We start from the raw sequence: 224,830 nt of genomic DNA on the forward strand, positions 1-224,830 counted from the left end.
TTGCAACATCTCGGTCGTGTCGCTTCCCATGTGCAACATGTACCTGCAGGACCGGCGCTCCGATGGCACGACACCGCGCTGGCGCGGGGTGACGCTTTTGCACGAGATGAAGGCGCGCGGCATCAATGTCTGCGTTGCCTCCGACAACACGCGCGATCCATTCTACGCCTATGGCGATCTCGACATGATGGAGGTCTACCGCATGGCGACACGCACCATTCAGTTCGACCATCCGGTCGCCGACTGGCCGAAGTCGGTGTTTGCCAATCCGGCGCGGGCGATGGGGCTGGACGAGAACTACGGCAGACTCGCCGAGGGCGGGCCGGCGGACTTCCTGATCTGTGAAGGTCGCAGCTGGACCGAGGTCCTGTCCCGGCCGGAAAGCGGGCGCATCGTGGTGCGTGACGGCGCGGTGATCGACCGGGCGCTGCCGGCCTATGACGAACTTGACCATTTGATGGAGTAGACGATGATGGATTTGCAGGCGTTCAGGGCGGATATCGAGGGCATCAAGGTCGAGGACAACGATAAGATCGTTCAGCAGAAAAGCCGCGATTTCTACTGGTATTCGCCGGTCCTGAAGGAGCGGCTGGACCATGTAACCGGCGACCTGATCGTTTCGCCGAAGACCGAGGACGAGGTCATTCAGGTTCTCAAGGCCTGTTACAAGCACGGCGTACCGGTAACGCCGCGCGGCACCGGCACGGGAAATTACGGCCAGGCAATGCCGCTGTCGGGCGGCGTGGTCCTGTCGCTGGCCGACATGGACGAGATCAAGGAGATCGCGCCGGGAAGGGCCGTTGTCGGCCCGGGCGTCATTTGCGCCAAGCTGGATGCGGCTACGCGCGAGCATTCCGGCCAGGAAATGCGCATGCATCCCTCCACCGCGCATACCGCCACTGTCGGCGGTTTCATCGCCGGCGGTTCCGGCGGCATCGGGTCGACGCGCTGGGGCGGGTTGCGCGATTTCGGAAATGTCATCCGGCTGCGCGTGGTGACGATGGAGGAAGAGCCGCGGGTGCTCGAACTCACAGGCGCAGATCTGCACAAGGTCACCCATGCCTATGGCACGAATGGCATTATCACCGAGGTGGAACTGCCGCTGACCGCGGCCTATGACTGGGTCGATGTGATCGTGGCCTTCGACGATTTCCTGGAGGCTGCGACCTATGCCAATACGCTCGGCCGGCTCGACGGCGTCCTCCTCAAGCTGAATACCGTCGTTTCCGCGCCGGCGCCGTTCGATTATTTCAAGCGGCACCGGAAGTTTCTCGAAGAAGGCGACAATGTCGTTATCTGCATGGTTGCGCCGCAGTCGCTCGACGCCTTTCTGGCCTTCACGGCGCGCGAGGGCGGCCGGGTCGCCTTCAACCGCGCCGAACTGGACGAGGAGGAGTTGCGGGGCCTGCCCCTGGCCTATGAACTCGCCTGGAACCACACGACATTGCGCGGGCTGCGCATCGAACCGGCGATCACTTATCTCCAGGTGCTCTATCCGTTCCCGAACCAGCTTGCGCTGGTCGAGAAGCTCCACCGCATGTTCAAGGGCGAGCTCATCGATCATCTGGAGTTCGTGCGGTTCGACGGCGACATCACCTGTTTCGGCCTGCCGATGGTGCGTTTTACCAGCGAAGAGCGGCTGGACGAGATCATCGAGATCTTCAATCGCGAAGGTGCGCCGATCTTCAATCCGCATCGCTACACACTTGAAGAGGGCGGGATGAAGCAGACCGACGAAATCCAGCTTGCCTTCAAGCGCGAGGCCGATCCGAAAGGTCTTCTCAATCCGGGAAAGATGATCGCCTGGGAGAACCCGGATTACGACTTCAACACCGGAGAGGTGTGGCTGTTCAAAGGTTTGCAGAAGGCGGGGTAAGTCAATGCGCGTTCTGGTCCTGCATGCGCATCCCGTCGCCGAAAGCTATAACGGGCATCTGCACCGGCGGATCGTAGACCGGCTCACGGCGAGCGGGCACGATGTCGACGACTGCGATTTATACGCCGAAGATTTCGATCCGCGGCTGACGCGCGATGAGCGGCTGAACTATCACGAGATCGGGCCCAATACCGAATCGGTCAAGGGGTATGTGGAACGGCTGCGCGCGGCCGAGGCGCTGGTGATGAGCTATCCGGTCTGGAATTTCGGCTATCCGGCGATCCTGAAGGGTTTCTTCGACCGCGTTTTCCTGCCGGGCGTCTCGTTCGAGATGAGGGACGGCAAGGCAAGTCCGTGCCTGCACAATATCCGCAAGGTCGGTGTGGTGACGACCTATGGCGGCAACCGGCTGCGCGCGTTCCTCGTTGGAGACCCGCCGCGCAAGGCCGTCAATCGCGTGCTCCGCGTGATCGTCAAGCCGGGCGCGCCGTTCGACTATCTTGCCCATTACGACATGAACCGCTCGACCGACGAGACGCGCACGCGCTTCATCGGTCGCGTGGAAAAGGCGATGGACGCTTTCTGATGCGCATACTGGTTATTTTCTGTCATCCGGTTCCCGAGAGCTTTGGCGCGGCCTTGAAGGACACGGTTATGAAGGCGCTGGCCGAAAGCGGCAACGAGACGCGTCTGATCGATCTCTACGCGGAAGGTTTCAATCCTGTGATGGGATGCGAGGAACGCCGCTGCTACAACGAGATGCAAAAGGACCAGCATCCGGCCCCCGACCATGCCGAGCATCTCGCCTGGGCAGAGGGGCTGGTGTTCGTCTATCCGACATGGTGGTACGGTTTGCCGGCGATGCTGAAAGGGTGGCTCGACCGTGTGTGGACACCGGAGATCACCTTCGCCATTTCGCCCGACACCAAGCGCATCACGCCGCTGATGACACACATTCGCAAGCTTGGCGTGGTGACCACCTGCGGAGCGCCGCGCTGGTGGTCCTACGTGGTCGGCCATCCGGGAAAACGCACGCTGCTGCGCGGCATGCGCGCGCTGTTCGCGAAGCGCTGCAAGACGCTGTTTCTCGCTCATTACCTCATGGATGTCTCGACGCCGCAGTCGCGCCAGAATTTCCTTGAACGCGTCGACCGCCGGATGCGCCGTTTCTAGACAGCGACTTTCGGCAGGGCCAGGGGCACGCCCGGCATTTCCGCCGGATCGTCGGGATAGGACAGGAAGTGGAGTTCGTCGGCCGGAACGCCCTCGATCGAGCGAATCACGCAGGTCGCCAAATCGCGGCCGCCCTGGCGGACATCCTCGTTGATGACGTCGATATCCTTGCGGAACCGCTTGAGGATGTTGGTGTGCTGCTTGGAAACGAGCTGCACATCCCGACCGAGCGAAAGGCCTGCCTGTTCGACGCCGGCAGAAGCGGCGATAGCGGCGCCGCCGCTGCCGCAGACGATGCCATCGGGCCGTCCGGGTCCGCGCATGATTTCGTAGACGCCGGCCTGGATCGTATCGAGCGTGTCGTCGACGGTGACCGTGTCGAGCGCGACCTGCTGCATTCCATGCTCGCGGAGGCCGGTGGCAAAGCCCGTCTTCATGTGGCGCGCATAGGTTAGGTTGTCCGGCGGCCCGATCAGAGTCGCACGCTTGACACCCCGCTCCGCCAGCATGTTGGCGGCGTCATGGCCAAAGCGCTCATTGTCGAAGTCATGCCAGGGGTGATCGATGCCCATGTCCGTGCGGCCATGGGTGGCGAACGGCATGCCGTGCTCGGAAAGATAGCGCACGCGTCGGTCCTGCATTTCGATGCGCGACAGGATGACGCCGTCGGCGGAGCCCGTCTCGACGATGTAGCGCATTGGCTCCATGGAATCGTTTTCCAGGGAGTAGGGCGTTACGACGAGATGGTAAGGCGTGCCGCGCAGCACGTCGGAAATGCCGAGAACCATCTGGGATGTCAGGCCCATGACCTCTTCCTGGGTGTTCAGAACGAGGCTGATCACGTTCGTCTTGCCGGTTCTCAGGCGCACGCCCGCGCGGTTCGGACGGTAGCCGATCTGCTTGGCCACCAGCCGCACCCGTTTCTTGGCCTCCTCACCGATATCCGGCGCATCCTTGAGCGCGCGCGAAACGGTGGTGATCGAGTAACCGGTCATGAAGGCGATGGACTTCAGTGTCGGCGGGCCGGACGCGGGTTCCGCCGCTTCGCTCTGTTTCCCTTTTGTTTTTAGCGCCATTCCGGTTCCGCCCCTTAGACTCGGGGGGACTATAGGCCCGTCGGCAGTGTGGTTTCAACAAACATGCGCCGGTTAACACAAACGTTAAAGTTTGCTGCAGCGCAAAAAGAGATATTGCGCTGCCGAAGGCGGGTGCCCTCCTCGGGTTTACCCTCGAATTCATTGACAAAGAGCCCTGTATTCCGGGTTTTCGCGATGATTTTCGTATTTTTTTGATGCTCGAATAAAATTTTGCGGACCCTGTTGCGCGGGAAAAATCCTTGCCATACAGTTCCACTGCAACGTTACAGTTCGCAGGGAGGAAAACATGCGTCTTCGTTCAACAATTGCGGGGTTGGCCGTGTCGGCGGTTTTGCCGGCCGCCACCGCTCACGCAACAGATCTTGAGGTCATGCACTGGTGGACCAGTGGCGGCGAAGCGGCTGCCGTTGGGGAGTTTGCCAAGGCTTTCGATGCCACCGGCAACAAATGGGTCGATGCCGCCTTCGCCGGCCCGGGAGAGCAGGCCCGCGCCATCATGGTCAGCCGCATCACCGGCGGCGATCCGATGGGCGCTTTCCAGTTCAACCACGGACGTCAGGCGGAGGATCTGATCGAAGCCGGTCTACTGCGTGACCTGACCGATATCGCCGAAGCCGAAGGCTGGAAGGAAAAGGTCAATCCGCCGTCGCTGCTCGATGGCTGCACGGTTGATGGACGCATCTACTGCACCCCCGTCAACATCCACTCCTGGCAGTGGCTGTGGCTTTCTCACAAAGCCTATGAGGATGCCGGCGTTCCGGTCCCGACCAATTGGGATGAGTTCGTCGCCGCCGCTCCGGCTCTCAGGGAGAAGGGCATTCTTCCGATGGCTGTGGGTCAGCAAAGCTGGCAGCAGAGCGGTCTTTTCAACGTTCTCATGTCGTCTCTCGTTCCCGTCGAGATCTTCAACAAGGTCTATGGCGACAAGGACGCCGAGGTCGCGGCTGGTCCTGAGGTTGCCCGTGTGTTCAAGGCTGCTGCCGATGCGCGCGAAATGTCGGAGGGCTCGACCGTCCAGTCCTGGAACGAGGCGACCAACCTCGTGATCACCGGCAAGGCCGGCGGTCAGATCATGGGTGACTGGGCACAGGGCGAATTTTCCGTCGCCGATCAGAAGGCGGGCACCGAGTATTCTTGCCTTCCGGGTCTGGGCGTGACTGAAGTTCTCGGCACAGGCGGTGACGCGTTCTACTTCCCGGTCCTGGACGACGAGGAGAAATCCGCGGCGCAGGCCGAACTCGCAGCGCTTCTTCTGAAGCCTGCCGTGCAGGTTGCCTTCAACCTGAAGAAGGGCTCGCTGCCGGTTCGTGGCGACATCGATATGTCGACCGCCAATGATTGCATGCAGAAGGGCCTGAAGCTGCTGTCCGAAAACAAGCTGGTGCCGGATACCAACCAGCTGCTCACGCCGGACACGACGTCGCAGATCAACGATCTGTTCGCGGAGTTCTTCGCCGACGCATCGATCACGCCGGAAGACGCGCAGGAGCGTTTCGCCAAAATTATCGCCAGCGCTGACTGATCCGCTCAGACACGTATCGTGCCGGCCTGCCGCAATGGCGGGCCGGCATCCAGCCGGCCAATAAAAACGCACGGGGAATGCGCATGGCTTCGGGACGCCCGAACCAGCTTTTTCGCAACAAGACGGCGAAGATCGCAGCGATTCCGATGATCCTGACCGCGATGGTGGTCTTCATCGGAGGGACAGGCTGGACGGTCGTCTATTCGTTTACGAAGTCCAAGCTGCTGCCCAAGCTGGAATGGGTCGGTCTCGACCAGTATGAACGGCTCTGGAACACCAATCGCTGGATCGTATCGATCGAGAATCTGGCGGTTTACGGCCTGTCGATGCTGGTCCTCAGTTTCGTTATCGGCTTCCTTCTGGCTGCCTTGATGGACCAGAAGATCCGGTTCGAGAACACGTTCCGGACCATCATGCTCTATCCCTTCGCGCTGTCCTTTATCGTGACTGGTCTGGTTTGGCAGTGGCTGCTCAATCCCGAATTCGGCATTCAGGGGATCGTGCGCGATCTCGGCTGGGAAAACTTTGCTTTCGATCCGCTCTACAATGCCGATCTCGCGATCTTCGGCGTCATGCTCGCCGCGCTATGGCAGGGCTCGGGGCTCGTGATGGTGCTGATGCTCGCCGGGCTTCGCGGCATCGACGAGGAAATCTGGAAGGCGGCGCGGATCGACGGCATTCCGACATGGAAGACCTATCTGTTCATCATCATCCCGATGTTGCGGCCTGTCTTCATAACGGCGCTGGTGCTGATCACCAGCGGTATCATCCGGGTCTACGACCTCGTGGTCGCGCAAACCAGCGGCGGCCCCGGGCTGGCGACCGAAATGCCCGCCAAATACGTCTACGACTACATGTTCCGCGCCCAGAATCTCGGCCAGGCCTTCGCCGCATCGACGATGATGCTGCTCGCGGTCCTGGTTGTGGTCGTGCCGTGGGCCATGATGGAATTCGGGGGCCGGAAAAATGACTGATATCGCCACCGCTACGGCCGCCGCGTCGATCGGCTTGCCCGAGGAAACCCGTACCGACGACGGTCCGCGCGGTCCGCGGCCGGTGCGCGCGCTCTCGCGCCGCAACATCATGCTCTACGGCACGCTGATCGTCGTATCGATCTACTATCTGCTGCCGCTTTACGTGATGGTGGTCACCTCGCTGAAGGGCATGCCCGAGATCCGCGTCGGCAATGTGTTTTCGCCGCCGCTGGAGATTACTTTCCAGCCTTGGCTCAAGGCGTGGGGCGAGGCCTGTACGGGTCTGAATTGCGACGGTCTGAGCAGGGGATTCTGGAACTCCGTCCGTATCACCATTCCTTCCGTGATTGTATCGATCGCGATCGCCTCCGTTAACGGCTACGGCCTCGCCAACTGGCGCTTCAAAGGCGACAATTTCTTCTTCACGATCCTGATCTTCGGCGCGTTCATCCCCTATCAGGTGATGCTCTATCCGGTCGTGATCATTCTGCGGGAAATCGGCCTCTACGGGTCGCTGACGGGTTTGGTGATCGTTCACTCGGTGTTCGGGATGCCTATCCTGACGCTTTTGTTCCGGAACTACTTCACCTCGCTGCCCGAAGAACTGTTCAAGGCCGCTCGCGTCGACGGCGCCGGCTATTGGGGCATCTATTTCCGGATCATGCTGCCGATGAGCCTGCCGATCTTCGTTGTCGCGATGATCATTCAGGTCACCGGCATCTGGAACGACTTCCTCTTTGGCACGGTCTACACCAAGCCGGACTTCTGGCCGATGACCGTGCAGCTCAACAACATCGTCAACTCGGTGCAGGGGGTGAAGGAGTACAACGTCAACATGGCGGCGACGCTGCTGACCGGCCTCGTTCCTCTCGTCATCTACTTCGTGTCCGGCAAGCTGTTCGTCCGCGGTATCGCCGCCGGCGCCGTGAAAGGTTGATTGCAATGCATAGCGTATCCATCCGCGATGTAAGCCTGAATTTCGGGGCTGTCCGCGTCCTGGAGAAACTCAATCTCGATGTCGGCGAAGGTGAATTCCTCGTCCTTCTGGGGCCGTCGGGCTGCGGGAAATCGACCTTGCTCAACTGCATCGCCGGCCTGTTGGACGTGTCGGATGGGCAGATCTTCATCAATGGGAAGAACGTGACGTGGGAGCAGCCGAAGGACCGGGGCATCGGCATGGTGTTCCAGTCCTACGCGCTCTATCCGCAGATGACGGTTGAGGGAAATCTCTCTTTCGGGCTGAAGAACCAGGGCGTTCCGCGCGCCGAAATCCGCGAACGCGTCGATCGCGCGGCCAAGATGCTGCAGATCGAGCCCTATCTTCAGCGCAAGCCCGCACATCTTTCGGGGGGGCAGCGCCAGCGCGTGGCCATTGGCCGCGCGCTGGTGCGGGAAGCCGGCGTTTTCCTTTTCGACGAACCGCTCTCCAATCTCGATGCCAAGCTTCGGTCTGAACTGCGCGTCGAGCTCAAGCGGCTGCACCAGAAGCTCGCCCACAACACGATGATCTACGTCACGCACGACCAGATCGAGGCGCTGACGCTTGCAGACCGCATCGCCGTGATGAAGGGCGGCGTCATCCAGCAACTCGCCGACCCGCATACGATCTACAACCGGCCGAGCAATCTCTATGTCGCCGGCTTCATCGGGTCGCCCTCGATGAGTTTCCTCGACGGCGATATCGTCGCCAAAGGCGACGGGCACGTCTTTCGGATCGGCGAAAACGAAATTCCGCTGGACGGCTATGTGGCTGACAACGCGATCAGGCCGGAGGCCGATGCGGTGTTCGGTGTCCGTCCGGAACACGTGGAAATCGTGGCGGAGGACCAGGAGTCCGCGTCGGCGATTTATACCGGGACAGTCGATCTGGACGAACCGATGGGTGCCGACAGCCTGGTCTGGATCACCTTTGCCGGGCAGACGCTTTCGGCGCGCGTCGATTCTTCACGCCGCTTTTCGCCCGGCGAGAAAATTCGCCTCGGCTTCAACCTGTCGCTGGCCTCGATCTTCGACAAGCAAACCGAAAACCGCATGTAGGACGCGCTGCCGTCATGAATGCACATGTGACACCTGTCGCACCGCCGCATCCGGCGGTGGTATCGCCGGATCTATCGGGCCTTTGGGCGCTGTCCAATGACGGTCACGCCCGATCCATGTCCGAGGCGGCGGTGGACAGCCTGAAGGACAACGAAATCATCGCCTGTCGCATAGGTGTCGAGGCGCATTGCGAGGACGCCGCATGGCGTCTAAAACTCTGTGCGGAAAAGCCCGCCTTCTTCGTTTCGATCGAGGCGGACATCCCGGGCCGTTTCTCCGACGACGCCTTCACGCTTTTCCCCGGACACGAAGCAGAGATCGCCTTCACGCCCGAGTTCGCCGGCGCAAAACCGGCCTTCACCGTTCGCGATCTCCACTCTGCAACATGTGGTCCATCATGAAACGCTCGGTCATCAACGACATCATTCGCGAAAGCGACGCCTTCATCCGTTCCTTCGGCTATGTCATGCCGTCTTTTGCATACTGGTCGCCCGACGAATTGAAGGCACGCGTGGCAAGCGACAGCGCCCGCATCCGCGATCATAGCATGGGATGGGACATCACGGACTACGGTCAGGGCCGGTTCGAGGAACTGGGTCTGTTCCTGTTCACGGTTCGCAACGGCAACAACGCGAATGTCGATGCGGGCCGGGGCATGCTCTATGCCGAGAAGATCATGATCTCCGGCGAGAACCAGATCTCGCCGATGCATCGTCACAATCTCAAAACCGAGGACATCATCAACAAGGGCGGCGGGACGCTTGTCCTCGAATTGTTCAAGGCGAACCCGGACGGGTCGATCAGCGACAGCGACGCGGTGCGGGTGTTTACCGACGGCACGACCCGCAGCCTGCCGGCTGGCGGGTTGCTGAAACTGGCCCCGGGCGAGAGCGTGACGCTGGAGCCGGACACCTGGCATGCCTTCTGGGGAGAGGGCGGCAAGGTACTCATCGGCGAGGTCTCCAACGTCAATGACGACCGGACCGACAATATTTTCCGCGAGCCGATCGGCCGGTTCTCCACAGTCGAGGAGGATGCCGATCCGCTCCATCTCCTCGTTTCCGATTACGACCACTGGCTCAGTTGAGCCTATTCCAGGGATGTTGCGATGACCGAGTTTTCCTACCAGCTCTACAGCTCCAGAAATTTTCCGCCGCTTTCCGAGACCCTCGGAATGCTGGGCAGGCTCGGTTACAAACAGGTTGAGGGGTATGGCGCGTTGTTCGCGGACACAGATGCGCTCGACGACCTGAAGGCGGGTCTCGCGGCGAGCGGTCTTTCCATGCCGACCGGGCATTTCGGCCTCGACATGATACGCGACGAACCTCAACGCGTGCTGGATATCGCCGGGGCGCTCGGCATACAGGGCGTGTTCGCGCCATTCATCGCACCGGACCAGCGCCCGGCGGATGCGGCCGGCTGGCGCGCGCTGGGCGAAGAGCTATCCGCGGCCGCCGCGCCGTTTCGCGATGCCGGACTGACCTTCGGCTGGCACAATCACGATTTCGAATTCGCGGCGACCGGGACCGGCGAGATGCCGCTTGATCTGATCCTCGCGGGCGATCCGGACCTTGCGCTGGAACTGGATGTCGCCTGGGTTGTGCGGGGCGGGCAGGATCCGCTCGCATGGATCGACAAATATGCCGGGCGCATCGCCGCGGTCCATGTCAAGGACATCGCGCCCCAGGGCGAATGCACCGACGAGGACGGCTGGGCCGATGTCGGCCATGGTGTCATGGACTGGCAGGCGATCATGGCCGCGCTGCGCGAGACGGGCGCGCGCTGGTTCGTCATGGAGCACGACAATCCGAGCGATCACGAACGCTTCGCGCGCCGCTCGATCGAAACCGCCCGTACCCTTTGAGGAACTCTGTCATGAACAAGCTTCGTGTCGGCATCATCGGATGCGGCAATATCTCGACGTCCTATCTGCGCCTTGCTCCCCTGTTCAAGGCGCTGGAAATCCGCGCTGTGGCGGATCTCAATATCGGGGCCGCGAAGGCGCGTGCCGACGAGTACGGCGTCATGGCGATGGACGTCGCCGAACTTCTCGCCTCGAAGGAGATCGACGTCGTCGTCAACCTGACCATCCCGGATGCGCATTTCACGGTGACGAAGTCGATCCTCGATGCGGGCAAGCACGCTTATTCCGAAAAGCCGCTGGTTCTCACGCTGGAAGAGGGCAAGGCCCTGCGGACGCTGGCTGACGAGAAGGGCCTACGGGTCGGGTCGGCGCCTGACACCTTCCTTGGCGGCGCGCACCAGCTGGCGCGAGCGCGTATCGATGAAGGGCTGATCGGCGATGTCGTTGCGGGCACATGCCATGTCATGTCGCATGGCATGGAACACTGGCATCCGAACCCCGATTTCTTCTTCATGCCGGGTGCCGGTCCGGTGCTCGATATCGGGCCTTACTACATCACAAACCTGATTCAGCTGATCGGTCCGGTGAAACGGGTGGGCGCGCTGACTTCTTCGGCGACGCCGACGCGCACGATCCTCTCCAACCCGCGCAAGGGCGAGGAAATCCCGGTCGCGACACCGACCAACATCCACGCGCTGCTGGAGTTCGAAAACGGAGCGACGATCACGCTGTCGGCGAGTTGGGACGTGTGGGCGCACCGCCATGCGAATATGGAACTCTACGGCCTCGAAGGCTCGCTTTTCGTGCCCGATCCGAACTTCTTCGGCGGCATGGTCGAACATGCCGGTCGTGACGGGAAGATCGCGCCGCTGGAAGCCTGGGAACATCCGTTCGGCGTTGCAAACGAAGAGCATCCCGGCGGTGCCCGGGCGAACTACCGGACGGCCGGTCTCGCTGACATGGCGCAGGCGATCGTCGACGGCCGTGCGCATCGCTGTTCGCTCGACCTTGCCATCCATGCGGTCGATGTGATGACTTCGATCCTCAAATCGGGTGAGACCGGCGGTTTCGTCGAAATGACGACGACATGCGCGCGTCCGGAAGCCTTGTCGCCGGATGATGCCCGAAAACTGATGGGTTGATGCCCGCGCGGCGTGGCCAAGCGGGCGCGCCTGTCAAACGCCAACAGGATTCCAGGGAAACGCCATGACCTATGTGCCCGCCGAAAACCGCTACGAGACAATGGTTTATCGCCGATGCGGGAATTCCGGCCTGAAGCTGCCGGCGATCTCGCTCGGCCTGTGGCACAATTTCGGCCACGACACGCCGCACGACACAAAGCGCGCCATCGTCCAGACCGCCTTCGATCACGGCATCACCCATTTCGATCTCGCCAACAATTACGGTCCTCCCGCCGGCAGCGCCGAGGAGGCGATGGGCGAGTTGCTGAAGACCGATCTACGGGGTTATCGCGACGAACTGATCATCTCGTCGAAGGCCGGCTACATGATGTGGCCGGGGCCGTATGGCGAATGGGGCAGCCGGAAATATCTCATTGCCTCCTGCGACCAGTCTCTGAAGCGGATGGGGCTCGACTATGTCGACATCTTCTATTCGCACCGCTTCGACCCGGATACGCCGCTCGAGGAAACCATGGGCGCGCTTGACCAGATCGTCCGGTCCGGCAAGGCGCTCTACGCCGGGATATCCTCCTACAATTCCGAGCGGACGCGCGAAGCGGTCGCGATCCTGGAGGAGCTGGGCACGCCCTGCGTGATCCACCAGCCGTCCTACAACATGCTCAACCGCTGGGTGGAGCGAGACGGTCTGAAGGATACGCTGCAGGAACTGGGCATCGGCTCGATCGCCTTCACGCCGCTTGCCCAGGGCATGCTGACGAACAAGTATCTGAAAGGTATCCCGGAAGACAGCAGGGCGGCGCAAGGCAAATCGTTGAAGACCGAGTTTCTCAACGAGCAGGCACTTCACCACATCCGAAAGCTCGACGAGATCGCCGGGCGGCGCGGCCAGACGCTGGCGCAGATGGCGCTGGCCTGGGTGTTGCGCGACGGCGGCATCACCACGGCTCTGATCGGCGCATCGCGGCCGGGCCAAGTGATCGATTGCGTCGGCGCGGTCTCCAACCTGGAGTTTTCGGCGGAAGAACTCGCCGAGATCGACAAATATGCCGATGAGGAAAACATCAATCTCTGGGCGCAATCCGCAGAGCAGCAGAAAGGTGCAGCAGAGCGATGATCCGTAACCCGATCCTGCCCGGTTTCAATCCGGATCCGTCGATCTGCCGCGTTGGCGAGGATTACTTCATCGCGACCTCCACGTTCGAGTGGTATCCCGGTGTTCAGATTCATCACTCGCGCGATCTCGTGAACTGGACGCTTGTCTCGCGGCCGTTGAACCGAAAGGCGCAGCTCGATATGCGCGGCAATCCCGATAGCTGCGGCATCTGGGCGCCGTGCCTGTCGCATGCCGATGGCCGCTTCTGGCTCGTCTATACCGACGTCAAGCGCTATGACGGCAATTTCAAGGACGCGCCGAACTACATCACCACCTGCGAGACCATTGACGGCGATTGGTCCGACCCCTGGTACGTCAACAATTCCGGCTTCGACCCGTCGCTCTTTCATGACGACGACGGCCGAAAGTATTTCATGAACATGCAGTGGAACTATCGCGGTCCCGGCACCGGCGGGAATCCCGAGAATTCCAGCTTCGACGGAATTCTCCTGCAGGAGTGGTCGCCGGAAAAGGGGCTCTTCGGCCCGGTGAAGAACATCTATCTCGGGACGTCGCGCGGACTGACCGAGGCGCCGCACATCTTCAAGCGCAACGGCTGGTATTACCTGACCACCGCGGAGGGGGGCACGGTCTACGACCATGCCGTGACGATGGCGCGTTCGCGCTCCATCTGGGGGCCATACGAGGACCATCCGAACAAGTATCTCATGTGCGCGGCGGATGCGCCGGACCATCCGATCCAGAAGACCGGGCATGGTCAGTATGTCGAGACGCATGACGGGCAGTTCTACCATACGTTCCTGATGGGCCGGCCCATTCCGGGGCCGGACGGGACGGGCCGCTTCTGCCCGCTCGGACGCGAGACCGGTATCGAGCGTGTCGAATGGGGCGAGGACGACTGGCTCTATCTGGAAGGCGGCGGCATGCTTGTGCGGACGGAACTGCCGGGTCTCGCCGATGTCGAGCCGAACCCGCCTGTCGCCTATCACACCGATTTCACGGGCGGTCAGTTGCCGCCGGAATTTCAATGGCTGCGGTCGCCGGATACGGAAAAGCTTTACCGGATCAACAATGGCTCGCTCAGCCTGTTCGGTCGCGAGAGCATGGGCAGCTGGTTCGAGCAGTCGCTTGTCGCGCGGCGGCAAGAGCATTTCGTCTATACCGCCGAGACCGAAGTCGAGTTCGAGCCGACGACCTATCAGCAGACGGCGGGTCTTGCGACCTATTACAACCGCTTCAAGTTTCACATGCTTCTGGTCACCGACGAGCCGGGGCAGGGGCGGTCGCTTTCGGTCGTCTCATGCCTGGGCGATTTCCCGGATGGCGCGCTGACCTACGCTCTCGACAAGCCGCTTCCCTGTCCAGACGGGCCGATCGGGATGAAGGTCGAGGTCGATCACGCTTTGCAGCAGTTCTTCTGGAAGCAGCCGGGCGGCGAGTGGCAGCCGATCGGGCCAAAGCTCAATGCTGCGATCATTTCCGATGAGGGCGGGCGCGGCGGTCACGGATCTTTCACCGGCGCATTCGTCGGCATGTTCGCGATGGACATGACCGGGCAGGGCAAGGAAGCGCGGTTCTCACATTTCTCCTATGTGCCGGAAGGCGCGTCCTGACAGGAAGTCAGCTCCGGAAACAAGGGTTTGCCGGTGCAAGTTGCCGGATTGATTCAAGGCGAAGCGGCGTCTGGTTCCAGGTAAAGGGTGCAGTGCAGCAACGAATCCCGGTTGACGCACGTGGAGCTGTATCGCATTTTCCCGAGACATATAGGGAAAACTCTATGCATTTCGAGGACTTTTTCACCGACCGTCTTTCGTCGTTGCGTGATGACGGGAACTACCGAGTTTTTGCGGATCTCGAGCGGCATGCGGGTGAGTTCCCGAAGGCGACGCGGTATCGCGCCGACGGCTCGAAGCAGGACGTGACGGTTTGGTGCTCGAACGACTATCTCGGCATGGGCCAGAACGACAGGGTCGTCGCGGCGATGCACGAGGCGATCGACAAATGCGGCACCGGCGCGGGCGGCACGCGCAACATCTCCGGCACCAACCACTACCATGTCATGCTGGAGCGCGAACTGGCCGACCTGCACGGCAAGGAATCGGCGCTGATCTTCACGAGCGGCTATGTCTCCAACTGGGCGGCGCTCGGCACGCTGGCCTCGAAGATCCCCGGCATCATCGTCTATTCGGACGCGCTCAACCACGCCTCGATGATCGAGGGCATCCGGCATTCGCGCTGCGAGAAGCGCATCTTCAAGCACAATGACTGGAAGGACCTCGATCGGCTGATGAGCCAGGACGATCCGGCGGCGCCGAAGCTGGTGGCCTTCGAGAGCGTCTATTCGATGGATGGCGACATCGCGCCGATCGCGGAGATCTGCTCGGTCGCCGAGAAGCACAATGCGATGACCTATCTCGACGAGGTGCACGCGGTCGGCATGTACGGTCCGCGCGGCGGCGGGGTGGCCGAGCGCGAGGGCCTGATGGACCGTCTGACGGTGATCGAGGGCACGCTCGGCAAGGCCTTCGGTGTGATGGGCGGCTACATCACCGGTTCGTCGAACCTGATCGACTTCGTGCGTTCGTTTGCCTCGGGCTTCATCTTCACCACGGCGCTTCCGCCTTCGCTTGCCGCGGGCGCGACGGCGTCGATCCGGCATTTGAAGGAAAGCCGGGCGGAGCGCGAGATGCACAAGGCCAATGTGGCGAAGGTACGCGCTGCGCTGGACGCGCGCGGTATCCCGCATATGCCCAACCCGAGCCACATCGTGCCGGTGATGGTGGGGGATGCGAAGAAGTGCAAGTGGATCTCCGACATCCTGCTCGACAGCTACGGGATCTATGTGCAGCCGATCAACTACCCGACGGTTCCGGTGAAGACGGAACGGCTGAGGATCACGCCGACGCCGCTGCACACCCAGGCCGACATCGATCACCTCGCCACAGCGCTCTGCGACCTGTGGTCTCAGTGTGCGCTCGCAAGGGCGGTGGCGTAGCTTCTATTCTGCTGCGGGAACGCCGAAGGGAGGCGTTGCGGGGGCTGCTTCCTCGTGTCGGCGGTCGATCAGCCAATCGGTCACGCCGGCCGACAGCCACATCGAAAAGAGCGTGATCCATGCCGTCAGCGCGAAGACCGAGGCCCCGGTGACGCCGGCCCCGACAGCGCAACCGCCGGCCAGCATGCCGCCGAAACCCATCATCGCCGCACCCAGCAGATAGCGTCGCATCGATGCGCCGTCATGGAAGCCCTGCAGCTTCAACTGTCCGGTCAGCCAGGCGGCGAGGAAAGAGCCAGCGAACACGCCGGGCACCAGCCCAACCTCGAAATCGATCATCGATCCGGGCGGAGTCAGGAAAAGCATCAGCGTGTCGGCAGACGGACCGGTGAATGTCAGAGCGTTCATCTGGATCGGCTCGAAGACGATACCGCGCATGGTGTGCGTGAACAGCCATGCAAGCGGCACCATCAGTCCGACGAGGAATGCCGCGAAGGTTCGCCACGCGCCAGCGCGGCTCCATGTGGCGGTAATCACCGCGAGGATAAGGGCGATCGCTCCGGCGGAGGCTGCCTGGGTTGTGTTCAGGCCTGTCATCACAAGCAGGTCGTTGCCGCCGGTCGATACGGTCGTCAGCGGCCGTGCAAGCGTTTCGCGCAAGGGAGAGAGGAAGCCGCGCAAACTGGCCTGCGCGACGACGGCGAAGACGAGGCCGGAAAGAAGCGCCCGCAGATTCCCTGTGGCGGACAGAACGAGGAGGCGGCTGGCGCAGCCGCGCGCCAATACCATGCCGCTGCCGAACAGGAGGCCGCCGAGCGCCGCGCCCGAGAGGCTTTGCGGCGAGGCGATCTGCCTGGCCTCGGTTGTTGCCAGGAGACCGAGGGCGGCGAGCGCCTGCGTCCCGGCGACAGCCGCGGTGAACACAATGAGCCAGATGGTGACTTTCTCGCCGATCTTGCCGCGCGAGAATTCCACCGTGGCGGCACGCAGGCAAAAGCGGCTCTGCTGGGCGAAAGCGCCGAAAAGGGCACCGATCAGGCCGCCACCAAGCGCCAGCGTCCAGTTCTCACCGATGCGGTCTATGATTGCGATCAGTCCGTTCGCCAGCATTTCCATGGGCATTTCCTCCCGCGAATGGATGACCGAGTTAGCGGGTTCAGGCGTTGACCTTGATCAAGCAGCTTCGCATATATTCAAATACGACAATATTTGAAACGCGGGAGGACTACGATGAATATGAAGGATTTGACACGTCGTGACGCGATGGCGCTGATCGGCGCGACGGCTGCCTTGCCGCTCATACCAGGATTGAGCACGCGCGCCGTCGCCGATATCGCAGTTGGCGCGAAGACGGTGACCACCGTCAGCGACGGAAACCTCGTCCTGCCGCTGGATTTCGTGTTTCCGGACGTGCCGCAGGACGAACTGGTGGCCTTGCTCGAAGCGGCCGGGCAGGGCGCCGGCGGCGTGGTCGAGCCCGACTGCAACGTGACGATCCTCAAGGATGGCGACCGGGTCGTTCTGTTCGATGTCGGTTCGGGTCCGAACTTCATGCCGAGCGCGGGCAAGATCCTCGACAATATCGACGCGGCCGGAATCTCGCCGGAGGACGTGACCGACGTGCTGTTTACCCACGCTCATCCGGACCATATCTGGGGCCTGCTCGACGATTTCGACGAGTTCGTCTTCCCGGAGGCGAATTACTACATCAACCAGGTCGAATGGGACTACTGGCGGGCCGACGACACGCTTGATGCGATGCCGGAAGCCAGGAAGAGCTTCGTCGTTGGCGCGCAAAACCGGCTTTCGGCGCTGGAAGACGTCATCCAGTTCTTCAACTGGGGCGACGAGGTCTTGCCGGGAATCGAGGCGGTGGATACGCGCGGGCATACGCCGGGACATACCTCCTTCGCGATCCATGACGGCAGCGAAAGCGTGCATGTGATCGGCGACGCGGCGACGAACTCGATCATCTCGTTTGCGCATCCGGAGTGGCCTTCGGGCTCCGATCAGGACACGGAAACCGGGATTGCAACGCGTGTCGCTCTTCTCGATCGGCTGGCCGGAGACCAGAGCCGCATTGTCGGTTTCCACCTGCCGGAAGGTGGAATCGGCCATGTCGAAAAAGACGGCACGGGCTACCGTTTCGTGGCGTCGTAGAAGCCGTGTGAGTGGCGTTACTCGGCCGGCTGGCTATGCCGGCCGTGACGGCGCATAAAGGCGAAGGGCGTCCCCTCCAGCAGATAGGCGAGGCCCATGCGCGCGCCGAAGGCAATGCCGGCTAGCGCAAGCGGCGCGGAAAGCGCCATGACGGATACGGCGCTGACGCCCTGTCCGATGGTGCAGCCGAGCGCGAAGACACCGCCGGTACCCATCAGGAAAGCCCCCACGAGATGGCGGCTCAATTCGCGCGCGTCGTCGCAGGCTTCCCAACGCATGTCGCGCGAGCGCCATGCGCGCAGGGTCGCGCCAATCAGAACGCCGGCGACGAGGCCGACGCCGTAATCCGGCAGTGTTCCGGTTACCGTGATGATCTGAAGCATGGCGTCGCCGAGCGGCATGACGAAGGATCCGGCCTCGATCTGGACCGGCTGGAAGAGGCGACCGGAATAGGTCGAGGTCACGACCCACCCGCCGGCAATTCCCGCGCCGATGACGACGCCCGATACGAGCTTCTCGCGGTCGGTGCGGAACCGGGGGTCGCGGAAGATCCAGAAGAACAGGGCGGCAGCAACCACAGCGGCCGTCGCCAGGGTCAGGTCCAGACCGGTGTAGTGGGAAAGCAGTGCGCCGAGGGACTGGCCTCCGACACTGCCGAGATCGATCGAAAATCGGTCGAGAAGGCCGACCCTCACATGGCCGAGGAGGCCGCGCTGTGCGGCGAGTGCGGCCAGTGCGATGCCGGTCAGCACGACGAGTGCGCGCATGCTGCCGCCGCCCAGCCTGATGATCGCGCCGAAACCGCAGGTGCCGACAAGCGCCATGCCGAATCCGAACATGATCCCGCCGATAATGGCGCCGGCCACGGGCAGGGGCTCGGTCAGGTAGAAGCTCTGCGAGATGTTGATCCAGCCAAGCGCCTGCATGATCTGCGTGAGGACCAGCGCGACCGCGCCCGCCAGTGCCCAGGATCGCAAACCGGTGCTGTCGCCGGCAAACCAGTGACGCTCCAGTGCGGACATGGTGCAGAAGTGGTAGCGTCTGGCGACGTAACCCACGACGGTGCCTATCAATACACCAGCGATCGGCAGCGCCCACGCGCTATCGAGCAGAAACATTCCAACTCCTCCCGCGCTTCTTGCCGGCGCATCGTTGTGGTGAAACTGCCTGTTTTGGCGATGCTTGGCAAGCAAGCCGCAGCAAGCGCCCGGTCGGCTACTTCCGTTTTCCTAGCTGCGCACCGGACGGCAGAATAGTTCGTAGAGTGTCTCGACGACCGACGAGACTTCCTCGCCGGCGACGCTGTAATAGATCATGCGTCCTTCGCGCCGCGTGTTGACGAGCCTGTCGAACCGCAGCCGCGCCAGTTGCTGAGACACTGCCGCCTGCGGCATGGACAGAATTTCCTCGAGTTCGGAAACGGATTTTTCGCCCTCCGACAAGATGCAGAGGATCAGCAGCCGGGTCTCATGGGACAGCGCCTTGAGCAGATCGCTCGCCTGTCGCGCCTGCTCGATGAGGGCGTCGGCGTCGGCGATTGGCATTTCCGGGTTGAACTTCGGCAGTGGCATTTTCGTTTCCGATCTTCAGATATCGAATCCGGTATATATAACTCGAAACCTCCACCGTTCCACATGCAATCCCGCAGCCGGAACGCGTGGATTTCTCAACCGGCCGGAGGCCGATCGAGCTTCTGCAACATTTCTCCGAGCAGATACCAGAAAAACTCGTCACCGGTATAACCGCGCATTCGCCCGATTTCCACGCCATTGTCGACCAGCACAAAGGTCGGGGTGAAGCGCTCGACGCGAATCCCGGCGAGATCGTCCGGCAGCTTCTTGTGAATGTCGACGCGGCGCAGCGGCGCGATCTGTCCTTCCTCCGTCTTTGGATAGGCCGGGCCGATCTCGGCGTTCCACCGCGCACACCATGAGCAACCAGCCTGTTCGAACATGATGAGTTCGGCCGCATTCGCTGGTATCGCGGCCGCCACTGTAAGCGGGATCGCCGCCAGCAACGCCAGTATTGAATTGCGTATTTGCATTTTCCCTGCTCCGCGGGCTTGCCATTCCTCATATACATATAGCATTGTGTGCATGTTTTACAGCCCGCTCGTCCAGATGGCGACCGGGGAGGAGAAATACGTGTTCGATATCGGTTTTGGCGCCGCCTTTCTGGCGGGCCTGTTGTCGTTTGTTTCGCCCTGCGTGCTGCCGATCGTGCCGCCATACCTCGCCTATCTGGCGGGCGTCAGCTTTTCCGATCTGCAGAGCGAAGAACTGGAGCGCGACCGCGCACGGCGGATCATCTGGTCCGCCATCGCATTTGTCATCGGCTTCAGCACCGTATTCGTCGCGCTGGGGGCGACGGCGAGCATCGTCGGGCAGACGATCGCGCAGTATTTCAACATGCTGTCGATCGTGGCTGGCGTCATCATCCTCGTGATGGGGCTGCATTTCCTTGGCGTGTTCAGGATTGCCTTTCTGTATCGCGAAGCGCGCGTCGATGTGCGCAACAAGCCGGCGGGTTTCATCGGTGCGTATGTCATGGGGCTGGCTTTCGCATTCGGCTGGACCCCTTGCGTCGGCCCGGTGTTGGCCGCGATCCTGTTCATCGCGGGGGCCGAGGACACGATCTGGCGTGGCGCGGGCCTGCTGGCGGTCTACTCGCTGGGCATCGGTCTTCCCTTCGTTCTCGCAGCTGTGTTCGCCAGCCGGTTCATCGGCTGGGCAAACCGCTTCAAGCGGCACATGGCGACCGTCGAAAAGGCGATGGGCGTGCTGCTGGTGATCACGGGGCTGTTGTTCATGACCGGTCAGATGTCGAGAATCGCCCAATGGCTTCTCGACACGTTCCCGGTATTCTCAACCATCGGATAGGAGACAAGACCATGAAATGCATGTTCGCTTTTGTCGCAATGCTGATTATGGCCGTTGCCACACCGGCAATGGCCGTCGAGATCGGCGATGACGGACTGCACAAGCAACCCTGGTTCTCCCTGACCTTCAAAGATATCGCCGAGGATATTCAGACCGCGAAGGAAAACGGCAAGCGTCTGGCGATCATCGTGGAGCAGCGTGGATGCATCTACTGCAAGGAAGTTCATGAGGTTGTCCTCGCGGACCCGGAGGTCAGCGATTACATCAAGGAGCACTTCATGGTCGTGCAGTACAACATGCACGGCGCCGAGGAGGTCACGGATACCGACGGCGACGTACTGACCGAGAAAGAGGCCGCCAAGAAGTGGCGGCTGCTCTTCACGCCGACGGTCCTGTTCATGCCCGAAGACCCGCCTGAGGACATGGATGCCGGTCAGGCTGCCGTTGCCATGATGCCGGGCGCATTCAAAAAGGGTACTTTTCTTGAGATGTTCGTCTGGGTGAACGACAAGGGCTACGAAGGCGAAGAGAGCTTTCAGACCTATTACAATCGTCGCTGGCGTGAAAAACATGGCGACGCATCCCAGGCCGATCAGTGATCGCCAAGCGCAATATGGCGCGGCTGTTGGGCGTGCGAGGTTCGGGAAAAACCCCGATAGCGCCGATGGATGTGGAATAGCGACGAATGTCGAATAAGAAACATTCAAATAATCATATTCATCCATTGATTGCGGCAAGCGTTTTGGATAGCGTGCGCATTCAGAGTGGTGTGCGTTGAACCCGCCACGCTTGGGATGGGGGCGCCTGTGGAGGGGAGCCCCAAAGGAGGAGGAACGACTGCCCATGGTATTCAGTACAAGGAAATGGCTTGCAGCGGGTGCGGCAATCGTCGCGACCACCGCCGTGGCCTATAGCGAGACGGCTCCGGGCGACGTCGCCATCGAGGATGGCGTGGTTACCGAATCGCTGACCGGGCAACCGGGTGACGCGATGGCCGGTCGCGCGACGTTCGCCGACCGCAAGCTCGGCAATTGCCTCGCGTGCCACGCCGTCAGCGATCAGAGCGAACAGCTCTTTCATGGCGAAGTCGGTCCGGAGCTCGATGGTGTTGGCGACCGTTGGTCGACCGAGGAGCTTCGCGCGATCGTTGTGAATTCGAAGGCGATCTTCTCGGACGAGACGATCATGCCCGGTTTCTACTCGCTGGATGTCGGCGTTCACGTGCGCGAGGACCTCGTCGGCAAGACGATCCTGACAGCCCAGCAGGTCGAGGATGTGGTTGCCTACCTGGCGACGCTCAAGGAATGATCTTCCAAGGAAGGAGACAGTAATGACAATAACACGGCGTTCCATGCTCACCCTTTCGGTGGGCGCAGCCATCGGGGTTGTCGCCGGAATGCGCTCGGGTCCCGCTTCGGCGACCGCTGAGGATGCCATGGCCAAGGTCATGGAATTCGCTGGCGGCACGGAGCCGGCAACGGGCACGATCACGCTCGATGCCCCCGAAATCGCAGAAAACGGCAACACGGTCCCCGTTTCCGTTTCGGTCGAAAGCCCGATGACGGCCGACGACTACGTGGAGTCGGTGGCGATCTATGCGGACGGCAATCCCAGCCCCGACGTGATCACCTTCAATTTCACGCCGATGAGCGGTGAGGCCTCGGCCACGACGCGCATGCGGCTGGCGAAGACCCAGAACGTGATCGCGGTCGCGAAAACGAGCACGGGTCAGGTGTTCATGGACAAAAAAGAAGTCAAGGTGACCATCGGCGGCTGCGGCGGCTGATCGAGACCGGAGGTTAAAAGAAATGGCATCGGTTAAACCACGCGTCAAAGTGCCCAAGTCCGCTTCTGCGGGCGAGGTCATCACAATCAAGACGTTGATCAGCCACCCGATGGAATCGGGTCAGCGCAAGGATGGCGACGGCAATCCCATTCCGCGGCAGATCATCAACACGTTCACATGCGAATTCAACGGCCAGACGGTGTTCTCCTGCGACATCGAGCCGGCCGTGTCGGCGAACCCCTATCTGGAGTTCACGGCCAAGGTCGGTGAAGCCGGAACGTTCAAGTTCACCTGGGTGGACGACGACGGATCCGTCTACACCGAGGAAAAGGAAATCGCGCTCAACTAAAGCGCTCGGCCTGCGCGGGAGGGCAGGCCGGAACACCCTGGCCGGGAGGAAAACCTTTGAAGCATCAATATCTTGTAACGGCAGCCGCAATCGCGATGGCAGGTGCGCTCAGCGCAACGGCCTTTGCTGGCGGGCCTGTCGATGAACAACTGGTCATCGATGGTGAAATCGAGATGACGACCCGGACGGAATCCGTCGAGGGCCATCCGCTCGATGAAGTCATCTCCGGCTGGCACTACCGCACCAAGGAGACACGGGCGCTCGAGGCGGACACCTTCGAGAACCCTGCCATGCTCTATGTCGAGGAAGGCCAGGACATCTGGAATACCGTCGAGGGCACCGAGGGCAAATCCTGTGCGACCTGCCACGGAGACGCTTCGGAATCCATGGCCGGCATCGGTGCGCATTATCCCAAATGGGATGCGGATAGCGGACGCCCGATCAATATCGAGCTCCAGATCAACAAGTGTCGCGAAGAGAACATGGGCGCCGAGCCCTATGCTTTCGACAAGGGCGGCCAGAAGCCGTTGACGGCGTTCATCAAGCATCAGTCGCTTGGTCAGCCGGTTTCCCTCGATCTCGCTGAAGGCGAAATGCAGAGCTGGTGGGAGAAGGGTGAGGAGCTCTACTACACGCGCACGGGTCAGCTGAACCTGTCCTGCGCGACCTGTCACGAGAACTACAACGGCTACTATATCCGCGCCGACCATCTCAGCCAGGGTAACGCAAACGGATTTCCGACCTACCGCCTCAAACAGGCGAGCCTGGTCTCGATCCACAACCGCTTCCGCGGCTGTATCCGTGATACGCGCGCCGAATTCCCGGCCGCATTCTCGGACGAACTCATGGCGCTCGAGGTCTACGTGACCTGGCGCGGCACCGGACTCTCGGTCGAAACGCCGGCGGTGCGCCAGTAGGCGCATGGCCCTGAACCGGCCGGGATCCATGATCCCGGCCCGCTCATTCTAAATCATCGTTGTTCACCGGCTGGCGGCCGGACGGATAACTGTTGTCTGGAGTTGGACTGGCATGTTTTCACGTCGCGAATTTCTCATGGCATCCGTCGCAGCGGCCGCAGTCGCCGGACCGGGAATGACCGGGCAATGGTCGCGGGCGATGGCGCAGCAGGCGCTTACCGAAGACGAACTGCTCTCCTTCGACGCGACGGGCAATGTCACGCTGATCCACATCACGGACATTCACGCGCAGCTGAAACCGCTCTATTTCCGCGAGCCGTCGATCAATCTCGGCGTCGGAGAGGTCACCGGGCTTCCGCCACACGTGACCGGCGCCGATTTCCTCAAGCTCTACAATATCGAGCCGGGTACGCCGCATGCCTATGCGCTGACCTCGGAAGATTTCGTTTCGCTCGCCAGGACCTACGGCAAGATGGGCGGCATGGATCGTGTCGCGACCGTGATCAAGCGGATCCGCGCCGAGCGCGGCGACGACAATTGCCTGCTGCTCGATGGCGGCGACACGTGGCAGGGGTCCTATACCTCGCTGCAGACCGAAGGCGCCGATATGGTCGAAGTGATGAACGCGCTTCGGCCCGACGCGATGACCGGTCACTGGGAATTCACCTACGGGGCGGACCGCGTGACGGAACTGGTGGAGAGCCTTCCCTTCGCCTTCCTCGGCGGCAATATCTACGACGCCGAATGGAACGAACCGGCATTCGAAGCCTACCGGATGTTCGACAAGGGTGGCGTGCGCGTCGCCGTCGTCGGCCAGGCTTTCCCCTACACGCCGATTGCCAATCCGCGCTGGATGTTCCCGAACTGGTCGTTCGGCATCCGGGAGGAAGACGTCGCGGCGAATGTTGCCGCCGCGCGCGAGGAGGGGGCCGATGTCGTGGTCCTGCTGTCGCACAACGGTTTCGACGTAGATCGCAAGCTGGCGTCCCGCGTGGAGGGTATCGACGTCATCCTCACCGGGCACACCCACGACGCGCTGCCGGAGCCGGTGATCGTCAACAACACGCTGGTGATCGCCTCGGGCTCCAACGGAAAGTTCGTTTCACGCGTCGACCTCGACGTGCGTGACGGTGCGGTGCAGGGCTACAAGTACCGGCTCATCCCGATCTTCTCCGACGTGATCACGCCTGATGCCGAAATCGGCGCGCTGATCGACAAGGTGCGCGCGCCCTACGAGGCGGAGCTTTCGCGCGAACTCGGCACGACGGAATCGCTGCTCTATCGCCGCGGTAATTTCAATGGCACCTTCGATGACCTGATCTGCGATGCGCTGCTGGCCGAACGCGACGCGGACATCGCTTTGTCGCCGGGCTTCCGATGGGGCACGAGCCTGCTGCCGGGTCAGACAATCACCGTGGAGGACCTGCACAACGCGACCTCCATGACCTACCCCTCCGCCTATCGCTCCATGATGACAGGTTCGCTGATCAAGGACATCATCGAAGATGTCGCCGACAATCTGTTCAACACCGATCCCTACTACCAGCAGGGCGGTGACATGGTGCGGATCGGCGGCATGGGCTACCGGATCGATATTCACGAACAGATGGGATCACGCATCTCGGACATGACGCTGCTCGCGACGGGAGAGGCGATCGAACCGGGCAAGGAATATGCCGTTGCCGGCTGGGCTTCCGTCAACGAAGACACGGAAGGTCCGGCGATTTGGGATGTGGTGGAAAGCTACCTGGAAAAGAACCCTGTCGTGCAGATTCAGGAAAATACCTCGGTCATCGTCGAGGCCTGATTGCGGGAAACATGCATTCGACAGAATGGTTTTTTCCTGATACATAGATATAATTGAATATGTCAGCGATCCGGGAGGAACGTGTGAGCAAGAAGACCAAAGAAACCATGGATGGCGCAGCCGCTTCGCGGCGACGTTTCCTGCAGGCGGGCATCGCAGGCGGTGCTGCTCTTGCGACAGCCGGCGCGGCGCGGGCCGCCGGCGACCCGGTCATTACCGAAGTTCAGGACTGGAACCGTTATCTCGGCGACGGCGTCGATGCGGCACCCTACGGAATGCCGTCGGAATTCGAGTCTCATGTCGTGCGGCGCGACGTGCCGTGGCTGACCGCCGATCCGGTGTCCTCGATCAACTTCACGCCGCTGCACGAACTCGACGGCATCATCACGCCGAACGGATTGTGCTTCGAGCGCCATCACGGCGGCACGGCGATTATCGATCCGGCCGACCATCGCCTAATGATCAACGGCCTGGTGGATACGCCGCTCGTTTTCACTATGCAGGATCTGATGCGCTTCCCGCGCGAAAACCGGGTCTACTTCCTGGAATGCGCCGCCAATTCGGGCATGGAGTGGCGCGGCGCGCAGCTCAATGGCTGCCAGTTCACGCATGGCATGGTTCACTGCGTGGTCTACACCGGCGTACCGCTGAAATATCTCCTCGAGGAAGCGGGCGTCAAAACCACCGGCAAATGGGTGCTGGCCGAAGGCGCGGACGCGGCGGCGATGACCCGCTCGATCCCGATCGAAAAGGCGCTGGACGACTGCCTCGTCGCCTTCAAGATGAACGGCGAAGCGCTCCGCGCCGAGCAGGGCTACCCCGTGCGCCTGGTGGTTCCGGGCTGGGAAGGCAATATGTGGGTCAAATGGCTGCGCCGTCTCGAAGTCGGCGACGAGCCATGGGCGCAGCGCGAGGAAACCTCCAAATACACGGACCTTCTGGCAAACGGGAAGGCGCGCCGTCACACTTGGCTCATGGACGTCAAGTCCGTGATCACCACTCCGAGCCCGCAGGCGCCAATTACCCACGGGCGCGGCCAGACGGTGATCAGCGGTCTCGCATGGTCCGGAAACGGCCGGATCAAGCGCGTGGACGTTTCGCTCGACGGCGGCCGCAACTGGCACGAAGCGCGTGTCGACGGGCCGTCTTTGTCGAAGGCGCTTCACCGCTTCTATTACGACTTCCAGTGGGATGGGTCGGACATGCTGATCCAGTCCCGCGCGATGGACGAGGCCGGCTTCATCCAGCCGACCAAGAATGAGCTGCGCGCTGCCCGCGGCGAGAACTCCATCTATCACAACAACGGCATCCAGACTTGGCATGTCAAAGCTGACGGAGCAGTCGAGAATGTTGAAGTTTCTTAAGTCAGGGCTTCTCGCCACCGCTGTTCTGGCCGTTCCGGTCGCTGCGCATGCGGCAGACGTGGCCGATGGCGAGAAGGTGTTCCGCAAATGCGCCGCATGCCATTCCGTTGGCGAGGGCGCGAAGAGCCGGGTTGGTCCCCATCTCAACGATCTTTTCGGACGTCAGGCCGGCACGATCGACGGCTTCAAGTATTCGGCCGCCATGGTCGCCGCTGGCGAATCCGGGATCAGCTGGGACGAGCAGACGCTGACGCAGTACCTCGTCAAGCCACGGGATTTCGTCAAGGGATCGAGAATGGCGTTCGCGGGCCTGCGCAAATCGGCCGACGTCGCCAATGTGATCGAATATCTCAAGACCTTCGACGAGAAGATGGCATCGAGCGTCGGTAGCGCCGAGGCCGAAACGCAAGAGGCCGAGGTCGAGACCGCGATGGCCGACAAGCCTGCGCTCGCGGCTGATATGCCGCTTCCCGAGCATGACGGCGCGTTCAAGCTGGGCCGGGCCGCCACGGAAGATGAAGTGGCCGCATGGGATATGGATGTCCGTCCCGATGGTGTCGGATTGCCGGTCGGCTCGGGTACGGTCGCCGACGGCGAAGTGCTTTACACCGACAATTGCGCGGTGTGCCATGGCGATTTCGGCGAGGCGGTCGGCCGCTGGCCGGTGCTCGCGGGTGGCCAGGACACGTTGACCGATGACCGTCCGGAAAAGACGATCGGCTCCTATTGGCCCTATCTCTCGACGGTCTACGATTATGTCCGCCGGGCCATGCCCTTCGGCAATGCGCGGTCGCTTTCGGATGACGATGTCTATGCCATTACGGCGTATCTGCTCTATCTGAACGATATCGTGGAAGACGAGGAGTTCGAGCTCTCCAACGAGAACTTCACCGACATCCATCTGCCGAACGAAGAGAATTTCATCCCCGACGACCGGGAGCAGGAAGCGCACTACGCCGACAAGTCGGAGCCGTGCATGACCGACTGCAAGCCGGATCCGGTGGAGATCACCATGCGCGCACGCGTGCTGGATGTGACGCCGGACAGCGAGGAAGAAAATACGGGTGGCGCAATCGACTAGGTAACACCGTTCGATATGCGCACCGGCTCTGGGAGGAAGCCGATGCGGAATGGATCAGACAATCGGAACGCCGTCGCCGGTTTGCTCGCGACCGGGTTGCTGTGCGCGGCGTTCATGACGACTTCCTCCCTGGCGCTCGCCGAAGAAACGCCCGATGCGGTCGGCGAGCGCCTTTTTTCCCAATGCAAGACCTGCCACGAGGTGGGCGAGGGCGCCCGCCACAAGATCGGCCCGCATCTCGACGGCATCATCGGCCGCGTGGCGGGAACGATGGATGGCTTCAAATATTCCACGGCGATGCGCGAAGCGGGCGAGGCGGGACTTGCCTGGGACCGCGAAGCGCTCGATTCCTATCTCGCCAAGCCGCGCGACTTCATCAAGGGCAACCGCATGTCCTATCGCGGGATGGTCGATGCCGAGGACCGCGAGACGCTGATCGGCTGGCTTGCCAATGTCTCGGTGAGCGTCCCCGGGGCGGTCGTCGAGGACAAGGCCGAAGAAGCGCATGCGCCGAGCAGTTTCGCCGACATCGTTCTGGCGATGGAAGGCGATCCGGAGTACGGCGAATATCTCGCCGGCGAATGCGTGACTTGCCACCAGGCCAGCGGTCACGCCGACGGTATTCCGTCCATCGTCGGGCTGCCGCGCGACTACTTCGTGACCGCGCTGTTTGAATACAAGACCAATGTGCGCAGCAATGAAGTCATGAAGCTTCGGGTCAACAATCTGGCCAATGAAGAGATCGCCGCGCTGGCGGCGTATTTTTCGGAACTGGAACCGCAATAACTGCAAGGGCTCTAGGGCCAGAAAAGGGAGGAATTCTCATGACACGGATTACCAGACGGCGTTTAGGCCTGTTGATGGGAGCCGGTGCGGCAACCTTCGCCATGCCGACCTATCTGCGGGCGCAGGACAAACCCAAGGTCGTCGTGATCGGCGGCGGAGCGGGCGGTGCCACCGCGGCGCGCTACCTTGCCAAGGACTCAGAGGGCGCTATCGATGTGACGCTGATCGACGATTCCGACCAGTTCACCACTTGCTTCTTCTCCAATCTCTATCTGGGAGGCTATCGCGACTTCGGGTCGATCACGCATTCCTACGACAAACTGCAGTCCGATTACGGGATCACAAAGGTCACCGGCATGGCCGTTGGCGTCGATCGGGACGCGAAGACCGTGCGGATGGCCGATGGCACGACCATTCCCTATGACCGGCTGGTCGTCTCGCCGGGTATCGACCTGATCTGGGACTCGGTGGAAGGCTATTCGGAGGAAGCCGCCGCGATCGCGCCGCATGCGTGGAAGGCCGGGCCGCAAACGCAGCTTCTGAAGGAAAAGCTCGACGCGATCGGCAATGGCCAGCAGATCGTCATGGTGGCACCGCCCAATCCGTATCGCTGCCCGCCTGGTCCGTATGAGCGCGTTTCGATGATGGCGCATGTGCTGAAATCGAAGGGCGTCGATGCGAAGATCATCGTCCTCGATCCGAAGGACAAGTTCTCCAAGCAGGGCCTCTTCGAGGAAGGGTGGGCGAGGTACTATCCCGGTATGATCGAGTGGTACGGCCCGACCGTTCATGGCGGCATCGAGAGCGTGGATGTGGAGGCGGGCACGGTCGAAACCGGCTTGGACACGTTCAAGGGCGATTTGCTCAATATCATCCCGGCGCAAAAAGCGGGCATGATCGCCGCCGAGGCGGGACTGACCAACGACAGCGGTTTCTGTCCGATCGACGCGGCATCGATGCGTTCCACGGAGGATGACAGCATCTTCGTCATCGGCGATGCGTCGATCGCTGGCGCGATGCCCAAATCGGGCTTCTCCGCCAACAGTCAGGCCAAGGTGGCGGCGATGAACATTCGCGGCGACCTGATCGACGCCAAGGTTTTCCCGGCGAAATATTCCAATACCTGCTGGAGCCTTATCGAGAGTGATGACGGCGTGAAGGTCGGTGCGCAATATGCGCCGCAGGACGGCCAGATTGCATCGACGTCCTCCTTCATCAGCCAGACCGGCGAGGACGAGGAGACCCGCAAGGCGACCTACGAGGAATCGATCGGCTGGTATGCGGGTATCACGTCCGACATGTTCGGCTGATACCGATGGCACCGAACCGAAACGGCCGCGCATCGCGCGGCCGTTTTGCCTTGGTTCTGATACCGTGCGAGGTCTCGCTCAGGCGGCTTGCGGTGTCTCATCCGGCCCGTCGGTCAGGCTGCGGACCGCCTGGTGCTGGCTCAGAAAGACCTTGCCGTTCAGGTGATTGAAGAAATCGCAGCGCTTCAGCCTATCCATGACAGGTCCTTTGACCTCGCTCATGTGGAACTGGACGCCGAGCGATTTCAGGCGCTCGTTGATCGCTTCCAGCGATTCCAGCGCGCTCATGTCGATGGCGTTGACCGCCGGGCACATCAGGATCACGTGTTTCAGTTTCGGCCGCTGCGCCACCATGTCGTAGATCCGGTCTTCGAGGTAGCGCGCATTGGCGAAGTAGAGGCTTTCATCGACGCGTACGGTCAGGATGCGATCATCGGTGATGACCTCGTGGCGCAGTACATTGCGATAGTGTTCCGTGCCCGGAACCTGGCCGACAACGGCCATGTGCGGTTTCGAGCTGCGATAAAGGTGGATCAGGATCGACAGCGCCACGCCCGCGGTCACGCCGATCTCCACGCCGATCAGCAGCGTGGCGAGGATCGTCGCGGAGACCGCGGCGAAATCGGCGCGTGAATAGGCCCAGGTTTTCTTGAGGATGGAGAAATCGACCAGCGAGAGCACGGCGACGATGATCGTCGCGGCGAGCGTCGCCTGCGGCAGATAGTAGAGAAGGGGAGTCAGGAACAGCGAGGCCATCAGAAGGCCGAGCGCGGTGAAGGCTCCGGCGGCGGGCGTTTCGGCGCCGGCGTCGAAATTCACGACCGAACGGGCGAAGCCGCCAGTAACCGGATACCCGCCGGTGAATGCGCCGCCGATATTCGCCATGCCGAGGCCGATCAGTTCCTGGTCGGGATCGATACGTTGGCGCTTCCTGGCGGCAAGCGTCTGGGCGACGGATACCGATTCCACGAACCCGATGATCGAGATCAGGACTGCCGAACCGACCAGGCTCGCCCACATGTCGGGCGAGAAGGACGGTGCGGTGAGGGGCGGCAGGCCCTGGGGCACCGCGCCGACAGTGCGTACGCCGTACTCGTCCAGCGAGAACAGCCAGGTGACCAGGGTCGTCACGGCGACGACGGCGACGGGGCCGGATTTCGCGGCGACATCGGCGAGACGGGGCTTCATGCCCCTGGCGATCAGCAGAGGTTTCAGACCCTTCCTGACCCAGAACAGCGTTGCTGTCGCGAAGACGCCGATAACCAGCGTAATCCAGTTGATGTCGCCCAGGTGTTCGGCGAGCGAAACGAGAAGCTCGAGCAGGTTGTGGCCCGATGCGCTGACACCGAGAATATGCTTGAGCTGGCTTGCGGCAATGATCATCCCTGAAGCGGTGATGAAGCCGGCAATCACCGGGTGGGAAAGGAAATTGGCCAGAAAGCCGAGCCGGAAGATGCCGAGGCCGAGCAGGAACAGGCCGGACAGGAAGGCCAGCGTGATTGCGGCGGCGATGTATTCCGGTGTCCCGGTCTGGGCGATATTGCCCACCGCGGTCGCCGTCATCAGGGACACAACCGCCACGGGACCGACTGCCAGCGCCCTGCTGGTGCCGAAGATCGCGTAGAGGACGATCGGCAGGATCGAGGCATAAATGCCCATCTGTGCCGGCAGGCCTGCGAGCAGGGCATAAGCCAGCGACTGCGGGATCAGCATGATCGTCACGATCACGGCGGCCAGCGAGTCGTTCGTGAAGGCATTGCGGTCGTAGCTCCGTCCCCAATCGAGGATCGGAATCCGGCGCGTGACCGCCGGGGGCAGTTTGACGTTCATCGGTCTGGCTTTCAGCCGGGCAGGCTTTCCAGGAGGTTGGTCATGTCGTACCCGTTGCGCGCTGCGGCGTCTCGCAGTTCCTCTTTCGGCGTTCCGGCGAGAACGCCGGAAATCGTCCAGAGCATCGTGCAGCGCGTACCGGTGCGGCAGTAGGCGAAGACGGGGCCTTCGCTGGCGGCGAGGATATCGGCGAACTGGCGGGCGGGTTCGATGCCCATGGTCGCGGAGGTCACGGGCAAGAATACGGTTTCCATGCCCGCGGCGCGCGCGGCGGCGGCGATCTGCTCGAATTCCGGCTGGCCCGCATCCTCGCCATCGGGGCGGTTGCAGACCAGCGTCCGGTAGCCGAGCCCGGCGATCGTTTTCACGTCGTCGAGCGCGATCTGCGGGCTGACCGCGAGCCTGTCGTCCAGTTTCCTGACATCCATCGGAGAATTCCTCGCCTTAGAGTGCGTTGACCGGGACCTTTAGCATCGGACGGCCGTCCTTGTCCTTCGGCACCTCGCCGGCGCGCATGTTGACCTGCAGCGACGGGATAATGAGCCTCGGCATTGAAAGCGTGGCGTCGCGTTTGGTCCGCATCTCGACGAACTCCTCTTTCGACTTGCCGCCGCCGACATGGATGTTGTGCGCTTTCTCTTCTCCAACCGAGGTCTCCCACTCGATCTCGCGACCGTTCGGTCCGTAGTCGTGGCACATGAACAGTCGCATCTCGTCGGGAAGGGCCAGAACTTTCTGGATGGAATCGTAGAGGGTCGCGGCGTCACCACCGGGGAAGTCGGCACGGGCGGAACCACCATCCGGCATGAAGAGCGTGTCGCCAACGAAAGCTGCATTGCCCATCACATGGGTCATGCAGGCCGGCGTGTGGCCCGGCGTGTAGATGGCGAAGGCCTGCAGGTTTCCGATCGTGTAGGTGTCGCCGTCCTTGAACAGGGCGTCGAACTGCGATCCGTCACGCTGAAATTCCGTGCCCTCATTGAACACCTTTCCGAAGGTGTCCTGGACGACCATGATCTTGTCGCCGATGCCGATCTTGCCGCCGAGCTTCTGCTGGATATAGGGCGCGGCCGAGAGATGGTCGGCGTGGACATGGGTCTCGATGATCCATTCGAGCTTGAGGTCGTTCGCCGTGACGTAGTTGATAAGCTCGTCGGCGTGATCGTAGGTAATGCGGCCGGCGGCGTAGTCGATGTCCATGACGGAATCGACGATTGCGCAGGCATTGCTGTCCGGATCCTTGACGATGTAGCTGATCGTGTTGGTTGCCGGGTCGAAGAAGGCCTGGACTTCGGGCTTGATGTCCATGTTCACGGGATAATTCGACATAGTGGTCTCCTTTTCCTGATGCGGTGCGACGTCGTCAGATCGTCGCGGTTTTCAAAACGGTCACCTGAAGGAAGCGCGCGGCCAGGATGCCGGCGACCATGGCGGCCATGAATATGAAGGTTTCCGGCTCTGCAAGTCCCAGCGCTGGGATCGCGCCTCCGGGGCAAAACCCGGTGATGCCCCAGCCAATGCCGAAGACCGCCGCGCCGCCGATCAGGCGGGCGTCTATCGTGCGGTTGCCCGGCACGTTGTAAGCCCGCTCGTAGCGGGGGGCGGGCATGCGGCGGAAAACGATGCGATAGCCGATTGCCGTGGTGACGAGAGCGCCGACCATGACGAGCAACAGGCTCGGGTCCCACGTGCCGGCGATATCGAAGAAATTCAGAACCTTGGCGGGGTTGGCCATGCCGGAAATGGCGATGCCGAGCCCGAAGATCGCGCCGATGACGAGTGCTGAGAAAAGACGCATGGTCACGCACCTCCCAGGACATGACGAACCACGTAGACCGTGGCGAAAGTGGAGGCCATGAAGACGCCGGTCGCAACGATCGATCGCGGCGAAACCCGGGCCATGCCGCAAACGCCGTGTCCGCTCGTGCAGCCCGAACCGAGCGTCGCGCCGAAGCCGACGATGACGCCGCCAACGATCAGGGCAAGCGAGGACGGCGGGACGTCGAAGGGGATTTCATAGCCGGTTGCCACCAACACTGCAGGCGCCAGAATCGCGCCGGCGAGAAAGGCCGCGCGCCAGGTCCAGTCGCTGGAAAACGGCGGCAGTACGCCGCCGACGATGCCGGTCATCCCGGCGATACGTCCGTGCAGGGCCATCAGCAGGACTGAAGCGATACCGATCAGCACACCGCCGACGATGGCCAGAATGGGGGTGAATTCCGTTTCCATGTCGGTTCGTATTATCCTTGTTCGTCATATGGCGTTCGCAGCCCGATTCGCGCCAACCGAATGTCCGCGGTTCCCGACTTGCTAAGCGCCGACACCTCACATATATTTACGACTACAAATATGCAAGAGCGTGAATATAAAATGGACATTACGGCTCTGGAAGACAAGATCTTCGATGCCTCGAAACTGCTGGAGATGATGGCTCATCACCAGCGGCTGAAGATTTTGTGTCTGCTGACCGACGGCGAACGAAGCGTCTGCAGCCTCGCTGACGATACCGGGCTTACCCAGCCCGCCATCTCGCATCATCTCAAGAAACTCAGGGACTCCGATCTGGTCAAGACGCGGCGCGATGCGCAGACCATCTTCTATTCCCTGAAGGGGCAGGAGGTTGAATCCGTCCTGCGGACGCTGAACGGTCTCTACTGCAACTGACGTCCGGTCTCGGCGCGGCGTGAGCGGGTACCGGGTGTTTGCATCCTCGTTGTAGGTTCCGATAAGGATGCGTTTGTCCGAAACGGGAGCTAAGTCCGGTGCAGTTCGCCTTTCTCAACGGTATTGCAATTCACTACCAGACGATCGGTGCGCCGAAGGGCAAGCCGACGCTCGTTTTTGCAAATTCGCTGGGTACGGATTTTCGCATCTGGCGCGACGTCATCGTTCGGCTGGCCGGCGATTACGCCATCCTGACCTATGACAAGCGCGGCCACGGCCTCTCGGATATCGGTGAAACACCCTACGAGATGGACGATCACGTGTCCGATCTCGAGGCGCTGCTCGATCATCTCCAGGTCCGGGATGCCATTATTTGCGGATTGTCAGTCGGGGGCGTCATCGCTCAGGGGCTCTATGCAAGACGAAAGGACCTCGTCCGGGCGTTGATCCTATGCGACACTGCGCCGAAGATCGGTGACGCGGACAGCTGGAATGCGCGCATCCGCACTGTCGAAGAAGACGGTATCGCCGCACTTGCCGACGGCATTCTCGAACGCTGGTTCACGCCGGAGTTCCGCCGCTCGGACAACGCCGAGTTCATCGGATACCGCAACATGCTGACGCGCTCGCCCGCCGCCGGATATGCCGGGACCTGCGCGGCGCTGCGCGATTGCGACTATACCGATCAGGCAAGGCAAATCGGCGTTCCGACTCTTTGCGTCGTTGGCGAAGAAGACGGCTCGACTGCGCCCGAGCTGGTGCTCGACATGGCGAAACGTATCCCCGCTGCGCGCTACGAAGTGATCGAGGACGCCGGCCACATTCCGTGCGTGGAGCAGCCCGATGCGCTGATAGCCGTCATGCGCGCCTTCATCTCGGGGCTGGACGCCGGTGGTACCTAAGCCGGGCGTGACGGCATGGGTGTGAACCAATCGTTTACCATTCCGCAGCGTAATTTCTTCCACCTTTGATCCATCAACTATTTCCTGCGCGTAGGCATGTAGGATGGGATGATCTATCGGTATGCGAGTTCCGATCCCGTCAAACAGGTGTCTGGAGTCTGATGAAAAACGCGTTTACCTCGACAAAGCGCAGGAGTGTTTACGCGGTTACGATCGTCGGGACGCTCTTTTGCATCGCGGCCACGTTTATCGTCGATTATCCGAATCTGAAGGAATTGTCGGGCTGGACGCTGCAACGGACCTTGTTGGTCGATTTTTTCCTGCCGACCTTTCTGGCCGTGCCGATTCTGTATTTCTTCATGTCCAAGATACGCCAGCTGAATTTGGCGCGCCGGGAACTGGAACTCCTGGCATCGACGGACAGCCTGACGCGCATCCTCAATCGTGGCGCATTTACCATGCTGGTTGATGCCTACCTTGAATCCGTCAACACGCACGATCCGATGCCCTCGGGCGCTTTTCTCGTGGTCGATGCGGACCACTTCAAGCTGGTTAATGACCGGCTCGGGCACACCGCGGGCGACGAGGCCCTCAAATCGATCGCCGATACGCTCATGTCCCAATTGCGCGAAAAAGACCTGGTCGGCCGTATTGGGGGAGAGGAGTTCGGGATCTTCCTCCCCAATTCCGAGCCGCATCAGGCGGAGAGCGTCGCCGAGCGCATCAGGCTCGGCGTGCGCGATATCGATTTTCGCCCGGAAGGCGATTCCTATGGCCTGTCCGTGAGTATTGGCGGGGTCACCTATGATCGTGCGACGAGTTACGACGAGTTGTTCCAGGCGGCGGACCAGCGTCTCTATGCCGCCAAGAAAGGCGGACGGGACCGGGTCGATATGGGCCTGCTCTCGGCGTTCCTCGAAAATCGGAACAACATGTCCATCGCGGCGGCGGTCCTGAGCGCCGGCTGACCGGCGCGACCGACAAAGACTGTTACAGTTGAAAAAGGCGCGGCGTCCGATAGACGCCGCGCCTTTTGTTCGTTTCCCGGCAGGATATCAGGCGTCGACGCCGCCCCAGATCTCTTCGGCGGTTTTCACGACCAGTTCCAGCTTGCGGCGCTGGTCGTCCGGCGTGATCGCGTTGCCTTCCTCGGTGGACGCGAAGCCGCATTGCGGAGCAATGCCCAGCTGGTCGATATCGGCGTATTTCGAGGCTTCCTCGAACTTCTTCTTCAGCCAGTCCATGCTTTCCAGATCGGCCGTCTTTGTCGTGATGAAGCCGGGCAGGACGCGCTGCTTGCCCTTCGGCAGCAGTTTCAGCGGTTCCAGGCCGCCAGCGCGGTCGGTGTCGTATTCCATGAAGAAGATGTCGACGCCGGTCGAGAAGATCGCCTCTGCGGCCCGATCGTAAGCGCCTTCGGCGGCATGGGTCGAGCGGAAGTTGCCGCGGCACATATGCATGCCGATCACCATGTCGTCGGGCCGGTCCTTGATCGCTTCGCGCAACATCCAGGCGTAGCGCTCGATCAGCCAGTCCGGATCCTGGCCGGCTTCCACCTTGGCTGCGCGGTGCTTCGGATCGCACAGATAGGCAACAAAGATGTCGTCCATCTGCAGATAGCGGCAGCCCGCGTCATAAAAGGCGCCGACGGCTTTCTTGTAGGTCGCGGCGAGATCGTCGAACAGAACCTGCGGGTCCTTGTATTCGGCCGGATGGATATCCTCGACCGCCGTGCGGAAATGGCAGCAGGAAGGGCCGGGGATCGAAATTTTGGGCGTCACGCTGGTGTTTTGCGCCACGAACTTAAAGTGCTCGATCATCGGGTGATCGGCAGGAAAGTCTAGCTTCTGCGTGATGGTGGGATAGATCGGACGCAGTTTCACGCCGGCGAACTGCACACCTTCGTCGCGTTCGTCGAGATCCAGGCCGGTCAGTGCGCCCATGAAATCGTAGTGCCAGAAGGAGCGGCGCATTTCGCCGTCCGTGACAGCGAGCAGGCCGACTTCCTCCTGCATGGCGATCACGTCCTTGACCGCCTCGTCCTCGACGGCCTTGAGCTCGTCGGCGGTGATCGAATGGTCCTCGTAGAACTTCTTGCGCGCGGCCTTGACCGAGTCCGGGCGTAGCAGGCTGCCGACATGGTCGGCGCGGAAGGGCGGTTTGGCTGCGGTCATCGGATTCTCCCCATGCAAGATTTTGTTCTGATATGCGCGCTTGTTACCACGCTTGCGGCCCCCCGCAACAGCTATTGCGGGATCAGACCGCATGGATCTGTGCTCACGGCCAGTCGGCGAAGCTCGGCGGCGAGAAGTCGCCGCTGTCAGGCGTGACAACGGCCATCATCTTGCGGAAACGGCCGGGGGGCAGGCCGGTCATGCGGCGGAAGAAGTTGGAAAAATGCGCCGGATCGCGAAAGCCGAGCGAATAGCTCAACTGCTTGATGGAGAGCGTGGAGCGTTCGAGACCGAGCGCGGCTTCGCGGGCGAGCCGCTCCGCGATCAGCGATTTCGGTGTCTTGTCAAGCTCGCGCACGCAGATGGCGTGGAGGCGGTCATGGGTGATGCCGAGTTCCTGAGCATAGTGACCGACCGGGTGATGCGCGCGGAAGCCCGCTTCCAGCAACTGGCGAAAGCGTTGCAGGTAATGGGCGTTGTTGCCGTGGGTGAAACTGGCGACCTCGTCGATACCGGATGCCCGAAGGATGGTGACGAGGATGATCCGCAGATGTGCGACGATCATCATGCCCGTTGCCGCCTGCGGCGTGGTCACCTCGTCAAGAATGCTGTCCAGATGCCGGCGGACGGCGTCATGCGCGCCGCGGTCGTCCTCGAAGGAGCGCACCCAGTCGCTGTCGAAAAGCGTGTGCAGGGCGGCCGACTCGAAGAAGTCTCCGATCGAGCGCACGAGCGTTTCCTCCGCTATTTCGGCAATGAAGCCAGCCGAACCGGCCTCCATGACGAGGCGAAAATCTCCGGCGGCCTGTCGCCATGCGATGGACGGGCCGGACAGCGCCGTTTCGGATCCGCGTCCCTCGATCCGGGCGTCGCCGTCTGCCAAAAGGAACAGGATATGCGCCTTTTCACCGACGCCGCGCTTGAGTGTCTCGATGCGCCTCTGAAGGCCGCTTTCGCGGCGGCTGACATAGATCGGCAGCTTGGTGAAATGCGGGAGTTCGCTGGCCATTAACCGCTTTTCCGTTTTCGGATTTCGAAGTCAATCTAGACCAAAAATACGCAATAATCGACCAATAATCCGCATTTCCTTTCGCCGCATCCGCGTTATCTTTTCTTTCAAGCCTGAATTGCGGCGTGTCAGATGAGCGCGCCCACAAAGAACCGGCCGATTTGTCGGACGAAAAAGGCATCAAGGGAGGAGGAATGCTGGAAACGGCGCTCCTGATAGACAGCAACGCGGTCTCTGCGACCGGCGGCGAGACCTTCGAACGTCTCGACCCGGTTTCGCACGAGGTCACCACGCGCGCTTCCGCCGCAAGCACGGATGATGCCGCGCGGGCCGCGAACGCTGCCGCCCGTGCTTACCCCGGATGGTCGCAGACGCCGCCGAGCGAGCGTCGCGACATCCTCTTCAACGCGGCTGATCGGCTGATCGCGCGCACGGACGATTTCGTCGAGGCGGTCATTTCGGAAACCGGCGGGACGGCCGGATGGGCGCAGTTCAATTGCCGCCTGTCGGCCAATATCCTCAAGGAAGCGGCGTCTATGGCGACGCAGGTGACGGGGGAGGTCATACCGGCCGACAAGCCGGGCTCATTTGCCATGGCCGTCCGCCAGCCTTGCGGCGTCGTCTTCTCTATGGCGCCCTGGAACGCCCCGGTCATCCTGTCGACGCGCAGTGTCGCGATGCCGCTCGCCTGCGGAAACACGGTGGTCATGAAGGCCTCCGAGCTTTGTCCTCGCACGCACGGTCTTCTCGGCGAGGTCCTGAACGAGGCGGGGCTGCCGAAGGGCTGCGTTAACGTCATCCACTCGGCGCCCGCCAAGGCGCCGGACATTGTCGAGGCGCTGATCGCGCATCCGGCGGTCCGCCGGGTCAATTTCACGGGGTCGACGCGCGTTGGCCGGATGATCGCTGAGAAAGCAGCGCGCCACCTGAAGCGCTGCCTTCTGGAACTTGGCGGCAAGGCCCCGCTGATCGTGCTCGACGATGCGGATATCGACGCGGCTGTCGATGCGGCAGTGTTCGGCGCGTTCTTTCATCAGGGCCAGATCTGCATGTCGACCGAGCGCGTCGTCATCGACGAGAGCATTGCCGACGAATTCGTGGAGAAATTTCGCGCGCGCGCCGACGCTATCCGCGCCAGTGACCCGCGCAATCCGGACTGCGTGCTGGGCGCCATGATCACCGAACAGGCGGCGCAACGCGTCAAGGGGCTGATCAACGACGCTTCGATGAAAGGCGCCACGCTGGTGACCGGCGGCCGGCAGGAAGGCGTCTTCGTCGATCCGGCCATTCTCGACAATGTCTCGCCCGCTATGCGCGTTTATCACGAGGAAAGCTTCGGACCGATCGCCTCTATCATCCGCGTCAGCGGCGACGAAGAAGCGATCTCAGTCGCGAACGATACAGAATACGGCCTTTCGGCTGCGGTTTTCAGCCGCGATGTCTCGCGGGCGCTCGCGGTCGCACAAAGGCTCGAAACCGGTATTTGCCACATCAACTCCGCGACCATCCATGACGAGCCGCAAATGCCGTTCGGTGGGGTCAAGGCGTCCGGCTACGGCCGTTTCGGCGGCAAGGCCGGGATCGAGGAATTCACGGAACTGCGCTGGATCACGATCCAGAACGGGAGGGCCCAGTATCCGATCTGACCGGATCGGACCGGGTGGAATGAAACCGACGTTCTCAAGGGAGGAACCAATGGAACGCAGAACTCTTATCAAGACCTTCGCGGCATCTCTTCTCGCCGGCGCTGTGCTGGCGGGACCGGCTCTCGCCGAAGGCTCGATCACCATCGGCGCGAGTGCGCCGAAGACCGGGCCGTTGGCGGGCGGATCGGCCGTGACCTACTGGCCGGCCATCCAGCTTTGGGTGCATGACGTCAATGAGCGCGGCGGCATCGATGTTGGCGGCGAAAAGATGAAGGTCGAACTCATCGAGTATGACGACCGCACCTCCAACGAGGAAGCGATCAAGAACATCCAGCGCCTCGCGACGGTGGACAAGGTCGACTTCATCATCCCGCCCTACGGAACCGGCATCAACCTCGCCACCGCGCCGCTGATCGCGAAATACGGCTATCCGCACATTGCGGTGACGGCCGTGACCGATGGCGTGGACGAGTTCGCCGCGCGCTGGCCGAACAGCTTCTGGACGCTGGGCACTTCCGAAGGCATGGCGACCTCGCTGGTCGATGTCATGAAGAAGATGAAGGATGCGGGCCAGATCAACGAGAAGGTCGCGGTCGTCAATGTCGCCGACGCGTTCGGCATCGAACTGGCCAATGCCGGCAAGCCGGCATTCGAAGAAGCCGGTTTCGAGATCGTCTACGAGACGTCCTATCCGCTGCAGCAACAGGACTTCGCGCCGATCATCTCCAGCGCGATGAATGCCGGCCCGGACAGCTTTGTTGCTTTCTCCTATCCGGCCGACACATTCGGCCTGACCAAGCAGGCCGCGATCGCCGAGATGCCGGTGAAGGTCTTCTACACCGGTGTCGCGACCGCGTTCCCGGCATTTGCCGGAGCCAACGGCGCGGCGGCGAACGGCGTCATGGGTGTCGGCGGCGTGAACGCGTCCACCGAAGCCTATCAGGACTTCGCGAAGCGCCAGGAAGAAGTCACGGGCGTCGCGCCTGATTTCTGGGCGAGCCCTGTGCAGTATGCCAGCCTCGAGGCTCTTGAACAGGCGATCACGGCTGCCGGCTCGATCGACAAGGCGGCTGTCATCGAGGCGCTGAACAGCGGCACCTTCGACACGATCATGGGTGAGTGGAAGTTCGACAACAACGTCATCCGCAGCTTCTGGACCGTCGGCCAGTGGCAGGACGGCGCATTCCAGGGCATCGCGTCGAAGGGCGCGGGCGGCGAGGCCGATCCGATCGTCAAGTCGGGCTGGAAGTAAGCATTCCGCTTAACCACAAAACCGGTGCGGCCTTCGCCGCACCGGCGAAAGCGAATAGAATTCTGCGATGGATATTCTGATCACGGGAACGGTGCTGGGAGGCACCTATGCGCTGATAGCGCTCGGGCTGACGCTGCAATACGGCGTCGCCCGGATCATGAATCTCGCCAACGGGGAAAACCTCGTCCTGGCGTGCTTCTGCGCGTTCTGGCTCTACACGGCCGCATCGATCAATCCCGTTATCGGCATCGCCATCATCGCGCCGGCGGCCTTCCTGCTAAACTGGCTGATCTATGTCTACGCGATGAAGCCGCTGGTCGACCGCGCGAAGAACCGAGGCCAACTGGAAGTCGACAGCATCCTCGCGACCTTCGGGCTGATGTTCATCATGCAGGGCGTGATGTTGCTGGTCTTCGGTGGCAGCTATTTCTCCTACAATTTCCTGTCCGAGCCGGTGCGCATCCTTGGCGCTAATTACGGGCTCAACCGCATCGTTGCGCTGGGCGCCGCCGTTGTGATCGCCGCTGGACTCTACCTTTTCCTCTACAGGACGCGTTACGGCACGGCGATCCGCGCAGTCTCGGTCAGCCCGTCCTCCGCGAGCCTTGTCGCCATCAACGTGCCGCGCGCTTCGGCCTTCGCTTTCGCGCTGGGTGGCGCTCTGACGGCCGCCGGTGGCGCGCTGTTGTCGACTTTCTACACCTTCAACTCGTCAATGGGCGTGATCTTCACCATGAAGGCGCTGATCATCGTGATCATGGGCGGTGTGGGCGACGTGCGCGGTGCGGTCCTGGCGGCTTTGCTGCTCGGCCTCGCGGAAACCGCCGTGGCGAGCCTGATCGACCCCGGCCTGACGCTGGCGGCGACTTATACGCTGTTCATCATCGTGCTGCTGATCCGTCCGCAGGGTATCTTCGGAAGGCAGACAGCATGACCCGGTTCAGCGAAAAGGAACAGCGTGTCGCTGCCTTCGCCCTGCTTGGTTTTGGCGCTGCGGCGGCGATTCCGCTCGTCGATGACGGTTATTACCTCTCGCTCTCGGTCAACATCGCCATGTACGCCGTGCTTTGCACCGCCTGGACGCTGTTTTCCGGACCGACGCATTACATTTCGCTGGCCACGGCTGCGTTTTTCGGGATCGGCACCTATACGGTTGGGCTGGGTATTGACAGCCTGCCATTCCCGCTCCTGCTGGCGATCGCGGGCATTGCGGCTGCCATTCTGGCGGGGCTCGTCGGCGTGGCGACGCTGCGCTTGTCCGGCGTGTACTTCGTTATCTTCACGCTTGGCCTTGCGGAACTCGTGCGCCAGGTCGTGACGTGGCTGCAGACCAATTTCACCACGTCGGTCGGTCTCTATGTCTTTACCGACATGACGGAGAAGCACATCTTCTGGATGCTGCTCGCACTGGCCGCGATCGTTTACGCGACCGGATGGCTGATCAACCGTTCGCGGCTGGGTTTCGCCATGCGGATCATCGGCAATGACGAAACGGTTGCACGCCATGTCGGCATCGACGTCGCGCGCTCCAAGGTCATCCTGTTCATGGTCTCCGGCGCGTTCATCGGCATAACCGGCGCGATCCTCGCGCCGCGTTTCGCCTATGTCGAACCGCCATCCGCCTTCAATCCGGTGATCTCGTTCCAGGTGGTGATCATGGCGCTGCTCGGCGGAACCGGCCGGCTTTGGGCGCCGTTGCTCGGGGTAATTCCCTTCACGATCCTGTTCGACAGGATCTCGTCGAGTTTCCCGAACCACACCAGCCTCCTGATCGGCGTCGCCTTCATGGCTATCGTCTACTTCCTGCCGCGCGGCGTGATCGGGCTGATCGAGGATTTTCGCAAGCCTCGTGCCGGCAAGGCAGGCGCGGTGGCGCCAGTGCCGGAGGCGGCGGAATGACGGGCAGGGCGCTTCTTTCGGTCGAGACGGTTCGCAAGGCGTTCGGCGGCCTCGTCGCTGTCAACGATGTCGATTTCACGGTCAAGCAAAGCGAACTGATTGGCCTGATCGGGCCGAACGGCTCCGGCAAGACGACCATGATGAACCTCATCTCCGGCGCGCTGAAACCGACGTCCGGGACAATCCGTCTCGACGGAGAGGCGATATCCGGCTTGCCGGCGCACAAGATTTCGCAGCGCGGCGTTGCGCGGACCTTCCAACTCGTGCGCATCCTGCCGTCGCTGAGCGCGGTGGAGAATGTGATCGCGGGCGCGGTGTTCGGCCATATTCGCGCCTGGGGCGACGATGCCTACCGCGAGGCGGAAGTCCTGCTGGAGCGGGTCGGTCTCGGCGGGCGTGGTTCCGCGCCGACCGGATCGATGACCTATATCGACCAGAAGCGGCTTGAACTGGCGCGGGCGCTGGCATCGAATCCGCGTCTTCTCCTGCTTGACGAATGGCTCGCCGGTCTCAATCCGAGCGAACTCAAGATCGGCATCGAACTGATCCGCGACCTGCGCGAGGACGGGCGTACGATCATCATGGTGGAGCACGTCATGGATGCAATCCGCTCGCTCTGCGACCGCTGCGTCGTGATGTCCAGCGGCGTGAAAATCGCGGACGGTTCGGTGCATGACGTCCTGAACCAGCCCGAGGTCGTCACGGCATATCTGGGAGCCGACGATGCTTGAAGTCCGAGGACTGTCCGTCTCCTACGGCGCGCACCGGGCGCTCGAAAACGTGTCGATCCGCGTCGCGAAGGGGGAAATCTGTGTGATCCTCGGCGCAAACGGCGCGGGCAAGAGTTCGCTTCTGAAAGCGATCGGCGGCCTGGTTGCCGCGAACGGCGGTACGCAAATCCTCGTCGATGGCGAAGAGATCACAAATGCCAAGCCGCACAGGATCGTGGAGGCGGGGCTGGCCCTGGTGCCGGAGGGCCGCGGCATCTTCGGCGAGATGACGGTGGCCGAGAACCTGCAACTCGGCGCATACGGCCCGCAGGCACGCAAGCACGAGGCGAAACGCCGCGAGGAGATCCTGCGACTGTTTCCGCGCCTCGGCGAACGCCGTTCCCAGATCGCGCGGACCATGAGCGGCGGCGAGCAGCAGATGGTCGCCATCGGCCGCGCGCTGATGTCCAACCCGTCGATCCTCATGCTGGACGAGCCGTCGCTCGGCCTGTCGCCTTTGCTGACAAAGGATCTGTTCAAGTCACTGAAGGCGGTGCGCGAAACCGGCGTCGGGATCCTTCTGGTCGAACAGAACGCCAAGCAGAGCCTCGCAATCGCGGACCGTGGCTACCTGATCGAGAACGGGCACATCACGGGCGAGGGTACGGGCGCCGAACTGATCCGCGATCCGGCGGTTCAGGCGGCGTATCTCGGAGGTGCGGCATCCGCACCCACAATGCCGCCAGCGCGCTACGACATCGCCGATATCGGTTTGCTCAATGACGCAGAGGACGACTCCGTTGCGACATTGGTGGAGCGCGCGACACGCATACAGCGCAATCATGTCGTGACGCTTCGCGAGGGCTCGAACGGCCACGCCAACGGGCATGGTCATCCGGTCGCACAACAATTGGAGAGGGGGGGAGAACCGATCATCATGTCCAGCCAGGCCAGTGAACTCAGCAGGCGGGCGGCGGATTTCGCCGATAAGGCAGTGCGCCGCCAGCGTGCGCATGTCGAAGCCAATCGCGTGGTGATCCAGTCAGTCCCCGATCCGAAGCAGTCTGCTCCGAGGCTATCCGCGCCTTCTGGCGCTGTTCACGTGTCCGCCCCGGTCGCGCCCGACCTTCCGGTTGCCGAATTCGTGAGGCGCGCGGAGGCGATCCACAGGAACCACGTGAGCGCCGTCCGGGATGCCAATCCGATATCCCGGCACGTCAACGGCGATGGCGGGAAGATCAAGCTGAAAGGCAAGCGAAAGAAGCTCGCAAAGAAAGCCGCAAAATTGGCCCGAAAGGCCGAGAAACTCGCCGAAAAGGCGATGCGATAATTATTCGACGAAACCAGGAATGGAGAATGAGATGGCTCGCGTAATGGATGGAATGTATATCGGAGGCGGCTGGACGACCAAGTCGGAGACCTTCCCTGACTACAACCCTTCGGATGGATCGATCTGGGCGAATGTCCCGGATGCTTCGGTCGAGGACACGAGGAAAGCGATCGAGGCGGCGCATGAGGCGTTTCCCGAGTGGGCGGCCATGCCGTTCAACCAGCGTTCGCATCTCCTGATCAAAGCCGGCGAGATCTTCGAGAAACGCCGCCAGGAAATCGCCGAGGCGGTGATGGCCGAGGGCGGCGGCTGGTTCGGCAAGGCGATGTTCGAGACCGGCTACACGGCCGAACTCTTCCCGGCTGCCGCAGCCGCCAATTACGGCTCGATCGGCGATGTCATGCCGTCGGAATACGGAAAGCTGTCCATGGCTGTCCGGCGTCCGATGGGTGTCGTATCCGTGATCAGTCCCTGGAACTTCCCGCTTATCCTGACCGGTCGCGGCATGTTGTTCCCGCTGGTCGCCGGCAACACGATCGTGCTCAAGCCGTCAGAGGACACGCCCTATATCGGCGGCCTGCTCTGGGCGGAGGTTTTCGAGGAAGCCGGTCTGCCGAAGGGCGTGCTCAATGTCGTCACCTGTTCGCGCGAAAGCGTCGCCGCGGTCGGAGACGAGCTGATCGAGAACCCGCTGGTCAAGGGCATATCGTTCACCGGATCGACGGCTGTCGGTCGGCTGGTTTCGGCCAAGGCCGGCGCACATCTGAAGAAGTGCTGCGTGGAGCTTGGCGGCAAGAACTCGATGATCGTGTGCGACGATGCGGACATGGAGCGCGCCGTACAGGCGGCGAATTTCGGTTCGTTCATGCACCAGGGGCAGATCTGCATGTCGATCGAACGCCTGATCGTTCACGAGGATGTCTATGACGACTTCATCGAGAAGTTTATTCCGCGCGTGAAGAAACTGACGGTCGGCGAAACGACGCAGAAGGAAAACATCCTCGGCCCGGTTATCAACGACCGCGCCGCCGAAAGGATCAAGCGCCATTTCGACGACGCCAAGGCCAAGGGTGCGACCGTGCTCGCCGGTGGCGATATCGACGGGCGCTTCATCAGCCCGACCGTGTTCGCCAATGTCACGCCGGACATGCTGATGTACCAGGAAGAAACATTCGGTCCGGTCTGCTCAATCTTCAAGGTCTCGAGCGACGAGGAAGCGGTGCGGCTCGCCAATGACAGCGAATACGGCCTGACGGCCGGCGTGATGTCCGAAGACGAGGGAAGGGCGCTCGCGATCGTCAACGGTCTCGACACGGGGAACTGCCACGTCAACTGCTCGCCCGTGAACGACGAGCCGCATGTCCCGTTCGGTGGCTTCAAGGCATCCGGTTCGGGCAAGCATGGCGGCAGGTGGTCGATGGAGACATTCACCGAAACGCGCTGGATCACGCTCGATCGCGGCGGACGGCCGTTCCCGCCGGTCTTCTAAGGCTGCTGGATCGAATTGAAGAACGCCGGGCCTCGACCCGGCGTTTTTTGTTTGGCTGCCTCAGTCCGGCAGGACACGCACATCGAGTAGCGCTGTGCGCCGGTTTTCACGCACGACCTTCAGCGCCTGTTCCAGAACCTTAGGAAGCTCCGCAGGGTCGGTGACCTTGCGCGCCCATGCGCGGCTGGCTGCAGCCGTGTTGGTGAAGTCGGGCGAGGGTTTCAGGGCCGTCAGCGGCATTTCATTGGCGCGCGAGGCGAAGCCGCTCGGGTACATGCCGGTGACTGAAGCACGCACGGCGCCCCATTCCTCGTTGTTGAGGATGATGATCAGCACTGGCAGTTCGAGCGCCTCGGCGATCTGGTGGCAGGCCGTGGGGTTGGAGAACATGTAAGAGCCGTCGCCCATCGTGGCGACGCAGACGCGGTCCGGATCGGCAAGCTGGGCGCCCAGCGCCGCAGGAAAACTCCATCCGAGGCCGCCGGAATGCGGCTCCTGGAACCAGGAATTGTGGTCGGTGCGTTTCAGTGTGCCAAGCGACGTCCCGAGTTCGGAAAAGACGCTCGACTTGATGCCGTCCAGCGCCTCGCCGAGGCAATGGCTGACATGGGCCTTGGTGATGCCGCGTGCCGTGTCCGATGTCGCCTTTTCGGCGAGCGTTTCGCGATTATGCTGCGAAGCCGCCGCGAGATGTTGGCGGCGGGCGGCGATCGCGCTGTCGTCGCGCCAAAGCTCCGCCATGGCGTCGATCAGTGCCGGAACGGTCAACGAAGTTTCACCCGCAATCGTGAGATCGGAGGGGAAATTGCGGACCGGGAAACGGCTGAAAACGGGATCCGGACCGATATTGATTACTTTTGCACCCTCGTTGAGCTTGTGCTTGTCGGGCCACCAGGGGGCGATGCAGTTGAGCACCACGACGACATCCGCCTTCTCCATCCACGGCCCCGGGTCGGCGCCGACATGGCAGGGATGGTCGGTCGCGATCGCGAGATGCGTCGCCCACCATGAGCAGACGGCGATGCCCCAGTCCTCCGCCCATTTCGCGAAGGCCTTGAAGCTCTTTCGGTCGCCCGCGCCGCGTTGCGCGATGACGAGCGGGTTCTTCGCTTCGGCAAGCCACTTTGCGGCGGTTGCGATATCGGCGGGATTGGCGGCGCCTGTGACCGGCTGGATCGTCGTCGGCCCTTCAAGGCCGTCGCGGGGTGTCGGCTCGCACAATGTTTCGCGCGGCAGCGACAGATAGACCGGACCCTTCGGCGTCGAGTTGGCGATGGAATGCGCGCGGTCCAGCAGGCCGGCGATCTGCTCGGGGAACTTCAGTTCGTAGTCCCACTTGCAGGATTCTCGCACCAGAGCGGTCTGGTCGCGCATTTCCTGCCCCCAGCCGATCGGGACTGTCCGTGCGCCGAAACGGTCCGCCTCCGTCACCGGCGTGCGGCCGGACATCAGCAGCATCGGGATCTGTTCGCAGGCGGCGTTGATGGCACCTGTCGCGCCGTTCGAAAGGCCGACATTGGTGTGCAGCATGACGGCCTGTGCCTTGCCGCTCATCAGGTAGTAGCCATGCGCCATGCCGAGCGCCGCGTGCTCGTGCGGGATAATGAGCGCCTTCGGCAGATCGATATCCTTGGCGGCGGCCTCGGCCAGCCCCTCGATGATCGGTGGAAAATCCGTGCCTGAATTGGCGAAGACGTAGTCGACGCCGAGGGCTTTCAGGCGCGTGAAAATCGCACCGCCAGCCGTAATGTCACCCGAAGCAGTGTGCTTCATCCGTTCAACCTCGGTCCTGTTTCTTCGTTATCCGCTCAGAAGCCGTGGCAACCAGAGCGTTATTGCCGGGAAAGCCAGAAGAATGGCCACCCGGATCATTTCCGCGGCGAAGAATGGCATAACACCCTTAAAAGTTTCACTCATGGGCGTGTCTTTTGCCAAGGCGGAGATAACGAAGACGTTCATACCCACCGGGGGCGTAATAAGCCCCAGTTCGACAACGATGAGTGCGAGGATGCCAAACCATATCTTCAACTCCTCGGAGCTCATTCCAAAGCCCGCGCCTTCCGCGCCCTGGTAGATGCCGCCATTCAACTCCAGCAGCACCGGCCAGAAGAAAGGAATGACGAGAAGAATCATCGAGAGGCTGTCCATCAGGCAGCCGAGCAGGATCAACGCCAGGAGCAAAAGGACGAGCACGAGCATCGGCTCGAAACCGGAATTGACCATCCATTCGGCGGTTGCCTGCGGCAGGCCGATGCGGCTCATGAAAATCTTCATCAGTTCCGCGCCGAGCAGGATCAGATAGATCATGCCAGTCGTGCCGGCCGTCTCCTTGAGGGAGTCCATGAGTTCGCGGATGCCGATCGTACGCGTGAAGATACCATAGATCCAGACCAGCGCCACGCCCACCGCCGCGGCCGGCGTCGGGTTGAAGAAACCCCCATAGATCCCGCCGAGGACAAGACCGAAGATGATCATGACCGGGATCAGGCCGATGGTGGCGTCCCTGAACTCGCCGACATTGACGCCAGTGTGACGTGGTCCGGCGTCCGGCTTGATGGCGACGTAGATCGCAATCGTCAGTATGAACAGGACGACCGCGAGCAGGCCGGGCAGCATTGCCGCAGCGAACATGGTCACGATGTTCGCTTCGACGATCAGCGCATAGATGATCAACACCACCGAAGGCGGGATCAGGATGCCGAGCACGCCGCCGGCGGCCAGCGATCCGGTTGCCAATGCGCCCGAATAGTTGAAGCGCCGCAACTCGGGCAGGGCGACCTTGCCCATCGTGGAAGCGGTAGCCAATGACGAGCCGCAGACCGCGCCAAAGCCCGCACAGCCTGCAATGGCGGCCATTGCCGTGCCGCCGCGCATCCATCCGAGCCATGCATTGGCGCCGCGAAACAGCGCTTGGCTGAGACCGGCGCGCGACGCAAGCGCACCCATCAGCACGAACATGGGGACGACCGAGAGCCCGTAATTGGAGAACACGCCCCAGCCGAGCGTCTTCAACTGGCTCAGGACGAGGAGCGGGCCGTTTATGAGCATGACGCCGACGCCGCCGACAAGGATCATGGCGTAGGCGATCGGAATTCGGATCGCAATCAGCGCGATGAGAACGATGAGGCCCGTGACGCCGAGAGTGATGGGGTCCATCGTGCTAGTCCTTGACCATGGCGTTCAGGGAATTGACCACCGATGCGAAGCTGGCGAGAACCAGCAGGGCAAGCGAGAGCAGGCATGCGCCGTATGCCCACCACAGCGGTATCTGCAATATTGCCGTCGAGGTCTCGTATGTGCGCTGGTCGAGCATGCCGTAATACATGCGCCAGAGCAGCAGCCCTCCGAAACCCAGGGCCACCAGCGCACCGAGCAGCGAGAAGACCGCAAGCCAGAAGCGCGACGCAGCGGCCGTGAAAATGTCGGCGGTGACGTTGAGCCCGGCGATCTGGCAGTAGGGAAGGAAAGCGAATGCGGCGATGGCAACGCCGAGTTCCGTGATTTCGAAGTCGCCCGGCAGCGACTTGTTCATGACCGCAGCGGCGACCACGGATGCGACGTTGAAAACAACGACGGCCAGCAGAACAAATCCTCCGAGGATCGCCCAGCCGGTGGACAAGCGAAGGACGAGGCTGTGAAGCCTCGTCCCGGATTCGACATTGGATGCCATATCGTTCCTATTCGGCGTTCTTGGCGATCAGTTCCTTGGCCTTCGCCACGAGACCGGCGCCGTCGATGCCCTTGCCGTTGACTTCCTCGATCCAGCGTTCCTGCACCGGAACGAGCGTGTCGAGAAACACCTGCGTTTCCTCTTCGGTCAGCATGATGTGGGTCTTGCCCGCATCAGTGGCCATCTTGATGCCGAAGTCGTCGCCGGCGCGCCATGCCTCGGCGACCTTACCCCACCAGTCGCGGCCCGATGCATCGCGGAACGCCTTCTTGATGTCGTCCGGCAGGCCGTCCCAGCGTGCCTGGTTCATGGACACCTGGAAAGTGGTGGTGCCGAAACGCGTCTCGTCATGACCTTCGATGAAGTAGTCGATCTGCTCCTGAGCCTTGATCACCGGGATGATTTCCCAGGGAAGCAGTGTCGCGTCGACGACCTTCTTGGAGAGCGCGCTAGGCACCTCTGGAACAGGCATCGCAAGCGCCGATGCGCCAAGCGCCTCGATCACCCACGCGCCCGTGCGGTTCGGGATACGGATCTTGAGACCCTCGGTGTCAGCGGGAGAACGGATCTCCTTGTCCACCGACATGATCGCCTGGCCAGCATGGACGTGGAGCCACATAACCTCGAGGCCCTTGTAGTCGTCCTTCAGGTTGTCCTCGAACATGTCGTACATGGCGAGGTTGGCTGCCTTGATGTCGTTCAGAAATACGCCCGGCAGTTCGAAGACCTCGGTACGCGGGAACTGGCCCGGCGTGTAGCCGTTGACGGTCCAGATGAGATCGACCACGCCGTCACGCGCCTGCTGTACCAGTTCGGGCGGGGTGCCGCCGAGGGTCATCGCCGGGTAGATCTCGATCTTCACGCGACCGCCGGAGTTTTCCTCGACCTGCTTTACCCAGGGCTCGAGCATGCGGGTCTGTGCCGGCGCCGTGGCCGGGAGCATTTGGTGAAGCTTGAAGGTGAATTCCTGGGCGGATGCCAGGGACGTGCCCGCAAGCGCGATAGCGGCGCCGAGTACGGCAGCACCCGCCAGTTTCAGAGTTTTCATGTGTATCCTCCTCTTATGGGTGTTCTAGTCGGTGATCGATTGCAGGCGCGGCGAGCATGGCGCTGCCGAATCTCAATTCGGATTTGGAAAACACCTCCCAGTCGATCCCGTTAGCCTATTTCAAGCCTTTTTCCGGCCGGATGTCACCAACCGTTTGCCGTCGGATTCCTCAAAAGCCGCGGTCTACGGGTTCTAGCGCAATTCACATTGCAAAAACTTGGGAAAAAATTGCAAAAAAGGCGGGTAATTTTACGCCTGAAACTCGACGGCCATCTCATATTATAAGAAAGTTGAATGGGTTCGCTTGCGAATCCGAGCCCGAAACGCGTATGAAAATGCCGTCATCCGATCATCGGCCTCGCACGCGAGCATATCCGCTTCGCATGCTGCCAGGCCAAGTCAGCCGGAAAGTGAAAAGCCATGTCTGCGCACCATTTCGTCGTCACGCTGACCTGTGAAGATCGACCGGGCATCGTCGCGGCGGTGACCACCGAACTCGCGGCGGCTGGCGCCAACATCGCCGAATCGAACCAGTTCTGGGACAGGACGACAAACCGGTTCTTCCTGCGCATCGCCCTCATGGCGCCGGACGGAGTCGATCGTGCGGCGATAGAGCGCGCCTTGCGGCCGACCTCGCAACGCTTCGACATGAAAGTCTCGGTCTCGGACCTGTCCGAGCGTCCGAAGATCATCGTCATGGTCTCCAAATCCGACCATGCGATGCTGCACATTCTCTACCAGATCCGTGTCGGCTGGCTTCCGGCCGAGGTCGTCGCCATCGTGTCGAACCACGAGGATTCGCGCCAGACCGCCGAGATCGAGGGCATTCCCTATCACTGCTGGAAGGTGACGAAGGAAAACAAGGCCGAGCAGGAAAGCAAGCTGCTCGCACTGGTCAAGGAAACCGGCGCCGAACTGGTCGTTCTGGCGCGCTATATGCAGATCCTGTCGAACGAGACGTCCAATCGTCTTTTCGGATCGGCGATCAATATCCACCATTCCTTCCTGCCGAGCTTCAAGGGCGCGCGGCCCTATCATCAGGCGCATGAGCGCGGCGTAAAGCTGATCGGCGCGACCGCTCACTACGTGACACCGGATCTCGACGAGGGACCGATCATCGAGCAGGAAACCGAACGTGTCACTCATGCCATGACGCCCGACGATTTCGTCGCGACCGGGCGTGACATCGAAAGCCGCGTGCTCGCCCGTGCCGTCAAGCTGCATCTGGAGCGACGGGTGATGCTGAACGGGCACAAGACGGTGGTATTCGCCAAGTAGGTATGCCGTCGCGTACGTTACGTCGCAGGTCGCCTTGAAAACCGCCGGGTTTGGCCCGGTGGGGCGGCGATATTGCGGATATCCCGATTAAGATAATTTTATCGTTTCTGCGGCGTAGTGGGGCGGGCAATTTACGCCACGGCATCCTTCGGGATGTATCGACATGATGTCGTTTCGTCAGCTTGGCGCTACAGGTCGCGGAAACGGCACCCCGCAAATTCCTCTGATCTGCATTTCCGGCGCTCGCATTCACGCAGGGACTTCGTCCCGCCCGCTGCCGAAGACGTCGGTCTGCCTTCATGTGATCGAAGTGTATCAAGAGGAATTCATGAGTTTCCTTTCCCGTTTCGGCCTTGTCCGTATCGTTACCGCATCGACCGGTTTCATCATCGTCCTCTCATTGCTGGCGGTATCGGCCGCCGTCTACATGATCGTCTCGGATCGTATCGCCAGCGAAGCCGTTCACCGGCAGGATGCGAGCCTCCGGGTGGCTGCAACGATCGCCGAACGCGACATTCCGGGGACGACGGTTACCTGGGCGGCGGACGGCAATGTCGACCGCATCGTCATGGAGGAAATCCCGCAATCCTTCGCAACCCATGACATGATCGACAGCGTCGGCCGCATGACCGGCGAAACGGCGACGGTTTTTGCCTGGGACGCGGAAAGCCAAGATTTCTGGCGCCGCACGACCAATATCGTGAAGCCGGACGGCAACCGCGCGGTCGGCACGAAACTCGGCCAGGGCGGCGCGGTCTATCCGGTCGTCACCAGTGGCGAGACCTTCCGCGGCGAGGCGGTCATTCTGGGAACGCCCTATTTCACCATTTATCAGCCGATCTTCTCGCCGTCCGGCGATGTCACGGGCATCCTCTATGCCGGGGTGCAGAAGTCGGTGATCACGGCCCTGGCGGGTGAAATGTCGTCGGCGCTCGCGATTGCATCGCTTGCCGTGCTTGTCGCCGCCATCATCGCAATGGCGTTTCTGTCGCGTGCTATCCTGCGGCCGATCCCGCGTCTGACGGAGACGGCACAGGCGCTGGCCGAGGGCAAACTGGATATCGAAGTCCCGCACACGGAAGCGAAGAACGAAATCGGCGCGATGGCGCGCGCGCTCGAGATCTTCCGCGAGAACGCGCTCGCCAAGCAGCGCGTCGAGCGCGAGGCCGAGGAAAGCCGGTCGATGACCGAGACGGAGCGCCAGCAGAACGACGAGACGCGCCGGGAAGAAGCGGCCCGTGTCGATGAAGTCGTCAGCCGTCTTGGCGAGGGCCTGCAGCGTGTGGCGGAGGGTGACCTCTCCGTGCGCATCGAATCTCCGTTCATCGAAAGCCTCGACACGATTCGGATGGACTTCAACTCGGCCATCGCGAAGCTTCGCGAGACGCTCGAGGACGTGCGCGACAACACCGAGGTTATCGAAAGCGGCGCGGTTGAAATGCGCAGCTCCGTTGACGAGCTGTCGCGGCGCACCGAACAGCAGGCGGCTTCGCTCGAAGAGACGTCCGCCGCTGTCGAGGAAATTGCGGCCACGGTCACCAGCGCGGCCGAGATGGCCCGTGAGGCCAGCGAAAAGGTCGCCTCGACAAAGGCCGAGACGGAGTCCTCCAGCAAGATCGTCGCCGAGGCGGTTTCCGCGATGGGACAGATCGAGCAGGCTTCGGGCGAAATCTCCAACATCATCAACGTGATCGACGAGATCGCCTTCCAGACGAACCTGCTGGCCCTCAACGCCGGTGTCGAGGCCGCGCGGGCGGGCGAGGCGGGCAAGGGCTTTGCCGTTGTCGCGCAGGAAGTGCGTGAACTCGCGCAGCGATCGGCGGGCGCCGCCAAGGAGATCAAGGACCTGATTACAAAGTCGGGCCGGGAGGTTTCCACCGGCGTCGAACTCGTCAACCGCACCGGTGCGGCGCTTTCGGACATTTCCGAGAAGGTGAATGATGTCAACGACCGCATCCAGTCGATCGCCACGGCCGCGAGCGAGCAGTCGACCGGTATCAAGGACATTTCCAACTCGATTAACCAGCTCGATCAGGTGACGCAGAAAAACGCCGCCATGGTCGAGGAAACAAACGCGCTGACCCACAGGCTTTCCGACGAAGCCGGCGACATGAAATCCAAGATCGCCACTTTCCGTCTCGGGGATCAGCCGAAGGTCGCATCCGCCCCGCGGCCTGTGCCTGCCGGGGAAGCGGCACGGACCGTCGCATCGCCTGCGCGGGCGATGGTCGGAAACATCGCGCGGGCGTTCAACGCCAAGTCCAACCTCGCTACCAATCCTGACGAATGGGAAGAATTTTGATGAGAGATAGCAATATGAGCACTTCGGAACCGATCCTGAAGATCATTTCGTTCCGCCTTTCAGACCAGGTTTTCTGCCTTGATATCATGGCGGTAAAGGAAATCCGGGTCTGGCAGAAGGCGACGCCGCTGCCGCATTCTCCGGATTACGTGCTGGGCTTCATCAATCTGCGCGGCAAGGTCATTCCGGTGGTCGACATGGCGCTTCGCCTCGGCCTTCCGGCGATCCAGCCGACCGAGCAGAGCGCCATAATCGTTATCGACGAGGGCGATCGCGGCGTCGGTATCCTGGTCGACAGCGTGTCCGACATGGTCACCGTCAAGCCGGAAGAAATGCAGCCGGTGCCGGACGTGATGAGCGCGGAAGAAAAGGCGCTGACCCGCGGCATCGTGCCGGTCGGAGACGACATGGTCTGCTTCCTTGACCTGAAGACACTGTTCGACACCGTTCAGGAAAACATGGAAGCGGCCTGACGCAGAGTTGTTCGGGCCGCGTCAGCGGTCCGACGTCTGCCAGCGCGGATTGATCCAGGGTTCGGAATTTTCCGGGGGGAGGGGCGTTCGGCCGAGAATGTGGTCCGACGCCTTTTCGCCGACAAGGATCGACGGTGCGTTGAGATTGCCATTGGTGATGCGCGGGAAGATCGAAGAGTCGGCGACCCGCAGGCCCTCGACGCCGATCACCCGGCATTCCGGATCGACCACCGCCATGGGGTCGTCCGCCCGTCCCATCCGCGCCGTCCCGCAGGGGTGGTAGGCGCTTTCCGCGTGCTCGCGGATGAAACCATTCAGTTCCTCGTCCGACCGGAGCGATGCCCCAGGCTGGATTTCCTTGCCGCGATAGGGATCGAACGCCGCCTGACCGAAAACTTCCCTTGTCAGGCGGATGCAGTGACGAAAATCCGACCAGTCCTGTTCATGGCTCATATAGTTGAACACGATTTTCGGCGGCTGCTTGGGGTCCGATGAACGCAACGTGACGCTGCCGCGCGAGGGTGAACGCATCGGCCCGACATGTGCCTGGAAACCGTGGCCTTCTGCCGCCGCCTTGCCATCGTAGCGCACAGCGATCGGCAGGAAGTGATACTGGATGTCGGGATAGTCGACGCCGGGTTTCGAGCGCAGGAAAGCCGCGCTCTCGAACTGGTTGGACGCACCGGGCCCGTCCTTGGTCAGAAGCCACAGCGCCCCGACCCATGCCTTGCCGAACAGGTTCCAGTATTTGTAGAGCGTGATCGGCTGGGTGCTGGCCTGCTGGATATAGAGTTCGAGGTGGTCCTGCAGGTTCTCGCCGACGCCCGGACGATCGGCGACCATGTCGATGCCGTGTTCGGCCAATTGCGCTGCAGGACCGATGCCCGACAGCAGCAGGATTTTCGGCGTATTGATCGAGGAGGCTGCGACTATGACTTCATTGCGCGCGGTGAGGGTCTTGACCTGTCCACCGCGTTCGATCTCGACGCCGGTCACGCGACCGTTCTCGACGACCACCCGCCGCGCGAATGCGCGCACGAGCGTACAGTTCTGACGTTTCAGGGCCGGCTTCAGATAGGCATTGGCGGTGGACCAGCGGCGGCCTTTCCAGACCGTCTGCTCCATCGGGCCGAACCCTTCCTGTTTCTCGCCATTGTAGTCTGGTGTGATCTCGAACCCGGCCTGCTTGCCAGCCTCGACGAATGCGTGGAAGAGGGGATTGTCGCGCTTGCCCCGGGTGACATGCAGAGGGCCGGAATTTCCGCGCCAGGACGGATCTCCGCCATGGCCGCCGTCGTGCCAGTTTTCCAGCCGCTTGAAATAAGGCAGCACGTCGGCATAGGCCCAGCCGGCCGCGCCGCTTTCCGCCCAGTGGTCGTAATCGCGCGCATGGCCGCGCACATAGACCATGCCATTGATCGAGGACGATCCGCCGATGACATGGCCGCGCGGGGTGGCCAGCCTGCGTCCTCCGAGATGCGGTTCCGGTTCAGACTGGTATCCCCAGTCGTACCGCTTCATGTTCATCGGGTAGGAGAGGGCGCCCGGCATCTGGATGAAGGGGCCGGCGTCCGTCCCACCGGCCTCGACGACGATGACGGAATACTTGCCGTCCTCGGTCAGGCGGTACGCCATGGCCGAGCCGGCAGAGCCGGAGCCGATGATGATGTAATCCGCTTCCATGGCATTCCCGTTCCGTCAGTAAGGGCTGTCGACCGGTTCGAGGCCGACATAGACGCTCTTGACCTGGCTGTAGGCGTCGATCGCCGCGGCCGCGTTCTCGCGCCCGAAGCCGGAGGCCTTGACCCCACCGAACGGCATGCCGGCCGGCGTCAGATTGTAGGTGTTGATCCAGCAGGTGCCGGCCTGCAGCCGCGCAACCGCCCTGTGGGCCCGCGTCAGGTCGGCTGTGAAGACGCCTGCGGCAAGGCCGAATTCGGTCGCGTTGGCGCGGGCGATCACTTCGTCATCGTCCTCGAAATCAAGCACGGACATGACCGGCCCGAAGATTTCCTCTTTCGCGATGGTCATGTCGTCCGTGACGCCGGTGAACACCGCCGGTTCGATGAAGTATCCGTTCTCGAAGCCCTGGATGGAGGGAATGCCGCCGCCGATTTCCAGCGTCGCGCCTTCGGTCTTTCCGGTTTCCACATAACCCATCACTTTCTCGCGCTGTGTCGCCGAGACCATCGGTCCCAGCTGCACGGCTTCGTCCATCGGATCGCCGATGACGATCGAGCGGGTGCGTTCGACCAGACGTTCAACGAAGCGGTCGCGGATCGCGCGGTGCACGAAGACGCGGGTCCCGTTCGAGCAGATCTGGCCGGTCGAATAGAAGTTGCCGAGCATTGCGCCGCCGATGGCGTTCTCGATATCGGCGTCCTCGAAGACGATCAGGGGTGACTTGCCGCCAAGCTCCATGGTGACATGACGCAGGCCCTCCGCCGCGCTCGTATAGACCTTGCGGCCGGTGGGCACCGAGCCTGTCAGCGACACCTTGGCGACGCGCGGATCGGTCGTCAGCGCCGCGCCGACATCGCCGTAGCCCTGGACGACGTTGAGCAGGCCGGCGGGCGCGCCTGCGTCGATCAGGATCTCTGCCAGTTTCAGGGCCGACAGCGGCGTCATTTCCGATGGCTTGAAGATCATCGCGTTGCCGCAGGCGAGTGCAGGCGCAGCCTTCCACGACGCGATCTGGATCGGGTAGTTCCACGCACCGATCCCGACGCATACGCCAAGCGGTTCGCGGCGGGTGTAGGCGAAATCACCGCCCAGTTCGACGGTCTCGCCGCCGATGGTCGGCGTAATGCCGCCGAAATATTCCAGCGCGTCCGCACCAGACATGGCGTCGGCGACAAGCGTTTCCTGCAAGGGCTTGCCGGTGTCTTGCGTCTCGATTTCCGAGAGCTCGCGGTTACGGTCGCGCATGATGTCGGCGGCACGGCGCAGGACGCGGCCGCGCTCGGTCGGCGACCGCGCCGCCCATTCGGCCTGCGCCTTCACGGCGCTTTCGAGCGCCTGACTCATGACGGTGTCGGTCGCCGAGTGAATGGTCGCGATCGTTTCGCCGGTCGCGGGATAGATGACGTCAATCTGGCGGCCGGTTTTGTCTTCAACCGGATTGCCGTCGATGAAATGGGAAGCGGAAGGCTGGTATTTCATGAGCTTGGTCTCAGGGATTCGTAGGATACCATGACATGCTGGCGATAAGCCTCTCGTGCCTGAAGGCGCGTATAGTAGGCGTCGAGCGCCGGCGTTTCAGCACGGTCGATCGGCAGGGTGTAGTAGCGATACAAAAGGTGGCCGGTCATCATGTCGGCGAAGGATGGCGCATCGCCGCCAATGAAGGCAGTGCCGGTGAGGCGGTTGTCCAGCATGCGAGCCAGTGGCTTGAGCCCCTCTATACTGGCTGCGATTTGTTGCTCATTGCGCTGTTCGGGTCGCAGGCGGACGAGAGGTCCGAAGACCTGTCCGATCAGCGTCGGATAGAAGGTAGTCTTGGTCCATTCCGCCCACATATCCTGGCTCGCGCGTCGCGCGGGGTCGGCAGGCCAGAATTGCTCGTCGCCGTACCGGGCTGCGAGATAGCGTAGAACTGCCGGGCTCTCCCAGAGCGGAGGCCCGTCTCCGTCGATGACGACCGGCACCAGCCCATTTGGGTTCATTGCGAGGAATTCCGGCGTGTCGTTGCCGCCGAAGGCACCGCCGTAGTCGAGCCTTTCGCAATCGAGGCCGAGTTCGGCAATCGTCCACATGACCGTTTGTACATTGGACGAAGTGGCGCGACCGTAAACCGTCAACATGTCAGTCCCCTCTCGGAAAGCGCTGGCTTTCTTCCAGAACGTTCAGGTCCATGTGATTGCGCATATAGCGTTCGGACGCCTTTTGCAGTGGCTGGTAGTCCCACGGATAATAGGCTCCGTTTCGCAGGGCTTCATAGACGACCCATCGCCGCGCCTGGCTCTGGCGCACCTCCGCGTCGAAGGCCGCCATGTCCCAGAACCGGCCGGCCTTCCGGGCAAATTCGGAGGCCGTTTCGGCATGGTCGGGGTCGTGCGCGAGGTTCGTCAATTCATGTGGATCGGCTTCAAGATCGAAGAGCTGCGGCTCGTCGAGTTCGCAATGGGTGTATTTCCACTTGCCTTCGCGGATGCAGACGAGCGGGGCGTAGGAGCCTTCGGCGGCATATTCGATGCGCACCGGCGTTTCGCGTCTGGTCCCGTTCATCGCGGGCACGAGCGTTTCGCCATCCGTCCATGGCATGATTTCGGCGATGTCGATGCCGGCGAGATCGCAGACGGTCGGCGTGACGTCCATCGTGCTGACAGGCTCGGTGACGCGGGCCGGCGAGACGCCGGGTGCCGCGATCATCAGCGGCACGCGCGACGAGCCCTCGAAGAAGCTCATCTTGAACCAGAGGCCGCGTTCGCCCAGCATGTCGCCATGGTCGGACACGAACAGGATGATCGTGTTGTCGGCCTGGTGCGTGGTTTCCAGCGCCTCCAGGATTTCGCCGATCTTGTCGTCGAGATAGGAAATGTTCGCGAAATAGGCGCGGCGCGAACGGCGGATATTCTCGTCGGTGATGGTGAAGCTGCGCCAGTCATTGGCGTCGAAGATGCGCTTCGAGTGATCGTCCTGTTCCTCGTAGGGGATCGACGAAACGACCGGGTCGAGATGTTCGCAATCCTCGTAGAGGTCCCAATATTTGCGCCGCGCGACATAGGGGTCATGCGGATGGGTGAAGGAGACGGTGAGCATCCATGGCCGCTCGTCACGCCCGCGTGCCAGATCGTAGACCTTGCGCGTTGCGTGATAGGCGACCTCATCGTCATATTCGAGCTGGTTGGTGATCTCCGCGACGCCGGCGCCGGTGACCGAGCCCATGTTGTGATACCACCAGTCGATGCGCTCTCCCGGCTTGCGATAATCCGGTGTCCAGCCGAAGTCGGCCGGGTAGACGTCGGTTGTCAGGCGCTCCTCGAAACCATGTAACTGGTCGGGGCCGACGAAGTGCATCTTGCCGGAGAGGCAGGTCTGGTAGCCGGCGCGGCGAAGGTGATGCGCATAGGTCGGAATGTCGGACTGGAATTCCGCGGCATTGTCATAGACGCGGGTGCGGCGCGGCAACTGGCCGGCCATGAAGCTGGCGCGGCCGGGCGCGCAGAGCGGAGAACCGGTATAGGCATTGGCGAAGCGGACAGAACGATCGGCCAGCTTCCGCAGATTGGGCACATGCAGCCAATCGGCGGGACCGTCCGGGAACAAGGTTCCGTTCAACTGGTCGACCATCAGGATCAGGATATTCGGTGCGGAGGTCAACTTCGCGTCTCCCTGTTCAGGCACATCTCGAGATATTCGCAAACGAGGCGCATGGTTCCCATGCGATCGGGCACGTGGTCTTGCAAAGCGTGGCGGATATAGAAGCCGTCGATCATCGACGACAGGCCCTGGGCGATGCGCCGGGCGGTATCCTCATCGACGAGTTTGCGGAGGTTGTAGACGAGATTGGAGTCGAGGCGTCGGGCGTAAATCCTGAGGAGCCGCGCCGCCTCCGGCGATTTCTGCGCCTGGACATAGAAGGCGAGCCAGGCCGCGACGATCTCGCGGTCGAACTGGTCGGGTCCGAAACTGGCGGCAATGATCGCGTGCAGGCGCTGGACCGGATCGCTCTGCGATTTCAACCGGTGCTGCACATCCGAGCCGAAGTCCGACAGGATGCGCCGCATGGCGGCGAGGAAGATCTGTTCCTTGGAGCCGAAGTAGTGGTGGGCGAGGGCGGGCGAGACGCCGGCGCGGCGGGCAATGGCGCTGACCGTCACCTCAAGCGAACCGGATGCCCCGATTTCAGCAATGGTCGCGCTGACCAGCGCGTCCCTGCGAATTGGTTCCATACCGACCTTGGGCACCGCACTCTCCAATCCTCACTTGCCATCCATCCCTAATTGTTTTTTAATTGATCCGTCAATCAATAAAAACCGCCAGTTATAACCAGCTATCAGGAGTAACAGATGAGCATTTTGAAAAGCACATTGACCGGGGCGATCGCGCTCGTCGCGTCCTCCGGGACAGCGCTTGCCGCATGCGATGAGGTCGTGTTCTCGGATGTCGGCTGGACCGACATCACCACCACGACGGCGGCCACCAAGCAGGTTCTCGAAGCGCTCGGCTATGAAGTCGATGTTAAGGTCCTGTCGGTTCCGGTCACCTTCGCATCGCTGGAGAAGGACGATGTGGACGTTTTCCTCGGCAACTGGATTCCGGCCCAGAACGCCGCGATCAAGCCGTATCTCGACAGTGGCGAAATCGAACAGGTCGCCGTCAATCTCGAAGGCACGAAATACACGCTCGCAACGCCGACCTATGCATGGGATGCCGGCCTGAAAAGCTATGCGGACATTCACAAATTCGCCGACGAACTCGACGAAAAGATTTACGGCATCGAACCGGGCAATGAGGGCAATGGCTACCTCGTCAGCCTGACCGAGGAGAACAAGTTCGACCTCAAGGACTTCGAGATCGTCGAAAGCTCGGAGCAGGGCATGCTTGCGCAGGTCGCTCGCGCCTATGACAAGAAAGAACCCGTCGTGTTCCTCGGCTGGGAACCGCACCCGATGAACGCCAATTTCGACCTGAAATATCTGCCGGGCGGTGAAGACTTCTTCGGCGGCGAAGGCGTGGTCTACACCACGACCCGCAAGGGTTACACCGAGGAATGCCCGAATGTCGGCAAGCTCCTGACCAACCTCAAGTTCTCGCTTCCGATGGAAAACGAGATCATGGGTGCGATCCTCGACGAGGGCGAGGATGCCGACGACGCGTCGCTTGCTTGGATGAAGGCAAATCCGGACGTCCTCGACGGCTGGCTCGACGGCGTGACGACCAAGGACGGGGAGCCGGGGCTTCCGGCAGTGAAGTCCGCCTTCGGTCTCTGAAACTGACGGGCCGGGCTTGAAAAAGCCCGGCCTTTTTCATTGCGGGATTCGCGAATCCCGAGACTTCGGATTGATTTCGAACGCTTTGCGTAAAACCATGGCCCCGCGCCCGCCATCTGCGGCTGGCGCGGACCATGATCGCCGCGACGTCGGAGGGGTATTGAATGGAATGGTTGACTGACCACAAGATTCCGGTCGGCAAGACCGCGAAATCCGTGTTTGACTGGCTCCAGCACCATGGCGCCTGGTTTTTCGACGGACTGGCGGAATGGATGGAACGCCTGATCGACGGGATTCTCTGGGTTCTTCAGTCCCCCCATCCGCTGATCATCGTGGCCGTTTTCGTCGGGCTCACCTGGTATCTTCAGCGCAGCTGGAAAATCTGCCTACTTGTCTTTCTCGGCTTCCTGTTCATCATCAACCAGGATTACTGGGAGGAGATGACGGAGAGCCTGACGCTGGTTCTGTCATCCTGCCTCGTCTGCATGGCGATCGGCGTTCCGATCGGGATCGCGGCGGCGCACCGACCCCGGCTCTACCAGTTCCTCCAGCCGTTGCTCGACCTGATGCAGACGCTGCCGACCTTCGTCTACCTGATCCCGGCCATCGTCTTCTTCGGCGTCGGTATGGTGCCGGGCCTTCTCGCAACCGTGATCTTTGTTCTGCCGGCTCCGATCCGCCTGACCTATCTCGGCGTGTCGTCGACGCCGACGCCGCTGCTCGAGGCGGCCGAGGCCTTCGGTGCCAAGGGGTGGCAGAAGCTGGTGAAGGTCGAGTTGCCCTATGCGCTGCCACAGATCATGGCGGGTCTGAACCAGACCATCATGCTGTCGCTGTCGATGGTGGTGATCGCGGCGCTTGTCGGCGCCAACGGTCTCGGTGTGCCGGTGATGCGCGCGCTCGGTCAGGTCAACACCGCGCTCGGTTTCGAGAGCGGCTTCATCATCGTCGTCGTCGCGATCATTCTCGACCGGATGCTGCATCTCGGAAAGGACCGGACATGAGCAAGGCTGTTGTTTTCGACAATGTGAGCATCGTCTTCGGTTCGGACCCGAAATCCGCTTTGCCGATGATGGACGAGGGCAAGGACCGCGCCGAGATCCAGCAGGAAACCGGCCAGGTACTGGGCGTGCATAACTGTTCCATCGAGGTGGAGGAGGGCGAAATCCTCGTGCTGATGGGGCTTTCCGGTTCCGGAAAATCCACGCTTCTTCGGGCGGTCAACGGGCTGAACAAGGTTGTGCGCGGCTCGGTGCTGATCAATGACGGCGAGGGGATGACCAACATCACCGAAGCCAATGCCGCGACACTGCGCGACATGCGGCTTCACCGCGTCGCCATGGTGTTCCAGCAATTCGGCCTGCTGCCGTGGCGCGATGTTCTGGACAATGTCGCTTTCGGTCTCGAACTCGACGGCATGGTAAAGCGCGAACGCGAGGAGAAGGCGCGTGCGCAGCTCGATCTCGTGGGTCTGAGCGACTGGGCCGATCACAAGGTTTCCGAATTGTCGGGCGGCATGCAGCAGCGTGTCGGGCTTGCGCGGGCATTCGCCACGGAAGCGCCGATCCTGCTCATGGACGAGCCATTCTCGGCACTCGATCCGCTGATCCGCACGCGCCTGCAGGATGAACTGCTGGAACTCCAGGCCAATCTGAAGCGCACGATCGTATTCGTCAGCCACGACCTCGACGAGGCGTTCAAGCTGGGCGGGCGGATCGCGATCATGGAAGGCGGACGCATCGTGCAATGCGGCACGCCGCAGGAGATCATCCGGAATCCGGCAAACGAATATGTCGCCGATTTCGTCGCGCACATGAATCCGCTTGGCGTGTTGTGTGCCGAAGACGTGATGATTGACGGCGATCTGCCGGAAGATGCGCGCTCGGTTACCCATGACACGGCCGTCGCGGAGATCATGGACATGTTCCTGTCGAACGACGAACCGCTGCGCGTGACCCGGTCCGGCGCGCGGGCGGGGATCGTCACGCCGAAGAGCTTCATGGCCGGACTTGCCGGCAAGCCCACGGTCTCCTGATCCGCGCCGCGGTTGCGATTTTGATTCAACAACCGCGGCCACCCCATTGGAACGTCATCGCAAATCGCCTATTTGCGAACGAGAGACGCAATCGAAGGGGAAGACTTTGGCTATCAGCAAGGATCACGTTCTGGAGCAACTGCGGCGGGTCAAGGGGCCTGATCTGGACGGCAACGTCGTGGATCTGGGGCTTGTCTCGGAGATCGTCATCGCCGGTTCGAAAGTCTTTTTCTCCATTACCGTTCCCGCCGAAAGGGCCGAAGAACTCGAACCGCTGCGCGAAGCCGCCGAGAAGGCGGTGCTCGGCATCGACGGTGTCGAGAAGGCGGGCGTGGTTTTGACCGCCGCGAAGAAGGCCGGCACACCCAATCCGCAGCCGCAACCTGCGCCTCAGCCGGCGCGTCAGGCCCCGCCGCAGGGCGGGCTGCGCAAGCCAGCCGGCGTTCCGGGCATCCGGTCGATCATCGCGGTCGCTTCCGGGAAGGGCGGGGTCGGCAAGTCGACGACTGCGGTCAATCTTGCCTTGGCATTGAGCGGTCTTGGTCTCAAGATCGGTATCCTCGACGCCGATATCTACGGTCCCTCCATGCCGCGCCTGATGGGAATTTCCGGCAAGCCGACCACCGTTGACGGCCGGACGCTCAAGCCTATGGAGAATTACGGGCTCAAGGTGATGTCCATGGGCTTCCTCGTCGAAGAGGATACGCCTATGATCTGGCGCGGGCCGATGGTGATGTCGGCGCTCAACCAGATGCTGAAGGAAGTCGAGTGGGGCGAACTTGACGTGCTGGTGGTCGACATGCCGCCCGGTACGGGCGATGCGCAACTGACCATGGCGCAAAACGTGCCGCTTGCCGGGGCCGTTATCGTCTCGACCCCGCAGGATCTTGCGCTAATCGACGCCCGCAAGGGTCTCAACATGTTCCGCAAGGTCGAGGTTCCGGTGCTCGGCATCATCGAGAACATGAGCTATTTCATCTGTCCCGACTGCGGATCGCGCCACGACATCTTCAGCCATGGCGGCGCGGGCAAGGAAGCGGAGCGTCTGGGCGTGCCGTTCCTCGGCGAGGTGCCGCTGACGATGGATATCCGCGAGAAATCCGACGCAGGCACGCCCATCGTCGTTTCCGATCCGGAGAGCCCGCATGCGGCGGTCTATCGCGATATCGCCCGCACGGTTCAGGAGCGTATCGGCGCGACGGCGCAGTCCGCCCCGTCGATCGTCTTCGACTAGGCAGGCAATCCGTTCGAGGGAAAATGCTTCAAGCTTGAAACTTCTCGGTTGCTTTTGTGATTTCAATCTTCAAGGATAGGGCCAAGCACAGCCTGTCCGCGCCGGGCCACGTCAGGGGAACGTTCCATGAATTGCGTATTTGTTCAGTTGCGGTGTCGTCCGGGCAAGGCCTACGAGGTCGCCGACAGGGTCTATGAGCGCGAGATCGCGTCAGAGCTCTATTCGACAAGCGGCGACTATGACCTGCTGATGAAGCTGTACATTCCAAGTGACGAGGATGTCGGCAAATATATCAACGACCACATTCTCGATATCGAGGGCATCTCGCGCTCGCTGACGACACTCACATTCAAGGCGTTCTGACGGCGGTCCCCCACGGGCCGCCGTTTCCGCTTCAACTCACAACCGGGAGGCAACACATGAAAATGATAACGAGCACATTGGCCGCAGTCGCGATGCTGGCGGCTACGACGGCCGCCTACGCGGAACCGGTCAAGGTCGGCATGATCACGACCCTTTCAGGCGGCGGCGCGAGCCTCGGAATCGATGCGCGCGACGGTTTCATGCTGGCGATCAAGAATTCCGGCAATTCCGACGTCGAAGTCATCATCGAGGACGACCAGCGCAAGCCGGATGTCGCGGTTCAGCTCGCCGACAAGATGATCCAGTCCGACAAGGTCGATATCCTGACCGGCATCATCTGGTCGAACCTCGCCATGGCCGTGGTTCCGGCCGCTGTGGCACAGGGGAAGTTCTATCTTTCGGTCAACGCCGCGCCGTCGCAGTTGGCGGGGCCCGGCTGCAACGCGCGTTACTTCTCGGTTTCCTATCAGAATGACAATCTGCACGAGGCCGCAGGCGCCTATGCCAAGGAAGCCGGCTACAAGAACATGTTCATCCTCGCGCCGAACTATCCGGCGGGCAAGGACTCACTGTCCGGCTTCAAGCGCTACTATGACGGCGAACTCGCCGGCGAGATCTATACGCAGCTCGGCCAGACCGACTATGCCGCCGAAATCGCGCAGATCCGCGCGTCGGGCGCCGATGGCGTGTTCTTCTTCCTGCCGGGCGGCATGGGCATCGCCTTCATGAAGCAATACGCGCAGTCGGGCGTCGAAACCCCGTTGATCGGGCCGGCTTTCTCGTTCGATCAGGGCATCCTTCAGGCGGTCGGTGACGCGGCGCTCGGCGTCAAGAACACCGCCAACTGGTCGAAGGACATCGACAACGAGGCCAACAAGGCATTCGTGGAAAGCTACCAGGCCGAATATGGCCGGCTGCCTTCGGTCTATTCCTCCTATGGCTACGATACGGCCAACCTGATGCTCTCCGCACTGGACAAGGCGTCCGTCTCCGATGCCGATGCCTTCCAGAAGGCGCTCGAGGAAGCCGATTTCGACTCGGTTCGCGGCAAGTTCTCCTTTGCCTCCAACCACCATCCGATCCAGGACATCTATGTGCGCGAAGTGGTCAAGGAAGGTGACATCCTGACCAACAAGATCGTCGCCACCGCGATGACCGATCGCGACAACGCCTATGTCGGCGACTGCAAGATGTGATTGACATGGCGCGGGCCGCTTCGCCGGCCCGCTACCGCATTCCAGCCCCCGGGACGGCGTCGCCGTGAGCGCAGCCCTTTTAATCGAACAGGCTCTCAACGGGCTGCAATTCGGCGTCATGCTTTTCCTCATGGCGGCGGGATTGACGCTGATCTTCGGCGTCATGGGGCTGATCAATCTCGCCCATGGTTCCCTCTACATGGTCGGCGCCTTTGCCTGCGCGGCGGTTGCGACCGCCACAGGCTCCTTCTGGCTCGGTCTCGTGGCGAGCCTCGTCGCCGCGGCGCTTGCCGGCGCGATCATGGAGATCGTCGTGATCCGGAGGCTCTACCGCCGCGATCACCTCGATCAGGTGCTTGCGACTTTCGCGCTGATCCTGATGTTCTCCGAAGGCACGCGCTGGCTGTTCGGCTCGTTCCCGCTCTATCTCGATGTGCCCGAAATCCTCTCTGGCGCTGTGGCGCTGCCGGGCGGGGTTGAATATCCGCTCTACCGGCTGGCTATCATCGTTGCCGGCGTCGGCGTTGCGATCCTGCTCTTCCTGCTGATTGGCCGGACGCGGCTTGGAATCCAGATCAGGGCGGGCGAGGCGGACCGGGAGATGATTGCCGCGCTGGGCGTCGACATCAAGCTGCTCTACACGGCCGTCTTCGCGCTCGGCGCGGCGCTTGCCGGTTTTGCGGGAGGGCTCGTCGGCACGATCCAGTCGGTGCAAGTCGGCATGGGTGAGCCGGTGCTGATCCTGGCTTTCGTCGTGATCGTCATCGGCGGTATCGGCTCGATCAAGGGCGCCTTCATCGGTGCGCTCCTCGTCGGTATCACGGATACGCTCGGGCGCTTCCTTCTTCCGGTTTTCTCGGAGCTTTCATGAACGCGTCGGATGCGACCGCCGTCGGTTCGGCCTTGGCCTCCATGCTGATCTACATCCTGATGGCGCTTGTGCTGGTGGTGCGCCCTGGCGGGCTCTACGGGGCGGGCACCTGATGTTTCGCGAAACGACGGTCAACACCGCGCTTGTCGCGATCCTCGTCGCAGTGCCGCTGATCGCCCAGGCGGCCGGCGAACCCTTCATCATCACGCTGGCGACGAAGGTGGCGATCTTCGCGATGGCGGGAGTCGGGCTAAACATCGCGCTTGGGTATGGCGGGCTAGTGTCATTCGGCCACGCCGCCTTTTTCGGGATCGGCGGTTATGCGGCCGGCATCCTTGCCAGTCACGCGCAGAACTATACGCCGCTCATGACGTGGCCCTTAGTGATCGATGGCACTCAGCAGATGCTGATCATCTGGCCTGTCGCGCTCGCCGCCTCTGGGATCGCGGCGCTGGTGATCGGCGCGCTCAGCCTGCGCACGAGCGGCGTCTATTTCATCATGATCACGCTCGCTTTCGCGCAAATGGTCTTCTATTTCGCGGTCTCCTGGCCCGCCTATGGCGGTGAGGACGGGTTGCCGATCTATGTCCGCGACAAGTTTCCCGGGCTGAACACGCTCGATCCGCTGCAATTCTTCGCCGTCGCCTTCGTCTGCTTCCTGCTGGCGGTGCTGGTTTCTGTGGTGCTGTCGCGCTCGCGCTTCGGCCTTGCGCTGCAAGGTGCCCGGCAGAATGTCGAGCGAGTCCGCGCCGTCGGGATCGATCCCTATCGCCTGCGTCTCGTGGCATTCGTCATCTCCGGCATGATCACCGGGCTTGCCGGTGCGCTCTATGCTGATCTGAACCGCTTTGTCAGCCCGTCGATGCTGTCCTGGCAGACATCGGGCGAGATCATGGTCTTCGTCATCCTGGGCGGTGTCGGCCGGCATTTCGGACCGCTTGCCGGTGCGGCGCTGTTCATTCTGCTCGAACACGAACTCGGCAGCGTCAGCGAATACTGGCAGTTTCTGCTCGGGCTCCTGTTGCTCCTCGTCGTGCTCTTCGCCCATGGCGGCCTGATCGGCGTCCTGACAAGGAGGCCGCATCGTGACTGATCCGGTCCTCGAAATCCGCAAGCTGACGAAACGGTTCGGTGCTCTCACGGTCAGCGACGGTATCGATTTCGATCTTCGTCCGGGCGAGATTCACGCGTTGATCGGTCCAAACGGGGCCGGGAAGTCGACCCTGATCAAGCAGATATGCGGGGAGTTGCACCCGGAAGCCGGCGCCATTCTGTTTTCCGGCCGCGACCTGGCCGGCGAAGGGCCGGTGGCGCGGGCGCGGCGCGGTCTGGCGCGGACCTTCCAGGTATCCTCCGTCGCGCCGGAATTCACGGCGCTGCAGAATGTCGTCCTCGCGGTTCAGGGCGCGAGCGGCGCGACCTTTCGTTTCCTTCGTCCGGCGCTTGGCGATACGGCGCTGACCGGGCCGGCACGCGCTTTCATGGAGCGCGTGGGCCTTTCGGGCCGGGAGAACGTACCCGCTTCGATCCTGTCGCATGGCGAAAGGCGTCGCCTCGAGCTGGCGATGGCGCTGGCGATGGAGCCTCGCGTCTTCCTGCTCGATGAACCGATGGCGGGGCTCGGGCCGGAGGGGTCGCAGGAGATGACCGCCATTCTTTCCGACCTGCGCCACGAGGCTCCGATCCTGCTCGTGGAACACGACATGGACGCCGTCTTCACGCTGGCCGACCGGATCTCGGTTCTTGTCTACGGGCGCATCATCGCGACCGGCACGGTCGATGAAATCCGCGCGAATGCCGAGGTGCAGAGCGCCTATCTGGGAGATGACGCATGAGCGCGCTCCTGGAATTGTCCCGCGTCACCGCCTTCTACGGCGAATCCCAGGCATTGTTCGGCGTCGATCTTCAGGTCGGCGAAGGCGAGGCGGTTGCGCTGATGGGGCGCAACGGCATGGGCAAGACGACGACCATCCGCACCATCATGCGCATGCTCCGCCATAGCGAAGGCTCGATCCGCTTTTCGGGCAGGGACCTCGGCCCGCTGGCTTCGCACCGCGTCGCCCGCGCGGGGATCGGCCTCGTGCCCGAAGGGCGGCGGTGTTTCGCCCCGCTGAGCGTCGAGGAGAACCTCGTTTCCGCCGCGCGGTCCGGACCATGGGACATCGCCGCGGTGACGCGGCTGTTCCCTCGATTGGGCGAGCGTCTGTCTCAAAAGGCAGGGCTGCTCTCCGGCGGCGAGCAGCAGATGCTTGCGATCGGCCGCGCTTTGATGACCAATCCGCGGCTGTTAATCCTGGACGAGGCGACAGAAGGGCTGGCCCCGGTCGTGCGGCAGGAAATCTGGGCGGCGATCCGCGACCTGAAATCGGCAGGGCTGTCGATCCTCGTCGTCGACAAGTCTATCCGCGAACTCGCTTCCGTCGCCGACCGTTGCGTGGTTCTGGAAAAGGGTGAGAGCGTGTGGACCGGTGCGACCGGTGACCTGACGCACGATGTGACCGCCCGCTATCTCGGGGTGTGAGGAGGCCGTATCGATGACTTTGTTTCGTGTCGAGGATTGGGACAACGCCTACGCCAATGGTTCGAATATCGCCGGTGGTGAACGCTGGCCGGATGCGTGGACCGCGCCGGCGGAGGACTTCCGGCGACTGGTCGCGAAGAAAGCGACCACGGACATCGCCTATGGCGAACACCCGCGCGAAACCATGGACCTGTTCATGCCGGACGAAACGCCCAGGGGACTCTTCGTCTTCGTGCATGGCGGATTCTGGATACGGTTCGACAAGTCGACATGGTCGCATTTTGCAGCGGGCGCGTTGGCGTGCGGCTGGGCGGTGGCCATGCCGTCCTATCCGCTTTGTCCCGAGGTGCATGTTCGCGAGATCGCCCAATCCATTTCGCGCGCTGTCGCCCTGGCATCGGCGCGGATCGACGGTCCGATCCGGCTCGCGGGGCATTCCGCCGGCGGGCAGATCGTCGCCCGGTTGCTGTGCGGCGGAACAGGCCTTTCTGACACTGTGCTGGATCGTATCGACCGGGTCATGCCTATCTCGGGCGTGCATGATCTGAGGCCGATGATGCGGACGCAGTTGAACGACACGATCGGGCTGGATGCGGCGGAGGCGAGGGCAGAAAGCCCGGCGCTGCTCGAACCGGCGGTCGATGTGCCGGTGATTTGCTGGGTCGGCGCGGGCGAGCGGTCGGAGTTCGTGCGCCAGAATGCACTGCTCGCCAATGTATGGCGTGGCCTAGGCCTGGCGACCGAGTGCGTCGAGGAGCCTGACAGGCATCATTTCGACGTGATCGACGGGCTCCGTTCGGGCGCGTCGCCGATGGCGCGGGCATTGTTTGCCTGAAGCGGCCGATATTGCCGAACGCGACCCGCAATATCTGAGGATGGACGCAAAAAAAGCGACGGCCGAGTTACGACGAATGGGAATCTCGAGCTATTGCCTGACACTGGATCCGGAGGCGGATCGATATGTCGCGCGCATATTCGGGTCGAACAACTATACAATCATCCGCCAGGTGGAACGCCTGCCGGACAAACTGCCAAGCCTTTTTGTCCACCTCACCAGGTAGGCAATCCCGATCGGAGGACCTTCGCCATGGCATCCAAAACCATCATCGCACCGTCGGTGCTTTCGTCCGACTTCTCGAAGCTCGGCGACGAGATCGAGGCAGTCGTGCGCGCCGGCGCGGACTGGATTCATCTCGATGTCATGGACGGGCACTATGTTCCCAACATCACCTTCGGTCCGCCGATCATCAAGGCGGTGCGCGACCGGACCGACAAAATCTTCGACTGTCACCTGATGATCGAACCCTGCGATCCGTTTCTCGGCGCGTTCGCCGATGCCGGATGCGACATCATCACCGTCCACGCGGAGGCGACGAAACATCTGGACCGGTCGCTTCAGGCGATCCGCGATCTGGGCAAGAAGGCGGGCGTGTCGCTCAATCCGTCGACGCCGGAAAACGTGATCGAATATGTGCTGGACCGGCTCGATCTCGTCCTGCTGATGACGGTTAACCCGGGTTTTGGCGGGCAGGCCTTCATACCGTCGGTTGTCGAGAAGACCCGGCGGATCAAGGACATGATCGGCGACAGGCCGATCGATATCGAGATCGATGGCGGCGTGACGCCACAGACCGCGCCGCTGGTCGCTGCCGCCGGCGCCAACGTGCTGGTGGCCGGCTCGGCCGTCTTCAAGGGCGGCGAGGAGGCGGCCTATGCCGCGAACATCAAGGCGATCCGCGAAGCTGCGGACGGTGCGGACCGCGCCGCCGTCTGACGGACAAGGAGCGTTTGAATGGCCTCGGTTCCACCGATTTGCGATTTTGGCTGGAAGGCCGTCGATGCGCGGCTGATGAGCACTGAAGGCCGACCCTTCTCGATTTTCGATTGCGCCGGGCCGAACGGGCTGGTGGTCGCCTTCATTTGCAATCACTGTCCCTATGTGAAAGCGGTGATCGACCGTATCGTGCGCGATGCGCGCGATCTCGAGGCGCTCGGTATCGGCTTCGTCGCAATCAATTCCAATGACGCCGAGGCCTATCCGGCCGATTCCTTCGAGCGGATGAAAGACTTTGCCGCCGCGCACGCCTTCTCCTTTCCGTATCTGCATGACGAGGACCAATCCGTTGCGCGGGCCTATGATGCAGTCTGCACGCCGGACTTCTTCGGTTTCAACAGCGATATGGAACTGCAATATCGCGGCCGGCTCGATGCTTCGCGCAAGGAAACGGGCGATACTGCTGTGCGCCGCGACCTTTTCGAGGCAATGCGCGCGGTCGCCGAGACAGGCAAGGGGCCGCGCGAGCAAATCCCGTCCATGGGCTGTTCGATCAAGTGGAAGGAGGCGTCATGAGCTCGCACTTCGCGCAGGGCGGCGACCGATGCGGCTGGCCGCAGGTCGTATTGTTCGATCTCGACGGGACGCTGATCGACTCGGTGCCGGACATCGCGGCGGCGGTCAATGACCTCCTCGCCACAGAGGGCAAGGACGCCCTTTCGGTCGATGAGGTGCGCATGATGATCGGAAACGGCGTGCGCAAACTGGTCGAGAGGGCCTTTGCCGCCCGCGATATCCTCCTCGAAGGCGATACGCTCTCCGCCATGACGGATCGCATGATGGGGATCTATGGCAATCACCTGATAAACGAAACCACGCTGATGCCCGGTGCAGAGATGCTGGTCACGGCCTATGCGCGGGCCGGCGTGAAGATCGGGGTCGTTACCAACAAGCCTGAAGGATTCGCGCGCACGATCGTCGAGCATTTCGGACTCGGCGGTTCGGTCCATGCGATCGTCGGAGGCGATACCGGTCCCGCGCGCAAGCCGGCTCCGGACATGCTGCTGCATGCGCTCGAGTTGCTCGGTTTTGGCGCGCACAGGGCGCTGATGGTCGGTGACAGCCCGGCCGACATCGAGGCGGCGAAAGCGGCTCCGATGGCGTCGATCGCGGTACGTGGCGGCTACACGACCGTGCCCGTCGACGAGCTTGGCGCGGATGTCGTCATCGACGATCTAACGCAGGTTCCACAGGCGATCGAGCGGTTGAAGGAGCCGGTGTGACCCGTCACAATCCGTAGGCGTCGCGCGCAATGGTTTCCAGATGCGGATAGACATTCGCTCCGCCTGCGATCACGACGGTTCCCTCCGTGACGACGGTGGCCGGGTCCGTCGGCATGATCCGGCCGCCAGCCTCCTCGATCATCAGCAGGCCGGCGATGCAGTCCCAGGAATTCATGTGCTGTTCGATATAGCCGAGCAGACGGCCCCCGGCGACATAGGCGAGCATCAGCGCGCCTGACGCATTGCGGAAGAACACGCCACCTTGTGCGAGAAGATCGGTGATCGCCTGGATTGCGGGTGCGGTCTCCTGGCGGACGGCGGCGAAGCCGATCGCCACGGATCCTTCCGAGAGCGAACTGGCGGCGGTCGTGCGTATCGGCTTGCCGTTGACGAACGCGCCCTTGCCGCGTTCCGCCCAGAATGTCTCGCCGGAGCATGGCTCGCAGATCACGCCGATTTCCGTCACACCCTCTTTCGCGCAGGCCAGAACAACGCACCAGGCCGGGATGCCGCGCACGAAATTCGCTGTCCCGTCAATCGGGTCGATCACCCAGACGCGGCCGCTGGTGCCGGCGACCGGCGCATGCTCTTCGCCGACGATCCCGTCTTCGGGATAGGCCTTGGCTATTTCTCCGCGCACGAATGTCTCGACGTCCCTGTCCGCATTGGAAACGAGGTCCTGATGGCCCTTGCTTTCGATGGTCAGGGTGTCGAGTGAGCGGAAATGCGAAAGGCCGAGTTCGGCGGCTCTGCGGGCCAGGTCGATGGCGAAGGCAAGGCGATCGGAGCGGTCGGTCATGGGATCCGTTTCGGGCAGTTGGGACGGCGGAATGATGCGCCCCAGCCCATATCCGGTTTTCGACCGAATGCAAAATGACGGTCGGATCGCACCAGCGGAGCGGCCGCGCGGTGCAGCCTCTCGAATCGGCCGAAGCGCATGAAAGGGTGCGGCGGAAGAAAATACGCCCCATTGATCATCGTCATTTTTTCCAATCCGCCATCCGCCTAGCCTGATCTGAGGAAATTCATTTCAGGCGGTCGAAAAGGCCGGGGAGGACGAAATGAGTGACGACCTCATCCCGAAATCGGACGGCGACGCATCATGCGCCAACATGACGGATTACGCGCTTGAGCGGGCCGCGTTTTCCTGGGAGCGGGCGACGGGCCTCCTCGACGGCCTGCCGGACAGCAAGCTCAACATCGCCTACGAAGCGGTTGACCGCCATGTTTATAACGGCTCAGGAGACAAGACGGCGTTTCGCCTGATCGCCAAGGACGAAAGCGCCACCGATATCAGTTACCGGGAACTGATGCGGCGGACCAACCGCTTCGCCAATGTGCTCCGGTCGCTGGGCGTCGAAAAGGGCGATCGGGTCTATTCGCTTCTCGGCCGCGTGCCGCAGCTCTATGTGTCGGTTCTTGGCACGATGAAGGCCGGTTGCGTGTTCTCGCCGCTCTTCTCGGCCTTCGGGCCCGAACCGGTCAAATCGCGCCTCAAAATCGGTGGCGGCAATGTGCTGGTGACCACAAGGCTGCTCTACAAGAGAAAGGTCGCGCCGATCCGGGACCAGTTGCCGGAGCTGAAGCATGTTCTCCTGATCGACGGTGAGGATGAGGCCGCGGGGCTGTCCGATCTCGGCAAGCTCATGGACGCGGCGTCCGAGGATTTCGATGTCGTGGCGACCGATCCGGAAGATCTTGCACTTCTGCATTTCACGTCGGGGACGACTGGCAAGCCGAAAGGCGCGATGCATGTTCACAAGGCGGTCGTCGCGCATAACTACACGGGCCGGACTGCTCTCGACCTGCATCCCAACGACATTTTCTGGTGCACAGCCGATCCCGGCTGGGTGACTGGCACATCTTACGGGATCATCGCGCCCCTGACCAATGGCGTGACGATGATCATCGACGAGGCCGAATTCGATGCGGAACGCTGGTACCGGATCCTCGCCCATCACAAGGTCACCGTCTGGTATACCGCGCCGACGGCGATCCGCATGCTGATGAAGGCAGGCGCGCATCTCGCGAACAGGGAAGACCTGTCCAATCTGCGCTTCATGGCAAGCGTTGGCGAGCCGCTCAATCCTGAAGCCGTCATGTGGGGCGTCGGGGTGCTCGGCAAACCGTTCCACGACAATTGGTGGCAGACGGAGACTGGTGGCATCATGATCGCCAATTACGCCTGCATGCCCGTCAAGCCCGGCTCTATGGGTAAGCCGATGCCCGGTATCGAGGCCGGCATCGTCGAACGCACGCCCGACGGCGCGCAGGAGATCACCAAGCCGATGGCGCTCGGCGAACTGGCGCTTCGGTCCGGCTGGCCGTCGATGATGCGCGGTTATCTGCACGAGGAGGAACGCTACAAGAAGGCGTTCTCCAACGGCTGGTATCTCTCTGGCGACCTCGCGATGCGTGACAGCGATGGCTATTTTTGGTTCGTCGGCCGCTCTGACGATGTCATCAAGAGCGCCGGCCACCTCATCGGCCCCTTCGAGGTGGAAAGCGCGCTGATCGAGCACGAGGCGGTCGCGGAAGCAGCGGTGATCGGCGTTCCAGACGAGACGGCCGGCGAAATGGTCAAGGCCTTCGTGGCGTTAAAACCCGGCTTTGCCGTGGATGAGGAGCTGAAGCTCTCCATCCAGGGCCATGCCCGCAAGAAGCTCGGTCCGGCCGTCGCGCCGAAGGAGATCGAGTTTCGCGAGAACCTCCCGAAGACTCGTAGCGGAAAGATCATGCGCCGCCTCTTGAAGGCGCGCGAACTCGGCCTTCCGGAAGGCGATATCTCCACGCTGGAAAGTGACGAAAAATGACCACCGACGATCTCAGACCGCATCTCAACCGGGAGCATGTTCTCGACCTTCTGGCTCGCATGATCCGGGTCCGCCGTTTCGAGGACAAATGCGCCGAACTCTATACGCAGCAGAAAATCCGCGGCTTCCTGCATCTCTATGACGGGGAGGAGGCTGTCGCCGCTGGTGTCATCCCGCTGCTCGGAGCCGACGACCGGCTGGTCGCCACCTATCGCGAACACGGGCATGCGCTGGTGCGCGGCGTGCCGATGGACGGCATCATGGCCGAAATGTTCGGCAAGGCGAACGGCTGCGCGGGCGGGCGCGGCGGTTCGATGCACCTTTTCTCGAAAGACCACAATTTCCATGGCGGCAACGCGATCGTCGGCGGTGGGCTGCCGCTTGCCGTCGGGCTTGGTCTCGGTGACAAAATGAATCGGGAAAACCGCGTAACCGCCTGTTTCTTTGGCGATGGCGCGGTGGCCGAGGGCGAGTTCCACGAGAGCCTGAACCTGGCGGCACTTTGGGATCTTCCGGTCCTGTTCGTCTGCGAGAACAATGGATACGCCATGGGCACAGCGCTGAAATACACCGAGGCCGAAACCGACATCCATGCCAAGGCGCAGACCTACAATATCCAGGCCGAGATGGTCGACGGCATGGATGTCATCGCGGTGGAGGCAGCGACGCGGCGGGCCTTGAAATCCATCCGCGAGACCGGAAAGCCCTACTTTCTCGAATGCCGGACCTATCGTTTCCGCGCTCATTCCATGTTCGACGCGCAGCTCTACCGCACAAAGGAGGAGATCGCCGCGTGGCGCGACAAGGGGCCGATCCTTCGGTTCCAGGGCTGGCTGGAATCGAATGGCCTGATCGAGCATGGCGATGTCGAGAGGATTTTGGCGGACGCAGATGCGGAAATCGCCGACGCCGTCGCCTTCGCCGAAGCCGGCGAGTGGGAGCCGGTCGAGGAACTGACCCGGCATGTCATGGCCGAGGAGCGGCCCGCACCGCCGACGTTGCCGGAGCCGTCGGCCGAAACTGAGGAGATCACCTATCGCGAGGCGGTCAAGCGCGGGATCGTCGACGCGATGGAGAAGGACGAACGCGTCTTCCTGATGGGTGAGGATGTCGGCCACTACGGCGGCTGCTACGCCGTCTCGAAGGGCCTGCTGGATCAGTTCGGGCCGGATCGTATCCGCGATACCCCATTGTCGGAATCGGGCTTCACCGGGGCCGGCATCGGCGCCGCTCTGACGGGATTGCGGCCGATCGTCGAGGTGATGACCGTCAACTTTTCGCTTCTGGCGCTCGACCAGATCATGAATACGGCGGCGACCTTCCGGCACATGTCGAATGGCCAGTTCGGCGTGCCCGTGGTGATCCGCATGGCGACGGGGGCGGGCAAGCAACTCGCCGCCCAGCATTCGCACAGCCTTGAAGGCTGGTACGGGCATATTCCCGGGCTCCGGGTGCTGACGCCGGCAACGTTGGAAGATGCGCGCGGCATGTTGCAGACGGCGCTGGACGATCCGGATCCGGTGCTGATCTTCGAGAATGTCATGCTCTACAACATGACGGGAAACCTTCCGGTCAATGCCGGTCCGGTCGACATCGACAAGGCCGTGGTGCGGCGCGAGGGCAGCGACGTATCTCTGATCACCTATGGCGGATCGCTGTTCAAGACGCTGGAAGCGGCAGAGGAACTGGGGAAAGACGGCATCGGCGCGGAAGTGGTCGACCTGCGTACGCTGCGCCCGCTCGACATTGAGACGGTGGTCGCTTCGGTGTCCAAGACGCATCGCGCAGTCTTTGTGGACGAGGGCTGGAAGACCGGATCGATCTCCGCCGAGATCGGAATGCAGCTCGCCGAGAACGCCTTCTTCGAGCTTGACGCGCCGTTCGAGCGGATCTGCAGCGTGGAAGTGCCCATCCCCTATGCCGCGCATCTTGAACAGGCGGCGATTCCTCAGGTGTCGCGCATCGTCGCTGCGGCGAGAAAAGCCTGCAACAGGAGCTGACCGGATGGCCGAATTCCTGATGCCGTCACTCGGTGCCGACATGGAGGCGGGGACGCTCGTCGAATGGCTCAAGAAGCCCGGTGACCCGGTGAGGCGCGGCGAGATCATCGCCGTCGTCGAGACCCAGAAAGGTGCGATCGAGGTGGAATGTTTCGAGGACGGCACTCTCGACGGCTACTTGGTCGAGTTGAACACGAAGGTGCCTGTCGGTACGCCATTGGCGATGATCCGCGGGGACGGCGAGGAACCCGCCGCTACAAGAACCGAGGCAGCTCCGGAGCCGCCGCCGCTTCCGGTCAAGCCGGAACCAGATAAGGTGGATGCCGCGTCGCTTCGGCCTCTGCCGACGGTCGCGACATCCAGAGACCGTCTCCGGATCTCGCCCGCCGCGCGACGGCTCGCCACGGAGAAAGGCGTTGATCCAGCCGCACTTGCGGGAACCGGGCCGGGTGGGGCGATCCAGCTTGCCGATATCGGAGCCGGCGCGGCCAGAGCCGCTCCGGAAGCGGAGCCGCAAAGGACCGGCGGATTCAACATGGATGCGATGCGCGACGCCATCGCGGCAGCGATGGCGCGCTCGAAACGCGAGATCCCGCATTATTACATGTCGCAGACCTGCGATCTGACGAAGGCCGAAGCCTTCATCGCCGAACGCAATGCCGGAAAAGCGCCGGAGGAGCGGGTCCTTGTCGCGGCGCTGTTCGTCAAGGTGGTCGCGAAGGCTTTAGAAAAATACAAGGAATTCAGCGGCCACTACGAGAACGGCGTCTTCGCGCCCGGCGAAACCGTGCATGTCGGGATGGCAATCAATATTCGAGGTGGCGGGCTCGTCGCGCCGGCGATCCACTACGCGCAGTCTCTCGATCTCGACACGGTGATGGACAAGACACGCGATCTGGTAGCGCGGGTGCGCGCCGGGAGATTTCGCGCCAGCGAATTGTCGGACCCGACGATCACGGTCACGAGCCTCGGCGATCGTGGTGTCGAGGCCATGTATCCGATCATCTATCCACCGCAGGTGGCCATTGTCGGCATCGGTACGCCGGTCATCCGGCCATGGGTCGTTGGCGACGAGGTCGTGCCGCGCAGCACCGTGACACTGACGCTCGCTGCCGACCATCGCGTCAGCGATGGCCATCGCGGCGGACTGTTCCTGTCCGCCATCGCTAAAATCCTTCAGGAGCCCGAGAAACTATGAGTGACGACAGACTTGAAAGCGCGCTGCGCCAGGAACTTCACAAAATCGCCCCGGATATAGAGATCGCGGACATCGACCCCGACGACGATATGCGCGAGGAGTTCGACATCGATTCGATGGATTTCCTCAATCTCGTGGCGGCGCTGTCAAAGAGCCTCGACTTGCCGATGCAGGAGGAGGATTACGACCAGATGGGATCCTACAACGCGATGCTCGCCTATCTGCGCGCCCATTCGGGGTGAGTATCGGTGCGTGGGAAGGCCTGTTTTTTCGGCCGGAGATTTCAGTGGTTAAACATGTGCGGGTGACTGTGCTACAAGGCCGGTCCCGCCGTGGAAAATCGAGGAACCAGCCGATGGAAATGAAAGACGAAATCCGGATCGAAGCCCCGCGTGACCGCGTCTATGAGGCATTGAACGATCCGGAGGTACTCAAGGCCTGCATTCCCGGCTGCGAGGAACTCGAGAAGAACGCGGATGACGAACTCGAAGCGAAGGTGACCCTGAAGGTCGGGCCGGTGAAAGCGAAGTTCGGCGGCAAGGTGACACTGGACAAGAGCCAGGCGCCGGAGAGGTTCTCGCTGGCCGGCGAGGGGAGCGGCGGCGTCGCCGGTTTCGCCAAGGGCGGCGCGGATGTCGAACTCGAGGAAGACGGCGACGCGACCATATTGCGCTACACGGCGAAAGCCGATGTCGGCGGCAAGATCGCCCAGCTCGGAAGCCGCCTTATCAGTTCCACAGCCAACAAGCTGGCCGCCCAGTTCTTCACGAGGTTCAAGGAAGAAGTCGAGGGAGACGGCTGAGCCGTGCTTTCGGGCCTGTGCCGACCGACAGTCGCGCAAATGGTCTCAAGTTTCAGGCAACCGCTGGATTGAAGCGACCGGCAGGGTTACCTCGACGATCAGGCCCGGATGGTTGTCCTTGAGCGTGACGCTTCCCCCATGTTTTTCGACAATCGCCTGCACGAGGGCCAGACCCAAACCGCTTCCCGGTTTTGTCCGGCTGGGATCGAGCCGGTGGAAGGGTTCGAAAACGCGCTGCTTCGCGTCATCGGGAATTCCGGGTCCTGTGTCGGCCACCGTGAGCCGAATGTCTCCGTCCGTCCGGCGCAGTTTCGCCTCGATCCTGTTGCCGGCGGCGCCGTGGGTGACCGCGTTCTGTAGAAGGTTTACCACTAACTGCTGCAGCATCTGGGCGTCGCCCGTGACCCCGTAGTCCTGCCCGGCATCTGTCTCGAACGACAAGCTCTGGCCCTCATCCTCCGCAATCAGCGCGAAGGTCTCGGTCAATTCGGCTGTCAGGGCTTTGAGATCGACATGGGCGGTCAGATGTTCTTCCCCGGTTGCTTCGATACGGGACAGTTGCAGGTACGATTCGAAGATGACGCGCATGTTTTCAAGCTCGTCCTGCGTGTCGGCGAGGGCTTCGGATGGATCTTCGTCCCGGTCCACCATCTCCATGGCTTTCCCGAGCGAGAGATAGGCGCGGCCCAGCGGCGATTTCAGATCGTGCGCGGTGGCGGCGGCCGTGTTGCGCGTCGTGGCGATCATCCGCGACAGCCGGTCCAGATGCAGGTTGATCTCGCGTGCGATCCTGTCGATCTGCGTCGTTCCACCGTCATCGGAAATCCGGGCCGCCATGTCCCCGTCGCTGGCTTTCGACAGGGCGGTTTCGATGTCCCTCAATCGCCGCAGGCTCTTGTTGCTGAGAAAATACCCGAACGACAGCATCGTCAGCACGATAAGGAACCCGCTCAATGCCAGGGTTCGGAAGATCAGGACTTTCGTGCGGTCGAGCAGGTCGAGCCGTTGTCCGATGACGAGGACGCCGTCACCCAGCGGGCCGGAAACATAGACATATTCATGGCTGATGTCGTCCGGCGAGGCGAGGGCATGGTCCAAAAGGCCGACCTGCAGGCCCTGGCCCTCCGGCCGTGTCAGAAGGTTTCCGGCGATGACATCGTTTTCCGGCCCGAAGAGGGCCGCGGCGTGATGCCCGTTCGCTGAAACGCGCGCGACCTTCTCGATCGTCGCGGTCACGTGGCTCCTGCCTTCGTTTGCGTGGTCGGTGGCGATGATGTTCCAGCGCTGCTGCACATCATCGCCGAGTTCTGCGATGAGGCTGCGCTCGACATAGACCAGCGCCGCCCAGCCACCCAGCACGAGCACGAAAACGAACGCGAAAGCGGATCGCAGGACCGCCGAAAACGCGGCGCCTGAAAGGACGTCACCTCGGTCCATGCATCGAATACCCTGTATTGCGGATCGTGTGGATCAGCGGTGTGCCGAACGGCTTGTCGATCTTGGCGCGCAATCGGCTCATATGCGTCTCGACGACCGTGGTGTTGGGCTCGAAATTGAAGTTCCACACCCGCTCCAGCAGCAATGTGCGGGTCACGACCCGGCCGGCATTGCGCATGAGGATTTCCAGGATGGTGAATTCCTTGTTGTGCAACTCGATCACAGTACCCTGGCGCATAGCGGTGCGAGACAGAAGATCGAGTGTCAGGTCGTGCACCTTCAGGACTGCATCGGCGGATGTCTCGGTCTTGCGGCGGACGATCGCGTCGATGCGGGCGACAAGTTCGGAGAAGTGGAAGGGTTTGGTGAAGTAGTCGTCGCTGCCAGCAGCGAGACCTTCGACACGGTCATCGACCTGTCCGAGCGCTGTCAGGAAAAGAACCGGGATGGATTTCTTCGAGGCCCTGAGGGCCTTCAGCACCGACAGCCCGTCCATTCCCGGCAGCATGCGGTCGAGGATCGTCAGATCGCAGTCGTTGTAGAGGCAATAGCTGAGCGCGTCCCTTCCGTCGGCGACGTGATCGACGGAATGGCCGTGTTCGGACAGGCCGGCGACGATGTAGTCGGCCATCTTGGCATCGTCTTCGGCGAGAATGATTTTCATCGACGTCCAACTCCTTGCGGCCATCTAACGAAAATCTGTGCCCTTGTGCCAGCGAAACGGCGTTCTTTGCATGGATGTAAGATTCGCGTGAGTTTCGGGCTATGGCGCGCGCGTAGTGCTTTCTCGTGCCCGATGGAACGTTGCGGGCGCAACGGAGAAACACCAATGCAAACTCATCCGAACGATCTGAAAATCGCGTTGCCTCCGGATACCGGTCGGGCAGGCTTCAAACATTTGGGGCTGGTCGGCATCATCCTTGCGGTGCTTGGAGTGCTCGCCATTCTCTTGCCTTCCGTCGCAACCTTCGGGGCAGAGCTTCTGGTGGCGTGGATGCTGACCCTGTGGGGGGCTGTCGGCCTCTGGTTTTCCTGGGCAATTCGGCCCGCGCCGGAATGGCGCTACGGCGCCGCGGCATTTGGACTTCTGTTTGTTCTCGGCGTTGCACTTGTCCTGTTTCCGCTGGCGGGAATCGCTGCGCTAACCGTCCTGATGATGCTGTCTTTCCTGATGGAAGGTGTTCTCTCCATCCTCTTCGGGCTACGCAGCAGCGCGCATGTCTCAAACTGGGGATGGCTCGTGTTCAGCGGCCTGTGTTCCTTCGTCGCCGGCATCGTGATCCTGTTTGGCTGGCCCTGGACAGCAAGCTGGACGCTGGGTCTGATGTTGGGTTTGAACTTTCTCTCGACCGGCCTTTCTCTTGTCATGTTGTCAAAATCGGCATGGGCCGAGAATTGATATGAACGCGAAGACCGGACGGGAATTCTACGGAATTTCCGCGAAAGAAGCGCCCGAGCGATCGACCGTCTCCGAGAAGGCGTCGATGGCCGCCGCCGAGGCGCCGACACGTCTGTCCCGGGTGATCCGCGCGCTCGAACACCCGGCAGTCAAGATTGCGGTTCCCGTCATCATTGGAATCCTTGCAGTGTTCGTGCTGCACAAGCTGGCGAGCCATGTGCGGTGGGTCGACGTGAAAGCCGACATCGCGGCAGCGCAACCGGCTGTGCTTCTTGCCGCGCTAGCCTGCACCGCACTGAGCTTCGTCGGCATCGCAGCCTACGATTTTCTTGCGATGCGCGCCGTCGCTCCGGGCAGGATGCCCGCGCGGGTATCGATGATCGCCGGGGCTGCGGGCTATGCGATATCCGGCTTGCTCGGGGTTTCGTATCTGACGGGTACGGCCGTTCGCTATCGGGTCTATTCCGCGTTCGGGCTGGATCTGGTCAAGATCACCGCGATTGTCGCGATTTCGTGGTCGGGCTTCGTGTCCGCGCTGGTCCTGGGGTTCGGAGCGCTGCTGGCGCTTCACCCTGCCGGGTTGAGCGCGGTCATCAATGTTCCACCTGCGCTCGAGACCTCGCTTGGACTTGTCCTGCTTGCCGGGTTCGGCGGGTATCTGCTCTGGTTGGCCTCGGGCAAAAGGCAGGTGAAATCGGGCGAATACAGTGTCGATCTGCCGGGGGCAGCGCAGGCTGCCGGTCTGACGCTGGCGGGTATCCTCGACGTTTCAGGTGCGGCCCTGACGCTCTATGTGCTGATGCCGCCCGACCTTGTGCCGAATATAGCCGTGTTCGCGACGGTTTTCATTGCTGCGGTCGGGCTCGGGATCCTCAGTCACGCGCCCGGCGGGCTGGGCGCGTTCGAAGCGACCATCATCGCCGGGTTCGGTGCCTCCGGTCGCTCGGATGTTCTGGCCTCGCTGCTGCTCTATCGCCTGATCTACACCGTCCTCCCATTCGCGGTCTCAGCGTTCGGCCTCGCCATCGCTGCTGCACTGGCCAACAGGGGACGGCTTCAGGTCACATCGAGCGTCCTTTGGCGTTCCCTGAAACCCGTGGTGCCGATCCTCGCGTCAGCGCTTGCCATGCTTGCCGGCATCGTCCTGCTTGTGTCCGGAAACTTGCCTGCCGAAGGCAGCCGGCTGGATATCCTGCGCGACGTCGTTCCGCTGGGCGTCATCGAAGCCTCTCATCTTGCCGGAAGCCTCGCGGGCGCTTTGCTCGTCGTCGTGGCGGCGGGGCTCTACCGCAAGCTATACCGCGCGTGGCTGTTTGCCATGGCGCTTATTGGCGTCGGTTTTGTCGCATCATTGGCCAAGGGGCTGGACTGGGTCGAAGCCGTATCCATGGCCGCAACGCTCGTGACATTGGGGCTTCTTCGCCCCGCCTTCTATCGTGCCGAAGGAGTTTCGCTCTTTCGACTGGATCGACGGTGGATTCTCAGCATCCTCGTGCTGGCTGCGGCGATCCTGTGGATCGGGTTCTTCGCCTATGATCATGTCGAGTACCGGAACGCCCTGTGGTGGCAGTTCAGCTGGAACGGCGATGCGTCGCGGTTTTTGCGGGCCAGCCTGGTCATGGCGATCGTCTTGGTCGTGGTGGTGGTCAACTCGCTCATCAACCACCGTCCCGCGGTTCGCCAGACGCGCGAGATCCCCGATGTCGTGAAACGGCTGGTGGCGCAAAGCGAGGACACCGAAGCCAATATTGCCCTGACCGGGGATAAGCAGTTCCTTGTATCCGACGATGAAACCGCCTTCATCGCCTATGCGGACACGGGCACATCGCTGATCGCCAATGGCGATCCCGTTGGCGACAGGAAAGCCGGAGAAGCCCTGATCTGGACGCTGCGGGAACGCGCCTATCGGGCCGGCAAGCGGGTGGCGTTCTACGCGGTATCGCCGGACTACCTTCCGACTTATCTCGATCTGGGGCTATCGATCCTCAAGATCGGCGAGGTCGCGCGGGTCGACCTGCGCGGCTTCACGCTCGAGGGGTCAATACGCAAGGATCTGCGGCAGGCGCGCAATCGTGCCGGGCGCGACGGCTTTGTCTTCGAGGTGGTCCCGCGCGCCGAGCTGGACCCCATCCTGCCGGATTTGCGAGCCATCTCTGATGCCTGGCTCGCGCGCAAACAGGGTGAGGAGAAAGGCTTTTCCCTCGGGGCCTTCACAGAGGACTACATGCGCAATTTCGACGTGGCCGTTTTGCGCGACCCCGAGGGCCGGATCGTCGCCTTTGCCAACCTGTTCCAGGGGGCCAATCGGCACGAACTCTCGCTCGATCTCATGCGTTATCTTCCCGACGCGCCGCATTTCGCCATGGATGCATTGTTTGCCGAAATGATGCTCTGGGGCGCGGCGGCGGGCTTTCGCTGGGCCTCGCTGGGGGCAGCACCCTTCGCAGGCGTCCAGAACCGCAAGCTTGCGCCGCTGTGGAACCGCATCGGCGGCTTCATCTACGAACATGGCGAGCATTTCTACCGGTTCGAGGGGCTGCGGGCCTACAAGGAAAAGTTCGACCCGGTCTGGTCGCCGAACTACCTGGCTTGTCCGGGCGGACTTGCCGCGCCGAGAATCCTCTATGAGGTCAACGTGCTGGTCTCCGGCGGGCTTCGCGGCCTGATGAAGTAGGGAAGTCTGCGGATGAACGTCAAATCCGTTTCCCATGCCTCCCGGACAGGCGCGAAGGTGATCCGACGGCTGCCGTTCACGCTCGCCTTTCTCGCGGTGATGCTCGTGGCCAATGCGCTTGCCGGGACGTTTTCAGGGCAAATCGATCCCAATGCGCTCGCCACATGGGGCATCAGCGTGGACGTCATACGCGGCGGCGATCCGTTGCGATTTGCCACTGCCATTTTCCTGTCGCACGATCTGCCGATGCTGCTGCGCCAGCTTCTTTTCGCGGCCATCGTGATTGGTGCCGCGGAATGGCTGTGGGGCAGTTGGCGCACCGCCGGGCTGTTCTTCGGCATCGACCTCACCGCGACCGTGATCCTGCTGGCCACCGTAGCCCTGATCCCAGGCCTCGCTGCGCTTAAGGGGGTCACGGATGTCGGCATGTCCATGGGAGGATTTGGGTTGATCGGGGTCCTGGTCGCCTCAACGCGCAAAGATGGTGTAGTCGGGCTGATCGCTGTCCTTGGCTTCGTGGCGGCGAAATATGCGATTGCGCCAGATCCGCTTGCGGATGGAGGCCATGCCATCGCTGTGGTCATCGGCTTTGGCATCGGTCTTTGCGGACCGCGGATCCCGGGCCTTGCCAATGAACCGGAAACCGTCCAGCAATTGCCTGTGTTTGGGCGAGCAGGTTGGCACTCCGCCGAACGGCGTTCCGAGAGGTCTGCCGAGGCGAGGCAGCAGGACGAAAAGCGATGAAATTCCGGCACCCATCCAGGATTGTCTTGTTGGCAGGCTGCCTTGCCCTTTCTGCGTGCAGCGGGACGCAGGACACGTTCCTGTTGCCGGGCGGGCCCATTGCGGCGGCGCAACGCGCGGAGCTGATCAAGATCCTCGGCTGGACAATGATCGCGATCCTGCCTGTCTTCATGCTCGTGCCTGTCTTCCTGTGGCGCTACCGGTATAGAAACCGCAACGCGCGCTACACACCGGACTGGGACAGGTCTTGGCTGCTGGAGGTGCTCATGTGGGGTGTGCCGCTGGTCATCGTGGCGGTTCTGTCGACGCAGCTCTATCGCACCACCCACGCGCTCGACCCCTATAAGCCCATCGCGTCCGACAATCCGCCGCTTCGCGTCGAGGTCGTTGGCCTCGACTGGAAATGGCTGTTCATCTATCCCGATCTCGGCATCGCCACGGTCAATGAACTGGCCATTCCGGAAAAGGCGTCCGTCGCGCTCGACCTGACGACCGACACGGTCATGCAGTCCTTCATGATCCCGGCGCTGGCGGGGCAGATTTATGCCATGCCCGGCATGCGCACGAAGCTGCACCTCCTTGCCGACGCGCCCGGGCGCTTCGAGGGCGAGAACACCCAGTTCAACGGCACCGGGTTTCCGGCCCAGAAGTTTCAGGCCATCGCGATGACGCAGGCCGCCTTCGAGGCATGGGTTGCAAAGGTCAGGGCGGGTGGTCAGCCGCTTACGTCCGATAGCTACGCCGTTGTTGCCGAAGCCTCGACCGGGGCCGAGGCGCAGAAGCGGCTTGACGCGGAGACACTGCCCGCGGGCGTCATCCATTTCGCGACGGTCGAGGACGATCTCTTCAAGACCGTCCTGCACCGCTACATGCATGGAACGCCCGTGCCACCGTCCGCTCAGCCCGGCGCGATCGGCTATGACCCGCAAGCCGTGACAGGGGAGCAAGACCGATGAGCAACGCGATCCTGGGTCGTCTCGACCTCTCCTCCCTGTCCATCTGGCGGGCCTTCCAGAACCCGACCGGCAGCGAGTTGATCGGGGCGGGGGCAGCAATGCTGGTGATCGTCGGGGGGCTCGCCGCGGTCATCCTTCTGACCTGGTTCCGCCTCTGGAAGCCGCTCTGGCGCGACTGGCTGACGAGCGTCGATCACAAGCGGATCGGCATCATGTACTGCGCGCTGGCGCTGATCATGCTGGCGCGTGGCGTCATCGAGGGCGCGCTGATGCGAACCCAGCAGGCGTTCGGCCTGCATGGCGGTTTCCTTGCGCCGGATCACTTTGCCGAGCTGTTCAGCACCCACGGCACGATCATGATCTTCTTCGTCGCTATGTCGTTCATCGCCGGAGTGATCAACTACGTCATGCCGCTTCAGATCGGGGCGCGGGACATGGCATTCCCGGTTATGAACCAGATCAGCCTCGGCCTGACGGCGACGGGTGCGGCGCTGGTGATGATCTCCCTGGTGCTGGGCGAATTCTCCACCGGCGGCTGGGCCAATTACCCGCCCTACACAGGCGCGGATTTCCAGCCCGGGCCGGGGCCGGATTACTGGATCTGGGCCATCGTCCTTGCAGGTATCGGTACGACGCTTTCGGGGATCAATTTCGCCGTCACGATTTACAAGGAACGCGCGCCCGGCATGGATTTCCTGCGGATGCCGATCTTCTGCTGGACCGTCATCTGTACCTCGATCATCATGATTTTCGCGCTGCCCCCGTTGACCGTGGCGGCACTGATGCTGGCCGCCGACCGGTATCTCGACTTTCATTTCTTCACGAATGATCTCGGCGGCAACATGATGAATTACGTCAACCTGTTCTGGTTGTTTGGCCACCCCGAGGTCTATCTGCTGGTCATCCCCTGCTACGGCATTTTCTCCGAAGTCATCTCGACCTTTTCGGGCAAGCGGATCTACGGCTACATGTCGATGGTCTATGCCACCATGTCGATCGCTGTGCTCAGCTTCTGCGTCTGGCTGCACCACTTCTTCACCATGGGGCAGAGCGCCAGCATCAACGTCGCCTTCGGCATCGCCTCGATGGCCATTGCGGTGCCCACCGGCATCAAGGTCTACAACTGGATGGCGACCCTCTTTCGCGGACGCGTCCGCATGACGGTGCCGATGATCTACGCGACCGGGTTCTTCTACCTCTTCGTGGTCGGCGGCCTCACCGGCGTCATGCTGGCCAATCCGGTGATCAGCTTTCAGGTGCACAATACGCTGTTCCTCGTGGCGCACTTCCACAATGTGATCATCCCCGGCGTGCTGTTCGGGCTCTTGGCGGGGTATCACTACTGGTTTCCCAAGGCGTTCGGCTTTCGCCTGCACGAAGGCTGGGGCAGGGCCGCCGCGCTGTTATGGATCGTCGGGTTTTCGTTCACCTTCCTGCCGCTCTACTGGCTGGGACTGCAGGGCATGCCGCGCCGGTCGGTGACCTTCAGCGATCCCGCATTCCAGCCCATGATGTGGCTGGCGCTCTTCGGTGCGGCGCTGATCGTGTCGGCGCTCGGCTGCATTGCGGTTCAGCTATGGGTCAGCATCCGCAAACGCGACCAACTGGCGGTACCGCTGGGCGATCCCTGGAACGGGCGGTCGCTGGAGTGGTCCATCCCGGCTCCGCCACCTGCCTATAATTTCGCGGTGCTGCCGCAGGTCTCCGCGCGCGACGACTTTGCCGAGGCCAAGGCGGACGGCCGCGCCTATAGAGCCCCGGGCCAATACGAAGACATCGAGATGCCGGACAACACCGCCATCGGCATGATCGTCTGCGTCTGGTCGACCTTGCTAGGGCTGGCCTTGGTCTTCTGGATCTGGTGGCTGGCGATCGTGTCCTTCGCGGTGATGATAATCGCCCTGATCGGTCGTACCTTCCGCGTCAATGCCGGGCATGTCATCCCCGCCGCCGAAATCGCCGCGGAACATCGCGCCTGGCTCGCACGAATCGAGGCCGCTCCGGCGGTGGACCGGCTCGAAGAAACCAATGAACGCAATTTGGGCCGCGCCGTTCTCGAACGGCCCGAACGTTTGGAGGCTGCGCAATGAGCACCCCGAACCTTCATCCCGGATTGAACCTCGGCACCCGGCACGGCGCCGCGCATGAGGGTGCCGAAACGATCGTCTTCGGGTTCTGGATCTTCCTGATGAGCGATCTGGTGATCTTCGGGCTGGTTTTTGCGTCCTATCTCACGGTCGCCAATTCGATGGGCATGGCGGGCGGCCCCGGTCCGGCCGAAGCCTTCGATCTGCGCAGCGTCTTTATCCAGACAATGATCCTTCTCACCAGCAGCCTGACCTTCGGCTTCGCCACGCTGGCGATGCGGCACGAGCACGGGCGCAGGGCGATCGCGGTCTGGCTTGGCGTGTCGCTGCTCCTGGGGCTTGGATTCCTCGTGATGGAACTGCGCGACTTCGCGCATATGATCGAGGTTGGCGCGGTGCCGCAGCGCAGCGGTTTCTGGTCGGCCTTCTGGGGCCTTGTGCCGCTTCACGGGCTGCATGTGGCCATAGGCTGTCTGTGGATCGTGGTGATGCTGGTGCAGATGGCGCTGCTGGGCCTGATCCCGATCGTCAAGACGCGACTGCTGAGGCTGGGGCTCTTCTGGCACTTCCTCGACCTGATCTGGGTCGCGATCTTCTCCATCGTCTATCTCGGAGGGCTGATGCCATGACCGATCCCGACCATCGCAGCGAAGCGCGGCTTTACCTCGCGGGCTTCGGGCTGGCGCTGACGCTAACGCTCATCCCCTTCGGGCTTGTGCACTGGCGGCTGATGCAGGGCAGGGCGCTGGCGATCACGATTGCGGTTCTCGCCGTGGCGCAGATCGTCGTGCATCTGCGTTTTTTCCTGCACATCAACCTGTCGCGTCAGAAACGCGAAGACCTGCAGCTTATCCTTTTCACCGTGCTGTTGCTGGCGATCATGGCGTTCGGTACGCTGTGGATCATGGGCAACCTCGCCACCCGGATGTAGCCCGCTCCCTCAGTGCGCCATGGCCGGGAGGGCATTCGCGGCCGGCTGTTGCAGGATCAGCACGACGGGCAGCATCAGAAAGGCCGCGATCCCGGTCAGCAGGAAGGCGTCCTGAAACGCCAGAAGGCTAGCCTGCTGCTGAACCTGCCCGGCGATCTGCGCGGCGCCCTCGGCCGAGGACGGGTCGAGGTTCAGCGGCGCAAGCCAGGATCGGGCAGCCGCGTCGAAAGGCGTGATACCCGAGGCCAGTGTCGCGTAGTGGTACTGCATCCGGCTGGCGACCTGCCAGCCGACCAGAGCGATATCGATCGATGAGCCAAGCGAGCGCGTCACCCCGTAGATGCCCGAGGCCTCGTCCTGCCGATCCGGCCCGATGTTCTGGAAGGCTAGGGTCGACATCGGCACGAAGAACAGCCCCATGCCGAGGCCCGAGACGACGCCGGGCCACGCCAGATCCCAGAACCCGGCATTGAGGTTGAGAAGGCCCAGAAGGATATTGCCCGATCCCGTCAGGATTAGCCCCACAAACAGGATTTTTCGTGGATCGAAGCGCGTGACCAGTACCGAACCGGTCAGGACCATGGAAATGCCTCCCGCGATCCCGCGCGGGATGAACAGGAAACCCGCATCCAGAACCGGATAGCCCAGCAGGCCCTGCACAAACAGCGGCAGGATTGCGATGGACCCGAACATCGCCACGCCGAAGCCCATGATCGCCATATTTGCCCCGGCAAAGCTGCGGTCACGGAAGAGCGAGAGGTCAATGATGTTGTCCTTTTTGCCCCACCCCCGCAGAACGAAAGCCGCAGCGCAACCGATCATCGTAACCGCAGCCACCTGGATGAGCCTTGAGGCGAACCAGTCGCGGCTTTCTCCCAGGTCCAGCATCAGTTGAAGGCAGCCTATCGCGCCCACCATCAGCGCCAGCCCGACCCAGTCCACCTTGATCCGCTTCGTGTCCTCTGACTTGAGCTCTCCGGACATCATGGCCAGCGCGAAAGCAGCGATAGGCAGGTTCACGTAAAAGACGGCGCGCCACGAGAAATACTCGGTCAACAGCGCGCCAAGTGTCGGACCCAGCACCGGCGCGACAACGACGCCGAGGCCGAAAAAAGCCATGGCCTGCCCGCGTTTCTCTTTCGGGAAGCTTTCGAAGAGGATCGACTGCGACAGCGGGATCAGGAAGGCGCCGAAGATGCCTTGTCCAAGACGGCAGGCAACCATGATCTCGACGCTCCACGAGAGTCCGCAAAGCGCCGAGAACGCGGCGAAGCCGACGATGGCGGAGATGATCAGCCGCCGCCGTCCGATCATGCGGACAAAAAAGCCGGTGAGCGGCATGACCACCACCGATGCGACGATGTAGCTGGTGAGGATCCAGACCGTCTGGTCGTTGGTGATGCCGAAGGCGGCCTGGATCTGGGGCAGCGCCACGTTGACGATGGTGCTGTCGAGCACTTCGAGCACAGCCGTCAGAACGACGGCCAGCACGATGGTCCAGCGCACCGCGTCCGAGGTTGGATTGCCCGGGGCAGAGGCGTCGCTCATTTTGCGCTGTCCAGGCCGGAAGTGTCGACGGTCGCGCTGGTGCTTGCGCCAATGCGCAACTGCATCGCGGGGTCGTCTGGAAGGCTGTCGAGGCCTATGCGAACCGGAAAGCGCTGCGTGACCTTGACCCAGTTGCCGCTCGCATTCTGCGGCGGCAGCAGCGAAAAGACCGCGCCCGAGCCGGCACCAAGGCTCTCGACCGTGCCGTCGAGCGACAAGCCCGGATACATGTCGATGCCGATCTTCACCGGCTGGCCGGGGCGCAGACGTGCAAGGTCGGTTTCCTTGAAATTGGCGTCGATCCACCAGGTCTCGTCCTCGACCAGCGAAAAGAGGGGTTTGTCGGGAGCGACCACCGTGCCAGGCCTCAGGTCGAGATTGGCGATCCAACCCGACACCGGGGCCGTCACCTTCGCCCGTGCAAGGTTGATCCTCGCGAGGGTCAACTGCGCCTTCGCGGCGCGCACGGCGGGATTGTTGTCGCCGGGCGTCCCGGCGCGTTCGCGCGCCGCCGTGAGCGCGGCTTGTGCGTTGTCTAGCGCAGCCTTCGCCTGATCGCGCGTCGTGGTGGCCTGGTCCAGCGCAGCCTGAGCGACGTCGCCCTTCTTGAACAGCTTCGCCGTCCGGTCATAATTGCTCTGCGCATCGGTGAGGGCGGCCCGTGCGCTATCGACCTTAGCGGAAACCGAGGACAGGTCGGTGATTGCCGCGCCGGTTTGCTGCAGGGCGGTTTCATAACCGGCCTGAGCGGCTTCGACCGATGCCTCCAGATCGTCGGTCTCGATCCGGAACAGCAGATCGCCCGCCTCCACGTGCTGGTTTTCGGACACCGCGACCTTTTCGATCCTGCCGCCGACTTGCGGCGCGATGGTCAGTACATTGGCCTTGAGATAGGCGTCGTCTGTCGAAGGGTGGATGCTTTCGTGCTGCCACCACAGCCACAATCCGCCGCCAACGGCGACGACTGCGACTACGAGAATAATCGGCTTGAGATGTTTCATGACGGGTCCTGATGGAACGGGTGCGGACCCCGATCAGAGGGGTCCGCTGTCAGATGAGTCGGCGCTCAGGCACCAAGGAAATGCGGGAACAGTCCGGCCAATCCGATAAGGATCAGATAGGCGGCGATCACATAGTTGAGGATACTCGGAACGATCAGGATCAGGACACCCGCGATCAGCGCCAGAAGCGGCTGGATGAAGAAGACCGTGGTCATTGCTGTCCCGGCGCGGATGCGACGACCTCGGCCTTGTGCGCGTCGTCGAAGGCCTTTCTCAGATAGTTTTCGGCATCTCTGTCGAGGTTTGTGCGCAGCACCTTGCCGCCGTGTTCGCCCAGCCGCTCGATGACCTTGTCGGACGCATTGGCCCGCACCATCATGAACAGCGCGGCCTGACCCGGTTGCAGGACACCGGCCACGTCCTTCATGAAACCGTCGTTGATCCCGTAATCCGTGAGCGCGCCCGAAAGCGCACCCGCCCCGGCACCCACGGCGACGCCCAGAAGCGGGTTGAAGAAGATCATTCCGATCAGCAAGCCCCAGAATGCTCCACCGGTGGCTCCGGCGGTCCACATGTTGACCATCTGGTTCAGCTTGACGTTGCCTTTTTGGTCGGCCACGGCGACGACCGCGTCGGCCACATCGACCAGGTATTCCCGGGTCATGGTCATCAGTTCGGTGCGGGCCTCTTCGGCCTTTTCGGGTGTTTCGTACCCGATGACGATCAGTTCTGACATGGTATTCTCCTTTTCAAGGTTGTGTGGGTGTCGGGTGGACGGGTCGTGAGAGGTATCGAGGCCGTCCACCCATTGCCGTTCAGGCGGTCAGTTCATGTACCAGCCGTGACTGACGACCAGCGACTGGCCGGTGAGCGCGTTGGTGGGGAAGGCGGCGAAGACATGGGCGACCTCGGCCACGTCCTCGATGGTCGTGAATTCCTGGTCCACGGTCTCGCCCAGCATGATCTTGTTGACGACCTCCTCCTCGGAGATGCCCAGATCGTGTGCCTGCTCGGGGATTTGCTTTTCCACCAGCGGCGTCTTGACGAAGCCGGGGCAGATGACGTTGGCGCGGATGCCGTGCTTCGCGCCTTCCTTCGAGATGACGCGGGCGAGCCCGAGCAGGCCGTGTTTCGCCGTGACATAGGCGGATTTGAGAGGGCTCGCTTCCTTGGAGTGGACAGAGCCCATGAAGATGATCGAGCCCGAGCCGGCCTTCTGCATGTGCGGCATCACGGCCTTCGACGTCAGGAAGGCCCCGTCGAGGTGGATCGCCAGGAGCTTCTTCCACTGGTCGAAAGGAAAGTCCTCCAGCGGGTGCACGATCTGGATCCCGGCGTTGGACACCAGTACGTCGATCTTGCCCCAGTTTTCGACCACCTTGGCGACACCGGCATTGACCTGTGCCTCATCGGTGACATCCATCTCGACGGCCATGGCTTCGCCGGGCCCCTGGGCGGTTAATTCGTCGGCGGCTTTCTGAGCTGCGTCCAGCTTCAGGTCGGCGATGACGACCTTCGCGCCGTCGGCTACATAGCGCTTGGCGATACCGTGTCCGATGCCGCTTGCGGCGCCGGTGATGATGCAGACTTTGTCCTTGAGGTTCATGATCTTGTCTCCTTGTCGATGGTTGAATTGGGGGTCAGGCGAGGTAGTCGTGAACGACTTCGCCGAGGCCGAGGGTCAGATCGGTCAGCAGGTGGACGGCGGATACGACCTCCAGCACCGGCAGGTCGGCGACAGGCGCCAGCGCGTGTTGGTGCAGCTCTAGGCCCGCCGGGCCCTCCCATGCGCCTTTCAGCGTCACGTCCATCGTGTAGTAGCGAACCAACTCGCAAATCCGCGGTGTGCAATCGACATGCGGGATGACCTTGAGCATGAAGTTCGGCGCATCGAAGCCCTTCAGCACCGTGTCGTGGTCAAGCTCGCGGTGCTTGTAGCCCATGGTGCCGGTCGCGACCCGTACCGAGCCCACGTCCAGCGTGCCGACGAGCGTGTCTTTCTCGACCCTCAATGCCGGATCGGCGAGCTTCTTGGGGAAGCCCCAGATTTCGCGGCCGCCGGCGATCGGGGCATCGTCGTTGAGAAACATCGAGTGGACGTAGCCGCCGGCGACGCCATCCAGCGTGACCGGGATCACCTGGCCGCTTTCGGTGTAATCGCCGAAACCGGTGCTGTCGGGCATGCGGATGAATTCGTACTTCACCAGCGGCTCGGTGACCTGCAGCGGTTCGGGCACGACCCGGCGCAGTGCGTCCATGTCGGTGCGGTAGGTGATCGTCAGGAATTCGCGATTGACGAAGCGGTACGGCCCTTTGGGATAGGACGGGCTGGTGACCGGCATTGCGAAGGCGTTGGCGACGAGGTCATGGGCGTTCATTTTGAGACTCCTTGGTCTTCAGGTGTTCCGAGATCGAAGACGTGCAGGCCGTCAGCCCCCACGCGGCGTGATTTCCAGGACTTGTGAGAGAGTGTGCGGGTGACGTCCCTGATCCCTGCGGCCCAGTGGTCGGACTTAGACTGGCGCGAGAACTCGTAGTCCTTGCCGCTGCCCTCGAAGCCTTGCTTGCGGTGGATCAGGTGGACCAGCGTGACCGGGCAGGACGGGCCGGCCCGGCGCAGCAGGGCCAGATCGGGGTCGTCCTTCAGCGCGTCAGGCAGTTTCGCCTCAAGTCGTGCGGCCGCGGCTTGCAGCGCGTGCAACTGGAGGTACCGGTCCGTTGTCAGGCGGGTCCGGCTGGAATAGCGGATGTCCTTTTCGCGCTGCTGTACGCCGATAACATCCTTTGGAAGTTCGCCCCGGGCATTGAAAAGATCGACCTGGAACACACACAGCGGCTGGTCGCCCTCGACCTGTTCCATGACGTATTGCAAAGGGGTGTTCGACACGAGGCCGCCGTCCCAGTAGTAGCGTCCGTCGATCTCCACCGGCGGAAAGCCCGGGGGCAGGGCGCCGCTGGCCATGATGTGGCGGGCGTCGATCCGTGTGGTGCGGCTGTCGAAGTATCTGAAGTTTCCTGTTTCGACGTCTGTAGTGCCGACACACAGGCGCGGTCCGGTGTCATTGAGAAGGTCGAAGTCGACCAGCTCGTTCAGTGTCGTCTCGAGCGGGGCTGTGTCGTAGAAGCTCAAGGCCGGCGTGGAGCCGAACGGCCAGAACGCGGTGGGCAGCCACGGCCTGAAGAAGCCTGGCGCACCCGCGATCGTCACCTCGGCCGCGGCGAGTTCGGAAAAGGCGCGGCGTCCGGCGGGTGTCCAGAAAGGCGCCGATAGCGGCAGGTTCGACGTGATCCTGTCCCAGAAGGTCTCCAGCGCGGCGACGCGGTCTTGTTTGCGGTTTCCGCAGATGAGTGCCGCGTTGATCGCACCGATCGAAATGCCTGCGATCCAGTCGAAGGAAAACCCGGCCTCGTTCAGGGCCGCGAATGCGCCGGACTGATAGGCGCCGAGCGCTCCGCCTCCCTGCAATACCAGCGCGTTCAGTTCTTTCGAGGCCATGTCGGTGGTTCCCTGGATGCTGCAATTCGTGTCGTTGCAAAAACATCTAGGCGCGCTCTCCTGCACCAGCTTTTCGGAAACCTTACATGTGCGACAAGTTCGCCAAGTCCTTCTGTGGAAACGAGAAAACCCGCCATCCAGGATGGCGGGCCCGCAGCATTGATCTTGTCTATGCCTGGATACCGCCAAGCCGTCCCTTCAGCGGACAGGTCTCTGGCGGAGGCCCTGAAGGCCATGTCATGACTCGGTTCTCAAGGACGCACACACCGCACTGGAAGGTTGCGCCTGCTGCTGTAGTGTGTCCGCGGATAAACCCTCATCGCGCAAGGAGAAATGGATGAACCGGGAAATCGTGCAGGGCTGGGCGATGCATCTGCGTCCCGACACTTGGTCGGGCGCCCTGATCATCCTGGCGTTGTTCTGGATCGGCGGTCTGCTGCTGTCACACATTCTCAAACGGATGATCCATGTGATCGTAGAGCGCGACCACGATAATCGCCTCGACCGCATGGCGATTGCGTTCCTGTCGAAAGTCGCGAGCGCCTTCGTCTGGATCCTGATCTTCATGCTTTATGCGCACATGATCCCGGCCCTTGACCGTCTAGCCACCGCGCTGCTGGCGAGCGTTTCGGTTGCTTCAGTGGTTTTCGGCCTGGCCGCGCAATCGACCTTGTCGAATTTCGTGGCGGGCTTCAGTCTGATTTTTTACCGCCCGTTCCGGCTTGGCGACAAATTGCAGATCAACGCGCCGACCGGCGTGGAAACCGGCATCGTGGAGGACGTGTCGCTCGGCTACACGATCCTGAAAACCTACGACAATCGCCGGGTAATCATCTCCAATTCGTCGATATCGAGCGCGACCATGGTCAATCTGTCAGCGCGGGAACTACGGACCATGGCGATGATTCCGATCTCGGTCAGCTACGATTCCGATATCGATACCGCGCGCGCGCTGATCCTGGAGGTTGCATCGGGAATTTCCGATATTGAAGAAGTCGTCAGCTGTCCGGTCACCAATCTGGGCGCCTCGAGCGTCGATTTCAGCCTGCGCGTGTGGTGCGCGGATTCCGGTGTTGCGGCCGGGGTCAGGAATGAAGTGCTCGAAGCCGTGAAGAAACGGTTCGACGCGGAGGGGATCGAGATTCCCTATGCCTATCAGAATGTCCTGATCAAGGAATTGCCGGAGCGCGAAAACGACGCCTCGAGCACGGACATCACAAAAAAGTAAGATTGCAGAAAAACTCAAACAAGGCCGGCCTTGGATCATTTGGCCGACCTTGGCGTTATCGCATTAATTGCAGGACAGGAATAAGCCCCCATGAACAACAGCCTGATGAGCCTTCTCGACATGTCCAAACGGGCGGTGGTGCCGATCGTCGCGGCGGTCCTGGCTGTGGTTTCCCTGGCCCTCGGATGGTTCTGGATCGGTCTGGCAATGGCGCTTGTCGTGGCGCTCGGGCTTTACGATGCGTTTCAGTCGCGCTGGACGATCACCCGCAATTATCCCGTCGCGGGCCGGATCAGGTGGCTGTTCTATGACCTGCGCCCCTATCTTCACAGCTATATCGTCGAGGACGATCTTGGCGGAACGCCCTTTTCCCTTGCCGCTCGGCGACTTGTTCATGCCCGCGCCGAGGGGCAGACCGACACACAGCCTTTCGGGACAGAGCGCAACACAGAAGAAGACACCTATCACTGGGTCGGGCACTCCATCGCGCCCACTAGGAACCCGGTGAAGTCACCACGGGTGGATGTCGGCTCCGATCAATGCAGCAAGCCTTACTCGGCGTCGGTTCTGAACATATCCGCCATGAGCTTTGGGGCTCTTTCGGCCAATGCCGTACGCGCCCTGAACCTGGGCGCCAGAAAGGGCGGATACTATCACGATACGGGGGAAGGAGGGCTCTCTCCCTATCACCTCGAAAACGGCGGCGACATCGTGTGGGAGCTCGGGTCCGGCTATTTCGGAGCACGCGACAAGGACGGCAATTTCGATCCCGGAAAATTCGCCGAAACCGCGCAGCGCGACGAGGTCAAGATGACCGAGATCAAGCTGAGCCAGGGAGCGAAGCCGGGCCATGGGGGCCTTTTGCCAGCCGCCAAGGTGACCGAGGAAATCGCAAATATCCGGCAGGTTCCCGCCCATCAGGATTGCCTTTCGCCGCGCGGTCACTCCGCCTTTTCCACGCCAATCGAGATGCTCGAATTTGCCGCGAAGATGCGCGAGTTGTCCGGAGGCAAGCCCGTAGGACTGAAGCTTTGCATCGGGCAGCCGCACGAACCTTTCGCCATCATGAAGGCAATCATCGAAACGGGAATCCATCCCGATTTCATTGTTGTCGACGGCGGTGAGGGTGGCACGGGCGCGGCGCCGCTCGAACTGTCCGACTGGGTCGGCATGCCTCTGTCCGAAGGGTTGATCCTGATGCGCAACGCACTCGTGGGTGCGGGTGTCAAATCACGGATCAGGCTGGCGGCCAGCGGCAAAGTCTATTCCGGCATGGGGCTGGCACGAAACATCGCGCAGGGCGCCGACTGGTGTAACGCGGCGCGCGCCTTCATGTTTTCGGTCGGCTGCATCCAGGCGCAACGCTGCCACCTCGGCACGTGTCCTACCGGTGTCACCGCGCAGGACCCGGGCCGGCAGCGGGGTCTAGTGCCAGAGGTCCAGGGCGAACGGTCTGCCCGCTTTCACGACAAGACTGTCGATGCCTTGATGGAGATCGTTGCGTCCGCCGGACTGGACCATCCCGGCGAGTTGGAGCCGCACCATCTGATGCATCGCAGTGGGCCCGAAAAGGCCGTGCCGATGGATCAGGTGCATCCCTTCCTCCCGGAAGGTGCGCTCCTCGATGCGCCGGACGACACGATTTACGCCGATTTCTGGCGCGCGGCGCAGGCGGAGAGGTTCCGTCCCGCCATCGACCTTGCCCGAGCACGGTCGAGATAAACAAAGCATTCTGGAAGGACAGACGAGATGACCAAGGTTTCCGATATCGTCGTGGACGCCCTTGTCGAGGCAGGCGCAAAGCGCTGCTGGGGCATCGTGGGCGACACGATCAATCACTTTACCGATGCGGTGCGCCGATCCGACCTTCGCTGGGTGCATGTGCGCCACGAAGAAGCGGGCGGGCTGGCTGCGGGCGGCGAGGCCTATTTCACCGGCGAACTGGCGGTTTGCGCGGGCACCTGCGGACCGGGATCGCTGCACTTCGTCAACGGGCTCTTCGAGAGCCACCGCAACGACGCTCCCGTTGTGCTGATCGCGTCGGACGTGGCCCGCGCCGAAGTGGGGCTGGGCTTCCCGCAAGAAGTGGATCAGCGCAAGGTCTACGAGCAACACAGCGTGTTCTGCGAATATATCTCGCATCCCGATCAGGCGCGCCGCATCACGGTGCAGGCCGCGCAGGCGGCGTTGACCAAGGGCGGCGTCGCGGTCGTCATCGTCAATGGCGACATGTTCGAGGAAGACACAAAGGACGATTTGCCCTGGTCCGTCCATCGCCCCAAATCGCGCCTGCGCCCGGCCGATGAGGAGCTCGACGCGCTGGCCGAAAAGCTGAACGCGGCGGGCGCGGTCACGATTTATGCCGGCATCGGTGCCCGCGACGCCAAACCCCAGCTTGAGGCATTGGCCAAGAAGCTCGCGGCGCCGATCGCCCATACGAGCCGGTCGAAAGAATTCATTGAGCCCGACAACGACTACAATATCGGCATGATCGGCATCCTGGGCAACAAGGCGGGGGTTGAAGCCGTGGACGCGGCCGATGTGATGCTCTGCCTCGGCACCGATTTCGCCTACACGCAGTTTTATCCGGGCCCGGACAAGATCGTCCAGATCGACCGCGACCCGACCCACATCGGGCGACGCGCACCGGTGGGCATGGGCCTTGTCGGCGATGTCGGTCCGACCATCGAGGCGCTGCTCGATCGGCTGGACCAGAAGGATGACACCTCGCATCTGTAAGCCGCGCGCAAGCAATGGACAAAGGACCTCGAAGGCTATGCCGGCGAGGCCGAAGAAAGCGATCCGGAGCTGATCCATCCGCAGTTCGTCACCCGAACGCTCGACCGTCTGGCGGCAAAGGATGCGGTCTTCACCGCCGATGGCGGATCGCCGATGGTGTGGCTCCTGCGCCATCTGACGGCGAATGGTGAGCGGCGTTTCCTGACCAGCCTGCTGCACGGCACGATGGCCAATGCCTATCCGCAGGCCATGGGCGCGGCGGCTGCCTATCCCGGCCGTCAGGTCATTTCGATGAGCGGTGACGGCGGCATGACCATGCTGATGGGCGACCTGCTGACGCTCAAGCAGGAGCAACTGCCGGTCAAGATCCTGATCTACAACAACGGCTCCCTTGGCTTTGTCGAGATGGAGCAGAGGATCGAAGGCTTGCTCGACAGCTTTACCGGGTTGGAAAACCCCGATTTCGCAAAGCTGGCCGAGGTTTGCGGGCTGCAAGGCTGGCGTGTCGAGAATGCAAACGACCTGGAGGCGGCGATGACACAATGGCTCGCCGCAGATGGCCCGGCCATCCTTGATGTCCGCGTGAACCGGATGGAGCTGGTCATGCCTCCCAAGGTGAAGGTCGGTCAAGTCGCCTCGACCACGTTGTTCGGCGTCAAGGCCGTGCTCGATGGCCGTGCGCGCGAGGTCGTCTCGCTTCTGCGCGACAATTTCCTTCGATAGGATCGCGGTCTTGACCAAGGCGCGGGCGAGGGGTGTTGCGACAGCGGCAAACCTTGCCTCGTGGCCGACTTCGCCGTGCATCTCGCGGGCGATGGCGCGGCTCATCTTCGCGGCGCATGTCCATCGATCCTCTCTTGCGCTAGGTATACCGGATCATCCGCCCATGGTGAGCGGGATTGCATTCATGGAGACCGTATGATGGCGACGCTTCTGCTCGCCCTTCACTTGCTGATCATCATCGGTTTCACATTCCGCATCCTGCTGCGGGATGATCTTTCCCCACAGGCGCGACTTGCGTGGTTCGTTGTTCTGGTGGTGCTGCCCTATATCGGCAGCGTCGTCTATTTCCTGTTTGGCGAAATCGACCTTGGGCGCCACGCGGACCAGCGGCACAGGGAAATTTTCGACCAGATTCGCGCTCATGCGTCCCACCTGATGGGTGCGCCGGAGGATACAGATCGACTGATCGATCCGCTCTACAGGCCGGCGTTTCGATATGCGGGATCGATCAACGGATTTCATCCGGTTGCCGGAAGTCGTGCCGAATTGATGGCCGACGCTGCCGAGACAAACGCGCGCCTGATCGCCGATATCGACGCTGCGCAAAGCCATGTTCAGGTGCTCTATTACATCTGGTTGGACGACCGGACCGGAACGGACATCGCGCGCGCTTTGATCCGCGCCGCAGAGCGCGGGGTCACCTGCCGGGCAATGGCGGACGGCCTTGGATCGCGCGCATTGATCAAGTCGCCACTTTGGCAACAAATGAAAGATGCGGGCGTGCAGATGGCTGTGGCCCTGCCGCTGGACAATCCGGTCCGCACGCTGCTGAAAAGTCGCATCGATCTGCGCAATCACCGCAAGATCACGGTCATAGACAGCAAGATCACCTATTGCGGCAGCCGAAATTCCGCCGACCCGGAATTTCTGGTCAAAGCCAGATATGCCCCTTGGGTCGATATCATGCTGCGGTTCGAAGGTGCCATCGTCGCGCAGAACGAATTGCTGTTCATCAGCGACTGGATGCAGGCAACCGGCGACACTCTTGATGATTTCACCGTGAGTGCAAACCCGGTCGAAGACGGGTTTCCCGCGCAGGTGATGGGGGACGGTCCAACCGAGCGCCGGGGTGCCACGCCTCAGCTCTTTGCGGCCCTCATCTCGTGCGCGCAAGATAGTCTGACGCTCTCGACCCCGTATTTCGTGCCGGATGCGACGGTGCTCGAAGCCTTGTGTTCCGCAGCGCATCGCGGGGTAGCGGTCACGCTGATCTTTCCCAAAGTGAACGATAGCTGGATCGTCGCGGCTGCGAGCCGGAGCTATTATCGCAAACTGCTGTCGGCCGGATGCGAGATCCATGAGTTCAAAGGCGGTCTCCTGCACGCCAAAACGCTGACACTGGACGGCAAGGTGTGTCTCATCGGATCATCGAATCTCGATATTCGCAGCTTCGATCTGAACTATGAAAACAACATCCTTCTGCAGGATCATGGCGTGACCTGCGCCGTGCGAGACCGCCAGGAAGACTATATTACCCAATCCGATCCCGTGACCCTTGGTCTGGTCGCCGCATGGCCTGCGTATCGGCGCATCTGGAACAATGTAATCGCCACGATTGGCCCTGTCCTCTAGGTGAAGGCGACGAAATTTCCGTCTGACAGCAATTCGTCGCGAACAGCTGAGCTTGCCCTGACCGGACTTCGGCCTCCATTGGCAGAGCGTCGCTGAGCTGCCCCAATGCTCCCGGCAGAAGACCAAGTTCAAAATGATCTGGCGTACTGGAAATGCGGATGAGCAGGGCTGTTGCTGGCCGAGAAACCCCTTCGGCTCCCTCAACATCGTAGCCCTCACGATTTCGCCTCAGATGATCACATCATCATGAAATCCCAGCACTGCGGATCGTCGGCGCGGAAGTGCCGGAGGGCTCGGACGACTTTCGGCGGTGTCCGTCTGTCCCAAAGGTCCGTCATCCAGAAGATTGACATAAGAGTATACTAGTATAATCATAAGGGGACGCTCTGGACGGATCCGGAGTGTGACATGACGTTGAGATTACTTTGAGGAGGACCGGACTCTCGCTGCGCGCAACGCGGCGAAACTGCATTTATCGACATCGACATAGGAATCGGGAGGAGAATCCATGTTATTGCCTATTTTTCGAAGACAGGGCGCACTGGCGCTCGCGCTTATGCTGGGAGTTGCCGGCGCGGGATCCGCAATTGCCGCCGACGAACCCACCTACGAAATCTTCCTATCGAACAACTTCGTCGGAAACGACTGGCGTCAACAAATGCTGCGCTCGGCCGAAGCCGTCATTGACAAGCCGCCACTCGCTGGCCGGGTGAATTTGCGCATTGAGAACGTCGAGAATGCGGTTCAGACGCAGATCACGTCGTTGAACAACATGATACGGGCGCGGCCGGATGCCATTCTGATCGACTCCGCCTCGGCCGAGGGTTTGAACCCGACCATCCGCAAGGCCTGCGAGGCCGGTATTCTGGTTATCAGCTTCGACCAGGTGGTGACAGAGGATTGCGCTTTTGCGCTCGCCTCCGACTGGGATGTGATCGCCGAGGTGACCGCCGAATGGCTGGCCGAGCAGATTGGCGGCGAAGGGAAGGTGATCGTCGACCGCGGCTTGGCCGGAGCGCCAATCTCCGCGCAATTGCAGGGTGGTTTCGAGAGTGTACTTGAGGGATATCCCGGCATCGAGATTGTCGGCTATTTCAATGGTGATTACGCTCTCGGGCCCGAACAGGCAGGTGTCGCGGCGCTGCTTGCCGCCAATCCGCAGATCGATGGCATCCTGACGCAGGGTTATGGCGCAGGCGCGCTTCAGGCGCTTCAGAACGCCGGGCGGCCATTGGTGCCAATCGTGGGCGGTTCCTACAACACCTCGGCGCTGGCCTGTGCGACGACCGAGGGGGCCAACTGTATCCTGATGTCGAATCCTGCCTATCTTTCGGCGGAGGCTATCAAGCTGGCGGTCGAGATCCTCGATACCGGCGTCCGTCCCGAGGAGCGCGTGATCACCTTCAAGGGGCCGATGCTGACAAACAGCCCGGTGCCCTCGAAGCTGCATCCGGACCAGCCCATGGAGAAGCTGGAAGTCGGCGTTAACGCCTTTCCCGACCAGCCGCCCGGGCTTGGCATGCCGATCTCGCCCGAATGGGTCGAGATCACGGCAGAGGAAGCCGCCGGAACCAACTGAACGGCACCTTGCTTTCCTTCCCGGCGCCCCGTTCGCCGGGAAGGGAGTTTTCACCCACACCCAACAGTGCAGAAGTGCCCATGGACCTCATCGAAGTCAGTGGCCTGACAAAGCGTTATGGCGGCATTGTCGCGCTCGAACAGGCATCCTTTTCGGCAAGGGCGGGTGAAGTGCACGCCCTGATCGGCGAAAACGGAGCCGGCAAGTCGACTTTCATCCAGATTCTGGCCGGTGCTGTGGCGCATGATGGTGGAGACGTGCTGTTCGATGGCGCTCACTACAATCCAGCCAATCCCGACGATGCGGAGACCACCGGAGTCACGGCGGTTTTCCAGGAGTTGTCGTTGATCCCGGACCTGACCGTGGAGGAGAATATCTGGTTTCGCCGTGAACCTCGCCGCTGGTGGGGCGCGGCCGACAGGCGTGAACTCAGGCGCAAGACACGGGACTTGTTCGAGAAGTACGAGTTTCCACCTATTCAGGCCGATCGCGAAGTTCGCCGCCTGACCCTGGCGGAGCAACAAATCGTCGAGATTGCCAAGGGTTTGGCCAAGTCCACGCGTGTTCTCATATTGGACGAAGCAACTTCCGCGCTACCCGCGAAAGAAACGGAGTGGTTGCTGAAACTCACGCGCAAGCTGGCGGAAGAGGGGCTTCTGGTCATTTTCATCTCGCACCGTATGGGCGAGGTGCGTTCGATCGCCGACCGCATGACCATCTTTCGGAACGGATCAACCGTTGCGACCCACGTCACCGACGAGGTCAGCGATGACGAAATCGTGGCGCAAATGATTGGCCGTCAGATGGATCGACTCTATCCCGAGCGCCATGACACGACCACGGGCCGGATCGCGCTGAAGGTCTCGAACCTCGAATGCGGCTCGCGTCTGCGCGGCGTCGATTTCGAGTTGCGCGAAGGAGAGGTCCTGGGCGTCGGAGGTCTGCAGGGCCACGGGCATCGCGAGCTGTTCCAGTCTCTCTTCGGGGCCAGTCGGTCCACCGGCGAGGTCGAACTCTGGGGCCGGGCCGCTCGTTTCAACACGCCCAACCAGGCGCTCTCGGGGAGAGAGGGCATCGCGCTTGTACCCGAGGATCGGGGCGGGCAGGGGCTCCTCAACTCGATGAGCGTTCGCGAAAACCTGACCCTTTCCGTACAGCGCCGCATGACGTGGTGCGGTCTCGTCGATTCGAAACGCGAAGCGGCTCTGGTGCGCGAGATGGTCGATCTCCTTTCGATCAAGGTTGAAACGCCGGAGCAGGAGGCGGGAACGCTCTCGGGCGGGAATCAGCAGAAAGTGGTTTTCGGCAAGATGCTCCTGACCGAAGCGCGGGTTCTCCTGCTTTACGACCCGACCCGGGGTGTCGATGTGGGCACCAAGAGCGAGATCTTTCAGCTGATGCGCGACCTTGCCGCGCAGGGCTACGCCATCCTGTTTCATTCCAGCGACATGCCCGAACTGGTCCATGTCTGCGACCGTGTCATGGTTCTGCGCGCCGGCCATGTCGCGGCACTGCTGGACCGCAGCGCGATATCCGAGGAAGCGATTTTGCGCGCTGCCGTCCTCGAGAAGGATACCTGACATGAGTACCAGCCTGCGCAACTACCTTCTGGACAAGGCGCCGTTCCTGACCGCCTGCGCCATGCTCGTGGCGATTCTGGCGACGTATGCGTCGCTCCAGCGCGGTGTGTTCTCCATAGACGAACTGAACCTTGTGACCGGCTCGGCAATGACACTGATCCTTGTTGCCACCGGACAGACAATCGTGATCCTGCGCGGCGGCATCGACCTTTCTGTCGGCGGCATGGTCAGCCTCGGAACGGTGATCGCGGCCACCCAGTTTGGCACCGATCCCGTCAACATCGTCCTTTGGTCCTCGGCAATCCTGTTACTTGGCTTCCTGATCGGAGCGGCCAATGGCGTCATGATCAACTATCTGCAGCTCCAGCCCTTTCTGGTGACTCTGGCGACATGGTCGGTTCTCAGCGGAGTGGCGATGATCATCCTGCCGACCGATGGCGGATCGGTTCCCGATTGGTGGATCGGATTCGGCTACAGCGAATTTCTGGGCCTTGCCGGGCCGGTCTGGATGATGATCGCCCTGATCGGTTTCTGGTTCTGGTTCAAATCCACCCGGCTGGGTACGACGATCCGGGCCACCGGATCGAGCGAGAAATCGGCATTCCTGTCCGGGGTGTCGATCATGCGGGTGGACATCGCCGCCTACGGGCTTTCCGGATTTTTTGCCGCTGCCGGCGCGCTTTATCTCACGACGCAGACAGGGGGAGGCTCGCCTATCATCGGCAAAGACTACATCCTTCCCTCGGTTGCCGCGGCAGTGATCGGCGGGGTCAGCCTTTTCGGCGGGCGGGGCGGCCTGATGGGCACGGTTGTCGGTGCCTTCATCCTGATCCTGATTGGCAGCCTGGTCTTCGCCTTGCGCATCTCCAGTCATTGGCAGCCGGTGCTCTCGGGCATGATCCTTCTGGTCGCGGTCCTTACCAGTTCGCTGACCGAGAAGACCGCGAAAGGGCAAGCGCAATGAACGGTTTTCTTGTCCGCAATCGCGCTGTCCTGCTGGCTTACGGCGCGGTGGTGCTCCTACTCCTCGTTACAGCGGCTTTCTCACCGGGATTCTTGTCCGCGGCCAATATAAGGGCGACCCTGGTCCTCGCCGCCTTCGTGGGCATTGTGGCGCTGGGACAGACCTTCGTCATCATCGGGGCAGGCATCGATCTGTCGATCCCCTGGGTTCTGAATACGGCCGCGATCCTGATGACCATGCTTTGCGCGTCCGAGAACCTGCCGCTGCTCTGGGTCATGCCGCTGATGCTCGCCCTGGGCGGTGGTATCGGATTGTTCAACGGTGTCGGTGTGGCCTATTTCGGAGTGCCGGCGATCATCATGACCTTGGCAACGAACGTGATGCTGCAAGGGCTGATCCTGGTCTTTACGGGCGGCTCGCCGACACCGCTCGCGCCCGACGCCATCCGGTTCCTCGCGGTCGGGCAACTCGGCCCGATCCCCGTGATCGTCGTGATATGGGCGGTGCTGGGCGTAGCGGCGACGGTGCTCTTGTCCAAGATGTCCTTTGGGCGTCACCTCTACGCTCTCGGCGGCAACGAGACCGTGGCCGAGTTCTCGGGTGTCCCGACACGCCGCACCAAGATCCTGACCTATGTGGGCTCGGGCATGACGGCAGCCTTTGCCGGGATGCTGATGACTGGCTATTCGGGCCAGGCCTATCTCGGCATGGGCGACCCGTACCTCTTCACCTCCGTGGCGGCGGCGGCGATCGGCGGGGCGTCGATCCTCGGTGGAACGGGCCACTACGTCGGCACAGTCGCGGGCGCGTTGGTGCTGACCATCCTCACCGGCCTCCTGCCGGCCCTGAACCTCTCCAGCGGAGCGCTTCAGGTCGTCTATGGCGCCGTGATCCTGATCACCGTGGCGCTAAGCAGCGATGGCGTAAGTGCTACATGGGCGGCTCTGTTCGGCCGCCGCAAAACACAAGGAGCCAAATGATGGTGGAAATCACCTGCATCCACGACGCGGGCGCGCAGTTGGGCGAAGCTACAATCTGGGATCCGGGCGCGGCTGTCCTGTGGTGGATCGACATTTGGGGACGGCGCATTTTTCGCACCAATCCGGCAAGCGGCCGAACCGACAGTTGGGAGACCCCCGAATATCCGGGCTGCATTGGCCTGCGGAAATCCGGCGGGCTTGTGCTTACAATGCGCTCCGGCTTCTATTTCTTCGATCCGGAGACCGCTGAATTCACCGCTGTCGCCGACCCTGAATCCCATCTTCCCGACACAAGGTTCAATGACGGAAAGCCCGACCGGCAGGGGCGTTTTTGGTCTGGTACGATGTTCGAAGCTCCGGGCAAGGAGCTGGAATTCATCGGGTCGCTTTACCGGATGGAAGCCGACTTGAGCGTGCATCGGATGATCGAGGGCGTTGGTTGCTCCAACGGCCTTGCCTGGAGCCCCGATAGCACCCGAATGTATTTCTCGGACAGCCACACGCCGGTTGTGAAGGTCTACGACTTTGACGCCGCCACCGGCGAGATCGAAAACGGGCGGACCTTCATCGAGTTTACCGAACCCGGCGACATCGCGGATGGCGCCACGGTCGACGCGGAAGGGTGTTACTGGGTGACCATTCCGTTCAAAGGCCGGGTCGATCGGTACGATCCCGACGGTGTCCGGATGGCAAGCATCACCATGCCGACCGATCTCCCCACCTGCTGCGAATTCGGCGGGCCGGACCTGGACGTGCTCTATGTCACGACTGCGGTGCTGAAGCGCCCGATGGAGGAACTGGAGGGGCAGACCAGTCCGGGTGGACTGTTCGCGCTGGACGTCGGCGTGAAAGGGTTACCGCTCCCGGCTTTCGAGGGGTAGGTCTACGGATCGGCACATGGCTTCGCCTGAACCTATGCGAGGCACCGGAGCGGACGCCCACGCGGCTGGCGCGACTAAGGTTGCGTGTGAAAACAGCGGCGCTGGTTACACATAAGCCAAGCAAGTATGATAATAGCTGAAGAGATTCAGATATCCGAGCAGGTAAAGAATGGTCTCCGCCGCTTCAATCATCGACCGTTTTCCGCGTAACAAGCTCTCGCGAGAGGACGGGCCACTCTATCAGCAGCTTGCTGATCTGATTCGCGGAATGATCGTCCGGGGCGACATCGAGGTCGGAACCGACCTGCCCAAGGAGGCGGAGATTGAGGCGCATCTCGGCGTGAGTCTTATCACGGTGCGTCGGGCTCTTCGCGAGCTGGAGGACCTCGGTTTGATCCAGAAACGCTCGGCCAAACCGGCAAAGGTGACGGCAAAGAGCCCGACTGTGCGGGCCGGAACGCGGTATGAATCGCTGGAAGATCTCGTGGCATCGACCAGCGGTACGGTTCTGGTTATCAATTCCTACGCGCTGGAGAAAAGTCCGCTGGCAGAGGCGCATTTTGGCCTCGCGCCGGGCGAGGCGGGCTGGTGTCTGCGCGGCCACCTGTCCAAGGACGGCCAGATCAAGACGCTGATCACCACCTTCTTCCCGCCCGACATCGGCGAGAAGATGAAGGTATCGGATTTCACCGACAAACTGGTCTTCCGAAACCTTCAACGTTGCCTGAGCATCCGGATCGAGCGAGTCCTGGTTACGGCTCGCGCCGAGGTGGCAAGCAAAGCGCAGGCGCGTGAGTTGGGTGTCGCTGCCGGTAGTCCGCTGATGTCGACCGAGATGGTCTATCTCACGGACAAGCAGCGCGCGGTGGAGGTGACGATTACCGCCGCGCCGTCGGAACATTTCGTCCTTTCCTACGACATCCCTCTCGAAGAGAGCTGACGGCCCCCCGCGGAGGGGACCTCCGCTCCGTCGCCGCATTCCTCCTTATCCGCTCGGCCGTGTGGACCGAGCGGACTTACGAAGCCGCTGCAACAGCGGCGCTTACGGCGTCAGCTGTTGCGAAACGATGTTTGTTCGCCTCGCATCAGCGGATGAATTGATCGACAAAATCCGCGCCCAATCCAATGGAATCGTAGTGGGCTCGGCACATGTCGATTTTGGTGAAGACATCTTCGTAGCCGATGTTCTTGCCCCAAGGGTCGACGTAATACATGCAGCCGTTCACGTTGAAGAGCGTGATCATCTCCTCGACGTCTTCATCGACGACCAATGTGTGGGTATCGCCCGGTGGCTCGAATACGTAGCCGCCTTCGGTCGCGATCCAGTCATGTTCAAGATAGCGCCAGCTCCCTTTGATCACATAGCCATGAACCGGGGCAGGGTGACGATGGCGGCTGAGCACGCCAGAGCGTCTCACGCGCAACAGGTTCATCCAGTAACCGGCCGACACATTCAGGCAGAGCGGGCGGAACCAGACATTCTCGGATTGTGGCACCCAGACCCTTTCGTCATCGGGAACGGCGGACGGGACGACCAGATCCGGCCGCATCTCGCGCGGCTGGTCGAACTGATAAGGCATGGTCTTCTGCGTAGCCTCGGCGTTCTCGCCGGGGGCTGCTTTGCTCTGGCTCATGGCATCTCCTCGAGCGGATCAAAAACGATCCAATATTGATGTCCAATATGTAGACATGATTATCATAATGTGGATACTAGCCATGATCAATAGGCCCAATTTTGCGAATTGGGCCGGTTCGGCATCCGACAATCACTCAGGACGTTTTGATGGAAAATCGCGCAAGCTATGACTTCTCGGGCCGTGTTGCGGTGATCACGGGTGGGGGCACAGGCATCGGTGCGGCGATCGCTACGCACTTGCGATCGTATGGTGCGACTGTGATTGTCTGGGACCTCGATCCCGGAGGCCTGCCCGAAGAGCAGGCCATTGCTGTCGATGTATCCGACCCCGTGTCCACGGCCAACGCGGCCGCGGAGACCCTGCGGCGCTATCCGAAGATCGACATTCTGGTCAACAATGCCGGTTATGCGGGGCCCACAGCCAGTCTCGAGGAGTACCCTCTCGACGCCTGGCAGCGCATCATGGATGTCAATCTCGGCGGCGTGTTCCATGTGACGCGGAGCCTGTTGCCGGCGCTGAGAAACGGATCCGGCGGGCGCATCGTCAATATCGCCTCACTGGCCGGTAAAGAAGGCACGCCCAATGCCGGGCCCTACAGCGCAAGCAAGGCAGCCGTGCTGGCATTGACCAAATCGTGGGGCAAGGAGCTTGCGGGCAGCGGGATTCTGGTGAACGCGATTGCTCCAGCTGCGGTCAGGACCAGCTTGCTGGAGCAGATGAGCAAGGAGCATGTCGACACGATGATCGCCAAATCGCCGCTTGGCCGTCTGGGGGAACCGGACGAAGTGGCCGAGATGGTGCTGTGGTTGTGTTCCGGCTCCTGTAGCTTCAACACCGGTGCGATGTTCGACCTTTCCGGCGGTCGGGCAACCTATTGAGCGATCGGCTAAAGCCCCAGCTGCCGGCTCATGTCCTGAGCGATACCTGAGACGCAGTTTTCTATGGCGGTTAGCGCGGTTTCCGGGGCGAGCTCGTCGAAACGATAGCGTGGAAGGCTGAGGCTGACACAACCGAGCACTTGGCCCGATCCGACGATCGCCTTCCCGTAGCAGCAGATGTCGAGTTCGCTTTCCTGCAAGTCGAGGGCGTATGAACGTTCGCGCGTCAGCGCGATTTCGGCATCGAGCTTCTGGTGATCGGTAATGGTATGCGGCGTGAAGGACGAAAGCGCGAGGCCGGCGGTCAGTTCGTGTTGCCGGTCCACCGGCTGCGCGGCGAGCCAGGCCTTGCCGACCGCGCTGGCGTGGAGCGATACTCGGGTTCCAAGCCTTGAGGTCATTCGCACCGCCCGGCGGCTTTCCAGCTTGTCCACATAGACCATTTCCGAACCGGCGTTGATCGCGAGATGGACGGTCTCGTCAAGGTGTTGGTTCAGCTTCTCGATGTGGGGTCGCGCTACCCTGCGCAGTTCAAGTTCGTCCCAACTGCGGTAGGCGAGGCTGATGAGCCGTGATCCAAGCGCCAGACCGCGCATGCCGGCCTGTTCCGCCAGCATCCCTTCCTGCAGCAGCGCCGAGACGATGCGATGCGCGGAGGGGCGGGGTATGCCGGTGGCCTGCGCGATATCGGTGACGCTGACCCGGCCGGGGGCATCCGCAACAAACTGCAGAACGCGGACGAATTTTGAGAAGGATGCGGTGCCGCGAATAGGCTGCTGGTCTTCGGTTGGGGGCACGGCGGGCAATCGGGATTGTCGGTGAGCTGTAGACACGCAGTCTAGTGATGGCGCCACCCCAAGACAAGCTGGCTCGGAAGGCGACCATGTGGCCGACATTGCCCCGAGTCCCAGCCGGTTTTCCCAGATCTACCCGGCGGCGAGAATACGCCCGGGATTCAGGATGTTGCCCGGATCGAGCATTCGCTTGATATCGGCCATCAAGGCAATTTCGGTCGGTGATCGGGTGAGATCCAGATAAGGCTGCTTCAGCCTGCCGATCCCGTGCTCGGCCGAAACCGAGCCACCGAAATCCGCCACGACACCATAAACAGTGTCCGAGACGGCCTTCCGTGTCTCCGGTCCGGACTGTTCGGGCATGACATTGACGTGAAGATTGCAGTCGGCCAGATGGCCGAAAACCACCCATGGCACGCCTGGAAAGGTTTCGCCGATTCTGTGTCGAAGGGCTTCGACCGCGGCTTCCATCCGCTCAAGCGGAATCGAGATATCGAAGCCGATCATGGGCGGGAAGTGGCGACCGTGTTCGTAAACCGACTCGCGCAGACTCCAGAAACTCGCACGATCGGCATCTGATTGTGCAATCACGGCGTCGAGAATCAGACCAGTCTCGAGGTTGGCCGATAAGGCATCGATGAAGCCGTCATCGCCGGTGCCGGGCGCTTCGATCAGAAGGAAAACCCCGTCACCGGCGGGGACCGGGGCTGTCAGGCCCATAGTGCCGGTTGCGATGTCATAGAACTCCCGCCACATCGCCTCGAAGACGAGAAGGCCGGCAGGCAACCGTTTGCCCAACTCGCCGAGAAGTTTCAGCGCGGCGGCCGTATCGGCAACTTTGACCAAGGCGGAATCGATCGATTGCGGCAATGGATGCAGGGCAAATGTGACCTGCGTCACGATACCAAGCGTTCCTTCCGATCCGATGAAAAGCTGGGTCCAGTCATAGCCGGTGTTGTTCTTGAGCATCTTTCCGGGCGTGCTGACGATGCGCCCGTCGGCCAGAACCACCTCCAGTCCGCGTACATTGGCGCGCGTCATGCCATAGCGCAGCACCTGATTTCCGCCGGCATTGGTCGCGACCGTGCCGCCGACAGTGCAACTGCCGCGTGCGCCCAGATCGACACCAAGCAGCAGGCCTGCGTCGTTTGCCGCCTCCTGCGCCATCTGCAACGGTGTTCCTGCCAGCGCCGTGATCGTGCCGCCCAGCAAGTCGACTTCCACTATGCCGACCATGCGTTCGAGCGAAATCGCGATCTCACCTTCGAGGGGATGTGCGCCGCCCGCAAGTCCGGTCATGCCGCCCTGTGGAACCACCGGCCGTCCATGGTCATTGCAAAGGGTCAGAGCGGCGGATACCTCGGCGCTGCTGCGCGGAAGAATCAGGGCCGCCGGGGCAGTGGGCGGCAGACCGGCCGCATCAGCCCAGTTTCGCGAGGGAATCATATCTCCGGTTCGTACCGAATCTTTGCCCAGGGTTGCCTGCAATTCGGCGATCAGGGAATCTTCCACATCAAATCTCCCATTGTTGATAATGGTTTACCGTCGCCGTCCAACGCGACCGGGGCTTATCCGGAAAAATGCACAGCGAAATCTCAATAAGCGATTATAATAGTATACTACAATGCCGAAGTGTGCTAACACCCCACAAATTGGAGGACTGTGCTTCGGCGTGGTACGTGCAAAAGGGAGAAGCGGATGGCCGAGGCCGATGGGGCTCTGATGCCGGGCGCACAGAGTTCAGCTTTGCGTAAAATCACGATGCGTCTGGTCACCGGAGGTGAGGTAGGCGTGATCGCGGCGCTGGTCTTGCTGGCCGGCTTTTTCTGGATGATCGAGCCCGCTTTCATGTCGGCTCGCAATGTTCGTGCGATTCTCAATGTGGTCTCGTTCGTTGGCATCATAGCCATCGGGCAGACGGTTCTGATGGTTTCCGGTGAGTTCGACCTTTCTGTCGGCTCGGTAGCGGGCCTTTCCGCAGTGGTGGCAGCCAAGCTGATGACGGCTTTGGCGTTGCCGGTGCCGATCGCGCTCCTGGGCGGCGTCGGCGTGGGACTTCTCCTGGGCCTGGTCAACGGGCTGGTCGTGGTCAAGCTGGGTATCCCGGCTTTCATCCAGACCCTGGGCGTCCTGTTTGTGGGCCAGGGGCTCATTCAGGTCGTAACCGGTGGCTACCCCGTCTATCCGCTCCCGGAAGCGGTTACCGCCATTGGCCGTACCAATCTTGGTTTTGGCCTTGGCTGGAGTTTTGCCTTTTTCATCATGGCTCTGATCGTCGCGGACACGGTGCTGCGCAGAACCGCGGTCGGCCGCAATCTGTATGCGACCGGTGGCAACAAGGAGGTTGCGAGGCTCGTCGGTATCAACACCGACCGCTACAAGATTGCCTCCTTCATGACGGTTGGCGCATTGGCCGCGGTCGCGGGGATGTTTGTCATGGCCGACATGTCAACCGCGACGACAACGGTTGGTTCGGGCTGGGAGCTTGTGGTTATCGCCGGTGTGGTGGTCGGCGGAGTCTCGCTGTTCGGCGGTGCGGGTACCGTGGTTGGCGGGGTTATCGGAATCCTGCTGCTGCGCGTCGTCCAAAGTGGGCTGGTCATTATCGGTGTCGATGCCAATTGGCAGCAGATCGCGGTGGGCGTGATCATGGTGCTGGCGGTTGGGCTGGACATTCTGCGGCGCCGCTATCTGGCGAGCGGTAACGCGGGATAGGCGGCTGACGCCGCTTCCCAAGAAGGAGGCGCAGCCCATTGGGTTTGCGTGGGTACGACCGCTCGAGAAACGGGCGGCGACAATAGAGAGGAGACATCATGTTGAAATTCAAGGGACTGCCCGGTGTGTTCGGTCGAACCGCACTGACCGGAGTACTGTTGGTATCCGGTCTGGGGCTGGTCGCGCCGGCCGTTGCAGATGATACCGTGCGCCTGCTGTGGGTGCAGCCGATGCGCGGCCATCCGGTTCATCGCCTGATGCAGGCCGGATTTCTAGAGAAATGCGCTGAACTGGAATATGAGTGCGAAGTCGTCGGCGACCCGAGCGCAACCAACTGGGACGTCGCAGCGACGATCCCGCTTGCCGAAGCCGCATTGGCGCGGACCGAATACGATGCAGTCGGCGTTTATGGTCCCGACCCGGCAGTCTATTCCTACATGACGGATCTGGCCGGCGAGGGCCTGCCTGTGGTGACGTGGCATGTTCTGCCGGAAGAGGGCTCGGTTCCCGGCCTTGCGGCCGCTATCGGCGAGGATATCTCCAACGCCGGTTACAATGCCGCGATGGCAATCGGCGAACAGCTTGGCGGCAAGGGAACCGTCGCGCTGACCCAAGGCGCATCGAACGATACCGAGAACACGATGTCGGACGCGTTTCGGGCCACGATTGCCGAGCATTTCCCGGACATTGTTGTCCTGCCAACCGAGATGGAAGGCTTCGATCCGTCGGCCGCGGAATCCAAGGCCGTGGCGATGTTGCTTGCGAACCCGGATGTCGCAGCGGCGTTCGGCACGACGGGCAACTCGATCCAGACCTGGGCATCCGCGTCGCGGAAGGCAGACCGGGATCTGGTCATCATCGGCATGGACTACATTCGCCAGAACCTCGATCTGGTGCGCGACGGTGAGGCCTACGGCCTTGTCGCCCAACCGCTCTACGAGGAAAGTGCGCTTGTAGCGGAACTGCTTGGCCGCCTGGCGCAGGGTGAAGAGGTCGACTACCTGAACCCGCTCCCGGCGCCGGTCATCACCGCGGATGACCTGCAGCCCTATTACGAAATGCTGGACCGCGCGGGTCAGTAAGCCGATCTTCCGGGCGGAGTCTCTCCGCCCGGATTGGCCCAAGGAGAATGCCGTGAGTGCCGACTACGCCATCGAAACCCGTGCCATCTGCAAATCCTTCGCTGGAGTCCAGGCTCTGCGCGGCGTGGACCTGAAGGTCCGTCGAGGCGACATTCACGCGCTTCTGGGTCAGAACGGTGCCGGCAAGTCGACGCTGGTCAAGATCATGAACGGTGTCTATCGCGCCGGTGCCTACGAGGGTAAGATTCTGCTTTCCGGCAAGCCCAGCGCCTTTCGCTCGCCCGATGACGCTCGTGGCGCGGGCATTGGCTATGTTCCTCAGGAAATCGAGGTTCTGGATCAGCTGACCGTCGCGGAAAATGTCTTCGCCGGGCATATGGGCGTTGGCGGGATTGGTGTGAACCGTCCTCTCGTGCTCGAGAAAACGCGCGAGATCTTCTCCGAAATGGGCATCGCCATCAATCCGCGCGCCATAGTCGCCTCGCTCACCGGGGCGCAGCGTCATCTGGTGATGATCGCGCGCACCATCTCTGCCAATCCTGACGTGCTTATGCTGGACGAACCGACATCGTCGCTGTCCGGCCAGGAAGTTACCGCGCTGTTCGCGGTCCTTCGCCGGCTCAAGGCCCAGGGCAAGACCATCATTTACATTACTCACCGGCTTCCCGAAGTGCTGGACCTGTGTGACCATGCCACGGTGTTGCGCGATGGGCGGGTCGGTGATGAATTCGACCGTGCCGAGTTCGATCAGGACAAGTTCATCTTCGCGATGTCGGGCCGCCGCTTGCAGCAATTGTTCCCCGAGCGGACCGATGAGCCGACGGAACACAAAATGCTGGAGGTGGAGGGTTTGAACGTACCCGGGCATACCGGCGCCATTTATGGCGCGCGCGATGTCTCCTTCCACGTTGCCGCCGGCGAGATCGTCGGCCTTGCCGGATTGCTCGGTTCGGGGCGTAGCGAAATCCTGCATGGGATTTATGGCCGAGTACCCGCCACTGGCACGATCAAGGTCGATGGCACTCCGGTCCGGATCGCATCGCCACGGGACGCGCGTGCTGCCGGCATCGCTCTCCTGACGGAGGATCGCAAACATGACGGACTTTTGTTCAACCTCCCGGTCGGGATGAATATAACGATCGGCAATCTTTCCGCGGTCTCCTCCAATTTCTTCGTCGATGGCGATCGCGAGATGGCGGAGATCGAGAGGGCGATGCGCGAGCTGTCGGTCAAGGCGCCGTCGGCCACGTCCTCGGTCGCGCAGCTTTCCGGTGGCAATCAACAGAAGCTCCTTTTTGCACGCGTGCTGATGCGGACGCCGCGCATCCTGCTGCTGGACGAGCCGTCCAAGGGAGTCGACGCCGCGACGCGCGCGGAGATCTATAGGCTGATCGTCGAGTTGGCCGGCAAGGGTGTGGCGCTTCTGATCGTATCTTCGGAGCTGGAGGAATTGATCGGGCTGTGCGATCGTTGTCTGACCGTCGCCGATGGCGAAATCGTTGGCGAGTTCCGGCGCGGTGAGGGCGATGAGGAGCGTGTGATGCGCGAAGTGGCCGAGGCGCAGGCCCGAAATCTGGCAATGGCCATGGAGGCTTGAGCCTTGCTGACTGGCAAGCGCGTTCTTGTAACCGGAGGCGCCACCGGTATCGGTGCGGCGACCTGCCGGCATCTGCTTGAAAATGATGCTCAGGTTGCAGCGGTGGGGCTTGACGGGGTCGCCGGCCGTGCGCTGTCGGCCGAGTTGGACAACGGGTCCTTCCTGTTTCACGAAGCCGATCTGACGCGCGACGCGGATGTTCGCGCCGCCGTTGCTGCAGCAACCGATGCCTTCGGCGGGCTTGACGGTGTGGTCAATGCCGCAGGGATATACCCGACCGGAAAGCGGCTCGAGGATCTTTCCGACGCGGAATGGGACAGGACACTCGCCGTGAACCTGACCGCCGTCTTCCGGGTCTGTCGGGCCTCGCTGCCCCTGTTGCGGGCGGCGGGTGGAGGCTCCGTTGTCAACATTGCTTCGGTTCACGCCGAAGCGACCGTGCCCGGCGTGCCGGCCTACGCCGCGACCAAGGGGGCGATTGCCGCGTTGTCGCGACAGATGGCGCTGGACTATGCGTGCGACCGGATACGGGTCAATTCGGTCATTGTCGGCTCGGTTGCCACGCGGATGACTCTTGACGGGTTGGACGAGGCCGGCGGCGCGGAAGCGGTCGGCCTCAGCTTCTCGCACGACAAGATCGGCAGGATCGCGGAACCGTCCGAGATTGCCGCCGTCATCGCCTTCCTGCTTTCCGACGCGTCGAGTTTCGTGACCGGAAGCGCGGTTCGAGCCGACGGCGGACTGCTTGCCAGACTGCTGCCCTGAACGGACCGGTATGGCGCGACCGGGAGGTGGGTCGTGCCTTCAGCCGCTGCGGAGGACAGAGACGGTCAGAAGCTGCGGCCATAGCCGACACTCCATCCGCCATCGACGGGGAGCAATTGTCCGTTCAGATAGCTGTTAAGCGGATCGCACAGGAACAGGACTGCATTACAGATGTCGTCGATTGTTCCCGCACGGCCTATCGGGGTGTGGCCGATCATCACCGTGTCGCCGGCGCAGGCCGGGTCGCCAATGATGCCGGCTCCTATCCCGTTCACAACCACCTCCGGTGCGAGCGACATGGCCAGGCTTCGCAGCGCGGCCAGAACGGCGGCCATCTCGACCGAATAGTCCGGATGCCGCCGCATCGGAATGGCCGCCACGGCCGACATCAGAAAGACGATACGACCGGAACCAAGGGCCTTCATGGCCAGGCCCGTTTCCCGCGCCTGTACATGCAGTTCCGACCAGTCGAACCCGCCATCCGGAATGAGGGGGAGGGCGACGATCAGCATGTCGGGCAGTTCCGTGTGCCCTCGCGTGACCGTCGCGCCGTTCGCCGACAGCGTTTCGCCCAAAGCTTCGGTTACGCGCGTCTCCGCACCCGCCATAGCCACCAGTTTGCCATCAAGCTCGACTCGCATTTCGGTCTTCATATCGGATATCCTGCGGTCCATCCGCCATCGACGGCGAGCGTCTGGCCGTTCACATAGGCGGCAGCCGGAGAAGCAAGGAAAAGCACGGGCTCGGCGATCTCTTCCGGCGTACCGGGACGGCCCATCGGCACCTGGGCCATGAATTCGGCGGTGCGCCCGGCGAAGGATCCGTCCTCGCTGTAAAACAGGGCGCGTGTGCCTTCGGACAGAACAGAGCCGGGCGCGATCGCGTTCACCAAAATGCCTTGCGGCGCCAGTTCCAGCGCCATCGACCGTGTCAGGTGGATGAGCCCGGCTTTCGCTGCCACGAAAGGGCTTTGCAGGCGCATCGCGGCGAGGCCGACCACCGAGGCGATGTTGATAATCCGTCCGCCCGCGCCCCGCGCCAGCATTGGCGCCAGTGCAGCCTTGCTCATCAGATAGGTGCCATCCAGATCGACCCGCAGGATCCGGTCCCATTCCGCGCGCGGGAAGACGTCGATATTGACCCGATGCGCATGGGTGTTGATGCCGGCATTGTTCACCAGAATGTCGATCTGGCCGAAGTGGTCGAGTATGGCGGCAACGCCCGCGGCGACGGACGCCTCATCGGCGATGTCGATGTGGCAGGCCATCGCGCCGGGCAGGGTGGCAGCGAAAGCCTCGGCGCCGGTTAGGTCGATATCGGCGATCACCACGCGCGCGCCATTGCCGGCCAGTCGCCGCGATATCGCGCGGCCTATCGCCCCGGCCGCGCCGGTGACGATCGCGACCTTTCCTTCAAGATCGATCTCCATCGTGCCCTCCCTAGTTCGCCGAATTATTCCGCAGTGACCACTTGCCTTTGTCGACCGAGCCCGTCGATTCCCAGCTCTACGATATCACCCGATTTTAGATAGCGCGGCGGCGTCATTCCAAGGCCGACGCCCGCCGGCGTGCCGGTCGTGATTATGTCCCCGGGATGGAGGGTGAAGAAGGTGCTGAGATAGGAAATCAGGAACCGCACCCCGTAAATCATGTTGCTCGTGCTGCCGTTTTGCATCGTCTCCCCATTGACCGAAAGCCAGAGTGGCAGATCCTGCGGATCGCCAATCTCGTCCGGTGTCACGAGCCAGGGGCCGATCGGGCCAAAGCTGTCGCAACTTTTTCCCTTTGTCCATTGGCCTGCCCGGTCAGACTGATAGCTGCGTTCGGTAACATCGTTGATCAGACAAAACCCGGCGACATGATCGAGCGCCTCCGCTTCGGTGACATATTTTGCCGCGCGTCCGATCACGACTCCGAGTTCGACCTCCCAATCCGTTTTCTCCGAGCCACGCGGCAGGACAATCGGGTCGTCGGGGCCGGAAATGCTCGACGTGGCTTTCATGAACAATACCGGCTCGGGCGGAACCGCCAGATTGCCTTCGGCGGCGTGGTCGGCATAGTTGAGACCGATACACATGAATTTCCCGGTCTCCGCTACGCAGGGCCCGATCCTGGGATTGCCCTCGACCAGCGGAAGGACGGTCGGATCGAGCGATCCGAATCTGTCGAGATTGGCCAACATCGCCCCATCGATGTCGTCGCAATGCTCCGCCAGGTCGCGGATATTGCCCGCAGCGTCCAGTATTGCGGGCCGTTCGCCGCCCTTCGGGCCATAGCGCAGGAACTTCATTGTTTTCTCCCTTGTCGCGGTCTTGTCGTGCCGCCTGTTTCACTCGGTGCCTTCCAGCACCGCCCATTCGCGATCGCCTGACACCATCACCATTTTGCCGAGTTGCGCGGGGTGCCGCGGTCGTCGTCGGTATTGACGACAACGACCGCGGCGGGCGCCGTGTGCCGGATGCCGAACCGGGGATCGGCGGCGACGCGGCGCTGGGAGGTCAGTGATTGCATGCGAGTCACGTCAGCCGCCTGTGCCGGCGCTGAACCCGCGTCTCGCTGAGTTGCATTGGCGAAGGTCGGCAACCTCCGGGCGTTGAACCTCGCCGCAGCCTGTTCGGATGTCATGGAGCTTCCATTCTCGACATTAAATTATAATAGTATATTATCATGAATGGATCGGGCCAGGTCAAGCGATGCTGCGTCCGTTCGCTTCGCCCGTGGAAATTTCCGAATTGCCATTATGCTATTATACTACTATGTGAGTTTCGAAAGATAGGCGAGGCCTGATCGTCGAAGGAGGAAACTTGGACCAGAGTTCACGTGCGGCTCAGTCGCGGAATGGAAGCCAGGCGAATTTGCCGGCTGCATCCACAATGCTTGGTTTGTTTGAGAAGATGGTGCTCTTGCGCAAGTTTGAGACTGTCGCGCAGGCTGCATGCCGCAAGGGCGAAACGCCGGGCTTCCTGCACCTCTATCTTGGGCAAGAGGCCAGTGCGGTCGGCGTTTGCGCGCATCTTCAACACAGTGACTGGGTGACATCCACCCATCGAGGTCATGGGCACGCGCTGGCCAAGGGCGCTGATCCGGCCGGCGTCATGGCGGAGCTTTTCGGCAAGGTCGACGGGATCTGCGGCGGTCGTGGCGGCACGATGCACCTTTACGACCGCAGCGTCGGGCTCTTCGGCACCAACGGTGTCGTCGGGGCCGGGATCGGTCAGGCTGTCGGTATCGGCCTTGGCGCGCGAGCCCTTGGAACAGATGCGATCGGCGTCACCTTTTTCGGCGACGGGGCCAGCAATCACGGTGCCTTCCACGAGGCGCTGAATTTCGCGGCGATCCAACGGGCTCCGACGATCTTCGTTTGCGAAAACAATCTCTACGCGACAGCGACCCCGTTGAGCGAAACAACGTTGAACACCGACATTGCCAGCAAGGCCGCAAGCTATGGCATGCCCGGCGTTGCGGTTGACGGGAACGATGTGTTTGCCGTCTGGACGGTGATGGCAGAGGCGACGCAACGCGCACGCTCGGGCAAGGGGCCCACGCTGATCGAAACGCGTACCTATCGCACGGTCGGTCACCATGAAGGCGATCCCGTTGCCGGCACCTACCGCTCGCAGGAGGAGATCGACGAATGGAAGGCGCGCGATCCCATCGACCGGTTCCGCAAGAAGTTGATCGAGGAATATCGCATCGCGAGCGTGCAGGAACTGACTGATATCGAGACGCGGATCGACGAGATCATCGACGAGGCGCTGGAATTCGCGCGCCGTTCGCCGATGCCGGATCCAGCGTCGGTCCGCCGTCATGTCTTTGCCGATCCGATCAACCCGCCTGTTGCGCTGGCCGCGCCCGCCGCCGGTGCGAGTCGCGTGCAGGGATGGCTGGAAGCTGTGCGTGACGGCATCGCCGAGGAGATGCGCGCCAATGACGCCATTCTCTATTTTGGCGAGGGCACCGGCGAGCGTGGCGGCAGCTTTGCCCACACCAAGAATCTCTGGGCTGAGTTCGGTGCCGAACGCATGATCGATACTCCGATCTCGGAACAGGCCTTTACGGCGGCGGCCATCGGCGCTTCTGCCATCGGTGCGCGGACCGTGTCCGACGTGATGTTTGCCGATTTTGCTTTCGAGGCAGCGGGGCAGATCCTGTTGCAGGGTGCCAAGCTGCGCTACATGTCGAATGGCGGCATGAACGCGCCTTTTGTGTTGCGCGCTGGAGCGGGTGCTTTGCGCAGTTCGGGTCCGCACCACAGCGGTGCTTACCATCCGATCTTCGCACAAATGCCCGGGCTGATCGTGTGCGTGCCCTCGAATCCGGCCGATGCAAAGGGGTTGATGAAGACCGCGCTGCGTGCTTCGGACCCGGTCGTCATGCTGGAGCCCAAGGCGCTTTACGCATCGAAGGGGGAAGTTCCCGAGGGCGAGCACTACGTCCCCTTTGGCGTCGCGCGGATCGCGCGCGCCGGCCATGACATCACCATTGTCGCCAGCGGCCAGCTGGTTGGTCAGGCGATGAAGGCGGCCGAAACGCTGGCCGCCGCAGGGATCGAGGCTGAAATCATCGATCCTCGCACGATCGTGCCCTTCGATATCGATACCGTGGTGGAGAGCGTGCGCAAGACCCACCGCTTGCTTGTCGTGGACGAAGCCTGGGCCATGTGCGGCATGGGCGGCGAGATCGCCCAGGCGATCAACGAACTGGCCTTCGACGAGTTGGACGCGCCGCCGGGACGGCTTCACACGCTGCCGGTGTCGCATCCCTTCGCGCCGGTTCTCGAACAGGCGATGCTGGTCAACGCTGAGCGGATCGTCGAGGCGGCGCAAGGCATAGTCGACGGCCTGCCACCGGTGCCCGATCACTGGATGGGGCAGGGGAGCGGCCGTCCGGTTGCCGCGCCTGCGCCGATCGCTTCGCCCTCGGCTCCCCCGTCGGTGGCTCCGGAGACTCCCGCGCCGGCAAATGCCGGAAAGGACGGAGAGGAAGACATCCTGATGCCGTTTGGAGATCTCACGGTCAGCGAGGGGACGCTGGTCCGTTGGGTCAAGGGGCTTGGCGATACGGTAACCAGTGGAGAACTCGTTGCTGAAATCGAGACCGACAAGGCGGTGGTCGAGATCGAGGCTCCGGTCTCGGGCAAGGTCACTTCAATTGAGGCCGAGGTTGGTCAGGTCATTCCGATGGGTGGTCGAATCGGCGGGATTTCGGCATGATTCCTGCGATTGTGCGGCAGAAAGCCTCGCCCTATGCGCGCAAGCTCGCGAAGGAGCGTTCGCTGGCGCTCGACGCGATCATCGGCACGGGCCCATTCGGCCGGATTGTTGCCGCCGATGTGCTGAACGCGCCCGATGAACCGGCCGTAAGAACCGCTGGGCCCGGGCCTGCGCGTATTCCTTCAGCCTTTGCGGCGCAGATAGATCTCACCTCGCTGCGTCGGTTCATCGATGATGTCGATGCAGCGGGCCTGGCGTTGTCGATCGAGGATATCGCTCTACGCGCGGCGGGGCGGGCGTTGGCCGAACTCGACTTGTCCGACGCCATGGCCAACCGCGATCTGGCGCTTGAATCCGGTGGTCGGCAGATACGCCTTGCAATGTCCCGTGATCACTCTGTCGGGGTTCAGAGGCAGGCACGCCTTGAGGCACTCGACAGCGAGCGAGATGACGCAGAGGCCGAGGCGATTCTGTCGGTCCAGTTCCTTGAGGCTGGTCGGGTCTCGCCCGTGCTCATGCCGTTGTTGCCGGGGCGTGCCCTTCGGCTTCGGCTCAACATAGTCGCGGGCGGTGAAGCGCTTGCGGCGCTCCTCTGTGCCGATCCCGATGTGTTGCCCGACGAAGCCGCAGTGGCCTTTCTCGACAGTTTCACCAATGCCATGGAAGAGCCGTTGAGGCTCTTGGCCTAAGCGGCCTCGGCCATGGCGGTGGCCGTCTTCCACAGGCGCATCGATTTGGATGCCGCTACGGGCCTCCCGAAATAATCGGCAGCAGGCCGGATTTAGAGGCATATCGCGTCCGTGAGAGTCGGGACAAGGATCCCGCTCACCCCGCATTTGAGCGTGGCTTCAAGTGCGCCGGATTGACCGCGCCGGTCTCAGGCATTGGCCGTCGACCGAATCTGGCGTTTTCGGGCAGTACCATCTTGCCGCCGCGCTTTATGACAATCTGTGCAAGCCATGCTACAGACCCGTCTTTGCGAGGTAGCCCATAGCGGCACGACATGTGTTGTATGTTCCAAGCAAGAAGGCACGAAATTAACCGATACGAGGCGTCGGTAAAAATCAGAGATATGGATTGAGTATTGGAAGACGAAAGGAAATCGCCGATTAGCGCATCCCAGCGTCTCGCCATCGCGCCCATGATGGATTGGACGGATCGGCATTGTCGGTATTTTCATCGCCAGCTCACGCGGCGGGCGTTGCTTTATACCGAGATGGTCGTGGCGGATGCGGTGATCCATGGCGTTCGGGAGCGCCTGCTCGGTTATGACGCGGCCGAGCATCCGGTTGCGCTGCAGCTGGGTGGCAGCGATCCGGAGAAGCTGGCGGAAGCGGTGAGGATCGCGGCGGGGTTCGGCTATGACGAGATCAATCTCAATGTCGGCTGTCCGTCGGATCGTGTCCAGTCGGGAACGTTCGGCGCCTGCCTGATGTTGCAGCCGGCGCTTGTCGCGCGCTGTGTCGAGGCGATGAAAGAGGCCGCGCCCGCAGGGCAGCAGGTGACCGTTAAATGCCGTATCGGCGTCGATGAGCAGGACCCGGAAACGTCGTTGTTCGATCTGGCGCGACAGGTCGCCGATGCGGGTACGGATGCGATCTGGGTGCACGCCCGCAAGGCGTGGCTGGAGGGCCTGAGCCCGAAGGAGAACCGGGATATCCCGCCGCTGGACTATAACCTCGTCTATCGCCTGAAGGCCGATTATCCCAGCCTTTTCATCGGGATAAATGGCGGTATTCAGGATTTGAATCAGGCGATCGAGCATCTCCGGCATGTTGACGGCGTCATGCTGGGCCGCGCGGCCTATCACAATCCTGGTCTGCTGATCGACGCGGACACCGCGATTTACGGCGAAGCCGGCGCTTCGGTCGATCTGCACTGCGTCGTGCTGACGATGGCCGACTATATCGACCGGCATGTCGCCAAGGGCGGAAAGGCGAACCATGTGACGCGCCATATGGTCGGACTGTTCCACGGCATGCCCGGCGCGCGAGGCTGGCGCCAGCACCTTTCGACGCAAGCCGTCCTGCCGGGTGCGGACGGTCAGGTTTTGCGCGACGCGCTGGAAAAGATCACCGCGGTTCAACGTGCGGCGGCCTGACGGCGCCGTGGCTTGCCAAGCTCCCTGAAACCGGTCATCTGGCAGTATTCTTGGCCGTATTTCTGGCTGCGGGGGCGAATTCCGGAATGGGTGACGTGACGATCATGGAAGTGGCGGGGCTGCTGCTGGCTCTCGCCGGTGCGGGACTGGTGGCCGGTGTCCTCGCGGGCCTTTTCGGCATTGGAGGCGGTGCTGTTCTGGTGCCGATCTTCTACCAGGCCTTCGGCATTGTCGGTGTCGAGGATTCGCTGCGCATGCATTTGTCGGTCGGCACTTCGCTCGCCATCATCGTTCCAACATCCATCCGATCCTTCCTGTCGCATCGAGCCAAAGGCGCGGTCGATATGGAGCTGCTGAAGAGCTACGTCTTTGCGATTCCGACCGGCGTGCTGCTCGCCACGCTTGTTTTCGCATCGATATCCGGCAGCGGCTTGCGCATCGTCTTTGCGGTCATCTCGATTCTCGTCGGGCTTCGCCTGATCCTGAACCGGCCGGGCTGGCGGATCGGCGACGATCTGCCGAGCGGTGTCGCGCGCTTCGGTATCGGCGCGATCATCGGTTTCCTGTCGACGCTGATGGGCATCGGCGGCGGCGTGCTCAACAACACCTTCATGACGCTTTTCAACCGGCCTATCCACCAGGCGGTGGCGACGTCGGCCGGTGTCGGTGTGCTGATATCCATTCCCGGTTTTATCGGTTCGATCTGGGCCGGATGGGGCGAGGCGGGGCTTCCGTTTCTCTCGACGGGCTTCGTCAACTGGCTCGCCGTCGCGCTGATCATCCCGATCACGCTTCTCGTCGCGCCGCTCGGCGTGCGTCTGGCGCACGGGCTGAAGAAGCGTCAGCTCGAGGTCAGTTTCGGCATCTTCATGTTCGTGGTCGCGGCGCGGTTCTTCTACAGCGTGCTGTAGGTCGGGTCAGTTCCGCAGGATCATGCGGTCGCGCTGGAACTCGAAGGACGACAACGTGTCGAGGAAGTTCATGCCGAGTAGGTTCGAGGCGAGCTGATTGTCACGGGCAACCAACGCGATCATGTTCTGCCGCCCGATCCCGCCAATCACGATCTCCACATCCGAGATGCGCGCCGCCATGGTCACGCCGTTCGCGGTCGAGACGGGGATCCGGAAGTCGAGCGTGTCGGGATCGTAACCGGCCTTGCGCGCGTTCGTTTCCGTCAGCACGACCGTCGAAGCGCCGGTGTCGATCATGAAGGGTTGCCGCTCGCCATTGACGGTGCCGAGAACCTCGAAATGGCGGCCGCTTCTGTTCACGGTGACCGACAGGTCGCCATTGACGTCTTCCATCGTCACAGGTTTTCCCGGCAACAGGCCGGAGGTAACACGGCTTGCCGTTTCCTGCAGTTCGAAGCGGTATTCGTAGCCGACGACCAGCATGACGAGGACAGCGATCCAGATGCCGGCCTGGCGCGCCATGGCACCGAAGCGCTGGCCGGAGGCGAACAGCGCCGCGGCAATCACCGTTCCAAGCAGGCCGAGATAGACCGTGCCGGCGAACTGGTCGTCGGTCATCGGGCCGATCGTGCCGTCATTGCCGTTGAAGACGAGGATCAGCAGCGCGGTGCCGAGAATGCCGAAGATGACGAATGCGAAGGCGTTCATTGCTCAACTTTCTCCGGACGGATTATCCGCGCGTTCGCGGGCAAGCCTCTTGCGGCGTGTTTCGCGGCGCGGCTTGCGTTCCACCGTCTCCAGCCGCCCGGCCAGTTCTGCCATGATATCGCGGCGCTTTTCCGGCGGGTACAGCGTCCACTGGGCGATTTCGTCGCGCGTGCGTCCGCATCCGAAGCAATAGCCGGTTTTCAGATCGATCGAGCAGACCAGTATGCAGGGCGATTCCATGACGCTCCCGGTGGTTTCCGATGTTCTCAGGTGGGGATCGAAACGCCGAGGGCAAGACCTGTCAGCAAGGCGATCTCGACGATTTGCTGGCACGCGCCCAGCGTATCGCCGGTGTGGCCGCCGATCAGGCGCTTGCACAGGCGCGAAAATACCTGAAGGGCCACAAGGGCCAGAAGCAGCGCGGCGGCGGCGTTGACGATGCCCGTCGTCATCGTCGCCAGCACCGCGAAGATGACGAGACCAAGGACCGCCGCGGTGCTCACGGCGCGTTCGTCAGGCGCGCCGGCATCGTGTGCCACTCCGCTTCCGCGCGCGTTCGGCAGGCTTGCCCAGAACCAGACCATCGCGGCGCGCGAGCAGGCCGCGATGGCGATCATCGAGAGGCCTGCGAAAAACGCGCCATGCGCCGCCGTGATCGCCGCCAGGCCGGCCACGCGCAGGAGCAGGCTTCCGGCAATGGCGATCGCGCCATAGGTGCCGATGCGCGAATCCTTCATGATCTCGAGGCGCTCTGCCTTGGCGTGTCCGCCCGCGAAGCCGTCCGCAACATCGGCGAGGCCGTCCTCGTGCAGCGCGCCTGTCACTGCCACAAGCGCGAGCGTTGCATAGGCGGCCGCCATGAAGGCCGTCATTCCAAGCGATCCGAGGAATACCAGCAGCAAGGCGGGCGCGGCCGCGATCAGCGCTCCGGCGAGCGGGAAGGCGCGCGTCTCCTCGCGCATGCCATTGTCGGGCGCATTGTCGAAATAGCGTGCGGAAACCGGAAGACGGCTGAGGAAGGCGACGGCGCGCATGATCTCCCCCACAAGTGCGGTCGCGTGGTCCCGGATGTCCGGCATGGAAAATTCCTTCGCGTTTCGGCGAGCTGGTGTCGCTTGCAGTGCGCCGTCGTGTATAGGGCAAGGGCATTACACGTGCCACAGCAATCCCAACGGAGCATGACGTGACGAGCGGTCTACCTTTCGACGATATTCGCAATCTGATCGAGGCATTGCCCGGCCCGGACGAGGCGGCCGTCGCCGCGGTGCGCGAGCGCGACGTCCAGTTGACCAAGCCGGCCGGCGCGCTCGGCAGGCTGGAGAGTATCGCCGAATGGCTTGCGGCATGGACGGGGCGGCCGCCGGCCGTCACGCGACCGCTTGTTGCGGTGTTTGCCGGCAATCACGGTGTTGTCGAGCAGGGTGTCGCGCCTTATCCGCAGAGCGTGACCATGCAGATGGTGCAGAATTTTGCCGCCGGTGGCGCAGCCGTCAACCAGATCTGCATCGCGCATGATCTCGGGCTCAAGGTTTTCGATCTGGCTCTCGATTATCCGACCGCCGACATCACCCGGGAAGCCGCGATGGACGAAAAAACCTGCGCGGCGACCATGGCCTTCGGCATGGAGGCGATCGCTGGCGGCACGGATCTGCTCTGTATCGGTGAGATGGGGATTGGAAACACCACGATCGCCGCCGCGATGTTTCACGGTCTTTATGGCGGCGAAGCTGCCGACTGGGTGGGACCGGGTACCGGTTCGGCGGGTGATGTCCTGACGCGCAAGATCGACGCGGTCAGCCGCGCTGTCGCGCTGCACAAGGCGCATCTGAAGGACCCGCTGGAAGTGTTGCGCCGTCTTGGCGGTCGCGAAGTCGCCGCCATGGCCGGGGCAATCCTTGCCGCGCGCATGGAACGCATTCCCGTGATCATCGACGGCTATGTCGCCACAGCGGCCGCGGCCGTACTGCATGCTCTCAATCCCAACGCGCTGGATCATTGTCTTGCAGGGCATGTCTCGGCCGAGCCGGCTCACGCCGCCGCGCTCGCGAAGATCGGCAAGGAACCGTTGCTTTCGCTCGGCATGCGGCTGGGTGAGGGGTCGGGCGCGGCGCTTGCCGCCGGGATCGTCAAGTCTGCGGCGCTGTGCCATTCGGGCATGGCGACATTCGATCAGGCGGGTGTCAGCGGCAAGGACGCCGAATAAGCCGCGACTGCCGGATCAGGCGGAGCCGGCAGCGGCCCGGCGTTTTTCGGCCGGCCGCGTGGAACGCGCACGCCGCTCGGCCTTGTCGGAAACCGGAGCGGCGGGCAATTCGTCCATGACGCGCTCCGCAGGGAAGATCGCGAGCGCTTCGGTTCCTTCGCGCAGCTTGGATTTCAGCTTGAACGTGCCGTCATGCATCGCCATCAGAGCCTGCACGATCGGCAGGCCGAGGCCGGTGCCCTGTTCCGCGCTCTTGATCGCGATCGAGCCCTGGCCGAAGGCCGACAGCACGACCGGGATTTCGGACTCAGGAATGCCCGGGCCGTTGTCCTTGACCGACACATACTGACCGCCGGAAGCCGTCCAGCCGGTCTTGACCTGGATGTGGCCGCCTGAGGGCGTGAACTTGACCGCGTTGGAAAGCAGGTTGAGGGCGACCTGTCGGATGGACCGCTCGTCGGCAAGCAGGCGCGGCAGGCCGGGCTCGTATGCGTGTTCGATGCGGATGTTCTTCTGCTTCGACTTCATGCGAACCATGCCGATGCAGTCTTCCATGATCTCGGTCAGGAGCAGCGGCTCCTCGATAAGCTCCTGCTTGCCGGCCTCGATCCGGCTCAGGTCGAGGATCTCGTTGATCAGCTTGAGCAGGTGCTGGCCGGACTGGTTGATGTCGCTGGCGTAGGACCGGTAGTTCTGGTTTTCCATCGGGCCGAGCACTTCTTTGGCCATTACCTCCGAAAAGCCAAGGATGGCGTTCAGCGGCGTGCGCAGCTCGTGGCTCATTGACGCGAGGAAGCGCGACTTGGCGAGGTTCGCATCCTCGGCGCGGCGGCGTGCCTCTTCGGAGATCGACCGGGCCATCTCCAACTCGGCGACCAGCGCGTTGTTCTCGCTTCGAAAACTGAGCGTCGCCAGGCTGGCGCGGCGAAGACGGATGGCGATGAAGGAGAAAAACAGCAGCGCGGCGAGCAATCCTGCCGATGCGGCGATTGCCGTCGGTTCGAAAATGCCGTCATGAGCGATCGCAAAGGCGACGACCGGCATGCCGAACTCGGTGACGACCGACCAGCGCAGATTGTAGTTGATCGTGGCGCTCGCAGCCATCGCGACGAGTATCGCGATCGCCTTGAACATCAGATCTTCGTTGTTCGAGCAGGTGTCGCAGCCGAAAAAGGCGAACCATGACCAACAGGCGCCAAGCAGAAGATGCAGGGCGGCGAAGGCCGCGACCCACTTGCGATGGGTCTCCCTGGCTTGTTTGCGCGAAAGGTACTTTCGACCGAGCAGGCCGAGCCCCACATAGAGCAGCGAGGCGACGACTGACCAGATAAGGATTGCGCCGGAGAAGCCGTAGGTGATGCTGAAGAAGCCGGTCAGTACGATCAGCAAGACGATGGCCAGCGTACCCGACTGAACGGCGCGCGCATAAAGCGTCAGCAAATCGCGTTCGTAATCCGGATCGGAGATGCCTTGTTCGGCCAAACGGTCGCGCGTCTTGCGAACGGCGATGCGAACATCGCTGTTGCGATACGACTTTCGCCGGTCAACAATAATCTTGTCGGGGAGTTCCGACGGCGATTGGCTCATGGTTTCAAATGTTTACGCGTTACACTTCCGTCAGGCGCATCCCGGATCGGTGAATGAAGATTATTTCCAAAACCTTAAAAACTTCCTTCAAAACCGGAATTGTCCATGCGCCTGCGTGCTAGAGAAAGAGGCATGCGCCGCTCGTCTGTGCGGCGCTTTTTCGAGCTCTTGGGCGTCGTTTTGCTGTTTGCCGTGGTTGCACTGGCGGCGGCGATCCTCGACGAGTCGTCGATGCGAACGATCGCGGGGCAGGTGAGAGTGATCGACGGGGACACGCTCCGCATCGCGGGAGAGCGTATCCGGCTCGCCGGTATCGATGCGCCGGAAACCGGGCAGACCTGCCGCATCGAAGGAGTGGTATCCGCGTGCGGTCAGGAGGCAGGGCTCTATCTGGCCGAATTGACGCGTGAGGGGAATGTAACCTGTCGGGGCAATGAAAGAGACCGCTACGGGCGGTTGCTCGCACGGTGTGTTGCGGGGGAGACGGACATCAACTCCGCCATGGTGCGCGCCGGATGGGCTGTTGCCTATGGCGACTATGCCGGCGAACAGAACCTGGCGTCGCGCGAGAAGATCGGCCTGTGGGCCGGGTCGTTCGACATGCCGTCCGACTGGCGTGCCGTTCATGGCGCGATGGCCGATATCGGGCCTGCCAGCTTGGCGATGCGGCTGTATAACAGGCTATTGTCCGGCCTGTTTGATAACTGGGGCGAGGAGACCGAATGACCCAGCATGATTTTTCCGACCACACGCTTTTCGATGGCGGGCGAGCGCCCAATCCACGTCGCGTGCGTATCTATCTCGCCGAGAAGGGGATTTCGGTTCCGCTCGTGCCTGTGGACATGGGCGCACTGGGCCACCGGGATACAGAGGTCGCCTCGCGCAATCCCCTGAAGCGCCTTCCGGTTCTGGAACTTGGCGATGGGCGCGTGCTGACGGAGTCGATCGCGATCTGCCGCTATTTCGAGACTTTGTGTCCCGAGCCGCCGCTGTTCGGAACCGGCGCGTTCGGCCAGGCCGAGGTGGAGATGTGGCAGCGCCGCGTAGAGCTTCATTTCATGTTCCCCGTCGCGCAGGCTTTCCGCCACATCCATCCGGCGATGCGCGAGTGGGAGGTTCCGCAGGTCGCCGAATGGGGCGAGGCGAACAAGCCCAAGGTGCTCGATTTCGCCGAATTTCTCGACGCGGAACTGGCGTCACGCCCTTTCATTGCGGGCGATGCGATTTCGGTCGCCGACATCTCGGCTGTCGTCGCTGCCGATTTCTGTAAACCTGCGCGTATCCGCATTCCGGATGAACTGGAAAATTTCCATCGTTGGTATGCCGCCATGCGCGAGAGGCCAAGCTACGAGGCATGAGCCGAACGCTCGACGCGCTGTTGAAGGAAATCCGGGCCTGCCGGATATGCCGGGACGAACCGGAACGCGGGAAGCGTCTGCCGCATGAGCCGAACCCGGTCTGCGTGCCGTCTTCGCGGGCGCGGATCTGCATTTCCGGCCAGGCGCCCGGTACGCGGGTACACAGTTCAGGCCGGCCGTTTACCGACCCTTCGGGCGTGCGCTTGCGCGACTGGATGGGGATCGGGGAGGACCTGTTCTACGATCACGACCGTGTCGCGATCGTTCCGATGGGTTTCTGTTTTCCCGGTCTCGACGCGAAGGGCGGCGATCTGCCGCCGCGCCGCGAATGCCGCGTCACCTGGCACGACCGGCTTTTCGCGGCCATGCCGCAGGTCGAACTTGTGCTCGCCGTTGGCCGCTACGCGCAGACCTATCACATGGGGGCGCAGGCCGGCGCGACACTCACTGAAACGGTGATGAACTGGCGCGCCGTTTATGACAGTCCAGGCGAGGGGCGGTACCGCATCCTGCCGCTGCCGCACCCGTCCTGGCGGAACAATTCCTGGCTGAAGAAAAACCCGTGGTTCGAGACGGAATTGCTGCCTGTCCTGCGCGGGGAGGTGGCGCGCCTGATCGCGTGAATGTGTCAGGTCGATGCTTGCGGAATATTTTTCTTTATGCGACTGGAATTCGGCAAGTTCACGCAATAATATTCCAAAGAGTGAATGTATGGACAAGATCGACCGGCGCATTCTGCGCCTCCTTCAGGAAGACTCCACCATTGCCGTCGCCGATCTGGCGAAGAAAGTCGGGTTGTCGACGACGCCTTGCTGGCGTCGCATCCAGAAGCTCGAGGAGGACGGTGTTATCCGCAAGCGGGTCGCGCTGCTCAACCCGGAGAAGGTGAATGGACGGGTCACGGTCTTCGTGTCGATCCGCACCAATTCCCATTCGATGGAATGGTTGAAGCGTTTCGCGGAAGTGATCGGCGAATTCCCGGAAGTCGTCGAGTTCTATCGCATGAGCGGCGATATCGATTACCTGTTGCGCGTCGTCGTACCGGATATCGCGGCTTATGACGCCTTCTATCAGAAGCTGATCGCCAAGATCGAGATCCGCGACGTCTCTTCGACCTTCGCCATGGAGCGGATCAAATACACGACCGAACTGCCTCTCGACTACATGGTGCTCGACAAGCCGTGACGCTTTGCGTTTGACCTCCGTCAATGAGCGGGTCCATACATATGGTATTCGACATATATCAACAGGAGGAGCGATCATGCTTAAACAACGGGTACTTTCATTCGGCGCGGCCGCACTGATCGCGGGAGCGCTTGTCGCTCCGTCATGGGCGGCGGGTGACGATGTGGTCACACGTCAGACCGAAGCTGACTTCGGGGATGTCACGCAGGCGGTGCAGGACGGCATCGTCAATCGGGGCTACGCGATCGACTATCATGGCCTTATCGGCGACATGCTGAAACGCACGGCCGGTGACGTCGGTGCGACGAAGGAACTCTACAAGGATGCAGAGTTCTTCACCTTCTGTTCGGCCGTCGTCTCCCGCAAGGTGATGGAAGGCGATATCGGCGACATCGCCTATTGCCCCTATGTCGTCTTCATTTACGAGGATGCGAGCACGGAAGGCACGGTTACCGTCGGGTTCCGTTCTCTGCCGGCAGGCGGTGAACGCGATCAGGTCAACGATCTGCTGACCGAGATCATCGAGGAAGCGGCCGAGTAAGCCAGCCTCTTCTCTTCAGGTTTCGACCGCGCGCCGACCCTGCGGTTGCCGCGCGGTCTTTATTTGTCGAGGAACTTCCAGGGCGTTCGCGAGGCGGGCGCAGTCGCCGGTTCTTGCACATCAGCGTGCCGGACACTTGCGGCGCGGAGCCGGTATCCGGACTCGACACGGACAACGCCGTCGAGAATGAAAAGCTGCGAAATATCATGGGCCTTTCTGAGCCGGCCGGACACGGACACCGGCTCATAGGTGCGCTCGATGCGGATCGGCTTCTCCGGCGTGACCAGCACGACCTGTTCGGGCGGGGGTGGCGGCATGTGAGAACAAGCACCCGCCCAAGGCAACAACATGAACTGGTAGACCTTGTCGCCTTCGTAATCCACGGGAAGAAGAAATCCCGCCAGTTCGATCTCTTCGGCCGCGTCTTGCGGCGCTGTCTTCAGCTGGTCCCATGTGATCGTCGTCGCGCTCGCGCTTGCGCAGCATATCGCAAATGACGCGGCAAACAGTCCGGTTGCGAGGCTTCGGCGATTTGCGGTCATGTCGGTCTTCCCGGGGAGCAGACCTGCCGAGAATGCGCCCGGCCTTCCTTTTCGGCAAGCCGGTCCAGCGTCTTTTGTGCTGTCAGCTCCCTGACCGCATCCTTGCCGATCCAGCGGGCTGTCCTGTCCTCGGAAACCGCGAGCTTTTCCGCCAGAGCCAGTGCGGGCGTGTGGCAGGTGACGGAGCGCTTGCCGATCTGGCGTAACGCCCAGTTGACCGCCTTCTTGACGAAGTTGCGCCCATCTCCCGAATGGGCCTCGATCAGCGGCAGCCAGGCGATGATGTCGTCATAGGGGCGCTTTTTCAGGTGGACCGATCCCCAGGCCATCATCGCGAAGGCCGTCCGGCGGACGAATTCGCGCTCATCCGCCGCGAATTCGGGAATGAGTTCGTCGACCAGTCCCGCGTCGCAGAACAGGTCCGCGGAATGGTCTACGATTTCCCAGGAGGCGAATTCGGCGGCCATGGCGCGCGCCCGGTCGGCGGTCACCTTCTTCGGTTCGTCGGAGAACAGCGCCAGAAGCCGCGCCTCGCGAATTCCCGAGTCCCAAAGTTCAAGCGCGCGTGCGTGATTGCGCTTCAGTTTCCTCGCAAGCGGTCGCAAGACGGCGTTCGAGACGCCGAGCGCATTGGACGTCTCGATCCCGAAGCGGGACATGCCATCCACGTTGTATTGCGAAGCGAGTGTCCGCAGATGGGCGATTGCCTGTTCGGCCGTCCAGTCCGGGGAAGGCTCAGGAGTCGCCATCGATCTTTTGCAGTCGCGCCAACAACGATGACGTGTCCCAACGCCGGCCGCCCATAGACTGGATATCCTTGTAGAACTGGTCGACCAGGGCCGTCACCGGGAGCGCAGCGCCGTTGTTGTTTGCTTCGGAAAGCACGATGGCAAGGTCTTTGCGCATCCAGTCGACCGCAAAGCCATGCTGGTATTCGCCCGCGATCATGGTCTTGTGGCGGTTTTCCATCTGCCACGAGCCGGCTGCGCCCTTGGAGATGACGTCGATGACCTTGTGCATGTCGAGCCCGGCCTTGAGGCCAAAATTGATGCCCTCCGACAGGCCCTGGACCAGGCCTGCGATGCAGATCTGGTTGACCATCTTGGTCAACTGGCCCGCGCCGGTCGGTCCCATGAGGCCGACCATGCGTGCAAAGGCCTCGATCGCCGGCCTGGCGCGCTCGAACACGTCTTCGTCGCCGCCGCACATCACGGTCAGGACGCCGTTGACCGCGCCGGCTTCGCCGCCGGAAACCGGTGCGTCGATGAAGCCGAACCCGCCCTTGTCGGCGGCTGCGCGCAACTCGCGCGCCACGTCGGCGGAAGCGGTGGTGTTGTCGATGAAGATGGCGCCGGGCTTCATGCCTTCGAACGCGCCGTCTTCGCCAATCGTGACCGAGCGCAGGTCGTCGTCATTGCCGACGCAGGAGAAGACGAAATCGGCGTCTTCGGCGGCCGCTTTAGGGGTCGGGGCCATCGAACCGCCGAACTCCTCGACCCATTTCTGCGCCTTCGCCTCGGTGCGGTTGTAGACCGTGACGTCGTGGCCGCCCTTCGTCGCGAGGTGGCCCGCCATGTGATATCCCATCACGCCGAGGCCGATGAACGCCGCTTTTGCCATATCCGGTTCCCTTTCGATCGTTTGCGCGTGACATAGCCTATCAGGCGCGACGATCAAACGGCGAATCCGGTTTCGGGAGAATCGCTTGCCGCTGTTTCTTCGCGGATCGATTCAACCGTTCATGTGGCGGTCGGCCGGCGTCCGCGCGAGTGCGATAAAGGCAGTGATTGTCTTTCGGCGCGCCTCGTTCGCGATATCGCGTTCCGTTCGTGCCGTCGTTTTTTGGGTATCGACGTTTGGCGTGCGCGCTGCAGTCATCAGGGAGTTTGCGATCAGGTTCAGCATAGGATTTTTCCATATGTCAGTTTTTCATGAGGCCAGATTGACTGAAATTGGCCGATATGCCAGTCATAAATATAAGCAATATGTAAGTCTGGCTTTCATATGGACTGGTGCGGAATTCCATCGCTGAATGGACTGAAGGCTTTTTCGGCCGTTGCCGACACGCTGAACCTGTCGCAAGCGGGGCGGATGCTGAATGTCAGCCACGCCGCGGTCAGCCAGCAGGTCAGGGCGCTGGAGGCGCATCTCGGTGTGTCGCTGGTGGTGCGGCACGGGCGCGGCGTCGCGCTGACACCGGAAGGGCAGGATCTGGCGAAAAGCCTTGAAGAAGCGTTTTCCGCTATTCGCTCGGCCGTCGATGCATTGTCGGAAGCCGGGTCGGGGCGCCCGTTGCAAGTGACGATGACGCCCGCATTTGCGGTCAGCTGGCTGATGCCCCGCATCTCCGACTTCCGCCTGCAGCATCCCGACATCGAATTGATGCTCAATCCGACAGCCGAGCTTGTCGAACTCGCGCCGGGTGGGGTCGATGTGGCCATCCGCTTCGGTGACGGCAACTGGCCCGGTCTCGACGCGGAATTGCTGTTGCCGACCACATTCGCGATCGTCGCTGCCCGCTCGCTGGTCGGGGACCGGCAGTTCACCGATCCCGAGCAACTGGTGGACTATCCATGGATGCAGGAACTGGGCACCAACGAATTGTCGCTCTGGCTGGAGCGGCAGGGCGTGATCGCCACCGGCAAGCTCGATATCACGCATCTGCCCGGCTATCTCGTACTTGACGGTCTGCGGCGCGGCGACGGGATCACCGCGTCGGCGCGCGCGTTCCTTGAGGCCGAGATCGAAGCGGGGAGCCTGCGGTTGCTGTTCGAAGATGCCCGGCCGGGTTCCGGTTATTACATCGTGACTCGTCGCGGCGCGATGCGTCCGTCGCTGAAAGCCTTCGTCTCGTGGCTTCGCCGCCATGCCGAGGCGCGGCAGGGCAGTGGCTAGCGCTTGAGGTGCCGCGTCAGGCGCGCTTCCAGCAAGTTCCAGACATTGCGCAGCGCTTCCACGATGCAGAAATAGAAGACCGCAGCCCAGATATACGCCTGGAAGTCATAGGTGCGCGAGAAGGCGCGCCGGGTCTCGCCCATCAGGTCGAACACGGTGACGAGGGCGACGATGGCGGAACCCTTGATCATGAGGATGATCTCGTTGCCGTATGGGCGCAGGGCGACGATCAGGGCCTGCGGCAGGATGACTTTCCAGAAGGCCTGCAATCGGTTCAGCCCAAGTGCGGCGGCGCCTTCCCATTGGCCGCGCGGCACGCTGTCGATGGCGCCGCGCAGGATTTCCGCCTGGTAGGCCGAGGTGTTCAGGGAAAACGCGAACAGGGCGCAATTCCAGGCGTCGCGGAAGAAAAGCCACAGGCCGACTGCCTCCAGTTGCGGGCGGAAGGAGCCGAGGCCGTAATAGATCAGGAAAAGCTGGGCGATCAGCGGCGTTCCGCGGAACACGTAGACATAGGCGAAGGCAATGCGGCTGATGACGGGGTTTTTCGACACCCGGCTGAGCGCGACGGGCAGGGAAATCACCGCGCCGATCGCGATGGATACGCCGACGAGCGACAGGGTGGTCCAAAGACCGGACAGGAATTTCGGGCCGTAGCGCTCGATCTTGGCGATGTCCCAAGCCGAGTAGAGATAGAAGACAAGCCCGATCGCCGCGGCGACCCAGAACATGACGAGGATCGTTCCGGAGATGCGCGCCGTCGTCCAGCGCTTCGCACGGTCGGGTGGGGCTGGTTGGGCCTTGATCAGCGTGTCGGCGACGCTCATCGGACCTGTTCCCCGCGTTTGCCATAGGCTTCAAGCCTGTTGAGGCCGATAGAGGAGATCAGGGCGAGGACCAGATAGAGCAGGAAGGCGAGGCCGAAGAAAAGGAAGGCCTCCTTGGTTACGCGCGCGGCAACGCCGGTCTGGCGCAGAATGTCGGTGAGGCCGATCGCGGAAACGAGCGCCGTATCCTTGATCAGGATCATCCAGAGATTGCCGAGGCCGGGCAGGGCAATGCGGATCAGTTGCGGCACGATGATGGAGCGCATGACCCTGCCGTGGCGAAGGCCCAGTGCGTAGCCGCCCTCGTACTGGCCTTTCGGAATGGCGCGGAACGCGGACAGGAACACTTCGCTCGCATAGGAGGAGAACACCAGCGCAAGCGCGATGACGCCGGCGAAGAAGGTGTTGATTTCGATCGCGCCGCCGAGGCCGACGGCCTTCAGCAATTGCTGGATGCCGATTTGCAGGCCGAAATAGACCAGGAACAGCGTGAGAAGTTCGGGAAGGCCGCGGAAGATCGTCGTGTAGATGTCGGCGGCTGTGCGGAGCGTCCATTCCTCGCTCTGCTTGGCGACCGCGATCATGAAGCCGATGAACAGGCCGACGGGCAGGGTCGCCAGTGCAAGCGATACCGTGATCAGGACGCCCCAGGCGATCTCGTCGCCCCAGCCCTGGTCGCCGAAGCTGAGCAACGTCAGGTAGTTGTCCATCCGCCCCGCTTGTCTGTCCCGTCCGGCCCCGGGGGAGCCGGGAATGCGACCGGACAGCGCATGCGCCGCCCGGCCGGTTCGTCAGTGGAAATCAGTCGCCGTAGACGTCGACGTCGAAATACTGGTCGTTGATTTCCTTGTAGGTGCCGTTGGCGCGGATCGCATCGATGGCAGCGTTGAACGCCTCGCGAAGCTCGTCCTCGCCCTTGCGAATGGCGATACCGGCGCCTTCGCCGTTGATCACCGGATCGATCGGCAGCGTCGCCAGCAGCTTGCAGCAGTCGCCGTCATCGGACTTGAGCCACTCCGACAGCACGATCACGTCGTCGATCACGGCATCGATGCGGCCGGACGCGATGTCGAGCTTGTATTCGTCCGGGGTCGGGTAAAGCTTCAACTCGGCGGAGGAGAGCTTTTCCTCGGCATAGTTGGAGTGGGTGGTCGAGGATTGCGCGCCGATCATCTTGCCCGCGAGGCCCGCATCGGAGGCTTCGGTGATGTCGCTGTCCTTCGGCACGGCGATCGCCGGCGGGGTGTTGTAGTACTTGTTGGTGAAGTCGACGCTTTCCTTGCGTTCCTCGGTGATCGACATGGAGGCGATGATGGCGTCGAACTTGCCGGCGAGAAGCGCAGGAATGATGCCGTCCCAGTCCTGGGTGACGAATTCGCATTCCGCGTTCATTTCGGCGCAGAGCGCCTTGGCAATGTCGATGTCGAATCCGACCAGCGAGCCGTCGGCCTCAAGATTGTTGAAGGGCGGGTAGGCGCCTTCCGTGCCGATCTTGATCTTCATCATGTCCTGGGCCTGCGCGGCGCCGACTGTCAGCGCCAATGTCGCGGCCGCAGCCATCAAGCCTTTGGTGAAACGCATGTTGTTCTTCCTCTTCAACACGTGGTCCTTGTGCGCGGTTTTCCCGCGCGTGATGCTGGGCCCGGCGGGAATTGCCGGGCATGAGGAAAGATACTCCCACTGTTTTTGCGCGAATTGCAACACTAAAAATTCCCGCAAATCCGGCATCCAAACCGGTTTGTCACTTGCCGTTTTTCGCCGGCCTGAGAATGCGCACCAAGACATTGTCCTTGTCGAAGAAGTGGTGCGTGAGCCCGTCGATGATATGGAATCCCGCGAGCAGCATGCAGGAATGGCCCGCGATGGAATGAATGGTCTCGGCGATCATTGCCGCCTCCGGCATGATCGGGAATGGCACGGTGAAGCTCGTCCAGTCGAAGACCAGATAGGCGTCGCCCCGGAGCATCGGCAACAGCAGGCCGGTCACGGCGAGCGCAAGGACGCAGACCAGTAGCGCGAACATGGTGACGCGGGATGTCACGTTGAAGGCTGCGGACAGGTCCGAGATGCGGGCAAAGCCGCGCTTGAAGCGGCGCGTGACACGCCAGAGAAGAAACGGCGCGGCAATGAGCCCGAGACCGATATGCGTGCTCGCATTGCGTCCGTGGACGACATAGAGCGCGATGACGAAAACCGCCGTCGTCCAGTGCAGGATGATCGTCGTCGGGGCGTAGCCACCGAACGGGTCGCGCGGATTATGGGGCCTGATTGCCATGCCGGTCTTCACCTCCTGTCCAGGCCGGTTTGCCGTTCGATGAAATCGGCGACGTTGGAAACCGCGTCGTGGCCGAAGACCGGCAGGTCGCGGTCCGTTGCGTCCGGATCGTCGCTGACCACCGCGACGATGGTGTCGTCGCCCGATGAGAGCGGCGCGTTATCGGCGGCGCCGGTTCTGCGGATCTCGATCTTTGCATGCGCTTCGCGCTTGTATCCCTCGATCAGCACGATATCGCAGGGGGAGAGGCGGTTCAGCATGTCGGCGAGCTGTGGTTCATCCTCGTTGGCTGCGTTCTCGTGCATCAGCGCCCAGCGACGGCCGGATACGATGGCGACTTCGCGCGCGCCGGATTTGCGGTGGGTCCAGCTGTCGGTTCCCTCGTGGTCGATATCGAAGTCGTGATGCGCGTGCTTGATCGTCGAAACAGCCCAGCCGCGCGAGGACAGTTCGGCGACCAGCGCGGCGACCATCCGGGTCTTTCCGGAGTTCTTCCAGCCGATGATTCCGATGACACGATGCGCGGCCTTCATTGGGCCTTTCCCCTCAAGATCGTCTCCGCCGCGGCGAGATCGTCCGGCGTGTTGACGTTGAAGAACGGGTCGCTTCCATCGCCATATTCCGCAAAGCTGCAATCCACGCATTCATGTCGCCGAGTCCACATGGTGACCTTTAGCGTATCGGTTTCTTTGAGCCAGGATTCAAGGTCCTCCGCGAGGCTCGTCGGCCACAAGGCGAACACCGGGTGACGCCCGCTGCCGGAGATTGCCATGGCAATCGTCTCCCGTCCGGTAGCACACTGTCTGAAACGCGAAACGAGATCGGCGGGAAAGAAGGGCGTGTCTGCGGCTGCGGTAACCACCTGCGTGGCCCGATGGGCCTGTCGCGCCCATCTCATCGCGGTCAGGATTCCGGCAAGGGGCCCCTTGTAGCCTTGTATGGAGTCCTCGATCACCGGGACGCTGAATGGCTTGAAACGGTCGGTATCGCCATTTGCGTTGATTGCGACATCCCCAACCTGCGGCGCGAGGCGCTCCAGAACGTGGCCGATCATCGGCTTTTCGCCGAGGGAGATCAGCGTCTTGTCGGTCCCGCCCATGCGCCGCGACAGGCCGCCCGCGAGGACGACGCCGACGATGGGTTGCGGAGCGGGACCGGACATGGGCGGACTATGCTTGCTTCGATCGATCGCCGCAACGGCCTGGGTCAGCCGCGTGGATTGCTGCGCACGGCGGCCAGCGTAAGGACGATGGCGAGGAACCCACAGGCCAGCAGGAACAGGCAGAGCGGTATCGGCTGCGCGTCGGTTCCCACGATGATCCCGGCGATGACGGACGCGACCGCGCCGACGCCGATCTGCAATGCGCCGAGCAGGCCGGAAGCCGCACCGGCCGATTCCGGCTGCAGGCTGATTGCAGCCGCGGTCGCATTGGGCAGCGTCATGCCGTTGCCGAACCCGACGAGGGCCAATGGCAGGAAAAAGGCGACGGGATGCTCGATTCCGACGGAAAACAGGATGATCGTGATCAACGGGCCAGCGAGAGACACGACCACGCCTTCGACCATCATCCGTTCGAGGCCGTGCCGCTCGGAATAGCGGCCGGTCAGGAAATTGCCGATGGAATAGCCCAATGCGCAAAACGCGAAATAGAGGCCGTAATCCGAGGGGCTGAGGCCGAGATAGACGCTGGACACGGCCGGGCCGCCGCCGAGAAATGCAAAGAACGACGCCGATGTGAAACCTGCGGAGAGAGCGTAGAGCCAAAAGGCGGGAAGGCGTCCAAGCTTGCGATAGCTCTCGACTTGCGCGCGCAGCGACGTGCCGCGATAGCGGTTCGTCTCGGGCAGCGAGATCATGCCGGCGATTATCGCGGCGGCGCCGAAAAGGCCGAGCGCGACGAAAGACATGCGCCAGCCGAACAATTCGTCGATCTGGCCGCCGATTGCAGGGCCGATCATCGGTGCGACGGCCATGCCCATGACCATGTAGCCCATCGCGCTCGCCGCCTTCTCGCGCGGGTAGACATCCCGCACGATCGCCCGCGAGAGCACCATTCCGGTGACGCTCGCCGACTGGATGACCCGGCCTGCGAGAAACACCGTGGCCGATTGCGAAAACACGCAAAGCGCCGTTCCGATCAGGAACAGGACAAGACCGGCATAGATCACCGGTCGCCGGCCATAAATGTCCGAAAGCGGGCCGATCACCAGTTGCAGCATCGCCATCATGATCAGATAGAGCGAAAGACCGAGCTGGACGGTCGCGTATGGCGCGCCCAGATCCTCGGCGATGCTCGGCATCGAGGGTACGAACAGGTTGATCGCCAATGGGCTGACCGCCGCGAGCAGGATCAGCGTCACCAGCGCGGGACGCGGTCCTGTCCATTCTTCATGCTGCATGTCGGAAGGAGCGGGTGTATGGCGATTCATGAAATGCGCGTTCTTCGATGTTTTAAGTATTGTTCGCGGTAGAGCGTGTAGAGGCCGCTTAAAACGATCAGGCCTGTACCGAGGATTGTATACATATCCGGCCTCTCGCCGAAAACAACCATCCCGATCCCGATTGCCATCACGATACGGACATATCGGAACGGCGCGATCAGGGAAACCTCTCCCAGGCGCAGCGCGCTGGTGATGAGATGGATGCCGAAGATGCCGCAAACCGATGCCGACAGGACGAGGCCCGTGACCGGCCATGACATCATCCGCCAGGGCGACATGACCGTTTGCAGCACGATCGCCGCCCCGATGATGACAACACTTGCCACAAGCGCGACCACCTCGGTCGAAATCGAGTGCGGCACGGCGCGTGTTCCCAGATCGCGCATGGTCAATCCGATCACGGCCGCAACCGCAAAAAGCGAAGCGGAATTGAAGCCCTCCATGCCGGGGCGGATGACAAGGAGAACGCCGGCAAAGCCGACGCCGATCGCCGTCCATCGCCGCCAGCCCACGGCCTCGCGCAGGAAGATAGCCGCGCCAAGTGTAACTGCAAGCGGGGCCGCCTGGAGGATGGCGGAGGCATTGCTGATCGGCATCAGGGACAGCGCGATCACGAAGCAGACCGCACCCGTGGCGTCGCCGATGTGGCGCGTGACGATCGCCGGAGAGATCAACGCCGCACGCGAGATGCGATGCCCGCGCCGGCGGGCCAGATAGCCGAAATAGAGTATCGACAGCAGGGCCTGGACCGTCAGGATCTGGCCGACGCCGATATCGGCCGAGGCCAGCTTGATGAACATGTCATCGAGGGCGAACAGCGCCATCGAGACCGACAGGAAAATGACGGCCTTCAAATTGGCCGCATCGATTGCGGCCGAATCGGCGGGCGAGGCGGCTTCGGGTGTCGCCCCGCCGCGTGAGATTTTCGATACCATGAAGCCGGTTCGCCGGAATGAGGGCAGTAGAAGGATGCCCATCCATAGCGCAAGCGGCACAAAGCGTCACGGCGCAACTGGCCGGACCGGTCCCCGCCGATACGGGCGGGGCAAATACCATCAGCGGCGGAAGATCGCGCCGAACATGTTGCGGATGTGGGCATCGCGGTCGCGGCGTGCACGCGCGATGATGGTCTCGAACTCGGTCGGTTCGAACGGCGTTTTCGTGTTCTTTCTCGTGGACATTTTGTCTTCTCTTCTTCTCCGCTTTGCGCGGCTGTTTGTATTTCCCGTCAAACGCATGCTGCGCTGCAGCACGTATATGGTGCCTCAATAGGAGGATTTCCGGGCCTCAGGCATGCGAAGTCGGAAGCACAGATATGCGAAATCGCCGTGGCCGGCCTGGATCAGGTTCCGCGCCCCGGGGGCGGGGAGGCGGCGGAAATGTTGGCGGATGCGGCACGACGCGAGACCACCCGCTCGCGATAAAGCGCGTAAAGCCCGCTCGCGACGATAATGGAACCGCCGAGAAGCGTCAGCGCGTCCGGAATTTCCCCGAAGAAAATTATGCCCAGCAGGATGGCCCAGAGCAGACCGGTGTAGCGGAACGGTGCGACTGTTGCGATTTCTCCGATCCGCATCGCAAGGATGATGCACTGGTAGCCCATGAACAGGAACGTAGCGGATCCCGCCAGTGTCATGACCGCCGAAAGCGACATCGGCCGCCAGCCATCCCCGCCGAACATCATGACCGCACCCATCGTCGACACGGCGACCGTGGTCAGGAGCGAGAAGACAATTGACGGAACATCCGCGGGCAGGCGGCGCGTGGCAAGGTCGCGCATTGTGGCGAACAACACGGTGCCCAGAACCGCGAGGGCGTAGATGTTGAAACCTTCCATGCCGGGCCTGATGATCAGAAGGACGCCGAGGAAGCCGACGACGATCGCCGACAGCCGGCGGATGCCGACCCGTTCACGCAAGAAGAGCGCCGCGCCGAGCGTCACCGCCAGCGGGAGGGCCTGCAGCACTGCCGAGACATTGGCGAAGGGCATGTGGAACAGGGCGTAGAGGAAGAGGACCGTGCCCAGACCCTCCCCCATGGTCCGCAAAGCCATGGCACCGGTCATCGCTTTTTTGAGCGGAACCGGCACGCCCGCCACGCGTATGTAAACCGTCAGAAACAGAAGCATGATCGCGCCGCGCACCAGCATGACCTGGCCGGCGCCATAGGCGCCGCCGAGCGACTTGATCAACGCGTCGTTGAAGGTGAAGCCGGCCATGGACGCGGCCATCAGCAACGATGCGCGTAAGCTTGTCGACATGGCCATGAAAGTGTCCGGACAGCGAATGAGAGTGGCGTGGCGCGCTCAGGGACGCGTCGCTTTGTATACAGTCACCGGATTGATTTCGCCATCATAACTCGCATCGGCCTGATACTCCGTGAGCACGAACCGCCCGTCATGGAATGTCCATGTGCCGGAGGAGGCGGCATCCGCGATCCCGCGCCATTTCGAGAAGCTGGAGATGGTCTGCGTGTCCTCGTCGTACCAGGCGTTGACCAGGGATGACACCGCGGTGAACCCGAGGACTGTGAGGTTTTCGACGACGGCGCTCTCGTCGTCGGCATAGTCGATATCGAGTTCAGGTGTGGCGAAATGCACCGGGCCTAGCCCGTCGATTTCGGTCTCCATGAACCAGATCGAGCTGAAATTGTAGGCCCCGTAAAAGCAGGGAAGCTGGTAGAGCCGCACGGCGCGGTCCGGACCGTCCTCCTCCTCGTAATCATAGCGGAAAGAGATTTCCCACGACCGGATTTCGCCGAGATCTTCCTCGACCCGTTCCCACCAGCAGCTCTCGCCCCGATAGGTCGATTTCGCGAGTTCGATCAATTCCTCAGGAGACAACTCCGGCAGTGTCCCATCCGCGTGCGATGGCGCGGCGAGGCAGGCAAGCAGGGCCGCGCCCGCGCATATGCGCCGCATCCTCATTGCGGACCGTCCAGCGTGTTCGCGATCTGCCCGGTCAACTGGTCGTATAGCGCCGAGGCGAGTCGCGGATATTTCATTTCCATGGAGTGGATGACGCCGTCGGTGAATTCATGGCGCTCGTAGAACGTATTGCCGTTCTCGATGCCGGAAACGACTGCCCAGCCCGCGCCGGAGGCCGAATAGGTGATCGTGCGTCCGCGTTCGGACGCGTTCTCTTTTTCCCGGTCGATGAGAGATTGCGGCGTCAGGTCGAGCGCGTTGAACTGGCCGTAGGCCGCCAGTTCCGCACCGTCGGAGGAGCGGAAACGCCGTCCGTCGCCATTGACCGGCGGCGGGTCTATCGCATCAAAGATATCGACCGGAAAGGTTATCCGCGTTCCGAAGCGGTCGTTCACATAGGTGAGGGAGTCCGCATGCGCGGAAAGCGTGAGCGTGGAGAACAGCGTTGCGATGCACGCCGCGCGTTTCACGGCTCAGCCGCCCGTCACGCTCATGTGGCGAGACACAGCGGGGCGCTTCGTGCCGCGGTCGATGACGAAATCATGTCCCTTTGGCTTGCGCCCGATCGCCTTGTCGATGGCATCCGACAGGAGTTCGTTGCCTTCCGATGCGCGAAGCGGCTCGCGCAAATCCGCCGCATCGTCCTGACCGAGGCACATGTAGAGCGTTCCCGTACAGGTCAGCCGGACACGGTTGCAGCTTTCGCAGAAATTGTGCGTCATCGGCGTGATGAAGCCGAGGCGGCCACCGGTTTCAGCCACTTCGACATAACGCGCCGGGCCGCCGGTCTTGTAGGGGATGTCGGTCAGCGTGAACTGACGCGCAAGATCGGCGCGCAGTTCGGACAACGGCAGATAACGGTCCGTGCGGTCCTCCTCGATCTCGCCCATCGGCATGGTCTCGATCACCGTCATGTCCATATCCTGGCCATGCGCCCAGCGGATCATGTCGGGGATTTCGGTGTCGTTGAAATCCTTCAGCGCGACGGCGTTGAGCTTGATTTGCAGGCCGGCATCCTGTGCAGCCTTGAGCCCGTCGAGAACCCGGGACAGGTCGCCCCAGCGCGTCACCTGCTTGAACTTGCCGGCATCGAGCGTGTCGATCGACACGTTGATGCGGCGCAACCCGTGGCGATACAGATCCTTTGCGTGCTTCGTGAGTTGCGAGCCGTTGGTGGTCAGCGTCAGTTCCTCAAGCGCGCCCGTTTTCAGGTGCCGGCCGAGTTGCTCGACGAGGTGCATGATGTTCTTGCGCACCAGCGGTTCGCCGCCGGTCAGGCGAAGCTTGCGAACGCCCTTCTCGATGAACACGGTGCACAGCCGGTCCAGTTCCTCCAGCGTCAGGAGGTCCTTCTTGGGAAGGAAGGTCATGTGTTCCGACATGCAATAGGTGCAGCGGAAATCGCACCTGTCCGTCACGGAGACGCGCAGATAGGTGATGTCACGCCCGAAGGGGTCGGTCATCGTCGGCAGGGTCGGCAAGGCGATATCGTCTCGCATGGAACAGGCACGCTTTCGGTTGTTTCCAACGTATGTTGATGCCATAGCCGGTCGCGTCAAGATCAGCAACGAACGAAACGGGATTGGCACGATGCCGGATACGACGGTTTGGCCGACTGAATTGCGGGTTTCACGGGACCGCAGGACGCTGAAAGTGACTTTCAATTCAGGCGAAAATTTCGATCTGGACGCGGAAATGCTGCGCGTTCTGTCGCCATCCGCGGAAGTGCAGGGCCATTCGCCCGAGCAACGCGTCACGGTGGGCGGCAAGCAGGATGTGACGATTTCCGAGATGGTTCCGGTCGGAAACTACGCGGTTCGCATCGTCTTCGACGACCGTCATGACAGTGGCATCTACACGTGGTCCTATCTCGCGCGACTCGGCCGCGAAAAGGACGTGCTCTGGGCGGCCTATCTGGCGGAACTCGAGGAAAAGGGAATGACGCGATGAGCGCATACCGCGCGGTGACTTCGATCGAGGAACTGGAGAGCCTCTACGGCGTGCCGGGAGAAGCGTCGTTGCTGAAGGTTTCCGACAGGATTACGCCGCAATACCGGCGCTTCCTTGAGGCATCGCCCTTTTTCGCGCTCGCGTCAGCCGGGCCGGAAGGACTCGATTGTTCGCCGCGCGGCGAACTCGGCGGTCTGTTCCGCATTGTCGATGACAAGACGCTGGTCATCCCGGACCGGCGGGGTAACGATCGCATCGACAGCCTGCGCAATATCGTTCGCGATCCGCGCATCGGCCTTCTTTTTCTGATACCCGGCTCGCATACAACGATCCGGATGAACGGCACGGCGATCGTGACCGCCGATCCGGAGCTTCTCGCAAGCTTCGAAAAGGCCGGCAAGCAGCCGCGCTCCGCCGTCGTCGTGACGGTCAACGAGATCTACACGCAGTGCGGGCGCGCGGTGCTGCGGGCAAAGCTGTGGGACCCGGAGCACCATGTCGATCCCGCCGACATTCCGACGGCGGGCGACATCCTGAAAGAGCGGTCCGAAGGCGCGTTCGACGCCGAAACCTATGATCGGGAATGGGCCGGACGCGCCAAGAAAACCATGTGGTAGCGGCTAGCGCCGCACCACGACACGCGTGCCGACGCCGACCCGATTGTAAAGGTGCTTCACGTCTTCGTTGGCCATGCGAATACAGCCCGACGACATCGCCTGGCCGATGGTCCAGGGCTGGTTCGTGCCGTGGATGCGATAGAGCGTCGAACCGATATAGAGCGCGCGTGCGCCGAGCGGATTGTTGGGGCCGCCGGGCATGTAGGCGGGCAGGATACGCCCCTTGGCCTTTTCGCGGGCACGCATCGAGGCCGGCGGTGTCCATCCGGGCCACTCGGCCTTGCGGGAGATCTGGTTCTTGCCGGTCCATGTGAAACCCTGGCGGCCGACGCCGACGCCATAGGCCATCGCGCGGCCGGGCTTGGTGACGTGGTAAAGCCGCCTGTCCGACGTATCGATGACGATCGTGCCGACGGCGTAACCGTCGAAGTTGATCATCTTGCGCCGGATGGGTGACCTGTCGGACCGCCGATAGGATGTCGGGCGGTTTTCCTGAAGATACTGCTGGCGTTCGGCTTTCGGCTTGAACAGCAATTCGTGCAATTGCACGTCGGCTTTGGCCGGCATGCCGGCGAACGCAACGGCCAATGCGGCCAGTCCCGTGATAATGGCTGATCTCATTCGGTCTCTCCTGCCTGGATTCCGGGTGCCCCTGCAAAAAGGGTGGCCCGTGATACCGCAGGGGTCAAGTAACGAGACCGTCAGCGGCGGCCGGTTCTCTCGGAAAGATTAACGGAATGCGATCTATGCGGCGCGAGGCGACATTGCCGGCTATTTCTTGTGCCAGACGCCGCATTGGACCAGAAGCCCGGACTTGCGCCGGAACGACGACAGGCTGACCTGCCGGTAGCCTTCCTTGAGCGCCTTGCGTTGGGTCGGCTTGAAATCGGATCCGACGGCCCACAGGTAGCGATACCTCTGGCCGCCCGTCTTCATGGTCAGCCGAAACTCCAGATCGCGTATCTTCAGAGTTTTCTTGCCGCTGTCGCGGCACTGGATCGCCATCAGCGTCATGTCGGGGCCCTTGGCATTCTTCCATGTGCGATACGCATCCGTACCGCTCAGCCAACCCGTGGTTTCCGCCTGCGCCACAGACCCAGCGAGGAGCAGGCAAATAATCGACAAAAAGAGCTTCTTCATGAAATTTCTCGCGACATTATTGGCGGTGAGACGGCTCGGCTGACGCCGGACATCTATCCCAGGTTCAATTCCTTGAAGAAATCGTTGCCCTTGTCATCGACGACGATGAAGGCCGGGAAGTTCTCGACCTCGATTTTCCAGATCGCCTCCATGCCGAGTTCCGGATACTCCACCACCTCGACCTTCCTGATACAGTCCTGCGCGAGGCGGGCGGCCGGGCCGCCGATCGAGCCGAGATAGAAGCCGCCATGACGCTCGCAAGCGTCGCGCACCTGACGCGACCGGTTGCCCTTGGCGAGCATCACCATCGATCCGCCGAAGGACTGGAACTGGTCCACATAGGAGTCCATGCGGCCGGCCGTCGTTGGCCCGAAGGAACCGGACGCATAGCCTTCCGGCGTCTTGGCCGGGCCGGCATAGTAGATCGGGTGGTTCTTGAAATAGTCCGGCATGGGTTCGCCGGCTTCGAGGCGGGCGCGGATTTTTGAATGGGCGAGATCGCGCGCGACGATGATCGAGCCGGTGAGCGAAAGACGAGTCTTTACAGGGTGTTTCGACAATTCGCTCAAGATTTGAGTCATCGGCTGGTTCAGGTCGATCTTCACCACATGTGCCGACAGCGCATCCTCGTCGATCTCGGGCATGTACTTCGACGGGTCGGTCTCAAGCTGCTCGATGAAGATACCGTCCTTCGTGATCTTGCCGAGTGCCTGGCGGTCCGCCGAGCATGACACGCCAATGCCGATCGGCAGGGACGCGCCGTGGCGGGGCAGGCGGATGACGCGCACGTCGTGGCAGAAATACTTTCCGCCGAACTGCGCCCCGACACCGGTCGCCTGTGTCGCCTTGTGGATTTCCGCTTCCATTTCGAGATCGCGGAATGCGTGCCCGTCTTCCGACCCTTCGGTCGGCAGCGTGTCGAGATAACGTGTCGAGGCCAGCTTCACCGTCTTCAGGTTCATCTCGGCCGAGGTGCCGCCGATGACGATGGCGAGGTGGTAGGGCGGGCAGGCGGCGGTGCCGAGCGTCAGGATCTTTTCCTTCAGGAACTCGACCATGCGGTCATGCGTCAGGAGCGACGGCGTACCCTGGAAGAGGAACGTCTTATTGGCCGATCCGCCGCCCTTGGCGATGAACAGGAACTTGTAGGCGTCGTCGCCTTCCTCATAGATGTCGATCTGTGCCGGCAGATTGTTCTTGGTGTTCTTCTCCTCGAACATCGACAGCGGCGCGAGCTGCGAGTAGCGCAGGTTCTTCTTTTCATAGGCGTCGAGCACGCCGTTCGACAGCGCATCGCTGTCGGTGCCGTCGGTCCAGACGCGGCGCCCCTTCTTGCCCATGACGATGGCGGTGCCGGTGTCCTGGCACATGGGCAGCACGCCGCCCGCGGCGATATTGGCGTTTTTCAGAAGGTCATAAGCGACGAAACGGTCGTTTTCGGTGGCCTCCGGATCATCGAGGATCGAGGCGAGTTGCTTCAGGTGGCCGGGGCGCAGCAGGTGGTTGATATCGGCGAAAGCGGCCTCCGACAGGAGCCGCATGCCCTCAGGTTCAACCACAAGGACTTCCTCGCCGCGAAACGTATCGACCGAAACATGCTTGTCCGTCAGCTTGCGCCACGGCGTGTCTGTTTCACCCAGCGGAAATAGGCCGTCTGCCATGTTCTTGTCCCTGATTTGATGAACACTTCGGCCCGTCTCATATCGCACTGACGAGTGATGGCAATGCCGCGAAGGCCGAAGTCCGGCGTTTTTGCTGTCAGCTCAGCGCAGCGCGGATGGCGGCGAGACCGTCTTCCGAAAGTTCGAATGCGGCGGCGCGGGCATTGCGCGCGACCTGTTCGGGCGTACTCGCGCCGGCGATCACGCTGGGCACCGCCGGGGATGCGAGAAGATAGGCGAAAGCGAGATCGATCAATTCGCCACCCAACTCTTCCGCAACGGTGGAGAGTTTGCCGGCGATCTCGAGATTTCGGTCGTTGAGGAAGATCCCCGCCAGGCGCGATCCGCCGGACAGCCGGGTGCCATCCGGCACGGCTTTTCCGGGGGCGTATTTGCCCGAAAGGATGCCGCTTGCCAGCGGGAAGAACGGCAACAGGCCGACGCCGTATTTCTCGCAAACGGGGAGAAGGTCCTTTTCAACGTCTCGCTCGATAAGGCTGTATTGGGCCTGCGTCGAAACGAAACGCTCGACACCGAGCTCCCGCGCAACGAATTGGGCTTCGACGATCTGCCACGGCGCAAACTGCGACGAGCCGACATAACGCACCTTGCCCGCGCGGATAAGATCGTCGAGGGCGCGCAGCGTCTCCTCGAGCGGCGTGTCGGGGTCCGGCAGGTGGAACTGATAAAGATCGGTATGGTCGGTGCGCAGACGCTTGAGGCTCGCCTCCACGGAGCGGATGATGCAGTGCCGGGAGCCATCGGTGCCCGGGTCGTAGCCGAATTTCGAGGCGACGACCGCCTCGTGACGACGTCCCTCCAATGCGCGGCCGAGGATTTCCTCGGCACGCCCGTGATTGTTCAGCGGATAGGCGTCGGCATTGTCGAACAGGGTGACCCCATGGTCGAGCGCGGCGTGAATGACCCTCGTCGATGCCGCCTCGTCGAGCCGTCCGCCGAAATTGTTGCAGCCGATGCCGACCGTCGAAACCTTGAGGCCCGACGCGCCAACCGTTCTCGAATCCATAGCCAAATCTCCGTGTCAGTCGCCGATATTGAGACCGATATACCGGTCCAGCGTTGCGTGGTCGGCGAGAAGGTCTTTCGAGGCGGCCTGGTGGACGATCCGGCCACGCTCCAGGATGATCGCCTCGTCGGTCATGCCGAGGGTCACTTCCGCGTGCTGTTCCACCAGCATGAGCGTCATGCCGGCTTCGCGCACCATGCGTCCGATCGCTTCACCGAGTTCCTCCACGATGATCGGTGCGAGTCCCTCCAGCGGCTCATCCAGAAGCAACATGGCCGGATTGGTCATCAGCGTGCGTCCGATGGCGAGCATCTGCTGCTCACCGCCCGAAAGCTGGTTGCCCTTGTTCTCGCGGCGCTCCTTGAGGCGCGGGAAGAGGTCGTACACCTTTTTCACGTCCCAGGGGCCCGGGCGTGCGACGACCGTCAGGTTCTCCTCGACCGTCAGCGAGCGGAAGATGTCGCGTTCCTGCGGCACCCAGCCAAGCCCCATGCGGGCGCGCAGATGCGGCTTGACCGTCTGGATTTCCCGACCGCGCCACAGGATCGAACCGGACAGGAACTGGGTGAAGCCCATGACGGTCTGGATCAGGGTCGACTTTCCGACGCCATTTCGCCCGAGCAGCGCCACGCCGGCATTCTCGGAGACCGAAAACGACACGCCGTCGAGCACCACCGCATCGCCATATCCGGCGCGCACGTCGCGCAGTTCAAGCAGCGCTTCAGCCATGATGCGCGCCTCCAAGATAGACTTCGCGGACCTGCGGATCGTGCGCGATCTGGTCAGGCGGACCTTCCGTCAGGATCGCGCCCTGGACGAGCACGGTGATGGAGGTGGCAAAGGAGAAGACGAGATTCATGTCGTGCTCGATGAACAGGACCGAGATGTCCTCAGGCAGGCCGGCGATCACCTCGAACAGGGCGGCGCTTTCGGATTTCGGAACGCCGGCCGCCGGTTCGTCGAGCAGCAGCACTTTCGGTCTGGAGGCCAGCGCCAGCGCGATTTCGAGCAGGCGCTGCTGGCCATAGGCGAGGTCGCGGGTCGGCTTGGTCGCGGCGTCCGCCAGTCCGACGCGGCCGAGAAGGTCGTAGGCCTCGTCGATGGCCGCGCCATGTTTCGCCAGCGGCGAGAGCCAGTGGCCGGAGAGCGCGTCGCGTTCGCAGATCGCCATGGTCGCGGATTCGAGGGGCGTCAGTTGCGGAAACAGCGTGTTGATCTGGAAGGTGCGTCCGAGCCCTCGCTTGACGCGCGCATCCGGCAACAGGGACGTGATGTCCTCGCCGTTCAATTGCACGCTGCCCGTATCCGGGCGTAGCGCGCCGGTGATGAGGTTGATCAGTGTCGTCTTGCCGGCGCCATTCGGGCCGATCAGTGCATGGCGCGCGCCCTGCGGCAGGGCAAGCGAGACGTTGTCGGCGACCACCAGCTTGCCGAAGGCCTTGTTCAGGTTGCGGGTTTCGAGGCTGTTCATGCGCGCCTCCCCAACCGGGCGAGGCGTTCCAGCCCGCCAAGAATGCCGCGCGGCAGGAACAGGACCACCAGGATCAGGATCAACCCGATCCAGAAGTACCAGTATTGCAGGTAGAAGCCGGAGATCTGGTCACGGGCGATCATGAAGATGATCGCGCCGAGGATCGCGCCGTAAAGCCGTCCGGTGCCGCCAAGGATCAGCATGACCGCGATCTCGGCGGATCGCTGAAAACCGAGCGCCTCCGGCGACACGGTCTCGGAAATCTGTGCGAGCAGGGCGCCCGCCACGCCTGCGAAAGCCGCGGCGATGGTGAAGATCTTCCGCAGATGGGCGTGGTTCGGCGCGCCCAGAGCGGTCGTGCGAACCGGGTTTTCGCGGATCGCTTCCAGCGTCAGCCCGAAGGGCGAATGCACGATGCGACGCGCCAGGAGGAACAACACGAACAGCGTCGCCAGCGCGTAGGCATAGGCCGTGTGGCCCCACAGCGAGAATTTCCAGATGCCGAGGAGCTTCCATGTGTCGATGCCCTGAAGGCCGTCGGAGCCGCCGGTGAACTGGTCAAAGGAGATCGCGAGTTCCGCGAGCAGGAAGGAAAGGCCAAGCGTGATCATCAGCAGCGCGAGATGCTGTACGCGCACGATCATGAAGCTGACGATGTAGCCGACCGCCGCCGTGACCGCTGCGGCCAGCAGGAGGCCCGAGATCGGTTCGCCCCAGCCTCTCGCCGAGAGAATCCCCGCCGTATAGGCGCCGATCCCGAAAAAGGCGGCGTGGCCGAGCGAGATGATGCCGGCATAGCCGAGGATCATGTCCAGCGAGATGCAGAACAGTGCGGTCACGGCGACGGAAGCCGCGAGCGACAGGTAGTTCTCGAAGAAAACGAAAGGAATGACCGCCGCCGCGATCCAGAAAATCGCTTCGTAGGGTGAGATGCGGGCTTTTGCCCTGATCCAGCTTCTCGGGTCCATGGCCTAGCGTCTCGCGAAAAAGCCGTTCGGCCTGAAGAACAGGATAACGACCATGAACAGGTAGATCAGGAAGGGGCCGAAGTCCGGGAACAGGAATTTCCCCGCGACATCGAAGATCCCCAGCGCTGCGGCGGCGAGAAAACTGCCCCAGATCGAGCCGAGGCCGCCGATCGACACGACGATCAGGACCGGCACCAGTATGTGGAAGCCGAAATTCGGGTCGATGAACAGGATGTCGATGGCAAGCGCGCCGCCGAGACCGGCGAGGCCGCTGCCAAGCGCGAAAGTGAGCGCGAAAATTGCGTTGATGTTCAATCCCAGTCCGCCGGCCACCTTGTCGTTGTCGACGGCCGCGCGGACCATCGCGCCGAAACGCGTGAATTCGAGAAACAGGATCAGCCCGGCGGTCACGGCGAGTGCGACGATGACGAGAAAGATACGATAGGCCGGCAGCTTCAGGTCGCCGATCTCGACGAAACCCTTCAGATAGTCCGGCAGGTCGACCGAGTGGTGGACGGTGCCGAAGAAGAATGCCGCGACCGCGTAGGACGCGAAGACGACGCCGATCGTCAGCAGGACCTGGTTGAGTTCGCCCGACTTGTAGATGCGCCGGAACAGCACCGCCTCGAAGACGGCGGCGACGAGTGCGGTTGCAAGGAAAGCCAGGGGCAGGGTTGCCAGAAAGGGCCAGCCGGCGCTTTCGACCAGCGCATAGGTCACATATCCGCCAAGCATGGCGAAGGCGCCGTGCGCGAGATTTGTGAAGTTCATCAGGCCGAGTGTCACCGACAGTCCGACGGACAGAAGGAACAGGAGCATTCCGTAGGAAAAGCCGTCGAACAGGACCGCGATCAGCGTTGACATCTCATTTTCCGGGAAATGACCGGCGCGGAAAGACCGCGCCGGTCCGGTGTCGTGTTGATTACTTGGCGTTTTCGACCTGGTCGATGATGACGTTGGCCGGCTTGCCGTCGACCATCTGGACTTCGCGGATCCAGATCGTCTGCACGACGTCGCCGGTTTCCGCGTCGATGCCGATCGGGCCGCGCGGGCTGTCCCAGGTCATACCCTTGGCTGCGTTGATCAGCGCCTCGCCGGATGCATCGCCGCCGGTTGCCTCGAGTGCCTTGTAGATCGCGGCCATGCCGTCATAAGCGCCGATGGAGTAGATGTCGGGATCGCGACCATCATTGGCTGCGCGGTACGCTTCGACGAACTCGTCATTCATCGCATTGTCGCGGTGGACGTTGTAGTGATAGGCCGTGATGATACCGAGTGCGGTCTCGCCAAGCGCTTCAAGCGCGGCATCGTCGGTCAGTTCGCCTTGGCCGTAGATCTTGGTGTTTTCCGGCGTGATGCCGCGTTCGGCAAGCGCCTTGGCGAGGGCCGGCGGCTGCGTTCCGCCCGGAACCCACACATAAAGCGCTTCCGGATCGGCCTCGGCCACGCGCTGCACGAAGGGCGAGAAGTCCGGATTGACGACCGGGGTGCGGTCCTGGCCAACGATCTCGCCGCCCGCCGCCTTGAAGGCTTCCTCGAAGGCGGTGCCTGAGCCGATGCCCGGGCCGTAGTCGGTCACCATCGTGTAGACCTGCTTGACGCCCTGATTGGCGATCCAGGTGCCGAAATTGCCGTTGATCTGGCTCGCGGTCGCCGAGGTCCGGATCATGTAGGGCGACTTGGTGATGATCACGGGCGTGGTCGCGTTCATGACGACCATGAACTTCTCGGCCTCGGCCGAGACGTCACCCATGGCAAGCGCGTTCGGCGTCAGAAGCGCGCCGGCGAGGATGTCCACCTTGTCGCGCACGATGAGTTCCTCGGCGAGACGCTTGGCGACGTCGGGCGCGATGCCGCCGACATCCTTGCGGATGATCTCGATTTTCTTGCCGGCAACGGTGTCGCCATGCTGCTGCATGTAGAGCGTGATGCCGGCGTCGAGCTGCGCGCCGGGATCGGCGAACTGGCCGGAATAGGCGTTGATGACGCCGATCTTGACGGTTTCCTGGGCGAAGGCCGCTCCGCACAGCAGCGTCGCGGCGGCCGTGAGAAGGGCTGTAACTGTCTTTTTCATGCTTTCCTCCCTGACATGAATGTCGAATTCAGAACTTAGCTTACGCCTTTGTCGCGTCAATTATCCAGATCACGCGACGGGTTGATGACCGGGATCAGGAGCCGGGACGGCCGGCTCTTTCCCATGTGGATATTCTGGCGGCCGGCATTCAGCGTTTCCTCGTGCCGGGCATGGACGCTCGGCTTGGGATAATCGTAGATGTCGGCTCCCTGGACGACCAGCCTCAGGCCTTCGCCTGCGTCGAAATGCGTACCTGAAGGCCAGATCTCGATATCGACCGGTACGATCTCGCCCACTGTCAGCTTCTGCTCGCGCCGATGGGCAAGGACCGGCATGTGCGGTTCGGATTCATCGGGATCGAGTTCGCGATGCGAGACGCGTAGCCAGCCGAGAGCGACCGGCCCGTCCTCGAACTGGGCGTAATAGGCGAAGGGCACGACATTGCCGTCGGCATCGAGTTTCTGGATGGCGACGAAAATGTCCATGTCGTCGCCCGCATCAACCGAGACCCAGAGCCGCAGCGCCATATGGCCGACCAGATCCACCGGTTCGTCGAAGCGATGATCGAAGACGAGGCTTTCGCCGGCGGTCGGGTCGTAGGAGACCGTCGCATCGTCGCCGGGTTCGTTCTGAAGCGCGCCCGGGGCGAGATGGAGGGACCTGTATTGCGTGTCCTCGATAGGCCATTGCCGGGCCGGCAATTCGGCGCCCTGATAGTATTTCTCACGCAGTTCGTAGAGAACCGGCGGCCAGGCGGCGATTTCCGTCTCCTTGCCCTGCAGGAAATGGTCGAAGAAGGCGCGCTGCATCTCGACGCAGCGCGGCTCGTAGTAATGCGCCCATTTCTTGCGGCCGTGGACGTAGAGCCATTTACGGTCCGAGGAGATGCGCCGAAAGCCTTCCAGCGTTCCGCGCGTATGCAGCGCCTGGTCGGTCCAGCTCGCGCAGACGAAAGCCGGAACCTCGATGCGGTCCAGCTTCGCGCGCTTGCTGTCCCAATAGGCGTCGAACAACGGGCGTTCGGCTGTTTCCAGCCTCAGGTCCTCGATCTCTGTGACGGAATGCCCCCAGCGGCCCGGCAGATAGTCCCAGAACGAGGTTTCGGGAATGCCGCCATGGCGAACGACTTCGCGATAGGTATCGCTCCAGCCTTCCCACGGATTGATCGCGGCAAGATGCGGCGGGTTCAGTTCTGCGACACGCCATTGCGACGAGGTCAGATAGGAAACGCCGGACAGGCCGACCTTGCCGTTCGACCATGGCCGTGTGCCGGCCCATTCGATCAGCGCCGCAAAATCGCGTGCCTCCTCGGGCGAGAGGTAGGTCGCCCGGCCTTCGGAATGCCAGGTGCCGCGCGGGTCGGGGTTGATGACCGCATAGCCGTGCCGGGTCCAGTAGACAGGATCGGGGGCCTCGAAGGCCGTGTAGTCCGAAATCAGGTGGTCGTGGACTTCCGCCTTTGGGAAGTTGACGGAATAGCGCGTGTGACCGTGCTTGCCGTATGGCCCCCAGGCGATCAACGGTGCGGCGATGCCCGTTTCGGGCCGAAAGACGTCGACATGGATCGTCACGCCGTCCGGCAGCGTTACCGCGACATCCTTCTCATAGAGCATGCCGTCGATGATCTGGCGCTCGTGCCTTGGCGGTTTTGCGCCGCGCGCGGCCGGCTCGGTGAGCGGAGGCCGAAAACGATATGTGAATGTCGTCATGCCTCCTCCCATAATCTTCGCGTGTAACGAAGTATACAAAATAGCCGCTTCGGCCGTTTCGTATCTCCTCCCAGAGACCCGATGATTCCCTTATCTATCGCGGATTATCAAGCTTTTTCTCTGCTGTCGCCGAATTGACGATCGGCAAGCGAAAGGAGCGCGATGCATACACGAAACGTGAATCATCATGGCTTGGCGGCTGTATTTTCCGCGCCGCCCGACTGCAGGAGGCGCCCGTCAGGCCCGGCGTTTGACCGTGTTTGTCGTTTTGGCAGCTTCGCGCATGAGGGCGCCGATCTCGCCGAGCGATTCCGCCATGGTTCCGTTATCGAAGGCGGGGTCCTCGAGGATCCGCAGGACATTCTCGGGAACCGTGCGCGGCAATTCTGAAATCGGCATCGCGCAAGAGACGAGAAAGCCCTGTATCTCCGTGCAGCCCATCGCCACCAGCCGCTCGAGCTGTTCGATTTTCTCGACACCCTCGGCGACGACCGACATGCCCAGACCCGCCGAAAGCCGCATGATCGTGTCGATGATGTGCAGCGCGTTGGACGCCTCGTTCATCTCGCGAATGAAGGACTGGTCGATCTTGATCGTGTCGAAAGGGAACCGGTTGACGTAGCTGAGCGAGGAATACCCGGAGCCGAAATCGTCCAGCGCGATCAGAACGCCCATTGCCTTCAGCTCCGTCAGAACGGTTACCGCGCGGTCGGCATTGTCGATGAAGAGACCTTCGGTGACTTCCAGTTCGAGTTTCGAGGCTGCAAGTCCCGTGGCGTCGAGGACGCGGCGGACCGTGTCGGAAAATCCCTTGCCCTGGAACTGCCGCGGGCTGACATTCACGCTGACATTGGCTTCGCCAAATTCGGCGGCCGCGGTCTCGCATGCCTTTCTCAGGACGTATTCGCCGAGGCCGACGATGATGTTGGACTGTTCGGCGACTGGAATGAAATCCGCCGGTGATATCCGCCCTTTGACCGGGTGCTCCCAGCGCAACAGCGCTTCGTAGGAGACGATCGATCCGGTTGCGATATCGACGCGCGGTTGGAAGTGGAGTTCGAACTGTTCCTCATCGACCGCGATCTTGAGGTCTTCCTCGAGCTTCTGGCGGTTGCGCAGCTCTTCGCCCATGCCGGGTTCGTAGACCGCATAGGTGTTGCGGCCGTTATTCTTGGCGGCATAGAGGCTGACGTCGCAATGCTGGAACAGCACTTCGGCGTCTTCCGCGTCGCGCGGTGCTATCGCGACACCGACGCTGGCGCCGGGCCGGATCGTGTCTCCGGTCGGCAGCAGGACCGGTTCGGAGATCGCGTGGAGCAGCCGGTGCGCGAGGTCCGCCGCCTGATTGGGGAAATCGATGCTTGCCTGCACGAAGGCGAATTCGTCGCCGCCGAGCCTTGCGACGCAATCGCCGGGTCCGGCCGCAGCGCGCAGTCGTTCGGCGACCGCGACGATGACCGCATCGCCTGACGGATGGCCGTGCAGGTCGTTGATATTCTTGAACTGGTCGAGATCGATCAGCAGCAGCGCCGTCGCCCCGCCGTCGATCGCGATGCGTTCCATGAGCTGGCGCAGACGCTGGTTGAAATGCGCGCGGTTGGGCAGATCGGTCAGCGGATCGTGCATGGCAAGATGATAGATGCGCGCCTCGGCCTTCTTGCGTTCCCGCAGATCGGCGAATGCGAGGACCTGGGTCTGGCGGCCCGAGTAATCGATATTGCGGCAGCGAAATTCGACGGGAACCTTTTCGCCTTCCACCGGCCGAATGTTGGTTTCCGCGGGGCGCTCCGTATCGTCCTCGAGGTGGGCGCGCGCGCCGGGCCAGTCTATGGCGGGAAACAGGCTCTTGACCGAACGCCCACGCAATTCGCCTTCCGCAAGGCCGAACAGCTTGGTGGCGGCCGAATTGGCGTCGATGACCTGATGGTCGCTTGCAAGAATGATCGCCTCGAACGTCGCGTCGGCGAATGCCGCCATGCGGTTCGCTTCCTCTTCGGAGCGGCGGATCTCGGTTTCCTGCTGGCGGCGGCTTTCGGCCTGCTGGAGATTGTCCATCAGATCGTTGAAGACGTCGGCAAGTTCCTTGGCGTCGTCGCCATGGCGCGATTCCAGGCGTACGGAGAGATCGGCGTCGCCGGTGACGAGCGACCGCATCGCTTCCTCGACATGGGCCGTACCGATCAGCGCTTCATGTTCGCCGTAGTTCAGCCCCTGGATTTCCGTTTTCCGATCGACGCGGACGGCGGTGAGTTTGTTCAGGAGCGTCACGAGGACGAACCCGATACCGAAGGCCCAGGCGAAGTTGACCGCGATGCCGAGCAACTGCACGAGGAATTGCGCGCCGCGAGATGCCGCCGGCAAATCGGCTTCGGGCGCCAGAAGCGCCAACGCAAGCGTACCGAAAACCCCGGCAAATCCATGCGCGCCGACCGCGCCGACCGCGTCGTCCACCTTGAAGCGGTTTTCCAGCATCATGTTGGCTCGGCTCGTGATCAACCCGCCGGCAAGGCCGACAAAGACCGCCGACAATGGATCCAGCAGGTGGCAGCCGGCGGTGATCGCGACGAGACCGCCGATCATGCCGTTCGTGGCGCGTTCGGGGAAAGCCGCCCGCTCGACATAGTGAAAATATGCATAGGCGGCGCCCGCGCCGGCGGCGCCCGCAAGAATGGTGTTGAGCACGATGCCGGCGACTTCCGGCGAAGCGGCCAGCGTCGAGCCGCCGTTGAAGCCGATCCAGCCGACGAAGAGCATCAATGTGCCGGCGGCGGAGAGCACCGGGCTGTGACCGGTGAAACGGACCGGATTGCCGTGAGGGTCGAAACGTCCCTCGCGCGGACGGAGAACGAGACACGCCGCCAGGGCGATCCATGCGCCGGTCCCGTGAACCACCGTCGAACCGGCGAAATCGACAAAGCCGAGATTGGCGAGCCACGCCCCGGTGTCGGCGCCCCGCGCGGTGCCCCAGGCCCAGTGCACGAAGACAGGATAGATGATCGCCGCGGTCAGGAAGCTGATGACCACGTAGACGCTCAGCTTCATGCGTTCGGCCACCGCGCCGGCGATGATCGTCGCCGCCGTGCCGCAGAACATCACCTGGAATACGAAGAAAATCGCGTCGTGTGGCGTGATGTTGCGAAGGAACAGCATGTTCGTATCGAAGCCGATCCCAATCACGTGATGCGACGGGCCGAATCCGATCATGAAGCCGACGAAGAAGAACGCGAGGACGGCGAATGCGAGGTCGAGAAGGTTTTTCTGGGCGACGTTGATTGCGTTCTTGGTGCGAACCGCGCCGGCTTCCAGCAGCAGGAAGCCGATCTGCATCAGCAGAACCAGGGCCGCGGCCACCAGAATCCACACCGAATCCAGCCGCGACGCCAATTCGGAAATCGAGAGTTCCGATGCGGCCGCCGTGCCGGTGGTGATGAACAGGAAAACGGATAAAAGAAAAGCGCGGCTCCGAAAGGCCATTCATACAATCCCCAATTGTGACCGGCACTCTGCCGCACAACCGGTGGCGACTTCGTTAAAGTCCGCTGCAGCGCAGCAATTGGCGCGAACCAAGGCTAATGAAGGGTTAGGAGGGATTGGGCCTGCCGGCAGGCAAAAATGCTGCTGCACCGACAATGTCACGATGTTCCGTTAGAATATTTTTTTACTCTTCCGGATATCAAGCCAAGTCTTGGGTCAAAATGGGTTTTCACAATGAAAAGCAATGCAGCCACTTCCGACCGCGTCGGCATGTACTATCGCTCCCTGTCGGAAGCCGAAAACCAGACGATCTACCGGATCAAGGAGCAGGGGCAGGAGTTCTTGGAGTTGATCGACGAACTCGGAGAATCTGATGAAACGCGCCGCGCCAAGGCCCGTATCGAAGAAGCCGTCATGTGGGCGGTCAAGCACATTACGAGGTAGCCCGAACCGCGTGGGCGTTAATCGTTCCATGGCCCTCGGCATCTCCCGAGGCAATGGCCGCTTGTCGTAATAGCAGGAAATTGAAACCAGTCAGATGATGGTGGGCGATGCTGGGATTGAACCAGCGACCCCTGCCGTGTGAAGGCAGTGCTCTCCCGCTGAGCTAATCGCCCTGACCCTGCGTGGAAGCGCGGATATAGTCTCCGGCGTGAAGGAAAGTCAACTGGTCGCGTCGCGCCGGTCGAGAAGGCTTTTGGCGAGCGCCGGATCGAGCTCGCGATAGTGCGAAATCACCGTGTCCGGGCCGAATGCGCTGACATGGCGGTCCGTATATCCGAAGTCCACCGCGACGACCGGGATTCGGGCTGCTTGCGCGGTGCGGATGTCTGTCTCGCTGTCGCCGACCATGAGTGCCCTTGCGGGATCGCCGCCGGCCCTGGCGATCGTACCGGTCAGATGTGCCGGGTCTGGTTTTCGGACGGGGAAAGTGTCCTGTCCGCAGATCGCGGCGAACAGTCCGTCGATTTCCAGCGCCTCGAGAAGGCGCACGGCATTGGCCTCGATCTTGTTGGTGCACACTGCCGCGATATAACCCTCGGCGCGGAAAGCGCCGATCGCGTCGAGCACATGCTCGTAAGGGCGTGACAGGCCCGGCATGGTGTCCTGATAGTAATCGAGGAAATGGCCCATCAGTTCGTCGAGCGTCTCGGGCGCGGGCACCTGGCCGGATGTCTCGTAGGCGCGTTCCAGCATGACGCGGGCACCTTGGCCGACATATTTGCTGAATCCCTCATCGTCGATCGGCCCGAGGCCGACATGCTTCAACGCATGGTTCATGCTGGCAAGCAGGTCGGGCGCGGTATCCACCAGCGTTCCGTCGAGATCGAACACGATGATCGGCGGTTTCATCGATTGCTCCGTTCGGGTTATCCGGCGTCCGGGTTAGTGCGGCAGGACACGCATTGCAACGCCAATGCGCCGGGGAAGGCGGCGATTGCAGGTTGGCGAGGGGGCGGCGGCATGATAACCGGTCCCGGCTCAATCGGGGAAACGCCTGTATATGTCACAGGACCAGCTGAAAATCGCCGCGGCGCAGACCGCATTGTCGCATGTCGAGAACGGCATGAAGCTCGGCATTGGAACGGGCAGCACGGCGGAGGCATTCGTCCATCTCCTGGCCGAAAAGGTCGGCGACGGCTTCAAGGTCACCGGGGTGCCGACATCGGAGCGCACGGCGCGTCTCTGTCTCGAACTCGGCGTTCCGCTGACCACGCTGGACGACACGCCTCGTCTCGACCTGTGCATCGACGGGGCGGACGAAATCGACCCGGGCCTGAACCTGACGAAGGGCGGAGGCGGCGCGCTGCTGCGCGAGAAGATCGTCGCCCACGCGTCGGCAAAATTCATCGTGATCGCGGACGAGAGCAAACTCGTCCCGGCGCTCGGCGCGTTTCCGCTGCCGATCGAGATCAATCCGTTCGGGCTCGAGGCGACGCGCCAGGATATCGCGGAAGCCTATGCTGGCCTTGGCTATTCAGGCCAGTTGCGCTTGCGTGTTCGCGACGGGCAACCCTACGAAACGGACGGCGGACACTTCATCCTGGACGCATCATTCGGCCACATTTCGGACCCAAAGGCTTTGTCCGACGCGTTATTTGCGATCCCGGGCGTCGTGGAGCACGGCATGTTCATCGGCATGACGTCGCTTGCCGTCGTCGCAGGGAAGGACTCTGTACGCACGCTTGAAGCGCCGGCCGATTGACGGCGCGCAATCGCTCGCACAATCATACTGGGGAATTGGAGTAGATCGAGATCATGAAGTTTCTGGCAGTCAAGACTTTCCGCAATGCCGTTGCCGGACTTGCGCTCGCGGTGGCCATGTCGCCCGCGGCGCTGGCGCAGGACATTTCCGAATCGCATTTCGCCGCCGCCCGCGCGGCTGTCGCGGCCGTCGATGCGACCGACGCCTATGACGCGATCCTTCCGGCCGCGGCAGAGCAGCTCAAGGCGCGCCTGATCGCCAGCAATCTCGATCTCGAAGTCGCGATCACCGAGACCGTCGACGAGGAAGCGTTCAAGCTGGCCGCGCGGCGCGCCGACCTCGAAAACGAGGCGGCCCGTATTTATGCCGCTGCCTTCAGCGAAGACGAACTGAACGCGATCACCGAGTTCTACAATTCGGAGGCCGGCAAGAAGCTCTTGCAGAACGGCCCGATCGCGGCGCGCGAAATCAACAATGCGGCGGGCATCTGGAAACGCGGCATCGAGCGCGATCTTCTCGAAAGCGTTTCCAAGTCGCTGAACTCGGCAGGGCTGCGGGCCAACACCGACACCGCCGCGCCGGACACGACGAACGGCGCCACGCAGAACTGATTGCCGTTCGCATGAGTGTTTTGGGCCCGGCCATTGTGCCGGGCCTTTTGTTTTTTCGCCCGATCCTCTAAGCGATGGCCCGTCCGATACGAGGCGAATTCATCTGGAGACGCGGTTCATGACGCAGTACGACTACGACCTCTTTGTTATCGGCGGGGGTTCCGGCGGCGTGCGCGCGGCGCGGCTCGCCGGCGCGATGGGCAAGCGTGTCGGCCTCGCCGAGGAATACCGCATGGGTGGGACCTGCGTGATTCGCGGATGCGTGCCGAAAAAGCTCTTCGTTTACGCGTCCCAGTTCTCCGAGCATTTCGAGGATGCTCCCGGCTATGGCTGGAGCGTTGGCGAGACCGCGTTCGACTGGCCGACACTGATCGCGGCCAAGGATGCGGAAATCACCCGTCTGGAGGGCCTTTATCGCAAGGGGCTGGAAGGAAACGGCGTCGCCATACACGAGACCCGCGCGAAGCTTGTATCGCCGCACGAAGTGCTGCTGGAGGCGACCGGCGAGACTGTGACGGCGGACCAGATTCTTGTCGCGGTCGGCGGGCGCCCGAATCTGCATGATGCGCTGCCCGGTCACGAATACTGCATCTCGTCGAACGGCGCCTTCCATCTGGAGGAATTGCCGAAGGCGGTCATCGTCGAGGGCGGCGGTTACATCGCCGTCGAATTTGCCAACATCTTCCACGGGCTCGGCGTCGATACGACGCTCGTCTATCGCGGCCAGAAGATCCTTGGCGGCTTCGACGAGGATTTGCGCGACCATCTTCAGGAAACGATGATCGCCAAGGGCATCAAGGTCGTCTGTCACCAGATCCTGGAAAAGGTCGAGAAACGGCCGGATGGCCGGCTGGACGCGCGTCTGTCAGGCGGCGAGGCGATCGCTGTCGATCAGATCATGCTGGCGATCGGCCGCGTTCCGAACACCGAGAATCTCGGCATGCGCCATGCGGGTGTCGAACTCGACGTCCGGGGTGCGATCGTCGTCGATAATTACTCGCGCACATCGGTCGAGAACATCTGGGCGGTCGGCGACGTGACGAACCGGATGCAACTGACGCCGGTCGCCATTCACGAGGCAATGTGTTTCCTGGAAACCGCCTTCAAGGACAATCCGACCGTGCCGGACTACGACACCGTCGCGACGGCCGTGTTCTCGCAGCCGGAAATCGGCACGGTAGGCTTGACGGAATCGGCCGCGGCGGAGCGGTATTCGGAACTGGAGGTCTATCGCGCGAGCTTCCGACCGATGCACAACATCCTGGCCGGCCGCGACGAGAAGATGCTGATGAAGCTGATTGTCGATGCTCAAAGCCGCATTGTCGTCGGCGCGCATGTAATCGGACCGGGCGCCGGCGAAATGGCGCAGTTGCTGGGCATCTCGCTCAAGGCGCGCTGCACCAAGGACGATTTCGACGCGACGATGGCGGTGCATCCCACCGCGGCGGAGGAACTGGTGACGATGTATGCGCCGACCTACCGGGTCAGAAACGGCAGCCGCGTCGACTGACACGGTCCCTTGAGCCGGCCCCTTGAACCGGTCGGGGTGAGGGCCTTATGTCTGGGTGAGTGAAACCCCGACCGAACATCATGAGTCCCGAGCAAATCGACAATCTTCACCGGGCTGCCGCCGATGGCGCGGTCTTCGCCTATTTCGGCTATGGCTCGCTGGTCAACCGAGACACCCATCGAACCGCGATTTTCGGCGCGGTGAGGGCTTCGGTTCGCGGCTGGCGCCGGCATTGGCAAGGCCGTCCGGAGCACACCGACGATCCCATCTCGCTTCTGAGCGTCAGGGCGGAGAACGACCCGGAGCATGTCCTGCCGGGCCTTTTGGTCTTCGATAGGCTGGAAAACCTTCCCGCGCTGGATGAGCGCGAATTCAATTATCACCGCCGCGTCGTCGGAATGGACAGGATTACGGTCGCCACCGACATCGCGTTCGACGTGCCTGTCTATATTTACGAGGGCAAGAGGGAGATCGCCGCGGGCACGGGCCATGCCATCCTGCAGAGCTATCTCGACGCGGTCCTGCAAGGCTATCTTTTCGAGTATGGCGCGGATGCCGTGAAGGATTTCATCGCCGACACCCATGCATTCGACGACACGCCGATCATTCGCGATCGCGACATACCGCGTTACATGCGCAGCGTGACGCTGAGCGAAGAACAGCGCGCGCTAATCGACGATGCGCTTGCCGCGCATGGCGTGAAATACCGCGAACCGGCCTGAGCCCCCAAGGACGTTTCCCCGACATACAGGCTGGAATCGCCGATTACTTTCCCGTATAGGGGCGCGACGGCGGAGCAGCCAGATAGTGTGCTGCCGCCGTCGGCAACCCGTTAAATCGAATGCGAGTAAGTAAAATGGCAACGACGTGGACACCTGACAGTTGGAGAGCAAAGCCGATCCTGCAGGTCCCGGCCTATCCGGACGCCAATGTGCTGGAAGAGGTCGAGGCCCGTCTGCGGACCTATCCGCCGCTCGTATTTGCAGGTGAGGCGCGTGCGCTCAAGAGGCAGCTGGCCGAAGTCTGCGAGGGCAGGAGTTTTCTGCTCCAGGGCGGTGACTGCGCCGAGAGCTTCGCCGAACATGGCGCCGACAATATCCGCGATTTCTTCCGGGTATTCCTCCAGATGGCCGTCGTTCTGACCTTCGGCGGCTCGAAGCCGGTGGTCAAGGTCGGCCGTATCGCGGGCCAGTTCGCCAAGCCGCGCTCCTCGGACATCGAGAAGCAGGACGGCGCGGAACTGCCGTCATACCGGGGCGATATCATCAACGGCATCGACTTCACGCCGGAGTCGCGCATTCCCGATCCGAACCGCCAGGAAATGGCGTATCGCCAGTCGGCGGCGACGTTGAACCTGTTGCGCGCTTTCGCGCAGGGCGGTTTCGCCAATCTGGAAAACGTCCATCAGTGGATGATGGGCTTCGTCGGCGACAGCCCGCAGGGTGAACGCTACGAGGCGCTGGCCGATCGCATCTCCGAAACGATGGACTTCATGCGCTCCGTCGGCATTACCTCGGAAAACTACGCCAAGCTGCGCGAGACGGATTTCTACACCAGCCACGAAGCGCTGCTGCTCGGCTACGAGGAAGCGCTGACCCGCGTGGATTCGACGTCGGGCGACTGGTACGCGACTTCCGGCCACATGATCTGGATCGGTGACCGCACCCGTCAGGCCGACCACGCGCATGTCGAGTTCTGCCGCGGCATCAAGAACCCGATCGGGCTGAAATGCGGGCCGTCGCTGCAGGCTGACGACCTGATCAACCTGATCGACATTCTCAATCCGACGAACGAGCCGGGCCGTCTGACGCTGATCGCACGTTTCGGACACGACAAGGTCGAAGAGCACCTGCCGCGCCTGATCCGCGCCGTCGAACGCGAAGGCAAGAAGGTTGTGTGGTCCTGCGATCCGATGCACGGCAACACGATCACGGCCAATCGCTACAAGACGCGTCCGTTCGAGCGGATCCTGTCGGAAGTGGAAAGCTTCTTCGACGTCCACCGCGCCGAGGGCACCTATCCCGGCGGTATCCATGTCGAGATGACCGGCAAGAACGTCACCGAATGCACCGGCGGCGCGCGTGCCGTGTCGGAGGAAGAATTGTCCGACCGCTACCACACCCATTGCGACCCGCGCCTCAACGCCGACCAGGCGCTGGAACTGGCTTTCCTGATCGCGGAAAACCTCAAGCAGGGCCGCAGCAACGGCAATGGTGACAACCGGATCGCGGTCAACGCATAACCTGCGACAACCGCACGTCGCGCGGCGGCAATCGATTTCAGCGGGGACGGTCCATGATCGTCCCCGTTTTCATTCGGGGAGATCGAAATGGAAAAGCGGAGCGGTCGCTGTCACTGTGGGGCGGTGACCTATTCTGTGGACGGCCCGGTCCGCGCTGTTCATTTCTGTCATTGCGAACAATGTCGACGCCAGGCGGGCCATTTCGTCGCCGCCACGGCGTGCGACGACGATCAACTGACCGTCACCGGCTCCGAAAACCTGAGCTGGTACGCCGCTTCGGATACGGCGCGGCGCGGTTTTTGCAAGACCTGCGGGTCTCTCTTGTTCTGGAAGGCCAATGACAGCGACAGGACCGCGATCATGGCGGGTTCGTTCGACAAGCCAACGGGCCTTGTGGCCGGCCATCACATCCATGTCGCCGACAAGGGCGATTATTACGATATCGGCGACGGCCTGCCGCAGTTCCCGCAGCGCTGATCACCTGTTCTCATTTGTTGAACGCAAAGTCGCCGATTGTCCACTCGCATCGCGTGGCGGACCATACTATCTGCATTGCAAAGGAGACTGACGATGTCTGCAATGCCCAGTGTTTTCGTGTCCCATGGCGGACCGAATGTCGTCATTGAACCGTCCGAAGCGCATGATTTCCTGAAATCGCTCGGCTCGCTCGTTCCGAAGCCGAAGGCGATCGTCATGGTGTCGGCGCATTTCGAGACCGATGGACCGGTCGTCGTGACCGATCCCAATCCCGGCATGATCTACGATTTCGGCGGTTTCCAGCAGGAGCTTTACGAAAAGGTCTATCCTGCGCCGGGCGAGCCTGAACTCGGCATGCGGATCGCCCAGATCCTCGCGGATGCGGGCCTCAATCCACGTATCGCGCCTGAGCGCGGCTACGATCATGGTGCCTGGAATCCGCTGATCCTCGCCTGGCCCGATGCCGATATCCCGGTCGTCCAGTTGTCCATCGACCCCAACCGCGACGCTGCCTATCACTATGCGCTCGGCAAGGCGTTGGCGCCTTTGCGCGAGGAGGGGATCCTCCTTCTCGGTTCCGGCCATATCACGCATAATCTGCGGGCGGTTTTCGCGTCGATCCGTTATGGCCGCGATCCCGACCCGGAGCTTCCGGGCAAGATCGAGGCGTTTACCGAATGGTTCGCCGAGCAGTTCGCGAAGGGCGATACGGAGGCGATCCTCGACTGGCGGGCTCGCGCGCCTTTCATTGCCGATAATCACCCGACCGACGAGCATCTTCTGCCATTGTTCTTCGCCTATGGCGCGGCTGGTGATGCGCCGAAGCCGGAACGGGCGCACCACTCGCGGCAATACGGATATTTCGCCTGGGATTCCTGGTTCTTTCACTAATGCCCCTTGAAGCGGCGGCGCGGGCAGGCAAATAGGCGGTCATGAGCGATATCGATCCCCAACTCCTGCTCGGACACCGTTCCGGCCTGCCCGAAGATTTGCGTTATCTCCTGGAGCGTTATCCGCGCGATCAGTGGCAGGCGCACGAGAATCTCGGCGGCATGGCGCAGTTCTGGCTGCAGCGCCACGACATGTTCCGCGAACTGGGCGGCATGCTCACCCAGTCGGTCTCCGACTACAGGGAAGGGCAACTCGAAGCGCAGCCCTTCGCGTCCTTCTTCGTGCCGAGGCTGCAATTCTTCCTGCAGCAGTTGCACGGGCATCACCAGATCGAGGACATGCACTATTTCCCCGTTTTCACGCGTGCTGAATCCGGGTTGATGCGCGGTTTCGATCTGCTGGACAACGACCATCACGTCATCCACGACGCGCTGGAGCGGAACGCGCATGGCGCCAACGGCTTTCTCGGCAAGCTCGGTGAAGGGCGTGACGCGGCGCGCTACGCCGCCGATGCCTATGCGAAGGACACCGAAGACCTCGTCGCGATGCTGCTCAGGCACCTCGAAGACGAGGAAGACCTGATCGTTCCGGTGATTCTGGACCGTGGAGAGGCCAAACTCGGACTGATGTAATCGTCACGCCTCGGCCATGGCGCTTTCGAAGTGCTCGAAAATCAGTCCGTCCAGTTGCTTCAAACCCCAACCGTCGTAAACACGGCCCTCGACCGACTTTTCGTCCATGACGACGATGCCGGAATGGCGATTGTCGGACCGGATGACATCCATCAGCGCGAGAACATCCTCTTTCGCCCCTTCAAGGATCTGGGCGAAACGCTTGCCGTCATAGCCGAGCGCGCCCGTAATTCCGAGCGACGGGTTCTTCATCGACGCGGCGTTTACAAGCGTATCGATATCGATTGATTGCATGTCCGGACGGGCCGAACTGACATAAAAAAGGCGGTACATTAAAGAATTCCAAAAAAGCAGTCCCTCGCGGCGATTTACGCAATGTTCCAAGGGGCTGTCGATTAAATTTAACACATCGACCAACATAGCTGGCGAGTGTTTTTTTCCGGCATGGCGCAAGTCAGCGCAGGATCGCGAAGCCGGGGAGGCGGGTGCCGTCGTCGGCATTGCCCCCGCTTACGCTTTCGACGCGCGCCGGCCGCACTCGCTTCCGCGCCCTTTCGGTGGTTCGTGTTTTTTTCCGGCAGGCGTGGCATTTCGCGGCAAGCGACGTTATATACGCGTCAACCGGTTCGGCTGAAATGCTGAATCGGATCGTCGCGCCGACATCCGAAAACCTTACAGGTCTCGGGTCGTTTCCGTAAAACGGAACTTTACCGTTTTGCTCACAAGCGCGGTTTAGCGTCATGCGCGCGTCGTCATCAGGCGATTCTCCTGTTGCCAGCCACAGGCCGCTGATCTTGCGGCGAACGGCGGAAACATCTTGGCGTTGCGCTTGTCGCAGTGCCCGAACACGAACCGAATGAGGAAGCCATTGCAAGTTCTCGTTAGAGACAACAACGTCGACCAGGCACTTCGGGTGCTCAAGAAGAAACTGCAGCGCGAAGGCGTTTTCCGCGAGATGAAATCGCGTCGCGCCTATGAAAAGCCGTCCGAGAAGCGTGCGCGCGAAAAAGGCGAAGCTGTTCGCCGCAACCGCAAGGCCGCACGCAAGCTGGCGCAGCGCGAAGGCCTGCTGCCGGGCCGCAAGCGTCCCGCACGCGGCCGCTGATCCAGATTTTTTCGCATGCCCGGGATGATTAAATCCCGGGCGGCGAGCGTCTCGGCTGCATGAGTCGAACGCGATTGCCTCGACCATCTGTGCGCGCTAATGCTCGCGCATGAACACCGCTCCTGACATTCTACGTATCGCTGTCGCGCAGTTGAACCCGACTGTTGGCGATATTGCCGGAAACCTCGCCCTTGCACGCGAGGCTCGCGCCGACGCGGCCCGACACGGCGCCGATCTCGTCTTCTTCACCGAACTGTTTATCGCCGGCTATCCGCCGGAAGATCTCGTCATGAAGCCGGCCTTCCTCGCCGCCTGCGAGAAAGCCGTCGATGACCTTGCCGGCGATACCGCCGATGGCGGGCCGGGCGTCGTCATGGGCGTGCCGCTGGCGCGGGGCGATTTGCGACACAACTCGATCATGGTGCTGGACGGCGGCAAGGTGATCGCCGAACGCCACAAGGTCGACCTGCCCAATTATGGCGAGTTCGACGAGAAACGCGTCTTTCAGGCGGGCCCGATGCCCGGCCCGGTCGACTTTCGCGGGGTGCGGCTCGGCATTCCGGTCTGCGAGGACATCTGGGGCGACCTTGGTGTTTGCGAGACCCTGGCCGAGAGCGGCGCTGAGATCCTCCTCGTGCCGAACGGGTCGCCCTATTACAGGGGCAAGATCGACGTCCGCCATCAGGTCGTTATCAGGCAGGTTATCGAGAGCGATCTCCCGGTCCTCTATGCCAACCAACTCGGCGGGCAGGATGAACTCGTCTTCGACGGCGCAAGTTTCGCCTTCAACGCGGATCGCAAGCTCGCCTTTCAGATGAGCCAGTTCGAGGACCAGGTGACCGTGACGACCTGGCGGCGCGGCGAGGAGAGCTGGTATTGCGACGAGGGTCCGATGTCGCGGATTCCGGAAGGCGAGGAAGCGGACTATCGCGCCTGCATGCTGGGGCTGCGTGATTACGTCAACAAGAACGGTTTCAAGAGCGTCGTACTCGGCCTGTCCGGCGGCATCGACTCCGCGATTTGCGCCGCGCTGGCGGTCGACGCGCTTGGCGAGGAGCGGCTGCACGCGATCATGCTGCCCTATAAATACACTTCGTCGGAGTCGCTTGCCGACGCCGAGATTTGTGCGCAGATGCTCGGGTGCCGCTACGATGTCGTGCCGATCAAGCAGCCGGTCGAAGGTTTCATGAGTTCCCTTTCGGACCTGTTCCACGGCACGAATGAGGGCGTTACCGAGGAAAACCTGCAGAGCCGTACGCGCGGGACGATCCTGATGGCGGTCTCCAACAAGTTCGGCTCTATGGTCGTGACCACCGGTAACAAGTCCGAGATGAGCGTCGGTTACGCGACGCTCTATGGCGACATGAATGGCGGCTTCAACCCGATCAAGGACCTCTACAAGATGCAGGTCTATGCGCTGGCGCGCTGGCGCAATGCGCATACGCCTCCGGGCGCGCTGGGGCCGACCGGCATGGTGATCCCGCAGAACATCATCGACAAGGAGCCGTCTGCCGAGCTGCGCCCCGACCAAACCGACCAGGATTCACTGCCGCCCTATCCGGTGCTCGACGACATTCTCGAATGTCTTGTCGAACATGAGATGGCCGTCGACGACATCGTCGCGCGGGGTCATGATCGCGAGTTGGTGCACCGGATCGAGCATCTGCTCTATATCGCCGAGTACAAGCGTCGGCAGTCCGCGCCGGGCGTGAAGATCACGCGCAAGAATTTCGGCCGGGACCGCCGCTATCCGATCACCAGCCGGTTCCGCGACCGGACATAGGTTTTCGCGCGGGCGAGGGCCGGACGGGAGCGCATATGAAAGCGCTGATAATAACCTATGGATCGCGCGGCGACGTGCAGCCCTATCTGGCGCTCGCGCTGGGTCTGAAGGAGAGCGGACACGAGGTCGTTCTCGCCACGAGCGAGCGGTTCAGGGCGTTCGTCGAGGAGCACGGGTTGCGCTACGGCCATATGAGCGATGATCTGCTCGCCATCATCGACACCGACAAGGGAAAAGACCTGCTCGAGAAGGGCAGCAGCATCGTTCAGGTCGTCAAGAGCAGCATCGAGATGTCGCGGCAGATCGCGCCGATGCAGCGGGCCCTGATGGCGGAAAGCTGGGAGGTCGCACGCGACTTCGGCCCCGATATCATCGTCTATCATTCAAAGGCGGTCGCCGCGCCGCATATCGCCGAGAAACTTGGCATTCCCTGCGTCCACGCAACGCCGATCCCGATGTTCCTGCCGACCCGGGCATTTCGCTTCACCGTCCTTCCGGACTGGAAACTCGGCGGCTGGTACAACAGGGCGAGTTATTGGCCGATCCTGTTCCTTACCAATCGTGTGCTGGGGCGATATACCCGCGACTTCCGCAAGCGTCTGGACCTGCCGCCGGTCCGATCTTTCGACATACGCAGGATGTCGGACGGCTCGGATATCCCGATTCTGCACGGCCACAGCGAGGCGGTGCTGCCGCGCCCCGCCGACTGGCCCGATAGCGCCCATGTCACGGGCTACTGGTTTCTCGATGCCGAAAAGGACTGGACCCCACCCTCGCAACTGACCGCCTTCCTCGAAGCCGGGCCGCCGCCGGTCTATGTCGGCTTCGGTTCGATGGCCGGGCGCGATCCGCAACGCCTCGCGCATATCGTCGTCGATGCCTTGCAGGAAGCGGGCCTTCGCGGGGTCATGGCGAGCGGGTGGGGCGGTCTGAAGACCGGGGAACTGCCGGACACGATCCTCCAGATAGACGAGGCGCCGCATGCGTGGCTTCTGCCGCGCATGGCGGCGGTCGTACATCACGGCGGGGCAGGCACGACGGCGGCGGGGCTTCGCGCCGGCAAGCCGACGGTCATCGTACCGTTTTTCGCCGACCAGCCATTCTGGGGAGGTCTCGTCCACGAGATCGGCGCCGGGCCGAAGCCGCTCGGGCAGAAAAAACTGACAGCCGCAAAGCTGGCCGGTGCGCTTCGCGAAGCGACCGGCTCGCAGGAAATCGCGGAAACCGCCGCGCGGATCGGCGAGGAGATCCGTGCCGAGCATGGCGTGGCCAATGCAGTCGCGCTGATCGAGCGCTATGCGGAAGAGCGTTGAGCCGATGAGACTTCCTGTTTTCCTTCGTGACAATGCCCGCTGGCTTGCCGGCGGATTTCTGCTGACCTTGTTTTCGAGCTACGGCCAGACTTTCTATATCGCGCTGTCGAGCGGCGGTATCCGCGCGGAGCTGGGCCTTTCCCATGGCGATTTCGGCTGGCTCTACATGTGGGCGACGCTGTCCAGCGCGGCGATGATCCCGTTTGCCGGGCGCTTCGTCGATACGATGCGGATCGAGCGTTACGCCGGACTGGTGATCGTCGGCCTTGCCCTCTCGATGGTCGCGCTTGCATTTGCGCATAATCTCGCCGTCCTGTTTCTTGCGCTGACGGGTCTTCGCATGTTCGGGCAGGGGCTTATGGCTCATTCCGCGATGACCGCGATGGGCCGCTGGTTTTCCGCAACAAGGGGAAAAGCGGTCTCGACGGCGGCGCTCGGCCATCAACTGGGCGAGAGCGTCATGCCCGTCAGCTTCGTCGCCATCGCCGCGCTCGTCGGCTGGCGCAGCGGCTGGCTGGTCAATGCTGCGTTCTTTGTCGTCCTGGTGCTTCCGGCGATCTATCTGCTCATGCGTGTGCCGCGCGAGCCGCATGCGGCCGAGCTGCGCGGCGACGACCAGGGTGCGCAATGGACACGCGGACAGGCGATGCGCGATCCGCTCTTCTGGGCGCTGATGCTGGGCCTGCTCGCGCCGCCGGTGATCGGCACCACGGTGTTTTTCCACCAGGTCTATCTGACCGAACTGCGCGGATGGGCGCTCGGTCAGTTCGCCGGTTCCACGCCCGTGCTCTCCGTCTTCGCCATCGCCGCGACCCTGGTGGCGGGTTATGTGATCGACCGGTTCGGATCGGTGGTCTTGCTGCCTGCAATGCTGGTTTTCGTTGCGATCGCAAACCTGACGGTCGGATATGCGGCACCGTCCTGGGCGATCCTGATCTTCATGGCGGGCATGGGGACGGCATTCGGCCTCTATGCCTCGGCCTTTGGCGCGATCTGGCCGGAACTCTATGGCACGCGCCACTTGGGCGCGATCAAATCGGTCGTTACCTCGATCATGGTGTTTTCCACCGCGCTGGGGCCCGGTCTCAGCGGCTGGCTGATCGATCGCGGTATCGGCTTCCCGGGCAAGGTCGCCGCGATGGGGTGGTACGCCATCGCCGCCGCGGTCGCGATGCTGTTCCTGACGCGTGTGGTGAAGGCGCGTGTCGCGGCTCGTATTCCGATTCCGGTTTCTGCCTCAACATCCTGATCAGGCACCCGAAAATTGCGTCAGGCGATCGCCAGATCGCGCAGCATGTAACCGATCAGAAAGGCGGCGGTGGCCGCGCCAAGCCCGATGATCAGGGTCTCCAGTCCGGATGTCCACCAGCGCGTTACGGACCAGCGGCTCTTGATCGATCCAATGGCGAAGAACACGATCGAGGTCATCGTCAGCGCCACCGGCATGGCCTGGTCTATCGGCAGCAGGAGATAGGGCAGAAGGGGCACCGCGCCGCAGGCGAGGAAGGCCAGGAATGTCGAGACAGCCGATTTCATCGGATCGCGCAGCGCGCCACTCTGTCCGTGTTCATCGGCCAGCATCATCGCGATCCAGCGTTCGCGGTCGGATGTGATGGCCTCGACAGCGTGTTCCAGTGTTTCGCCTTCCAGTCCTTTCAAAGCGAGGATCTGGCGAATTTCCTCGCGCTCTCCGTCCGGATCCTCGGCAATATGCCGAATTTCCATCGCGCGAAGCCGATTGCGGTCGTCGATCTCGGTCTTCGTTCCGGAATAATTGCTGGCCGCCATCGACAATCCGTCGGCCAGGAGATTGGCGAGACCGAGGATGATGACTACGTTGGCAGACAGCGACGCGCCGACCACGCCGGCGACGATGGCGAAGGTCGTCACCGCGCCGTCGATGCCGCCATAGATGAAATCGCGCAGATAATTGGGTCTCGTGCCGTCGGCGAGGCGCGCGCGGATTGCCTCCGCGGTGTGTTTGTGTTCAAGCATAAGGGCCGCATTTAAACATTTTAGACTCATTCTAAGGCGGGGTTGCCGGGCGTACAATGACGGCGACGTCCAATCCCGGCTTTTCGATTTCCAGGTTGGACAATGCAGTTTCTGAACTTCCTGATCGGCAACGCCCGCTGGCTCGCGGGCGGATTTCTGCTGACGCTTTTCTCGGCCTTCGGGCAGACCTATTTCATCTCGCTGTCGGCCGGCGAAATCCGGTCCGAATACGACCTGTCGCATGGCGAATTCGGCATGATCTACATGCTCGCGACGCTGGCCAGCGCGTTTTCGCTGACCTGGGTCGGGCGGATGGTCGATCGTTTCTCGCCGATGCAGGTTACCCTGATCATCGTGCCGATGCTGGCGATCGGGTCCGTCGCGATGGCGCTGTCGCAACACCTCGTCGTACTGGTTTGTGTGATCTATTTCCTGCGCCTGTTCGGACAGGGCATGATGACGCAAAACGCCATGACGGCCACCGGGCGCTGGTTTTCTGCCAATCGCGGCCGCGCCATCTCGATCGTCGCGCTGGGCCAAAATGCCGGCGAGGCGGTGTTCCCCTTCATCTTCGTGATCGTCGCCGGAGCGATCGGCTGGCGCATGAGCTGGGTCGCGGGAGCCGGCTTGCTCGTCGTCGTTGCCATGCCGCTGATCGCCTTGCTCTACCGGCAGGAACGCGAACCGCGCTCGTCCGACCCGGAGCCGAAAGTCACGGCCGCACGCGACTGGACGCGTGGCGAGGTGATCCGCGACCGCGCGTTCTGGCTCATGCTGATCGGTATCCTGGCGCCGCCGTTCATCGGCACGACAATCTTCTTTCACCAGGTCTATCTGGTGGAATTGCGCGGCTGGTCGCTCGACACATTCGCCGCGTCCTTCGCCTTCATGTCCTTGATGACGATCATCTTCGCGCTGGTTTGCGGCGCGCTGATCGACCGTTTCTCGGCCGTCTCCCTGCTGCCGAGCTTCCTGCTGCCGCTCAGCGCGGCCTGTCTGGTGCTGGCGGTCTCGCCGGCTGCCTGGGCGCCATTCGTCTTCATGGCGCTTCTCGGCATCTCCTACGGGTTTTCGACCACGCTCATCGGTGCACTTTGGCCCGAGGTCTACGGGACGAAGCATCTCGGCTCCATCCGATCGCTGATCGTCGCCTTCATGGTGTTTGCCACGGCGGTCGGACCGGGGCTCACCGGCGCGCTGATCGACTTCGGCGTTCCCTATCCGGCGCAGATCTTCGCGATGGGTGTATATTGCCTCGCGGCGAGCGTGGTGCTGTTCACCGTATCGCGCCAGCTTCGCGTCCGCAGCGCGGACAACTTGCAATGAGGCGCGCCGAAGGTTAACCGCTGCCTCGAACCCAGACCCGAAAGCCCCGCCGCATGCCTGTCACCGTCCGTTTCGCGCCGTCGCCCACCGGCAATATCCATATCGGCAATGTCCGCACCGCGCTGTTCAACTGGCTGTACGCGTTGCAACACGAAGGGCGCTTCATCCTGCGCTTCGACGACACCGACACGGCGCGCTCCAGGCAGGAATATGCCGACCAGATCTCGGCCGATTTCGAATGGCTGGGCGTTCATCCGCATGTCGTCGCCTATCAGTCGAAACGCGGCACGGCGCATGACGCGGCCGTGGAGACCCTCAAGCAGGCCGGTCTGCTCTATCCCTGCTACGAGACCTCAGAGGAGCTGGAACGGCGTCGCAAGATTCGCCTGTCGCGCAAGCTGCCGCCGGTCTATGGCCGCGAAGCGCTCAAGCTGACCGATGCCGAGAAATCCGCCTTCGAGGCGGAGGGTCGCAAGCCGCACTGGCGCTTCCTGCTGCCGAATTTCGACGGCGATCCGTTTTCGACCCGCCGCACGGAGGTGCATTGGGACGATGTCGTGCGCGGCCGGCAGACGGTCGATCTCGCGTCCATGTCCGACCCGGTGCTGATCCGTGAAGACGGCACCTATCTCTACACGCTGCCCTCCGTCGTCGATGACATCGATCTCGGTGTGACGCATGTCATTCGCGGCGACGACCATGTGACCAATACGGGGGCGCAGATCGCGCTTTTCGAGGCGCTTGGCGCGACCGCGCCGGCCTTCGGCCATCACAATCTGCTGACGACAGCGTCGGGCGAGGGCCTGTCGAAGCGCTCCGGTGCCCTGTCGATCAAGGCTCTGCAGGAGGGTGGCTATGAGCCCATGTCGGTCGCATCGCTCGCGGTCCTGATCGGTACATCGGCCGCGGTAGCCGCCGTGCCTTCGCTGGAGACGATGGCCTCGACCTTCGATCTCGCGAGTTGCTCGAAGTCGGCTGCGAAGTTCGATCCGGCCGAACTCGATGTCCTCAATCGGCAGTTTGTCCATGAATTGCCGTTTTCGGCGGCATCCGAGCGGCTGGCTGCGGTTGGTGTCGATACGGCCGATCCGCGCGCCGAGGCATTCTGGACCGTCGTTCGCGCCAATATCGAGAAGGTGCCGGACGCTGCCGAATGGTGGCGGATCCTGACCGTCGGTCCCGACGATCAGGTGGCACTGGAAGGCGACGATCTCGACTATGCGCGCGCCGCATTCGACCTGCTGCCGGAAGGCGAAATCGATGCCTCGACATGGGGGGCATGGACTGCTGCGGCGAAGGCGCAAAGCGGTCGCAAGGGCAGGGCACTGTTCATGCCTTTGCGCATCGCCCTTACCGGTCGCTCGTCGGGTCCTGAGATTGCGGATCTGTTGCCGCTTCTGGGGCGGGAAGGAATTCTGGCCCGACGACCCTGACGCGTTTGCGCGTGTATGCGGGGTCCTCGACAGTATCGGCGCTCGCTTCCTCGACGGTTTTTCGCTCACCATCCGCCGCGAGGTCAGGTTCTTCTTCAGGTCCGTGGACAGCTGTGTCCGCCGTTTCGGTATCTGTTTCAGGCATCATCTCGGGCTTGTCGAGCGGCGTCGGAATCGCGCTGAGCCGTGTTCCGCCGGAAGCGGGAAGTTCTTCTTCCGGCGTGCGCGCGATCGTTTGCGGCGTGCCACAGGTGCAGGCGGGATCGGCGGTGTCGGTGCGCTGTTCGCGATAGAGAAAGGCGTTGGGCAGCGCCGTGTAAGGCCGCCCCTGCAACGAGATCATCTCTTCGCTTTCCTGGTCCGGCACACGGTGGAAGAACAACTTCGCTTCCGTCGCCGGGCACATCGCCTGACAGGTCTGCGCGTCGCGCTGGAGGAAATCGAAGCCGGTCGAAAACGATACCGGGAAGTAGTAGCCGTCGCAGGTCCGCACGCACAGGGTTCTGAACGTTCCGGGCATGTAGGGCAGGGTAACGGCATTCGGGTCGTCGGGTGCGACCGCCGCCTGGTCTTCCGGCAGGGCCTGCGGCGCAGCTTGCGGATCGTAGAGGCGCTGGCGGCCGATGCCTTCACGCACGATGATCTTGGTCCTGCGGTCATTCCTGTCCATGCTTGGCGGGATGACGGTCACCGTGCCCTCTTGCGGCTCGCGGCTGGCGAGGCGTTGCGGTTCGTCGCAGCGGAAGCGGGCCATGCGTGCCTCGATGGCGCGCACCCGCGATCTGTTGATCCGTCCGGAAAGCCGGTCGCGTTGCCTCTCCAGAGAGTCGAGATTGGCTCGCATCTTCTGGATGGTACGATTGAGCGACTGGCAGGCCGCTCCGGGATCGCGGAAGCAGCCGTTGGAGCGCTGGATTGCGATTGTCTTTTCGATTTCGGCCGATTGGCGGATCGCCGCCTCGGCATAGCGTCGCGCTTGCGCCGAGGTTCCCGGACCGGGCCGGGATGCGTCGCGCAACTGCGCGCGCAAATCCGCGCAGACGTCGGCCGATGCCGGCGTGGCCGTGACCGCCGCGAGACCGGCGAGGCACATGGCAAACAGCCGGACTCGCCCGGAGATGGCGGCAATCCGGCTCGATCTGATTTGTTCCGTCACCCGCGTCCACTCCCCAAAGGAGTCCCTTCGCCGGCCAGCTTACACGTCAAATGTGGCGCAGCCGGTTAAGCCCGCTAGAATTTGCGATACTCCATCGTGGCAGGCTTAACGCGCGGCTAATGCGGAGGTCTGCGACCCGGACACCTCGGAAGTTTCCTTCTGCGCCGCTTCCACCACGGCGATCGCGGTCATGTTTACCACGCCGCGCGACGTGACCGACGGGGTCAGAATGTGGGCTGGCTTGGCGGTCCCGAGCAGGATCGGTCCGACATGCAGCGCGTCGGTCATCGATTTCACGGCGTTGAGTGAGATATTGGCGGAATCCAGATTGGGGAAGACCAGGAGATTCGCTTCGCCGTCGAGAACCGAGTTCGGGTAGACGCGTTCGCGCAACCGGGCGTCGAGCGCGGAATCGGCATGCATCTCGCCATCGACGCAGAGATCCGGCGCCATCTTGTGCAGCAATGCGGTCGCTTCGCGCATCTTCATCGCCGATTGCGAGTCGCGGGATCCGAAATTCGAATGCGACAACAGTGCCGCTTTGGGTTCGATACCGAAACGCGCGATTTCGCGCGCGGCCAGCACCGTCATCTCGGCTAGTTCCTCTGCGCTCGGATCGACGGTCACGTAGGTGTCGGTGAAGAAGGTGACGCCGCGCTGCGAGATCAGCATCGACAGCGCGGAAAGATCCTGCGCGCCCTTTTCCATGCCGACGATCAGGCGAACATGGCGCAGATGCCGGTCGTAGCGGCCTTCCAGCCCGCAGATCATCGCGTCTGCCTCGCCGCGCAGCAGCGCGATGGCCGCGATGACCGTCGAATTGGTGCGCACCAGCGTTCGCGCCGCGTCCGGCGTGACGCCACGGCGGCCGACGGTCTGGACGAGGTGATCCACGTAATCACGATAGCGCGGATCGTTTTCAGGGTTGATTAGCTCAAAATCCCGTCCGGGCCTGATCTTGAGGCCAAAGCGCTTGAGGCGGGTTTCCACCACGTCGGGACGTCCGATCAGGATAGGTTTGGCAATCCGGTCTTCCAGGACGACCTGGGCGGCGCGCAGCACGCGTTCGTCCTCGCCGTCGGCATAGACGACGCGCTTGTCGGCCGCCGACTGGGCGGCGGCGAAGATCGGCTTCATCACGAGGCCGGAAAGAAAGACGAAGCGGTTAAGCCGGTCGATATAGGCGCCCATGTCCTCGATCGGACGCAGCGCGACCCCGCTGTCATGCGCGGCTTTGGCCACTGCTGGCGCGATGCGAAGGATCAGCCGCGGATCGAACGGCGAGGGGATCAGGTAATCCGGCCCGAAGACCGGCGTCTCCCCGGAATAGGCGCGAGCGGCGACATCGGATGGCTCCTCGCGGGCCAATTGGGCGATGGCCTGCACGACAGCGACCTTCATCTCCTCGTTGATGGTGGTCGCGCCGGCATCGAGTGCGCCCCGGAAGATGTAAGGAAAACACAATACGTTGTTGACCTGATTGGGAAAATCGGACCTGCCAGTGCAGATCATCGCATCCGGACGCGCCTCTCGCGCTACATCGGGCATGATTTCCGGCACCGGGTTGGCCAGCGCCATGATCAGCGGCTGATCGGCCATTTCCTTGAGGCATTCCGGCTTCAGGACGCCGGCGGCCGACAGGCCGAGGAACACATCCGCGCCGGGAATGACATCGGTCAGCTTCCGCTTGTCCGTTTTCTGCGCATAGACCGATTTCCACCGGTCCATCAGCGTCTCGCGGCCTTCATAGACGAGGCCCTCGATATCGCAGACCCAGATGTTCTCGCGTTTGGCGCCGAGAGAAACCAGCAGGTTGAGGCATGCGAGGGCGGCTGCGCCCGCGCCCGACGTGACGATCTTTGCCGTTTCGATCGGCTTTCCGGCCAGTTCCAGCCCGTTCATGATCGCGGCGGCGACGATGATGGCGGTTCCGTGCTGGTCGTCGTGGAACACCGGGATGTTCATCTTCTCGCGCAGTTGCGCCTCGACCTCGAAGCATTCCGGCGCCTTGATGTCTTCCAGGTTGATGCCGCCGAAGGTCGGTTCGAGCGCTGCGGTGACCGAAACCATCGTGTCGACGCTGACCGCATCGATTTCGATGTCGAAGACATCGATCCCGGCGAATTTCTTGAACAGGACGGCCTTGCCCTCCATCACCGGCTTGGAGGCGAGGGGGCCGATATTGCCGAGGCCGAGCACGGCGGAGCCATTCGAGACGACCGCGACGAGATTGCTGCGCGCAGTGTAGTCCGCCGCCTTGCCGGGATCGTCGGCAATGGCGAGGCACGGAGCCGCGACGCCCGGCGAATAGGCGAGTGCAAGGTCGCGCTGGTTGCCCAGTGGCTTGGTCGCCTGGATCTCCAGCTTTCCGGGGCGCGGATACTGGTGGTAGAACAGTGCGGCCTCTTCGAGGCTCGCCTTTGCGTCACCGGCCTGATCCGGTGTTGTATCCTGCTGCATGCCGGTCCCTTTCGCCATTCCGATATCGACCGCGCCTAGAATGCGCTGGCGAACAGGCCGCCGTCGAGCTTGATATTCTGGCCGGTGATATATCCGGCATGGGCCGAGCAGAGAAACGCGCAGGTGCGTCCGAATTCCTCCGGTGTGCCGAAGCGTCCCGCGGGTATCGCGTGTTCCTGCCGCTCGCGTTCCGCCTCGATGCTGCTTCCCGACTTCTTGGCGCCGAATTCAAGCCCGGCGCGAATGCGGTCGGTGTCGAACTTGCCGGGAAGGATCGCGTTGATGGTGACGTTCCGGTCGATCGCCGAGCGGGAGATGCTGGCGAGGAACGAAGTGAGCCCGGCACGCGCTCCCGAGGACAGGTCGAGGCCGGCGATCGGCGAGTAGACGGACATCGACGTGATGTTGACGATGCGTCCGAACTTGCGTTCGGCCATGCCGTCGAGAACCTTCTGGATAAGCTCGATCGGGGTGACCATGTTCTGCGTCACGCCGGCGAGGATCGCCTCGCGGTCGAGTTCCCTGAAATCGCGCAGTTTAGGACCGGCGTTGTTGTTGACCAGGATATCCGGTTCCGGGCATGCGGCGAGCAACGCGTCCTGCGTCGCGGGGTCCGACACGTCGCCGAGCACGACCGTGACCTCGACACCGCGCGCGCGCAATTCGTCCGCCGTGGCGTTGGTCGCGTCGGGGTTGCGGCCGTTGATCACAAGATCGACGCCTTCATCGGCCAGCGCGGCGGCGCATCCCTTGCCGAGCCCCCGGCTCGACGCGCAAACGATCGCCTTGCGGCCCTTGAGTCCCATGTCCATGTAGCTATCTCCCGTTCTCGGTTTCTTATAGGGCGCGCGAGAAGCTGCCGAAAGGTCAATCCGGGTCCGAATTCATTGGATTTTCAACCCCACAGTTCGGCACGCGGCGGCGAGACCATGTTTCCCGAATAGGAAAGCGCGGGCATGCGGTCACGGGCGAGGAGAAGCGGGCCGTCGAGGTCGATATAGTCCGCGTCCTGCGCCAGCAGCACGGCCGGCGCCATCGAAAGCGATGTGCCGACCATGCAGCCGACCATCACGCCGAAGCCCAGTTCGCGGGCCCGCTCGCGCATACGCACTGCCTCCGTCAGGCCGCCCGTCTTGTCGAGCTTGATGTTGACCGTGTCGTAGCGGTCTCTCAACGCTTCGAGGTCATCGACGATGTGCGCGCTTTCATCCGCGCAGATCGGGATCGGATGCGGAATCTCGGCGAGCAGTTCGTCTTTGCCGGCAGGAAGCGGTTGCTCGATCAGCGCGATGCGGACGCGCGCGGCCTCGCGCATCAGTTCGGGCAGCGTGTCGGGGGTCCATGCCTCGTTGGCGTCGGCGATGATGCGGCTGCGTGGCGCGGCGGCGGCCACCGCATGCATGATCGCGATATCGTCCTTTCCGCCGAGCTTGATCTTCAGCACCGGGCGGGAGGAGACGCCGCGCGCGACATTGGCCATCGCGTCCGGCGTGTCGAGCGATACGGTGAACGCGGTTTCCACGGGGCGGGGCGGCAGCCGGCAGACGAGCGAATGGACATGGCGTCCGCTGATCTTGGCCTGGAGGTCCCAGAGTGCGCAGTCGAGCGCATTGCGCGCCGCGCCGGGCGGCAGCGCTTCCTGCAGGCGATCATGGCCGATATCGCCACCGAGTTGCTTCGCCGCTTGGTTGATCGCGTCGAGCACCGATTCCGTCGTCTCACCGTAGCGCGGATAGGGAACGCATTCGCCATAGCCCGACCTCTCGTCGGACGATATGCGGCAAACGACCACCTCCGCCTCGGTCTTGCTATTCCTCGAAATGCGGAACTGCCCATCGATCGGGTATCGTTCCGTCCATGCATCGACGCTGCATTTGCTGTTTTGCATCATACACCCGTTTGCCGGCAGCGCCGTTATTATTCCGTTGATGTGGCCCGTACGCCGCAGACTCGGTGCGACGGCAACGATATTAATAGCGTGATGGCGGATACGTTACACAGGGAAATTGGCGAAGGCGGTGCGTCGCCGCAGGTTGCGACTGTCGAAGCGCGGTCGGAAAATGGCCAGACGCGTCTTGTCCTCGCAGGGCAGTGGGCGACGCATACAGTGTCGTTCGTCGATGCGGATATGCGCCGTCACGAAAACCGGTCGTCCGGTGATGTTGCCCTCGATTTGTCCGGCATCACCTATCTGGATACCGCCGGTGCATGGCTGATCTACCGGCTGGCGCTGGCAATTCGGGAAAAAGGCGGGTCTGCGTCGCTCGAGGGTGTTCGTGCGTCGCACGAAGTGCTGCTGGAAGCCGTTCGCACGGCGATGGAAGACCTCTCCGAACCGGACGAGGGCGAGACCCGCGACTCTTGGATAACGCGACTGCTGGTCGGAACCGGGCAGGGCGTGTTCCGGTTTCGCGACGACATGCTGATGGCGCTGCACATGGTCGGCGCTGCGGTACGCGGATCACAAATGAAACTCGGCCACGGCAGCGGCCTGTCGATCGCCGCTGTCGTCAATCAGCTCGACAGGACCGGCGTGCGCGCCATTCCGATCATCGCGCTGATGTCGACCATCATTGGCGCCATCATCGCGCAGCAGGGCGCGTTTCAGCTTCGCTATTTCGGCGCCGAGATCTTCGTCGTCGATCTTGTCGGTATTCTCGTCCTTCGCGAGATCGGCGTGCTCTTGACCGCCATCATGATCGCCGGCCGGTCGGGCAGTGCGATCACGGCCGAGATCGGCTCGATGAAGATGCGCGAGGAAATCGATGCCTTGACGGTCATCGGGCTCAACCCTGTGGGCGTGCTGGTCTTCCCGCGGCTCGTGGCGCTCGGCATCGCGCTGCCGTTGCTGACGGTCATCTCCGATATCGCGGCGTTGGGTGGCGCGATGTTCGTCGCCAAGGCCTATTCGGGGATCTCGCCCGACGCCTTCATCACCCGCGTGCGCGACGCCATCGACCTGTCGACGGTCTTTGCCGGTTTCATCAAGGCGCCCTTCATGGCCTTCATCATCGGAATCATCGCCTCCGTGGAGGGGATGAAGGTGGGGGGCAGCGCCGAATCGCTTGGCGAAAGGGTGACGGCGTCGGTGGTCAAGTCGATCTTCGTTGTCATCGTCGTCGATGGGGCGTTCGCAATCTTCTACGCGGCGATCGATTTCTGATGGTGGACCAGACCCCGATCATCGAGGTGCGCGACATTCACGTCCAGTTCGGGCGGCATGTCGTGCTGCACGAACTCGACCTCGATGTCTATCGTGGGGAAATCCTCGGTTTCGTCGGCGCGTCCGGAACGGGCAAGTCAGTGTTGCTGCGCACGATTCTTGGCCTGAATCGCAAGCAGGATGGCCAGATCACCATCCTGGGCCGTGATCTCGACAAGATCAAAGACGAAGAACGTATCCAGGTGGATATGCGCATGGGCGTGCTTTTCCAGCATGGGGCTCTTTTTTCGTCGCTGACGGTCAAGGAAAACATCCAGGTGCCAATGCGCGAGTATCTCTCATTGCCGAAGGCGCTGATGGACGAACTCGCATTATTGAAGATCGAACTGGTTGGACTGGCGCGCAATGCCGCGGACAAATATCCCTCCGAACTGTCGGGCGGGATGATCAAGCGCGCGGCGCTTGCGAGGGCGCTGGCGCTCGATCCGGACATCGTCTTTCTGGACGAGCCGACGTCGGGGCTCGATCCCGTCGGCGCGGCGGAATTCGACGAATTGATCGCAAAGCTTCGCGACACGCTCGGCCTGACCGTCTATATGGTGACGCACGATCTCGACAGCCTTTTCACGGTCGCTGACCGGATCGCAGTGCTGGGCGGCAAGAAGGTTCTTGTCGTCGGGACCATCGAGGATATGCTGAAAAGCGAAGACCCTTGGGTGAAGTCCTATTTTCGCGGAAAGCGGGCACGGCGCATTGCAACCACCGATAAGAAAGCCGCAGCTGGGGCGGGCGTCTGACACATGGAAACCAAGGCAAATTACGTTACCGTCGGTGCTTTCACGCTTCTCGTCTTCCTGGCGGGTTTCGCGATTGTCTACTGGGTGGCCCGCGTCGATACCGGTGGCGATACGGCCCGGCTCGATGTTGTCATCGAAGGCTCGGTAACGGGTCTGGGCGTCGGCAGCCTGGTGAAGTTCAACGGCATCGATGTTGGCAAGGTAACCGGTTTGAGCTTCGACGAGACCAATCCGCGGCTCGTCATTGCGCGCACCGTGGTTAGCCGCGATCTGCCGATTTCTCGCGCCACCAAGGCGGTTCTCGGCTTCACGGGCCTGACCGGCATCGCCCATATCGAATTCGAGGGCGGAGACCAGTCGGAAACGAGTATCTTCGAACTGGCCGAAGAGCAGGGAAAGGTCGCGACCATCCGGGCCGATCCGTCCGCCGTCAACAATCTGCTCGCGACCGCGCAGGACATTTTCACCCGTACCGATCGCGTTCTCAGCAGCCTCGAGTCGATTGTCGGCGGCGCGCAGAACCCGCTCAACAAGACACTCGAGAATGCGGCCGCCTTCAGTGAAGCGTTGAAGAACAATGCCGACGAGATCGACTCGTTTCTCAAGGGTGTTGGCGGGGTCGGCGAGGCCTTGGCCGATGTCTCGGGCAAGCTGGACGGCACCTTGCAAGGCGTCGAGAACCTGCTTGCGGCGATCGATCCTGACAAGCTGTCGTCGATCGTCGACAATGTCGACGGGTTCACCGAAAACCTGAACGGCGTTTCCGGCCAGTTCCAGGAGGTCGCCGACAAAGTCGCGGCGGTCGCCACAGATCTTGAAGGTGTCGGAGGGCGTATCAGCGGAACGTTCGACAGGCTGGACACGGTGCTGGCAGCGGTGCCGCCCGAAGATATCACATCCGCGCTGCAGAATATGGCCGAGGCCGGAAAGTCGGCGCGCGCCTCGCTTGCCGAGTTCGAGAAAGTGACCGAGGGGATCGGCGACCGCCAGGAAGATATCCAGGCGATCATCTCGAACACGCAGCAAATGGCGGAGCGGCTCAACGCGGCATCGGTGCGCGTGGATGGCATTCTCGCAAAGGCTGACGGTCTGTTGGGGTCCGACGAGGGCGAATCGCTGATGGCCGAGACACGCAAGACGCTTGAAGCGTTCCGCGAGGTCGCGGAGACGCTGAACACACGGGTCAATTCGGTGTCGGCCGGGCTGGAGCGGTTTTCCGGGCAGGGGCTGCGTGACGTGCAGTCGCTGGTCAACGAGACGAGACGCTCGGTCGGCCGGATCGAACGGGCGATCACCGATCTCGAACGCAATCCGCAGCGCCTGATCTTCGGCGGAGACGGTGACGTGAAAACCTATAACGGCCGGACGAGGCGTTGACAGTCGATGACGGAGCGGTATCAAACCAGATGTCGATTGATCGGGCGCCGGGCAGGACCGGGGCGGCGAAACGTGTTGTGTAGGACGACGCCATGAGACTGATGCGCACCGGACATCTGGCCCTGTTGCCCTTCATACTTGGCGGCTGCGCTGCGATTGGCGGCGTCATGCCGAGCGACGACACCTACGAACTCGGCGTCCCGACGATCAGCAAGGCCTCGCCCGTGCGGCGCGGCACGCAGATCCTCGTGGCCGAACCGCAGGCGCTCAAGGCGCTGGATTCCCAGAATATCGTCGTCCAGACCGATCCGCTGACGATCCGCTATCTCGGCCGCTCCCAGTGGAGCGACAGGCTGCCGCGCCTCGTGCAGGTCCGGTTGGCGCAGGCGTTCCAGAATTCGGACCGTTTCAAGGGCGTCGGGCTTCCGGGGCAAGGGCTGGCGATCGACTACCAGATCGTCACGGAAATCCGCTCTTTCGGCATCAATTCCGCCTCGAACACCGCGCATGTCGCCATCGCCGTGAAGATCCTCAACGACCGGAATGGCGTCGTGGCGAGCGAGCGTATTTTCGAGGAGCGGGTCGTCGCTGGTGGATCGGACAACGCGTCCTACATCGCGGCCATCGACCGGGCCTTCGAGAGCGTTACGCGCGACATCGTGGCCTGGGTCACCGCGCGTCTCTGATTTTCTCGCCACCGTTCAAGACCAGATAAAACAAAACCGCCGGGTCAATCTGACCCGGCGGTTTTCTTTTCCAGAGACCGTGACGGCGCTTATTTCAGCTTGCCCGCCGCATGCGCCAGCATGGTGTAGACCTTGCCCGTATCGGAGGACAGGTAGGTCTGCGTCATCATGTTGTCGCGGTCGTTCTTGGCGATGTCGCGCAGCAGCTTCTCGAAATCGCCGACATAGCGGTCGACCGATGCACGGAAGGTGCTGTCGCTTTCGTATTTGCGCTTGATCTCGTCAAAGGTCTGCTGGCCCTTCAGCGTGTAGAGCCGGCGCGTGAAGATGTTGCGCTCTCCACGGCGATAGCGTTCCCACAGTTCGATCGCCGCATCATGGTCGATCGCACGGGCGATATCGACCGAAAGCGAGTTCAGCGATTCGACGGCATGCAGCGGTTCACGCGGCTGGTCCACGCGCTGTGGTGCGCGCGGTGCCGGCTGATCCTCCTTGGAGGCGCGGCGCAGCAGATCGCTCACCCAACCGCCGGACTGTTCGCCCTTGTCCGTGCCCGCCTGTTCATTGCGGGCCGGGGCGCTTTCCGTCGCACCATGGCTGCCGCGCAGCTGCGCGGACTGGGCCGGAGCGGCGGCTTTCGCCGTTGCCGGCTGCTGACGCTGCTGCGGCGCTGCTGCCGGCTGTTGCGGCTTGGCCGGAGCCGGAGCCGTCGCCACGGCAGCGGCCTGGCGAGCCGGAGCAGGGGCGGGCGCCGGAGCGGGAGCCGGTTGCGGAGCCGGGCGCTTTGCCGCCTTTTCCGCACCACCACCACCACCACCGACATCGAAGGCACGTCCGGAGCTCTCGACGATCCGCGACAGTTCCTTGAGCGCATTGATCTGCTCGGAGACCGCACGGCGCATCGCGCCGGTCGATTCACGCGTTTCCTCGGGCAGTTCGAAGATGCCCTTGCGGACTTCCTCGCGGGTCACGCTGAGGTCCTTGCTCATTTCGCCGGCGACGCGGCGCATGTCCGTTGTCGCCTCCTCGAAGCGCTTGAGCGCGGATTCGACGATTTCGGACACGTTCTCAGATACCGATGCCGCGGAGGAGCGCGCCGTCCCTTCGGCTTCCTGGGCAGCTTCGCGCAGCTTGGCCGTGAGTTCGTCGGCGGATTTGCGTGTCCGCTCCTCGGCCTTGCCGAAGGCTTCGGTCACGACCGATTCGAAGGAGCGCATCAGCTTCTCGATTTCCTCGGACTTGCCGACCAGTCCCGTAGACAATGCTTCGAGCGCTTCGCGGCGTTCTTCCAGCTTGCCGGAGACGCCCGACTGCGCGGTGTTCAGGAGTTCCGAGGCGGAGGCGAGAACCTTGCCATGCTCCTCGAAGCGTGCGGCGATGGAAGCGACTTCTTCCAGTGTCTTGCCGGACACTTCGCCAAGCTTGCCCATGTTGTTGTCGAGAACGTTGACGGAGTTGGCGATGGAATCGGCGGCACGGTTCGCCTTGTCGGCGAAGTCGGTCGTCGTCTCCACGAGCCGGCCGTCGAGCTGGCCGAGATTGTTCGCGGCCTGCGAGATCAGTTCGCCGAGATTCGAGCTCGAAGACGTCAGGCGATTGATCAGGTTGTCGACATTCTCGATCAGGCCGCTCTGGGCCTGTTCGACGGCAGAGACCGTGTCGGCCGTGCGGCGGGCGATCGCGGTGATGAGCGCCGCATTTTCGGCCTTGAGGCGTTCGGTGGCCGCGGTGGTCGCCTGTTCGAGCTGTTCGGCAAGCTTGGACCCGTCGCCGGTGAGGCGTTCGAGCAGCGGCCGTGTCGAGTTCTCGATGAGATCCTCGAGCCCCTTCGTATGAGAGGAGAGCAGCTCCGACATCTCCTGGGTGCGTTCGACGAAGGAGGACAGGGCTTCCTCGGTCGAGCCGCCGATACCCTTGGTGGCGTCGTTGGCGCGGGTCTGGAAGGACTCGAGCATTTCCTCGGCCTGGTTGCGGATCAGTTCCGCCTGGCTGGACAGGCGCTGCTCGTTGGCCGCCAGCTCCTCGGCAATCCTCGCCTGGTTGTCGGCAAGTTGCTTGGCGAGCTGCGAGGAGAAGTCCCGGCCATGGGTGTTGATGTTTTCGCCGACCTTGGCAGCTTCTTCTTCGAGTTCGACACGGGCAACGGCGACACTGTCACGCAGCGTGCGCGCAACGAGGCCGGCGCTGTCTTCCAGCGTCTTGCGGACGTTCTCGATACCGAGCGAGAGCGCCTTGCGCATCGTTTCCGCGCGCTCGTCGACGATGCCGGTGTTCTGTTCGAACAGGGTTTCCAGCGCCTCGGTGCTGCGCGACAGCGCAACGATCGCGGAGTTGGTGCGCTCCTCGACTGCCGCCTGAAGCCCGCCGGCCTTGTCGCTCAGAAGAGCTTCCAGACGCGCATTGCTCTCGTTCATCGCTGTTTCCAGCGCATTGGTCGCGCTTGAGATTTCCGCAACGAGGTCGCTCGAACGCTGGCTCAGCGATTCGGTGAGACGCAGGGTCTTCTCGTCCAGCGAGGTGTCGAGGAACGCGGTCTTCTCCTCCAGGACGGAGGTGAGCTTGCCCGTGTTTTCCGACAGGTGCTCTGCCAGACGGTCGGCCAGAGCGCCAACGCTTTCGCCAAAGACCGCCGATTTGTCCTCGAACATTGCCGTGTGCTGCATCAACCGCTCGGACATGCTCTCGGTCAGCGAACCGATATTCTCGCCGATCTGTGCGGTCTTGTCCTCGAACATTGCCGTGTGCTGCATCAACCGCTCGGACATGTTCTCGGTCAGCGAACCGATGTTCTCGCCGATCTGCGCGGTCTTGTCCTCGAGCAGCGCCGTTTGCTGCATCAGACGCTCGGACATGGTCTCGGTCATCGAGCCGATGTTCTCGCCAATCTGTGCGGTCTTGTCCTCGAACAGCGCCGTGTGCTGCATCAGCCGCTCGGACAGGTTTTCGGTCAGCGAACCGATGTTCTCGCCGATCTGCGCCGTCTTATCCTCGAACAGCGAATTGTGCTGGAGCAGGCGCTCGGACAGGTTCTCGGTCAAGGTGCCGATATTGCGATCGACCTGCTGTGCTGTGGCCTCGAACTGTGCCGTGCCTTCCTGAAGGCGGTTGCCGAGCGTGTCGGTGAGGCCGATGATGTTCTGGTCGAAGCGGGCCGTGTTGGCTTCGAATTCGGCCGCGCGTTCATGCAGCCTTGCCGCGACCGACTCCACCTGTGCCTCGATCGATTCACGGAACGACGAAGCGCTGCTGTTGAGCATCTGCGCCTTCTCGTCCAGAGCCTCGGTCAGCTGCGAGGAGTAGCCGCTGACGCGGTCGATGAGCAGTTCCGCCTGAGCATCGAAGGCCTGGCCGAACTGCGTCGCCGTGCGCGCGAATTCGTCGGAGCGCGAGTCGAGCGTGCCGCTGAATTCCTCGACCTTGCGGCCGAGTTCGTCGGTGAGGGCCTGCGTGCGCGAATCCAGTGTCTCGCCGATGCGGGCCGTTTCCAGATCGACGGCCGCCGAGAGCTTTTCGGTGGTGTGGCCGACGGCGCCGTAGATCGCGGTCGTTTTCTCGTCGAGACGGCCGAGGAAGTCGCCCGTCTTGAGCTCGATCGCATCGGCGGTGCCGGAGGTGATCGCGGTCAGCTTGTCGGCGAATGCGGTCGACTTCTCCTCCAGGATCGCCGACAGCGACGTTTCCATGGACTCGGTCTGCTCGGTGAAGGCCTGGCGCGCCTTGTCGGCGATGACACCGGCCTGCGCATTGCCGTGAGCATAGGTCTCGGCGATGGCGCGGGTGCGCTCCAGAAGCGTCTCGTTGATCTGGCGGGCGCGGGCGTCGAGTGCCGAATTGAGCTTCTCGGTGCCGTGATTGATCGCCTGCACGCGGGTTTCGAAGTCGTCGAGCAGGTGCTTGCCGCGGGAGTTGAAGGTCTCCTCCAGGCTTGCCATGCGCTGGTCGAACTCGTCCGTCATGTTCGTCGCGGTGCTGGAAAGCAGCGTCACGAGGCCTGTTGCGCGCGATTCCAGCGATTCCGCGAGGCGGCTTGAAGCCTCGTCGGTCTGCTCGCTCAGATTGGCGATGCGCATGTCGATCAGGCTGGCGAAGGCCTCGCCGGAATTGGAGATACGGTTGGAAACCTCGTCGAGGCGCGCGGCGATGGTCTCGTTGACCGCCTTGCTGGACTGATCCATGCGGCCGATGAGCGACTGGCCTGCCTCATTGAGGGACATGGTCAGCTGGGTCGAGGCGTTGCGGACATTGTCGCGAATGAAATCCGCCGACCCTGTCAGTTCGTCGCGCAGCTGCTCATGCGCACCGGCGATGGAGGCGCGCAGACGTTCCGCGTGGGTGACGATACCCTCGCGCTCGTCGCCGAGGTCGGTAAGCAGGGAGCGCACGCGCGCTTCGTTGTCGGTATAGGCGCGTTCGAGCTCTGAAACCTCCGACTGCATCAGCGCTTCGAGTTCGCTGGCGCGCGCGATGGTGCGTTCGATGCCTTCGCCCATGGCGGCGACTTCGCGGCGCACAGCCTGTCCAACGGTGACGATCCGTTCCTGCGCAAGCGTCTCGGGTTCGGCAAGGCGCAGGGCGATTTCGCTCATGGAATGGGCGGTGAAGCGCATTTCCTGCGTCCGGCGCACCATAGAGGAAATCGCGAAGAAACCGAGGATCGGCACAACGATCGAGACGAGAAGGGCGACGGCGCCCGGCGAATTGCGCAGGCCGTCCGGCGTGAAGATCGCCGCGACGCCGGAATCGTACATGCTCTGTGCGAGCAGCAGGCCGGCGATCGCCCAGAAGACGCTTACGATGATCGCAGTAAGATGGGGCCGTCCCGACGGGCCATTGCGAAGACGCGACAGGATTGCGGCGTAATCGCGCTGCGTGTCGTCGTCATTGGCGGGGTTGAAGGAAGGTGTCTCGGCACGGCGCTTCGGTGCATCCGTCTTGGCCTTCGGCGCGGGCGCGCGCATCTGCGGAGCGCGGGATTCCGGCTTCGGCGGCGCCGATTTGGCAGGGGGCGCCTTTGCCGCGGGGGATTTGGCCGGAGCCGACTTGGATTGCGCCGGCTTCGATTGTCCCGATTTGGAAGAGGACTGCTTGTTCTCCTCGGCAAGCTCGCTGGCGGCGGCCGCGACCTGATTTTCGAAATCGTCGAGCGACAATTCGTCGTCGAGTGTGATCTCGTCGTCCAGACCCGCTTCCAGAGCCTCCTCAAGCGCCGCTTCCATATCGCGATCGATATTTGCAGCGTTTTTGTTCACAGCCATTCCCGCCTCACTCAAATACTATTTCCGGCGCAATGCCGCCGGGTCCGATCAGAGACCCGTCACTCACACTGAAACAGGGCACAACTGTGGTCACGATGTGTCCTGATGTGAACCCGTATCGTAACGGGACACTTTTCCAATTGGAACTCGCGATTGGCCCAATCCGCAAAAGTTTAAAGATAAAGTTAACGGTGGTCGAAAGGGCCATCGACTGTCCCGCACGTCTTTGTAATCACGGAAGTGGTTAACTCCTCGGCCATCTTTGGGTGACATCATCGTGAAAGGGTCAACAGGGAAAATGAATGGTTATGAACACCGCTCCAATTTTCGCCCCGCCGGACACACCCTGCGAACTGCGCGGGGAACACAGGCCGGTGGATCTCGTTTTTCTCGCGCGCCAGACCGGTGGCGATCGTGCGCTGGAGGAGGAGGTTCTGCGACTTTTCGCCAAGCAGGCCGCGATTCTCGGCAACGATCTGCGCTCCTCGTCCGACTGCGATTTCCGAAAACGCCAGGCGCACACGCTCAAGGGAGCGGCGCGCGCGATCGGCGCTTTCGGGCTTGCGGATCAGGCGATGCTGATCGAAAGCGACCCGGACAATACCGCTCCGGTAACGGCTCTCCTCAGGGAAGTCGAAACCGTTCGCGACTATATCGCCTCGCTGCTGCGTTAATCTGTAATCGCGGCAAATCGACCGCTTGAAGGCATTTCAGGCTCATTCCGGCGCCTGCCGGTTGACTTTGCCGGTCGTCCGGTTAAGTCGCGGCTTTATTACCCCTATCGCCTGTTGGTCCATCCGGAGAGCATGATGCCGAAGTTGACCGTTGTCGCGTTTGACGGCACCCGTTTTGAAATTGATGCCGAGACCGGTTCGACGGTCATGGAAAACGCCGTGAAGAACAGCGTTCCGGGTATCGAGGCCGAGTGCGGCGGTGCCTGTGCCTGTGCGACCTGTCATGTCTATGTGGACGATAGCTGGACCGAGACTGTCGGAAAGCCCGACGTCATGGAAGAGGACATGCTGGATTTCGCCTTCGAGCCGAAGCCGGTTTCGCGTCTTTCCTGCCAGATCAAGATGACGGATGAACTGGACGGCCTCGTCGTCCACGTCCCTGAGCAGCAGGCCTGACCGGGTCCGCGACGACCGGGCAGCCAGTGACTCTTCCCCGAAATGACGTCTTTTTCCCGCACCGGTGGGCGCTCGCGCATGGCCGAGAGCTGACGCTCGGGCCGGCGGGCGTGTTGATGGGCATTCTCAACGTCACGCCCGACAGCTTTTCCGACGGAGGCCGTTTCGAGGGCGTCGGGGATGTCGTGGCGCATGCGGCGGCGATGGCCGAAGGCGGCGCGGCCATTCTCGATATTGGTGGCGAAAGCACGCGGCCTGGCGGTGATCCTGTCGATGGAGAGACCGAACAGGCCCGCGTCTTGCCGGCCATTGCGGCGGTTACCGAGGCCTTGCCGGATGCGGTGCTGTCGATCGACACCTACCGTGCCGAAACCGCGGAAAAGGCCGTCCTCGCAGGCGCGCATATCGTCAATGACGTGTGGGGGCTGCAGCGCGAGCCCGATATCGCCCGTGTCGCGGCGGCGACCGGGGCGGGGCTTTGCATCATGCATACGGGTCGCGAACGCGAAAAGCTGCCGGATGTCGTCGAGGATCAGTTCGCCTTTTTCGAGACCTCGCTGGAGATTGCCGCAAAGGCCGGCATCGACGATGCGCAGATCGTGCTCGATCCCGGCTTCGGTTTCGCGAAGGACCCGGCGGAAAACTTTACATTGATGGCCCGATTCGCGGAGCTGTACGCGCTCGGCTACCCGATCCTGGTTGGCACGAGCCGCAAACGCTTCATCGGCCATGCCACGGGGCGCGACGCGGCGGAGCGCGATGCGGGAACCGCGGCGACGACTGCGTTGCTTCGGGCGGCCGGCGCCGCCGTCTTTCGCGTGCACGATGTCGCGATCAATCACGATGCGCTTGTCATCGCTGATGCTATGCTTGCGCGACGGCCCGCGCGATGAGCGCCTGCAAACGGGAAATTTCCGCGTGATGTACCAGATCAGGATGATGAACTGCGCGTTCTTCGCGCGTCACGGCGTGTTCGAGCAGGAGGAGTTTCTCGGTCAGCGCTTCTATGTCGATGCCGTCCTGACCGTCGATCCCGGCGATGCGCTCGAAAAGGACAGCATCGAAGGGACGGTGGATTATGGCGTCGCCTTCCAGGAGATCGAGAAAATCGTCACGGGCGAACGGCGGTTCCTGATCGAGGCCATCGCACTGGAGATCGCAAAGGCGCTTTGCCGGCGGTTCCCCCAGATCGTCACGGCCGACATTACCGTTCGCAAACCGAACGCGCCGGTTCCTGGCGTTCTCGATCATGTCGAGGTGCGTGTCGTGCATGAAGCCCGGTCCGATGGCTGAGGCAGTCACCGCCTATCTCGGGCTGGGCGGCAATGTCGGCGATGTCGCCCGGTCGATGCGCGATGCGCTCCGGAAGCTCGATGACGATCCCGAATGCCGCGTCACCGCCGTTTCGCGAGTCTACAAGACGCCGCCATGGGGACCTGTCGAGCAGGACTGGTTCCTTAATGCCTGCGCAGCCGTCGAAACAGGGCTTTCGGCTCCTGACCTTCTCGATCTCGTGCTGCGCACCGAGCGTGAGCTTGGTCGCATCAGGATGACCCGCTGGGGACCGCGCACGCTCGACATCGACATATTGCTCTATGGAGACGAGCCGGTTTCGCTCGAAAATCTGACGATCCCACATCCCCGGATGGTTGAACGGGCTTTCGTCATGGTTCCGCTCGCCGACATCGCCGGCGATGTCATGTTAGCCGGCCGGACGATTCGCAATCACGCGAAGACCTTCCGCGACGAAGGGCTGGAAGTGACTGAAATCGAGCTGTGAAACCGGTAGACGGCGCTGCGCCTAGCGGACGGAGCCGACCGCGACCGAATCGATTCGGTCCAGCTTCATTCCGATCACCGGAACGAGCGCTTCTCCGACCGTGACGGAAACGGTGATGTTGAGCTGGTCCTTGGACGCGAGGCGGGCGAGCATCGCGCCGTCCAACTGGTTGCGCTTGAGCGTCAGCACGGCCCGGTCCGGCGTGACGGTGCCTGCGATGACATCGAGACCTTCGCCCCGTGCGCCGTCGAGGAAACTGCCCGTATAGCCACGGCCCTTGCGTTTCACCGTCGCCTTCATCTTCTGGGAGAACAGTCCCACGCGGCAGCCGCCGTCGAGGGTCATGCCAAGCTTGTTGTTCGGCGTCAGCCCGGAAAATTCACAGGTGAACTTGGTGCCCTTGTACTTCCCGGCGACGATTTCGCCCGGTCCGCGCCACTTGCCCTCGATCTGGCGGAAAAACCGTTGCTCGCGCTCGCTCGCATCGGCGGGCGCGTCAAGCGCCGCGAGCGGAAGCATGGCAAGGCAGGAAACGGCCATTGAACGTAGAAGCATGGCAGGCGGCTCTCGTGGTCGGCTTTGCGATCAGCGCATCATTGGCCGGAATGGTTAACACATACTTTGCAAATCGCGCCAGTGCACGACTTGTTTAACTCACGAAGTATTACACCGTGTCGCCGGCCTTGTCGGCACCGCCGTCGCGCGATGCGGTCAGCGTCGCGAGAACCGAGGAGAGCCGTGGCCGATTGACGGCGTGGAAGGGGGCAGGGCGGCTGACCTCCATTGCGGCGAGGCCGACCCGCGCCGTCATCAGTCCGTTCAGCACGCCTTCGCCGAGCCTCGCGGAAAGTCGCGACGCCACGCCGTGGCCGATCACCTGTTGCACGAGGCCGTCGCCGAAGCTTGCGACGCCGGTGACCGCGAGATGGCTGAGGACTTTGCGCAGAAGGCCCAGATTTCCGAATGCGCCGGTGCGGCCGTCATAGAGTTCGCCGAGCCGGCGGACGAGCCGGAAATTCTCGTAAAGGACGTAGAGCACGTCGAGAAACGCACGCGGGCTGACCGCCGTGACGACGGACACGCGCTTTGCGGCACCGTTGACGAGCAGGAAAGCATCGCGATCGAGGCTGCGAAACAACTCGTTCTCGGCGAGCGCATAATAATCCGCAGCGTCGAGTATCTCGCCCTTCTGCTGCGCAAGCACGGACCGTCCGGCCGAACTCTTCGGATTGGAGGCCATGAACTGGACAAGCTGGCGGGTCGCTCGCGAAAGCCGCTTGTCATCGGTTCCGGCGAGCGCCTCTTCCAGTTCCTTGCGCAGGTGGTCAACCGAGCGCAGCCGCCACACGGCCGAGACTTCGCGAATGACGATCCCCGCGACGGCCAGCGCGAGGAGGGTGGCCACGCCCAGAGACAGCCATCCCAGCCATTCGTTGCGTTCGAAAAGCGCCCGGACGACAGAATCGATCCAGAGCCCGGCCGCGAGGCTGGCGAACAGGCCGATTGCGGCGATGGCCAGCGAGGCGAGCGACAATCCGCGCCTTTTCCGGTCAACCTCCTCGGCGACGGACCGGTCGGCCACCATCGCCTCGCGCTCGAAGAAGTCATCGGCCTCCATTTCGAGCGCCGGACCGGGCGCGATGGCACGCGGTCTGCGCGGCGCCGCGGGTTGCGGTTCGGGAGCCGGCGTCTCGGGTTCGACCGCGAAGGCGCGCGGTTTGCGGCGGTTGGTGTCGTCGCTCATGTCACGCGGTCCCCGATCAGGAATTGAAGCGCCTTGTCGAGGCGGATATGCGGCAGCGACAGCGTCAGGCCCTCGGCGTCGCGTTCGAGTTTCGGCGGCAGGAACCGGACGAAGCGATGGAGACCCTGCGCCGACGGCTCCCGTTCCTCGAAGATTGAATCAGGTTCGTCGGGCAAGTCTCCGGGAAATATGGCGGTTTCGGTTTTTCCGTCGAATGTCTCGCCATCGATGGTCTCGCCGGCGATCGGGGTTCCGACAATGACTGGAAGGCGGTCCTTGCCTTCCTTGACGGTTGCCTCCCTTGTGGCGCGGACGGCGGCGAGCGCCAGCGATTCCACGCGCGCGCCCTTCATGCCGGCCTTCGCGATCGAGCGCTGGACGAGGCGGCGCACGATAGCCTCCATTTTCGGGTGGTCTTCGTGGTGAAGATGGTCTGCCTTGGTGGCCGCGACCAGGATCCGGTCGATGTTGCGTTGCCAGAGGCCGGTCAGGAAGTAGTGCCCTCCGGGCCGGAAACAGGACATGATGTCGCCGAGCGCCCGTTCGAGATCATGCACTGCCTCGGCGCCGGCATTCATCGCCTGCATCGCATCGATCAGCACGATTTGCCGGTCCAGCCGCGCGACGTGGTGGCGAAAGAACGGTTTGACGACCAGCGATTTATAGGAATCGAAGCGCCGCTCCATCATTGCCTGGAGCGAGCCCTGAGACGGTTTCGAAACGAGATTCGGCAAAGGCGCGAAGGTGAGGGCGGGCGACCCGTCGAGGTCTCCGGGCATCAGGAAGCGTCCGGGCGGCAGGGTCGACAGCGCCAGATTGTCCTGGCGACTGGCCTGCATGTAGCGCTTGTAGGCTTCGGCGAGGTTTTGCGCGATCGTTTCGTCGGCAGGGCTGTCCGGGTCAAGCGGATCGGCCAGTTCGAAGAACTCACGCGAGAGCGCCGCGCGACTGCCGGACCGTGCGAGGTCGAGCGCCTCGGCAGAGAACTCGGCATAGGATTTGGCGAGCAGCGGCAGGTCCAGCAGCCATTCGCCGGGATAGTCGACGATGTCGATGGTCAGTTTGCCGCCGGGGAACAGACGGTTCCAGCCGCTCGCGGACTCGTATTCCAGCGTCAGCCGCAATTCGGATATCGCGCGGGTGGAATCCGGCCAGATCCTGTTCTCGACAAGATCGTAGACGTGGTTCTCATAGGCAAAACGCGGCACGCCGTCGTCCGGCTGCGGTTCGAGATAGGCGCGCGCCAGCCGATTGGAATGCGCGAGGTTGAAGAGCGGCAGCCGCCCGCCATGGATGAGATTGTGCACGAGCGCGGTGATGAACACCGTCTTTCCGGCCCGCGACAGTCCGGTCACGCCGATCCGGACATTGGGCGCGAATACGCCCGCCGCCCTTTCCGCGATCGTGTCGAGGGCGATAAGCGCTTCATCGCCGAGCGAAACCAGATTTGCCACGTCTTCCCCTTGTCCGGCGTCGTGCCGTCAGAAACCGATATAGGTGCTGACGGTGTCGGTGCAAAAGGGCGCAGTGCTGATCAGGCGTCGGTCGGCGTCAGATAGGTTTCGAGAAATCCGGTTTTCGTCGCGAAATCGAAGGCGTTTCCCTCGAAGCGGATTACCGCGAGCGCTGCGGTGCGAAAGCCCATGTGCAGATCGTCAAGCGCGGCTTCGTCGCCCTCGCGCGACAAGGCGAGAGCGGCATCCTCGAGCATCGGATTGTGCCCGACCAGCATGACGTCTCCGTCGGAGCCGGTCGCCGCGGCGATTTCCAGATATCCGGGTGCATCGGTCGCATAGAGGTTCTGGTCGTAGCGGGTCGCATCGTCGAGATGCAGCGAGGTGCTGAGTGCTTGCAGGGTCTCGACCGCGCGCGCGGCCGTCGAACAGATCACCACGTCCGGTACGAGATGGCGCGCTGCCATCAGGCGCCCCATGGTCGTGGCTTCCTCGATCCCCTGTTCGTCCAGCTTGCGGTCGAAATCGCGCATGCCGGGCTCCGCCCAGGCTGCTTTTCCATGACGAAACAAGAAAAGGCGGCTCAATTCGTAACTCCCAGATGCCACGATGCGATGCGATTACCCTGCGGCGTCGGCAAGCGCAAATCATACGTTCGTGGCAAGGCTGGCCTCCGTGGACAACGCCGTCTCCATGCGCGCTGTTTGCTATCCATTCGCATTCGCAATTCAAGGGATTCCAAGGCGTTTATCACTTCGTTGCGAATTGCGTGAAACGGAACTTGCCGCTAGGGCGCGGTGCGATTATAGAGCGCGCAAAGGTATCATGCTGGGAGTGAATCAGTGGCACCCAAAGAAGTCCCTGCTGACTATATACCGGCCGAAGACGAGCCTTTCATGAATGAAAGGCAGCGCGCCTATTTCCGCAAGAAACTGCTGGCCTGGAAGAACGATATACTGCGCGAAGCGCGTGAAACGCTCGACCACATGCAGACCGAAAACTCCAATCATCCCGACCTTGCGGACCGGGCTTCGTCCGAGACCGATCGCGCCATCGAATTGAGGGCGCGAGACCGTCAGCGAAAACTTATCAACAAGATCGATCTTGCGCTTCAGCGCATCGACGAAGGCACCTACGGCTATTGCGAGGAGACTGGCGAGCCGATCGGCGTCAAGCGCCTGGACGCACGTCCGATCGCCACGCTGTCGCTGGAGGCGCAGGAACGTCATGAGCGCCGCGAAAAGGTCTATCGCGACGACTGACGGATTGCGCATCGCATCCATGATTGACGCATAAAGGGCGGGACCTCGGTCCCGCCCTTTCTCATTTCCCGAAGGTCTTTCCGCGTCAGCTTCTGCGCGTCAGTTGCGCGAGCAGACGGTGCATCTCGTCTTCCAGGGATTCATTGCTCGGGGAGGGCGATGAATCCTCTTCTTTTTCCGCGCCTTCGGCTTTTTCGGCTTCGTCGTCCGATGCCTGAACAGGCTCTTCGGTCTCTTCTGCGGCGACCGGTTCCGGCTCGGGCGCGGATTCGCTCACGGTCTCGACCGGGGGCTCCTCGGAGCGCTCGACATCCGCCGAAAGTGCAAAACGCTGCGGAAAGACGATCGGCGCTTCAGGTTCGGGCGCCGGTTCCGGGGACTCAACCGCTTCCGGTTCGTCGTTTCCGGTTTCCACCGATGCGATCATCGGAGCATTTTCGTCGGTTTCGTCGGCAGGCGCGTCCGATTCCACCTCGTCGAGCGAGGTCAGCACGGAAAGCGGTGGCACAACCGGTACCGCTTCCGATTCGGCAGGCGTCAGGTCTTCAGCCGTCGTCTCCGGGGTTGTCGCCGGTGTGTCGGCCGGTTTTTCCGGTTCAGGGGATGGCATCACCGGCTCTTGCTCCATTGCCGGGCGCATGGTGGCCGCAGCCACCTGCTGTGGAGGCTCGGGCGGCTCGAACGGTTCGGGCGCGGCCGAAGTTTGCGGGGCAGGTGCCTCGACAGGTTCGGGCTCTTCCTGCTTTCGGAATGTGGCGAGTGAAGCGGCGGTTTCCGGCGGGCGAAATGTCGGCTGCACGGTCTCGCGCGGCGCGCTGCTCTCGGCGGCAGGCTCCGGGCGCGGCGCGGGCGGTTGCGGTGCACGTGCCGTGGCAAGTGTTGGCTCGCGTCGCTGATAGGCCGGCGTGGACGCCAGTACGGCGGCCGGGGTCATTTTCGGCGGATTGGCGGGCGGCGCCTCGCGTCTTGGCTGAGGCGGAGTCGCCGGCGGTGCCGGACGGTGAGCGGTTTCGCGTGCGGGCGCTTCACGCGGCGGCTGGCGGCGCGCCGATTGCGCGGCTTCACGCGCGCGGCGCTGTTCCTTTGCCGATAAGGGCTGGCCGGCTTCCGCGGGCACCTTGGCGATATTGGTTTCGATCACGAGATCGTTCTCACCGCCGATCATCACCAGATGCTCGACATCGTCGCGGCGAACCAGGACGATTCGCCTCTGGTTGTCGACGGCGGTCGCATCGACGATACCGAGTCGTGGCCGGCGATTGCGTCCGCCCTCGACGAAAACGCCGCCGGCGACGCGGCGGGTCCAGAACCAGGCCACCCACAGGAGAATGAGAACAGCCAGAGCACCAAGGAAATAGAGCGTGTAGGTCGCTGCTTGCTCGCCGAGCAATTGCGTCAGCCATGCAGTCATTGATTGTCCTCTTCCCTGTCCGGCGCGATTTGGCTGCCTGATACATCGAAGGTGTTAGCAACGACAAACCCGAATGACAAATTTTACGGGCAGGACTTTCGCCCTGTGGATGTTTGTGATTCAAACCAGTCTAATGCGGCGATTCGAGGGATACGGCGCGAGCCGGCAAAACCGCCATGGCAAGTGAATACAGGGCGCTTGGTCAGATGGGACCCCGGCCGAGTGCTGCGGTTCGGCTTCTGATCCTTGGCGTCGCTTCTCTGGGCGCCGCCGCGTTTCTGTTCTTCTACCGCGAGAATCTCAACGAGACTTTTCTTCTCGTCATGCTCGGCCTGCTCGCCATGGTGGGCGTTTTCTACCTTTTCGCGTCCGCCATCGGGTTCGTGGAATTCGCGCAAAACGATAGTGCCGAGGATTTCGGCCGCGCCTATGCCGATTCGATGGCCGATGGGATCTGCATTCTCGATGAGAAGGGCAGCATCCTTTACTCGAATACGGCCTATGAGGAGATGATTGGCGCGTCCGGCGCGGAAGACCTGCAGTCACCGGAGTCGATCCTGTCCCGCCACGACGATGCCGCCAATGCCGTTTATCGGCTCGCGAACAGCCTGATCAGGGGTGTCGAGGCCGATGAGGAGTTCCGCCTGCCGAACGGTCTCGGTGCACGCGACGGCGGCGCGCATTGGTACAGGGTGTCGGTACGGCTGATGGCCCGCAAGGGCCGTGGCGAACCGTTCCGCATCTGGCGGCTCGCCGATATCACGGCCGAACGCGACGATCAGGAACAGACCTTCCTGGAGCTGCAAAAGGCGATCGATTATCTCGACCAGGCCCCGGCGGGCTTCTTTTCCGCAGACGCGCAGGGCCGCATCCAGTATGTCAACGCGACACTGGCCGGCTGGCTGGGTATGGACCTGGCAGCCTTCGCGCCGGGCTCGGTCTCCCTTTCCGATCTCGTCACCGGCGATGGCGTGGCGATGCTCAACGCCGTGCGGGCCGAACCCGGCACGGTGCGTACCTCGACCATCGACATCGAGCTTACGCGGATGGATGGCGTCAGCCTGCCGGTGCAACTTATCCACAGGGTTCACGCCGACCGTGAAGGCGGAACGGGCTCGACGCGCACCATCGTCCTGAACCGTTCGGAACTGGGGGAGGCCGCGGACGATCTGCGGCGCTCGGAAGTCCGGTTCACGCGCTTCTTCAATTCCACGCCGATGGCGATTGCCGCGTTGGACAATGATGGCCGGCTGCTGCGCACAAATGCGCCCTTTATGAACCTGTTCGGCTCCGTCACGGACGCCGATGCGGTCGACGGGCGCATCCGCTTCCGCGAATTGCTGCAGGGCGATTCGGTGGACCGATTCGAGAAGGCGTTCGCCGCTGCTTGCGCGAATCAGGCGAAGATCGAGCCATTCGACACGGTGATCGATCCCGACGCCGACGAGCGCCATTTGCGGGTCTTCGTGAACGCGGTCGCCGGGCATGGTGGCAATGCGGAAGGTCCCGCGACCGAGGAAGCGGCCATCGTCTACGCGATGGACACGACCGAACAGAAGGCGCTCGAGGGCCAGATGGCGCAGAGCCAGAAGATGCAGGCCGTCGGGCAATTGGCGGGCGGCATCGCGCACGATTTCAACAACGTGCTCACCGCCATCATCATGGCCTCCGATCTGCTGCTGACCAGCCACCGGCCCTCCGACCCGTCTTTCCCGGACATCATGAACATCAAGCAGAACGCCAACCGGGCCGCATCGCTGGTGCGTCAGCTCCTGGCGTTTTCGCGCCGGCAGACTTTGCGTCCCGAGGTGCTCGCGCTCACCGACGTGCTTGCGGATCTGCGCATGCTGCTGTCGCGCCTCGTGGGCAATTCTGTGCATCTGCACATCGAACACGGCCGAGACCTGTGGCCGGTGAAGGCCGATCTCGGTCAGTTCGAACAGGTGATCGTCAATCTCGCGGTCAATGCGCGCGATGCGATGCCGGAGGGTGGCGATCTGCATATCCGTACGCGCAATGTCGATACCGCGAATTGCACCGAGTTCGGCTATCGCGGTTTCGAAGCGGGCGACTATGTGCTGATCGAGGTGGCGGATAGCGGTACCGGCATCGCCGCCGACGTGCTGGAAAAGATCTTCGAGCCCTTCTTCACCACCAAGGAGGTCGGCAAGGGCACGGGGCTCGGCCTGTCCATGGTCTACGGGATCATCAAGCAGACCGGCGGTTTCATCTATGCCGATTCCGAGATCGGCGAGGGGACGACGTTCAGGATTTTTCTGCCGCGCCATATTCCCGCCGAGAGCGAGTTACCCGCCCCGAAGGCGGAAACGCCGGAGACGGAGCGCAAGCGCGACCTTTCGGGGACCGCGACCGTGCTTCTCGTCGAGGACGAGGACGCCGTGCGCATGGGCGGCGTCCGTGCGCTTACTTCGCGCGGCTACACCGTGCACGAGGCGTCAAGCGGCGTCGAGGCGCTGGAACTGATGGAAGAACTGGACGGCAAGGTCGACATCGTCGTCTCCGACGTGGTCATGCCGGAAATGGACGGCCCGACGCTTCTCACGGAACTGCGCAAGACGCATCCCGATATCAAGTTCATCTTCGTGTCGGGCTATGCGGAGGATGCGTTCTCGAAGAATCTTCCCGAAGGAGCCAAGTTCGGATTCCTGCCGAAACCGTTCTCGCTCAAGCAGTTGGCGACGACCGTCAAGGAAATGCTCGAGGACGAAGACTGATCTTCGTTGCTGCGAATAGTCTGTGAGATGCGGTTTCAGGCAGCCCTGAGGTCGAGGCTGGCCGCTTCGCCTGATGGGCCGGTTCTGCTCAGGGTCCGCAACTCGGCGGCCCTGTTTTCCATTCCGCAGGCCTGGGCGATCTTGCCGGCCCTGCGCAGCAGGAAGGCTTGTTCCTGGATCGCAAAAGCAATCCGTTCGAGCTTTTGTTGCTGTTCGACCATCATGTCTACTTCTTCATGACATCCCGACACATTTCGGGGGCGAGAAGAAGTAGGCCATATCTTGCTTGCGCGAAACTTGTTACGCGCCGCGACGGAAACCGGGATTTACCGTGTCAGCGACGGCGTCTTGCGCGCACGGGAACCGGCTCGAGCCGCGCGGAGGCGTGGCCGACATGGTTCAGTTCGATCGCGCGGCGCGCCATGGAACGCGCTTCGGCAAACAGGCCCTGGGCCTTGAGAAGCTTGGCCTGCTTGATCATCAGCCGGGCGAGATCGAGCAGCAGGGTGGGGCGACTGGACATGACGGCTATCTCCTTTGCCTGTTGTCCGTTGCGGTGGGAGCATGACGCGAATTTGCATTCCGCGTCATGCGCAGACCCTGAATGAACGCTCCACCTTTCGGACTGCTTTCGCAAGCAACGTTCGTTCACGACTGCGTGACGCCGCCAAGACTAACACCGATTCTTTTTACGCTGCACGCGAAATTCGGATCACCGAACGCTGGTCCTGTAAAGCAAACGGGGCGCCCCGTTTCCGGAGCGCCCCGTCAGGCGTCGATGTTCATGCCGTCTGCTCAGCGGAAGCGGAACAGGCGTGCGGCGAAACCGCGGCGCTTGCGAGGCGCCGGCGAAACCGCGCCGGCTTCGCGCCGGGAGGCGATGTCGAGCATGCCGGAATAGGCGGCAAAGATGCCGTGGTTGTTCATGTTGGAGATCCCGTCTTCATTTTTGGATTGTGATCGCCCGGTACGCCCGAAGGGCGTGTTGCACCAGCGCGATTTCGGCATCCCTGACATTCCTACCGGTCATGGGTCGCGTCGCCAGGTGACATGCGCTGTTTCGTTTGCGACGCGGGTGAAATTCAGCTCACCGGAACGCGACAATCAGGGGGGCGCTTGCCCGAACCGGATCGTACGCCGTTCCAGGAGAAACGGTCCGTCCCGCCGCCACTCATCCAGTAGCCGTCGAAACGCGAGGCGTCATCGGCGAAGGTGAAAACCGCCGGCCCCTCGCCATAGACGTCGCTCCAGATGACCGCGACGGTGTCTGCGGATTGCGGATCTGTCGGTGTGATCGCGCCGGCGATCCGCCGGCCGGTGGATTCGATGAAGACATATTTGCCGGCGAGTCCGTCTACGGTCGCGACGAGCGTCGTTTCGATCGGCACCAGCTCACCGCCGGAAACCGCGCAGCCGAGATAGCGGCCGGCATAGAGGTCGAGCGTGTCGGCTGATGCGGCGAATGCCGGGAGAAGAAGGGAAAGAAGGAAAGCGAAACGGACCATGCGGGCAAACCTGCCACGTCTTGGCCGTTTCGCAAATCGCAAGAGCGCGCCCCGCGCTGGAGGTGCCGCGGGACCGCCCGGTGTCGCGCGGTCAGAAGTTGCGGAACTTGCCGCGGTCGATTTCCTGCATACGGCGTTCCAGATCGTAGATCGATGCGGAGCCTTCAAGGTAGCGCTCTTCTGCTCTCTCGCGGGTCGGCGCGCCGAAGGAATGGGCGAAGCGGCTGAGGGCTTTGGCAAAACGATTCTTGGCCATGGAAATTCTCCTTTCGTTGAGCAGAATATGATGCTGCGGCGCATCATTTTGCAGATGGAGAAGTCGCAATGCAGCCATGCGAAATCGGTATGGCGCATGAAGAAAAGCGCCAGCGGGTTGCGGGAAGGGCGTGCCGGGGTATCCTGCCTTACGTCAGGTGAGGCAATCGGATGAAATGCTATCGCGGTACGGCGCACCAGATTGTGCTCCAGGAAAAAGTCGATGCACTCGCGGACTGGACGCGCAGCACGCCCGGCGCCTGCCAGACCGGGCGTCTCATTGGCACGGATAATCCGGACCGGCTCGGCTGGGAGACGGTCTTCGGCCATCTCGAAGAAGATGGCGTGTTCGGCATGCGAATGATCCCGGCCGCAGACGTTCCGGCAGTCGAAGCCCGGCTCGAAGCGCGGGATTGCCGGTTCGACACGTGGGATGTCTTTCAGGCCGAAGCGCCTGTGATCCGAAGCACGCTGGCACAGCTCGATCTGGCCCTTCCCCCCGGTTTCGTCCCGCTCGATCGTTCGCTCCGGCAGGAAGCCAGAACTATCGGCCGCGTTCAGGATTTCCTGGTCGAGAACGGCATCGCCCCCTTTTCGGGCGCGATGCTTGCCGGGTTGCATGGACGCTCGGCGCTGACTGTCATCCTCACGCCCGACGGGGACATCGCGGCCACGGCTTACGCCTATTTTCCGCATAATCGTCACAGCCCGCATTCAGCCTGTGCCTGGGGTGGTCTTGTCGCCGTCGCCCCATCGCATCGCGGGCGTCGTCTCGGGCTTATCGTCAATGCCATGATGCTGCTGGAGGCTGTGGACGACCTCGGCGCGGCAAGCGTTCATGAACTCGTTTCCACCTCAAACGAGGCATCGCGGCGCATGGTGTGGCGCTGCGGACTTGTTCACCATCCGGAGCTGGTCAGCGGCGTTGCAACACGCGGCTCGGGTCGTTTCACGACCTGAGACCATCACTTCCGGAAATCCAGCGGTCTGACTTCGCCGGTCGCGATCCGGCGGCCGCTGTCGTCGGTCGCCAGAAATCTGGGCGGGGCATCACTTGCCAGCACTGCGCAGGTCAGGTGGCCGGAGCCGAACGCGCCGGTGTCGACCGCTATGCGGTTTCCGTGGACCTCCGGCAGGAAGCTGTCGGTGGGCGTATGTCCGTGGACGACAATCTTTTCCAGCGGTCCCTGAAATTCCAGGAATTCGTGGCGGATCCAGCGGGTCGTCACCGGGTCCTGCCGGTCGAGAGGCAGGGCGGGATCGATGCCGCCATGAACGAAGACATGGCTGTCCGTCTCGATACTCCAGTCAGCGGCACGCAAGGCCGCGACGTGGGTTGAGAACCCGGTAGAGAAGCCCTCCGCGATCGTGTCGATGCCGTCCCGCTCGCTGAAACCGTAAGAGGCGATGGTGGCGATCCCGCCATTGGCGAACCAGTGCCGCGCAACCGTCTCGCGATGCACCACGTCGTCCAGGAAGCGCAGCAGGAATTCCTCGTGATTGCCAAGGACAAGCGCCGATCCCGGATGGGTCTCGATGGTTTCCAGAACGCGCTCCATCGCCTGCCTGCTGTGCGGGCCGCGATCGATCACGTCGCCGAGAAAGACGATGCGCGTGCGCGCGCCGCGCTTGGAAGCATCGACGCGAATCGCCTCCAGCAGCGCGTCGAGAAGGTCGGACCGTCCGTGAATGTCGCCGATGGCGTAGGTGATAAGCATGTGGCCAGATTGGCGAAGTCGATGGCGCAAGTGTGACGGATCGCGAGAGGCTGTGGACAGTTAATGGCCGTCGGGCGCCGTTTCCGGCCCCTCGCTCCAGGCGCGGACGTCTTTCAGCAGGCCGAACACCTCCTTGTCGTCGATGTCCAGCGCCTCGAAATGGTCGGCGAGGTTTTCAAGATATTCCCGGCTGGTGCCGAGCCGGCCGGACCCGCTGGCGATAAAGCGGACCTTGTCCTCGTGCGCAATGTCGGTGCGGATCTGCGGCGTGTCATGATTGGCGACGAAGGCGAGCGCCTCGACTGTGCCGGCTCTGGTTTCGCAGCCGACGAATTCCGGCACGTAGGACCCCATCAGCATTTCGCGCTTGAAAAGGATGCGGCTTTCGGCCTCGACGAGGTCAGCGGCGATGCGGAAGACCAGCCCGTCGCAATGGTCTCCGGTGTCGAGCGCCGCCATCAGGCCCGGCCGCTCCGGCGTTCCGCGGCCGCCGCGGACATCGTAAAGGCAGAAGGAACGGGCGTATCCTTCGATGCGGCCATGGCGCACTTCGGCGAACAGGAAGGCCGGGTTCCACATCAACGATCCGTAGGCGAAGACCCAGATATCCTGGCCCTCGCGTCCGGCCAGCGCCGCCTTGCGAAGCGCCTCGCGGTCCTCATCGCTGTAGCGCCAGTTGTCCGGCATCCCGCGCGCCTTCATTTCAGCGTCGAGGTCCGAGGGTTCGAAGGTGCGGAAGCGGGATTTCTCCGGCTCGATGATCCTGCTGCGCAGGACCGGGTGATGGACGAAGGGATCGGCGGCTTCGGTCATATATCCTATCTGTCGCGGCGGCGGCGGGTTTGCAAGCCGCATCGGCGTCAGGCGGACCGGTTGCGCTCGTAGAGCGACACCAGCGCCTCGACATTGGGCGAGGAGACGCCCTTGCGCCACGCGAGCAGGGTCCGCGCGCGGTCCTTGTCCGAAGGAAGGCTGTGGATCTGCAGCGCGTCGCCCGCCGGAACCGTGGGAATGACCGCCGCCGGTAGCAGCGCGACGCCCATGCCGACGGCCACGCAGCCGAGCATCGCGTGGTAGGAGCCCAGTTCGACGATGCGCTCGGGCATAACGTCGCGCGACGCGAACCAGTCCTCCAACCGCTTGCGGTGGGCGCAGCCATGCTCGAAGGCCAGCATCACGCGCGACGGGCTTCCGGGTGGCCCGTCGAGCGCAATGCCCTTCGCGGTGACGATGGCGAGGTCCTCGACATAGGCGGTAAGCGTGTCGAACGGCCCGTCGGGTAGGGGCTCGCCGGCAAAGGCGGCGTCGATCTCGCCGGCCATCAGGGCGTTGGCCAGTTCCAGCGTGTTGCCGGTGCGCAATTCTATGGTCACGTCGGGAAAGCGGCGTCCGAATTCGGCCAGCGCGGCGGGAAGGCGCACGGCGGCCGCGCTTTCCATCGATCCGAGCCGCAGCGGACCCCGTGGCAGGCGATCGGTGACGGCGGTTTGCGCTTCGGTCGCGAGATCGAGCATGCGGTCCGCATAGGTGAGCAGCGTGATCCCGGCCGGCGATAGCTTCAGTCGCTTGCCCTCGCGCAGGAACAGCTCGACGCCGAGCTTCTCCTCGAATTGGCGAATGCGGGTCGTCACGTTGGACTGGACGCGGTTCAGCTTCTCGGCGGCGCGCGTGATGCCGCCTTCGCGGGCGACGGCGCGGAAGATGCGAAGGTCCGAGAGTTCCATTCTTAAATCTCTAATTGAGAACCATATCATCTCTATTATTCATTTTTTCTGATGATGTCACGCTGATATCACCCGTTGCGACAGGCAACTGGATGATTGGCGATGAAGACGATCCGCAAATATGCCGAGTCGGGTTACGACCTTTCCGCGCTCTCTTCGATGGAGCGAGACAGGCTGATGGACGAGGCGCGGTTGGTGGCCCCCGCCTTGCGCGAGGTCGCGATCCGCAAATTCTTCAGGCGCATCGGGACTTTCTTTCGCCGTCCCGCGCCGGACTATCCGGGCAGTGCCGTCTCCTGCGATCCGTGACGCGCGTTGGCAGGGCTTGCATTGGTGAAGTCGCTCTGGCTTGTGACCGGAGCGGGCGACACTTGGTTGCCTGCTGGCGGAGGAGCAGGCGATGCAGAAGGGATTGGAAGACACGCGTCCGAAGGCCGCCGCCGGGATCGCGCTCATGGTGGCCGGCGTTGCATGCCTTAGTGCCAACGATGCCTTTGCCAAGACGCTGACGGCGGATTACCTGCCGATCCAAATCCTGTTCATCCGTAATCTCATCGCGTTGCCCGTCGCGGCCCTGATCGCCTGGAAAATGGGCGGAACGGCGGCCTTGCGCACCACGCGGCCCGCCGCCCATTTGGTGCGGGGGACGATCTGGATTGCCGCGGCGACGCTGTTCTTCACCAGCCTGTCCTATCTTGGCCTCGCAGAGGCAACCGTGCTGATCTTCGCCGCGCCCGTCTTCATCACGGCGTTGTCGGCGCTGGTGCTGAAGGAACATGTCGGCTGGCGGCGCTGGTCGGCGGTGCTGGTCGGTTTCCTGGGCGTGCTGATCGTCGTCCGGCCGGGCGCATCGACCTTCCAGGCCGCGTCGCTTCTTCCCGTTTTCACGGCGCTTCTCTACGCGGTGCTGATGATCAGCGCCCGCTGGGTCGACCAGCGCGAAACTGTCTGGACGCTGATGTTCTATCTGACGGGCGCGGGGACGCTTCTCAGCGCGCTGGTGATGCCCTTCGTCTGGACACCGCTGCGGCTGGAGGATCTCTGGCTGTTCGTCGGTATCGCGGTGGTTGGAACGGCCGGCATCACCATGATGACCCAGGCTTTCCGGTTTGCCCCGGCGGCGGTCGTCGCGCCGTTCGACTACACCGCCCTGATCTGGGCAACGCTGATGGGCTGGCTGTTCTGGAACGAGATTCCCGACGCGCTGACCTGGGTCGGCGCGGCGGTGATCATCGCCAGCGGTGCGTTCATCGTCTGGCGCGAGAGCCGGGTGGCGAAGGCGGCGTAAGGCCGCGGAAATAAGCCGGGCGGAAATGGCGCCGGGGGTTGCGGTGTCGCCTTTCGAACGCCAGTTGTCTATGTGTGCGCGGGGTCGCCGCGCATTGGGCCGGTTCAGGCCTCATTTCAACAAGGGACGAATTCCATTTGACAAATCAGGTACACAAGAATTTTTCGGATCGCCGCCAGGATGCGGCGGACGCCAAGAAGAAACTTCTGGAGAAATTCAAGGCCGCTCCGGGGCCGGACGATCCGCAAGTGGCCGCAAGGCGTGCCGAACGCGCGGCGATTGCCGAGGCCCGCGAAGAGCGTCGCGCCGAGCGCGAGCGCCTGGCTCTCGAGGAGAAAGAGCGCAAGGAGGACGAAGCCGCAGCCGCGGCGGAAGCCGCTGAACTGGCCGCGAATGCGGACCGGCTTGCGCGCGAGGCCGAGGAAGCGAGCCGCATCGAGCGTGCCGTCGCGGATGCCGCCGCAATGAAGGCGAAGCGCGACGAACGTTATGCGGCGCGCAAGGCCCGGCAGCGCTAGGCAAACCTGCCATCTGTGGCGGCGGGGTGTCCTGCCGCCGAATCTATTTTGTCGCGATCCATATGACATGGCGGGCGCCGCGCTTGCCGCGCGCCCGCGCCGTCACTTCCTCGACCGCATAGCCCGACTGGCGGAGCCGCTTGGTGAAAGCCGGGCTCTTGTGGGACGACCAGACAGCGAGAATGCCCTTCGGAGTGAGTGCACGCCGGGCGAGCGCCAAGCCCTCCAGGCCGTAAAGCGCGTCGTTTTCGTCGCGGGTCAGGCCCTCGGGGCCATTGTCGACGTCGAGCAGGATCGCATCCCATCCGCCCTTCGAGATCGCCTCTGCGACGTCGCCCACATGCACGGTGACGCGCGCGTCGTCGAGGCTGCCCTCGAACAGTCCGGCGAGCGGTCCGCGCGCCCATTCGACGACCGCCGGAACCAGTTCGGCGACAGTGATCCGGGCATCGTTTCCGAACTCCGACAAGGCGGCGCGCAGCGTGAAGCCCATGCCGAGGCCGCCGATCAGGATCTTCGGGGGCGTACGGTCGCCGACCCTTTCCCGGGCAAGCCGTGCCAGCGCCTCCTCGGACCCGAACATGCGGCTGTTCATCAGCGCCGTCGGGCCGGTCATGATCGAGAATTCGTCTCCGCGCCGGATCAGCCGCAGTTTCTGGCCGTCTCCGGGCACGGTCGCGGTGTCGATTTCTATCCATGGCTGCATGCTGCGGATTTCCTTTCCGTTACGCCCTGGCGCGACGCTGCAGCAGCACCAGTCCGGCGGCGACGATGAAGGCGGCGCCGACGATCGTCGCGAGCCCCGGCACCTCGCGGAAGGCGAGATAGCCGATCGTCGCCGTACCGATCAGTTCCACATAGACGAGCGGCGAAAGGGTCGTCGTGTCGGCATAGCGGAAGGCGGTGATCGACAGGATGTGGCTGGCGGCCGAGAACAGGCCCAGCCCGGCAAACAGCAGCAGGTCGCCGACCGCCGGCGTTGACCAGGCGAAGAGTGCCTGGGGCGTCAGCAGCAGCGCGCCGAAGACGCACTGAAAGGCAAGCGTGCGGATCGGATCGCTCTGGCGCGAGGCGAGCCGCGTCGCGATCATGTAGAGCGCGAAGAAGACACCCGCCCCGAACGCCATGAGCAGGCCGGGATCGACCGCGCCGCCGGGTCTCAGCATGATGAGCGCGCCGACGAAGCCGAGGGCAAGGCTCAGACCTTTTCGCCATGTCAGCCGTTCGCCGAAGAAGGCGACGGACAGCACGACGGCGACGATCGGTCCGACGAAGAAGGCGGTGATCGCCGTCGCCAGCTCTATGCGGGCGATGGCGAGGAAGTAGAGCGTCATCGACGAGACCAGGAACAGCGTGCGCAGCGCATGGGCGGGCCGGTCGCGGCGCGGGAAGACCTGCTTTCCGTGCATTGCCACGGCCACGGGCAGCACGGCGAGGCAGGCGACGGCATAGCGCGCCCAGGCGAGAAAGAGCGGCGAATAGTCGGCGCTCAGATATTTGGCGAAGCCATCGACGGCGGGGATCGTCAACATGGCCACCGTCATCAGCGCGATGCCGCGCGGCGTGGAGGAGGGGGACTCGGCGGTATCGGGAGAACTCATGGAGGACGCTGTAGCGCGATGGCGTGGCGTGGGGAAGCGGTTCCGCGCGCTCGCGCGCCGTTTCGGTCGCGCTTTCGGCGATCTCTGGACATTGCGCGGGCGGGGACCAGATGCAAGGGTGAGACGGTCATGAAGCCTGAGGTTTTGCGTTGAGAGCCTTGCAGGAAAAACTCGCATCCATGTGGGAGGCGCTCAACCCGCCGGAACCCACGCCCAAATACCTCGCCACCTTCATGGGCACCGTGATCGTGCTGTTCACGGCGGCCTATCTGATCGGGCAGGCGCTGGCGGCCGCATAGGCTGCGCCCGCCGACCGCGCGACGCGGCGACGTCGTTGCGAACAGCGATATGCCGAACCGTCATGAACTGTTGGGCGACAAGGCGCCCATGGCGAGCCCGTGCAGGTCCGCCAGGACTTCGTCGATCTCGTGGTTCCGTCGCGCGCGACGGCCGGGCGGCGGGCCGACCCGTATGGGCGAACGGCGGACGGCTTTGGCGTTCGTCCGGTCGCGCCGTTGCTGCAGGCGGGCGAGGCGGCGGGCCTCCGCGCCGATATCGCCGAGCGCGCGGCCCATCGACAGGATGCGCCGGCAGAGCGGCCGCGCGTCGATTTCGTCGTTGGGAAACCGGTACCAGCCGGCGGGCACAGGCGTCGGCTCGGACAGGCCGATGACGGTGATGCGCGGAAAGCTTTTCGGCGACCGCGACGGCGGGGCGAAGGAAAACCGCTTCACCGGGTCGGTGAGCGGGAAGGGCGGAACCGGGGTATCGGCGTTGCCGCCGGCTGCCTTGCGGGACGGCTTGCTCCCCGTTTCGCCGCAGCCCAGCCCGTACATGAACACACCGACCGGCGGCGGGATGTCGACGATCCGGCGCGCGGCGATGACGATTAGCCGGCGCAGTGCGGATTCGGCCGCGCGCAGGATGCGCCGTACCGCGCTGTGGCGATGGCGCGGCAGGGTTTCCGGCATCGCGCCGTCCGCCATCTCTGCCATGGCCGCGAGCATGGCGACGATGCGCAGCAGGATCGCGCGGTTGCGGTCGATGGCCAGCGTCCAGTCCATGCGTTCTTTTCCGTTGTTGCGGGCGGAAGCAGGGTAAGGGCGGTTTGCGGGCGGTGGATAAAGTTTCGTGGATGGAAAGGCTTACAGGGGGGCAAGTCCCTGTACTAAAAGATTTTTTCACTGGTCGCTTCGCGACGACCCCCACCCTGTATCCCTCCCCACAAGGGGGAGGGAGGACAAGAAAATCGCGCTTTCACCTACACCATCCAGCCAAGCTCTTCGTGTTGAGCCTGGCTCGATGTGGGAGAACCTGTGCGCGATGCCCACGGATTCCCTCCCCCTTGTGGGGAGGGATGAAGGGTGGGGGTTTTCCAGAAGGCTCGGATCAGTGCATTGAGGGCGCGATAGCCACTTAGGCTTACTTGTTGCCGTGGCCGAAGCCGGAGCGGCCCTTGAGGAATTTGTCCATGTCCTTCTTCTCGAGCGCTTTGTCGCGCGAGATGAGCCAGGCACCGGCGCACAGGCCGATCAGCGCGGCCGCGCCGACGCCGATGGCGATCGTGGTTTCGGTGTTCTGGCGACGTCGGTCGAACAGGCCGAGCGAGGGGAGGCTGGAGCGTGACGGAAGGTAATCGGCGAACGTGTCGCGGTCCGGGAGATGGTCGCGGTACTTGCGGGGCAGGTGCCAGTTCATGGGAAGCCTCCTGGGTTCATGGGTCTCGAACGGAGAATGTTCGGGGAGGCGGAGGGGTTCCCGGGGGGCTATGGATGTTCGTGACTAGCGCTTTACGGTCCCCCCCAACGCGTCATCCTCGGGCTTGACCCGAGGGTCCACGGCAAGGAGGCTCGAAATGTCATGGCGGGCTATGTCTACATCATCACGAACCACAAGAAGGGCACGCTCTATATCGGCGTGACCAGCGACCTCGAAGGACGCATTTACAAGCATCGTGAAGGCCTGACGCCGGGCTTCGCGTCACGCTATGGCTGTACCCGGCTGGTCTGGTACGAACAGCACGACCACATCTCGGACGCGATCCAGCGGGAGAAATCGCTGAAGCGCTGGTACCGCAAGTGGAAAATCGACCTGATCGAGGCGATGAACCCGGGCTGGGATGATCTTTATCTTGATTTGAACAAGTGAGTTTCGCCGCGAGGCGTTGCCAGAGGGTGACGGAGGTGGGGATGGGCACAGTGGCCGAACTCGGACGTTGGCGATTGGCGCTTACGTCCCCCCAAGTTGTCATCCTCGGGCTTGACCCGAGGATCCACGGCCAAGGAAGCGCTGGACGTGATGGCGGGCTGGCTGCGCGTCGTTTGGCTGGATCGCTTTCTTTCCTGCTCGGATAGGAGTGTTCCCCAGCCGTGGATCCTCGGGTCAAGCCCGAGGATGACGGAGGAGTGGATGGGCTTTGAGGCAAGTCTCGGACGACGGCGATTAGCTGCATTGGCTGCGCTGTTTGTCTCAAATGCTGGCGATTAGCGCTTCACGCCCCCAAGTCGTCATCCTCGGGCTCGACCCGAGGATCCACGGTCAGGAGGCGCTGGACGTGATGGCCGGCTGGCTGCGCGTCGCTCGGCTGGATTGCTTTCTTTCCTGCTTCGATATGTGTGTTCCCTATCCGTGGATCCTCGGGTCAGGCCCGAGGATGACGGAGAATGGGATGGGCATTAAGGCTAGTCTCGGACTTCGGCGATTGGCCGGATTGGCTTCTGCCATTTTCCAGTCGGTCCCGGATATCGGCGATTAGCGCTTTATGTCCCCCCAAGTCGTCATCCTCGGGCTTGACCCGAGGATCCATGGCCAATGAGGCGCCGAACGTGATGGCCGGCTCATTGCGGATTGCCGCGCTGGATCGCTTTCTTTCCTGCTTCGATATGTGAGTCCCCCAGCCATGGATCCTCGGGTCAAGCCCGAGGATGACGGAGCAGGGGGCGGGCCTTGATGCTTGGGAACCCTTATTCGTTCGCGCCGGTCATCGAATCGCCGCAGCTACCTTCTCCCACAACGGGGCAAGGGAGGACGGGGTACCATTTTGTCATTTCGATTCGGCGGTATCCGCCTGATATGGGCGTTTAGGCAATTCACTATAAAACCCGAAAGAGCGTCCCAAACGGCACGTAGGTGCTCAGGAGAAGGAGCGAAATTGGCGGAATGGACATAGCCATTTAGCGTGTCTGCAGAAATGAGTGCGTCGTGTTGCGCAAACTTCTCAAACATAGATAGATCTCTTTTTGAGATTTTGTTCTCAGAATATTGATGACGAGCCGCTTTTTGTACACGCTTTGCAAGCGTGTCTTTCGGTGATTTTTCTAATTTTCTTATTGAAATGTAGTTCTCAGTTGAAATTTCGAGCAAAACGCGAAATAAGACTGATATCGCATTGGGATGCTCGCTAAGCTTTAAATGAAATTGAAGTTCCTCCCAAATTGCTTTGTGGCGTTGTAATCGGCCTGTCCATACAATTTCGAAGTGGGTATTCGGAATTAGAGTGGTTTGTTTCGGTGGTCGATAAGCGGGAACCGAAGGTCGCGTTTTGGTAGGGGGTGGAGTCTGAGAAGGCGTTGATCGGGATGGGCGCGGAGAATGCTGGCCTGTCAAAGAATGTTCAGCTTTCGGTAGAACTCCCTCGTCATCCAGAGTATCAAGATAACTTAATTTACCTTCAGTATCCCATAAATGCCCAAGTACTAAGCGCTTGCTTGCTAGGTCCTGTGTAATGCGTTGCATAGCGCGCAGCACTATCTTTTCCTGGTGCGTATACTCAAATTTCCCTTTTTTAACGGCGAAGCCGACCCGGTTCCGATATTGTTCTGAAGAGAGTAGGCGGTTTAAGTTTGCTCTGGGTATTTTTTGCCTTGGCAGCATGCCAGCCTCTGTTAGGCGCTTCTCAATTTCTTCGGCTACGCTGGCCCCACCTCCTTTTCCCGTACGATTAATGAAGTTTGCCTTCATCCTATCGTCCCACGTGCTTTGACCAACGCCGCTTTGTGAACCGGTGTGTCGACGAAATAGTATTTCGTCTATCCGGTCGCGATCAGTTTCAACCTGACATTGGATTGCATCCGGAAAGTCACCTTTCCATTCTCCTCGCAGCGCCGAAAAGTACTCTTGGAGTTCTATTGTCGGTGCGCGGCGAGGATTATCGAGCAATTTTAGGCAAGTGACTCTACGATTTCCGTCGAACACAATGTAGAGATCTTCATTTGGCACCACGAGCGGTGGTTCATAGAGAATACCGGCATTGACGATATCCTTCGCGAGGTTTCGCATGTGGTTTTCTAACGTGTTGAATAACCACGCTATTGAAGCAGTTTCATTTTCCAGTTCGCCGTGACGATCATTCGCTCGGTTAACTTGCAAATCTCGAATTAGTAAGTTTCGGTATGTCATTTTTTCGACCAAGAAATTATAAACCCTGCGCTTTGTACAAGCGCAGGGTAAATATTATCTCAGTGCATTGCTGAACGACAATTCAGCTTTTAGGCATATCAACTACACCCGCTCGTGCTCCCACACGTGTCGCACTTCAGGCATGTGCCGTTCCGCACCATGGTGAAGTTGGAGCATTCCGGGCACATGTCGCCGGTGTAGCCTTGCATCATCGCCTTCATGCGGCGGTCCGCTTCCAGCTTCTTCGCGTCGATGGTGGCTTCCTTTTCCGCGAGCGGCGAGAGGCCGGTGGCTTCGGCCTTGGCCTGGTCGGCCGCGGCGTCCGCTTCGGTCTCGGTCTGGAAGTCGGCCTGGCGGTCGGCGTAGTCCCGCTTGAAGGCGGAGGCTTCCTCGAAGAGTTCGCCCACCGGCTTGGCGGCGGTCGCCAGCGTGGTCTTGGCCGAGGCGGCCGCCACGGCGGTCACCCGGTTGACGTTCGATGCCTTCGGCGCCGCGGCGCGGGCAGGCGTGCCGCCGGCCGAGCCTGCCGGGGCGTCGGATTTGCCGGAGACGACCGACAGCTTGTGGCCGCGTGTCCAGCCGGTCGAGACGGGCTGCGTCTTGCCTTCGGAAATGCCCCGGCCGAGCGGCGTGGAGTCGAATTCCGACTGGTCGACATGGGCGAGGTCGTGGCGGCCGAGATAGGAGACCGCCAGTTCGCGGAAGACATAGTCGAGGATCGACGTCGCCGACTTGATGGCGTCGTTGCCCTGGACCATGCCGGCCGGCTCGAACTTGGTGAAGACGAAGGCGTCGACATATTCCTCGAGCGGCACGCCATATTGCAGGCCGAGCGAGACCGAGATGGCGAAGTTGTTGATCAGCGCGCGGAGCGTCGAGCCTTCCTTGTTCATGTCGAGGAAGATCTCGCCGAGACGGCCGTCATCATATTCGCCGGTCCGAAGGAACACTGTGTGCCCGCCGATCTTGGCCTTCTGGGTGTAGCCCTTGCGCCGCGTCGGCAGCTTTTCCTGTTCGCGCGACACCTTCTCGATGATCCGCTCGACGATGCGCTCGGACACTTCCGCCGCGCGGGCGGCGGCCGGGGCCTCGATGATCGCCTCGATCAGATCGTCCTCGTCCTCCTCGTCCTCGATCAGCGAGGCGTTGAGCGGCTGCGAGAGCTTGGAACCGTCGCGGTAGAGGGCGTTGGCTTTCAGCGCCAGCTTCCAGGACAGCATGTAGGCCTGCTTGCAGTCGTCCACCGTAGCGTCATTGGGCATGTTGATCGTCTTGGAGATCGCGCCCGAGATGAAGGGCTGGGCGGCGGCCATCATGCGGATGTGGCTGTCGACCGAGAGGTAGCGCTTGCCGATCTTGCCGCACGGATTGGCGCAGTCGAAGACGGCGTAGTCCTCTTCCTTCAGGTGCGGTGCGCCTTCCAGCGTCATCGCGCCGCAGATGTGGATGTTGGCGGCCTCGATGTCGGCCTTGGAGAAGCCGACATGCGTCAGCAGGTCGAAGGCCGGGTCGGAGAGCTTTTCCTCCGGCACCTCGAACTTCGCCATCTGCTCGTCGCCGACCGTCCAGCGGTTGAAGACGAACTTGATGTCGAAGGCGGATTTCAGCGCCTTGTTGATCGTGTCGATCGTCTCTTCGCCGAAGCCCTTGGCCCGCAGCGAGCCGGGGTTGATGGCCGGGGCCTGGTCGAGCGTGCCGTGGCCGACGGCGTAAGCCTCGATCTCGGCGATCTCGTGCTCGGAGTAGCCCAGCGTGCGCAGCGCTTCCGGCACGGCGCGGTTGATGATCTTGAAGTAGCCGCCGCCGGCGAGCTTCTTGAACTTCACAAGCGCGAAGTCGGGCTCGATGCCGGTCGTGTCGCAATCCATGACGAGGCCGATCGTGCCGGTCGGCGCGATGACGGTGGCCTGGGCGTTGCGGTAGCCATTCTTCTCGCCAAGCGCGATGGCCTTGTCCCAGGCGGCCCTGGCATGCGTGATCATCTCCTGGTCCGGGCAGTCCTCGGCCTTGAGCGGCACGGGATTGACCGCCAGCGCTTCATAGCCCTGCGCCTCGCCATAGGCCGCGCGGCGGTGGTTCTTCATCACGCGCAGCATGTTCCTGGCGTTCGGCTTGTAGCCGGGGAAGGGGCCAAGCTCGCCGGCCATTTCGGCCGAGGTCGCATAGGCGACGCCGGTCATGACGGCGGTCAGCGCACCGCAGATGGCGCGGCCCTCGTCCGAGTCGTAGGGGATGCCGGAGGTCATCAGCAGGCCGCCGATATTGGCGTAGCCGAGGCCGAGCGTGCGGTATTTGTAGGAGAGTTCCGCGATGCGCTTGGACGGGAACTGCGCCATCATGACGGACACTTCCAGCACGACTGTCCACAGGCGCACGGTATGCTCGTAGCGGTCGATGTCGAACTTGCCGGTCGCCACGTCGCGGTACTGCAGCAGGTTGATCGAGGCCAGGTTGCAGGCCGTGTCGTCGAGGAACATGTATTCCGAGCACGGGTTGGACGCCCGAATCCGGCCCTCGGCGGGGCAGGTGTGCCAGTCGTTCATCGTCGTGTTGAAATGGATGCCCGGATCGGCGGAGGCCCATGCGGCGTAGCCGACGCGCTCCCACAGTTCCTTCGCCTTGACCGTCTTGGCGACCTTGCCGTCGCGGCGGTTCATCAGGTTCCACTCGCCGTCGGATTCGACCGCGCGCAGGAACTCGTCCTTGACCGAGATGGAGTTGTTGGAGTTCTGGCCGGAGACGGTCAGATAGGCTTCCGAATCCCAGTCCGTGTCGTAGGTCTTGAACTCGATGTCGGTGTAGCCCTGCTTCGCAAACTGAATCACACGCTTGATGTAATTCTCTGGAACCATTGCCTTTTTCGCCGCCTTGATCTCGCGCTTGAGGGCGGTGTTCAGCTTCGGATCGTAGCAGTCGTCATTGTCGGCCTCGCAATTGACGCAGGCTTTCATGACGGCGGTCATGTGTTTGCGGACGGTCTTGGAGCCGGTGACGAGGGCGGCGACCTTCTGCTCTTCATTCACCTTCCAGTCGATATATTGCTCGATATCCGGGTGATCGATGTCGACGACGACCATCTTGGCCGCGCGGCGGGTCGTGCCGCCCGACTTGATGGCGCCGGCGGCGCGGTCGCCGATCTTCAGGAAGGACATCAGGCCCGACGACTTGCCGCCGCCGGAGAGTTTCTCGCCTTCGCCGCGCAGTTCGGAGAAGTTGGAGCCGGTGCCGGAGCCGTATTTGAACAGGCGCGCCTCGCGCACCCACAAATCCATGATGCCGCCGTCATTGACGAGGTCGTCGCCGACCGACTGGATGAAGCAGGCATGCGGCTGCGGATGCTCGTAGGCGGAATCGGACTTTTTCAGCTTGCCGGTGAAGGGATCGACATAGAAATGGCCCTGGCCGGGGCCGTCGATGCCGTAGGCCCAGTGCAGGCCGGTGTTGAACCACTGCGGCGAGTTCGGAGCGACGCGCTGGGTGGCGAGCATGTAGCAAAGCTCGTCGAAGAAGGCGCGGGCGTCTTCCTCGCCGTCGAAATAGCCGCCTTTCCAGCCCCAATAGGTCCAGGTGCCGGCGAGGCGGTCGAAGACCTGCCGCGCATCGGTCTCGGATCCGAAGCGCTCGTCCTCGGGCAGTTCGGCCAGCGCCTTTTCATCGGCAACGGAACGCCACAGCCAGGACGGGACGGAATTTTCCTCGATCTTCTTCAGCCGCGCGGGCACGCCCGCCTTGCGGAAATATTTCTGCGCGAGGATGTCGGCCGCCACCTGGCTGAACTGCGATGGCACGTCGATGTCTTCCAGACGGAAAACGATCGAGCCGTTCGGGTTCTTGATCTCGCTCGTCGCCTTGCGGAAGGCGATTTCGGCGTAGGGTGACTGACCTTCTTTGGTAAACCGGCGTTCTATGCGCATCTCGTTTAACCTTCGTCCCTCTATATATAGTGTGCCTGTCCGTTTGGCCAAAGCCGTGTCCACGGCACACGAATTCCTTTTCGGGCCGCCTGTGACCGCCCGTCCCACTCCGCTGATGCGAACTTCCCGAAAACGCTCGGAAATTCGCTCTCAACACTGACTACTAATGATTGCCACCCGGTTTTTTCGGTATCCCGATTCCGTCTGGAAGGGTCACCTTATGTTGTGTCAAAGTTGGACGCAAACACTAAATATAGCGTTAACTTCCCCTTTGCACATCCTTTCGACCGATTGACCGGACCCCCTGCACGCACGCAATTTCCCTGGCTCGCGGTGAATGTGAAACACCCGCCCGCAAGGCCGAAAACCTGAACAAAACCTGAGATCGCCGGCTGAAAAACAACATTCCGGCATCGCGACTCCTGTCACGCTCCGTTCATAAAAAGCGACTCGGGGGACCCGGTCAAGAGCTAGGATTCCGCAAATGCATTAACGCAATATGTTGTGTGTGGAAGTGTGGAAGCCGGGGATAAGTCAAATACCGGGGTTTCCCCGGACTTCACGACATGTGCAGCCGCGCGATCGCCGGGGCACGCTTCAAAAAAGAATTTTTCTTGCCGCGCGGCGGGTGCCGTTATTGGACGCGATTTCGGGCATATGGGCTGCGGAGGAGGCGTGCGCGAGGCCGAATCGGTTCCCGATGGCGGGGCGCCGGCAAGCCTTGTTGTGGAGAGCATCGGCATCACTGTCGGAATTCGCGCTCTCTATCCCGGCATGTCGCTCTGCGCCTGACTGCCGGCGATCGCGATCGGTCTCGCCGGATCGCCATCGACAGCCTCTGAAACCGTAAATTCGCCGTTGGGCAAAAGGTGGGTAAACATCTAATCGCGACTACCTGATATTTTCCGCAGTCATTTTTACAGGGTCTTAAGTCGGGTGCTGTTTAGTAAGCGGGCACAAACGGTAGAACCGACCCTTGGCATGAGCGCCAAATCCGGCGTGTGCATGTTTCCGGACCGTATTGTCCGGCCGCTCCGCGATATCGCTTCGCGTCGAGCTTGCCGGTACGAAGGGCTTGCAGGTTCATGCTCAACAAACTCAATAACATGTCGCTGACCGCGAAAATCGCCATCTTCATGATTGTCGTGAACCTGTGCGGGATCGCCGCTTTGGCCGGCTACACCTGGACA

The 224,830-nt window shown here is 62.2% G+C and carries 223 protein-coding genes, 1 tRNA gene and 2 pseudogenes (2 of these 226 running past the window's edge); 128 read left to right on the forward strand and 98 right to left on the reverse strand.

Translation table 11 applies throughout. The features are described from left to right. The 4 genes in view from ACQK2M_RS11915 to ACQK2M_RS11930 are tightly spaced (at most 6 nt apart) and all read left to right on the forward strand, a layout consistent with a single transcriptional unit that may run on beyond the window. Positions 1-466, forward strand: the 3' end of a protein-coding gene (locus ACQK2M_RS11915; RefSeq protein WP_425417997.1) for a cytosine deaminase. It extends 848 nt beyond the left edge of the window; 466 of the gene's 1,314 nt are visible here — the last part of the coding sequence; its start codon lies beyond the left edge, outside the window; the stop codon is at positions 464-466. A gap of 6 nt (positions 467-472) precedes the next feature. After that, complete coding sequence (locus ACQK2M_RS11920; protein ID WP_425420026.1) at positions 473-1,876, forward strand: FAD-binding oxidoreductase; 1,404 nt, start codon at positions 473-475, stop codon at positions 1,874-1,876. Between the two features lie 4 nt (positions 1,877-1,880). Further along, positions 1,881-2,462 carry an NAD(P)H-dependent oxidoreductase gene (locus tag ACQK2M_RS11925; protein ID WP_223475246.1) on the forward strand — a complete coding sequence of 194 codons (582 nt, stop codon included), beginning with the start codon at positions 1,881-1,883 and terminating at the stop codon, positions 2,460-2,462. Next, positions 2,462-3,049 (forward strand): NAD(P)H-dependent oxidoreductase, encoded by a 588-nt coding sequence (locus ACQK2M_RS11930; RefSeq protein WP_223475245.1) that lies wholly within the window; start codon positions 2,462-2,464, stop codon positions 3,047-3,049. The genes ACQK2M_RS11925 and ACQK2M_RS11930 overlap by 1 nt, the downstream gene beginning before the upstream one ends. On the opposite strand, the gene ACQK2M_RS11935 is transcribed toward ACQK2M_RS11930, so the two are convergent. Next, complete coding sequence (locus ACQK2M_RS11935; protein WP_425417998.1) at positions 3,046-4,125, reverse strand: LacI family DNA-binding transcriptional regulator; 1,080 nt, start codon at positions 4,123-4,125, stop codon at positions 3,046-3,048. The genes ACQK2M_RS11930 and ACQK2M_RS11935 overlap by 4 nt on opposite strands. A gap of 307 nt (positions 4,126-4,432) precedes the next feature. Between ACQK2M_RS11935 and ACQK2M_RS11940 the strand changes: the two genes are divergently transcribed. From ACQK2M_RS11940 to hemA, 11 genes are all read left to right on the forward strand, one after another. Continuing rightward, the gene (locus tag ACQK2M_RS11940; RefSeq protein WP_425417999.1) at positions 4,433-5,668 is read left to right on the forward strand and encodes an ABC transporter substrate-binding protein; all 1,236 of its coding nucleotides are present in this window, start codon (positions 4,433-4,435) and stop codon (positions 5,666-5,668) included. A gap of 83 nt (positions 5,669-5,751) precedes the next feature. Continuing rightward, on the forward strand, positions 5,752-6,642 hold the full coding sequence (locus ACQK2M_RS11945) for a carbohydrate ABC transporter permease (protein ID WP_223475242.1): 891 nt from the start codon (positions 5,752-5,754) through the stop codon (positions 6,640-6,642). Between the two features lie 109 nt (positions 6,643-6,751). Beyond that, on the forward strand, positions 6,752-7,579 hold the full coding sequence (locus tag ACQK2M_RS11950) for a carbohydrate ABC transporter permease (protein ID WP_425420027.1): 828 nt from the start codon (positions 6,752-6,754) through the stop codon (positions 7,577-7,579). A 5-nt stretch (positions 7,580-7,584) separates the two neighbouring features. Then, on the forward strand, positions 7,585-8,679 hold the full coding sequence (locus tag ACQK2M_RS11955) for an ABC transporter ATP-binding protein (protein WP_425418000.1): 1,095 nt from the start codon (positions 7,585-7,587) through the stop codon (positions 8,677-8,679). A gap of 14 nt (positions 8,680-8,693) precedes the next feature. Next, entirely contained in the window at positions 8,694-9,080 is a 387-nt protein-coding gene (locus ACQK2M_RS11960; protein WP_425418001.1) for a glycoside hydrolase family 2 protein, read from the forward strand. Beyond that, positions 9,077-9,766: a D-lyxose/D-mannose family sugar isomerase gene (locus ACQK2M_RS11965; RefSeq protein ID WP_425418002.1), complete on the forward strand. Its 690-nt coding sequence runs from the start codon at positions 9,077-9,079 to the stop codon at positions 9,764-9,766. Before ACQK2M_RS11960 ends, ACQK2M_RS11965 begins: the two co-directional genes overlap by 4 nt. Before the next feature lie 21 nt (positions 9,767-9,787). Next, a complete protein-coding gene (locus tag ACQK2M_RS11970; protein ID WP_425418003.1) occupies positions 9,788-10,543 on the forward strand; it encodes a sugar phosphate isomerase/epimerase family protein in 756 nt (251 codons plus the stop codon). A gap of 11 nt (positions 10,544-10,554) precedes the next feature. Then, positions 10,555-11,685 carry a Gfo/Idh/MocA family protein gene (locus tag ACQK2M_RS11975; protein WP_425418004.1) on the forward strand — a complete coding sequence of 377 codons (1,131 nt, stop codon included), beginning with the start codon at positions 10,555-10,557 and terminating at the stop codon, positions 11,683-11,685. A 64-nt stretch (positions 11,686-11,749) separates the two neighbouring features. Continuing rightward, a complete protein-coding gene (gene mgrA, locus ACQK2M_RS11980; RefSeq protein ID WP_223475235.1) occupies positions 11,750-12,799 on the forward strand; it encodes an L-glyceraldehyde 3-phosphate reductase in 1,050 nt (349 codons plus the stop codon). After that, a complete protein-coding gene (locus tag ACQK2M_RS11985) occupies positions 12,796-14,412 on the forward strand; it encodes a glycoside hydrolase family 43 protein (protein ID WP_425418005.1) in 1,617 nt (538 codons plus the stop codon). Before mgrA ends, ACQK2M_RS11985 begins: the two co-directional genes overlap by 4 nt. A gap of 164 nt (positions 14,413-14,576) precedes the next feature. Next, positions 14,577-15,794 (forward strand): 5-aminolevulinate synthase, encoded by a 1,218-nt coding sequence (gene hemA, locus ACQK2M_RS11990; RefSeq protein ID WP_425418006.1) that lies wholly within the window; start codon positions 14,577-14,579, stop codon positions 15,792-15,794. A 3-nt stretch (positions 15,795-15,797) separates the two neighbouring features. Here hemA and ACQK2M_RS11995 read toward each other — a convergent pair whose 3' ends face one another. After that, entirely contained in the window at positions 15,798-16,910 is a 1,113-nt protein-coding gene (locus ACQK2M_RS11995; protein ID WP_425418007.1) for a YeeE/YedE family protein, read from the reverse strand. Between the two features lie 114 nt (positions 16,911-17,024). Here ACQK2M_RS11995 and ACQK2M_RS12000 point away from each other — a divergent pair, with 114 nt between their 5' ends. Next, entirely contained in the window at positions 17,025-17,954 is a 930-nt protein-coding gene (locus tag ACQK2M_RS12000; RefSeq protein WP_425418008.1) for an MBL fold metallo-hydrolase, read from the forward strand. Between the two features lie 17 nt (positions 17,955-17,971). On the opposite strand, the gene ACQK2M_RS12005 is transcribed toward ACQK2M_RS12000, so the two are convergent. The 3 genes from ACQK2M_RS12005 to ACQK2M_RS12015 form a co-directional block, all read right to left on the reverse strand. After that, a complete protein-coding gene (locus ACQK2M_RS12005) occupies positions 17,972-19,072 on the reverse strand; it encodes a YeeE/YedE family protein (protein WP_425418009.1) in 1,101 nt (366 codons plus the stop codon). 111 nt (positions 19,073-19,183) lie between these two features. After that, positions 19,184-19,525: an ArsR/SmtB family transcription factor gene (locus ACQK2M_RS12010; protein WP_223475229.1), complete on the reverse strand. Its 342-nt coding sequence runs from the start codon at positions 19,523-19,525 to the stop codon at positions 19,184-19,186. Between the two features lie 95 nt (positions 19,526-19,620). Then, on the reverse strand, positions 19,621-19,998 hold the full coding sequence (locus ACQK2M_RS12015; protein WP_223475228.1) for a transcriptional regulator: 378 nt from the start codon (positions 19,996-19,998) through the stop codon (positions 19,621-19,623). A 76-nt stretch (positions 19,999-20,074) separates the two neighbouring features. Here ACQK2M_RS12015 and ACQK2M_RS12020 point away from each other — a divergent pair, with 76 nt between their 5' ends. From ACQK2M_RS12020 to ACQK2M_RS12070, 11 genes are all read left to right on the forward strand, one after another. Beyond that, positions 20,075-20,833, forward strand: a complete 759-nt coding sequence (locus ACQK2M_RS12020; protein ID WP_425420028.1) for a cytochrome c biogenesis CcdA family protein — start codon at positions 20,075-20,077, stop codon at positions 20,831-20,833. A gap of 11 nt (positions 20,834-20,844) precedes the next feature. Continuing rightward, entirely contained in the window at positions 20,845-21,432 is a 588-nt protein-coding gene (locus ACQK2M_RS12025; RefSeq protein WP_425418010.1) for a SoxW family protein, read from the forward strand. A 244-nt stretch (positions 21,433-21,676) separates the two neighbouring features. After that, positions 21,677-22,141, forward strand: a complete 465-nt coding sequence (soxX, locus tag ACQK2M_RS12030) for a sulfur oxidation c-type cytochrome SoxX (protein WP_223475227.1) — start codon at positions 21,677-21,679, stop codon at positions 22,139-22,141. 22 nt (positions 22,142-22,163) lie between these two features. After that, positions 22,164-22,619, forward strand: coding sequence for a thiosulfate oxidation carrier protein SoxY (gene soxY / locus ACQK2M_RS12035; RefSeq protein ID WP_223475226.1), 456 nt, complete (start codon positions 22,164-22,166; stop codon positions 22,617-22,619). Between the two features lie 22 nt (positions 22,620-22,641). Next, positions 22,642-22,968 carry a thiosulfate oxidation carrier complex protein SoxZ gene (gene soxZ / locus ACQK2M_RS12040; RefSeq protein ID WP_223475225.1) on the forward strand — a complete coding sequence of 109 codons (327 nt, stop codon included), beginning with the start codon at positions 22,642-22,644 and terminating at the stop codon, positions 22,966-22,968. A gap of 95 nt (positions 22,969-23,063) precedes the next feature. Further along, complete coding sequence (soxA, locus tag ACQK2M_RS12045) at positions 23,064-23,885, forward strand: sulfur oxidation c-type cytochrome SoxA (RefSeq protein ID WP_425420029.1); 822 nt, start codon at positions 23,064-23,066, stop codon at positions 23,883-23,885. Positions 23,886-23,997: 112 nt separating this feature from the next. Beyond that, positions 23,998-25,692 carry a thiosulfohydrolase SoxB gene (soxB, locus tag ACQK2M_RS12050; RefSeq protein WP_223475224.1) on the forward strand — a complete coding sequence of 565 codons (1,695 nt, stop codon included), beginning with the start codon at positions 23,998-24,000 and terminating at the stop codon, positions 25,690-25,692. Between the two features lie 107 nt (positions 25,693-25,799). Next, on the forward strand, positions 25,800-27,056 hold the full coding sequence (gene soxC / locus ACQK2M_RS12055; RefSeq protein ID WP_425420030.1) for a sulfite dehydrogenase: 1,257 nt from the start codon (positions 25,800-25,802) through the stop codon (positions 27,054-27,056). Next, a complete protein-coding gene (locus ACQK2M_RS12060; protein WP_425418011.1) occupies positions 27,040-28,137 on the forward strand; it encodes a c-type cytochrome in 1,098 nt (365 codons plus the stop codon). The genes soxC and ACQK2M_RS12060 overlap by 17 nt, the downstream gene beginning before the upstream one ends. A 42-nt stretch (positions 28,138-28,179) precedes the next feature. Further along, the gene (locus ACQK2M_RS12065; RefSeq protein WP_425418012.1) at positions 28,180-28,923 is read left to right on the forward strand and encodes a c-type cytochrome; all 744 of its coding nucleotides are present in this window, start codon (positions 28,180-28,182) and stop codon (positions 28,921-28,923) included. A gap of 38 nt (positions 28,924-28,961) precedes the next feature. Next, positions 28,962-30,233, forward strand: coding sequence for an FCSD flavin-binding domain-containing protein (locus ACQK2M_RS12070; RefSeq protein WP_425418013.1), 1,272 nt, complete (start codon positions 28,962-28,964; stop codon positions 30,231-30,233). Positions 30,234-30,311: 78 nt separating this feature from the next. On the opposite strand, the gene ACQK2M_RS12075 is transcribed toward ACQK2M_RS12070, so the two are convergent. The 5 genes from ACQK2M_RS12075 to ACQK2M_RS12095 are packed head-to-tail and all read right to left on the reverse strand — an operon-like array spanning position 30,312 to position 34,292. Further along, positions 30,312-32,063 (reverse strand): SulP family inorganic anion transporter, encoded by a 1,752-nt coding sequence (locus tag ACQK2M_RS12075; RefSeq protein ID WP_425418014.1) that lies wholly within the window; start codon positions 32,061-32,063, stop codon positions 30,312-30,314. A gap of 11 nt (positions 32,064-32,074) precedes the next feature. Beyond that, entirely contained in the window at positions 32,075-32,491 is a 417-nt protein-coding gene (locus ACQK2M_RS12080) for a TIGR01244 family sulfur transferase (RefSeq protein ID WP_425418015.1), read from the reverse strand. 16 nt (positions 32,492-32,507) lie between these two features. Further along, positions 32,508-33,392, reverse strand: a complete 885-nt coding sequence (locus ACQK2M_RS12085) for an MBL fold metallo-hydrolase (RefSeq protein WP_425418016.1) — start codon at positions 33,390-33,392, stop codon at positions 32,508-32,510. A 34-nt stretch (positions 33,393-33,426) separates the two neighbouring features. Further along, positions 33,427-33,861 carry a DUF6691 family protein gene (locus ACQK2M_RS12090; RefSeq protein WP_425418017.1) on the reverse strand — a complete coding sequence of 145 codons (435 nt, stop codon included), beginning with the start codon at positions 33,859-33,861 and terminating at the stop codon, positions 33,427-33,429. A 2-nt stretch (positions 33,862-33,863) separates the two neighbouring features. Continuing rightward, complete coding sequence (locus ACQK2M_RS12095; RefSeq protein ID WP_425418018.1) at positions 33,864-34,292, reverse strand: YeeE/YedE family protein; 429 nt, start codon at positions 34,290-34,292, stop codon at positions 33,864-33,866. Positions 34,293-34,433: 141 nt separating this feature from the next. Here ACQK2M_RS12095 and ACQK2M_RS12100 point away from each other — a divergent pair, with 141 nt between their 5' ends. The 3 genes from ACQK2M_RS12100 to ACQK2M_RS12110 all read left to right on the forward strand — a co-directional run bounded on the left by ACQK2M_RS12100 (position 34,434) and on the right by ACQK2M_RS12110 (position 36,597). Next, positions 34,434-34,727, forward strand: coding sequence for an ArsR/SmtB family transcription factor (locus ACQK2M_RS12100; protein ID WP_223475215.1), 294 nt, complete (start codon positions 34,434-34,436; stop codon positions 34,725-34,727). A gap of 98 nt (positions 34,728-34,825) precedes the next feature. Then, on the forward strand, positions 34,826-35,629 hold the full coding sequence (pcaD, locus tag ACQK2M_RS12105) for a 3-oxoadipate enol-lactonase (protein WP_425418019.1): 804 nt from the start codon (positions 34,826-34,828) through the stop codon (positions 35,627-35,629). Between the two features lie 161 nt (positions 35,630-35,790). Further along, positions 35,791-36,597, forward strand: a complete 807-nt coding sequence (locus tag ACQK2M_RS12110) for a GGDEF domain-containing protein (RefSeq protein WP_223475213.1) — start codon at positions 35,791-35,793, stop codon at positions 36,595-36,597. A gap of 87 nt (positions 36,598-36,684) precedes the next feature. Here the strand turns inward: ACQK2M_RS12110 and ACQK2M_RS12115 are convergent, their stop codons facing one another. Next, a complete protein-coding gene (locus tag ACQK2M_RS12115; protein WP_425418020.1) occupies positions 36,685-37,803 on the reverse strand; it encodes a 5-methyltetrahydropteroyltriglutamate--homocysteine S-methyltransferase in 1,119 nt (372 codons plus the stop codon). 103 nt (positions 37,804-37,906) lie between these two features. Next, positions 37,907-38,812, reverse strand: a complete 906-nt coding sequence (locus tag ACQK2M_RS12120) for a helix-turn-helix domain-containing protein (RefSeq protein ID WP_425418021.1) — start codon at positions 38,810-38,812, stop codon at positions 37,907-37,909. 194 nt (positions 38,813-39,006) lie between these two features. Between ACQK2M_RS12120 and ACQK2M_RS12125 the strand changes: the two genes are divergently transcribed. From ACQK2M_RS12125 to ACQK2M_RS12155, 7 genes are all read left to right on the forward strand, one after another. After that, positions 39,007-40,458, forward strand: a complete 1,452-nt coding sequence (locus ACQK2M_RS12125) for an aldehyde dehydrogenase (protein WP_425418022.1) — start codon at positions 39,007-39,009, stop codon at positions 40,456-40,458. 49 nt (positions 40,459-40,507) lie between these two features. Beyond that, positions 40,508-41,710, forward strand: a complete 1,203-nt coding sequence (locus ACQK2M_RS12130) for an amino acid ABC transporter substrate-binding protein (protein WP_425418023.1) — start codon at positions 40,508-40,510, stop codon at positions 41,708-41,710. Between the two features lie 67 nt (positions 41,711-41,777). After that, on the forward strand, positions 41,778-42,644 hold the full coding sequence (locus tag ACQK2M_RS12135; protein ID WP_223475208.1) for a branched-chain amino acid ABC transporter permease: 867 nt from the start codon (positions 41,778-41,780) through the stop codon (positions 42,642-42,644). Then, positions 42,641-43,609: a branched-chain amino acid ABC transporter permease gene (locus tag ACQK2M_RS12140; protein WP_425418024.1), complete on the forward strand. Its 969-nt coding sequence runs from the start codon at positions 42,641-42,643 to the stop codon at positions 43,607-43,609. The genes ACQK2M_RS12135 and ACQK2M_RS12140 overlap by 4 nt, the downstream gene beginning before the upstream one ends. Beyond that, positions 43,606-44,340, forward strand: a complete 735-nt coding sequence (locus ACQK2M_RS12145) for an ABC transporter ATP-binding protein (RefSeq protein ID WP_425418025.1) — start codon at positions 43,606-43,608, stop codon at positions 44,338-44,340. Before ACQK2M_RS12140 ends, ACQK2M_RS12145 begins: the two co-directional genes overlap by 4 nt. After that, positions 44,333-45,649: an ABC transporter ATP-binding protein gene (locus ACQK2M_RS12150; protein WP_425418026.1), complete on the forward strand. Its 1,317-nt coding sequence runs from the start codon at positions 44,333-44,335 to the stop codon at positions 45,647-45,649. The genes ACQK2M_RS12145 and ACQK2M_RS12150 overlap by 8 nt, the downstream gene beginning before the upstream one ends. A gap of 31 nt (positions 45,650-45,680) precedes the next feature. Next, a complete protein-coding gene (locus tag ACQK2M_RS12155; RefSeq protein ID WP_425418027.1) occupies positions 45,681-47,138 on the forward strand; it encodes an aldehyde dehydrogenase family protein in 1,458 nt (485 codons plus the stop codon). Positions 47,139-47,198: 60 nt separating this feature from the next. Here the strand turns inward: ACQK2M_RS12155 and ACQK2M_RS12160 are convergent, their stop codons facing one another. Genes ACQK2M_RS12160 through ACQK2M_RS12175 form a run of 4 tightly spaced genes read right to left on the reverse strand, consistent with a single transcriptional unit; the run spans position 47,199 to position 51,856 of the window. Beyond that, a complete protein-coding gene (locus tag ACQK2M_RS12160) occupies positions 47,199-48,911 on the reverse strand; it encodes a thiamine pyrophosphate-requiring protein (protein ID WP_425418028.1) in 1,713 nt (570 codons plus the stop codon). Between the two features lie 27 nt (positions 48,912-48,938). Further along, complete coding sequence (locus ACQK2M_RS12165; RefSeq protein ID WP_425418029.1) at positions 48,939-50,294, reverse strand: TRAP transporter large permease; 1,356 nt, start codon at positions 50,292-50,294, stop codon at positions 48,939-48,941. A gap of 4 nt (positions 50,295-50,298) precedes the next feature. Then, the gene (locus ACQK2M_RS12170; RefSeq protein WP_223475202.1) at positions 50,299-50,808 is read right to left on the reverse strand and encodes a TRAP transporter small permease; all 510 of its coding nucleotides are present in this window, start codon (positions 50,806-50,808) and stop codon (positions 50,299-50,301) included. Positions 50,809-50,815: 7 nt separating this feature from the next. Then, positions 50,816-51,856, reverse strand: coding sequence for a TRAP transporter substrate-binding protein (locus tag ACQK2M_RS12175; protein ID WP_425418030.1), 1,041 nt, complete (start codon positions 51,854-51,856; stop codon positions 50,816-50,818). A gap of 420 nt (positions 51,857-52,276) precedes the next feature. On the opposite strand from ACQK2M_RS12175, the gene purU reads away from it, so the two are divergent. The 3 genes from purU (at position 52,277) to ACQK2M_RS12190 (ending at position 55,909) form a co-directional block, all read left to right on the forward strand. Next, positions 52,277-53,134 (forward strand): formyltetrahydrofolate deformylase, encoded by an 858-nt coding sequence (gene purU, locus ACQK2M_RS12180; RefSeq protein ID WP_425418031.1) that lies wholly within the window; start codon positions 52,277-52,279, stop codon positions 53,132-53,134. A 328-nt stretch (positions 53,135-53,462) separates the two neighbouring features. Then, positions 53,463-55,436, forward strand: coding sequence for a methyl-accepting chemotaxis protein (locus ACQK2M_RS12185; protein WP_425418032.1), 1,974 nt, complete (start codon positions 53,463-53,465; stop codon positions 55,434-55,436). After that, a complete protein-coding gene (locus tag ACQK2M_RS12190) occupies positions 55,436-55,909 on the forward strand; it encodes a chemotaxis protein CheW (protein WP_425418033.1) in 474 nt (157 codons plus the stop codon). Before ACQK2M_RS12185 ends, ACQK2M_RS12190 begins: the two co-directional genes overlap by 1 nt. Before the next feature lie 21 nt (positions 55,910-55,930). Here the strand turns inward: ACQK2M_RS12190 and betA are convergent, their stop codons facing one another. From betA to betI, 5 genes are read right to left on the reverse strand one after another with little or no spacing between them, the layout of a single operon-like run. Continuing rightward, positions 55,931-57,592 (reverse strand): choline dehydrogenase, encoded by a 1,662-nt coding sequence (gene betA, locus ACQK2M_RS12195; protein ID WP_425418034.1) that lies wholly within the window; start codon positions 57,590-57,592, stop codon positions 55,931-55,933. 15 nt (positions 57,593-57,607) lie between these two features. Beyond that, a complete protein-coding gene (betB, locus tag ACQK2M_RS12200; RefSeq protein WP_425418035.1) occupies positions 57,608-59,071 on the reverse strand; it encodes a betaine-aldehyde dehydrogenase in 1,464 nt (487 codons plus the stop codon). Next, complete coding sequence (locus tag ACQK2M_RS12205; protein WP_425418036.1) at positions 59,068-59,712, reverse strand: glutathione S-transferase family protein; 645 nt, start codon at positions 59,710-59,712, stop codon at positions 59,068-59,070. Before ACQK2M_RS12205 ends, betB begins: the two co-directional genes overlap by 4 nt. Before the next feature lies 1 nt (position 59,713). Then, positions 59,714-61,231, reverse strand: coding sequence for a choline-sulfatase (betC, locus tag ACQK2M_RS12210; protein ID WP_425418037.1), 1,518 nt, complete (start codon positions 61,229-61,231; stop codon positions 59,714-59,716). Next, the gene (betI, locus tag ACQK2M_RS12215) at positions 61,228-61,818 is read right to left on the reverse strand and encodes a transcriptional regulator BetI (RefSeq protein ID WP_425418038.1); all 591 of its coding nucleotides are present in this window, start codon (positions 61,816-61,818) and stop codon (positions 61,228-61,230) included. The genes betC and betI overlap by 4 nt, the downstream gene beginning before the upstream one ends. 102 nt (positions 61,819-61,920) lie before the next feature. Between betI and choX the strand changes: the two genes are divergently transcribed. From choX to gph, 14 genes and pseudogenes are all read left to right on the forward strand, one after another. Further along, positions 61,921-62,844 (forward strand): choline ABC transporter substrate-binding protein, encoded by a 924-nt coding sequence (gene choX / locus ACQK2M_RS12220; RefSeq protein WP_425418039.1) that lies wholly within the window; start codon positions 61,921-61,923, stop codon positions 62,842-62,844. A 164-nt stretch (positions 62,845-63,008) separates the two neighbouring features. Next, positions 63,009-63,848, forward strand: a complete 840-nt coding sequence (choW, locus tag ACQK2M_RS12225; protein WP_223475192.1) for a choline ABC transporter permease subunit — start codon at positions 63,009-63,011, stop codon at positions 63,846-63,848. Beyond that, positions 63,845-64,879, forward strand: coding sequence for a choline ABC transporter ATP-binding protein (gene choV, locus ACQK2M_RS12230; RefSeq protein ID WP_425418040.1), 1,035 nt, complete (start codon positions 63,845-63,847; stop codon positions 64,877-64,879). The genes choW and choV overlap by 4 nt, the downstream gene beginning before the upstream one ends. A gap of 106 nt (positions 64,880-64,985) precedes the next feature. Further along, a complete protein-coding gene (gene apbC, locus ACQK2M_RS12235; protein ID WP_223475190.1) occupies positions 64,986-66,113 on the forward strand; it encodes an iron-sulfur cluster carrier protein ApbC in 1,128 nt (375 codons plus the stop codon). Between the two features lie 126 nt (positions 66,114-66,239). After that, positions 66,240-66,476 carry an Lrp/AsnC ligand binding domain-containing protein gene (locus ACQK2M_RS12240; RefSeq protein WP_223475189.1) on the forward strand — a complete coding sequence of 79 codons (237 nt, stop codon included), beginning with the start codon at positions 66,240-66,242 and terminating at the stop codon, positions 66,474-66,476. A 62-nt stretch (positions 66,477-66,538) separates the two neighbouring features. Then, on the forward strand, positions 66,539-67,672 hold the full coding sequence (locus ACQK2M_RS12245; RefSeq protein WP_425420031.1) for an ABC transporter substrate-binding protein: 1,134 nt from the start codon (positions 66,539-66,541) through the stop codon (positions 67,670-67,672). A 64-nt stretch (positions 67,673-67,736) separates the two neighbouring features. Next, positions 67,737-68,656: pseudogene (locus ACQK2M_RS12250) on the forward strand (branched-chain amino acid ABC transporter permease). Beyond that, complete coding sequence (locus ACQK2M_RS12255) at positions 68,656-69,636, forward strand: branched-chain amino acid ABC transporter permease (RefSeq protein WP_425418041.1); 981 nt, start codon at positions 68,656-68,658, stop codon at positions 69,634-69,636. The pseudogene ACQK2M_RS12250 and the gene ACQK2M_RS12255 overlap by 1 nt, the downstream one beginning before the upstream one ends. Continuing rightward, positions 69,629-70,378: an ABC transporter ATP-binding protein gene (locus ACQK2M_RS12260; RefSeq protein WP_425418042.1), complete on the forward strand. Its 750-nt coding sequence runs from the start codon at positions 69,629-69,631 to the stop codon at positions 70,376-70,378. The genes ACQK2M_RS12255 and ACQK2M_RS12260 overlap by 8 nt, the downstream gene beginning before the upstream one ends. Next, positions 70,375-71,064, forward strand: a complete 690-nt coding sequence (locus ACQK2M_RS12265) for an ABC transporter ATP-binding protein (protein ID WP_425418043.1) — start codon at positions 70,375-70,377, stop codon at positions 71,062-71,064. Before ACQK2M_RS12260 ends, ACQK2M_RS12265 begins: the two co-directional genes overlap by 4 nt. Positions 71,065-71,077: 13 nt before the next feature. Beyond that, positions 71,078-71,899: an alpha/beta hydrolase gene (locus tag ACQK2M_RS12270; RefSeq protein WP_425418044.1), complete on the forward strand. Its 822-nt coding sequence runs from the start codon at positions 71,078-71,080 to the stop codon at positions 71,897-71,899. Positions 71,900-72,151: 252 nt separating this feature from the next. Beyond that, positions 72,152-72,838, forward strand: coding sequence for a ribulose-phosphate 3-epimerase (gene rpe, locus ACQK2M_RS12275; RefSeq protein WP_425418045.1), 687 nt, complete (start codon positions 72,152-72,154; stop codon positions 72,836-72,838). An 18-nt stretch (positions 72,839-72,856) separates the two neighbouring features. Beyond that, complete coding sequence (locus ACQK2M_RS12280) at positions 72,857-73,414, forward strand: thioredoxin family protein (protein WP_425418046.1); 558 nt, start codon at positions 72,857-72,859, stop codon at positions 73,412-73,414. Then, positions 73,411-74,121, forward strand: coding sequence for a phosphoglycolate phosphatase (gene gph / locus ACQK2M_RS12285; RefSeq protein WP_425418047.1), 711 nt, complete (start codon positions 73,411-73,413; stop codon positions 74,119-74,121). Before ACQK2M_RS12280 ends, gph begins: the two co-directional genes overlap by 4 nt. Before the next feature lie 4 nt (positions 74,122-74,125). Here gph and ACQK2M_RS12290 read toward each other — a convergent pair whose 3' ends face one another. After that, positions 74,126-74,920 carry an inositol monophosphatase family protein gene (locus tag ACQK2M_RS12290; RefSeq protein WP_425418048.1) on the reverse strand — a complete coding sequence of 265 codons (795 nt, stop codon included), beginning with the start codon at positions 74,918-74,920 and terminating at the stop codon, positions 74,126-74,128. Between the two features lie 262 nt (positions 74,921-75,182). Here ACQK2M_RS12290 and acsA point away from each other — a divergent pair, with 262 nt between their 5' ends. The 5 genes from acsA (at position 75,183) to ACQK2M_RS12315 (ending at position 80,934) form a co-directional block, all read left to right on the forward strand. Beyond that, on the forward strand, positions 75,183-76,934 hold the full coding sequence (acsA, locus tag ACQK2M_RS12295) for an acetate--CoA ligase (protein WP_425418049.1): 1,752 nt from the start codon (positions 75,183-75,185) through the stop codon (positions 76,932-76,934). Beyond that, positions 76,931-78,934 (forward strand): pyruvate dehydrogenase (acetyl-transferring) E1 component subunit alpha, encoded by a 2,004-nt coding sequence (gene pdhA, locus ACQK2M_RS12300; RefSeq protein WP_425418050.1) that lies wholly within the window; start codon positions 76,931-76,933, stop codon positions 78,932-78,934. Before acsA ends, pdhA begins: the two co-directional genes overlap by 4 nt. A gap of 4 nt (positions 78,935-78,938) precedes the next feature. Further along, the gene (locus tag ACQK2M_RS12305; RefSeq protein ID WP_425418051.1) at positions 78,939-80,132 is read left to right on the forward strand and encodes a dihydrolipoamide acetyltransferase family protein; all 1,194 of its coding nucleotides are present in this window, start codon (positions 78,939-78,941) and stop codon (positions 80,130-80,132) included. Beyond that, positions 80,129-80,374: an acyl carrier protein gene (locus tag ACQK2M_RS12310; protein ID WP_425418052.1), complete on the forward strand. Its 246-nt coding sequence runs from the start codon at positions 80,129-80,131 to the stop codon at positions 80,372-80,374. Before ACQK2M_RS12305 ends, ACQK2M_RS12310 begins: the two co-directional genes overlap by 4 nt. A gap of 113 nt (positions 80,375-80,487) precedes the next feature. Next, entirely contained in the window at positions 80,488-80,934 is a 447-nt protein-coding gene (locus ACQK2M_RS12315; RefSeq protein WP_425418053.1) for a CoxG family protein, read from the forward strand. Between the two features lie 45 nt (positions 80,935-80,979). Here the strand turns inward: ACQK2M_RS12315 and ACQK2M_RS12320 are convergent, their stop codons facing one another. Beyond that, the gene (locus ACQK2M_RS12320) at positions 80,980-82,371 is read right to left on the reverse strand and encodes a sensor histidine kinase (RefSeq protein ID WP_425418054.1); all 1,392 of its coding nucleotides are present in this window, start codon (positions 82,369-82,371) and stop codon (positions 80,980-80,982) included. Continuing rightward, positions 82,358-83,035, reverse strand: a complete 678-nt coding sequence (locus tag ACQK2M_RS12325) for a response regulator (protein ID WP_425418055.1) — start codon at positions 83,033-83,035, stop codon at positions 82,358-82,360. The genes ACQK2M_RS12320 and ACQK2M_RS12325 overlap by 14 nt, the downstream gene beginning before the upstream one ends. Positions 83,036-83,200: 165 nt before the next feature. Between ACQK2M_RS12325 and ACQK2M_RS12330 the strand changes: the two genes are divergently transcribed. From ACQK2M_RS12330 to cyoD, 7 genes are all read left to right on the forward strand, one after another. Then, entirely contained in the window at positions 83,201-83,770 is a 570-nt protein-coding gene (locus tag ACQK2M_RS12330) for an HdeD family acid-resistance protein (protein WP_425418056.1), read from the forward strand. 1 nt (position 83,771) lies between these two features. After that, a complete protein-coding gene (gene mprF / locus ACQK2M_RS12335; RefSeq protein ID WP_425418057.1) occupies positions 83,772-86,444 on the forward strand; it encodes a bifunctional lysylphosphatidylglycerol flippase/synthetase MprF in 2,673 nt (890 codons plus the stop codon). A 12-nt stretch (positions 86,445-86,456) separates the two neighbouring features. Next, positions 86,457-87,188: a hypothetical protein gene (locus tag ACQK2M_RS12340; RefSeq protein ID WP_425418058.1), complete on the forward strand. Its 732-nt coding sequence runs from the start codon at positions 86,457-86,459 to the stop codon at positions 87,186-87,188. 83 nt (positions 87,189-87,271) lie between these two features. Next, positions 87,272-88,144 (forward strand): cytochrome ubiquinol oxidase subunit II, encoded by an 873-nt coding sequence (locus tag ACQK2M_RS12345; protein WP_425418059.1) that lies wholly within the window; start codon positions 87,272-87,274, stop codon positions 88,142-88,144. Further along, positions 88,141-90,234 (forward strand): cbb3-type cytochrome c oxidase subunit I, encoded by a 2,094-nt coding sequence (locus tag ACQK2M_RS12350; protein ID WP_425418060.1) that lies wholly within the window; start codon positions 88,141-88,143, stop codon positions 90,232-90,234. Before ACQK2M_RS12345 ends, ACQK2M_RS12350 begins: the two co-directional genes overlap by 4 nt. Then, the gene (locus ACQK2M_RS12355) at positions 90,231-90,860 is read left to right on the forward strand and encodes a cytochrome c oxidase subunit 3 (protein WP_425418061.1); all 630 of its coding nucleotides are present in this window, start codon (positions 90,231-90,233) and stop codon (positions 90,858-90,860) included. Before ACQK2M_RS12350 ends, ACQK2M_RS12355 begins: the two co-directional genes overlap by 4 nt. Beyond that, on the forward strand, positions 90,857-91,162 hold the full coding sequence (cyoD, locus tag ACQK2M_RS12360; RefSeq protein ID WP_223475169.1) for a cytochrome o ubiquinol oxidase subunit IV: 306 nt from the start codon (positions 90,857-90,859) through the stop codon (positions 91,160-91,162). Before ACQK2M_RS12355 ends, cyoD begins: the two co-directional genes overlap by 4 nt. 9 nt (positions 91,163-91,171) lie before the next feature. Here cyoD and ACQK2M_RS12365 read toward each other — a convergent pair whose 3' ends face one another. From ACQK2M_RS12365 to ACQK2M_RS12395, 7 genes are all read right to left on the reverse strand, one after another. Next, positions 91,172-92,710, reverse strand: coding sequence for a DHA2 family efflux MFS transporter permease subunit (locus ACQK2M_RS12365; protein ID WP_425418062.1), 1,539 nt, complete (start codon positions 92,708-92,710; stop codon positions 91,172-91,174). Further along, positions 92,707-93,711 (reverse strand): HlyD family secretion protein, encoded by a 1,005-nt coding sequence (locus tag ACQK2M_RS12370; RefSeq protein WP_425418063.1) that lies wholly within the window; start codon positions 93,709-93,711, stop codon positions 92,707-92,709. The genes ACQK2M_RS12365 and ACQK2M_RS12370 overlap by 4 nt, the downstream gene beginning before the upstream one ends. 65 nt (positions 93,712-93,776) lie before the next feature. Next, a complete protein-coding gene (locus ACQK2M_RS12375; RefSeq protein ID WP_223475166.1) occupies positions 93,777-93,926 on the reverse strand; it encodes a DUF3096 domain-containing protein in 150 nt (49 codons plus the stop codon). Then, positions 93,923-94,447 (reverse strand): DUF1269 domain-containing protein, encoded by a 525-nt coding sequence (locus ACQK2M_RS12380; RefSeq protein WP_425418064.1) that lies wholly within the window; start codon positions 94,445-94,447, stop codon positions 93,923-93,925. Before ACQK2M_RS12380 ends, ACQK2M_RS12375 begins: the two co-directional genes overlap by 4 nt. An 87-nt stretch (positions 94,448-94,534) precedes the next feature. After that, positions 94,535-95,317: a 3-hydroxybutyrate dehydrogenase gene (locus tag ACQK2M_RS12385; RefSeq protein ID WP_223475164.1), complete on the reverse strand. Its 783-nt coding sequence runs from the start codon at positions 95,315-95,317 to the stop codon at positions 94,535-94,537. Between the two features lie 34 nt (positions 95,318-95,351). After that, on the reverse strand, positions 95,352-96,089 hold the full coding sequence (locus ACQK2M_RS12390; RefSeq protein ID WP_425418065.1) for an acetoacetate decarboxylase: 738 nt from the start codon (positions 96,087-96,089) through the stop codon (positions 95,352-95,354). After that, the gene (locus ACQK2M_RS12395) at positions 96,086-97,207 is read right to left on the reverse strand and encodes a patatin-like phospholipase family protein (protein ID WP_425418066.1); all 1,122 of its coding nucleotides are present in this window, start codon (positions 97,205-97,207) and stop codon (positions 96,086-96,088) included. Before ACQK2M_RS12395 ends, ACQK2M_RS12390 begins: the two co-directional genes overlap by 4 nt. A gap of 337 nt (positions 97,208-97,544) precedes the next feature. Between ACQK2M_RS12395 and ACQK2M_RS12400 the strand changes: the two genes are divergently transcribed. The 11 genes from ACQK2M_RS12400 (at position 97,545) to ACQK2M_RS12450 (ending at position 110,453) form a co-directional block, all read left to right on the forward strand. After that, positions 97,545-98,435, forward strand: coding sequence for a mechanosensitive ion channel family protein (locus ACQK2M_RS12400; RefSeq protein WP_425418067.1), 891 nt, complete (start codon positions 97,545-97,547; stop codon positions 98,433-98,435). Between the two features lie 90 nt (positions 98,436-98,525). After that, positions 98,526-100,157, forward strand: a complete 1,632-nt coding sequence (locus ACQK2M_RS12405; RefSeq protein ID WP_425418068.1) for an FMN-binding glutamate synthase family protein — start codon at positions 98,526-98,528, stop codon at positions 100,155-100,157. Positions 100,158-100,184: 27 nt separating this feature from the next. Next, a complete protein-coding gene (locus ACQK2M_RS12410) occupies positions 100,185-101,174 on the forward strand; it encodes a thiamine pyrophosphate-binding protein (protein ID WP_425418069.1) in 990 nt (329 codons plus the stop codon). A gap of 108 nt (positions 101,175-101,282) precedes the next feature. Further along, the gene (locus ACQK2M_RS12415) at positions 101,283-101,897 is read left to right on the forward strand and encodes a thiamine pyrophosphate-dependent enzyme (protein WP_425420032.1); all 615 of its coding nucleotides are present in this window, start codon (positions 101,283-101,285) and stop codon (positions 101,895-101,897) included. Between the two features lie 198 nt (positions 101,898-102,095). Then, on the forward strand, positions 102,096-103,529 hold the full coding sequence (gene cls, locus ACQK2M_RS12420; protein WP_425418070.1) for a cardiolipin synthase: 1,434 nt from the start codon (positions 102,096-102,098) through the stop codon (positions 103,527-103,529). Positions 103,530-104,037: 508 nt separating this feature from the next. After that, positions 104,038-105,108, forward strand: a complete 1,071-nt coding sequence (locus ACQK2M_RS12425; protein ID WP_425418071.1) for a substrate-binding domain-containing protein — start codon at positions 104,038-104,040, stop codon at positions 105,106-105,108. Positions 105,109-105,188: 80 nt separating this feature from the next. Then, entirely contained in the window at positions 105,189-106,688 is a 1,500-nt protein-coding gene (locus tag ACQK2M_RS12430; protein WP_425418072.1) for a sugar ABC transporter ATP-binding protein, read from the forward strand. 1 nt (position 106,689) lies between these two features. After that, positions 106,690-107,652, forward strand: a complete 963-nt coding sequence (locus ACQK2M_RS12435; RefSeq protein ID WP_425418073.1) for an ABC transporter permease — start codon at positions 106,690-106,692, stop codon at positions 107,650-107,652. Further along, positions 107,649-108,632 (forward strand): ABC transporter permease, encoded by a 984-nt coding sequence (locus ACQK2M_RS12440; RefSeq protein ID WP_425418074.1) that lies wholly within the window; start codon positions 107,649-107,651, stop codon positions 108,630-108,632. Before ACQK2M_RS12435 ends, ACQK2M_RS12440 begins: the two co-directional genes overlap by 4 nt. Continuing rightward, on the forward strand, positions 108,632-109,513 hold the full coding sequence (locus tag ACQK2M_RS12445; RefSeq protein ID WP_425418075.1) for an SMP-30/gluconolactonase/LRE family protein: 882 nt from the start codon (positions 108,632-108,634) through the stop codon (positions 109,511-109,513). Before ACQK2M_RS12440 ends, ACQK2M_RS12445 begins: the two co-directional genes overlap by 1 nt. A 169-nt stretch (positions 109,514-109,682) precedes the next feature. Continuing rightward, positions 109,683-110,453, forward strand: coding sequence for a GntR family transcriptional regulator (locus tag ACQK2M_RS12450; RefSeq protein ID WP_223475152.1), 771 nt, complete (start codon positions 109,683-109,685; stop codon positions 110,451-110,453). A gap of 145 nt (positions 110,454-110,598) precedes the next feature. Here the strand turns inward: ACQK2M_RS12450 and ACQK2M_RS12455 are convergent, their stop codons facing one another. Then, on the reverse strand, positions 110,599-111,147 hold the full coding sequence (locus ACQK2M_RS12455; RefSeq protein WP_425418076.1) for a 2,4'-dihydroxyacetophenone dioxygenase family protein: 549 nt from the start codon (positions 111,145-111,147) through the stop codon (positions 110,599-110,601). Between the two features lie 149 nt (positions 111,148-111,296). Here ACQK2M_RS12455 and ACQK2M_RS12460 point away from each other — a divergent pair, with 149 nt between their 5' ends. After that, the gene (locus ACQK2M_RS12460; protein ID WP_425418077.1) at positions 111,297-112,028 is read left to right on the forward strand and encodes an SDR family NAD(P)-dependent oxidoreductase; all 732 of its coding nucleotides are present in this window, start codon (positions 111,297-111,299) and stop codon (positions 112,026-112,028) included. 8 nt (positions 112,029-112,036) lie between these two features. Here ACQK2M_RS12460 and ACQK2M_RS12465 read toward each other — a convergent pair whose 3' ends face one another. Both ACQK2M_RS12465 and ACQK2M_RS12470 read right to left on the reverse strand, forming a co-directional pair. Then, positions 112,037-112,825: an IclR family transcriptional regulator gene (locus tag ACQK2M_RS12465; RefSeq protein WP_425418078.1), complete on the reverse strand. Its 789-nt coding sequence runs from the start codon at positions 112,823-112,825 to the stop codon at positions 112,037-112,039. Between the two features lie 129 nt (positions 112,826-112,954). Further along, positions 112,955-114,268 (reverse strand): FAD-binding oxidoreductase, encoded by a 1,314-nt coding sequence (locus tag ACQK2M_RS12470; protein ID WP_425418079.1) that lies wholly within the window; start codon positions 114,266-114,268, stop codon positions 112,955-112,957. Positions 114,269-114,520: 252 nt separating this feature from the next. Here ACQK2M_RS12470 and ACQK2M_RS12475 point away from each other — a divergent pair, with 252 nt between their 5' ends. From ACQK2M_RS12475 to ACQK2M_RS12490, 4 genes are all read left to right on the forward strand, one after another. After that, positions 114,521-115,537: an ABC transporter permease gene (locus tag ACQK2M_RS12475; RefSeq protein WP_223475147.1), complete on the forward strand. Its 1,017-nt coding sequence runs from the start codon at positions 114,521-114,523 to the stop codon at positions 115,535-115,537. Positions 115,538-115,635: 98 nt separating this feature from the next. Then, the gene (locus tag ACQK2M_RS12480; protein ID WP_223475146.1) at positions 115,636-116,619 is read left to right on the forward strand and encodes a sugar ABC transporter substrate-binding protein; all 984 of its coding nucleotides are present in this window, start codon (positions 115,636-115,638) and stop codon (positions 116,617-116,619) included. A 52-nt stretch (positions 116,620-116,671) separates the two neighbouring features. Then, positions 116,672-118,216, forward strand: coding sequence for a sugar ABC transporter ATP-binding protein (locus tag ACQK2M_RS12485; protein WP_425418080.1), 1,545 nt, complete (start codon positions 116,672-116,674; stop codon positions 118,214-118,216). Between the two features lie 3 nt (positions 118,217-118,219). Continuing rightward, on the forward strand, positions 118,220-118,981 hold the full coding sequence (locus ACQK2M_RS12490; RefSeq protein WP_425418081.1) for an SDR family NAD(P)-dependent oxidoreductase: 762 nt from the start codon (positions 118,220-118,222) through the stop codon (positions 118,979-118,981). 65 nt (positions 118,982-119,046) lie between these two features. Here the strand turns inward: ACQK2M_RS12490 and ACQK2M_RS12495 are convergent, their stop codons facing one another. From ACQK2M_RS12495 to ACQK2M_RS12510, 4 genes are all read right to left on the reverse strand, one after another. Next, entirely contained in the window at positions 119,047-119,634 is a 588-nt protein-coding gene (locus ACQK2M_RS12495; RefSeq protein ID WP_425418082.1) for an SDR family NAD(P)-dependent oxidoreductase, read from the reverse strand. After that, positions 119,631-120,410, reverse strand: coding sequence for an SDR family NAD(P)-dependent oxidoreductase (locus tag ACQK2M_RS12500; RefSeq protein WP_425418083.1), 780 nt, complete (start codon positions 120,408-120,410; stop codon positions 119,631-119,633). The genes ACQK2M_RS12495 and ACQK2M_RS12500 overlap by 4 nt, the downstream gene beginning before the upstream one ends. A 23-nt stretch (positions 120,411-120,433) precedes the next feature. Next, positions 120,434-121,270 carry a fumarylacetoacetate hydrolase family protein gene (locus ACQK2M_RS12505; RefSeq protein ID WP_425418084.1) on the reverse strand — a complete coding sequence of 279 codons (837 nt, stop codon included), beginning with the start codon at positions 121,268-121,270 and terminating at the stop codon, positions 120,434-120,436. Between the two features lie 86 nt (positions 121,271-121,356). Beyond that, positions 121,357-121,605 carry a hypothetical protein gene (locus ACQK2M_RS12510; protein ID WP_425418085.1) on the reverse strand — a complete coding sequence of 83 codons (249 nt, stop codon included), beginning with the start codon at positions 121,603-121,605 and terminating at the stop codon, positions 121,357-121,359. A 248-nt stretch (positions 121,606-121,853) separates the two neighbouring features. Here ACQK2M_RS12510 and ACQK2M_RS12515 point away from each other — a divergent pair, with 248 nt between their 5' ends. From ACQK2M_RS12515 to ACQK2M_RS12530, 4 genes are all read left to right on the forward strand, one after another. After that, on the forward strand, positions 121,854-124,193 hold the full coding sequence (locus tag ACQK2M_RS12515; RefSeq protein WP_425418086.1) for a thiamine pyrophosphate-dependent enzyme: 2,340 nt from the start codon (positions 121,854-121,856) through the stop codon (positions 124,191-124,193). Beyond that, positions 124,190-124,882, forward strand: a complete 693-nt coding sequence (locus tag ACQK2M_RS12520; protein ID WP_425418087.1) for an E3 binding domain-containing protein — start codon at positions 124,190-124,192, stop codon at positions 124,880-124,882. Before ACQK2M_RS12515 ends, ACQK2M_RS12520 begins: the two co-directional genes overlap by 4 nt. A 452-nt stretch (positions 124,883-125,334) precedes the next feature. Beyond that, positions 125,335-126,294 carry a tRNA dihydrouridine(20/20a) synthase DusA gene (gene dusA / locus ACQK2M_RS12525; protein ID WP_425420033.1) on the forward strand — a complete coding sequence of 320 codons (960 nt, stop codon included), beginning with the start codon at positions 125,335-125,337 and terminating at the stop codon, positions 126,292-126,294. An 86-nt stretch (positions 126,295-126,380) separates the two neighbouring features. Then, entirely contained in the window at positions 126,381-127,205 is an 825-nt protein-coding gene (locus tag ACQK2M_RS12530; RefSeq protein ID WP_425418088.1) for a sulfite exporter TauE/SafE family protein, read from the forward strand. A gap of 6 nt (positions 127,206-127,211) precedes the next feature. On the opposite strand, the gene ACQK2M_RS12535 is transcribed toward ACQK2M_RS12530, so the two are convergent. From ACQK2M_RS12535 to cobS, 3 genes are read right to left on the reverse strand one after another with little or no spacing between them, the layout of a single operon-like run. Continuing rightward, positions 127,212-127,913: a TIGR02281 family clan AA aspartic protease gene (locus ACQK2M_RS12535; RefSeq protein WP_425418089.1), complete on the reverse strand. Its 702-nt coding sequence runs from the start codon at positions 127,911-127,913 to the stop codon at positions 127,212-127,214. A gap of 3 nt (positions 127,914-127,916) precedes the next feature. Continuing rightward, on the reverse strand, positions 127,917-128,153 hold the full coding sequence (locus tag ACQK2M_RS12540) for a DUF1289 domain-containing protein (RefSeq protein ID WP_425418090.1): 237 nt from the start codon (positions 128,151-128,153) through the stop codon (positions 127,917-127,919). Positions 128,154-128,179: 26 nt separating this feature from the next. Continuing rightward, positions 128,180-128,992, reverse strand: a complete 813-nt coding sequence (gene cobS, locus ACQK2M_RS12545) for an adenosylcobinamide-GDP ribazoletransferase (RefSeq protein WP_425418091.1) — start codon at positions 128,990-128,992, stop codon at positions 128,180-128,182. 104 nt (positions 128,993-129,096) lie between these two features. Between cobS and cobT the strand changes: the two genes are divergently transcribed. Then, the gene (gene cobT, locus ACQK2M_RS12550; protein WP_425418092.1) at positions 129,097-130,116 is read left to right on the forward strand and encodes a nicotinate-nucleotide--dimethylbenzimidazole phosphoribosyltransferase; all 1,020 of its coding nucleotides are present in this window, start codon (positions 129,097-129,099) and stop codon (positions 130,114-130,116) included. 15 nt (positions 130,117-130,131) lie between these two features. Here the strand turns inward: cobT and ACQK2M_RS12555 are convergent, their stop codons facing one another. Further along, a complete protein-coding gene (locus ACQK2M_RS12555; protein ID WP_425418093.1) occupies positions 130,132-131,703 on the reverse strand; it encodes a sensor histidine kinase in 1,572 nt (523 codons plus the stop codon). A 132-nt stretch (positions 131,704-131,835) separates the two neighbouring features. Between ACQK2M_RS12555 and ACQK2M_RS12560 the strand changes: the two genes are divergently transcribed. The 5 genes from ACQK2M_RS12560 to ACQK2M_RS12580 all read left to right on the forward strand — a co-directional run bounded on the left by ACQK2M_RS12560 (position 131,836) and on the right by ACQK2M_RS12580 (position 134,787). Then, a complete protein-coding gene (locus tag ACQK2M_RS12560; RefSeq protein ID WP_425418094.1) occupies positions 131,836-132,429 on the forward strand; it encodes a thermonuclease family protein in 594 nt (197 codons plus the stop codon). Continuing rightward, entirely contained in the window at positions 132,426-133,061 is a 636-nt protein-coding gene (locus ACQK2M_RS12565; protein WP_425418095.1) for a glutathione S-transferase, read from the forward strand. Before ACQK2M_RS12560 ends, ACQK2M_RS12565 begins: the two co-directional genes overlap by 4 nt. After that, on the forward strand, positions 133,058-133,684 hold the full coding sequence (locus ACQK2M_RS12570) for a uracil-DNA glycosylase family protein (protein ID WP_425418096.1): 627 nt from the start codon (positions 133,058-133,060) through the stop codon (positions 133,682-133,684). Before ACQK2M_RS12565 ends, ACQK2M_RS12570 begins: the two co-directional genes overlap by 4 nt. Before the next feature lie 88 nt (positions 133,685-133,772). Next, positions 133,773-134,246 (forward strand): Lrp/AsnC family transcriptional regulator, encoded by a 474-nt coding sequence (locus tag ACQK2M_RS12575; protein WP_425418097.1) that lies wholly within the window; start codon positions 133,773-133,775, stop codon positions 134,244-134,246. Between the two features lie 76 nt (positions 134,247-134,322). After that, positions 134,323-134,787 carry a DUF302 domain-containing protein gene (locus ACQK2M_RS12580; RefSeq protein ID WP_425418098.1) on the forward strand — a complete coding sequence of 155 codons (465 nt, stop codon included), beginning with the start codon at positions 134,323-134,325 and terminating at the stop codon, positions 134,785-134,787. A 59-nt stretch (positions 134,788-134,846) separates the two neighbouring features. Here ACQK2M_RS12580 and ACQK2M_RS12585 read toward each other — a convergent pair whose 3' ends face one another. The 4 genes from ACQK2M_RS12585 to ACQK2M_RS12600 all read right to left on the reverse strand — a co-directional run bounded on the left by ACQK2M_RS12585 (position 134,847) and on the right by ACQK2M_RS12600 (position 137,234). After that, on the reverse strand, positions 134,847-135,329 hold the full coding sequence (locus tag ACQK2M_RS12585; protein ID WP_425418099.1) for a DUF3299 domain-containing protein: 483 nt from the start codon (positions 135,327-135,329) through the stop codon (positions 134,847-134,849). Continuing rightward, positions 135,326-136,078: a DNA alkylation repair protein gene (locus ACQK2M_RS12590; RefSeq protein WP_425418100.1), complete on the reverse strand. Its 753-nt coding sequence runs from the start codon at positions 136,076-136,078 to the stop codon at positions 135,326-135,328. Before ACQK2M_RS12590 ends, ACQK2M_RS12585 begins: the two co-directional genes overlap by 4 nt. Then, entirely contained in the window at positions 136,065-136,967 is a 903-nt protein-coding gene (locus ACQK2M_RS12595; RefSeq protein ID WP_425420034.1) for an NAD(P)-dependent oxidoreductase, read from the reverse strand. The genes ACQK2M_RS12590 and ACQK2M_RS12595 overlap by 14 nt, the downstream gene beginning before the upstream one ends. Positions 136,968-137,060: 93 nt before the next feature. Beyond that, a complete protein-coding gene (locus ACQK2M_RS12600) occupies positions 137,061-137,234 on the reverse strand; it encodes a hypothetical protein (RefSeq protein ID WP_425418101.1) in 174 nt (57 codons plus the stop codon). A gap of 99 nt (positions 137,235-137,333) precedes the next feature. Between ACQK2M_RS12600 and ACQK2M_RS12605 the strand changes: the two genes are divergently transcribed. After that, on the forward strand, positions 137,334-138,224 hold the full coding sequence (locus ACQK2M_RS12605; protein WP_425418102.1) for a LysR family transcriptional regulator: 891 nt from the start codon (positions 137,334-137,336) through the stop codon (positions 138,222-138,224). Here the strand turns inward: ACQK2M_RS12605 and ACQK2M_RS12610 are convergent. The 13 genes from ACQK2M_RS12610 to moaA all read right to left on the reverse strand — a co-directional run bounded on the left by ACQK2M_RS12610 (position 138,221) and on the right by moaA (position 148,193). Continuing rightward, positions 138,221-139,051: an ABC transporter permease gene (locus tag ACQK2M_RS12610; RefSeq protein ID WP_425418103.1), complete on the reverse strand. Its 831-nt coding sequence runs from the start codon at positions 139,049-139,051 to the stop codon at positions 138,221-138,223. The two genes, ACQK2M_RS12605 and ACQK2M_RS12610, sit on opposite strands and share 4 nt — an antisense overlap. After that, the gene (locus ACQK2M_RS12615) at positions 139,048-139,761 is read right to left on the reverse strand and encodes an ABC transporter permease (RefSeq protein ID WP_425418104.1); all 714 of its coding nucleotides are present in this window, start codon (positions 139,759-139,761) and stop codon (positions 139,048-139,050) included. Before ACQK2M_RS12615 ends, ACQK2M_RS12610 begins: the two co-directional genes overlap by 4 nt. A 91-nt stretch (positions 139,762-139,852) precedes the next feature. Continuing rightward, positions 139,853-140,632 (reverse strand): ABC transporter substrate-binding protein, encoded by a 780-nt coding sequence (locus ACQK2M_RS12620; RefSeq protein WP_223475119.1) that lies wholly within the window; start codon positions 140,630-140,632, stop codon positions 139,853-139,855. 160 nt (positions 140,633-140,792) lie between these two features. Then, the gene (locus tag ACQK2M_RS12625; protein WP_425418105.1) at positions 140,793-141,326 is read right to left on the reverse strand and encodes a cytochrome b; all 534 of its coding nucleotides are present in this window, start codon (positions 141,324-141,326) and stop codon (positions 140,793-140,795) included. Between the two features lie 8 nt (positions 141,327-141,334). Beyond that, a complete protein-coding gene (mobB, locus tag ACQK2M_RS12630) occupies positions 141,335-141,859 on the reverse strand; it encodes a molybdopterin-guanine dinucleotide biosynthesis protein B (RefSeq protein WP_425418106.1) in 525 nt (174 codons plus the stop codon). After that, positions 141,856-142,488 carry a molybdenum cofactor guanylyltransferase MobA gene (mobA, locus tag ACQK2M_RS12635; RefSeq protein WP_425418107.1) on the reverse strand — a complete coding sequence of 211 codons (633 nt, stop codon included), beginning with the start codon at positions 142,486-142,488 and terminating at the stop codon, positions 141,856-141,858. Before mobA ends, mobB begins: the two co-directional genes overlap by 4 nt. A gap of 44 nt (positions 142,489-142,532) precedes the next feature. After that, positions 142,533-143,756 carry a multidrug effflux MFS transporter gene (locus ACQK2M_RS12640; RefSeq protein ID WP_425418108.1) on the reverse strand — a complete coding sequence of 408 codons (1,224 nt, stop codon included), beginning with the start codon at positions 143,754-143,756 and terminating at the stop codon, positions 142,533-142,535. Next, a complete protein-coding gene (locus ACQK2M_RS12645; RefSeq protein ID WP_425418109.1) occupies positions 143,753-144,703 on the reverse strand; it encodes a DMT family transporter in 951 nt (316 codons plus the stop codon). Before ACQK2M_RS12645 ends, ACQK2M_RS12640 begins: the two co-directional genes overlap by 4 nt. 120 nt (positions 144,704-144,823) lie before the next feature. Continuing rightward, the gene (locus tag ACQK2M_RS12650; RefSeq protein ID WP_425418110.1) at positions 144,824-144,949 is read right to left on the reverse strand and encodes a hypothetical protein; all 126 of its coding nucleotides are present in this window, start codon (positions 144,947-144,949) and stop codon (positions 144,824-144,826) included. 161 nt (positions 144,950-145,110) lie between these two features. Beyond that, positions 145,111-146,034 (reverse strand): DMT family transporter, encoded by a 924-nt coding sequence (locus ACQK2M_RS12655; protein ID WP_425418111.1) that lies wholly within the window; start codon positions 146,032-146,034, stop codon positions 145,111-145,113. Positions 146,035-146,073: 39 nt separating this feature from the next. Continuing rightward, positions 146,074-146,694 carry a DUF1176 domain-containing protein gene (locus tag ACQK2M_RS12660; protein WP_425418112.1) on the reverse strand — a complete coding sequence of 207 codons (621 nt, stop codon included), beginning with the start codon at positions 146,692-146,694 and terminating at the stop codon, positions 146,074-146,076. Beyond that, positions 146,691-147,164 (reverse strand): hypothetical protein, encoded by a 474-nt coding sequence (locus ACQK2M_RS12665; protein ID WP_425418113.1) that lies wholly within the window; start codon positions 147,162-147,164, stop codon positions 146,691-146,693. Before ACQK2M_RS12665 ends, ACQK2M_RS12660 begins: the two co-directional genes overlap by 4 nt. 3 nt (positions 147,165-147,167) lie before the next feature. Next, a complete protein-coding gene (gene moaA, locus ACQK2M_RS12670) occupies positions 147,168-148,193 on the reverse strand; it encodes a GTP 3',8-cyclase MoaA (RefSeq protein WP_425418114.1) in 1,026 nt (341 codons plus the stop codon). Between the two features lie 91 nt (positions 148,194-148,284). On the opposite strand from moaA, the gene ACQK2M_RS12675 reads away from it, so the two are divergent. Then, the gene (locus tag ACQK2M_RS12675) at positions 148,285-148,644 is read left to right on the forward strand and encodes a gamma-butyrobetaine hydroxylase-like domain-containing protein (RefSeq protein ID WP_425418115.1); all 360 of its coding nucleotides are present in this window, start codon (positions 148,285-148,287) and stop codon (positions 148,642-148,644) included. Beyond that, the gene (locus ACQK2M_RS12680) at positions 148,641-149,261 is read left to right on the forward strand and encodes a pyridoxamine 5'-phosphate oxidase family protein (RefSeq protein ID WP_425418116.1); all 621 of its coding nucleotides are present in this window, start codon (positions 148,641-148,643) and stop codon (positions 149,259-149,261) included. Before ACQK2M_RS12675 ends, ACQK2M_RS12680 begins: the two co-directional genes overlap by 4 nt. Before the next feature lie 3 nt (positions 149,262-149,264). Here the strand turns inward: ACQK2M_RS12680 and ACQK2M_RS12685 are convergent, their stop codons facing one another. The 11 genes from ACQK2M_RS12685 to amt all read right to left on the reverse strand — a co-directional run bounded on the left by ACQK2M_RS12685 (position 149,265) and on the right by amt (position 162,785). Further along, positions 149,265-149,882: a L,D-transpeptidase gene (locus ACQK2M_RS12685; protein ID WP_425418117.1), complete on the reverse strand. Its 618-nt coding sequence runs from the start codon at positions 149,880-149,882 to the stop codon at positions 149,265-149,267. Positions 149,883-150,032: 150 nt separating this feature from the next. Next, positions 150,033-150,401 carry a hypothetical protein gene (locus ACQK2M_RS12690; RefSeq protein WP_425418118.1) on the reverse strand — a complete coding sequence of 123 codons (369 nt, stop codon included), beginning with the start codon at positions 150,399-150,401 and terminating at the stop codon, positions 150,033-150,035. 53 nt (positions 150,402-150,454) lie between these two features. Beyond that, positions 150,455-152,062 carry a fumarate hydratase gene (locus ACQK2M_RS12695; RefSeq protein WP_425418119.1) on the reverse strand — a complete coding sequence of 536 codons (1,608 nt, stop codon included), beginning with the start codon at positions 152,060-152,062 and terminating at the stop codon, positions 150,455-150,457. A 97-nt stretch (positions 152,063-152,159) separates the two neighbouring features. Continuing rightward, positions 152,160-153,089: an aldo/keto reductase gene (locus ACQK2M_RS12700; protein WP_425418120.1), complete on the reverse strand. Its 930-nt coding sequence runs from the start codon at positions 153,087-153,089 to the stop codon at positions 152,160-152,162. A 15-nt stretch (positions 153,090-153,104) separates the two neighbouring features. After that, on the reverse strand, positions 153,105-153,818 hold the full coding sequence (locus ACQK2M_RS12705) for an ABC transporter ATP-binding protein (RefSeq protein WP_425418121.1): 714 nt from the start codon (positions 153,816-153,818) through the stop codon (positions 153,105-153,107). Then, positions 153,811-154,560, reverse strand: a complete 750-nt coding sequence (locus ACQK2M_RS12710) for an ABC transporter ATP-binding protein (protein WP_425418122.1) — start codon at positions 154,558-154,560, stop codon at positions 153,811-153,813. The genes ACQK2M_RS12705 and ACQK2M_RS12710 overlap by 8 nt, the downstream gene beginning before the upstream one ends. Next, on the reverse strand, positions 154,557-155,528 hold the full coding sequence (locus ACQK2M_RS12715; protein WP_425418123.1) for a branched-chain amino acid ABC transporter permease: 972 nt from the start codon (positions 155,526-155,528) through the stop codon (positions 154,557-154,559). The genes ACQK2M_RS12710 and ACQK2M_RS12715 overlap by 4 nt, the downstream gene beginning before the upstream one ends. 3 nt (positions 155,529-155,531) lie before the next feature. Beyond that, positions 155,532-156,392 carry a branched-chain amino acid ABC transporter permease gene (locus tag ACQK2M_RS12720; RefSeq protein ID WP_425418124.1) on the reverse strand — a complete coding sequence of 287 codons (861 nt, stop codon included), beginning with the start codon at positions 156,390-156,392 and terminating at the stop codon, positions 155,532-155,534. Between the two features lie 58 nt (positions 156,393-156,450). Then, a complete protein-coding gene (locus ACQK2M_RS12725) occupies positions 156,451-157,602 on the reverse strand; it encodes an ABC transporter substrate-binding protein (RefSeq protein ID WP_425418125.1) in 1,152 nt (383 codons plus the stop codon). Positions 157,603-157,658: 56 nt separating this feature from the next. Further along, a complete protein-coding gene (locus tag ACQK2M_RS12730; RefSeq protein ID WP_425418126.1) occupies positions 157,659-159,311 on the reverse strand; it encodes a CocE/NonD family hydrolase in 1,653 nt (550 codons plus the stop codon). Positions 159,312-159,548: 237 nt separating this feature from the next. Further along, complete coding sequence (gene amt / locus ACQK2M_RS12735; RefSeq protein WP_425418127.1) at positions 159,549-162,785, reverse strand: ammonium transporter; 3,237 nt, start codon at positions 162,783-162,785, stop codon at positions 159,549-159,551. A 234-nt stretch (positions 162,786-163,019) separates the two neighbouring features. Between amt and ACQK2M_RS12740 the strand changes: the two genes are divergently transcribed. Continuing rightward, entirely contained in the window at positions 163,020-163,229 is a 210-nt protein-coding gene (locus tag ACQK2M_RS12740) for a DUF7681 family protein (RefSeq protein WP_223475096.1), read from the forward strand. 98 nt (positions 163,230-163,327) lie between these two features. Here ACQK2M_RS12740 and ACQK2M_RS12745 read toward each other — a convergent pair. Together ACQK2M_RS12745 and ACQK2M_RS12750 are read right to left on the reverse strand one after the other, a co-directional pair. Then, positions 163,328-163,402, reverse strand: a tRNA-Val gene (locus ACQK2M_RS12745). A gap of 46 nt (positions 163,403-163,448) precedes the next feature. Continuing rightward, entirely contained in the window at positions 163,449-164,138 is a 690-nt protein-coding gene (locus tag ACQK2M_RS12750; RefSeq protein WP_425418128.1) for an HAD family hydrolase, read from the reverse strand. Positions 164,139-164,289: 151 nt separating this feature from the next. Between ACQK2M_RS12750 and rpiA the strand changes: the two genes are divergently transcribed. The 8 genes from rpiA to ACQK2M_RS12790 all read left to right on the forward strand — a co-directional run bounded on the left by rpiA (position 164,290) and on the right by ACQK2M_RS12790 (position 171,354). Continuing rightward, entirely contained in the window at positions 164,290-164,991 is a 702-nt protein-coding gene (rpiA, locus tag ACQK2M_RS12755; RefSeq protein WP_223475094.1) for a ribose-5-phosphate isomerase RpiA, read from the forward strand. 53 nt (positions 164,992-165,044) lie between these two features. Then, the gene (locus tag ACQK2M_RS12760) at positions 165,045-165,602 is read left to right on the forward strand and encodes a DUF2059 domain-containing protein (RefSeq protein WP_223475093.1); all 558 of its coding nucleotides are present in this window, start codon (positions 165,045-165,047) and stop codon (positions 165,600-165,602) included. Positions 165,603-165,720: 118 nt separating this feature from the next. Next, complete coding sequence (gene gor / locus ACQK2M_RS12765) at positions 165,721-167,112, forward strand: glutathione-disulfide reductase (RefSeq protein WP_425418129.1); 1,392 nt, start codon at positions 165,721-165,723, stop codon at positions 167,110-167,112. Between the two features lie 80 nt (positions 167,113-167,192). Continuing rightward, entirely contained in the window at positions 167,193-167,834 is a 642-nt protein-coding gene (locus ACQK2M_RS12770) for a gamma-glutamylcyclotransferase family protein (RefSeq protein WP_425418130.1), read from the forward strand. A gap of 134 nt (positions 167,835-167,968) precedes the next feature. Then, the gene (locus tag ACQK2M_RS12775; protein WP_425418131.1) at positions 167,969-169,354 is read left to right on the forward strand and encodes a class II 3-deoxy-7-phosphoheptulonate synthase; all 1,386 of its coding nucleotides are present in this window, start codon (positions 167,969-167,971) and stop codon (positions 169,352-169,354) included. Between the two features lie 87 nt (positions 169,355-169,441). Further along, complete coding sequence (locus ACQK2M_RS12780; RefSeq protein WP_425418132.1) at positions 169,442-169,831, forward strand: GFA family protein; 390 nt, start codon at positions 169,442-169,444, stop codon at positions 169,829-169,831. Positions 169,832-169,924: 93 nt separating this feature from the next. Beyond that, positions 169,925-170,722, forward strand: a complete 798-nt coding sequence (locus ACQK2M_RS12785; RefSeq protein WP_425418133.1) for a DODA-type extradiol aromatic ring-opening family dioxygenase — start codon at positions 169,925-169,927, stop codon at positions 170,720-170,722. Positions 170,723-170,763: 41 nt separating this feature from the next. Beyond that, positions 170,764-171,354 carry a hemerythrin domain-containing protein gene (locus ACQK2M_RS12790; RefSeq protein WP_425418134.1) on the forward strand — a complete coding sequence of 197 codons (591 nt, stop codon included), beginning with the start codon at positions 170,764-170,766 and terminating at the stop codon, positions 171,352-171,354. Between the two features lie 3 nt (positions 171,355-171,357). Here the strand turns inward: ACQK2M_RS12790 and ACQK2M_RS12795 are convergent, their stop codons facing one another. Continuing rightward, positions 171,358-171,687, reverse strand: coding sequence for a BLUF domain-containing protein (locus ACQK2M_RS12795; RefSeq protein WP_223475086.1), 330 nt, complete (start codon positions 171,685-171,687; stop codon positions 171,358-171,360). A gap of 535 nt (positions 171,688-172,222) precedes the next feature. Between ACQK2M_RS12795 and rpsU the strand changes: the two genes are divergently transcribed. The 4 genes from rpsU to ACQK2M_RS12815 all read left to right on the forward strand — a co-directional run bounded on the left by rpsU (position 172,223) and on the right by ACQK2M_RS12815 (position 176,804). Beyond that, positions 172,223-172,459, forward strand: a complete 237-nt coding sequence (rpsU, locus tag ACQK2M_RS12800; RefSeq protein ID WP_223475085.1) for a 30S ribosomal protein S21 — start codon at positions 172,223-172,225, stop codon at positions 172,457-172,459. Positions 172,460-172,568: 109 nt separating this feature from the next. Then, positions 172,569-174,242, forward strand: a complete 1,674-nt coding sequence (locus ACQK2M_RS12805) for an NAD+ synthase (protein WP_425418135.1) — start codon at positions 172,569-172,571, stop codon at positions 174,240-174,242. Between the two features lie 35 nt (positions 174,243-174,277). Continuing rightward, complete coding sequence (locus ACQK2M_RS12810) at positions 174,278-175,555, forward strand: nucleotide disphospho-sugar-binding domain-containing protein (protein WP_425418136.1); 1,278 nt, start codon at positions 174,278-174,280, stop codon at positions 175,553-175,555. 4 nt (positions 175,556-175,559) lie between these two features. Beyond that, positions 175,560-176,804 carry an MFS transporter gene (locus tag ACQK2M_RS12815; protein WP_425418137.1) on the forward strand — a complete coding sequence of 415 codons (1,245 nt, stop codon included), beginning with the start codon at positions 175,560-175,562 and terminating at the stop codon, positions 176,802-176,804. A 20-nt stretch (positions 176,805-176,824) separates the two neighbouring features. On the opposite strand, the gene ACQK2M_RS12820 is transcribed toward ACQK2M_RS12815, so the two are convergent. Beyond that, complete coding sequence (locus tag ACQK2M_RS12820) at positions 176,825-177,550, reverse strand: VIT1/CCC1 transporter family protein (protein WP_425418138.1); 726 nt, start codon at positions 177,548-177,550, stop codon at positions 176,825-176,827. 102 nt (positions 177,551-177,652) lie between these two features. On the opposite strand from ACQK2M_RS12820, the gene ACQK2M_RS12825 reads away from it, so the two are divergent. Together ACQK2M_RS12825 and gltX are read left to right on the forward strand one after the other, a co-directional pair. After that, on the forward strand, positions 177,653-178,876 hold the full coding sequence (locus tag ACQK2M_RS12825) for an MFS transporter (RefSeq protein ID WP_425418139.1): 1,224 nt from the start codon (positions 177,653-177,655) through the stop codon (positions 178,874-178,876). A gap of 53 nt (positions 178,877-178,929) precedes the next feature. Continuing rightward, on the forward strand, positions 178,930-180,309 hold the full coding sequence (gene gltX, locus ACQK2M_RS12830) for a glutamate--tRNA ligase (RefSeq protein WP_425418140.1): 1,380 nt from the start codon (positions 178,930-178,932) through the stop codon (positions 180,307-180,309). Here gltX and ACQK2M_RS12835 read toward each other — a convergent pair. The 4 genes from ACQK2M_RS12835 to dgcA form a co-directional block, all read right to left on the reverse strand. Further along, positions 180,227-181,465, reverse strand: coding sequence for a DUF2865 domain-containing protein (locus tag ACQK2M_RS12835; RefSeq protein ID WP_425418141.1), 1,239 nt, complete (start codon positions 181,463-181,465; stop codon positions 180,227-180,229). The two genes, gltX and ACQK2M_RS12835, sit on opposite strands and share 83 nt — an antisense overlap. Before the next feature lie 105 nt (positions 181,466-181,570). Beyond that, a complete protein-coding gene (locus tag ACQK2M_RS12840) occupies positions 181,571-183,925 on the reverse strand; it encodes an NADP-dependent malic enzyme (RefSeq protein ID WP_425420035.1) in 2,355 nt (784 codons plus the stop codon). Between the two features lie 35 nt (positions 183,926-183,960). Beyond that, a complete protein-coding gene (locus tag ACQK2M_RS12845; RefSeq protein WP_425418142.1) occupies positions 183,961-184,737 on the reverse strand; it encodes an SDR family oxidoreductase in 777 nt (258 codons plus the stop codon). 83 nt (positions 184,738-184,820) lie between these two features. Beyond that, complete coding sequence (dgcA, locus tag ACQK2M_RS12850) at positions 184,821-185,813, reverse strand: N-acetyl-D-Glu racemase DgcA (RefSeq protein ID WP_425418143.1); 993 nt, start codon at positions 185,811-185,813, stop codon at positions 184,821-184,823. A 90-nt stretch (positions 185,814-185,903) separates the two neighbouring features. Here dgcA and ACQK2M_RS12855 point away from each other — a divergent pair, with 90 nt between their 5' ends. The 4 genes from ACQK2M_RS12855 (at position 185,904) to ACQK2M_RS12870 (ending at position 189,948) form a co-directional block, all read left to right on the forward strand. Continuing rightward, complete coding sequence (locus ACQK2M_RS12855; RefSeq protein ID WP_425418144.1) at positions 185,904-187,088, forward strand: MlaE family lipid ABC transporter permease subunit; 1,185 nt, start codon at positions 185,904-185,906, stop codon at positions 187,086-187,088. Continuing rightward, complete coding sequence (locus tag ACQK2M_RS12860; protein WP_425418145.1) at positions 187,088-187,885, forward strand: ABC transporter ATP-binding protein; 798 nt, start codon at positions 187,088-187,090, stop codon at positions 187,883-187,885. Before ACQK2M_RS12855 ends, ACQK2M_RS12860 begins: the two co-directional genes overlap by 1 nt. A 3-nt stretch (positions 187,886-187,888) precedes the next feature. Next, positions 187,889-189,262 (forward strand): MlaD family protein, encoded by a 1,374-nt coding sequence (locus ACQK2M_RS12865; RefSeq protein WP_425418146.1) that lies wholly within the window; start codon positions 187,889-187,891, stop codon positions 189,260-189,262. A gap of 92 nt (positions 189,263-189,354) precedes the next feature. After that, positions 189,355-189,948, forward strand: a complete 594-nt coding sequence (locus ACQK2M_RS12870; protein WP_223475072.1) for an ABC-type transport auxiliary lipoprotein family protein — start codon at positions 189,355-189,357, stop codon at positions 189,946-189,948. Positions 189,949-190,037: 89 nt separating this feature from the next. Here ACQK2M_RS12870 and ACQK2M_RS12875 read toward each other — a convergent pair whose 3' ends face one another. Next, entirely contained in the window at positions 190,038-195,203 is a 5,166-nt protein-coding gene (locus tag ACQK2M_RS12875; protein ID WP_425418147.1) for a hypothetical protein, read from the reverse strand. A gap of 308 nt (positions 195,204-195,511) precedes the next feature. Here ACQK2M_RS12875 and ACQK2M_RS12880 point away from each other — a divergent pair, with 308 nt between their 5' ends. The 5 genes from ACQK2M_RS12880 to folK all read left to right on the forward strand — a co-directional run bounded on the left by ACQK2M_RS12880 (position 195,512) and on the right by folK (position 198,113). Then, positions 195,512-195,877, forward strand: a complete 366-nt coding sequence (locus ACQK2M_RS12880; RefSeq protein ID WP_223475070.1) for an Hpt domain-containing protein — start codon at positions 195,512-195,514, stop codon at positions 195,875-195,877. Positions 195,878-196,012: 135 nt separating this feature from the next. After that, the gene (locus tag ACQK2M_RS12885; RefSeq protein ID WP_223475069.1) at positions 196,013-196,333 is read left to right on the forward strand and encodes a 2Fe-2S iron-sulfur cluster-binding protein; all 321 of its coding nucleotides are present in this window, start codon (positions 196,013-196,015) and stop codon (positions 196,331-196,333) included. A gap of 26 nt (positions 196,334-196,359) precedes the next feature. Beyond that, positions 196,360-197,226: a dihydropteroate synthase gene (gene folP, locus ACQK2M_RS12890; RefSeq protein WP_425418148.1), complete on the forward strand. Its 867-nt coding sequence runs from the start codon at positions 196,360-196,362 to the stop codon at positions 197,224-197,226. 28 nt (positions 197,227-197,254) lie between these two features. After that, positions 197,255-197,626 carry a dihydroneopterin aldolase gene (folB, locus tag ACQK2M_RS12895; RefSeq protein WP_223475067.1) on the forward strand — a complete coding sequence of 124 codons (372 nt, stop codon included), beginning with the start codon at positions 197,255-197,257 and terminating at the stop codon, positions 197,624-197,626. Further along, entirely contained in the window at positions 197,619-198,113 is a 495-nt protein-coding gene (gene folK / locus ACQK2M_RS12900) for a 2-amino-4-hydroxy-6-hydroxymethyldihydropteridine diphosphokinase (protein WP_425418149.1), read from the forward strand. Before folB ends, folK begins: the two co-directional genes overlap by 8 nt. A 21-nt stretch (positions 198,114-198,134) precedes the next feature. Here the strand turns inward: folK and ACQK2M_RS12905 are convergent, their stop codons facing one another. The 4 genes from ACQK2M_RS12905 to ACQK2M_RS12920 form a co-directional block, all read right to left on the reverse strand. Continuing rightward, on the reverse strand, positions 198,135-198,668 hold the full coding sequence (locus tag ACQK2M_RS12905) for a hypothetical protein (RefSeq protein ID WP_425418150.1): 534 nt from the start codon (positions 198,666-198,668) through the stop codon (positions 198,135-198,137). A gap of 109 nt (positions 198,669-198,777) precedes the next feature. After that, positions 198,778-199,857, reverse strand: a complete 1,080-nt coding sequence (locus ACQK2M_RS12910) for a YcjF family protein (protein ID WP_425418151.1) — start codon at positions 199,855-199,857, stop codon at positions 198,778-198,780. Continuing rightward, entirely contained in the window at positions 199,854-201,311 is a 1,458-nt protein-coding gene (locus ACQK2M_RS12915) for a YcjX family protein (protein WP_425418152.1), read from the reverse strand. The genes ACQK2M_RS12910 and ACQK2M_RS12915 overlap by 4 nt, the downstream gene beginning before the upstream one ends. Positions 201,312-201,391: 80 nt before the next feature. Next, on the reverse strand, positions 201,392-201,919 hold the full coding sequence (locus tag ACQK2M_RS12920) for a SixA phosphatase family protein (RefSeq protein ID WP_425418153.1): 528 nt from the start codon (positions 201,917-201,919) through the stop codon (positions 201,392-201,394). A gap of 288 nt (positions 201,920-202,207) precedes the next feature. On the opposite strand from ACQK2M_RS12920, the gene dksA reads away from it, so the two are divergent. Beyond that, complete coding sequence (gene dksA, locus ACQK2M_RS12925; RefSeq protein WP_223475061.1) at positions 202,208-202,573, forward strand: RNA polymerase-binding protein DksA; 366 nt, start codon at positions 202,208-202,210, stop codon at positions 202,571-202,573. 85 nt (positions 202,574-202,658) lie between these two features. Here dksA and ACQK2M_RS12930 read toward each other — a convergent pair whose 3' ends face one another. After that, complete coding sequence (locus ACQK2M_RS12930; RefSeq protein WP_425418154.1) at positions 202,659-203,984, reverse strand: hypothetical protein; 1,326 nt, start codon at positions 203,982-203,984, stop codon at positions 202,659-202,661. A 176-nt stretch (positions 203,985-204,160) separates the two neighbouring features. On the opposite strand from ACQK2M_RS12930, the gene cckA reads away from it, so the two are divergent. Next, on the forward strand, positions 204,161-206,719 hold the full coding sequence (gene cckA, locus ACQK2M_RS12935) for a cell cycle histidine kinase CckA (protein ID WP_425418155.1): 2,559 nt from the start codon (positions 204,161-204,163) through the stop codon (positions 206,717-206,719). A gap of 35 nt (positions 206,720-206,754) precedes the next feature. Here cckA and ACQK2M_RS12940 read toward each other — a convergent pair whose 3' ends face one another. The 5 genes from ACQK2M_RS12940 to ACQK2M_RS12960 form a co-directional block, all read right to left on the reverse strand. Further along, a complete protein-coding gene (locus ACQK2M_RS12940) occupies positions 206,755-206,943 on the reverse strand; it encodes a hypothetical protein (RefSeq protein ID WP_425418156.1) in 189 nt (62 codons plus the stop codon). A 110-nt stretch (positions 206,944-207,053) separates the two neighbouring features. Next, positions 207,054-207,242, reverse strand: coding sequence for a hypothetical protein (locus ACQK2M_RS12945; protein ID WP_425418157.1), 189 nt, complete (start codon positions 207,240-207,242; stop codon positions 207,054-207,056). 272 nt (positions 207,243-207,514) lie between these two features. After that, positions 207,515-207,727, reverse strand: coding sequence for a hypothetical protein (locus ACQK2M_RS12950; RefSeq protein WP_425418158.1), 213 nt, complete (start codon positions 207,725-207,727; stop codon positions 207,515-207,517). A 74-nt stretch (positions 207,728-207,801) separates the two neighbouring features. Next, a complete protein-coding gene (locus tag ACQK2M_RS12955) occupies positions 207,802-208,224 on the reverse strand; it encodes a hypothetical protein (protein ID WP_425418159.1) in 423 nt (140 codons plus the stop codon). A 91-nt stretch (positions 208,225-208,315) separates the two neighbouring features. Then, positions 208,316-208,558 (reverse strand): DUF3563 family protein, encoded by a 243-nt coding sequence (locus ACQK2M_RS12960; protein WP_425418160.1) that lies wholly within the window; start codon positions 208,556-208,558, stop codon positions 208,316-208,318. A 92-nt stretch (positions 208,559-208,650) separates the two neighbouring features. Here ACQK2M_RS12960 and ACQK2M_RS12965 point away from each other — a divergent pair, with 92 nt between their 5' ends. Further along, positions 208,651-209,439, forward strand: coding sequence for a hypothetical protein (locus ACQK2M_RS12965; protein WP_425418161.1), 789 nt, complete (start codon positions 208,651-208,653; stop codon positions 209,437-209,439). Between the two features lie 5 nt (positions 209,440-209,444). Here the strand turns inward: ACQK2M_RS12965 and ACQK2M_RS12970 are convergent, their stop codons facing one another. The 3 genes from ACQK2M_RS12970 to ACQK2M_RS12980 are packed head-to-tail and all read right to left on the reverse strand — an operon-like array spanning position 209,445 to position 211,921. After that, entirely contained in the window at positions 209,445-210,197 is a 753-nt protein-coding gene (locus tag ACQK2M_RS12970) for a metallophosphoesterase family protein (RefSeq protein ID WP_425418162.1), read from the reverse strand. Positions 210,198-210,257: 60 nt separating this feature from the next. Further along, the gene (locus ACQK2M_RS12975) at positions 210,258-211,010 is read right to left on the reverse strand and encodes a gamma-glutamylcyclotransferase (protein ID WP_425418163.1); all 753 of its coding nucleotides are present in this window, start codon (positions 211,008-211,010) and stop codon (positions 210,258-210,260) included. Positions 211,011-211,057: 47 nt separating this feature from the next. Further along, on the reverse strand, positions 211,058-211,921 hold the full coding sequence (locus ACQK2M_RS12980) for a LysR substrate-binding domain-containing protein (protein WP_425418164.1): 864 nt from the start codon (positions 211,919-211,921) through the stop codon (positions 211,058-211,060). 102 nt (positions 211,922-212,023) lie between these two features. Between ACQK2M_RS12980 and ACQK2M_RS12985 the strand changes: the two genes are divergently transcribed. From ACQK2M_RS12985 to ACQK2M_RS12995, 3 genes are all read left to right on the forward strand, one after another. After that, positions 212,024-212,230, forward strand: a complete 207-nt coding sequence (locus ACQK2M_RS12985; protein WP_425418165.1) for a hypothetical protein — start codon at positions 212,024-212,026, stop codon at positions 212,228-212,230. A gap of 91 nt (positions 212,231-212,321) precedes the next feature. After that, positions 212,322-213,209, forward strand: a complete 888-nt coding sequence (locus ACQK2M_RS12990; RefSeq protein WP_425418166.1) for a DMT family transporter — start codon at positions 212,322-212,324, stop codon at positions 213,207-213,209. A 137-nt stretch (positions 213,210-213,346) separates the two neighbouring features. Beyond that, positions 213,347-213,727: a DUF6481 family protein gene (locus ACQK2M_RS12995; RefSeq protein WP_425418167.1), complete on the forward strand. Its 381-nt coding sequence runs from the start codon at positions 213,347-213,349 to the stop codon at positions 213,725-213,727. 43 nt (positions 213,728-213,770) lie between these two features. Here the strand turns inward: ACQK2M_RS12995 and ACQK2M_RS13000 are convergent, their stop codons facing one another. Both ACQK2M_RS13000 and ACQK2M_RS13005 read right to left on the reverse strand, forming a co-directional pair. Then, positions 213,771-214,433 (reverse strand): spermidine synthase, encoded by a 663-nt coding sequence (locus tag ACQK2M_RS13000; RefSeq protein ID WP_425418168.1) that lies wholly within the window; start codon positions 214,431-214,433, stop codon positions 213,771-213,773. Between the two features lie 19 nt (positions 214,434-214,452). Next, positions 214,453-215,328, reverse strand: a complete 876-nt coding sequence (locus tag ACQK2M_RS13005) for a DMT family transporter (RefSeq protein ID WP_425418169.1) — start codon at positions 215,326-215,328, stop codon at positions 214,453-214,455. A 149-nt stretch (positions 215,329-215,477) separates the two neighbouring features. Between ACQK2M_RS13005 and ACQK2M_RS13010 the strand changes: the two genes are divergently transcribed. After that, positions 215,478-215,627, forward strand: coding sequence for a hypothetical protein (locus tag ACQK2M_RS13010; RefSeq protein ID WP_425418170.1), 150 nt, complete (start codon positions 215,478-215,480; stop codon positions 215,625-215,627). Positions 215,628-215,687: 60 nt separating this feature from the next. Here ACQK2M_RS13010 and ACQK2M_RS13015 read toward each other — a convergent pair whose 3' ends face one another. Both ACQK2M_RS13015 and ACQK2M_RS13020 read right to left on the reverse strand, forming a co-directional pair. Next, on the reverse strand, positions 215,688-216,392 hold the full coding sequence (locus ACQK2M_RS13015; protein ID WP_425418171.1) for a hypothetical protein: 705 nt from the start codon (positions 216,390-216,392) through the stop codon (positions 215,688-215,690). A 358-nt stretch (positions 216,393-216,750) separates the two neighbouring features. Next, positions 216,751-217,026 carry a hypothetical protein gene (locus ACQK2M_RS13020; protein WP_425418172.1) on the reverse strand — a complete coding sequence of 92 codons (276 nt, stop codon included), beginning with the start codon at positions 217,024-217,026 and terminating at the stop codon, positions 216,751-216,753. Positions 217,027-217,188: 162 nt separating this feature from the next. Here ACQK2M_RS13020 and ACQK2M_RS13025 point away from each other — a divergent pair, with 162 nt between their 5' ends. After that, entirely contained in the window at positions 217,189-217,476 is a 288-nt protein-coding gene (locus tag ACQK2M_RS13025) for a GIY-YIG nuclease family protein (protein WP_425418173.1), read from the forward strand. Positions 217,477-218,325: 849 nt separating this feature from the next. On the opposite strand, the gene ACQK2M_RS13030 is transcribed toward ACQK2M_RS13025, so the two are convergent. Beyond that, the gene (locus tag ACQK2M_RS13030; protein WP_425418174.1) at positions 218,326-219,738 is read right to left on the reverse strand and encodes a hypothetical protein; all 1,413 of its coding nucleotides are present in this window, start codon (positions 219,736-219,738) and stop codon (positions 218,326-218,328) included. Positions 219,739-219,824: 86 nt separating this feature from the next. After that, positions 219,825-223,676, reverse strand: a pseudogene (locus tag ACQK2M_RS13035) (vitamin B12-dependent ribonucleotide reductase); the annotation flags it as partial. Positions 223,677-224,725: 1,049 nt separating this feature from the next. Between ACQK2M_RS13035 and ACQK2M_RS13040 the strand changes: the two are divergent. Continuing rightward, positions 224,726-224,830: the start of a methyl-accepting chemotaxis protein gene (locus ACQK2M_RS13040; protein WP_425418175.1), read on the forward strand. 1,776 nt of this gene lie beyond the right edge of the window; only the first 105 of its 1,881 coding nucleotides appear in the window; its start codon is at positions 224,726-224,728; its stop codon lies beyond the right edge, outside the window.

Origin of the sequence: Oricola indica (assembly GCF_965227485.1) — a bacterium.
Taxonomy (GTDB): domain Bacteria; phylum Pseudomonadota; class Alphaproteobacteria; order Rhizobiales; family Rhizobiaceae; genus Oricola; species Oricola indica.

Bases quoted from the DNA above. Each gene is read 5' to 3' on its own strand.
- ACQK2M_RS12565 (WP_425418095.1), top strand. From the start codon at position 132,426: ATGACCCAGCATGATTTTTCCGACCACACGCTTTTCGATGGCGGGCGA.
- ACQK2M_RS12395 (WP_425418066.1), bottom strand. From the start codon at position 97,207: ATGGCCTCGAAAGAACTGAACGCGCTGGTATTGCAGGGAGGCGGAGCG.
- ACQK2M_RS12620 (WP_223475119.1), bottom strand. From the start codon at position 140,632: ATGCGTTTCACCAAAGGCTTGATGGCTGCGGCCGCGACATTGGCGCTG.
- soxB (WP_223475224.1), top strand. From the start codon at position 23,998: ATGTTTTCACGTCGCGAATTTCTCATGGCATCCGTCGCAGCGGCCGCA.
- soxY (WP_223475226.1), top strand. From the start codon at position 22,164: ATGACAATAACACGGCGTTCCATGCTCACCCTTTCGGTGGGCGCAGCC.
- gph (WP_425418047.1), top strand. From the start codon at position 73,411: ATGAGCTCGCACTTCGCGCAGGGCGGCGACCGATGCGGCTGGCCGCAG.
- ACQK2M_RS11995 (WP_425418007.1), bottom strand. From the start codon at position 16,910: ATGGAAATGCTGGCGAACGGACTGATCGCAATCATAGACCGCATCGGT.
- mgrA (WP_223475235.1), top strand. From the start codon at position 11,750: ATGACCTATGTGCCCGCCGAAAACCGCTACGAGACAATGGTTTATCGC.
- ACQK2M_RS12950 (WP_425418158.1), bottom strand. From the start codon at position 207,727: ATGCCGAAATCGCGCTGGTGCAACACGCCCTTCGGGCGTACCGGGCGA.
- ACQK2M_RS12060 (WP_425418011.1), top strand. From the start codon at position 27,040: ATGTTGAAGTTTCTTAAGTCAGGGCTTCTCGCCACCGCTGTTCTGGCC.
- ACQK2M_RS11960 (WP_425418001.1), top strand. From the start codon at position 8,694: ATGAATGCACATGTGACACCTGTCGCACCGCCGCATCCGGCGGTGGTA.
- mobB (WP_425418106.1), bottom strand. From the start codon at position 141,859: ATGAAGGCCGCGCATCGTGTCATCGGAATCATCGGCTGGAAGAACTCC.
- ACQK2M_RS12405 (WP_425418068.1), top strand. From the start codon at position 98,526: ATGAACAACAGCCTGATGAGCCTTCTCGACATGTCCAAACGGGCGGTG.
- ACQK2M_RS11985 (WP_425418005.1), top strand. From the start codon at position 12,796: ATGATCCGTAACCCGATCCTGCCCGGTTTCAATCCGGATCCGTCGATC.
- ACQK2M_RS12960 (WP_425418160.1), bottom strand. From the start codon at position 208,558: ATGGCTGCATTGCGACTTCTCCATCTGCAAAATGATGCGCCGCAGCAT.
- ACQK2M_RS12880 (WP_223475070.1), top strand. From the start codon at position 195,512: ATGAACACCGCTCCAATTTTCGCCCCGCCGGACACACCCTGCGAACTG.
- cls (WP_425418070.1), top strand. From the start codon at position 102,096: ATGGCGACGCTTCTGCTCGCCCTTCACTTGCTGATCATCATCGGTTTC.
- ACQK2M_RS12110 (WP_223475213.1), top strand. From the start codon at position 35,791: ATGAAAAACGCGTTTACCTCGACAAAGCGCAGGAGTGTTTACGCGGTT.
- ACQK2M_RS12315 (WP_425418053.1), top strand. From the start codon at position 80,488: ATGGAAATGAAAGACGAAATCCGGATCGAAGCCCCGCGTGACCGCGTC.
- ACQK2M_RS12475 (WP_223475147.1), top strand. From the start codon at position 114,521: ATGGCCGAGGCCGATGGGGCTCTGATGCCGGGCGCACAGAGTTCAGCT.
- ACQK2M_RS12575 (WP_425418097.1), top strand. From the start codon at position 133,773: ATGGACAAGATCGACCGGCGCATTCTGCGCCTCCTTCAGGAAGACTCC.
- ACQK2M_RS12385 (WP_223475164.1), bottom strand. From the start codon at position 95,317: ATGAACCTCAAGGACAAAGTCTGCATCATCACCGGCGCCGCAAGCGGC.
- hemA (WP_425418006.1), top strand. From the start codon at position 14,577: ATGCATTTCGAGGACTTTTTCACCGACCGTCTTTCGTCGTTGCGTGAT.
- ACQK2M_RS13020 (WP_425418172.1), bottom strand. From the start codon at position 217,026: ATGAACTGGCACCTGCCCCGCAAGTACCGCGACCATCTCCCGGACCGC.
- ACQK2M_RS12070 (WP_425418013.1), top strand. From the start codon at position 28,962: ATGACACGGATTACCAGACGGCGTTTAGGCCTGTTGATGGGAGCCGGT.
- acsA (WP_425418049.1), top strand. From the start codon at position 75,183: ATGAGTGACGACCTCATCCCGAAATCGGACGGCGACGCATCATGCGCC.
- ACQK2M_RS12290 (WP_425418048.1), bottom strand. From the start codon at position 74,920: ATGACCGACCGCTCCGATCGCCTTGCCTTCGCCATCGACCTGGCCCGC.
- ACQK2M_RS12130 (WP_425418023.1), top strand. From the start codon at position 40,508: ATGGAACGCAGAACTCTTATCAAGACCTTCGCGGCATCTCTTCTCGCC.
- ACQK2M_RS12905 (WP_425418150.1), bottom strand. From the start codon at position 198,668: ATGCTTCTACGTTCAATGGCCGTTTCCTGCCTTGCCATGCTTCCGCTC.
- soxC (WP_425420030.1), top strand. From the start codon at position 25,800: ATGGATGGCGCAGCCGCTTCGCGGCGACGTTTCCTGCAGGCGGGCATC.
- ACQK2M_RS12270 (WP_425418044.1), top strand. From the start codon at position 71,078: ATGACTTTGTTTCGTGTCGAGGATTGGGACAACGCCTACGCCAATGGT.
- ACQK2M_RS12980 (WP_425418164.1), bottom strand. From the start codon at position 211,921: ATGGAACTCTCGGACCTTCGCATCTTCCGCGCCGTCGCCCGCGAAGGC.
- ACQK2M_RS12760 (WP_223475093.1), top strand. From the start codon at position 165,045: ATGAAGTTTCTGGCAGTCAAGACTTTCCGCAATGCCGTTGCCGGACTT.
- soxX (WP_223475227.1), top strand. From the start codon at position 21,677: ATGGTATTCAGTACAAGGAAATGGCTTGCAGCGGGTGCGGCAATCGTC.
- ACQK2M_RS12590 (WP_425418100.1), bottom strand. From the start codon at position 136,078: ATGGCGACTCCTGAGCCTTCCCCGGACTGGACGGCCGAACAGGCAATC.
- ACQK2M_RS12175 (WP_425418030.1), bottom strand. From the start codon at position 51,856: ATGAAAACTCTGAAACTGGCGGGTGCTGCCGTACTCGGCGCCGCTATC.
- ACQK2M_RS12020 (WP_425420028.1), top strand. From the start codon at position 20,075: ATGGCGACCGGGGAGGAGAAATACGTGTTCGATATCGGTTTTGGCGCC.
- ACQK2M_RS12355 (WP_425418061.1), top strand. From the start codon at position 90,231: ATGAGCACCCCGAACCTTCATCCCGGATTGAACCTCGGCACCCGGCAC.
- ACQK2M_RS12600 (WP_425418101.1), bottom strand. From the start codon at position 137,234: ATGCTGAACCTGATCGCAAACTCCCTGATGACTGCAGCGCGCACGCCA.
- cyoD (WP_223475169.1), top strand. From the start codon at position 90,857: ATGACCGATCCCGACCATCGCAGCGAAGCGCGGCTTTACCTCGCGGGC.
- ACQK2M_RS12805 (WP_425418135.1), top strand. From the start codon at position 172,569: ATGAACACCGCTCCTGACATTCTACGTATCGCTGTCGCGCAGTTGAAC.
- ACQK2M_RS12645 (WP_425418109.1), bottom strand. From the start codon at position 144,703: ATGGTATCGAAAATCTCACGCGGCGGGGCGACACCCGAAGCCGCCTCG.
- ACQK2M_RS12075 (WP_425418014.1), bottom strand. From the start codon at position 32,063: ATGAACGTCAAACTGCCCCCGGCGGTCACGCGCCGGATTCCGATCCTC.
- cckA (WP_425418155.1), top strand. From the start codon at position 204,161: ATGGCAAGTGAATACAGGGCGCTTGGTCAGATGGGACCCCGGCCGAGT.
- purU (WP_425418031.1), top strand. From the start codon at position 52,277: ATGTCTGCGCACCATTTCGTCGTCACGCTGACCTGTGAAGATCGACCG.
- ACQK2M_RS12820 (WP_425418138.1), bottom strand. From the start codon at position 177,550: ATGCTTGAACACAAACACACCGCGGAGGCAATCCGCGCGCGCCTCGCC.
- ACQK2M_RS12000 (WP_425418008.1), top strand. From the start codon at position 17,025: ATGAATATGAAGGATTTGACACGTCGTGACGCGATGGCGCTGATCGGC.
- ACQK2M_RS12155 (WP_425418027.1), top strand. From the start codon at position 45,681: ATGGCTCGCGTAATGGATGGAATGTATATCGGAGGCGGCTGGACGACC.
- ACQK2M_RS12375 (WP_223475166.1), bottom strand. From the start codon at position 93,926: ATGACCACGGTCTTCTTCATCCAGCCGCTTCTGGCGCTGATCGCGGGT.
- pdhA (WP_425418050.1), top strand. From the start codon at position 76,931: ATGACCACCGACGATCTCAGACCGCATCTCAACCGGGAGCATGTTCTC.
- ACQK2M_RS12390 (WP_425418065.1), bottom strand. From the start codon at position 96,089: ATGAACGCCCATGACCTCGTCGCCAACGCCTTCGCAATGCCGGTCACC.
- choX (WP_425418039.1), top strand. From the start codon at position 61,921: ATGAGCATTTTGAAAAGCACATTGACCGGGGCGATCGCGCTCGTCGCG.
- ACQK2M_RS12280 (WP_425418046.1), top strand. From the start codon at position 72,857: ATGGCCTCGGTTCCACCGATTTGCGATTTTGGCTGGAAGGCCGTCGAT.
- ACQK2M_RS12370 (WP_425418063.1), bottom strand. From the start codon at position 93,711: ATGAAACATCTCAAGCCGATTATTCTCGTAGTCGCAGTCGTCGCCGTT.
- betB (WP_425418035.1), bottom strand. From the start codon at position 59,071: ATGAAATACCAGCCTTCCGCTTCCCATTTCATCGACGGCAATCCGGTT.
- ACQK2M_RS12380 (WP_425418064.1), bottom strand. From the start codon at position 94,447: ATGTCAGAACTGATCGTCATCGGGTACGAAACACCCGAAAAGGCCGAA.
- ACQK2M_RS12845 (WP_425418142.1), bottom strand. From the start codon at position 184,737: ATGGACATGGGACTCAAGGGCCGCAAGGCGATCGTTTGCGCGTCGAGC.
- ACQK2M_RS12450 (WP_223475152.1), top strand. From the start codon at position 109,683: ATGGTCTCCGCCGCTTCAATCATCGACCGTTTTCCGCGTAACAAGCTC.
- soxZ (WP_223475225.1), top strand. From the start codon at position 22,642: ATGGCATCGGTTAAACCACGCGTCAAAGTGCCCAAGTCCGCTTCTGCG.
- ACQK2M_RS12135 (WP_223475208.1), top strand. From the start codon at position 41,778: ATGGATATTCTGATCACGGGAACGGTGCTGGGAGGCACCTATGCGCTG.
- mprF (WP_425418057.1), top strand. From the start codon at position 83,772: ATGAACGCGAAGACCGGACGGGAATTCTACGGAATTTCCGCGAAAGAA.
- ACQK2M_RS12515 (WP_425418086.1), top strand. From the start codon at position 121,854: ATGCTTGGTTTGTTTGAGAAGATGGTGCTCTTGCGCAAGTTTGAGACT.
- betA (WP_425418034.1), bottom strand. From the start codon at position 57,592: ATGGAAGCGGATTACATCATCATCGGCTCCGGCTCTGCCGGCTCGGCC.
- ACQK2M_RS12690 (WP_425418118.1), bottom strand. From the start codon at position 150,401: ATGAAGAAGCTCTTTTTGTCGATTATTTGCCTGCTCCTCGCTGGGTCT.
- ACQK2M_RS11920 (WP_425420026.1), top strand. From the start codon at position 473: ATGGATTTGCAGGCGTTCAGGGCGGATATCGAGGGCATCAAGGTCGAG.
- ACQK2M_RS12570 (WP_425418096.1), top strand. From the start codon at position 133,058: ATGAGCCGAACGCTCGACGCGCTGTTGAAGGAAATCCGGGCCTGCCGG.
- ACQK2M_RS12330 (WP_425418056.1), top strand. From the start codon at position 83,201: ATGCAAACTCATCCGAACGATCTGAAAATCGCGTTGCCTCCGGATACC.
- ACQK2M_RS12930 (WP_425418154.1), bottom strand. From the start codon at position 203,984: ATGACTGCATGGCTGACGCAATTGCTCGGCGAGCAAGCAGCGACCTAC.
- dusA (WP_425420033.1), top strand. From the start codon at position 125,335: ATGATGGATTGGACGGATCGGCATTGTCGGTATTTTCATCGCCAGCTC.
- ACQK2M_RS12770 (WP_425418130.1), top strand. From the start codon at position 167,193: ATGAGTCCCGAGCAAATCGACAATCTTCACCGGGCTGCCGCCGATGGC.
- ACQK2M_RS12340 (WP_425418058.1), top strand. From the start codon at position 86,457: ATGAACGTCAAATCCGTTTCCCATGCCTCCCGGACAGGCGCGAAGGTG.
- ACQK2M_RS12470 (WP_425418079.1), bottom strand. From the start codon at position 114,268: ATGATTCCCTCGCGAAACTGGGCTGATGCGGCCGGTCTGCCGCCCACT.
- dgcA (WP_425418143.1), bottom strand. From the start codon at position 185,813: ATGCAAAACAGCAAATGCAGCGTCGATGCATGGACGGAACGATACCCG.
- ACQK2M_RS11930 (WP_223475245.1), top strand. From the start codon at position 2,462: ATGCGCATACTGGTTATTTTCTGTCATCCGGTTCCCGAGAGCTTTGGC.
- mobA (WP_425418107.1), bottom strand. From the start codon at position 142,488: ATGTCCGGTCCCGCTCCGCAACCCATCGTCGGCGTCGTCCTCGCGGGC.
- ACQK2M_RS12435 (WP_425418073.1), top strand. From the start codon at position 106,690: ATGAGTACCAGCCTGCGCAACTACCTTCTGGACAAGGCGCCGTTCCTG.
- ACQK2M_RS12325 (WP_425418055.1), bottom strand. From the start codon at position 83,035: ATGAAAATCATTCTCGCCGAAGACGATGCCAAGATGGCCGACTACATC.
- amt (WP_425418127.1), bottom strand. From the start codon at position 162,785: ATGGCCTTTCGGAGCCGCGCTTTTCTTTTATCCGTTTTCCTGTTCATC.
- folK (WP_425418149.1), top strand. From the start codon at position 197,619: ATGGCTGAGGCAGTCACCGCCTATCTCGGGCTGGGCGGCAATGTCGGC.
- ACQK2M_RS12970 (WP_425418162.1), bottom strand. From the start codon at position 210,197: ATGCTTATCACCTACGCCATCGGCGACATTCACGGACGGTCCGACCTT.
- ACQK2M_RS12480 (WP_223475146.1), top strand. From the start codon at position 115,636: ATGTTGAAATTCAAGGGACTGCCCGGTGTGTTCGGTCGAACCGCACTG.
- ACQK2M_RS13000 (WP_425418168.1), bottom strand. From the start codon at position 214,433: ATGCAGCCATGGATAGAAATCGACACCGCGACCGTGCCCGGAGACGGC.
- ACQK2M_RS12170 (WP_223475202.1), bottom strand. From the start codon at position 50,808: ATGGCATCCAATGTCGAATCCGGGACGAGGCTTCACAGCCTCGTCCTT.
- ACQK2M_RS12655 (WP_425418111.1), bottom strand. From the start codon at position 146,034: ATGGCCATGTCGACAAGCTTACGCGCATCGTTGCTGATGGCCGCGTCC.
- ACQK2M_RS11925 (WP_223475246.1), top strand. From the start codon at position 1,881: ATGCGCGTTCTGGTCCTGCATGCGCATCCCGTCGCCGAAAGCTATAAC.
- ACQK2M_RS12460 (WP_425418077.1), top strand. From the start codon at position 111,297: ATGGAAAATCGCGCAAGCTATGACTTCTCGGGCCGTGTTGCGGTGATC.
- ACQK2M_RS12715 (WP_425418123.1), bottom strand. From the start codon at position 155,528: ATGGACCCGAGAAGCTGGATCAGGGCAAAAGCCCGCATCTCACCCTAC.
- ACQK2M_RS12245 (WP_425420031.1), top strand. From the start codon at position 66,539: ATGATAACGAGCACATTGGCCGCAGTCGCGATGCTGGCGGCTACGACG.
- ACQK2M_RS12675 (WP_425418115.1), top strand. From the start codon at position 148,285: ATGCCGGATACGACGGTTTGGCCGACTGAATTGCGGGTTTCACGGGAC.
- rpe (WP_425418045.1), top strand. From the start codon at position 72,152: ATGGCATCCAAAACCATCATCGCACCGTCGGTGCTTTCGTCCGACTTC.
- ACQK2M_RS12615 (WP_425418104.1), bottom strand. From the start codon at position 139,761: ATGGACAACTACCTGACGTTGCTCAGCTTCGGCGACCAGGGCTGGGGC.
- ACQK2M_RS12350 (WP_425418060.1), top strand. From the start codon at position 88,141: ATGAGCAACGCGATCCTGGGTCGTCTCGACCTCTCCTCCCTGTCCATC.
- ACQK2M_RS12700 (WP_425418120.1), bottom strand. From the start codon at position 153,089: ATGGATTCGAGAACGGTTGGCGCGTCGGGCCTCAAGGTTTCGACGGTC.
- ACQK2M_RS13025 (WP_425418173.1), top strand. From the start codon at position 217,189: ATGGCGGGCTATGTCTACATCATCACGAACCACAAGAAGGGCACGCTC.
- ACQK2M_RS12445 (WP_425418075.1), top strand. From the start codon at position 108,632: ATGGTGGAAATCACCTGCATCCACGACGCGGGCGCGCAGTTGGGCGAA.
- ACQK2M_RS12165 (WP_425418029.1), bottom strand. From the start codon at position 50,294: ATGGACCCCATCACTCTCGGCGTCACGGGCCTCATCGTTCTCATCGCG.
- ACQK2M_RS13005 (WP_425418169.1), bottom strand. From the start codon at position 215,328: ATGAGTTCTCCCGATACCGCCGAGTCCCCCTCCTCCACGCCGCGCGGC.
- ACQK2M_RS12265 (WP_425418043.1), top strand. From the start codon at position 70,375: ATGAGCGCGCTCCTGGAATTGTCCCGCGTCACCGCCTTCTACGGCGAA.
- moaA (WP_425418114.1), bottom strand. From the start codon at position 148,193: ATGCGAGACGATATCGCCTTGCCGACCCTGCCGACGATGACCGACCCC.
- ACQK2M_RS12775 (WP_425418131.1), top strand. From the start codon at position 167,969: ATGGCAACGACGTGGACACCTGACAGTTGGAGAGCAAAGCCGATCCTG.
- ACQK2M_RS12080 (WP_425418015.1), bottom strand. From the start codon at position 32,491: ATGGATGTCAGGAAACTGGACGACAGGCTCGCGGTCAGCCCGCAGATC.
- ACQK2M_RS12785 (WP_425418133.1), top strand. From the start codon at position 169,925: ATGTCTGCAATGCCCAGTGTTTTCGTGTCCCATGGCGGACCGAATGTC.
- ACQK2M_RS12205 (WP_425418036.1), bottom strand. From the start codon at position 59,712: ATGTTGACGGTTTACGGTCGCGCCACTTCGTCCAATGTACAAACGGTC.
- ACQK2M_RS12780 (WP_425418132.1), top strand. From the start codon at position 169,442: ATGGAAAAGCGGAGCGGTCGCTGTCACTGTGGGGCGGTGACCTATTCT.
- ACQK2M_RS12815 (WP_425418137.1), top strand. From the start codon at position 175,560: ATGAGACTTCCTGTTTTCCTTCGTGACAATGCCCGCTGGCTTGCCGGC.
- ACQK2M_RS11945 (WP_223475242.1), top strand. From the start codon at position 5,752: ATGGCTTCGGGACGCCCGAACCAGCTTTTTCGCAACAAGACGGCGAAG.
- ACQK2M_RS12430 (WP_425418072.1), top strand. From the start codon at position 105,189: ATGGACCTCATCGAAGTCAGTGGCCTGACAAAGCGTTATGGCGGCATT.
- ACQK2M_RS12255 (WP_425418041.1), top strand. From the start codon at position 68,656: ATGTTTCGCGAAACGACGGTCAACACCGCGCTTGTCGCGATCCTCGTC.
- ACQK2M_RS13015 (WP_425418171.1), bottom strand. From the start codon at position 216,392: ATGGACTGGACGCTGGCCATCGACCGCAACCGCGCGATCCTGCTGCGC.
- ACQK2M_RS12870 (WP_223475072.1), top strand. From the start codon at position 189,355: ATGAGACTGATGCGCACCGGACATCTGGCCCTGTTGCCCTTCATACTT.
- ACQK2M_RS12425 (WP_425418071.1), top strand. From the start codon at position 104,038: ATGTTATTGCCTATTTTTCGAAGACAGGGCGCACTGGCGCTCGCGCTT.
- ACQK2M_RS12725 (WP_425418125.1), bottom strand. From the start codon at position 157,602: ATGAAAAAGACAGTTACAGCCCTTCTCACGGCCGCCGCGACGCTGCTG.
- ACQK2M_RS12505 (WP_425418084.1), bottom strand. From the start codon at position 121,270: ATGAAGTTCCTGCGCTATGGCCCGAAGGGCGGCGAACGGCCCGCAATA.
- ACQK2M_RS11975 (WP_425418004.1), top strand. From the start codon at position 10,555: ATGAACAAGCTTCGTGTCGGCATCATCGGATGCGGCAATATCTCGACG.
- ACQK2M_RS12560 (WP_425418094.1), top strand. From the start codon at position 131,836: ATGCGCCGCTCGTCTGTGCGGCGCTTTTTCGAGCTCTTGGGCGTCGTT.
- cobS (WP_425418091.1), bottom strand. From the start codon at position 128,992: ATGCCGGACATCCGGGACCACGCGACCGCACTTGTGGGGGAGATCATG.
- ACQK2M_RS12320 (WP_425418054.1), bottom strand. From the start codon at position 82,371: ATGGACCGAGGTGACGTCCTTTCAGGCGCCGCGTTTTCGGCGGTCCTG.
- ACQK2M_RS11950 (WP_425420027.1), top strand. From the start codon at position 6,752: ATGCTCTACGGCACGCTGATCGTCGTATCGATCTACTATCTGCTGCCG.
- ACQK2M_RS12410 (WP_425418069.1), top strand. From the start codon at position 100,185: ATGACCAAGGTTTCCGATATCGTCGTGGACGCCCTTGTCGAGGCAGGC.
- ACQK2M_RS12065 (WP_425418012.1), top strand. From the start codon at position 28,180: ATGCGGAATGGATCAGACAATCGGAACGCCGTCGCCGGTTTGCTCGCG.
- ACQK2M_RS12025 (WP_425418010.1), top strand. From the start codon at position 20,845: ATGAAATGCATGTTCGCTTTTGTCGCAATGCTGATTATGGCCGTTGCC.
- ACQK2M_RS12150 (WP_425418026.1), top strand. From the start codon at position 44,333: ATGCTTGAAGTCCGAGGACTGTCCGTCTCCTACGGCGCGCACCGGGCG.
- ACQK2M_RS12555 (WP_425418093.1), bottom strand. From the start codon at position 131,703: ATGAGCCAATCGCCGTCGGAACTCCCCGACAAGATTATTGTTGACCGG.
- ACQK2M_RS12145 (WP_425418025.1), top strand. From the start codon at position 43,606: ATGACGGGCAGGGCGCTTCTTTCGGTCGAGACGGTTCGCAAGGCGTTC.
- gltX (WP_425418140.1), top strand. From the start codon at position 178,930: ATGCCTGTCACCGTCCGTTTCGCGCCGTCGCCCACCGGCAATATCCAT.
- ACQK2M_RS12985 (WP_425418165.1), top strand. From the start codon at position 212,024: ATGAAGACGATCCGCAAATATGCCGAGTCGGGTTACGACCTTTCCGCG.
- ACQK2M_RS12305 (WP_425418051.1), top strand. From the start codon at position 78,939: ATGGCCGAATTCCTGATGCCGTCACTCGGTGCCGACATGGAGGCGGGG.
- ACQK2M_RS12500 (WP_425418083.1), bottom strand. From the start codon at position 120,410: ATGGAGATCGATCTTGAAGGAAAGGTCGCGATCGTCACCGGCGCGGCC.
- ACQK2M_RS12695 (WP_425418119.1), bottom strand. From the start codon at position 152,062: ATGGCAGACGGCCTATTTCCGCTGGGTGAAACAGACACGCCGTGGCGC.
- ACQK2M_RS12990 (WP_425418166.1), top strand. From the start codon at position 212,322: ATGCAGAAGGGATTGGAAGACACGCGTCCGAAGGCCGCCGCCGGGATC.
- soxA (WP_425420029.1), top strand. From the start codon at position 23,064: ATGGCAGGTGCGCTCAGCGCAACGGCCTTTGCTGGCGGGCCTGTCGAT.
- ACQK2M_RS11965 (WP_425418002.1), top strand. From the start codon at position 9,077: ATGAAACGCTCGGTCATCAACGACATCATTCGCGAAAGCGACGCCTTC.
- choV (WP_425418040.1), top strand. From the start codon at position 63,845: ATGAGCAAGGCTGTTGTTTTCGACAATGTGAGCATCGTCTTCGGTTCG.
- ACQK2M_RS12005 (WP_425418009.1), bottom strand. From the start codon at position 19,072: ATGTTTCTGCTCGATAGCGCGTGGGCGCTGCCGATCGCTGGTGTATTG.
- ACQK2M_RS12310 (WP_425418052.1), top strand. From the start codon at position 80,129: ATGAGTGACGACAGACTTGAAAGCGCGCTGCGCCAGGAACTTCACAAA.
- ACQK2M_RS12790 (WP_425418134.1), top strand. From the start codon at position 170,764: ATGAGCGATATCGATCCCCAACTCCTGCTCGGACACCGTTCCGGCCTG.
- ACQK2M_RS12730 (WP_425418126.1), bottom strand. From the start codon at position 159,311: ATGACGACATTCACATATCGTTTTCGGCCTCCGCTCACCGAGCCGGCC.
- dksA (WP_223475061.1), top strand. From the start codon at position 202,208: ATGAATGAAAGGCAGCGCGCCTATTTCCGCAAGAAACTGCTGGCCTGG.
- ACQK2M_RS12160 (WP_425418028.1), bottom strand. From the start codon at position 48,911: ATGAAGCACACTGCTTCGGGTGACATTACGGCTGGCGGTGCGATTTTC.
- ACQK2M_RS12750 (WP_425418128.1), bottom strand. From the start codon at position 164,138: ATGAAACCGCCGATCATCGTGTTCGATCTCGACGGAACGCTGGTGGAT.
- ACQK2M_RS12975 (WP_425418163.1), bottom strand. From the start codon at position 211,010: ATGACCGAAGCCGCCGATCCCTTCGTCCATCACCCGGTCCTGCGCAGC.
- ACQK2M_RS12580 (WP_425418098.1), top strand. From the start codon at position 134,323: ATGCTTAAACAACGGGTACTTTCATTCGGCGCGGCCGCACTGATCGCG.
- ACQK2M_RS12115 (WP_425418020.1), bottom strand. From the start codon at position 37,803: ATGACCGCAGCCAAACCGCCCTTCCGCGCCGACCATGTCGGCAGCCTG.
- ACQK2M_RS12185 (WP_425418032.1), top strand. From the start codon at position 53,463: ATGAGTTTCCTTTCCCGTTTCGGCCTTGTCCGTATCGTTACCGCATCG.
- ACQK2M_RS12825 (WP_425418139.1), top strand. From the start codon at position 177,653: ATGCAGTTTCTGAACTTCCTGATCGGCAACGCCCGCTGGCTCGCGGGC.
- ACQK2M_RS12625 (WP_425418105.1), bottom strand. From the start codon at position 141,326: ATGGCAATCAGGCCCCATAATCCGCGCGACCCGTTCGGTGGCTACGCC.
- ACQK2M_RS11935 (WP_425417998.1), bottom strand. From the start codon at position 4,125: ATGGCGCTAAAAACAAAAGGGAAACAGAGCGAAGCGGCGGAACCCGCG.
- ACQK2M_RS12740 (WP_223475096.1), top strand. From the start codon at position 163,020: ATGAAAAGCAATGCAGCCACTTCCGACCGCGTCGGCATGTACTATCGC.
- ACQK2M_RS12440 (WP_425418074.1), top strand. From the start codon at position 107,649: ATGAACGGTTTTCTTGTCCGCAATCGCGCTGTCCTGCTGGCTTACGGC.
- ACQK2M_RS12940 (WP_425418156.1), bottom strand. From the start codon at position 206,943: ATGATGGTCGAACAGCAACAAAAGCTCGAACGGATTGCTTTTGCGATC.
- ACQK2M_RS12910 (WP_425418151.1), bottom strand. From the start codon at position 199,857: ATGAGCGACGACACCAACCGCCGCAAACCGCGCGCCTTCGCGGTCGAA.
- ACQK2M_RS12190 (WP_425418033.1), top strand. From the start codon at position 55,436: ATGAGAGATAGCAATATGAGCACTTCGGAACCGATCCTGAAGATCATT.
- ACQK2M_RS12120 (WP_425418021.1), bottom strand. From the start codon at position 38,812: ATGGCCAGCGAACTCCCGCATTTCACCAAGCTGCCGATCTATGTCAGC.
- choW (WP_223475192.1), top strand. From the start codon at position 63,009: ATGGAATGGTTGACTGACCACAAGATTCCGGTCGGCAAGACCGCGAAA.
- ACQK2M_RS12660 (WP_425418112.1), bottom strand. From the start codon at position 146,694: ATGAGGATGCGGCGCATATGCGCGGGCGCGGCCCTGCTTGCCTGCCTC.
- ACQK2M_RS12705 (WP_425418121.1), bottom strand. From the start codon at position 153,818: ATGGCTGAAGCGCTGCTTGAACTGCGCGACGTGCGCGCCGGATATGGC.
- folB (WP_223475067.1), top strand. From the start codon at position 197,255: ATGTACCAGATCAGGATGATGAACTGCGCGTTCTTCGCGCGTCACGGC.
- ACQK2M_RS12965 (WP_425418161.1), top strand. From the start codon at position 208,651: ATGAAATGCTATCGCGGTACGGCGCACCAGATTGTGCTCCAGGAAAAA.
- ACQK2M_RS12530 (WP_425418088.1), top strand. From the start codon at position 126,381: ATGGGTGACGTGACGATCATGGAAGTGGCGGGGCTGCTGCTGGCTCTC.
- ACQK2M_RS12495 (WP_425418082.1), bottom strand. From the start codon at position 119,634: ATGAAGACCGAAATGCGAGTCGAGCTTGATGGCAAACTGGTGGCTATG.
- ACQK2M_RS12795 (WP_223475086.1), bottom strand. From the start codon at position 171,687: ATGTACCGCCTTTTTTATGTCAGTTCGGCCCGTCCGGACATGCAATCA.
- ACQK2M_RS12100 (WP_223475215.1), top strand. From the start codon at position 34,434: ATGGACATTACGGCTCTGGAAGACAAGATCTTCGATGCCTCGAAACTG.
- ACQK2M_RS12810 (WP_425418136.1), top strand. From the start codon at position 174,278: ATGAAAGCGCTGATAATAACCTATGGATCGCGCGGCGACGTGCAGCCC.
- ACQK2M_RS12085 (WP_425418016.1), bottom strand. From the start codon at position 33,392: ATGTCGAATTATCCCGTGAACATGGACATCAAGCCCGAAGTCCAGGCC.
- ACQK2M_RS12090 (WP_425418017.1), bottom strand. From the start codon at position 33,861: ATGCGTCTTTTCTCAGCACTCGTCATCGGCGCGATCTTCGGGCTCGGC.
- ACQK2M_RS12520 (WP_425418087.1), top strand. From the start codon at position 124,190: ATGATTCCTGCGATTGTGCGGCAGAAAGCCTCGCCCTATGCGCGCAAG.
- ACQK2M_RS12610 (WP_425418103.1), bottom strand. From the start codon at position 139,051: ATGAGCGTCGCCGACACGCTGATCAAGGCCCAACCAGCCCCACCCGAC.
- ACQK2M_RS12010 (WP_223475229.1), bottom strand. From the start codon at position 19,525: ATGCCACTGCCGAAGTTCAACCCGGAAATGCCAATCGCCGACGCCGAC.
- ACQK2M_RS12540 (WP_425418090.1), bottom strand. From the start codon at position 128,153: ATGGAATCGCCCTGCATACTGGTCTGCTCGATCGATCTGAAAACCGGC.
- ACQK2M_RS12125 (WP_425418022.1), top strand. From the start codon at position 39,007: ATGCTGGAAACGGCGCTCCTGATAGACAGCAACGCGGTCTCTGCGACC.
- ACQK2M_RS12860 (WP_425418145.1), top strand. From the start codon at position 187,088: ATGGTGGACCAGACCCCGATCATCGAGGTGCGCGACATTCACGTCCAG.
- ACQK2M_RS12585 (WP_425418099.1), bottom strand. From the start codon at position 135,329: ATGACCGCAAATCGCCGAAGCCTCGCAACCGGACTGTTTGCCGCGTCA.
- ACQK2M_RS12400 (WP_425418067.1), top strand. From the start codon at position 97,545: ATGAACCGGGAAATCGTGCAGGGCTGGGCGATGCATCTGCGTCCCGAC.
- ACQK2M_RS12680 (WP_425418116.1), top strand. From the start codon at position 148,641: ATGAGCGCATACCGCGCGGTGACTTCGATCGAGGAACTGGAGAGCCTC.
- ACQK2M_RS12535 (WP_425418089.1), bottom strand. From the start codon at position 127,913: ATGAACGCCTTCGCATTCGTCATCTTCGGCATTCTCGGCACCGCGCTG.
- ACQK2M_RS11970 (WP_425418003.1), top strand. From the start codon at position 9,788: ATGACCGAGTTTTCCTACCAGCTCTACAGCTCCAGAAATTTTCCGCCG.
- ACQK2M_RS12885 (WP_223475069.1), top strand. From the start codon at position 196,013: ATGCCGAAGTTGACCGTTGTCGCGTTTGACGGCACCCGTTTTGAAATT.
- ACQK2M_RS11955 (WP_425418000.1), top strand. From the start codon at position 7,585: ATGCATAGCGTATCCATCCGCGATGTAAGCCTGAATTTCGGGGCTGTC.
- ACQK2M_RS12015 (WP_223475228.1), bottom strand. From the start codon at position 19,998: ATGCAAATACGCAATTCAATACTGGCGTTGCTGGCGGCGATCCCGCTT.
- ACQK2M_RS12875 (WP_425418147.1), bottom strand. From the start codon at position 195,203: ATGGCTGTGAACAAAAACGCTGCAAATATCGATCGCGATATGGAAGCG.
- ACQK2M_RS11940 (WP_425417999.1), top strand. From the start codon at position 4,433: ATGCGTCTTCGTTCAACAATTGCGGGGTTGGCCGTGTCGGCGGTTTTG.
- ACQK2M_RS12365 (WP_425418062.1), bottom strand. From the start codon at position 92,710: ATGAGCGACGCCTCTGCCCCGGGCAATCCAACCTCGGACGCGGTGCGC.
- ACQK2M_RS12720 (WP_425418124.1), bottom strand. From the start codon at position 156,392: ATGTCAACGCTGATCGCGGTCCTGTTCGACGGCTTTTCCTACGGAATG.
- ACQK2M_RS12955 (WP_425418159.1), bottom strand. From the start codon at position 208,224: ATGGTCCGTTTCGCTTTCCTTCTTTCCCTTCTTCTCCCGGCATTCGCC.
- ACQK2M_RS12510 (WP_425418085.1), bottom strand. From the start codon at position 121,605: ATGACATCCGAACAGGCTGCGGCGAGGTTCAACGCCCGGAGGTTGCCG.
- ACQK2M_RS12650 (WP_425418110.1), bottom strand. From the start codon at position 144,949: ATGTCCACGAGAAAGAACACGAAAACGCCGTTCGAACCGACCGAGTTC.
- ACQK2M_RS12095 (WP_425418018.1), bottom strand. From the start codon at position 34,292: ATGGAAACGGAATTCACCCCCATTCTGGCCATCGTCGGCGGTGTGCTG.
- ACQK2M_RS12945 (WP_425418157.1), bottom strand. From the start codon at position 207,242: ATGTCCAGTCGCCCCACCCTGCTGCTCGATCTCGCCCGGCTGATGATC.
- gor (WP_425418129.1), top strand. From the start codon at position 165,721: ATGACGCAGTACGACTACGACCTCTTTGTTATCGGCGGGGGTTCCGGC.
- ACQK2M_RS12710 (WP_425418122.1), bottom strand. From the start codon at position 154,560: ATGAACAGCCTCGAAACCCGCAACCTGAACAAGGCCTTCGGCAAGCTG.
- ACQK2M_RS12240 (WP_223475189.1), top strand. From the start codon at position 66,240: ATGAATTGCGTATTTGTTCAGTTGCGGTGTCGTCCGGGCAAGGCCTAC.
- ACQK2M_RS12640 (WP_425418108.1), bottom strand. From the start codon at position 143,756: ATGAATCGCCATACACCCGCTCCTTCCGACATGCAGCATGAAGAATGG.
- ACQK2M_RS12685 (WP_425418117.1), bottom strand. From the start codon at position 149,882: ATGAGATCAGCCATTATCACGGGACTGGCCGCATTGGCCGTTGCGTTC.
- ACQK2M_RS12865 (WP_425418146.1), top strand. From the start codon at position 187,889: ATGGAAACCAAGGCAAATTACGTTACCGTCGGTGCTTTCACGCTTCTC.
- ACQK2M_RS12140 (WP_425418024.1), top strand. From the start codon at position 42,641: ATGACCCGGTTCAGCGAAAAGGAACAGCGTGTCGCTGCCTTCGCCCTG.
- ACQK2M_RS12455 (WP_425418076.1), bottom strand. From the start codon at position 111,147: ATGAGCCAGAGCAAAGCAGCCCCCGGCGAGAACGCCGAGGCTACGCAG.
- ACQK2M_RS12840 (WP_425420035.1), bottom strand. From the start codon at position 183,925: ATGCAGCAGGATACAACACCGGATCAGGCCGGTGACGCAAAGGCGAGC.
- ACQK2M_RS12605 (WP_425418102.1), top strand. From the start codon at position 137,334: ATGGACTGGTGCGGAATTCCATCGCTGAATGGACTGAAGGCTTTTTCG.
- rpiA (WP_223475094.1), top strand. From the start codon at position 164,290: ATGTCACAGGACCAGCTGAAAATCGCCGCGGCGCAGACCGCATTGTCG.